A 230,686-nucleotide genomic window follows, 5' to 3' on the forward strand; every position below is an offset into this window, starting at 1 on the left:
GAAATAACTTTTCCACCCAGTGGTGACAATACCTCATCAGTTTGCGTTGGACTATTGCTATTCGTTGTTGCTTTTGTGTTATTCGTTAAGTCTTTAAAACCTAATACAAATACCATAACAAATGCTACGATGGAAGCAATAACTGCTACAATAATTGCATTAATTAAATTTGCAGCTCCCTCAGGAGAGATAAATTGAATCATGGATACAACGCCTGGACCCGCAAAAGCAAAAGATTTTACATTTAATATTCCAACAAATATCCCGGCGACACCTGAACCAATCATCCCGGCGACTAGTGGTCTTTTAAGTCGGATAAGCACCCCGAATAATCCAGGCTCTGTAATTCCAGCAATACTGGCAGAAATTCCAGAAGTCCACGCAATAGATTTAAGGTTTTTGCTTTTAGACTTTATACCAACCGCAAAACAAGCTGCTCCCATTGCAAAGTTATTTGCCAGCATCATCGGCATTAAAAATGAATCAAAGCCAAATGCTGCATGACTGGAAAAGGCAATTGGATTAAGCGCATGATGCATACCTGTCATAATAATCAATGGCATAAAGGCAGATAGTATTGCTTTTGTAAGCCAAGGAACATATTCCGAGGTGATTACAGCTAAACTTGACAGCCCTTCTCCAATAATTGCACCAAGCGGAGCGAAAACAATGAGAACAATTGGTATAGTTATAATTACTGCTAACAACGGCTTGAAGATCGCTTTTGTCCATCCAGGAGTTATTTTTTCTACAAATTTTAAAACTAGTTTTAACACCCAGACAGCGAATAATGGCGGAACAACAGCATTAGCATAGCTTGCAGAATAAATCGGTATTCCTAAAAACGCCAATCCATCTCCGGCCATTGCTTCAATAAGCAAAGGATGAATCAAAATACCCGATACCACTATAGCAAGAACCACATCTGTGTTTAATTTTCTCGCTGCAGTATAGGCTATAATTACAGGTAAGAAATAGAATCCTGTATCACCAATTATATTTAAGACTTCATGCGTCGCTGTATTTTCTAATCCGGCCAATACCAAAATCACGGCAACAAGTTTTACCATCCCGGAAGCAATGATTGCTGGAAGTGCAGCTACTAAAGATCCTGAAACATAATCGAAAATAGAAGATAAATAGCCTTTTAAGCCTTTCTGTTTCGAAGAATTATCTGGTTCTTCTTCTCCTCCTGAAATATTACGTATGCTGTCAGGTAAGGCTTGAAAGACAGTAGAAACATCTCCGCCGATAATAACCTGATATTGTCCCCCTTGTTTCATCACACCCTTAACACCTTGTATATTTTCCACAGATGCATCATCAGCTTTTGATTCATCTTTTAATACAAACCGCAATCTCGTTACACAATGTGAAACAAATTTAATATTTTCTTCTCCGCCAATTTCTTTGATAATTTCATCAGCCATTTTTTTGAATTTCATTTTTTTCTCCTCCTATAAATGAAAAGACCCAAACTCCCAGAAAAATAAGAGTTTGGGTCCAGCTCGATTGACTCGATAACAATCCCATTTATATATCATTTATAACACGGTTAATATGAATCGTAATATAGGCTAACTCAGCTGTTGTCAGCTTATGTCCGGTTTCTTCCAAAACATAATCATTAATTTTTAATGCACAATTATATTCTTTCGGATAGCTGTGACGAATCATAGAAAATAATTCCATATTGTCGTCAGGTAGAGAGCGATTCAATGTTATTCGTTGGACAAAGAATTTCAAGTGTGTCAGCAAACGCTCGTAAGCAAGACTTTCTTCAGCAAATTCTGTATTAAATGTATACTGAATAATGCTTAATACCTGCTTGATAATTTTTGTCATTCCTACTGTATTATCCATGGTATTATCCATCTCGGCATTAACAATATGTAACGCTATTGTTATTGCTTCCTCAGCAGGCAACTCAACTTTCAATCTTCTAGCAATAATCTCTAATGCTTCTTTCCCTATCAAATACTCATGATTGTAAAAATGCTTCACTTCCCAGCTGAGAGCATTTTTAAAATCCATCCCTTTTTCATGCCTTTCAATGGCAAAATGAAGGTGATCCGTTAATGAAATATAAATACCATCGCTCAATTTTTTACCGAGGGAAAGTTTAGCATATGAAACAATCTCATTTATAGTTTGAATCTCTTCCAACGGGATATCCTGTAACAGCAGCTTAAATCTATCTGTATTACCAGGGGTATCCAGTGTATAAACTTTTTCAACTTGATTAGAATCAATTTCTTGACCTATTTCTTTTTTAAAACCGACACCTTTTCCCATGATAACAACTTCATTCTCATTTTGTACTGACGTTACAATATTGTTATTGATTATCCTTACAATCTTCATCACAAACCTCCTCTCTGAATAATAATGTGCAAAAAAAATAGCTATACCCAACACAAATAAAGTTGGACATAACTGGGTCAAGCTTACATTTCGTAATAACAATCCCTACATTATATCGTAGAAACACTATTAAGTTTTTAGTCTTGCCCACTTAAGGTAACAATCTAATCGAATATTAACACGCTTTCATAAAAAAAGCAATAAATATTTATCAAATTTTTTAATGAACTATATTTAGTTCCATTTCATTATTACCCAAAGCCTTAATCATCAGCCTTGTTTAAGTTTTATCAAAGCAAAAGAAAAATATTTAACAAATAACTATAAAATAAACGGTGAGCGCTGTTATCTTTTAGAATGTAAGTTCCAATCCAATGAACTTATGGATTAGTTTTTAGAAGAATTGAATCAGTTTGCAAATTATAAATTATCTATTGCTATAAGCAATGTTTAAATTATAGTAAATTCATCTTTTACAGATAATCGCTCTTAGAGTTCCAAGTGATTGCAGTTACGTTTTATAAGTTTTTATTAGGAATGAAATGAAAAATGTTATGTTTAAATGCTCAAAACTAATAATATAATCCATAGATTCTTTTTCTACCTATTTATTAAGTAATATCGGCAAAAATAAGAACCCGTTTCTGATAAGGTAAAAATGCAAATAACATACAGAAAGGGTTCAAAACAATTTATACTTCATCCTCAATTTATTAGCCATTGAAAGAATGGATTATACTTAAAGTAAATGAACTTATTTCTGGAAATGATTATCCTCTATTGAAATGAGTTCTGAATTTTTTATCGAATAATTTATGATATTTATTAAAGCTTTCTCTAGTGTAAATAAATATATCGCAATGCAAACATTGATATGATAACTGGCAAATATAAGGTACATTAAAAGAGAAAGCAACAAAGCAAACTCTTTTTTCTACTATATAAATAGCCTACTGCAAAATCCTCAATCGACATCTTCAACATTGACAAGCCAGAAATTTTGTAATTCATTAGTGTCGTCCTGTTGAACTTCAGCAATACTATGGAGTAAATCAGACAAATGAATTTGCTTCATTTTTTGTTCAGTGGAATACTGTATTTTTTGGAAATATGAAGCCGTAATTTTTTGTATGTTACAACCAATTATGCAATCTGGATTTGTTTGTGTGCCCCACTGTAAAATTTGTTTCTTACCTTCTACAGATTTGTAAATATCAAACAAACTAACCATTTCTGGTTCACGGGCAAGACTTGGATTTGGGTGTCCATGAACGCTGATAAGAAGACCACCTTTTTTTAAAGAAGACATAATCTGCCTTACATAAGTGGGATGTGTATTTATGCTCTGAGCAATAGCTTTGCTGGATAAATCTTTATTTTTGGAAAGATGAATATATGACAAGATGTGAATTGCATCTCCAAATTTCGTTGAATATTTCATTAAGTCACCTCCAATAATGAACTTTTATTATAACACAACTTGACCTTTTTTTCGATTGTTGTTATCGTGTTAATAACAACCAGATGTTATTATAGTTTTAACAACAAATGGTTGAATTCAAATTTATTAAAGGAGTGCGTATTTATGAGCTGGGCAAAAACAAATGACGGCTTGGAAATTTTTTATGAAGTTAAGGGAAATGGATCTCCTATTGTCTTCCAATCTGGTTATATGGGAATTCATGACATTTGGGATTATCAAGTTGAAGCGATGAAGGGATCTTACAGGTGCATTACGCATGACAATCGAGGATATGGACTTTCCAGCAAACCTATAGATTCATCGTTTTATACAACAGAAAAAAATGCTGATGATCTAAAGGCTGTACTTGATTTTGCAGAAGTAACAGAACCATTTCTGTTGGTCAGCCATTCATTAGGAAGCATGGCAGCACTTGCTTTCGCCGGTAAATATCCTCAGCTAGTAAAAGGAATTATTCTAATGGGTGGACCAGTATTTAATAGTGAAGGAGCAGCCCAACTAGGTGGGCATGAGGAAATGTTTGCAGCCTATCAAACTATACCAAGCGATGCTGCAAACTTCTATAAACAACTGGGATGCGATGAAGAAATCGCTTTAGAAGCTGCAAAATGGCAGCCGACAGTATTTAAAAACCAAACTCGAACCATGCTCCATTATAATCCAGATTCAAGTGTTCTAAATCTTCAGTTACCAATTACAGTTGTACATGGCACTAATGATGTAGTATCTGAAAAAGAAGCTGTTCATACTATAGTAGATACCTTTTCTAATGCAAAATGGGTAGAGCTTGACGGGTTAAATCATTTTCCACAGACGGAGTCCCCTGAAACAGTCAATAAATTAATTCATGACTTTTATATGGAGATTAACAGTAATTAATATGAGTAATATGTAGTGATACCGTAAAAAGTATTATTATCTAAACAATGAAAGAAAAAAATTATTTTTTAAAAGTCTAGAATACATCTGAAAAGTTAATGTATTGCGTTTCTAGGCTTTACGTTCCTTATGTATCCAATCTAATTTCTATTATAAAATATAATTATGCAAAAGATAAAGGAGGTTTCCAATATGAATATACAATTAATTCGTAATGCAACCCTTGTAGTAGAATATGCAGGAAAGAAATTTTTAATCGATCCAATGTTATCCGAAAAGGGAACATGGCCAGCTTTTCCAAATGCACCGAGAGAAGATCAACGGAATCCTTTAGTTGAATTACCAATCTCCATAGATACTATCATTCATGATATTGATGCAGTTGTTTTGACGCATTTGCATAAAGACCATTGGGATGAAGCTGCAAAAGAAGCACTTCCTAAGGAAATTAAAATATTTTCTCAAAATCAAGAAGATGTAAAGGAAATTCAACATGCCGGGTTCCAGAACGTTGAGGTTTTAAGCGAAAATACCTCTTTTAAAGATATTCAATTAATTAAGACAAAAGGTGAGCATGGAAGAGGTTCGATTTTGGAATATGCTGGACATGTATGCGGTGTTGTCTTTAAGCATGCAAATGAGAAAGTATTGTATATCGCCGGTGATACTGTCTGGTATGAAGGCGTTCAAGAAGAGCTAGATAAACATCATCCGGAAATTATTGTGGTCAATGCTGGAGATAACCAATTCTTTGAAGGCGGCTCGTTAGTGATGAGTAAGGAAGATGTCTATAAATTGTATAATGCTGCTCCTGAAGCAAAAATAATTGCCGTTCATATGGAAGCAGTTAATCATTGGGGATTATCCAGAAAGGACTTAAATACATTCATTGAAGAAAAAGAAATTTCTGCGAATATTTTTGTCCCTTGTGATGGAGAAAGTTATTCATTTTAATAGATGATAAAATAGAAAATTGGTGTACTCCCTTTATAGTCAACAGAGAAAATAAAAGTTCTCTCCTATTATAAAGGGAGTATTTATTACATTTACTAGTTAAGAAGCTTAACAATATTAAACAAATTAATAAAAACGATTAACAATATTGCCACATCAAATATCCTTTCAATCTGCCTATTAGATAGTCTAATGGCAATATTGGTGCCGACTAAACCGCCAATAACTCCGCCTGTTATCATGTAACCTACCATAGATAAATCATAATCTGAAAATCCAGTTGTCAGTACAATCAACAGTAGCGCGGATAACTGCGAGAAAAAGATAATAAATATAGAATTAAACGCTGCATCTCTTGTATTCATAGAAAAGAATAAAATCAACACAGCAACATTCAAAGGGCCTCCGCCAATTCCTAAGAAGGCAGAAATAAACCCTAACGAAAAACCAATCATGATAATAATTACTCTGTTTTCAAATACAAAGGATTTCAGTTTATCCTTTTTCAAGAAGTATAACAGTAAGAGCGTTAGCAGTATAGAAAGGGTAATAGACTGAAGGAGAGCTATTTCTGTCAACATGCCAAGGGACACTGCAAAATAATTAAATACGGCTTTACCAAAAACTCCTCCTGCAATTGAACCTGAAGCTAAAAGTAAACTAACTGTTTTATCAATCTTCGCCTCACTTCTCGATACACCTAATTTTATTAAGGACATTGTTGCCATTGCTAATACAGTAGCAGCTGATAATACTCCGATTGTAGGCAAATCAAAATGACCAAAAAAATCTAACAGCGGCTTGATAATAACTCCTCCACCTAAGCCAGCAACTGCACCAAATATCGAAGCAGATAAACTAATGATAAAATACAGAATAAATATAAAAATCATCTCCATAGAAGTTAAATGGCATCAGTGAATACTCAGAAATATAAGTTATTCTTTTTTGTAGCTGCCTACAGCACAAAAAACTTACAATGACTCCGTCTATTCAAACAAAGACATGACAGTCTATTAAAATAAACATACCTTTTTATTTCAAATACTATCCTTAATTATAGTTTGAAACCGTATTTCTTTATTTAATAGGCAGTTTCTTTTCATAATGAAGCAGCTATAATATCGACACATTTAGTCATATCCAATGCATCTTCAGTAAATACATCTGTATTAAGACAGATATCATATTCATTCATTTTTCCCCGCTTAATATCAGAAAAAGATTGATAATAACGCTCTCTTTGTAAAGACTGTTCCTCTATAAAGGCAGGTGCTTCTTCTGCAGTGATACCACCGACACGAATACATCTTTCTATTTTTTTATCGCTGTTAGATGTATAGGTGTACACACTCAAGAAATCTTTCCTGCCTTTTAAAATAATATCTGCCCCTCGTTCCATAAGTATACATGGTCCTGCTTCTACCAGTTTAAAAATAGTGTCGGAATAAGCTTGAAAAACTTGTTTCGATAAATCTGAATCCATGCTAGAGAGTGAGCTGCAGACCAATTGTTTATCATACTCTTTTAAAATTGCTTCATCCAATCCAGATTCATGTGCTGCCCTTATTAACAAATCTTCTTCTCCATAAAATGCTATATTTAATTTTTCAGAAAGTGACTTACCTACTAATCTTGCACCACTTCCTAATTCACTTGTCAATACAATAATTTTATTTGACATAATTTTAACACCTGTCCTTTCATTTACAGCTTGTCATTTCAATGAACAGATTAATCCAGTACTTCCCCATTCGATGCAATTACACGTTTATACCAATAGAAGGAATCCTTTTTCCGTCTTTCAAATGTGCCGTTCCCATCATTATCAACGTCTACATAGATAAAGCCGTATCTTTTCTTCATCTCTCCTGTACTTGCAGAAATAATATCAAATGGTCCCCACATCGTGTAACCCATCACAGGTATACCATCAATATCAATAGCTTTCTTCAATTCAATCAAATGATCTCTTACATAATCTATCCTGTAGGAATCATGAATACTCCCATCTTCCTCTACCTTGTCCACTGCTCCTAAGCCATTTTCTACAACGATTAAAGGAAGCTCATAACGGTCATATAAAACATTACATAAGTAGCGGAGTCCTGCCGGGTCGATCGCCCATCCCCACTGGCTTGATTGAAGGTGCGGATTTTTATATCCTGTTTTCACTCCATTTAAACCAGTGAAGCTTAAAGGAGAATCCTTGCCAACTACGTGTGTCAGATAATAACTGAATGAAACAAAATCAACCGTTCCTTTTTTTAGTTCTTCCAAATCCCCATCCTGAACGGGTAAAACAATGCCTTTTAGTTCAAATTCTTTTAATTTATATGCAGGATAATGTCCGCGGCATTGAATGTCTGCATAAAATAACATTTGGTGCATAAAATCATTTGTTTGCTGGATATCCTGCGGATCACTGCTTGCCGGATAAGCAACATGACCGTTATACATCATACCAACCTGATTTGCCTGATCTATCTCATGGGCCATCTGCACAGCTTTTGCACTGGCGAGAAGCTGATGAAATGCAGTCGTCATACGTACTTGTTCATCATCTGAATGAACTCCTGCTGCCATCCAAGGTTTTGTTGATAAGACATTTATCTCATTAAAAGTAAGCCAATATTTAACTTTGTCTTTATAACGTTTAAACACTGTTTCACAATAGCGCAGGAAATAGTCAATTACTTTACGGTTCTCCCATGAACCGTATTTTAATAAACCAAGCGGTGTTTCAAAATGAGATAAAGTTACTATCGGTTCAATGCCGTACTGCAGACAGGTATCAAAAACTTCATCATAATGCTTCAGACCCGCTTCATTTGGTACTTCATCATCGCCATTAGGAAAAATTCTCGACCATGCAATAGACATACGATATGTTTTAAATCCCATCTCCGCAAATAAAGCAATATCTTCTTTAAAACGATGATAATGATCCACAGCACGATGGCTCGGGTAATATTCTCCATCAATAATTCCATCTGTAATTTTTCTTGGGGAATTCTCCGCAGCTGCAGTCATAATATCAGCAGTACTTAACCCTTTCCCATCTTCTAAATATGCTCCTTCGCACTGGTTGGCAGCCGTAGCGCCGCCCCATAAAAATTCTTTTGGAAAAGTCATATATAACTTCCTTTCGTAAACAAATTTGTTATTCTACCCGTATCATTACTTCCTTAGTATCTACGGCAGCTTAATTAATGCATCCCCGCTCTTTACTGATTTTCTTGTAATTCCTAAAACATCTGCAAAATCTGACGAATTCGTTACAATGATTGGTGTAATCACTGGATAGCCTTCCTTTTTAATAGCCTCCAAGTCAAATTCCAGTATTAAATCACCTTTTTTAATTCGTTGACCCTGTTCTACTTTCGGAGAGTAGTGAAGCCCATCTAATTGAACCGTATCAATCCCAACATGAATTAATATTTCAGCTCCGCCATCGCCGGTAATACCAATAGCATGATGGGAATCCAACAATACTGAAACAGTTCCATCAATTGGTGCAAATACTTTGCCCTCCTCAGGTATAATAGCAACACCCTGACCTAAAATTCCTTGAGAAAACACGCCATCATCTACTTCTTTTAACTCTACTGATTTTCCTGTAATTGGTGCATATACAATGTCTTCAGCAACAGCTTTCTTTTCTATTGTCTCTTTATCAGTATCTTTTGTTGTTTGTTCAGGTTCTTCCTTAATCCCCAAAAAGTATGAAACAATAAACGAGACAGTAAACGATATAATAATCCCGATAATGGCATAAATTAATACTGAAAATCCGTCCGGACCAATATAACTAGGTAATGCTAGAAGTCCCGGCGGTACTTGCGCAAACCTGCCAACTCCCATGATACCCAGGAAGAGACCACCAACACCTCCACCAATCATTGCCGCAACTAATGGTCTTTTATAACGCAAATTAACACCGTACAAAAGTGGCTCTGTAATACCTACCAGTGCTGTAATACTCGATGAAGAAGCTAAAGCTTTTAGCTCCTTATTTTTTGCTCTTAAAGCAACGGCAAAACCCGCTCCACCCTGTGCTATATTTGAAACTAACATTCCTGGACCTGCAACTGGATCCAGGCCTTTTGTTGCAAGTTCATTAATACCAATAGAAATTAAACCATAATGCATTCCTACCATAACTAACAATGGTGTAAGAGCGCCTACTAGAGTCGGTACAAGCCAAGTGACTTCATCATTTAAAAACGAAAACACATATGCCAGACCGACACCTAGATAATTACCTAAAGGACCTAAGATAATTAACGTTACTGTTGCAACAATAAATATTATGAATAATGGTGCTATAATCACTCGTATTGTTTTTGGAATAATCTTGTTTATAAATGGCTCTACATAAGACATAAACCAAATTGCTAAAATAATCGGAATAACCGTTGAAGAATAATTCACCAGACCAACTGGTAGCCCAATAAAATAAAAGCTTTCTCCATTTTCTTGAACTGTCGAAACAATATTCATAAATGATGGATGCATCAAAATTGCACCAATCCCCATCGCAATGTACTGATTGACCTGAAATTTTTTGGCGGCTGATGCAGCTAAAATAATTGGTAAGAAATAAAATCCCGCATCTCCCATAAATGTTAAGACTTGCAACACGTTGGAATCTGGTGATAGTAAATTAAACCCATTTATAATAGCAATGACCGCTTTCAGCATACCAGCGCCAGCAAGAACAGGAATAATTGGAGTAAAAGTACCTGCAATTATATCAATTACTTTTGCCATCTTACTTCGATTATCTTTTGCATTCCCAGAATCAATACTATCCTCATCAAATTTCCCTAGTTTGACTAGTTCTTTATAAATATAATTCACATCGGTTCCAACGATAACCTGATATTGACCTCCATTATTAGCAACTCCTACAACACCATTTGTACTTTCAATCCCTGATGTATCTGCTTTACTATCATCATATAAATTAAACCTTAAGCGGGTTGCACAGTGTGTGACATGTGATACGTTTTTTGCTCCGCCAACTTTTTCTAATATGGTGGATGCTAACTCTTTATAATCCATGTAAATCCCTCCCTAATAAACTTTTAAAATAAAAAATACCCGTCATTCACAAAAGAAACCAAAGAATGATTTCTTTTGTGAATGACGGGTATAGCCTTTCGTAACAATCCCGGAATTATTTATTTTATAAACTTTCATCAATGACTCTTTTGATATGAATGGCCAGATAAACGATTTCATCCTCTGACAATTCACGGTTCATTTCTTTATTAACGTAATCTTCAATTTTTCTCGCACATTTATATTCTTGAGGATATTTCGTCTTTATAATATCTAGAAAACCTAAATCCTCATTCAATAAATTTTTCTCTTTTGAAATTCTTCTAACAAAATACTTTATATGAGTGAAAAATCTATCATAGTGTACGGAACTTTCATTTAGCTCTACTCCATAGTGGTATTTCACAATATCCAGTATTTTTCTTTGACGCTTTACGAATTCCATTGTTTCTTGCACTTTAAGGGAATCGTCCATCTGTGCATTCACTAGATATAGTGCAATAAAACCTGCTTCAGACTCAGCCAGCTGAATATCATGCCTTTTTTTAATAATATTTATCGCTTCTTTACCGATAAGGTATTCATGGTTGTAAAATCTGCTAATTTCCCATAACAGAGCATTACGAACCGTTTTCCCTTTTTTGGCACGATCAATTGCATGATAAATATGATCTGTCAGACTCAGCCAAATGGTTTCATCTAGTTTTTTGTCCAGGGAATTCATTGCATATCTGACAATTTCATTGGTCGTTTGAATATAAGTGTATGGAATATTGGAGAGTAAGACTTCTAGATAATTGCTATTTTTTTCTTCCTCATCTATGATATACACTCTTTCAATCAGACTTTCATCAATAAAATCATTTTTATGCTTTTTAAAACCTAATCCTTTCCCCATTACAAGGACTTCTTTACCGTCTTTAAATGAGCGAACTAAATTATTGTTAATAACCTTATCTATTTTCATAATATTCGTTTGCCTCCAAGGTTATACAATACAAACAGTAAGAAAAGAAAGGTATAGCCTGCCTCACAGTAACTATCCAACTCATTTCAATAAACAATTTTATCTATACTTGTTAGCGTTGTCAACCCTTTCTTCTTATCACAGTTGTAAAGAGTAGTCTAGTATTTAGGTATTGTTTCCTATTTCTATCATATACGTTCAATAGACAGCTAACACTTCGTATTCGTCCTTTATATTTTCTATTTCATCATAGTTTTCTTTCCTTTCATAATCGATTTTCAATCTACTTTAAGAATCTACCATAAATCCGTTCAGTTCCTTCATAATATAAAATCAAACGTGATGAAACCAGTTACACTATAATAAAATACCCGCCAGCAGTTGTAATAGTATTTTATACTATTACAACTGCTGGCGGGTATAGCCTTTCGTAACAATCCCGGGGTTATATATTTTATAATCCAAAAACCTAACTCATTCTACAACAAGGGCTTCTGTACTAACTTTCAATAACAGAATTAAAATATCATTGACAAGCTTATCTATCTTCAAGTTAATTATCTACAAATGGTCGAAAAGGTATAGCCTGTCGCACAGTAACTATCCGTCTTCCATCGCTTATTTTAAATAATATCTATATGAGAAAGCGTTGTCAATAGGTGCTTTAATTTGTAGTAATTTTATCTAATCAAGTAAAAAGCTCTATAGTTAAAGTTATAAGGTACTATTATCAACCAGTCATTCAGCAATTTACTATAATGCAAACAGCAACTTTATTCTTCTTAATAAAAATGGAGCAACCCAGATTAATTCCGGACTTGAATACTAATCTGAGTTGCTTTTACCATTTTAACTGTATTCTTTAATGTGAAAATAGAATTTATTTCTTAGACCTGACAAATAACAATGCTAACACTGCTCCAACGAAAGCAAACATACCTGCCCAAAAGAAGCCTTGTTGGAAGCCTTCATTTAAAGCAGTGATTGAATCAGTGGTGTCACTCGCTCTTGTCGCCGCGCCGGCAATCGCAACGATAATTGATAGACCAATGGCAGATCCAATTTGGAAGTTTGTGTTATACAGACCAGAAGCAAGCCCCGATTTTTTCGGCTCTACTTCTGATACAGACGCTGTTGTAGACGCTAAATAAGCAAGTGCGTTACCGAGTGCTGCTACAAGTGAAGGGAATAATATGCTTATAAAGTAAGTGCCATCTACTGTCGCCAATAATGAAAATAAAATATTACCCAAACCGAGAATCACAAAACCAACAACCATCGTCATTTTTATCCCCAATTTAGCTAACACTTTTTCAGCTAGGACAATCATGAAAAGTGCCATAAATAAAGGAACAGGCAATACTGCCATTGCGCCGGCTGTTGGAGAGTATTGTAACACTTGTTGCAGATAAAGGATTAACATGTATACTAAAGGAAACCATGCTGCCTGTGTTAGAAAGACACCGACATTACCAATACCTAAGTTTGGTGTTTTAAATATATTGAGTGGTAATAGTGCTTCTTTCACCTTGGATTCTACGATAAGGAAAATCAGAAATAGAACAACACCGACAATGAGAGAAATCATCACATTTGTTGATGTCCAACCACTGTGTTCTGCTGATACAATACCGTAAACGATTAACATCAGAGATGCTGTGACTAAAACAGCGCCGACATAATCAATACGCCCTTTCAATCTTTGACCTGATTTTTGTAATAGTTTAGGACTCAAAATCAAAACAATAATACTTAATGGCACATAGATAAACAATGTCCAACGCCAACCGAGTGATCCAGTAATGACCCCGCCAAAAACAATGCCGAATGCGCCGCCTGCTGCACCAGACAAGCCCCAAAAAGCAAGTGCTTTTGCTTTTTCAGCTGAGCTAAAATTAAACAACCGCATGACCATAGATAAAGCTGAAGGTGCGATTAAAGCTGAACCCAACCCTTGGATTCCACGAAATATATTTAGACTTATCTCACTCCAGGCTAAACCTGCAAATAAAGATGAAACTGCCAAAATTACAACACCCAAGCTAAAAATACGACGATTACCATATAAATCAGCCAATTTCCCTCCTAATAACAGGAAACCTCCAAATATAAGCAGAAATGCACTCATTACCCATTGTAAACTTTCTTGGGTATATCCGAGTGAATCCTGAATCGATGGTAGTGCGACCTGAATAATAGACGCATCCATGATTACAAGAAAGTTGGCAAAACACAGCAGAAATAGTGCCTTCCACCGTTTAGGATCTGGTTGTGAGATTGTATTTGTATGTGTAGACATAGATGTATTACCTCCGATAGTACGTGTATTTAATTATCATAAAAATGTTATTTATCACGAAGAAGCGGTCGCAAAGCTCCCCCTGAGTGAAGTTTCATTTTATATATTTACCAGCTGATCCTTCCCGATTCTTCTCCAAAATTTAAAGAAAGACTCTCTTTTCTTACCAAACTGTGAATAATTATCAATGATCCTCTCTACAATTTCGTATAATTCTTCCGGCTCAAGATTCTCTTTCAAAAGCATCCCCACTTCTGCATCAAATCCCTTGCCTTTTCCACCTACATATAAATTGTACTGATCCTTGAATTTCATCACGCCTATATCACTGACCATCGGTTCCCCGCAGCCAATCGGACAGCCTGTATAAGCCATCTTTAATGTAAAAGGAACTTGTTTGCCGGCAAATCTTTTATTGAGTTCTTTTGCTACAGGCATACCTTCCCGTTCTTCCCCTTTACAGAAATTACAGGTTCTCAGGCTCTTCACATAATTTCCTACTGGATAACACGCTAATCCTACACTTTCAAATTCCTTTACAATCTCTTCTTCTTGGTTTTCTGGAATTTCAATATAAAGCTGTTGAAAAGTGGTTAGCTCCAGTTCTTCATTTTCATCCATATATTTGGAAATAGTCAGCAGCTGCTTGGCATTTAGTTTTGACCCAAATCCGATACCTCCATTGACCGCTATTTTTATCTTTTTATCTTTACTTTCCATATGGATTCTCCCTCTTTCTACTATTCATCATCATTATACAATACACCGGTAAGGTATCTATAATAATAAAAAAATAATTGCTACAATAATTAGATTCCATAAAGAAATAAATAATTCTTTATGGAATCTGTCTATTTCTATCAGCTGACTTCTAACAGCTTTTTAAATTCTTCTTTATTTTGCTCAAATCCGGTCATACTTTTAACTTTTTTTCTTAAACCCAGCATAGAAGATTGAGAAAAAACAATGCCGGGAACGATTCGGTTTCCTGTTATCTTTTTTAATTCTTTCTCTTTTTCAGGCTGCTTTGCTAAGTCGTATTGTTTATGCGGGATTTGATATTCTTCCAAGAAATTTTTCAAGTCCTGGCAATCTGAGCAAGTCGGTCTTGTATAGATTTCCAAATGATATTCAGCCATCTGTTAACTTACCTCCTCCAGGTATGATGCGACCAGTTATTTACTTACTTCAATAATAAATGAATAGGTGTGCACCTTATCACCAAATTGAAATTCTGCCCAAATTTTATACATTCCCGGCTTTGGAAAATGAGCATGGAATGTTGTTGTATCATCTGAATCCGGATGAACATGGATATATTGTTCTGCAGCTTCATCTACAATGACCACATGGCCTAAAGCCCCTAGATGCGGCTCAGGAGTTTCTCCGTGCATATTAAAATCTAAAGGAACTGCTTTACCGGCCTCTGCTTTGACATCCTCTAACGCAACGGTTTTTCCATCTACTTCTTTGGTCCAATTATCGTCAGGCTTTAAGGCTGCTTTACCTGTTTCATTCGTTCCGACCTGAACCGTATTTGGAGCTGCCTGATATGCTTTTTCCTTTGGCGTAATATCAACAAAGACTTTGTACGTACCATCATTTAAAGGGTGGTTAATCGTATAAAGTCCTTCCTGCTCTTTTTCTGGATGCAAATGATAATAATGCTGCAAATCATTGGATACCATAATAAAATGCATTACTTTTTCATGTGCCAAGGCCAGTTCCGGTGCTTTTCCGGTATTATCTTCTAAGCCTATAGAAATTTTTCCATCCTTATACGTTACCGCTGCTTTTACCTCTGACTCACCTGAATGATTATGGTGGTGATGATGACTATGATCCATACTATCTTCCTCCTTTGATTTTCTTTCATATCTTAAAACGGGGATTTTACAAAATCCCTTCGATGGGGCGAGTAATCACAGCCCCAGACCCAGCCTGTTATACGGCGATAAAAAGATGGTAAAACTTAATCTGCCAGTGATAACTCTTCCTCTGTTATCCATTTATGATATTGGACTTTTTCTCCAGTATCTGTGGTTTCAAAATCAACCATATAAACAGTGGTTTCATCTGCCGAATCAATTTCTGCATTAGCACCATCCATTCCCTCCATATGGTCTGCATTCAATACAACCTCCGTACCAGGTTCTAGTGGTGCAGCATCTGGATTTTCCAGCTCTTCATGAATAACCCACTTATGATTTTCGATTTCTTGCCCATCCTCTGTCGTATAGGATACGGTATAAACAGTCGTATCAAATGCACCGGAGATTTCTGCAACAGCGCCGTCCATTCCTGGCATATGGTCTGCACTGATTATTGCTTCGCTGCCAACTTCAAATGTCGTATCCGAAGCTTCTTTAAGTCCTGTAGGAATTTCCCCGGAACTGGACATTTCTTCAGCTGAATGGTTTACCTCTTCATGCGCATGTTCATCTGTGTGTTCATCATGTTCCATTCCTCCACTCGCCAGTGGATTTTGCCCGGTAATAATACTGAATGCTGCGAAAACTGCTACTACATAAATAATCCCTAAGGAAACCCATTTTTTAATGGACATATTATTGGCCTCCTTTTAGCTTCAAACGTTGTAATCGTAAAGCGTTTAATACAACAGATACAGAACTGAACGCCATTGCTGCTCCGGCAACCCATGGAGCAAGCAGTCCAATCGCTGCAACCGGAATGGAAGCTGAATTATAGAAGAATGCAAAGAACAGGTTTTGTTTGATATTACGCATCGTTTTCGCACTAATTTCTACACTGTCTGCAACGCTATTTAAATCTCCACGCATGAGTGTAATATCTGCTGCTTCAATCGCTACATCTGTTCCTGTACCAATTGCCATTCCAATATCTGCTACGGCTAATGCTGGAGCGTCATTGACACCATCACCTACCATAGCGACTTTTTTACCTTCCAATTGAAGATTTTTTATTTCATCTGCTTTTTGTTCCGGAACTACTTCTGCGATTACACGATCAATTCCTACCTGTTTTCCGATTGCATTTGCAGTCCGTTGATTATCCCCAGTCAGCATAATGACTTCCAGCCCTTGTTCGTGCATTCTCTGAATAGCTGCTTTAGAAGTCTCTTTTACTGTATCTGCCACCGCAATAACACCGGCCAATTGATTTTCCAAACCAATTAACATCGCTGTTTTCCCATCTGATTCCAGCTTTGCCATTTTATCTTCTACCGAAGAGACATCAATATTCTCCCGTTTCATCAGTTTCCTTGTACCGGCAAAAATCATTTTTCCATCTACAGAAGCCTGAATACCGTAACCTGGTATGGCCTCAAAAGAATCTGTTTCTTTAATTTGAACACCTGTTTCTTTTGCACCTTTTACAATTGCTTCTGCAAGCGGGTGTTCTGAATTATTTTCAGCAGAAGCCACGAAAGCAAGCACTTCTTCTTCTGTAAAACCTTGTTCTGGCAGAACATCTGTTAATTCAGGTTCTCCTTTAGTTACCGTTCCTGTTTTATCTAAAACAATTGTGTTCAGGTTACGCGTATTTTCTAAATACTCTCCGCCTTTAAACAATACTCCCAGCTCGGCTGCTCTTCCTGAACCGGCCATCACAGATGTTGGAGTAGCTAAACCAAGCGCACAAGGGCAGGCAATAACCAATACTGTAATCGCAGGGACTAAAGCAGAACGTAAATCACCAGGTGCGACAAAGAAGTACCATACAAGTCCTGTCAAAAGTGCTATTCCAACAACGATTGGAACAAATATGCCAGATACACGGTCTGCAACACGCTGAATGTCGGCTTTGCTTCCCTGTGCCTCCTCAACAACTTTTACAATTTGAGAAAGGGCAGTATCCTTACCAACTTTTGTAGCCTCAATCGTTAACAATCCATTCTTATTGATTGTTGACCCAATAGCTGCATCGCCTGTCTTCTTATCAACAGGAATACTCTCACCAGTAATCATGGATTCATCGACTGCTGACTCACCTTTTACAATTTGACCATCAACAGGAATTTTTTCTCCAGGACGTACAATAACTGTATCCCCCACAATTACTTCTTCTATTGCAATTTCCTGTTCTTCTCCATTTCGTACTATACGTGCAGTTTTGGCCTGCATGCCAAGCAATTTTTGTATTGCCTGACCTGTTCTTCCTTTGGCACGAACTTCAAATAGTTTTCCAAGCAGGATTAAAGTGATAATAACCGCCGAAGCTTCAAAATAAAGCTCTGGCATACCAACCTGACCTTGTATCTGCCACTCAATCCCAAGGAAAATACTATAAATGAAAGCAACCGATGTACCTAATGCAATAAGTACATCCATATTGGCGCTGCCGTTTTTCAGTGCTTTATAAGCAGATTTATAAAATTGTGCACCGACGATAAATTGTACGGGTGCCGCTAATGCTAATTGTACCCAAGGATTCATCAGCATATCCGGAGAATAGATAAATGATGTAAACTCAAAGTGGGTAACCATCGTCCATAATAAAGGAAGTGATAGAATGGCTGAAAAGATAAATTTCCCTGTCTGATGACGAATTTCTTCCTCTTTATTATTTGCAGTTTCTTCTTTAGATGCTTGCACTTTTAAGCTGTAGCCTAATTTTTTTACTGCTTCCATCATATCGCTGACAGTAACCTGACCCTGGTCATAATCTACTGCCACATTTTCTAATGCAAAGTTAACAGAAGCATTAGAGACGCCTTCCATTTTATTTAAACGTTTTTCAATTTTATTGGCACACGCTGCACAGGTCATACCTGAAATATCGAATGTTTGTTTATCGTGTGCAACGTGGTAGCCTAATTTCTCAATTTTATCTTCAAAATCCTGTACATTTGTTTTGTCAGGATCATAAACAACTTTTGTTTTTTCAATTGCAAAGTTGACATTTGCATTTTCTACGCCATCTATTTTATTGAGACCTTTTTCAATTCTATTGGCACATGCAGCACAAGTCATCCCTTGAATTTGTAAGTTTACTTCCTTTTGTGATCCCATCATTCTCACCTTCCGTTATACCTTATAGGGGTATAAAGATTTTAAAAAGGGGATCGTGCTGCAGCAGCACGATCATTTCTTCTTTATTTAAGCAACATCATAACCTTGTTCTTCTATTACTTCTGTAATTTCTTTTACATTCACTTTTTCAGAATTAAAAGTTACATCAACTTTCCCATCTTCTAAATGTACTTTCACGGATTCAACTCCATTTAATTCTCCTACGTTCCCTTCAATAGAATTGACGCAATGGCCGCAAGACATTCCTTGTACATTAAGTGTTATATTTTCCATGTAAATTACCTCCTAAGTTTTAATTCTTTTTCATATTACCATACCCTGGATAGGTATTGTCAAGTTAAAAATTTTTATTTCATTATTTTTGAGATGGTTGTCATAAATTCTGCCACGATTTCTGGATCTTTATTCTCTAATCTTTCAATTACACATGTATTTATATGGCTTTCCAGAAGCAGACGTGAAACAGAATGCAGCGCAGATTGTACCGCCGACATTTGTGTTAAAATATCATCACAATATACATTTCGGTCAATCATTCGTTTAACGCCCTTAACCTGCCCTTCAATCCGGTTCATGCGATTCATTAAATTCCGCTGTAGGTCATCTGACATATGTGTACCGGACTCTTCTCCTTCTTCGACACAGCACATTTTCTTTTGCTCTATCGGATTCATTTGTTCAGCTGTCTTTCCCATATCGATTCTCCTCTCCAATTCCAAGGATTAGTCAAAGCTAATTTGTTTCTAAATCCATCATACTATACCCCTATATGGTATGTCAAATAAATTTTATTATTTGCCTAAAAAACAAAATCGATTTGTATACCATTAGACGGTATGTATAAAATAGTGCATGATATTCTTTTATGTTAAAAAGATCTAAATTCTAAAACTGAAAAGCTCCATCTAATCCCTTAACGAAGGGTATCCTTCGCTCCAGGAAAAGTTTTCAAATTCTCTAGAAACTCATCGAATCCTTCCATTTTTAATGATGCTTTCCCCTTATAAGTACTTGACATAAGCGTAAAATTGACCTGCTTAGGAATGGACCACTTCGAACCTGGAGCATACCATTTTGAAAAATTTCATGATAAATGTAAACTGTCGCAAACAAGTACAAGCAACTACTGTATAATGAAAGAAACAAAAAGCAGATAATGGAGGAATTCTTTTGAAAACAATCGGTCTGATAGGTGGTATGAGTTGGGAATCTTCAGCTGAATATTATCGAATCATCAATGAAGAAGTTAAAAATAAGCTAGGCGGGTTACATTCTGCTAAATGTCTTTTATACAGCGTTGATTTTGAAGAAATAGAACGATTTCAAGCAGCAGGCAGATGGGATGAAGCAGGGAAACAATTAGGTGAAGCTGCTTATTCATTAGAAAAAGCAGGGGCAGATTTTATTGTAATTTGTACAAATACCATGCATAAGGTCGTAAAGGATATCGAAGCAAGAATCAGTATTCCTGTCCTTCATATTGCAGATGCAACGACCAGTCAAATAACAAAATCTAATCTTCGTATGGTGGGTCTGTTAGGTACCAAATACACCATGGAACAGGACTTCTATAAAGCAAGGATTGAGTCAAACGGGATAAATATTTTAATACCAGACCATTCAGAAAGAGAAGGAATTAATAGGATTATCTTTGAAGAATTATGTTTGGGGAATATTCAGCAAGCATCCAGAGACTATTACAAGGAAGTGATCAAAGGCTTAATTGATCAAGGAGCTGAAGGAATTATTCTTGGATGTACGGAAATTGGTTTATTAGTTAAGCAGGAGGATTCCGAAGTTCCTTTATTTGATACTGCTGAAATACATGCAATAGAATCTGTTCGTAATGCATTAGAAGATTAATCCAATATGATAATTTTCTAAAATAATAAAGCTGCAAAGAGTCAATTTACTCCCTAAACAAATGGAATAAATTGACTCTAATAGGTTTGTATTGCTCTCTTTACTATTCGGGATTAAGCTCCTTCTACCATATCCCGTCTACTATAACCGAGATAACCAATTATCATCAAAGCAATACTGATGATGGTTATGGTAATAAATACAGGCGCATCAAAGCTGTCCATTGGCATTTGTGGAATCCAGCTTTGTACAGCTGTTTTTAAAAACCATTCCGGCAGGTCCAAAATACCGTCAAAGTAATTTAAGATAAAGGAATAGCCGAGATACGCATAAACAATCTTTCCCAGCCTCGGCGCCCAGCCAAGCGCTAAAGCAGCTAATGCCGTAAAGAATAAAACTGATGGCAGGAAGTTATAGCCCGCAGCCAGAAAATCACTGATATCCATGGCAGCACTGTCTCCCATTACGGAAACAGCTGTCCCGCCAAGCCCTCCCGCAGCTAATAATGTTCCTATTAATCCAGCAATAACAGCTATACCTATTGTCGTCCAATAAAATTGACCCCGAGTGACTTTTGTAGCGTGAAGCTGACTTAGATGCTGACGGCTTTCTTCAGCAAAAAGCTTATTCACAATGACAATCGGCAGAATCGAAACTAACGCTATCATCACCATCATAATCGTAGCCGTAAAGGATTCTTCAATAGAAACGCCTGATTGCGCAAACATTTGCTTCATCATTTCGTTGCTTTCCAGAAATGTCTGCATATCCCCATAAATGGAGCCATAAGCTGCACCCATTATGAGAAAACCGATTAGCCAGCCGATGGTGACTCCTTTATTCAGCTTGATAAATAATCCCCGGACAGATAATAAAGATCGTTTTGCATTTCCCCGCCCTTCTCTTTCCGGTAAATAACCTGCACCCATATCACGTCCGCCCTCCAGCGCAAAAGCAAGAATTGCCATCATAACACTGAAAATCAAGGCATATATAATCGGCAGCCAGTTGTTATCTGTAAACGGATAGGTCAAATACGTCCATCCAAGCGGGTTAAACATAGAGAAGTTCACATTGGAAACATCCGTTCCGGCCCGTATAATATAAAGCAGACCGACGATTCCCAGAGCTGATCCTGTTGCACTGGATGAAGCAGGCATAATTTGCGCCATCACCAGTCCGATTACTGCTCCAATGACACCTGCCATTCCAATAGATGCTCCAAATAAAAAGGAGCCCTGGACTGAGATTGTATCTACATTGAAAACGATAAGCAGGCCGCTAATAAAAAGCCCCAATAATACATTAATGACAACTACTTCTGCCATTGCCGCAAGCGAATTCGCCTGACGTCCAATTTGAAATGAACGTACAAGCTCCGTCAGTCCGAGATCTTCTTCTTTGCGAGTATGGCCTATCACATGCAAAACAGCCATGATCATCGCAAACAATCCGCAGAATAATAGCATTTCATGTGCATACATTGCACCTATTGTATAATCAGCTGTTGTTTCAACAGGAGTCGGACCAACCATGGATATCATCGCCGGATTTTGCAATGTCTCAAACATCCCTGCCAAGCCCTGCCCTTTTGCTATTTCTTCAAAAGCAGGCACAAAAGCCCCTGAAAATAAACCAACTCCGAGAATCCAAAATATAATTTTTTTCCAATCACGCTTCAAATATTGCAAGAACAATATATCCCATCGTGCAAATTTTTCTTTCATTGTTCTTTCACCTCCCCATCAACGCTTATCCTTCATAATGGCGCATAAATAAATCCTCAAGTGTTGGCGGAACAGCTTCGAATTTCTTCACACCCAGCTTCGTTGCTTCCATTAAAATGTCATTGATATACTTGTTGTCAGCAGAAAATGTAGCTTGATTATCTTTTTGTATAAAATCATGCACACCTTCTACAGACTCCATTCCTGAAACGTCATCTTCTGTTGCTAGAGTTACCGCAGAGCGGGTTAAATGTCTTAATTCATCTAAAGTACCTGATTCTACAATCTCCCCTTGACGAATAATAACAACCCTGTCAGCTAAACGCTCTACCTCACTTAAAATATGAGACGACAGTAAAATCGATTTCCCTGTCTCCTTGATTCTTTCTACCTCTTCCTGAAAAACTGCTTCCATCAAAGGATCAAGCCCCGAAGTCGGCTCATCAAAGATATATAAATCAGAATCCACTGATAAAGCTGCAATCAAACCAACTTTTTGGCGGTTCCCTTTAGAGTATCCTTTTGCCTTTTTCTTCGGATCCAATTCAAAACGTTTGATTAAATAATCGCGTTTCTGCTTATCTCCGCCGCCATGCAGCTTCATAAACAAGTCAATAATTTCTCCGCCTGTCAAACTCCCCCAAAGCGCAACATCTCCAGGAACATAGGAGATACGTTTATGAATTTCCAGGCTGTCTTTCCAGACATCCCTTCCAAAAATTTCGGCTTTCCCGGCATCACGCTTGATAATACCTAATAGAGCACGGATTGTCGTCGATTTGCCAGCACCATTCGGCCCAATAAAGCCGACAACTTCTCCTGCCCCCACAGTGAAGGTCACGTCGCTTAACGCCTGAAACTTACCGAATTTCTTTTGCAGCTCTTTTATCTTCACAATTTCTGTCATAACGCTGACACTCCTTCTTTCTGCAATTTAATATCCTGTTTTAACTTGCTTTTTCATTTAAGAAGGTAATACCTCTGAATAAAACTATTAATATGATTTTAGTTCATTTTAATGCATTAAAAATAAAGTTTTATACCGAAATCACATTTAATAGTTCAATATTATTCCTTTTCAATCATTTAGTCAATAAGATAAATACTATTTTTTGTTTGCCAGTTCATAATTTGATATATATAATAAATAGGAAGAAAGACGCTTTTTCGAAGAATTTTTTTGATGAATGCGCGATAGAAGGCAGGTAATAAATTTGAATGGTTTTGAAAAAAGAACAGAAGAAAAGAAAAAGAAGGTACTGGAAGCAGCCTTTGAGCTGATGAATAGAACTGAGGAAGGCAAAAACATAACCATGGATAAAATCGCCAAGCACGCCAATGTGGGGAAAGCCACTCTCTTTAAATATTTCGGCAGCAAAGACAATCTTATTCATGAGGTTTTTAAGTATTACTTAGAAAAGATGATCGATACCGCAAAGGATATTATGAATGAAAATAAGCCATTTGACGAAACACTTATTGCATTAAGTCAAAATAAAATCCAATTTTTAAATCAAATTAATCAATCCTTCTACCTTAAAATGATGGCATATTTAACGGAAAAAGACGAGGAAGGCTGGTCCGTCATGATGCAAAAATATACCAGGGAAAACTACGGAATGATGCTGGATTTATTCCACCGGGGCCGTAAAGAAGGAAGGGTGGACATAAAATATTCTGATGAATTTCTGCTTTTGTATTTTCAAGCGATTGTAGAAGGGATTTCCAGCCCGCAGATATATGAAAGAATTGCATCTTATACGGAAGAGTGGACGGAAATGTTAATTAAAGGAATTGCTCCCGGAAGAGATTAATGTTTGCTGTGAATATTTTTATTGGTGTTTATAATGGATGAATGAAACAGGCGCCGTCATTACTGACCACGCCTTATACAGATTATGAGATTTGTGCGTATAAACAAAACTGTTTGTTCCAAAGCATTGCTAAAAGAATCTAATTCTTGAACAGTAATCGTTTATTGAAATAACAAATCATCATTTAATTTTTATTTTCTGCCGATTGAAGTAATGGTCCCCATAGATGTCTATTAAAGTATTGTACCAGCGGACCCGTGAAAAATGCAGTAATGATGGTACTTATACCAACAACTGCTCCAAACGAAAATCCAATGATTACACATGCGACATCTGTCATCACTCTTGCCACAGCAAATGGAATTTTACTATTCGTTGCTTTTTCAATCATAAGCCCTATAGCATCATAGGGCGCTACCCCATACTGGGAAGTCATGTATAATGAAAAACTCAATGTTATAACAAAAACAGCGAATAAAATAATAATAATCCTCATTGCAATGGATAAATGATAATCAAATATATTTACGTAGCTGTTCACAAAAAAATCTGCAATAAAACCAATACCAACCATATTAACAATGGTTCCAATACCAATATGCTTTCTGGCGTAAATCCAGGCAATTGCAGTGAGAATCACATTTATAATCAGTTGATAGCTTCCAAAAGACATGTGAAGAAAACTGCTTATTCCAAGATTCATTGTTGTAAATGGATCAGTCCCCATGTTTGAAATACGAAATAAGGAAATGCCGAAGCCAAGCCCAAAATTTCCAAGCAGCATCATTACAATTTTATAAATAGTTATTTTTTTCATTATGCCTCTCTCTTTATTTATCTCTTGCTTATAAGCAATATTATTTTTTAGAATTGAATTGTCCCTCGAATTTTAAACAGAAAAAGAGAAATCTGGTCTATTATCAATAATTCTTTTGATAAACATTGAATTTAGTCCAGATTCCTCTTTTGATTAACCTGAATTTAGTTTCGTCTTCCTTTTAATCAATTATTGAAAATCGAGATTTCAGAAAGTGCCTTTCTAAGATTAATAGCATCCCAAGGAAGATGCTCGGCAATTCCAAGCCCTACAATGTCAGCTTTTACAGAAACATCATTCAGTACTCGAACCACTTCAACAAGCTTCATCTCTCCTACTGCAGCAGGAAAATCTTCTGCTTTCGTATATGGCTCTGCCGGATAAATAGAACGGAAATCTTTCGGTGACAAGACATCCAAATCAAAATGAACCGCTAAATATTCAATTTTATTTTCTTCAATCCAATCTATAATCGGCCGGCTATTTCCCTTTAATTCATCTGGACCAACAAAACGTACATTTAACTCTTTTACCAGTTTGTCCCTATCACGCAAATCCTTTTCTATTAAACCTGCGTACATCATATGGCTCAAGGACACCGGATTCTTTACCTCAGTAACAAACTGAGGTGCACCCTTTCCAAGTAAATTGGCTGCGACCATCTCATGAACATTTGTTGAATCATTTTTTGTTGCAATATCCGGATGGGCATCCAGCCATAAAATCCCCAATTTATCGCCATATTTCCCGCTTAAATAATCAAACGGCACTTGGTCCATAGAGCAGTCTCCACCAAAAATAATAATTTTATCCGGCTGCTGCTCTTCCAGAATGGCAGCTGTCTTTTCCATTTGTTCAGATATTACGTCCCCGCCTGTTAAACCATTTTCCACTTCTAATTTCTTTTCAAAGTCTGTATCCACTTCTACTTCAAACGTCTCATCTGTATTACTTTTCGGCGCAATTTGTGCTAATAATTCACCACCAAAGACATAATCAGGATTATTTCCTCCCTGCCATTGCGGGAATAATAGTCTTATTGTCTTTTTATCTTGTGCCATATTTATTCTTCCTTTCTTTATTTTTCTTCATCAAATAGTGATTCTCCATTTGATGCAATAACTTCCTTGTACCAATTAAAACTCTTTTTCTTATAGCGCTCAAGCGTTCCGCTGCAATCATTATGCTTGTCTACATATATAAATCCGTATCGCTTTTTCATTTCAGAAACGCTGTTACTTACCATATCAATCGGTCCCCAGCTGGTATATCCAAGCAGCTCAACCCCGTCTTTCATTGCTTCTGATACCTGCTGCAGATGGGTTTTAAGGTAATCAATCCGGTAATCGTCTATAACGGTATAGCTTCCCTCCTCGTCAGATACCAGTTCATCTACTGCTCCCAAACCATTTTCAACAATAAATAATGGAAGCTGATAACGATCATAAAACTGATTCAACGCATATCTTAACCCTTTAGGATCAATCTGCCATCCCCAGTCACTTGCCTTTAGATATGGATTTTTCACTGTACTCTTCACATTCCCCAGTTCCTGAATATTTAATGCTTCATCCGCAGTAGCGCAATAGCTCATGTAATAACTGAAAGAAATGAAGTCTACTGTATGCTTCTGCATTAATTCTTTATCTTCTTCTGTCATCTCAATATGAATCTCATTTTCTGCAAAATATCGCTTCATATAGCCAGGGTACTTTCCGCGTGCATGCACATCTGCAAAGAATAATGTCTCCCGGTCACGATTCATTGCCTCCAATATATCATCCGGATTTGGTGTTAGTGGATAGTAAGGACTGTTAGCTACCATACAGCCTATCTTAAAATTCGGATTAATTTCATGGCCTATTTTTGTAGCCAAAGCACTTGAAACAAACTGGTGATGAATCGCCTGATAAAGAACGGATTTATCTATTTCTTCGGCTTTTCCCTGTATACCCCCACCGTTAAACGGGGCATCTAATATGACATTAATTTCATTAAATGTAAGCCAGTATGTCACTTTATCTTTATAGCGTGTATATACGGTTTCCACAAAATGCTGGTAAAAATCAATCATTTTACGATTTGTCCAGCCGCCATATTCGGTTGCCAAATGAAGCGGAATTTCAAAATGAACAAGGGTAATCATTGGTTCAATACCATATTTACGCAGTTCATCAATAAGACTATCGTAGAAAGCCAGCCCTTTTTCATTCGGCTCTTGTTCATCTCCATTAGGAAAAATACGAGCCCATGAAATCGAAATTCTTAACATTTTAAAGCCCATTTCTGCGAATAATTTAACATCGTCTTTATAACGATGATAAAAATCAATTGCTTCTTTTTTTAAATAATTTTCGGGAGGTGGAATAACGACGTCTCCAAACACTCCATAAGGCATTGCATCCCCGGTTGTCCACTTTTTCCCATCCTCTAATGCAGCTCCTTCACACTGGCTTGCAGCAAGGGCTCCTCCCCATAGAAAATTTTCAGGGAATCTTGATTCTATATTTTTTGTCATTACTATTTTCCTCTCTTTATAACATTCATTCACTTTTCTTTTAAATTATTATCTAGCAGAATTTAAGTGTATTTACTCAGCGTATTTCAACTCATTCACTTCTACGACTTCCCACTGCTCGCCATCAAAGATTATTTTTGTTACACTGCCATTCTTAAAACCGCCATCAGGCAGTTTTGTTTCATCAATTTGAGATAAAATTGATTCCATTGTAATGCCGTGAGAGACAACCAGTACATCTCCTCCACCATTTTGATAAGCTTCTTCAGCAATTTCTTGGAAGGCTGTGAAGGTTCGGTCCTTCAATTCCTGATAATTTTCTGCTTCTCCAGATTCATCAATTTCAGAAACTGCATTCATGACTTTTTCGCCGATATTCCCGCCGCTGGTCATCAATTCTTCTGCATTACTATAACCAAGATGTTCAGCAGCTTCTCCACGCATAATTTCATTTTCTTCACCTTCATAAATACCGAAATATGCTTCTCTGATTCCCTGTTCTTCAATGAGGCCAAGGTTCTTTGCTTCTGTCACGTTCGCTTCCAAAATTAAATGTGCTGTTTGGATAGCTCTTCCACTATCACTGGAATATGCTGCAGCAAATGGCACATCCGCTAATCCTTCTCCAACATCTTCAATTAATTCCTCTCCGGAAGGAATCAAAGGCCCATCCGCCCAGCCCTGGACGCGGTCCGTATTATTCAAAATTGTTTTTCCATGCCGGACTAAATAAATTGTAACTTCTTCCGGTTCTTCTTGTGCTTCCACCTTATCCTCGCTGGCATCCACACTTTCATCATCTGATTCACCGGAAGTTGCACAAGCCATTAATACAAACATCATCATGAGACTAAACATAAGAACAAGCCATGTCTTTTTCATTGTTTTTTTATCCTCTCTTAGGGGGAATTTTTAAAAATAATTATTTTTCAACAGTTCCATCCATAAGCATATCTCCGGCTTTTATTTCTGCTTGATCTGTATCTGTAATACTTTGATAAGCGCTGCTATTCGTTATAATTACTGGTGTCGTTATTTCAAATCCTGCTTTTTTAATTTGCCCGATATCAAATTCAAGCAATAAATCACCGGCTTTAAATTCTTGTCCAGATTCTACATGTGCTTTAAAATGTTCCCCTTTTAATTCAACGGTATCTAATCCAACGTGAATCAACAGCTCACACCCGTCATAACTTTTCAAGCCAATCGCATGTTTCGTTTCAAAAACCATCTCAACAGCACCGTCAAATGGGGCAACTACCTTTCCAACATTCGGCTGAATCGCAATTCCTTCTCCCATCATCTTTTGAGAGAAAACCTTGTCGTTCACTTGATTGAGCGGTACAACTTCACCTGTTATCGGGCTTAATATTTTTTGGTCTGCAATAATATTGGTGACAATTTCTTCTGGAACCTTGCTATCCGTATTAGACGTATCTATTACACCTGCATTCGCTTCTGGAACATCCTCAAAGCCAATTACTAATGTAAGAACAAAACCAATAACCAATGAAATGATGCTGGCAATCACAAAATAGATAAATGTATTACCTAAAAAGAGTGGAATACCTGCAATTGGCCCTGTTCCCATACCAGCAGCCTCAACATGAAATGCACCAGCAAATGCTCCGCCTATGGCACCACCTATGGATACGGCAATCAATGGCTTTTTAAGTCTTGCGGTAACCCCGAATAAAGCAGGCTCCGTAATACCAATGAACGCATTTAAAGCAGCTGTACCGGCAAGAGCCTTGAAATTTTTGTTTTTTGTTTTTGTATATACCGCAAAAGTAGCTCCGGCCTGCGCTGAGTTAGATGCTACAAATAGAGCCATCATATAATCAACACCATATTTTGATAAGGATTGAACCATTACTGGCGTAAACCCTACATGCATCCCCATAATAACTAAAAAAGGGTACGTAGCTCCTAAAATCGCTCCGGCAAGTATCCCATAACTCATATACAAATCAATGAATCCTTGACCAATCGCATTCCCTGTTATTGTTCCAATTGGTCCTAATACCGCTAAAATAACTGGAGCGACAATTAATAACGTTAACAATGGAACTAAAATTGTTTTTAAGATTTGCGGGATGAATCTGGTCAGCCATTTTTCAACATAAGACATGAACCACACACCAAGAATAATTGGCAGTACGCTGCTGGCATAGCTGGCATGTGCAATCGGAATCCCTAAAAAGGATAATGATGCCGACTCATCCATCATGGCAATTAAATTGGGGTGGATAAGGATCCCTGCAATAGCAACTGCAATATAAGGATTTGCTTTAAACCTTGCAGCTGAACTAAATGCTAATAAGACTGGAATAAAATAAAATGCTGCATCTGAAAATACATCTAAAAACTTAAATAAATCACTATCGGTTGAAACAAGTTCATAAAACATTAAAAAGATGATAATCCCTTTGAGTAAACCAGCACCTATTATCGCCGGTATAATTGGTACAAAAATACCCGCCAGTGTATCTAAGAATCGACTGACAAGATTCTGTTTACCTTCCTTTTTTCCCGGTTCCTGATTTTCGTTTGACGTATTTACAAGTGGAACAAAAGCATCATGAACTGCATGAACCTTTCCACCAAGGATTACCTGAAGCTGGCTGCCCACGATATTAACACCTAACACATGAGGCAACGCTTTCAAATCCTCCGTTTTAATTTCTTTTGTATCATTAACAGATAAACGTAAGCGGGTAACACAATGTGTAACATTGCTGATATTCTTTTCTCCGCCACTTAATTTCAGTATTTCTTTTGCCAGTTGGTTATCATTCATATTATAATAACCCTCCTCCAATTTAATTAGAAAAGATAATCATAAAAGCGCTTTTTTGATATTTCAAAGATAGCATGTATTTTATTGAAAAACAGCAGTTTGATCATAGTGTGGTCCTGCGGTTCAGATATGTATCGTTTTATTCAAATAAAATTGACACTGCTGGTCCAAAATAAATAATATTTGGATGATATTCCATTAAAAACCACATGAACTCCAATATATAAAATGGGTTTCATGTGGTTTCTATTATCATTTCCAATTTGCGTTTATATTTTAACTATCATTCTCTTTTAGTATTTTTTTATATTCAATTACATCTAACGCATATTTCAAGTTATTATCATAGTTTGAGACTAAAACACCAGCAAATAATAAATCGAAAATATACGTTATAGAAATAAAAGGTGTGACCATTTCCATGCTCATAATTAATTGTTTAGAGTAGACACCAATATACTCATCACATACGTTTTTCAGCTTGTCCGACTCTCTTCCACCTATACCAATCAAATAGGTGCCTATTCCTTTTAAATACTCCGCCGTTTTTAACATTGTAGAATTTTCACCAGTAAAAGAGATAACAATGGCAACTCTATTTTTTTGATGCTTTGTAGACATAATATAATGTTCATTAATTCCGGTCAGTGCTGTACAATCAACGCCTATTGACTGAAACTTAAACATAGCCGTTTCTGCACAGCTATACGTTATCCCAATTCCGTATATATCCAGCTTATTTGCTGTTTTTATTTTATGGATAATCCTCTGAATAGAAGCATCATCCAGCATCATCTTCGTACTGGTAACTGCTTTATCATAAATAGAAGGAATAATATTGACAACATCTTTAAATGAGCTGTCTCTATTGACTGGTTCTTCATCTAAAAGAGCCAGTAATCTCTTCCTTTCATTCATTTCCAATTCTATTTTTCGCCTTAAATCGCTATATCCTGCTACACCCAGCTTTTTACACAATCGAAGTACAGAGGCTTTACTGGTAAAAGTTGATTTGCCTAACTCACTGGCAGTCAATTCAGCAATCTGTAATGGATTTTCAAGAATATAATTCGCTATTTGTATTTCGGAAGCAGTAAACTCACGTTGTTCTTCCAATTGGTCAAAAAGCATTTCTTTCAACTCCTGATTTATTTATTTTCGTTATCTTATTTTACCATTGGAATAGAAATTTAAAATATGTAACACACGGATGCTCGAATTTTGTATCATAAAAGAAAAATAATCAAGATGTGGTAAGAAAATATATCTAAATTGATAAAAACTATGGTAAAACAATATTACATAAACTTTTTTATATTTATCAGAGAATCAAGCTGATCCCTAATTGTTTTGGTGTCTTATATTTGCATTTTTATCCAGTTGGTTTATTTCTAAAAAGTATTGAGTTTCAACAATAATCATATGCCTTCCATTCTCCTTTTTTCGTCACTCCTCCCATACTCACTAACATAAGTACATGCGGGTTAAAATTCACTTTCGCTCCAAATGTATACCACCCCGCTATGCTTCCAGGTTTTACCTTGCCTTTCTTCTTAAAATAATCCATGATTAATTTGGCTGCCTCATCCATTAATGATTTTAACAGTTCATGATGCCACAAAATATCTCCCGCTAATGCTCATTAAAAAAGATTCGTTTTAAGATATTGGTCTCCGTATAATTGAAAAAACCACAGTACTCCATACTGTGGTAGCGCTAATTTCACACTTTCTTATCTGCCCTTTCTTCCTAATATCCCACTTCAACTACTGCATTAACAATATACATTAAATCATTTTTATCCTCTTGATCACTTAAAAAGATACCGCTTGTAGCAGCTAATCCTCCCTCTAATTTTTCCACCGTCACTATTCCATACGGTATTAACTTTTTAATTCTTTCTTCATCCAAATGCTCCATATCTCTGGGGATACCTAATTTCACATTTACTTTCATATTATTTAAATCTTGGTCAGGCAGGCTGTTCTGAATACCGGGCATCGAATTCATATAAATGGCATTGATAACAGCACGTTCTGATGCCTGATTGACATCCTGTCCATGTAAATCTACTCCTGTACCAGTCTGAATAAATATCATCTGTTCCATTTCTTTCTCTCCTCCTGACTTTTTATTTTTATTTATAACACATGAATGACTTATTTCTATATATACCCGCATTTAGAAAAAGTAAAAACTATCATTCCCCTACTCGCTTACATATAATTAGCCGGATATAAAAAAGCAGCATTGCGTACAATAAAGTACGAACGCTGCCTTTCCCGGTCTAAAATAAAGACCGGTAGGATTCTACTTCCGATTTCAGAATATTATTGATTATAGAACGATGAAGCTATAATTATCTTGTTGTTACTCTCCATCAAAAATATTCGCCATGTCCATCGTCTTCGCAGTAACTTTTTTACTCCGCTCTGCCCGCTTCCTGATTTCATTTTTTAATGCTGTACAAAAATTCTGTTCCAACTTTAATTTGGTTGCATTTCTCAAAGACTCCTTTAAGAGTTCATCTGACAAATGCCTGAGACTGTTCACAAACATCCCTCCCATATTTGCATTTTTGAATTCTTTGCTTTTGAACAATCGGAAGTAGAATCTATCTAAATATTACAAAGTGAGACAAAAAGCGCAAAATATTGCGACATTAAATGTGAAATAAATATAGACAAGGGCTAAATCCCCAGAATATAGAAATATCCCAAAATAGGTTATTAAAAGTTAAGTTAGCGAAGTTAGAATTCCATATAAAAAAAGACTTTGAATGCTTAAACACTCAGAGCCTTTACCACTTATCCGATTCTTTTCATCAATCGTTTTCCCTTTTATTTATTAATCTCCCTTTAACATCCGTAATCCATTAAGAATAACAAGAATCGTGCTTCCCTCATGACCAATTACTCCGAGAGGCATATTGATTACTTGCAGAAAATTGCTGGCGATCAAAATACAGATAACAGCCAGAGAGAAAACGATATTTTGCTTCACAATCGCATTCATTTTTTTAGAAATACGAATCGCATTTACCATTTTTGCCAAATTATTTTTCATCAGAACAACGTTTGCCGTTTCTAAGGCAATATCGCTCCCCGCCCCCATGGCAACACCAATATTTGCTGTAGCCAAAGCTGGCGCATCATTAATTCCATCACCAACCATTGCTGTCTGCTGATTTTGTCCCCGCAGCTGTTCCAGGTATCTTACTTTATCCTCAGGCAAACAGTTTGCATGAAACTCTGTTATTCCGGCTTCCCTGGCAATACTTTCCGCTGTAGCCTGATTATCCCCTGTCAGCATAACGGTCCTCAAGCCAAGATTATGAAGCTCTTGAATCGCTGCAACAGCATCTTGGCGGAGGGTATCCTTCAGCATAAATACAGCAATAATCTCTGTGCCTTTTCTCACAAAAATATCAGTCGTTGCCTGTTTCTGTGCAGTAAAAGCTTGTAAGAACTGATCTGCCTCCTGCAATCCAACCAATTCTCTGTTACCAACCAGCCAGGGAACACGGTCTATCTCGGCTGCCAATCCTTTTCCATTATGGTGCTGCACAGATACAGATAATTTTGTCTGTTCTTTTTGATATGCTTCCGCCCAATCCTTCATAGCATGGGCAAGCGGGTGAATGGACTCACTTTCCATCGCATAGATAATATTTGCCAGGGATTTCATGTCTTGACCGGGATCAATAAAGTAGTCAACAACTGCCGGTTCACCTTGGGTCAATGTCCCTGTTTTATCTAAAACAACAGCATCTAATTTAGCTAAGGCTTCTGCATATACCCCGCCTTTAAACAGAATCCCCTGCCGCGCCCCATTAGAAATAGCAGATAACGTTGCCGGCATAATGGAGGCAATCAAAGCACACGGCGAAGCGACAACCAATAGAATCATCGCGCGGTAGATAGTATCTGTCCACGACCAGCTGAATAAATAATGTGGAAGAAACATCATCACCGCGACGGTCAGAAGGACTATCTTGACATACGTCCCTTCAAATTTTTCGATAAATTGCTGAGAAGGAGAACGTTCTTCATGTGCATTTTGAACCAGCTCAATAATTTTTTGGAACATTGTCTCCGTTGGCAATGTATTTATTTCAATTTGAAGACTGCCGCTGAGATTAACCGTTCCAGCAAACACCTCATCACCTGATGCTTTGGATATTGGAATCGATTCGCCGGATAACGCACTCTCATCCACCGTCGTATTTCCTTTCGTAATCAATCCGTCAGCCGGGATTCTCTCTCCTGTTTTCACCATAATCTGATCGCCTGGTTTCAATTGATCAATGGCTGTCACTTCCCCATTTACCAATGTGGCTGTTTCCGGCTGCAGCTTCATCAAGCTTTGCAGTTCATTTTTATTTTTATTTTCTGTATAGCTTTCTAAAGCACCTGATAGGGAAAAGATAAAAATTAAGATAGCTCCTTCCGCCCAGTATCCTATCGAAGCCGCTCCAATAGCTGCAATAATCATCAATAATTCCACATTCAGCTGTTTTGTTTGATATGTCTCGGTAATTCCTTCCTTCGCTTTGGCAAAACCGCCAATCAGAAAAGAAACAATTAATAAGCCAACCCAAAAAGCATGAGCAATATGGCTGGACAATATCCAGGCTGACAAAATAAGTATTCCGCTTACCGCTGCAGCGATAATTTCTCCATGTATTTTAAGATAAGATAAGAAAGAAGCATCGTCATTTGTTTTTATTTCTGTCATTTTATAATCCCCCTTTAACGCAATATGAATCTTTGATATTGATTATCATTTTCATTTATTTATAATTAATATCAATTTATAATTATTATAAATAGTATAGCATACTTTACTCGTAATTTGTTTGTAGATACAGTGACAAATTTTATGGAAAGTATGATAAATTCGCAGTGAAAAGAAACATAACAAAGTGTAACGATGGCACATATCTGCGGTGATATTCTCATATTGCAGTAATCAACGCTAATAAACGAAAAAATACCTGAGATTTCGTCTCAGGCATTTTTTCATTCATTAATAAGTTATTTTTATTCTCTGAATTTCCGTTCTTCTTCCAGTGCTTTTTTTCTGCTGTTTATTTGAGTTAACCCGTATCCGAACAAGCATAGAATGAGCAATAATATGACTACTGTGATAGCTGGTAAAATAATGGAATGGGATTGAATTGCAGCTAAAGTAATAAAAAAAAGCAGAACCGCTGTAATAGAAATAAATCCCAGCAACAGGCGTCGAAACATTCTCTTTAAGTGAACAATCCTTGAATCCAGGTCAGAGAAAAGATTAAATGGTCCCAATGCGGACTTTTTACGAAAATAAATCCAGTTAGAAAACTCGCCAATTTTCTCAGCTCCTGTTTCTTCAATAAAATCAATATAATCTTCTCGTTCTTTTTTTGTTAATTTTGGATCGAGCAATTCTAATCGGTAAATATAGTTATCAGATGCCGCTTTCTCAAAGGTATAATTCGGTACACTTACTTTTGTCAGCTCCCAACCGTCTGCTGCCATTTCATTTAACCATTGCTCTTCTTCAGCAAATTTCCATACAGTGAAAAGCTTTTTTATTTTTTTCTCCATTATTTTTCACTCCCGTCTTCAACTATTTTCTTTCCATTGCTAATCAGCTCCTGCAATCTTAACAGCTCCATCTCCACCATTTTCTTCCCTTGGGCGGTAATCAGGTATTCTTTTTTTCGATTGTTAGCGTTTTTTGGCAAAGCTTCAATCCAGCCTTTGTCTAAAAGGTTATTCAAGGCACCATATAGTGTACCTGCTGCAAGAGTTACCCTTCCCGCTGACATCAATTCTACTTTCTGCATAATACCGTAACCATGAAGAGGCTCATACAGAGAGAGCAGCGTATAATAAATCGCTTCTGTTAAAGCTATCTGTTCATTTTGCATCTTTTTCTCTCCTTTTTATATCTGTTCACGTTATATCGTCCACCGATATAATATAGTATATCGTATCCCGATATAACTGTCAACGATATAAAAAACCTCATTTATAAAGTCTATCTTCGCGATAAACCTTATAAACGAGGCTTTCTCATCCATATCATTTTTTCTTTACTTTTTAAACAGATATAAAATAATTTTTTATTTCCCTGCTCTATTTGGCTGTTTCTCATCTAAGTCCCTGTAAAATCGCTCCTTACGGGAAAGATAGCGTCCATGCCCCCGCCGTTCTCTGGCTCTTTTTATTTGTGCCTGAATATACATCAACAGCGGCAATACACCAAGCGCATACCTTCCATAACGCCCAACTTCAAAATCTGGCAAGACAGCCTCAACTACAACAGGAAAAACTGTAAACACCAAGCCTATCATAATAACTAAAATGATTTCAGCATGGAATCTGCTGCTGATACGCGTAACTTTCCGCCCCATCGCCAGGATAAAGGAAATAATATACACAGACACCAGACAGAACCCTGCATAAAGCATTGTAAAAAATACGGCATCCTTCGCGTTATCACCAATCAGAAAGTTTATTGGTTCGCCCTGGAACAGTATCCCTTCTTCACTGCCGTTAAAAGTGAAGAATACAATAACCATATAGCCAATCATAAAAAACATAAAAAAGGTGAGACATAAAACAACAATACTCCAGAGAATCAAGAAAAGTCTTCGCATTAACCGAAAAATAAGGCCGGAACCGGGTATTTTGCTAAAAATATAAATAATAATAAAAAGTCCAATACAGCCGCCAACTACAAAAAGAGTAGAAAGAATTTCATCTGTTATCATAATCTGCTCCTTCTTTTATCTCCGTACAGAGGAGAAGTTGTTATTATCATATACAGATTATGTATTGCCTGGCAATAGTTTTTTAATCAATTAAGCAGATTGATAAGAGAATACTCATTACAATCTTATAAAGCACAAAACGAACTGAAAGAGATACCAGACCGGTTCTCTTTCAGTTCGTTTGACCCTCAATCAATTCATTTGGTTTTTATTAGTTAATATACAGAGAAGATTTGATATACTGCATGATAAAAAGGCAGCTCAACTTGCTTAATAGCCTGCAAACTCCTCTGTACGGATATTGTCTTCATTTACACCGGCTTCCACAAGCATTTTCTGCATGGCTTCTACCATATCGCCAGGACCGGATAAATAATAAATTGGCTTATTAATATCGGATACATACCGTTTGAGCAAATCTGCGTCAATATGCCCACTCTCTCCGCTCCATTCGTCAGCATCTGCTCTTGTCATGACAGGTACAAACTTGAAATTCGGGTTTCTTTTCTCCATATCCTCAAAATCGGATAAGAATGGCGCATCCTCCGGTGTTTTATTGGAATAAAGCAGCGTCAGTTCATGATCTGTTTTCTGGTTTGTTGCCTCCGCAATCATGCTTCGAATCGGCGTGATACCAATACCGCCAATAATAAATACAGCCGGAGTTGATTCCGTTTTATGCAGGGTAAAGCTTCCATTTGCCCCGTCAAACTCAACTTCACTGCCTTCCGGAAGATTTTTCAACTCTCGTTTAAAAGCGGTATCTCTGAGACGTGTTGTCGTAACTAATTTTTTTTCACTTGGTGCATAGACGAATGATAACGCTCTTTTCGTTCCTTCCTCATCTATCTCACTTGGATTAATCAGTTTGATGTGAGTCAGCTGACCTGCTTTAAACTCAAACCCTTCCGGCATTTCCCAATGAAAGGCCATTGTATCTTTCGCAACTAATTCTTTTTTCTTCAATTTAATTTTCGTGTTTGTCATTTCTATCCGCTCCTTTGCATAGAGTGAACCCCTTGTTACAAAGAGGAGAATTGTAATCCACAATTTTTGATATATATTATTTTACCCTTATTTTTCTCTTCGCAAACAAAACGGCTTTTAAAATAGTTCATGAATAAAGACGCTAACCCTTGCCTTGACAGGATAGCGCCCTATCTTATCCTTGCACAAATTTATTAGAGCCTGGACGGATAATTTTTTTCTTATTCCGTATCTGCCGATAAAAACTCCTGCAGTGCCTGTTTGTTTTGTTCTATATCAATTTCCAATACAGCTCCAGCGTCTGTACGGGCATTCCAAAAAGAATTATCTACAGGGATTCTTAAGGTTTCTATTGGATGCTCGCTTCCGGAAATTAATCCTTTACCTATTGTAAGAATGGTTTTATTATCTACATTTGTATCAACGTATGGATCAGCAACCCCTAACAGTTTCGGCAATTTCACAAAGCCTTGAAGACTCACTACCTCGTCCTTCAGCTTGGTTATTATTTCCTGCTGCCGCTGTACTCTTCCATAATCACCGTCTGCGTCTTTACGAAAACGTACATAACCAAGCAGTTCATCACCATTCAATACTTGTTCTCCCGGTTCAAGTGTCATTCCGATACCTTCTGACATTTGATGTGGTATGTCCACTTCAATACCATTTGGTGCAATAATGTCTGCGATTTTTGAAAAACCTTCAAAATCGACAACAGCATAATAATTTAAATCTATATCAAAATTCTGCTTCAGCGTCTGTCTGAGCAGCTCCGGACCATCAAATGCGAAGGCAGCATTAATCTTCTGCATTCCGTGTCCGGGAATCTCTACATAAGTATCTCGCATAATAGAAGCAAGTTTAATGTCATGTGTGTCCTGATTATAGTGGGCAATCATAATAGTATCTGAAAGACCACGTTCTTCTCCACGGGTGTCACTGCCAATCATTAAAACATTGATTTCCCCAAATTGCGGCTCTGATCCTTCAAAAGGGACAAAGGTTGTGCCATCATCTTTGTAGGGTCCTTCTTTTGCTATTGATAAACCTTGGTAGTATTGCGTTATGGCATAGGCTCCCACTGCAATAATACAGACAAAAATAAAAAGCAGGACACGGCGTCTCCATTTACGTTTCGCAGATTTTCTTTCACGTCTTTTCATATGTAACGCTCCTTGTATTTTTCTTTAAATGAGTGTTCAAAAAATAGTCAACGGTTTTCGTTGGGACTTTTTGAACTTCCTCTTTAATTGGAAAGCGATTTTAAAGCAATTTGTACCGCAACAGCATCATCCACATATCCAATCGGGAAAATATAATCCGGGACAACATCTACCGGTGTAATAAAGTACAGCAGGGCACCTCCCATAATCGTAAGCGTGAAGGGTGTCCCCTTATATTGTACAAATTGGGCATAAAAATTCTTCAGTTGTTTGATAAATGGTCCAATACTGCCTACTTCATCAATCTTATTCTTAAATTGATTGTGGATGATTTGTTTTCCTTCTTCTGTTTGGGCGTATTGTTCATAACCATCTAATTGCTGTTGAACCTCATCCATACTGAAATTATCATGATAAAGATCTGATGCTTTCAGTGTTTGCTGAATCTCTTTCATAGATGTATACATATCCGAAGTGCTTTGAGTTTCTGTTGAATGGATCGAGTAACCGGCAGCCTGCATAAGTTCTGCCAGCGGTACATTCAAACAGGATGCAAATTTTTCTAAGTGCTGAATGTTTGCTTTTCTCTTTCCATTAATAATTCGGGAAATGGTTGCTTTATCGATGCCAGTGTACTCGCTGCATTTTCTAATCGACATTGCACGGGTATGTAATAGCTCTTTTAACCTTTTGCCAAAATTTTCTGTAGTCATATTCGTTATCCTTCCGTTTATATTAATGTTTGTTTATTATCCAGGTATTCTAATAATAATCTAATAGACAATATATACGAATGTTGACATTATGTCAACGAACAAAAAATAATAAGGCACAAATCCATGTTTTACAGAATTATGCCCTTTTTCTATGAATATCTTCACTTTACCGCTTAAAAAATCAGCTTCATTCCTTCATGACTTGCTGAAAACCCTAATTTTTCATAAAAACGATGAGCGCCATCCCGTTGCTTATCCGTTGTCAGCTGTACAAGTCCGCATTTTTCGGCTTTTGCAATAGCAATTGCTTCTTTAAACAAAGCTTCTCCTATTCCTTGTCCACGGAAATTTTTATCAATTCGTACACCTTCTATTTGCGCACGCTTCATCCCTTGCCTCGCTAAACCGGCTATAATGGTTAATTGAATACAACCAATTATTGTTTTATCTTCAATGGCTAAAAGAATTTGATTGCCTGCTTGCGCCTCCATTGCATCAAATGCTTGATAATATTCCTCAGGCAATGGCTCTTCATACCTTTCTCGTCCAGAACCTAATTCATCATCTGCCAATAAGCGGACAATCATGGCTAGATCTTCTCTATGAGCCTTCCGAAAATTCATATTGCATACCTCCTTAAAATATAGTAAACACAACATCCTGACGTTCATATTATTTTTACAATCTTGATTACTGAAGATCGCATACCTGATTGCAGATATCTAAACTAAGCTTGTATTTTAAAATAACCATACCAGTATATTTATTCAGATTATTGCAGCCCTCTGTATGGCTCTACTTTCACCGCCCGGATAGCAGGAAATACCGCGCTCACAAGCCCGACAATAACAGGGATACTCACATTAATGAGAACCAGCCATAGCCATTGCTCAATTGATAAACTGTTTCCATACAAAATTGATAATATTCCTAAGGACAGAAAAATACCGATTATTCCAGCAAGAAAGCCTAGCAGTGCTCCTTCCAGCAGTACCATCATATAAATTCGCTGATTTCCCCAGCCCAGAGCTTTAAAAAGCGCAATTTCCTTTGTCCTTTCAAGTACATTTTGCCAAATAAGCTCTGCTGTTGTCATAACAGCAATAACAAGCGAAAGTATCACAGCATAATAGTGAATCGGCCCAATCTCTAATGCTACATATTCACCCAGCCAGCTGGTGTACATCACACCATCAAGCTGGAAAGAGACAAACAGGAAGAGTATTAACAATGCAGTCGGCAGCGCAATTGTCAGAACAGATACGAAATGACGCCTCCATCTGCTCATCAAATTATTCCGCACAAGGCTTACTACTCCACGAGTTCGCCCCAGTCGTGCCCCTCTCTCACTTATTTCTCCCTGCTTCATTACTTCATACGGGCTTATCCTGTTGACTAAATAACTAGGGTAGAGCGCTCCTGTAAAGTAAATCAATAAGATAAAGCTGATAATCAAACCGATACGCCAAAAGGATAGAGCTCCCGGGTTTTGTTGTTGAAGAATAATCAGTACAATTAAGGTGATAAAGCTTACAAAGCCTCCAATCAGCATCGACTCAGCCAGTAACAAATGACGGAGCTTGCTATTCTTCCATCCTAACGCTTTTAACACAGCAAATTCTTTTTTTCTCGATAGATAGGAAATAAAATTCGTTGTGAACACATACATAATGGCAACCGCCATCAAACAGATAATAATCCCTGAATAGCCTAAGACTGCCTCATCATAAATAGCAATAGACTCCCCTGTTTTAATCCACGGCTGTTCGACCCAGCCAAGGCTGTCTAAATCATCCACTGATGGAATTTGAATTAATACAGGCTGAGGGGAAGATCCCAAGGTAATATCTGCCTCCAATCCTGTTTCATTTGTTATTTCCTGTGCAATAGCTTCAAGCTTCGACTGACTTTCTGGACCAGGGCTTTTAACACCGGCAACCTTGATTCGTATTGCCGAAATTGCCTCCTCTCCCACTATTTCTCTTGCTGCCTCCATGTTTGTCAGCATCGTTGGTGATTGCATCAGGTAACCAAAAGGATTGGACGTTGCAGTAACTTGTTCCGGCGGATTCACCGGACTTCCGTAAGCATCCAGCATATGTTTTGCAGTTGGTGTCCGGTAAGTTTCCATCGGCAGCTCTGTAACAGGATCACTTGATATAGACAGCTGACGGGGATCATAGTAGCCTAAAAATTCTGGGGTTAATCTGGGTGCTCTGCTCAAGGCAGGCTCGTCATAAAAGGATAATTCCCGGTATTTTGTATAATAAGTATAATCAGATATATCTCCAGTCTTTTCCCCATCTATATTCACAATCTGATCACCAGGAGAGATAATTTTATAGGCAATGTCCCATCGCTCCGGGAATGGAGATGGAACTGTTTCATAAGTTAATGGGCTGGCCTTTTCATAAAGTATCAAATCCCTGTAGGCTCCCAATGAAGACTGCTCCAGTAAATTTTCGTGCAGCATTTCGGACGTTGCTTTCACAGTTTCCATAGGCTCTGTCTCAAATGTATCCAGATAACCCTCTTTTCCATTTTGCTCCAGCTCAGCTAAGAATTCCTTTATATCTTCTGCTGATTCCAAATCAGTTCCTATATCCAGTTTTTCAAGCGTTGCCTCCTGATAATTATTAATGGAAGAAACATTACTCATGATAACAGGAGCAGTTACCCGCTGATAATTGAAATCGATCCCCAATTCTTCTAATTCTTCATCGCCCTCACTAGTTTCAGTGATGGACTGTACCTTGTCTGAATCAGAAAAATACCTGTTGCCTTCATTACTAAGCATAGCTTTATTCAGTCTGATGAGCTTTGCTTCTTCAGAAGGATCGATACCGGCAACTAAGAAATTAAAAGTTCCATATAATTCAACGTTTTTCTCTAAATTAACAGACAAGCCATAATGTGAAAGCCTCTCCATATTTTCAGGATTTAGCCCAATATCAATACCATAATAGGCGATATAACCATTTGAATAGTTCTGAATTCCGTCGTTTTCCACATAATTTACAGTAATCTTATAAATACCGCGCTCTGGAAATTTCATTTCAGCAAATACTATTTCTATACTTGTAAAGCCAATTACACTAATCGGCGCAGCAATTTCCACATCATCTATTTCCTTGATTTTATCTAAGTCTTCAAATGAAATACCACCCTGAAGACCGCTTAAATAGTTGGGATCTATCAAACCATCTTTTTCTGTCTCACTTTTGCTTCCATTCGGACGAACAACAATATCATAGGAAGCATTCCATTTCTTTTCTAAAGCATTGACAATTGTCCCTTTACTTGTTTCAGATAAACCGATCAAAAAACTTAAACCGCTGCTGATTAATATAGCGCCAATAACTAACAGAGCAAACTTCCCTTTATTCCGTCTCCAATAATTGATGATCCATTTAATCATTTATCTGGCTCTGCTTATCATTTAATTTTGTATCAGCTATAATTTGCCCGTCCTTCATTTCAATAACCCGGTCAGCCTGCCTGCTCAGCCCCATATCATGTGTAACAAGCAGGACACCACAGTCCGCTTCTCTTTTTATCTCCATCAATAACGCAATAATTTTCCCGCACGTTTCTGAGTCTAAATTCCCTGTAGGTTCATCAGCTAATATCCAATCCGGTTTAGCAATAAGCGCCCTAGCAATGGCCACACGCTGCTGCTGGCCGCCTGATAATTGAGACGGCAGAGCATGAAGCTTGTCACTCAAACCGACTAATTCAAGCAGTTCTTTTGCTTTTGTATTCTTATTGTAGCCGGTTTTACGATGAAATAAGGGGGCTAATACATTTTCAACCGCCGTTAATGCAGGCAGCAAATGAAATTGTTGAAAAATAAATCCAATATGTTTATTTCGAAGTTCGGATAATTGATTGGTGCGAAGCTGACTTATATTCTTTTCATTATAAAAAACTGTACCGCTGGTTGGCTTTTCAAGTGTGCCAATGATGCTTAACAAAGTCGATTTACCAGATCCTGATGAACCAATGATACTTGTAAAATCGTCTTTATGAAGATGAAGCGATATGTCATCTAGCGCTATTGTCTTTATGTCTTGTTTCCCATAAACTTTTGTTATCCCGGTCAGTTTAATTTGCTGATACAATAGATTCCCTCCTCTTTTAACAAAATATGTGTAACTATTCTGTAAAACACATAAAAATTTCCTGTAAAGTAGAGTTATCTAAAGTTGTTCATAACATATACCACAGATTTAATAATAAAACTTAATCTGTTTATACCAAAAGTTATTCATTTAAAACCTGATATTATGGTACCAAAATTCCAATTTTTCTAATTATTATTTTAAATTTATTGTATAAGATTAATAATATACCCTATTTTTGTTTATGTCTTGATTTTATCATTGAAAAGATAGGGAAAAGGAACATTTAGATTCATCTTTGAATTCCCACAAAATAAAACGCTGAGTCTATAATAAACTCAGCATTTTAATGTCTAATATTTCTATCAGACAAACATTTGCAAAGTGATCTCTCTTTCAATAACAGATATGTTCAGAATGGATTAGGTAAAGCTCCAGAGCCATAAATATATAATTGCTGATTACTGTTTAGAGTTCTGCTGCGATACCTGTTTTTACTCATTTTGTTCAAATGCTTCCCCTTCTAAACGGCTTATATCACCCATTATACTTTCCTGTTCATAATCTAATAATCTAATAATTCTTATTAAATCAGGAAGTGCGTCATCAATTGTATATAATTTATCGGAAGCCAGATTATAAGTGACATGAAGCAATCTCTCTTCCATTTCTGCAAAATCTAATTTACGACTTAGTTTGTCAATTAATAAATCTTTCGGTGTTTTTTCCGTTGTCATTTCATCACTCTCCCTAAGAAGATTCTTTAGTAAATATTTTCGTGTTATACTTTTTATGATAGTTACTTTCTATAGAAGTAATGAAAATAAATTTATTATCAAATTCCAAATAAGGTGATAATTGGGTTTATTTGAAATCCTCCCTTCAATTCATTGCAATAACTAAATGAGTTACTTTTTATTTATTATAACATATTAAGTTACATAATCAAACATATGTTCCTGTTTTAATTAAAAAATTATATTATTTCTTAAAGAAAGAGGTAATTAAATGAGCATCGATAAAAATGTCGGAAAGAATATCAAAAGAATTAGAAACGAACGGAAGCTGACGCAAGAAGAACTGGCAAACAAAGTAGGGGCTATCAAACAAACCATTTCAAAAATAGAACGTGGTGTTTTCTCACCCTCCTTTTCACTGCTGGTCAAAATATGTAATGAATTATATACAACACCAAATGAGCTGCTATTAGAGGATTCGCAACGGTTACAATGGATAGCAGAAAGCCCTGATCAATTAGAATATTCTATAAAAGGTTTGGAACAGGAAATGACAATAGTAGAAGATTTATGGGCAAAAGCAGAAAAATATAAAGAGGACGGAGAGAAAAAACAAGAAGCAAAAGTTTTACATGAAATTATAGGCCATTTCGCATGGGAAAATGAACACTATCGTGACGTCGCAGAGTATCTTTATAAAAAAAGATTAAATGATTATTTAACTAAAACATCCAAAGAGCTGAGAAATAATAAGGTGATGAATTTAAGGTTGATGGAGAAAAAAACATTTAAGGAAGATGATTAATTTTTTGAAAATAAAATGATCTGCCTTTTCATTCATTAAGTCAGGCCTTATCTCTGTTTACTGTATAAGTGTTATGAATTTATTTTCTCAATATCATCAGCTCCTTTCTTCAATTAGAATACTTTTCTAATGTTGGTTCATCTAAAAAGATGGACTGTTTTTTTGATTTACTTCCATTCATGCAGATTTTTTCAGGACTAATACGATAGAAATTTTCAGCATGAAAATGGATATGGTGTGATAACGCCCAAAAGATAAGAAAAAAATTTTGGATATTCTTTACTTGATAGCGGCAAAATATCCAATGAAAGTGTATAATGAAATTCGTTACGAAAAATCGACAAAATAGGACAGATATTTTTTTATTTCGTGCAAAATACTTATTAAGAATATATAATAATCAAGAATACTAACTTTTCTTTTGTATATATGGAGGTTAAAAAATATGTTAAAGAAAAAACCAGATAAATTTTCCCTTTATCTCGTTGATTTTGCAAAGCACTTACATGAAGCGGCAGATTATTTTTTTCATTTTAAAGTAAAAGATACTGAAACGCTGAAACAATTTTCCGATACTATTAAGAAGCATGAATCTATTGCCGATGATAAGGTCCACGGAATTATTAAAGATTTAAACCAGGCTTTTATTACTCCTATTGAAAGAGAGGACATTCTCCAGCTTGTAAATAATCTGGATGATATTATGGATGGGATGGAAGATTTCTCCTCAAGAATGGATATTTATCATATATTATCATCAGATGATTACATCGATCAATTTACGAATTACATCTTAAAATGTTCAGAGGAAATTTTAGCTTCGATGGAATTAATAGCAAATCATCAACTTAAAGACGTAGAAGGGCATGCCATCCGTATTAAAGATTACGAAAGTAACTGTGATGAGTTATATCGTGAATCCTTAAAGAATCTATTCCAGAAAGAAAAGGATGCCATTAAAGTAATTCAGTATAAAGAAATTTACGAAATTCTGGAAGAGATAGCTGATTATTGTCAAAACGTAGCAAGTACATTACAAAGTATTATTATGAAAAATGCGTAAAAGTGTGGTTAGAATATGGATTTTCTTACTGTAATTATTGTATTGATTGTAATTTTTGCTCTTCTCTTCGACTTCATAAACGGGTTTCATGATACAGCAAATGCAATTGCAACGTCTGTATCAACGAAAGCACTGACACCCAGAAGAGCAATTATATTGGCTGCTATAATGAATTTTGTCGGAGCATTAACCTTTACTGGTGTTGCTCAAACGATTACCAGCGAAATTACCGATCCTTTTAAGCTGGATAACGGACTGGCAGTCATTTTAGCTGCTTTGATCGCGGCAATTATCTGGAATCTGCTTACGTGGTATGCAGGAATTCCAAGCAGCTCGTCTCATGCAATTATCGGCGCCATTACCGGTGCGGTTATTGTGTCAGCGGGAGTTCAAGCTATTCATTTTCAAGGATTCCTCTCTATCATTGAAGCCTTGATTTTCTCTCCTGTTTTAGCTTTTGTAATCGGGTTTATCTTATATGGGATAATTAAAGTTATTTTTAAAAACAGTAATTTGGCAAAGACAAACAAACGATTCCGGCTCGTGCAAATATTAACAGCATCTGTACAATCCTTTGCTCACGGTACGAACGACGCTCAAAAATCGATGGGTATTATTACCATGGCTTTGATTGTCGGAGGTATGCATACAACGACAGATATTCCATTTTGGGTACAGGCTTCCTGTGCAACAGCAATGGCGCTCGGAACATCTATCGGCGGATGGCGAATCATTAAAACCGTTGGCGGTAAAATCATGAAAATCCGTCCGGTAAACGGAGTTGCAGCTGACCTTACTGGTGCTGCTGTCATCTTTGGAGCAACACTTATTCATTTACCTGTCAGTACAACCCATGTTATTTCATCCGGTATCCTAGGGGTTGGAGCTTCTCATCGTCCCAAGGGTGTTAACTGGGGTGTAGCAAAACGGATGGTTGTTACCTGGGTAATCACCTTACCGATTACCGCTGCATTAGGTGGAGTTATTTATTATATTTTGAATTTGTTCCTATAAAGATTGTTTGGCTGTTAGACGATTAAGCTTAGCGGACAATTTTATATTTTTCTTTTCGGGTCTTTCCTTTAGATAGGAGAGGCTCTTTATTTTATCACTAAAGTGTATAAAACCAGCTTATATAAAATCCCAATCCAGAAAAAATAAATTTTTAACTGGATTGGGCATGTAAGACTTATTCTAATGGTATTACTTTTCTCTATATATCATTTTTATTGAATTTCTCCTCTGCCTAAGCCCACCACATCGTTGCTGGAGCTTCTTTCATATTCACCTGTTTCAGATTTTTCACTGCTGCATGAAAACCTTCCTCAATCGACATAATTGGATCTTCATGCTCGATACTAATCACATAATCATAGCCGTACGTTCTTAATGCACTTACAATATTTGACCACTCCTGAATACTGTGTCCATAACCGACAGAACGAAAGCTCCAGGCACGTGTTTGTACCTCACCATATGGCTGCATGTCCGTTAAACCATACATGTTGACATTATCCTGGTCAATATAGGTATCCTTCGCATGGAAATGATGAATCGCTCCTGCTTTCCCCAGAATTTTAATTGCAGCCACAGGATCAATTCCCTGCCACCATAAGTGACTCGGGTCAAGATTCGCACCAATAGCATCATTTGTAGCTTCACGAAGCTTTAACAACGTATGCGGTGTATGGACTAAGAACCCTGCATGCAGCTCTAAACCGACCTTCACACCATGATCCGCAGCAAATTGTCCTTGTTCTTTCCAATATGGAATTAATTTTTCCTCCCACTGCCATTTCAGAATATCGGAATATTCCGTTGGCCATGGTGTTACCGGCCAATTCGGGTACTTAGAATCTTCATTAGATCCCGGTGTTCCAGAGAAAGTATTCACTACAGGTACATCGAGCATTTCCGCCAGACGAACCGTTTTCACAAAAGCTTCATGACTGGCTTTTGCATGTGCTTTATTCGGCGAAACGGGATTATCGTGGCAGCTGAATGCGCTGATGGTTAATCCGCGTGATTCAATCTTATCCTTGAATTCTTTTCGCTTCTCACTATTTTCTAAGAGTTCATCGATATGACAATGTGCTGTCCCGGGGTTTCCACCTGTCCCAATTTCCACTGCGTCTAATCCGGCATCCTTTACATAATCCAGCATGTCTTCCAACTTTTTCTCTGCAAATAAAACGGTAAATACACCTAGTTTCATTATCTTTACCTCCCCTAGTATGATAGAAAAATGCTTTTTCCTTGCTTACTGCTTTCGTAAATAGCATCGATTACCCTCGTTACGCGTAATACTTCTAGACAAGCACCAATAAAATTCTTCACTTGTAATATGCCTGCCTGGTGATGATCTTCTATTATTTCTGTATGTGTTTCCATCATTTTACCATACTTTGGCTGATAGAACTCATAAGGAAAAACACTTAAACCACCTTTATCTCTAGATATCGAAATATGTGTCTGATCTTCTTTAATATTCGCTGTCCAGGACATTTAAAAAGAAGCGTGCTCTGATTCCCAAAACGGATATACGCACTCACATGATCATCAACATCAATCGCTTCATGGTCATAGCTTCTCCAATGAATAGATTTTCTTCGTTTCCACAGATTCCAATGCTCCCAGGATGATTGCCAGCGATTTCTTACCCTCTTCACCGTCAATTAATGGCGTTGTATCATTTTGAATGGATTCGATAAAATGATCAATCACATGTGTGGTCGTCTGTCCGCCTTCAGCATTTGACTGAATCGCACCAAGCTCATACTTCACGACTTCTCCATTCGCATATTGAGCCGCCAATGAATAGGATGGATCATCTTCTAAGCGGAGCGTCGCTTTCTCACCGTAAATGGTTGTTGAATTATCTTCTTTCGCCGTGTATGCCCAGCTTGCTGCTAACGTACCAATCGTGCCCTTCTCTGATTTTAGGATTAAGGTTGCATTATCATCTACATCTGTGTTTTCCTTCGCACTTGTTTCTACAAAGGCCCCGACTTCCACAAACTCATCCTGTAACAGATAGCGGATTAAATCTGCTTTATGTACGCCTAAATCTCCCATTGCACCGATGAATGCTTTGTCTTTTTGAAAGAACCAGCTATTCTTGCCATCTGCACTCCAACCTTCAGGGCCGCCATGTCCAAATGCTGTACGAAAGCTGTAAATTTTTCCGATAGCACCTGATTCAATTAATTCTTTTGCCTTTTGATGAGAGGCTACAAAGCGCTGATTATGTCCAATCATCAATTTCTTCCCATTTCTTTCCGCCGCCTCAATCATTTTATCCGCTTCTTCTTCAGAGGTTGCCATTGGCTTTTCACAAAGTACATGCACACCAGCATTTAGCGCCTCAATGCTCACAGGTGCGTGTAAATAGTTTGGTAAACACACACTTACTGCATCGATTTTTTCGTTTTTTAGAAGTTCTTTATAATCCGTATAAGCTTTAGCATCATATTGTAGTGCTGCTTTTTCCGCACGCTCTCCGACAATATCGCAGACAGCTGCAATGTTAACCTGTTTGTTCTGTGCATATTCCGGTAAATGACGATGCTTGGCAATGCTCCCGCATCCAATAACTGCTATATTTAATATCATACTTATCTCCCTCTCTCTAATATTATTTATCCTTGTTCAACCGGTTGAAAATTGCCGTACGTATGTTTAGGTGTTCCCTGATTTTGCGCCCATTCTGCAGCGTTTTTAATTACCTGCTGAACTTCTTCCTGATGATAAGTTGGATAAGTTTCATGGCCGGGACGGAAATAGAATATTTTTCCTCTGCCGCGTTTAAAGGTAGCTCCGCTGCGGAATACTTCCCCGCCGGTAAACCAGCTGACAAAAATCAGCTCATCCGGTGCCGGGATATCAAAGTGCTCCCCATACATTTCCTCTTTTCCAATCTCAAAATATTCGCCGATTCCCCTGGCAATCGGGTGAGATGGATCTACATTCCAAACACGCTCTTTATCATTCGACTCCCGCCATTTTAAATCACAGCCTGTCCCCATTAAGGATTTAAAGATTTTAGAAAAATGTGCTGAATGAAGTACAATTAATCCCATGCCGTCTAAAACACGCTGCCTGGTTCTCTCAACAATATCATCCTGCACTTCTCCATGCGCCATATGTCCCCACCATATTAAAACATCTGTCTTCTCTAATAATTCTTTGGTCAACCCATGCTCCGGCTCATCCAGAGTAGCTGTTGTGACATCGTGTCCTGCTTCTTTTAAAAAGCTGGCGATAGCTCCGTGAATACCATCTGGATAAATAGATGCTACTGTTTCATTTGTTTTTTCATGTCTATTTTCATTCCATACAACTATATTCATATTTATTCCTCCACTTCGTTATCTTACTTGCATAATATCTGGACAGAAATTTAAAAAATGTTATCCCTCATACTTTTCAAACATATTTCTAATCAAAAAGGAGCTAATATAAGTAATTAAAGAAAAGCCGATAAAAATATCTAAATATAATTTTATTACGAATACATGCGGCGAAAAAAACATTAAAATAGTTGGACCAAGTGTAATAGCTATAATTAATAACATTGGATAAAGATTAGCTATACCTAATTTTAATACATTTACGCATGCCTGCTTTATCGTACATTTATAACGGGCAATATAGGGAAAAGTCAATACAAGGTACATGCAGAAAACTACTGAGAACATGACTAAACTCATTAAAATTAACGTTGAAAAATTTCCAGTATAGAATTGTAAAAAGAAATAATTCAAGGCTAAAATTACTCCGAATAAAAATAAAAATCCCCAGACAAGCGTGCTTTGTTTAAAATTCTTTTTGAATGCCAGCCAGAAACCGCTAATTATTCCTCCCTCCTCCCCTCTGACCATCTTCAATGTGATTGAAAACATGGCAGTAAGGGAAGCACCAATTGTGACAATCGGTAAACAGCAAAGGAGAAACAATATATTTAATAATATTAATTCTACTGCTCTAGACAAAAAGTGATACACTGGACCATCTATACTTAAAATACTATTCATGTTTTGTTCGCCCCCTGTTGACACTATTCTTTAACAGATCCTACAACAATACCTGTAACAAAGTATTTTTGAAGAAAAGGATAAATTAGCAATAAAGGAATAGTAGAAATTACGATTTTGGCAGCATTAAGATTACGATTCTGAACTTCTGCAATATTCTGCAGTGCGTCGTTACTTGTGCCTGATCTCACTAACTCAGCGATATCAATTGTAAGAGACTGAATATAGGTCATAATTGGATAATTACTTACTTGACTCATATAAATCAACCCCGACATAAAATCATTCCAGTTCCCTACAATACTAAACAACGCCACTGTTGCCAGAGCAGGCAAAGAGACTGGAATATAGACTTTAAATAATATTTGCAGGGGGCTGGCGCCGTCAATAATAGCTGCTTCTTCCAGGGATTTCGGTACACCGACGAAAAAGTTCATAATTAAAATCACACTAAAAATCGGTACCGCCCCTGGTAAGACTAACACCCAAATTGTATCCAATAAATTCAGATTCCTGATTACAATATATGTCGGAATTAGCCCGCCGCTGAATAACATCGCAAAAATAATGATGTTCATATAAATATTTCTACTCTTAAATTCACGTTTCGTTTTGGATAATGGATACGCCATTAATACAATCAGTATCAGGTTAAGTGCTAAAGCAAGCGCCACACGCTGTACAGATATAAAGAATGATCTCCAGAATTGTGCATCCTCCATAATCATTTCATAAGCTTTTGTTGAGAAATTGACCGGCGTAAGCCCGACAACATTGGCCGCCACCGCTGCCCCGCCACTGAAGGATATGGCAACGATATTCCACAAGGGTAATAGACAAACTAACCCCAAAGAAATAACAATAAAATATATGATAAATTTCCCGATTTTTGTGGAGAGACTATTTCCTTGTATCATCTATACTCCCCCTTAGAATAATTTTCTTTCTGTGAATTTTTTGGCTGCGTTATTAGCCGACAGTATTAGAATCAGACCGATTACGGATCTAAACAAACCTACCGCCGCCCCGAAACTGTAATCCCGTCCAACTAAACCTTCCCTGTATACATAGGTATCAATCGTATCTCCAGTTTCATACACAATCGGAGAATAGAGATTATAAACCTGATCAAAGCCGCCTTCTAATACATTTGGCAGACTTAGAATTGCCAAGAGCAGAATAATCGGCAGCATCCCTGGTAAGGTAATATGCCAAACGCGCTTCCACCAATTTGCTCCATCTATACTGGCAGCTTCGTGCAGACCCGGGTCCACAGAAGCAATAGCCGCTAAATAAATTACTGAGTTAAAACCAAACTCTTTCCAGACATCGGACCCGATTAATAAGGGCTGGAACCATGTATTACTTCCAAGAAAATTAATCCTGTCCATGCCGAACGAATTCAACATTTGATTAACCGTTCCATCCAGACTAAATAAATTGACTACAACCGTCGCCAAAACCACCCATGATAAAAAGTGAGGCAAGTAAACAATTGTCTGTACAGATTTTTTAACTAATTTCAAACGAATTTCATTTAATAAAATCGCAAATGCAATCGCCAGCAAAGAACCAAAAATAATCTTTCCTAATGCAATCACTATTGTATTTCGAAAAACTTTTCCAATATCAGGCAGGTTGAACATATATTTAAAATGTTCCAGTCCTACAAATTCTGAGCCGAAGAAACCTTTTGCCGGCACAAAATCCTGAAAAGCCATGACAATCCCAAACATTGGCGCAAAACTAAAAATAAGTAAGAAAATCATTCCTGGCGCTAACATAGCGTGATAGGTTAATTTCGCCTTTTTTACATCCTTCTTCCGATCACGTGCAGGTGCAATCTCATTATTTACTGCCAACCTCCGTCCCCCCTTTTTTAACAAAGGGGCTGTTAATCAGCCCCTCTTTCCTATCTATTCTTGTTGAGCCAGTTCTTCTTCTATTTCTTTCAGAATCTCCTTACCGCCCTGGTTATTCCACTTGTCAACAAACGTATCGAAATAATCAATCGGCTCTGCTCCTGTTATAATCTTAATCAGATCCTCTTCTTCTAACTTTATTAAATTAGCACCTTTTTGCTCCATAGTCGGTGTATTTACAACATAAGCTGCTTTTGCCCAATTAAATCGATCTTCTTCTGTCACCTTATTCATTAGACCCCATCCTACAATACGGGAATGATAGCTGGACCAGCTGCCAGTCGAAGCGTCCTCAGGATTTTCTATATATTCTTCAATCCCTTTTAACTTCTGTCTAACTTGAGAATTAGTAATTTCTTCAACGGCCATCTCCTCATCCAAAACAGCTTGAACATCTTGATAATCTTCCAAATATGTCTGCATAGGAAGAACTACGATATTAAATGGTTTCGTTGAATCATCTACACCCTGTTCCAAATACTCTGCTACCTCAGGAAACGTATTTTCCATATCCTCTTCCGTTGTATTTTCAATATCATCATAGAAGAAGTTCAGCATTTGGACTGCTTTTTCTGGATGCTCATATCCTTTTCTGACAACGATAAAACTGCCGCCTGTTGTTTTCTGTTCAGGTACGTTTACTCTCCCCTCGTCATCAGCTAATACATAAGCTGCAAATCTTGCGTCTTTATCCATCTCCCTGACATTCGATAATCCCCAGTCTGGTATATGCCAAGGACCCGTTGCGATACCTGTTTGCCATTTGTAAGTAATGCCATAATGTCGTCAAATGATCTCGTTCCAAATTGCGGGTCAATAATACCTTCCTCAAACCAGTTATTCATTAATTCAAGTGCTTGTTTTGTACCATCTGATGTTGATCCATAAGTAATACTGCCGTCATCTTCGATTAAATATTTTTTAGGCTGCCCCCCAAAAACCGCAGCAATCGAATCCATCGTAAATGAGCCATATCCTCCAGCATTTAAATAATTTTCAAAAGGTATTCCAACCGGATTGCCAGAATCGCCTGGATCCTCTTCAATGAAAGTTTTAGCAACTTCTTCCAATTCATCCAAAGTAATTAAACGATCTCCATCCTCATCTATGGATATATCTAATTCTTCTAACCAATCCTCACGTATCCAAGTCATTTGCGGTGCTGCCAGCGAATCCGTTCCCGGAATTGCCATCAGACTGTCCTCAAAGGTTGCATCTTCTAAAGGCCGATTATCATAGGTGCCATAGGTTTCTTTAATGTAATCGCTCGCATTTTCTTCGTAAACATCCGTTAAATCTTCAATCAAATCATTATCGACCAGATCCTTTAACTCTTCCCGGGAAACGATCATCATATCTGGTAAATCTCCAGAAGAAATAGCCAAAGCCACCTGCCTGTCATAGTCTGCACCCTCTGCTTCGAAAGCATTTCGAATATCAATATCTAATTGCTCTTCTGCTGCGCGGGTATAGGCATTATCTTCAAAGGTATCCCCTTCAGGTAATTTAGGATTTGAACCAACTGAACGCCCAATATTTATAATGACCTTACCATCCTCTGTAGTTGTTTCACCTTCATTGGAAGATTTCTGCACACAAGCAGCTAGAGCACTGGTAAGCAGTAATAAGATTAATATCAATTTAGTCTTTTTGAATGAATCCGTTTTCATTTCATGTAATCCCCCTTATTATTTTGTCTTTTCAGAGCAAAATCATGGCCATTGATTTCGTATAATTTTATTTTAATTGATGTCTGATTCACGCGAAATATCAAATAATCCGTTTTCATATCCTATTTTCCGGAACCTCCTGTTATTTAAACTCTGGAATTAAAAAACTCCACAACTGTTTTGTGGAGTTTCTCTCCTATTCTTTTACATGGTGAAACTATTGTTCTTCCCCATGAACAATTGGTATAACCAAAGTTACCTTCGTATAATGACCCATTTCACTTTCATATGTTAAACCGTAGGAAGAGCCATAATATAATTGCACTCTGTTATGGACATTTCTAACACCATATCCTTCTGTTTTAGTTGTCAGAATGGACTGCAGCTTGGTCGGGTCTATTCCAGCTCCATTATCAATCACAGAAAATTCCAAAGTATTTTCTATCTTTTTTAATTTGATAATTAATTTTCCGCGATCCGAGCTTTCTTTATGATCTATACCATGATTAATAGCATTTTCTACTAATGGCTGTAAGAGTAAATTTAGCATAATGTAATGATAGACTGATTTATCCAGCTCATAATATACATCAAATGAATTCGAATGCATCAATTGCTGAATATTTATATAAGAAATCACATTTTCAAGCTCTTTTTCCACCTCTACAATACTTCTGCCTTTATTTAAAGTCGTCCGATAAAAAGTGGATAGATGCTGCGCCATCTGACTGATATCCTCTTGCTCTGCCATAATAGCCTTACTATTAATTAATGAAAGACTATTGTAGAAAAAATGCGGATTGATTTGTGCCTGCAAGGCTTTCATCTCATATTCCTGCTGAGCAATTTTGCTTTTATATACCTGATCGATCATATCGTTTAATTTATTGACCATATTTCCAAATTGTTTGATCAGGTTCCCAATCTCATCCGTACCGCTATTAAAGACAGATACCGTCAAATCTCCCTTTTCTATCTTTTCCATATTTTTCGACAGCTTTTCCAGCGGTCTAACCACTACTTTTGCCAGCAGGTAAATAGATACGGCCATAATTGCAATGCTTAAAAAGATAACTAATACAACCGTTATTCTCATCGGAAGCGTAGCAGCAGAAATAATATCTGTTGGCCGATATAAATAAACAGTCCATCCATAAGAAGGTAATTCAGCCTGTTGAAGGACAAAATCAGATTCCAGTGAATCCTTATCCTCCACTAATTTTGAGGATGGGAATTGACCTGCCAGATTTGTGTCGGAAAACGTTTCGTATGAATAAACAGGTTTCTTATCGTTATCAAAAATCACGACACCATAATCCTCTTCAAATAGACTAGGCATGGAAGCAAAAAACTGTTGATAATTTATTTCCATTTGAACAATATTATTAAACGTTCTGCTTTCATCAAATATTTTATAAATCAGCTTAAATGTTTCATCATCTGATGAGGCTATCAGGTTAGGCTGATTGGAATCCATGATACTGTCAAACCAGCTATTTTGATTAATGTCTGTCAATGGCCTGAGCAATTGGCCGTATGGATTCATCTGGTTGTCCGTATAAATAGTGATAGAATCAATGTCAGTCTGTAGAGTCGGAGGGGTGACCAGCAAAGGCGCCAATGTATCATTATAAAACTTATACATTTCAAAATTGTTATTATACTCTGCTGTTAATCCATTTTTAATTTCATCATTCCATACAATTTGATTAATAATATTAACGTAATTGTTGAGTTTATAATCTATATTTAAAATAGACTGGTTTAATGCTTCAGACAGATTTTCATTCTCACGGGCAACTAACGAATCTTGTATTTGATAATACCACATACCTCCTAATGTAATAATAGGTAAGCAGCTTGCAACAATACAAATTAATAATACTTTTTTTCGGAATTTCAAATTAATAAAGCCTCGTTTAAGAAGATTCATTACATTCACTTCACCTTTATACTCTTTTCATATCCCGATATTTCTTCGGGCTGACACCGAAATGCTCTCTAAAAATCCTAATAAAATAGGAATCGTTTTTATAACCGATTGCTTTACTAATATTATTCACTTTCATATTGGTATTACTTAGTAATTCTTCTGCCTTATTCATCCTCACCTGCTTAATATATTTATTAATCCCCGACCCGGTCTCTTGTTTGAATTTATCACTTAAATATCCCGGCGTTAAATACACTATTTCCGCTAACATATCCAACCCTAAGTCCTGTTCTATATTCTCTATAATATATTGTTTCACTACATCAATAACATGCTTCGGTGAATTCTTTTCTTCTTCCAATCTCTTTACTACTTCTTTCTGCACTTTGAACAAAGTTTGCTTGATATCAGAGAAATGCTTATACGAGTAAATTAATTCAATGTATCTATTCATACTGTCTTTGCTGTATTCCGGCATTGTCTGAAAAAACAGCTGCAGCACCCGGGCGAACAAGAAGCGAAGATAACCCTGGGAAGTCTTTGTACTTTTATCGTACTTTTGAATAATTAGATTTATCTTCTTCTCTAACTCTACCGTATCCGCCTGTTGAAGTGCTCTTTCCATTTCTTCTAATAAATATTCATCTTCTTTATACTCTTGACTATCTGTTAATGGTGTATCAAGGGGATAAATAAAAACATCTGAATAGAAAAAACGATCTTTTAAGTAGCCTTCTAATTCACTATACGTTTGAGCCATTTGAACCGGACCGTTCATATGATTACTTACTGATAGAACACAGCTGATGCCATATGTTTCCTGAATTTTTTGCTGTATTTGCTTCGCAGCCTGCTTATATGTAATTAATCTCCCTGGGTTATCTTTAAATAACAGGACAATTTGAAAAGGATTCAGATTGATTACGTCATATTTACTATCTAACATGACTTTCCTTATTAACTCATAAAAATATTCATTTTCTTCTTCAAATAAACGATCCAAAAAAGCAGTATCCGAGTGAACAAGAATCATTCGATGATAATCATTCAAAAAAGCAAAGCTTAGGAAAGGATATTCATTTTGCAATACTTCTACTGGTGTTTGGTTTAATAAACGATATAGAATATGCTTTTTTATAAATTGTTGATTCGCCTCTTTTTTTTCCTGCTCGTCCTTATGTTTTCTAATATTCCCCATTACTTCTGTCATGGTCTGTTTAAATTCTTCTGGTTTAACAGGCTTTAATATATAATTATCGGCCCTTAATGTCAGCGCTCTCTTAACGAAACTGAAATCATCATGACCACTAAAAAAAATAATTTCCATATCCTCATAATGTTCTCTTGCCTTTGCTGCTAATTCCATTCCATCTACAAAAGGCATTTTCACATCAGTCAGCAAAATATCAGCAGGCCTTCTCATCAACTCTTCCAATGCTTCTCTCCCATTTGCCGCTTCTACTATTTCTAATTCGAAATCAAATTTTTTTAACAGAAAACGAATGACGCTTCTTTCATCTTTCTCATCATCCACAATTAGAATACGACTCATAGCATGAATCTCCTTTATTAAAATTTCATTGTCTTTCAAGATTACTTGGCGCTTATTCAGACTCTATGATTTAACCATAATAATATTGCAAATACAATAGCTTGTTTAAAAGAGACTTTACAGCCGCTTTTACTTCCTAAAAAACACATTAAATATTTCTGTCATACAATTTTCAAAAAATCTTCACTAGACTTATCTTCTGGAAATTCACGTTTCATAATTTGAATTTTTTACAATTTATATCGGATATTGTCTAACAGTATATCATATGCTAAAAAGGAGTATCCGAATTTTTAAAACAGCTGTTTAAGGTAAGAAATTCTATAAAGACTAAGAAGTCTATTCCATCTTTTGTATATAATTTAGAACTCAGATTAATTAAATTTCAAAAAATAACCCCCGTCAAAAATAGAATGACGGGGGTTTCGGGCAAGGAATGATATTAAACTTGGATAAATGCTGAAAGAACGGTCTAATCATGATGATACGATTTTAAAAATTAAGTGGATAGTAGACCCAAAAACTGCAGCTTAATATTCCCTGATACTTTAATACTCAAATGTCATACTGCAAAAACACATCTAACATTTTCCCGTTTTTTTACGTAAGAATGCTTTCCGATGCTTTTTCGTCAATCTTTTTAATAACACTGGCCGGATTTCCGCCTACAACTACATTATCCGGCACATCTTTTGTTACGACTGCACCTGATGCAATAACGGCATTATCTCCAACAGTCACTCCAGGGTTAATTACCGCACTTCCTCCAATCCATACATTATTTCCAAAAGTAATCGGCTTTGCAAATTCTTTTCCAGAATTACGCTCCATTGAATCAATTGGGTGGGTTGCAGTATAAATTTGAACTCCCGGTGCAAGCAGGCAATTATCTCCAAATCGAACTTCACATACATCTAAAATAGTACAATCAAAGTTTGCGAAAAAGTTTTCTCCTACATGCGTGTTATATCCATAATCAAACCTTATATTTGGCTCCATATAGACGTTTTCTCCGGTTGAACCAAGTAATTCCTTCAATAATTTTGTTCGCTTTTCTTCTTCTGTTTCCAAAGTTTGATTATATATTCGAACCTTTCCCCGCGCTTCTTTACGATCCTTTTGTAAAACGGGGTCCTCAGGATTATACATCTCTCCAGCTATCATTTTTTCTTTTTCTGTTTTCATATTCATTTGCTCATTCACTCTCTTTTCTTGAATACAGAATACAATCAATCTATTCTTTTAATTATTTTTGCAGGATTCCCACCAACTAACACGTTATCGGGTACATCTTTTGTAACGATGGAACCTGAAGCAATCACAGCATTATTTCCTATTGTGACACCTGGATTTATAACAGATCTTCCGCCAATCCATACATTATGACCAATGAATACCGGAATTCCATATTCAGCACCGGATATCCTTTCCTCCGCATCCAGGGGATGGCTTGCGGTATAAATATGAACTCCCGGTGCAATAAAGCAGTTGTCTCCTATACGAATTTCACATACATCCAGGAATACACAATCATAATTAGCATAAAAATTTTCACCGACATGTATATTATAGCCATAATCACATTGAAACGGCGGTCGTACACTTAGATTATTTCCAGTAGTGCCAAACATATCTTTTAATAATGCACTTCTAATATTTCCGTCTTCTTCATGTGAGTCATTGAATAATCTTGTCATTTTTCTTGCATACTGTCTTTCACCGCTTAATTCCGGTTCGGCAGCATCATATAGCTCTCCACACAACATCTTTTCCTTTTCTGTCTTCATCATCTCTTCTCCCCACAAGAAAAATTATATGAATAAAAAGCGTACTTGAAGTTATTCCAGCTATACCGTCAATTCTATGAGATTACCTTCAGGGTCTTCTATGACACTTTCGTAATAGCCATCCCCAGTAACACGCGGGCCATTTACGAGAGAGTAGCCATCATTTTTTAATCTGTCAGTCATTTGGTCAACGAGCTCCCTGTCCCCCAGTGAAATAGCAATATGAGCCCAGCCCAGATGCTCTGTTGAGCTTGCTTTATCAATGCCTGATTTACGCATAATTTCTAAGCGTGCAGAATCATCAAATGTTAAAAAATAAGACTCAAATTCCTTCTTTTTATTATGATACTTAGCACTTGTGCTTACTTGAAAATATGTTTCATAGAAATTCTTCATCTTTTCTAAATCCTTGACCCAAATTGCCACATGTTCTATTTTCATCCTTTTTCCTCTCCTTTTTCAGACTGTCACTTTTATCATGAGATCGAGTCCAAGACTTTGTAATCCATATAGATAATCTTGTTTCCAATCGCTTATCGCAAGGTCGGGGAGATGCTCAGACGGAATATATCCTGAGCTGCACTCTCCAATTTTGTTTAATATCCCCATTTCTACTTCTTCGTTACAAAAAATAATCATATGAGGGTTTATGATGGCTGTAAATGATGCGATCAGTCTGCTTATGACATCAACCATATAATCTTTATGTACCGGTAAAGTATCTTTTTTATTTTTACTTAAAGACTGCCAAAAACGCTTATCATCATATTGGGGCACGAATGAAATTTCTCCTGAAAAGTTCGTGCTGCCCCGCAAAACAGTGCCATTAACTATTGTTCCAGCACCTGGCCCATTTTTACCTAAGTATAAATAGACAACTGATTTATTTTCTTTGATTTTCAAACGATTATAATATCCCAGCACTGCTGCATTCATATCATTCTCTACCACTACAGGAATGGAGAAATAATCCTCCAGATATCCTTTTAAATCAACGTTTTGAAGATGTTCATAATCCGGAATATAGAATATACGCTCACTGTCAACAGACCCCGGTACTCCAATGGATAAAGAACTGATTTTCTGATATTGCTTTGTTATGTCATGAATGCATTGGGTGAATGAATGTAAATCAGCTATACCCGAATTTGTTCCTATATCTTTTAATTCTCCATAACAATTAAAAACAATATAATTTATTTCTTTTTCCTCCAGAAAAACTGCCAATCCTAACATATGCTCCGGGTTATATTTATAGCGCTTTGCTCTTCTTCCGCCACTTGAGTTATCAAGCCCTGCAGACAGAATTTCCCCCTCTTTCTCCATTTGCGTAAGAAACTTGCTTATGGTAGGGAAGCTTATTTTTAAATAATCGTTCAGCTCAACCTTTGTAGCACTTCCTAATTCTAAAAGAGCTCTTCGGATACTTATCTGAATTGCTTTCTTCATAGATTTTGGAGTGGGCTCCATGATTCACAATGCCTCCTATATCGCACACTTATTTAATCCGTTTAAAAAGTAACTATAGACTTATTAAAGTTCTTTAATAAGTCTATAGTTATGATAATAGCAAATAAAATTTCAGGAAGCAAACGGCTTTATCCATCTTTTTATTTCATATAAGGAGACCAGCCTGTACAGTAAAGTGAAGTACTATTCCATGCTGTCCTGATACTCCTCGTACATTGCTTCCCAATGTTTTTTATCTTCTTCTGTAATTTCCCTGTGTACTCTGCAAGGATTTCCTAAAGCGATAACATTTTTTGGAATGCTTCTTGTTACAACAGATCCTGAACCGATAATGCTTCCTTCGCCTATCGTTACTCCAGGATTAATGACAACATCTCCAGCTATCCAAACATTATCCTCTATCATAACTGGCAGTGCATATTCTAAACTCGTATTCCTTCCATCCTGATCAATTGGATGAAGAGCAGTGTATATGCTCACTCTCGGTCCGATAGCAACATTGCTGCCGATGTGAATCTCATTTAGATCCAGAAAAATACAATTAAAATTGCAAAAGAAATTCTCTCCCACATGGATATGTGCACCATGACTGCAATAAAAAGGCGGTTTGACAGTATAAATTTCTCCTGTGCTTCCAAATAGTTGTTTAATTAAACTTTTTCTCTCAGCATTCTCTTCCTCGGTGGTCTGATTAAAAAGTCTGGATAAGTACCTCCCTTTATTTTTCATGCTTTGAATTTTATCATCTGGTTTATACAGCTTTCCAGCCAGTAAATTTTGATATTGTTTAGACATAGCAGCCTCCTTTAAATACTTTCTCCATGAAAGTTTAGCATAAAAATGGCATTCCACGGGGAGATTATGACTCCTATGAAATGCCATTTATTTAGATTAGTAAAATCTTATTGTTCGGGATTCGGCAGTTCAAAATGTGTTTCCTGGTCTGACATAAATTCATATTTTAATACAAATGTATCTGCGTAATTAATATCCGTTAAGTATACTAAATGCCCGGTCAGCTCTTCACCAGGAGCTAATTCTTCATCTCCAGCTGCAAAGAATTCATCATTAGAAATATCTCCACCATTCTCATCTATTGCTGAAAAATTGGCGGAAAACATTTGATTTGGCACATAAGCTTCCTCCGATATATTTTTTATGGTTACATCAACAACTGCAAATCTGTCTTCTTCTCTTGCTCCGATAAGGTAATCTTCGATAGGTGTTTCATCTACTTCTCGAGTTAACTGAAAATCATTTACTGTTACCTCATAGTCAAACCCATATAAATCACTTGTAATCGTAGCCGTTTTCCCAATCTGATATGTAGGTTTTTCTTCTTCCGCTTCTAAAGCCGCTGTATCTGTTTTTTCTGTTGTATCTGTATTGTCTGTTTTTTGAGTTTCTGTATTCTTTTCCCCATTACTACATGCTGTCAGTACTAAGCAAATTAACGCTAAAAATATGAACTTCTTCAATAAAACTCCTCCTAATTTTTCTACGGTTAAAATAGTATTACCCCACAATAATTGTACCAAAACAAATATGAATAACAAGTGATTATTGTACCAATAATAAGCTTCCTTTAGAGCCAGAACATAGCCGATATATTTTAAGATTAACGCACTACTGTAAATAAAAACTGCATTTCAAAGGAGAACATCAAAGCTCCCATGAAATGCAGTTTCATTTTAAATTTTGTTATTTCAATTTCCCGCCAAATACAGGCATATCACTCGCTTCACCGTAATCTTCAATGCGCTCTACATTTTTCAAAGCTTCCATGTCCTCATCTGAAATAGTAAAGTCCACTTCAGCATTATTTTTCATATGCTCTGGATTAGCCGTTTTAGGCAATGGCAGTAAGCCAAGCTGCAGTGTATAGCGGATACTTAATTGCGGTATGGAAACACCATACTTTTCTGCGATAGCTGCGACTTTCTCATTTTTAAACAGCTCCCCGTGAGCAATTGGGGAATAAGCCTCCACTAGAATCCCCTGTTCCTGTGTATATGCAATTAAATCAAATGGTGTATTGCTGATATGCGCTAAAATCTGATTTACCATCGGCTTAACGGAGCAATTACTGAGAATGTTATCTAAATCCTCTTTTTGAAAATTAGATACTCCAATGGCACGAAGCTTTCCTGCCTGATAAGCTTCTTCAAGAGCCCGCCAAGCTTCTCTGTTTCCTTCAAAGAAACGGTCTTCTTCCGCAAAGTCTGCCCATGGCTGCGGGCTGTGGATAATCATCATGTCAATATAATCAAGATTCAATGTTTCCAGTGATTGATTAATCGATGAAACAGCCTCTTCATATGACTTCACTTCTGCAGCAAGCTTTGTCGTAATGAATAAATCTTCCCTGTTCACACCACAATTTTTAATTCCTTGGCCAATGCCACTTTCATTTCCGTATGCCTGCGCTGTATCAATATGACGGTAACCTGATTTTACAGCGTCTGTTACTGCCTGGGCAGCATCTTTATCCTCAATAAACCATGTTCCAAGACCTAATTTAGGAATTTCAATTCCATTGGACAGCTGATAATTTTCGTTTAAAATCATTTGAACATCTCCTTTGATAAAATGAATAAACTATTTTTGTCTATCCATTTTGAAGGTTATTATAGTACCTAGAGTGGACTTTAGGTCAACCGTTTTGTTTTAAACAGTTTAAAATGTCAATATACATTGGATAAGAGCACATTACGTCAAAAAAATCCGGATATAATTTGATAGTATCTTTTCCTGTTCCCTTTTTTTATCTAGAAGAAACTTTAATCGTTTCATCCATTATCAAATGGATATCAGATTAAAAAATAGCAGCATTTCAATTTCTATTGCACAAAGAAATTCACATTCCATATTCCAAAAAATACAAGCCCACAAAGGCATGAATGCAAACTTTCTCTCATATTATGTTTTAGAGGTGAGATAATGGGAAGAATAGCTTACCGGGATGCAGACGTAGACTTAATGGCAAGGATGATGAGAGCAGAAGCTGAGGGCGAAGGAAAACAAGGAATGCTTTATGTGGGAAATGTTATTGTTAACCGCGTCGTAGCAGATTGTGGTGATTTTGTTGATTTAAGAACAGTTGATGACGTCATTTTTCATGTACAAGGAGGAAATTACTCTTTTGAAGCTGTTCAAAAAGGAAATATGTTTTATCAAAGAGCAAGGGAAGCTGAAAAAAAATTAGCAAGACAGACTTTGGAAAGCTGGAGAAACCACCCGGCAAAATATGCTCTTTGGTACTTTAATCCATATGCACCGTGTCCACCAACATGGTATGACCAGCCATTTTCCGGTCAATTTATGGATCATTGTTTTTATGAACCGGCCCCTGGAACATGCGAAAGTGTTTATATGGGGTAAGAGGTTTGCTTTTTGGTGCTTATTTTTCAATAAAAACTGGATGAATGGTTTTCTGTGAACAGCGTATTTAATGATGCAATTGGAACCGGATTAATTAAACATGATTATATTCAAAGAATTGTTGATGTATAAAGAAAAATAACCCCTGCCAAGAATTAATTTGGCAGGGGTTTTAATAAGAAATAATATCGTTTTTCAACTTATTTTTTTAATTCTAAGTATGGATGAATTTAAATTCTCTAAATTGACATATCGTGAAAGTTCGATATATAATAACCATCATGGAACCGATTGATGTTTTTAAGGCGTTATCAAATGAAACTCGGCTTAACATTTTGAAATGGTTGAAGGAACCGGAGAAGCATTTCCCTAAACAAGGTGCTCATTTGCCAAAGGGAGTTAGCGTTAAAGGAGGAGTATGTGTAGGAGATATCCAGGAAAAAGCGAAAGCTTCTCAATCTACGGTTTCCCAATACCTGAATATGATGCAAAATGCAGGTCTCTTAGAATCTGTTCGTTATGGTCAATGGACTTATTATCGGCGAAACGAAGAAACATTATCTCGTTTAGCTGAATATTTTAAAACGGAAATCTAAGCTGATTATAGGTTTCTGTTTTTTTACGTCATTATATCGGTTATTCTAGATATTCAAATATATTGATTTAGGAGGTTAATATTTCATGCGTTACTTAGCATATATTTTAGCAGTATTAGCGGGGGCAGCGCTCAGCTTTGAAAGTGCAATATACGGGCAACTTGGAGAAACAATAGGAGAACTTGAAACCAGTTTTTATAACTTCTTTATGGGCACACTCATCATGGGATTATTATGGTTATTCTTCGGAAAAGGGAGGCTTTCCTATGCGATGGAAGCACCTAAATGGTCCCTTCTTGGAGGAATCCTGGGAGTTGTCTATTTAACAGCTATCGTTATTAGTGTTCCTTTTGTCGGTGTTGGTATAACAATGGTTACAGTAATTATCGGCCAGCTGATTATGAGTATGGTTATTGAACATTTTGGCTGGTTCGGGATTAAACAAACCAGTATTAATAAAGAAAAAATATTTGCAGTTATTTCCATGATTATTGCATTGATATTAATTAACTAGGAGGTATCATAATGGATATATTAATGATTCTATTTACTTTATTAGGTGGTATCACATTAAGTGCACAATCATCTGTCCAAGGAACATTCAGCCGGAAAGCCGGAACAATTGAAACAACATTTTTAACCATGCTAACCGGGTTAGTGTTTCTAACCATTATTGTTATATTTTTCGGTCAAGGTAATGTACTTGGGATACTTTCAGCACCAGTATGGCAGTTAAGTGCAGCTTTTTTAGGTACGGGGTTCTTAATTCTATCCGTCATAGCTGTTCCAAGAATTGGGGTCATAGCAACCAATGTTGCCGTTATCAGCGGACAGCTTGCAATTAGCATGATGATCGATCATTTTGGCTGGTTCGATAGTTTAGTAATATCCTTCGACTGGAAGCGGCTTGCTGCGATGCTATTTATGATTATTGCTGTTTTTTTCATTTACCAAGGTAATAAACGCTCCAGCATGGAAGCTAATTCATAAACTTTACTTCAATGAAACAATATAAATTCATAAAAAAAGAGTCCGCATGGACATTCCATCCTGACCAGGCAGAGGAAAATGAGCTTATTCTTTTACTTCATGCAAAAATCGGTATCAAAAAGAGGAAATGATGAATTCAGCTTTTTGACGCTGATTTGCATGAAGTTTTTTATATCAATCTCCTATAGAGAGTTTTTTACATTATTTTGTTAACTTCTGAAGAAGTATGTCCTTCCTTTTACTGTTATTTCCACCATCACTTGAAATAATAAATACAGGAAATCACTAAAAAACACCTCATTTTCGTCGATTTTGTGAAAAACTGAACAAAAGGATTGCAAAAACGAACATTTAGTATATTATAAAAGTATATATTGTGAACTATTTCACAAACAAATAATTCATGATCAAATAATTTACTTGAAGAGGTGTGTAAAATGGCAAAAATTTTAGTAGCAGGAGAAATACCGCAAAAAGGATTAGATATATTAAAGGATCATGAGGTAGAAGTATTTCCAGGAGAAAAGTTAATATCTCAGGATGAGTTAAAGAAGCGTATAACAGATAAGGATGCACTTTTAAGTTTACTTTCAACCCCTGTCGGCCAAGAAATTATTGACCAGGCACCGAATTTAAAAATCATTGCAAATTATGGAGCAGGCTTTAATAACATTGATTTTGAATATGCAGCTTCAAAAGCCATTCCTGTAACTAACACACCGATAGCTTCTACTAATGCAACTGCAGAATTAACTTTTTCTCTTCTATTAGCAGCAGCCAGAAGAGTGGTAGAAGGTGATGAGGTTTGCCGTACGGTTGGATTTAACGGATGGGCTCCTCTTTATTTCCGTGGCCGTGAAGTATCAGGGAAAACCATTGGTATTATCGGATTTGGCCAGATCGGTCAAGCCGTTGCTAAAAGAGCTCTAGGATTTGGAATGAAGGTTTTATACTCAGATATTAAACAACAGTCATCTGAAGTGGAGAATGCACTGGATGCAACCTATGTATCCCTTGAAGACTTATTGTCACAGTCTGATTTTGTTACAATTAATTCCGCCTATAACCCAAGTATGAAGCATATGATTAGCACGGAACAATTAGAATTGATGAAACCGACTGCTTACTTAATCAATTGTGCCCGTGGCCCGATTGTTGAAGAAGCAGCATTAATAAAAGCTTTAGAAGAAAAAGTAATTGAAGGTGCAGCTCTTGATGTATTTGAGTTTGAGCCTGAGATTGGAGAAGGTCTAAAGAATTTAAAGAATGTGGTATTAACTCCCCATATCGGTAATGCGACCTTTGAAACACGTGATGCAATGGCTGAGATGGCAGCAGGTAATATATTTAAAGCATTGGGTGGCGAGGAACCATCTTATGTTATCAATGAAGTAGTAAAATAATACAGCATTCTTATAGTAGTGAGCGGGACATTTAATGTTCCCCTCACGAACTATTTTTTTAATGTATGCGTCCTTACCAAAATAGAAGAATAATAGATTAAAACTTCTCAACAACATGAAAGGGTGAAAACCTATGGAATGGTTTCACAATTATGCAGCCCTTAACGACCATATCGTCCTGACAGCACTTGTCGTTGCAATCCCGATTTTTTTCTTAATCTGGGCATTAACCATTAAGAAAATGAAAGGTCATATTGCTGCTTCACTTACTCTAGTATTAGCAATTATTATTGTTGTCTTAGTTTATCAAATGCCAGTTTCCAAAGCTGTTTCAGCCGCTTTATTGGGAATTACCAATGGTTTATTTCCTATTGGCTGGATTATTTTAGCAGCAGTATTCCTTTATAACCTTACAGTAAAATCAGGAAAATTTGATATTATTAAAGCTTCTATATCATCTCTTTCAGAGGATAGAAGAATCCAGGTTCTATTAATTGCCTTCAGTTTTTCAGCGTTTTTAGAAGGTGTCGCAGGACAAGGAGCTCCTGTTGCAATTGCAGCTGCGATGTTAATTGGACTTGGATTTGATCCATTAAAAGCTGCTATCATCTGCTTGATAGCCAACGTACCTCCTGTTCCTTTTGGTCCAGTAGGAACGCCGACTATCATGTTATCGACCGTTACTGAAATAGATGTATTGAAAATAACTCAAAGTGTCGGCGCCCAAGTGACTATCATTTCTATCATCATACCTATTTTTATGATGTTAGTAATGGTTGGATGGAAGAAAACTGTGGAAGTCTTACCGGCAGTACTTGTTACAGGTGTCAGCTTTGCAATTCCGTATTTTCTCATTACTCAATTTGTGGGACCGGAGCTTCCTAGTATCATTTCTTCCATTATATCTTTAATTAGCTTAGCCGTATTCTTAAGATTTTGGAAGCCAAAGACCATTTACCGCTTTGAAAATGATAAAGAAGATGCTGCTTCCAATGCTAAAAAATATTCAGCAAAGGAAATTATGGTAGCCTGGTCTCCATTTATTATCTTGATGGTGGTTATGTTCATTTGGAGTACACCTGGATTTAAAGGCTTAATCAATGATTTAGAATGGTTTGTTTTGTTAGAAACCTGGCCAGGTTTGGATAATGTATTCCAGGCTGCACCAATCGTAACAGAACCTGCTCTTTATACAGCTAATTATAAATGGGAATTTATTTCAGCAGCAGGATCAGCCATTATGCTGACAGCGATTATTACGCTATTTGTTTTACGTATTAAGCCAAGAACTGCTATAAAGGTTTTAGGCCAAACAGCAAATCAGCTAAAATTTACATTTGTTTCAATTTCCGCTATTTTAGGCTTTGCTTATGTGGCGAACTACTCTGGACTATCCTTTACTTTAGGGTTAGCTTTTATAGAGACTGGTAAATTATTTACTATCTTCTCCCCTATTATCGGTTGGTTAGGCGTATTCTTAACAGGTTCAGTAACCAACTCAGCTGCGTTATTTGGAAAGATGCAGCAGATTACTGCAACATATTTAGAGTTGAATCCGTTATTGACTGTAGCAGCGAATCATACGGGAGCCATTATGGGGAAACTCATCTCTCCTCAATCCATTGCAGTTGCTGCTGGAGCTGCTGGTTTAGCAGGAAGGGAAAGTGAGATTTTCCGTAAAACAATGAAATATTCCTTAATGTTGCTTGGAATTGTTATCATCATTATTTTAACCCAGGCCTATCTATTCCCTGGTACATTACCAGAAATTTAACTAATCATGTGAAATAATTCACAATTTTAAAGGAGGAAAATAAAATGTCCGAAATGATTAAAGACCGTTTGTTTAAATTAGAGGAAACAGCGCAATTTGACCCTGAACAGGGAAAAAAAGTAACTTTCTATGAAACACCAAATACTTCAGGTGCCCTTTGGTGCTTAGAACCGGGGCAAGAGGTGTTCAAACACTCTCATTCCGATGGAGATGACCTTTGGATTTGTCTCCAGGGAACAGGTACTTTCTATCCAGGTAACGGTGAAGAAGTGGAAATCGAAAAAGGAGATATGATTATTTCCAAACCGGGCCAGCAACATGGAATGAAGAATACAGGGGATGAAAGATTTATCTTTGTCGGTGTAGCAGGCCCAATGCCGATGGACGTCATCCGCCATTAACATTCTCATTATATGAAAAAAATCTCTGTCCAAAATGGATGGAGATTTTTTTCACGATTAAACGTCCCTCTTCGTTATTGGATATTCCATCCAGGAATCATCCATCTGTTTTTTGTAACTCGAATAGTTACCCGTACAGGTATCAAACTTTATTAAAGGAACTACATTACTTTCCATTGTATCCCCATCAATAAAGAAGTGGCTTTGCCCATCCCAAAATACCATTCCCAAATAACTATTATCATTGGACACTTCAGCTGTTGAGATGTGCCCAGCTATGATGTCTTTATAGAATGAATTTGTTTCCGCCGGGTATTTCCATATAAATTCGTGCGGTTCTGTTGCATACTTCCATATTTAGTGTATCGAGCATAGCTTCATAACATCCATGAATATCACTGATAGCATATATCATTGTCATTTGAATGCACCTTCTCAGATTATTTATTAGTCATTGATTTGCTCTGCAGCTGTTTCTATTTTTTATATACCCTACTGTCAACAATTCTAATAGCATATTTGGATGCATAGCTGGAACAAAACTAATTTTTTACTCTGATGCCAAAGGAAAACTAATAATGACTTTAAATGTATCTCCATCAATATCTACTTTAAAATCTCCCCCGCTTACGTTCGTAAAGCTTTCCGCAATAGACAATCCCAGACCGCTCCCATCAGCCGTTCTAGCCTTATCTCCTCTATTAAATCTCTGAAGTATCTCTTCTGCTGTAAAATCTATTTCATAGGAGGCTGTATTTTTTATAGTTATTATTCCTCTGCCCTCTCTCTTTTCCATCTCTATAAATATTCGTGTTCCATTTAGCGAATACTTCAGGGCATTATCAAGCACATTTTGAATAACTCTATAAAGTTTGTTACTGTCTGCCACGATTTCTACAGATGAATCAGGAAGCTTCATTTTTATCTTATGTCCTGCTTTTTCTATGTCGTCCTCAATGTCACCTAAAATTTGTTCAATCAGTGTTTTCATATCAATCGCTTCTAAATGCAAATTTATATCTCCGCTGCTACTTTTGGCTAAATCAAACAAATCTGAAACAATATGCTTTAATCTATCCGATTTTTCACTTAGTACCTTAATATAATCTCTTGCCGTTTCTGAAAGGTTTTCTTCTTTAGACAGTAAATCTACATAACTTATAATGGACGTTAACGGTGTTTTCAAATCATGAGAAACATTAGTCACCAGCTCTATTTTCATTCTTTCCGATTTCATCTGCTCCTCTAAGCTTTCATTGAAGCCTTTGTTTATTTCATCATATGTCTTATTATTATATTTTACATACCAGTAGATAAGCACCATCTCAAGAGCTGGCGGGATGATAGCTAAAGGAGGAAGACCGAAGATGAACATGACCGTAAAAAATACTAAAATAAAACTGGCTATGATGAAAGCCAATTGCCTACGATGCAAATTCCTGGTTAATGGATATTTTGCATACCTCCTGCCATCAATAAAACCTTTTAAAAAATCTACTATTTTATCAATAATTTTATATAACAGAAAACCCTTGAGAAACCTTCTATCCTTAAGCTTTCTTACCAGTGCTAATAATCCTGCTCCAGACAATAAAGTACCAATTGCTGCTATTGTTCCAATTAGATACAGATAAAACTTATGAACCGTAGTTATTTGCAGCACATAATTGTAATAATAGTGGAGATCGGTTAAATAAATGCAGCAAATTATGACTGGCAGTACAATCAGTGCTAATAAAATTTCACTATATAATGCGTCCAGCCAATTTATTTGTAACGCTTCTTTATTTGGTTTCCTTCCTGTTACCGTAACTAAATATACGATAAGTACTAATGCTACAATAAAATATACAGCAAATTCAATTACCTGAATGTCTAATGTGTCACCAGCAACATTCCATTCCTCCTGCTTATCCTTCATATATTCATCTGGAAAGCCAATATATATGGTTACACCCTCACCAAACAAATACGTAAAATTTTCATAAACCTTTCCGTCAGATGTGACTCTGCCCTCTTTATACTCATAGACATGATTGCTGTAGTTCAGAAAATCTTCACGGCTAAAGTCTTCTCTGTTCGACTGTGTTTCTTTACCATCTGTTATATAATATATATAATTTAAGTCCTCTATTTCTAATATTTCACGATCATTAAAATGTAAGTCTACCTCACTAAAAGTATTTACCAGCTCATTCATAAATGTATTGCTTTCTTCATATGTTTCCACCATCAGCGGTTCTATATCAAATCTATTCCAATCCACATAAAACAGTTGGATGACAGCCAGCACAACCATAGCAATCACTATCAAAAAAGCTATAAATTTAGTTATTGTATTTCTGCTAAAGTTTCTCAATTTTATACCCAATACCCCACACCACCTTTAAATATTTAGGTTCTTTAGGAGTTATTTCAATTTTTTCGCGGATACGTCTTATATGGACCATGACAGTGTTTTCAACAGAATACGCAGGCTCTTTCCACACTTTCTCATAGATTTGTTCAGATGAAAAAACCATACCAGCATTCGTCATTAGAAAATCTAAAATTTTATATTCGGTAGGAGTTAAACGAATAGGATTGCCATACACGAATAATTGCTTTGATTCCTTATTGAGATTCAATCCTCCAACCACAATTTGAGAATCATTAGTGACATTGCCGATATTCCCTAAAGTGATATATCGTCTCAGCTGGCTTTTTACTCTGGCAACCAGTTCATCTGGATTAAATGGTTTTGTTATATAATCGTCTGCTCCCATCGATAATCCCAGTATTTTATCACTGTCCTCTGACTTTGCTGATATAATAATAATTGGTATATTTTTTTCCTCTCTAATTTTCAAAGTAGTAGAAAGACCATCCAGCTTTGGCATCATAACGTCCAGGAGTATTAATTGAATATCATGCTGAACTAAGGCATCCAATGCTTCTAACCCATTGAAAGCCTTCATAACTTTAAATCCTTCCATCGTCAGAAGCTTATCTAGTGCATTTGCTATTTCCTTGTCATCGTCCACAACTAATATGTTCGCACCTTCCATAACGTACCTCCTATAACCTATATATCTACAATAACGATTTAATCTTTCAATCATATGTATATAAATCTTACAAATTTCTTAATATACTAAATGAATTATACCTTGAAGCAGGTTAATCGGATAGGTTATTTCCAGGAATGCTTACATTTTGATAAGCTTACGACTTCAAAAAATTTACAGCACTTATGTCACTATTTCTCCCCATATAAAATATTGAGCAGGGGTAACCCTGCTCAATAAACCATTCAACCCAAGCTGTCTCTCCATTAGCTCGATTATTTTATCTCTATAGATTTCAGTCAATTTTCCTTTTAATACACCACCTCCATATGTTTCATATCAATAATTCATCAAAATAACTCTAAAGTACTGCGGATAAAATACATTAATTCATATTCACTTACACCATATGGCCAAGCTCTGGTTCAAGTCGGTACAAATTGTGCTCGATAAACTTGAACAATAGCTATATTTTTACCAATAGATTAATCCGTTTGGATAAAGAAACATTTTCTTGTTTAAATTTTTGAAATTTGAATTAAAAACCGTCCTACACCTTCTAACGGTACCAGATAGAATTTTTATATGCTTAGTCCGTTTCAGTTAGCTTTTAATTGAGGTATATAAATGAAAAATAAAATATCCTGATACCATGCTTCGGTTATCAGGATATTTTACTATCTACTTATGCTGTTTTAGTAGTCCTTCTAAAACATTTACTTCACATCGTACATATTATATGCCAACAGCTAAAATACTAAGTCACTCCTAATCTGCAGCTTCCATAAACAGCTGAATTATCTCTATCCAATCAATCCTTCATTACTAACCCATTATTAGCAATTAACTCCTGATACCAATAGAAGGAATCTTTCTTGTAGCGTTTTAATGAGCCATTTCCATTGTTATCTCTGTCTACATAAAGAAATCCATAGCGTTTACGCATTTCACCAGTCGTAAATGATATAGGATCTATACATCCCCATACTGTATACCCCATAACATCTGCACCATCTTCTTCTATTGCCAGCTGCATCTGTTTAATATGTTCCGTTAAATATTCCATTCTCTCTTTGTCATGAATGCTTCCATCTTCAAACTGGTCTGCATATCCAAAGCCATTTTCCACAATGAAAATGGGTAACTCATAGCGATTGGCCAATAGATTCAAATAGTATCGCAGACCTTTGGGATCAATAGTCCATCCCCATTCGGTTGTTTCTGCCATTGGATTCTCTACTAATACCTCACTGCCAAGTAATTTATCATTTAGCCGTTTAGCTTCCGGGCGTGTAGAAACTGTATTGCTCAAATAATAAGTCATACCGATAAAATCAACCGTTCCTTCTGACAAACACATTAAATCTTCTTCCGTTACATCAATAGAATATCCGCTATTTTCCCAACTTTTCCATACTTTTTTGGAATAGTGCCCTCTCACTTGAACATCTGTGAAGAATAGCTGGTTATCATCTTCTTGTTGTGCCAGTAATATATCATTTGGATCACTTGTAAGTGGATAATTTGGTGTAGCAGCTAAAACACATCCAACTTGGAATGCAGGATTAATTTCTTTAGCCTTCTTCACTACCAACGCACCAGCTACAAACTGATAATGGGTAGCCTGGTACATGACTTCCAGTTTATTATCGTCATCCTTATATAATATGCCTGAATTGGTCCAAGCGTAAATTGGATTATCCAAAATACGCTGGTTGTTAATTTCATTAAAAGTAAGCCAATACTTCACTTTATCTTTATACCGTCTCATCACAGTAGCCGAAAAATGGACAAAGAAATCAATCAGCTTGCGGTTGCGCCATCCTCCATACTCTTTTACCAAATGATATGGCATTTCGAAATGGGATAAAGTAATAACTGGTTCAATATCATATTTTAATAACTCATCAAATAGGTTATCATAAAATTTCAAACCTGCTTCATTTGGTTCTGACTCGTCGCCATTTGGAAAAATTCTTGTCCATGCAATACTTGTTCGAAGGCATTTAAACCCCATCTCGGCAAACATTTTTATATCTTCTTTATAGTAATGGTAAAAGTCAATTCCTTCGTGGTTCGGGTAATACTCCCCATCTATCACACCATCTGTAATCTCCCGAGCTTTATCTTTGCTTCCAGCTGTCATCACATCTGCAATACTAATGCCTTTTCCTTCCAAATCCCAGGCACCTTCCACTTGATGGGCAGCAACGGCTCCTCCCCATAAAAAATCCTTATTCATAGTAATCTTCCTTTCCTCTATATTTGGCTATTTTCCTACTTCAAATAGAACAGTATCAAGTGTAACGGCTCCATTCTCTTTAATGTTTTCCAGTGCATTCATTTGATCCGGATTAGTTACTATTACTGGTGTAGTAAGTTTATATCCTTCTGATAAAATGCTGTCTCGATCAAATTTTAATAATAATTCGCCTCGTTTTACTGTATCTCCATTCGATACTGCAGCCTCAAAGTACTTACCATTTAAGTTCACAGTGTCTAAGCCGACATGAATGAGTAATTCTGTTCCATTCGCTGATTTTAAACCAATTGCATGTTTAGAAGGAAACAGAGCTACTATAGTTGCATCAAATGGTGCCACGATTTCACCTTTGGTTGGAACAATAGCTGCTCCTTTACCAGCTACCCCGCTGGAAAACACATCATCTTCTACCTCGCTCAACGCTATTACGGTACCTTGTACCGGAGTATATACAGATAATTTTTCCTTGTTTGTCACTTCTGATTCAGATGTTGCTGTATTTGATTCAAAATCCTGCGTTTTTTCTTTTACTCCAAAGAAATACGCTAACACTCCACCAGAAATTAATGATGCTAAAATCCCCACGAAATAACCAATATGCGGAGTATAAACTGGAATGGAAAATAAATTATGAAATACATAGGCATTCATAGTAACTCCAAAACCACCCAGAATTGCCCCTCCGATACCTCCAGATATCGCTACAATAGGAATCAGACGCTTATAGCGTAATACTATCCCATAGACAATTGGTTCCGTAACACCCGCAAGCAATCCTGTTATGGCAGTAGAACCAGCCAGAGAACGCATTTTAGAATGTTTTTTGGCTCTCAAGTAAAATCCGATTGCAATACCAATTTGAGCAAAAACGGCAGCTAATGCCATGCCTTCTACAGGATCCCCGCCCATAGCGCTTAAATTATCTAATGTAATAGGCGTAAAGCCCCAGTGCAAACCAAACATTACCATGAATGTCATTCCGCCTCCAAGAACAATTCCTGAGAGAATGCTGCTTTGTTCATATAACCACATTACTCCTGATGATAACCCATCCCCAACGATTGTACCAAAAGGTCCAAAAATCATGACTGTAAGTGGAACCATAACTAATAAGCTGATCATTGGAACTGCAAAAAGCTGAATATCTTTATATATTATTTTCTTTAAAAACTTATCTAGAAATTGATAGATAAATATGGCAATGAAGATCGGAAAAATGGTTGTCGCATAGTCTACAGCTTCAAGTGGCAGTCCCAGAAAATCTGTGTTCTGCACCTCAATTAAACCTGTAAAAGCTGGTTCCATTAAAGCTGCACCAATGGCGCCTCCCACGTACATATTTCCACCTAATTTCTTAGCCAATGTAATTCCTAAGAATATAGGCAAGAAATAAAAGATAGAGTTACTTGCTGCATTAAGAACGGCAAAAGTAGAACTAGCGTCTGAAATCAAACCCATTTCCGATAATACTGTTAATAAAGCTTTTACCATACCTGCCCCGGCCATAGCTGGGATAAGTGGAGAAAAAGCTCCAGAAATGACTTCAAATATTGTATTTATACTAAACCTTTGTTTTTCTTTTGTGTTATTATCTTCTCCGAGACCGGCAATTGATTGGATGGTGAGATAATAATCGGACACTGCATTTCCAATAACAACTTGATACTGTCCACCGCTATTTACAACAGATAAAACAAAAGGAAGTTTTTCTAATTCCTCTTTATTCGCTTTAGAAACATCTTTTAAATTAAAGCGAAGCCGTGTTGCACAGTGAACTAAGCTATTTACATTATTTTTTCCTCCTATTAACTCAAGAATCTTTCTGCTTTCCTCTTCATATTTCATGTTAATAGTCCTCTCTTTTATAAACTTTTTTTGAAATAAAAAAAGCGTGCCTAAAATTACAAATAATACGCAGCAAAGTATCTAAAAAGCGTAATCAAAACGCCCCTTGCCACTTATCATTTCTAATTATTAGGTCACGCCTGCCTATCCAGTAACGATCCTTTTACTCAGATGATAATCTATTTAAATGTAAAGTCAGGTACATCAATTCATCCTTCGATATGCTCCAATTATATTTTTCGTCTAAATAATTCTTAATTTTCTCTGCACATTGATAATCATTTTTATATTGTAATTTTATGACAGATAACAGAGTGGAAGATTGAACGGAAACATTTTCTTTCGCTAACTGCCGCTTCACAAAGTACCGAATATGGGTAATAAATCGCCTGAAATGAACGGTTGCCTCGTTGAATTCTTTTCCATAATGGTACTTAATGATATTTAAGATATTCTGAAGGATTTTCGAAATGAGAATAGTTTCTTCCATTCTACTTTCACCACTCGTTGCGTTGACATAGTGAAGCGTGATAAACGCTGCTTCCATATCTGGAATATAAATCCCCGTTTTCTCATTTAATAATTTTACTGCTTCCAGGCTAATTTCATATTCGAGTGGATAAATTTCCTTTAACTCCCATTCCAGAGGAGTTCGAAATGATGCCCCTTCCTTCGCTCGCTTTAGCATAAAATTAATATGATCAGCCATATCCAGCAGACTGGTTTCGCTTACTTTTTTGGAAATTCTTTTTTCAAATAAAGAAAAGATTTCACTTGCTAGAGTAATGTCGAGATAATCAACTCTTTTCAGAATCTCTTCAAAGTCAGGCACCATATCTTTGTCTTTCACTTTCGAAGCAAATTGTTTCTCTATTTTTTGTTCCTCGATTTTATCTCCGGGAAATTTCCCAAAACCAACCCCTTTTCCCATTACAATTTCTTCTAAATCATATTTATTTTTAACCAATACTACATTGTTGTTAAAAACTTTGACGACTTGCACCTATATCGCCTCCACTCGAACTGAAAACAAACAAAAAAGACCTGCCCCAAAATAAGATAATAAATTAGTGTAACTAATAAAAGCACACTTGTTTTACCATCCTATTAGGTCACGCCTGCTTATCCAGTAACGATCCTTTTAAGGATATACATATATTATTTCTAAATCTAATTATATAATACCTTTAAAATTTAACGTTGTCAATTGAAAGAAGTTGAACAACTAAATAGAATAAAAAGTGCAATTTCAATACAATAAACATATGCCATTTTATAAAACTAACAGCTATTCATCAAGGATTGGCAGAAGCAAAAAACCTTAAGAAAACAATTATTATTCTCCTAAGGTTTTTGGATTTTTAAAGAATATCTCCATTTGATTGTATAACTTTTTTGTACCAGTAAAAACTATCTTTTTTCAGACGAGTAAATGATTCCTTATCATCTGCATCTACATAAATAAATCCATACCGTTTTTTCATTTCTCCAGAAGAGGCACTTACAATATCACATGCTGCCCAAGCAGTATAACCGAATAAATCTACACCATCTTCTTCTATTGCAGATTTAATAGCTTTAATATGATCAGATAAATATTGTATGCGATAATCATCTTTAATTTGGCCATCTTCATTAATAGTATCAATAGCACCTAAGCCATTTTCAACAATAATCATAGGTTTTTGGTAACGATCATAAACTTCATTTAAAGTAATCCTCAAGCCTAATGGATCAATAGGCCAGCCCCATTCACTTGCTTCAAGGTAAGGATTTTTAGCAGTCGCAAATAAATTGCCGTCCGTAAGCTTTGCATCACTATCTTTACTTGCAATACACCGGCTGTTGTAATAAGAGAAAGAAATAAAATCAACTGGATATTCAGAGAGAAGCTGTTTATCCTCATCGTGCATTACTAAGTCTATTCCTTTACGTTTGAATTCTTTTAATGCGTAATTAGGATACTTTCCCCGTGATTGAATATCTACAAAGAAATAATTTTCCTGGTCAACTTTTAGTGCTTCCCAAACATCTTTAGGGTTACAGCTGTAAGGATATGCACTTCCTGCAGCAAACATACTTCCAATTTTATTGTCAGGGTTAATTTCTTTTGCCATTTTAGTGGCTAAAGAGCTGGCTATAAGTTCATGATGTGCAGCTTGATACTTGATTTGTTCTTCATTATCTCCACCCTTGAAAGTAAGCCCGGCAGCCATAAAAGGTGCATGTAAAATCATATTAATTTCATTAAATGGCAGCCAGTATTCAACATAATCTTTATAACGTTCAAATAAAACTTTACAAAGCTTCAAATAGTAATCAATCATTTCTCTATTTTTCCAAGAACCAATTTTTTCAACTAAATATAAAGGTACATCGAAATGAGAGATAGTTACAATCGGTTGAATATTATATTTTTTACATTCCTTAAATACATTTTCGTAAAATTTTAACCCTGCTTCATTAGGCGTTTCTTCATCACCATTTGGGAAAATACGAGTCCAGGAGATACTTAGCCTATACGCCTTAAATCCCATTTCAGCGAATAGAGCTATGTCTTCTTCATAATGATGATAAAAATCAACAGCTTTATGGGTTGGATAGTATAAATCTTCTCCAATTGAAAAATCACTTATATTCCCCCGTATAATGTCTGATCGATTTTTACCTGAAGGCACTACATCCATGGAAGATATTCCTCGGCCATCTTCATTATATCCACCTTCATATTGATTAGCTGAAGTAGCTCCGCCCCATAAAAAGTCTTTCCTTATTGTCATTTAAAACGCTCCTTGCATAAATTAATTATAAAACTTTTATTTTTAACAGCGAATCTTCTCTATTTATAGAACCAAAATTTTCTGTTACTACATCAAGATAGGAAGCAGTATTCGTGATTACCATAGGTGTTGTTACTGGATAACCAGCTTTTTGAATCTTTTCAATATCAAATTCTAATAATTTTTGTCCTTTAGTAATTTTATCTCCTTGTTGGACAAAGGATTTGAAACCATCGCCATCTAATTGAACAGTGTTTAATCCTACATGAATCAATATTTCTGCACCATCCTTACTAGTAATTCCAATAGCATGCAGTGAAGGAAATAATGTAGTAATAACCCCATCTACCGGCGCGATAACAGTCCCCTCACTCGGAATAATTCCGGCTCCTTTTCCCAAAACTTCTAATGCAAAGGCTTCATCTTCCACATCTGACAAAGGAATAACTTTTCCTTTAATAGGGCTTACCACTTCAATTGTTTCTAATTTTTGTTGCGTTTCTTTATTATCTGTATTAGTAATAGAAGCATTATTGATATTGTTTATTGGTTGAACTGCGGGTTCTTTATAGAAAATCATTATTAGTACAAATCCAACTACCATAGAAATAACAATACCAACTAAAGCAACAATAATATTACCTGCTGTTCCATCTGGATTCATCATGTTTGGTAATTCAAAAATTCCCATTCCACCCATAATGAATTTTCTAAAGTCAAAGAAGCCATAAAATGCACCCCCGATTCCACCGGCAATACAACTAATGATAAATGGTTTTTTCAACGGTAGCAGCATCCCGTAAATGGCAGGCTCTGTAACACCAAAAATACCGGAAATGAAATTTGGAATAGCCATTTTCTTCAACTTTTTATCTTTTGTTTTGAAGAAGATAGCTAACACAACCGCAGAAGTTGCGAATGTACAAGCAAAGAAAGGCATCATCACATTGTCATAACCTAAAGTCATAATATTATTAATATAAACTGGAATAAAGCCCCAGTGTAAACCGAAAATAACAAGAATTTGCCATGTAGCACCAACGATTGCTCCAGCTAATAAAGGACTAAAACCTCTAATCGATAATGTAAATTCTGAAATCAATGTAGAGCCAAAAGTTGCAATCGGTCCAAGAAGAACAATAGCTACTGGTAATGCCACCAATAAAGTTAACATCGGCACAAAGAAAAATTTCACTAAATCTGGTACAAATTTGTTAAATAGCTTCTCGCATTTTGCAGCAAACCAAACAGCCAGAATAACGGGAATAACTGTACCTGTATAATCAACTGAAATGATAGGAATACCAAAGAAATCAATATACACTGGAGAAGCGAACATTGTATTATTTAACACATTGTATAATGGTTCAACACTTTCCGAAATGGTACTCGCCTGGATTCCCGGATAACACATTGCAGCTCCCATAGCCAGCCCAAGCATTGGTTTTAAACCGAATTTTTTTGCTGCGGTATATCCTAAGAATAATGGTAAAAATGTAAATAATGCGTCACCAGCAGCATTTATAATTAAATAACCGCCACTTGTTTCACTATACAGGCCGAGAGTTACGAATAAAGTATTAAAACCTTTTAACATCCCGCATGCTGCCATAATTCCTAAAATCGGCTGGAAAATTCCTGATACAATATCAATAACCCTGTCCAGCCATTTGCCTTCTTTTTTTTCATTGCTTTGCGGGCTGGAATCGTTTAAGTCAATTAGCTTAACTACGTCCTCATATACTTCAGGTACATGATTTCCAATTACTACTTGATATTGGCCGCCGCTTTTCATTACAGTAACAACGCCATCCATATTTTTAAGCACTTCATCATTTGCTTTACTTTCATCTTTAAGTGTAAAGCGTAATCTAGTAATACAATGGACTAAACCGATAACATTTTCTTTCCCGCCAATATTTTCTACAATCTTATCGGCCAACTCATAATACTTCCCCATGTTTGAACCCCCTCTATATATAAATATAAGCGTAGTCTAGCATGAACATAATGCCCAGACAACGCTTCCAACACCGGTAGTTCCCTTGTTTCAAAAATAGCGAAATAAAGATAGGATATTTTGAAACAAAAGTCCAATATTAATTTTTTTCGTCCGTAGATATTCCATAATTTTCATTTAGGAGTAGCGAGCCATACTTTAACATATCTATTGAAGACTTGACATGGTCTTGATAATTTTTGGATAGAATCATTGAAAAGAAAATATCAAGTATATAGTTAGCTGCTGTGAAAGAGGAGATTATATCTAAGCTCAACAGAGAATCTTTATTCGGAATTTCAATAAGCTCATCACACCATTGCTTCATTTTGTCACAGTGTGGTCCCATAATACCTACAACATAATTATCAGTTGCTTCTTGAAGATATTTAGCAATTTGAGTCACTGTTCTATTAGCACCGGTAAAGCTGATTAAAAAAGAAATAGTTTTCTTTTCCTTTTTAGCAGCCAAAGAGTGAGCATTTATACTTTCATAAGCAGAGCAGTCTATTCCTAGCGTTGCAAATTTAAAAGCAGCAGATTGAGCTAACATATAGCTAATACCAGTACCGTAAATATTAATACAATCTACGTCTTTCAAAAAGTTATTAATTCGATTCATATCCTTTCTGTTTAGTGACAATTTTGTGTTAGTTATTGACTTATCATAAAGTATAGGCAGCGTCTGTATAATATCCGTATAAGAGCTTTTATCCGTAATAGGTTCATTAGCCAGTATTTGATTGATTCTGTTATTCTGGTTAACTTCTGCAACTAATTTTAATCTAAATTCCTGATAGCCACTTAAACCTAATTTTTTACTTAAACGAACAATAGTAGCTTTACTGGTATAAGAAGCATGGGCTAGTTGTTCTGAAGTCATATCACATGCTTGTTCAACATGTTTTAATATAAAACGGGCAACATCTTTTTCATGGTTTGTAAAATTTGCTTCATTTTTAAGCTGTTCTAATAACATTTCTCTTTGTCCTCCATATCAAAGCTGGTAGTCATATATGTAAAGTATTTAATTCAAGTTTTTGTATTTATCTACTCTATTAACTACTATATCATGAGTTATATAAAGTATTTGCCTACAGCATATAATAACAGCTCATCATTTAACATTTGGAAACATCAAAGATATAGTCAAACCTGAACCAAACTCTGATTTCACATCCAACTGAATTGCTAGATCATATGCCATTTTACTCACTAAGAAAAGTCCCATACCTGTTGCTTGTCTTGTATAAGTACCTCGTCCCCCAGTAAAACCTTTGTCAAAGATAAAAGGTAAATCTTCTTTAGACACACCAGGCCCATTATCACTAATATGTAAAATTATTTGATCATTTATTTCATCATAAACGGTTTCAAATTTTAGAATCGGACTATCCTGATTCTGCGGTACGTATTTTGTGCTGTTAGTAATTATTTGCTCTAATATAAAAGCCAGTCCCTTGCAATCAGACAAAACTTCTATCTCTTCACCTATGAATTGGACTTGAAAAGCAGATTCGTCTAATAATGTTTGATGGTTCTCCATTGTTTCTTTACAAAAGACCAGTATGCTTAGACGCTCAAAAATATAATCTTTGTGAGCAGCACCGAGTCTTGCAAAATACAAAATCCGTTCCACATCTCCAAGCATTTGATCTCTGACGACAGTCATACGTTGCCTAACAAGAGGAGACATTTCATCACTGCGGTTATCTAATACCAATGTCATTAATGACATTGGCTTTTTAATTTCATGTACCCACCCTTCTATAAAGTTTTCATAATCGGCAAGTTCAATAATCTGATCATTGAGTTTTGACTGATATGATCTTATGAGATTTCCCATTCTACGAATATAGGACCATTGTGTTCTAGGAGATACCTGGCACAACATTTCTTCTTTCGTCTCATTCGGATCTAATAAAAATTCCTGAAAAGCAGTTTCGATTATTTTTTGTTTTCTCAGAATCATAAATAAGGACAATAAAATCATTGTTAAAGTAAAAGCAATCATCAGCCCTGCTAAAACCTTAAAGACTTCCGGGTAAGCCAGCCAGGCTAAAAAAATAAACAGGAGATTCGTTCCAATTAACATAAAAAACCATTGTTTATTTGCATGAAAACAATCGTAAATTTGCTTTACTCTTTTCATGGCTGCTCCAGCTCCTTTAGTCGATAGCCCTGGCCCCTTATGGTTTCAATTTGATTTTCCAGGTTCAATTGTCGCAGGGTTTTTCGTAAGCGGGTCAAATTTACTTGAAGTGCATTTTCATCTATATATTGATCTGTCCCCCATAAAAGTTCACTTAATGTGTTTTTAGACACAATTTCAGACCTGCACTGCACTAAAGCTAATAAGATCCTCCCCTCATTAGCTGATAATACTAATGACTCCGATTCCTTATATAAAGTGAACGTATTCGGATCTAATAAAAAAAGCTGCCGCCATCTACCAATTCCGGCTGTCTTTCAAATCTTCTAAGCAAATTATGAATACGTGCTAACAATCTATCTTGATTACATGGTTTTGTAAGATAATCATCTGCACCTAAACCCAGACCATGTAATTCATCCTGCAGCTTATCCCGGGATGTAAGAATCAATATCGGGCCTACTCCTTTTTCTTTTAGACCTCTGCATATTTCAAAGCCGGATTGTTCTGGTAAATTAATGTCCAGCAAAACCAAATCGGGTGCCAAAGTGACTATTTGAAGCGTAATATCATGAAAATCTGTAATAGCAGCTACTTCAAAGCCTGCTTTTTGCAATATATCCATTAACTCTTCTCTCATTAACGGATCATCTTCAACAATTGTAATTTTCGTCACTTTAGCACTTCCCTTAATTTAATCTATATCTGGTTTCCAACGCAATTTATCAATTTCATGATCTGCTGATCGTGTAACTGCTACTCCATAAATCACTAAAATAGCGATAACCAGAGCTGCAAAGGCAAAAGCAACTGGATAAAGCTGTCCTTGGTCATCGACATTAACCATAACAAAGGAAATCATTGCCTTTATACCAACTGCTCCGCTGACGGATGCAATAGACATAGGTAACAGAAAGGTCAGCATTACCTGTCTATGCATTGATTTTTTCATTTGCTTGCGGTTTGCTCCTAACATAGAAAGTGTTACATAGCGCTTTCCAGTCTGCTTCATCTGCGTCAAAAATTGTAAAGCTAATACCGTACAAGCAATAATCAAAAATATGAAGCCCATATAAAGCGTTGCGTAACTTCCAGCAACAACATAAAAAAGTTTTCGTCCAAAATTTTGTAAGTAACTCTCAAATTCAAAGCCTGAAGATTTTAATATATCTCTTGATTCCATCATTGGCAGCATTAAACCCTGCTCATCCTGCAGTTTTTGTGGAATTCGGAAATTCCAATAAGATGCATACGTTTCTTCATTTAATAATTGTTTAAACATTGCGTCAGGGACGATAAATGCTGAAGTGATTTCGATAGATCGGTCAGCCGCCAATCCTTTCATCGGCAAGAAAGGACGTATATATATTGCCTGATCATTAATATGCAGCAAACTTTTCCCGTTATCCTCAGCCACCTCTAGAATTTGATCCAGTACAGGAAAACTGTCCAAATTATCCATAGACATAAAATCAGGGTTAAAGTATAAAGCCATTTCATCAGACTGCAGGTTCAGCGGTTTTTCTCCAATTGTTTTTAACAGTCCATTATAAGATGATTCAGGAATGAGGTAAGGAGCTTTCGTATCAATTTCCAGGGTCCCAAGCAGATTTAATGCTTCAGGATTTTCCGAACTGATTGTATAACCTTGCACTTCCCCAGATAAAAATTGCTCTTTATAGCTGTCAGGAAGAACCATAATTAGCTGCTCTCTTAATTCAGACCAATCTACCAATGATAAAGGCATATCATTTTCTCCGCGTTCCCCCTGCTCTTTCATATGTCCAATTTCCAAGAAATTTAAGTCCTCTACATATGGTACCATTTTTTCTGAAGTAAGAAATTGCTCAACTTCCTGATCATTTCCGTTAACAGTGAAATCATATACTGAAGAACTCCTTGCAAAGGTATTCTCTAAGCCTATAAAAATTGAAGCACCATCTGCTAGTAAAATAATAGACAATGTTATGAGAATAGATGTTATAGCAACAGAAGCAGATTTATTAGCAATGTTCTCCTGAAACTGCCTTAATGTAAAGGTGCGCAGCCCTTTCGTGGATTTACGCTCCGACAAGCTTGTGAGTATGCCTAATAATCTCCCAAATCCCCTCATAAAAATAATCGTTCCCAGACATCCAAGGACGAATGCCACAAACAAAAGCAGTCCGCCAAAGTCCATAAAATGATATAAAATAAGCCAATAGGCAATAGCCAGTAAAACAGCACCTGCGAGTAAATGAAATATATTGCCTCTTAAATGCCCCATATCCTGTATCTTATCCATTTGCTCATAAAGTAATTGATGGACCTCTTGATGAAATAGCCTCCCGCCAAGAATGACCAGTGCCAGAGACTGGATAAATAAAAAACCGATGACGGTCATTATTATTGCACTGATGGACAAGCTTATTTGATGACCGATGATGCCCTGTCCAACTAATTTAGAAACTGTCAAGCTGATGATTTCTGCTAAAAAACCGCCTATTAAAATGCCTCCAATCAGGGCCAGGACAGATGTAACAATTCCCTCTGCTACAAGTTGAAGAACAAGGCGTTCTTTACGCATTCCCAGCATAAGATAAAGCCCAAACTCTTTACCTCTCCGATTTAATTGGTATCGATTAGCAAATAAAGTTAAGAAAAATAATAAAAACAAGGCAAATAGGTAGACAATTGGCATGTAAGCTAAAAGTTTATCAATCGCATCACTCTCAAATTCTTTTAAGAATAAAATAACATCTTGTCTCCCAAGTGAAAGAATGATATAAAACGAGGCCACCGCTGTTACCAGTGTTGCAAAGTAAATTAAATTTTCCTTACGGCTCCGTTTCGCATTTCGATAAATCAGCCTAGAGAACATTTGCACTCCCTCCCCCAAGCTGGGCGAGCAGCTGCAAAATTCTTTCATAGAATTTCTCTTGTGACTCATCATGTTTTCGGCGTAATTCATGAAAAATGACACCGTCTTGGATAAAAAGAATTCTTGAACAAAAGCTTGTGGCATTCGGATCATGACTAACCATTAAAATCGTTCTTTTACTATTTTTATGAATTTCCTCTAACTTATTCATTAGCATTTTTGCAGAACGTGTATCCAAGGCTCCTGTTGGTTCATCCGCAAGTACAATATCTGGATCAGAAATCAAACTCCTTGCAGCAGCAACCCTTTGTTTTTGTCCGCCAGACATCTGAGCAGGGAATTTATCAAGAACATCTTTAATCTCTAAAAATCCTGCCAGCTCATTTAATTTAGTTTGTGCTTTAGCAAAATCCACTCCATGAATCGATAATGGTAATAGTATATTTTCCTGTCCAGTTAAATTATCTAATAACGCAAAGTCCTGAAACAAATAACCAATGCGGCTCCCCCGATAATCCGCTAAATCCTTACTATCAAAGGCACTGATATTTTTCCCATTTAAAAGTACCCGGCCTGAAGTCGGTTTTATAATCGTAGCAATACAGTTTAATAACGTGGTTTTTCCAGATCCGCTTGGTCCCATGATTCCCAAAAACTCTCCCGGGAGAATATCAAAGCTGACACCTTTTAAAGCCTTTGTTATATTATTCTTTTTTCCATAGTTTTTTTGTATATCTTGTACTTCTAATAATTTTCCATGCTTATTCATTATATACAACTCCTTTTCCATCGAAGTATTGAACTGCTCTGCTTCAACGATACTCGTCAAATTGATAATAGGGTTATTTATATAGTAACAAGTATGGAGATGAAAGAATACTTACAGTTGATGTAAGAAAAGGTTGTTAAATGGAGATGGTACTGTCTGCTTTTAGAAAATAAGAATACCCTTTTCCTCAGCCTAAATAAAAAGCACATCTCAAACTAATGAAAAGTGCCATAATGCTGATATAACAGTATAAATAACGTTTTGAGAAATATACAGATAAATTCTAAGTGTATTGAATACATCGCAATCCATTGATATCAACGTTTCGGGGGTGTTATATGGATAAAAATGTATGGAAGAGGATTGAAATTGACATTACTTGAACCAATTTGAACCAGCATGATAGATATTAGTTGAATACATTTTGTTAACATGTTTCATCGCTTTATAAAAAGTAAGATTCTGGGAGCTTATTAAATTAAAGCACCCTATAGTTGAAAATGGAAGAGGTTATCTATGGCTAATTTTATATTCCATTAACCAACTTGTACCGTCATGAATTTTTTTTACCTTTCTGAATCCGCATTTTTCGTAAGTCTTTATTGCCCTAAGGTTTGAAGCAGTGGGGTCTAAAATAATTATATCTACATCTTTGTGTTGAGAAATATATTCAATAAATATTCTTATCATTTTCGTTCCAATACCTTTATTAAAGAGTTTAGGATAACCGATAAATTGATCAATCCCAAATACATTTAAATTTGTAGGATATCCAAACTCTTCTTGTTTTTCCTCATTTAATATATATTGTTGCATAAATCCAATTGGAGAGCCATCTAACTCAACGATATAGGGAATTACAGGTATGTCTCCATTTACTCTCGGTTCGTATTTATCCTTAACTTGTTGCAATGTAAACGGAGAATTTACATCTCCATAGAACTCTAAAACCTCTTTTGTGCTTAGCCATTGAGCCATTACTTCATAATCAGTATGTTTCATCTTTCTAATTAATACAGAATTAGTATTCATATGCATCTCTCTCTCCCTTCGTCAATAAAAGTAAATTTTAGTATTCAGATTTAGCCTTATTAAAGTAAATAATCTAACACTTAGCCTTATAACTTCAACAAAAAATAAGCATTAATCCTTCTTGACTGATAAGAACCGTTGTAATAAAACAGGAAGATATCATAAATGTTCAGAAATACTAACAATTTCCGCAATGATTGAATCAACTTCTTTGTTATCTTTAATTACAAATAAATAGTCTGCTTCTCCTTTTTCCGGGTCTACGATATCATCATGGGAGGATTCAACTTGTTGCCTAATAAGTACTTGCTCAAAATTAGAATAGGCGCCCCTAAATATATTGGTATTACGTGTACTATTGATAACACGCTCTTTTAAAATTTCATCTGGAATATCAAAATGAACCAGGATACGGATAAAATTTTCTTTATCATATATTTCTTCAAGCAAATACTTTCTGCCTTTTCTAGTCCGATTTGCACTACATGCAATGATATGTAAATCCGTTCGTTCTATTGCATAATCCCCAATTAGCGTGGTGATAGAATGCTTAAGAGTATTAGGACCAGTTTCTGGTTGCAGCTTTTGGTAATACATATTAATAAATTCAGCATGATTATCTTGATCTAAAACAATAGAATTTTCCAGTTCTTTTTCTAAATCTCTTGCAAATGTACTTTTCCCGCTGTGGGTCTTACCTACAGTAATAACCGCTAACCTTTTCATTTATTATTCACCTCTAATTTTCAGAAGTTATTTTGTTAAATAGTTCTGCTTTGTTAGTTAAACAAGCTTTGAAAGTTTTACTGAATAAAACACCTCAATATGTAATAGTCTATACTCTAATACTACATTAACTCTAAAAGTCATACGACCAAAATCTTCATCTATTATATGAAAAATACAAATCAAAATGATTATTATCTAACTGAGAAGTATTCGTTTAATCTACTATTTTTTTCTACATTCTTTTTTTACTTTTTCATAACTTTCATCGTCTCTAATGGTTAATGGATGGTCCCTCTTTCTATTCTTTTTAGTTAGATTTATCAATGAATAAACCATTAACAATCGTTCATGACAATTGATAAAAAGACCCCAACCAAGATGAAATAAAAAGCATAAATCTTTATATAATAGGAATAGTATAATAGAGTCTTTATTTCACCCAAACAATTGGCTTATCACGCTATTGACAGATAAGTAATATATGATTAAATTAAAGGTGCAAAGAAAATAAGCGTGTTACACTTTTCTACTCAATGGAGAGTGTGAAAAAGAGCTGACTAATTATCAGTTCTTTTTTATGAAAAAAAATAGGTGCCATACGAAATCACATGGCGAAAGAAAACTGCAAAGACCAGTCGTTTGATATACTCACACCTATTGTAACTCTTACTAACTAATCACCCTTCTTTCTTGGCCAGACAAAATAGGAAATAGAAATAATAAAATCAATACCTAATACAAATGATCATATTTGTAAGACCCGAAGCAGTGCTTCTGTTCGAGAGGAGTCATTTATTAAGAAAATGACCCCTGCCAAAATGCCAGCACCAATCAAATAAGATAAAACATGTTTCCCCCACCCTTTTAAATAATGCATTGAGTATTCTAATCCGTACAGTTTAACTGGCCTTGGACCTTCTTTTATTACATAGTATCGAAATCTTTCATCAGCCCATTTAATCATGCTTTTCCCAAATACAATCGAAACGCCTATATAAATTGCAGCAATGGCATGTGCAGTTGTTGCGGTAGCTCCCCGGTATAAATCGACAGCCGTAATAATTAATAAAATGAAATCAATTACGGGTGTTAAGGCTAAGAAAAATAGTCCAAGCTTATCTTTCTTAAGAATATATCTTGTGAATAAACCTAAGATAATCACTATCCAAAATCCTATTTCACAAGCAACAATCATCCAAGCAATAAAATTCAAAAAGACACCCCAAATCTAATCCATTTTTTAAATTCCATTTTTGTTCTATTTGACTGTAATACTACATTTCCTGAACTTCCATTGATAACGTCCTTCAAATTCATCAGGGGTTGTCACTTTCTCATTCAAAGATTACCTTTCTTGTTTAAATAAAATTCATATGCTTCCTCAAAAAAATTCAACGTTTCCGAATCAATAGGGTAAAATCCGGCGCTCTCCGATTTTTGAGGCGACTTTCTAATCTCCCATACTTTTTCTATAAATTCCTTGTTATCTCCAAAATCCTCTTGTTCTTTTTCATACATCCGTTTTATGAGCCGCTGAATTTCCGGTGAAGAAATTCCTTTTGACATATGTTTTTTTAATTGAGCTATTAAGGCAATCCATTCCAGCGTTTCAGGGTCTTCTCTATTTATATTGGGAAGACTTTGAAGTAATTTACTCTCTTCCTCATTAAATGTTTGGTTCAAATACCCTTCCCTTTTATCCATATTTTGTTGATATAACTGGATGAGCTTCTGCATATTAGACAAATCAATATTCCCATTAAGCATGATTTCATTGATTAATCCTCGTAATGTACCTTCAATTTGACCTAATCTTTCTTTTTCTTTGGAGATATAGTCCAATTGATTCTTTAGACCAGCGAACCAATCATGATTTTCATCAGCCAGCATTTCTTTTATTTCCTGCAGGCCGAATCCTATTGTCTTTAAAAATTGGATTTCCTGCAGCTTCTTAATTTCTTTCTCTCCATATAATCTATGGCCGCCCTCTGTTTTACCTGCTGGACGAAGGAGATCTATTTGATCATAATACCGCATCGTTCGAACTGTAATTCCTGTTTGTTTTGTCACTTCTTTAATTGAAATCAAGTATAGCCAACCCCCATTTAATTGTTATCTAAGTTCATTACACAAAATGACGCAACATCAACTTCAAGTGTTTATGTTTCATTATTGGAATAAATTTCATAATTGCTGTTTTTCTATAATTTTTAGGGCGGTAAGCAAATATTTGCACAAAAAAAGAGCATGAACATTAAATTCTGTTTCTGCTCTTCTAATCCTTATTTATTATAGTCCTCTTTTGCAATGTGACTAGACAGGCTACTTTTTTCATAAAGTTTTTCTTCTCGCAGATTGGATGATTCTTTATAGAGTATTCCAATCAATATCCTTCAAATCCTCTGTCTCTTCGTTTTCAAAATGCTTCATTCGATGAAGAGTCCCGGTCCTTTGTAAATAAAGTGTTTCCTGTATAGCATCCCAGGCTCTTTTACTAATAAGTACAGCACCATTATCATTTTTTGAGTCAGTTATTTCAATTGGTGTATTATCCTCATTCACTTGTTGGATCAATTGGTAAAGGCTTTTTCTTGCACTTGTTGAATCGAAAGTTAACATGACAATTCTCCCTTCTTTTATAATTGATTTAACCGTATTCTAGTTATTGGAAATCTCATTAAGAAATTAACGGGAAAACCTTTCGTTCAAAATCATTTATTTCCTGGAGTTTATATTTAAACGCAATATTGTCTGTATCATGAAGAATATAATTCAGGAAAAAGAGACAGAAATAAGATTGCCGATACTTAGGCTGAAACTCCAGATGAAAAAGAGCGAACAGGCGCGTTAAACCTTCATCAAATTCCCCTGCTATATACCTCTTGAAATAGGAATAATTTTGGTGTACATCTAATTCATTCCACATAAATTTGAAAAAATCGTAGAAGAAAACATATTTACCCGCCGTCTCCCAATCGATATACCATAAGTTTCTCTCCCCTGCCTCTTTGTATAATAGAATATTATCGGACCATAAATCGCCATGTAAACTGATAAACGGCAAATCCAGAGAGAACATTTCTGGTGCAACTTTTTCTATTATTTTTTCAAACTGATCGATATAAATCACATTTGAACTTGTGTCTAATAAGCCGTTCAACGTTTGATAATCCATCTTTGAATACTGCGCCAGGTAATTGAAATAACTATAATAATCATCATATATTGTTTTTAAGATGAATGCCTCATCTTTATCTGTTTTATCTTGAAAATGAATGAATGCTTCGGTCAGCCTGTTGTGCTCAGCGTCTTGATGGGTTATTGCAGGAATGCGAAAGAAGGATGAAAAATAAGCATGGTTTGCTATTTTCCTTTGATAGCTTTCTTGACTGGTACAAATGACAAGTATTTCATCATCTGAAAAAATTCTGATATCGCCATTAATACAAAACCATAAGATACTTCCATTAAAATACTTCTGCTCAGATGCTTCCATTTCCAGTGAAAGCTGATCTTCTTTTTTTGTGTGATTAAGGTTATTAACCATAGGGTGCCTGGTTTTTGCTGTATTAAAAACCGTTCTAAGCTCTTTATCAAAAGTGTACTGGCCATTTTTTAAGTAAGCACTCAGTTCTGTTATTTTAGCTTTTTTCTTCTGGACTACATTATTATATTCTTCAAATTGTTTTGTCATCCATTATCTCCTAATCTTTAATATTTAGATTTACTGAAACACAGATTTCTCGAATATCTCATCCACAATTATTTCTTATTTCATAGAATAAATAGGTTGTTTGACTTTTATAAATTTAATTGCCTTACAATATGACCTTTTTTTGCAGAATATACTGTTTTTTATAAATATACTTTAGGGTACATTATATGCAAAGGTATAAATTGATGCAATTTTTTATAGAGTTATTTTTAATAATATAACCATGTTCTTATCTATGGTATAAAAGCATTTTCTCTATATTTTACAATTAAGTATAAGACAACTTCCTAACCCCTGTGTTTAAAAGATACTCCATCCAGCTTTCCAATACAATAAGTAATTCCTTGGTAATTAAACTATACTCTTTAAGGTACAATCAATATAAGGGGGAGATTTAACATTGAAAAAAGTACATTTGCAGCTTAATCAATTACTATATCACCAAGGTTTATCTATCACACAGTTGCATATTAAAACAGGCATTCGGCGTGCAACGCTTAGTGAACTGGCAAGTGGCAAGCGTCAACGGATTCAATTAGAACACATTGATAAAATTGTAAATGCATTAAATATTAAAGATATGAATGAATTATTCCGTATTGAAGAAAATGATGAATAACATATTGAATGGCACAAATTCTAAAATAGTTAGAATTCGTGCCATATGTTTTATTTTTATTAATTTTCATCAGTACAGCTTCCAAAATATCAGTGCTCACATGTTCAAATTTTTTCTGACAATATTTTTTAGAAAGTGTGGATACTTTTTCTGCTTATTTCTGATGTTTTTTAAGTTCCCCCTCTATCAAATCTTTCGAATCAATTACAACAGAATATAAAAATTCCTTATTTTTGAAGTGATAGCTAAAACAATGGTATCTTCCGTTATTTCATTGTAACTGTCGTTTGAAACAATGAACATCGGACGTTACTTTTACTTTTCCAATGCTCTTGCCACTGATGATGAGACTAGCTCTACCGCTTTGGTCAGCGTGCAGTGTGGATTTTCTGGCATATCAGCCGAACGCCAGGCGATATAGCCGTCTGGTCGTACTAACGTGGCACCAGTATGCCCTAGACCAAATGCCTCACGAAATACTTCAGGATCGGACATTACTACATCTGTTCCCACTTGGCAGCACTTTAGCTTGACACCCAGCTGTTCACCGACGCTTTCAGCAAGAGTAATCCAGCGTTCATCCTCTGTTAACAATACCCATCCGCATTCGAATAGGTCGAGTGTGGTTATCTTTTCTCCATTTTTGTTTGCCCATAAGTGCGGAGCCCGTGTGCCTGGCTGCCCAGCCCACTGTTCGATACGCAAGGCAGGCGAAAGTTTAGTATCTGTTCCAATTATTGCTTTGGATCTATACAGCTGTCCAAACTCCATAGCATCGTCATCGATTATAATTACGTCGTTTTCAGTATCATCCACGTTGCTCTTGTAATCTGGCCGGGCAAAGGTCTGGTCGTGTCGAAGCCATGCAATCGGACGACGTTCGGCATCGTAAGTATCAAGAATTTCCGTTGATGATTCCCCTGAGAGTACTGCTGATAATTTCCATGCCAGGTTGTATGCGTCCTCGATTCCCGTATTTGCTCCGAATCCGCCTCTTGTCGGCGGCAGGGTATGCGCTGCATCACCAGCGAGAAATATTCTGCCGGACGAAAACTTGTCCGCAATAAGTGCTGAAAGCTTCCAACGGCCTGTTGTAATAATTTCAATGTTAAGGTCCGGGCGGCCAATCGCATTTTGCACTGCATGAAGGAGTTCCTCTTCATCTCGTTCCTTATCATCATTGAACATTAAAACCCAGCGCCCGTCACCATATGTGGTGAGAAATGCCTTCAGCCCCGGTTGATCGATATTAAATTGTCTAATTCCTGATGCCAGATATTTTTCGAGTGGAGCACGGAACAAAACACTACGCATCGTTCTAATGTGCCCATGCCCATTACGGCCGATTCCTAATTTTTCGCGAATAGGGCTGCGGTTTCCATCAGCAGCTACAAGATAGTCTGCTCGCAATGTATACTCATTTTCGTCCTCTCGACTACGTAAGAAGGCAGTAACACCAGTTGAATCTTGCTCGAAACTTATCAATTCGGTATTCATCCTTACCTCAGCACCAAGCTCTATCGCCTTATCTCGAAGGATAGGCTCCAAACGATCCTGTGCGATTGCGGCTCCTCTGTAGGGTGAGTATTCGATATCAGGCAACTGTTGTTTTCCAGGTGTCCATTCCGATTCCTCAAACCATTCTCCTGCCAGGCTTTCTACTCTAGCCCGGCGAAGTCGAAATTTTGTAGGAGCTTGCGGAATCTGTTCAGCTATCCCAACAGTGCGAAATAGTTCCATAGTTCGAGGCGTAAAACCTGTAGCCCGTGGATGGGCGGAGCTCCCAGGATGCCGTTCAACTAGAATGGTAGAAACCCCTTGTTTAGCCAGGAACATTGCTGTCGACAGGCCAACTAAACTTCCTCCGACAACGATTACGGATGTCGTACTAGCTTCGTTTGTTTTTGTTGAGTGTTGAAATATATTAGTTTTTTTATTCATTGAATAAACCACCTTTTGCTTTCAAAAATTAACGATATATCGTTATCTATAAATATAAACGATATATCGTTAAATGTAAAGTATAAGAATTTTTATTTGGTTTTATTACGATAATGGTTTATACAATGTGTTCAAAAGGTTTATTTATGAAAAACAATATTTCGCAATAGGTTCGGATTAATAATGGAATTTTTTCTTATTAGAAAATCCTGAACATCATATATGTTGACTGGAAAAATTAATTGTCTTTGTTACAAAGCTCTCTTTTTTAAATTTGAATACTGAAATAAAGAAATAAGAAAAAGTAACGCACCCAAAAAGATAAAGATGTAAGAGCTTGGTATCACACGAGTTAATCCAGTAAACATGCCTCCGACTGCCATACCAGAATAACGAATGAAATTAAACAAACCTAAGGCCGCCCCACGATTTTCACTATATTCATTGCTTATAACCGTTGAGAATAGCGGGGGAGCAAACCCTATTGTTATCCCATACAGAAATAATAGAATACTTAATCCTATGATTGATTTCGCATGAAGAAAACCAAAGGTTATAATAAGCAGTGGCATAAAAAAGATAACCGTAATAAACAGCTTTCTCAATGCTATTGTTATCTGAACTCTTTTAAAAATCACACTGCCTAAAATCATACTGACTGTTAAAGGTAAGTATAATAACCCGATATTTTGCAAGGATATATGGTAATGATCGTTGAGCAGTATCGGTAAAAATACGATAATAGCAAAGTAAATAAAAAAGATGAAAAAACTTACTGTCATCGTAATAAGACCTACTTTGTTGGAAAAAATATTCCGATAGGTTTGAAAAAAGTTTTTTGGCTCTTTCTGGCTGTCTGTTTTCCCACCATTATCAGGAAGTTTATAAATAATAAACATCAGCAATACCATTGCAATAAGAAAAAGAAATAGGAAAATCCCTTGATAACCGAAATGTTCTCCTAATATACCTCCCAATATTGGGGCAACTGCGGGAGCCAAGGTAAGTAATATTTGATACGTACCCATTGCACTCCCTCTTGTTTTACCGTCAAATAAGTGTGAAATCATATTTATCGCAACTAAAGGAATGATCCCAGCTCCAATCGATTGTACAATCCTAAAAATCATAAATAGTGTGAAATTGGTTGCGAACGCACAAGTAATGGTTGAAACGCTAATTAAAATAAAACTAAGGATTAATAAATGCTTTTGATTCTTAGTATCTATCACAGTCCCTAAAATAATTTGAATCAGAGCTACGATAAATATAAAACTGCTAACAGTGAAATTCACCCAGTTGATAGAAACATGAAAAGAATCTCGAATAAGAGGAATCACTGGTGTATAAATATTTTGATTTAAAGAAACGAAAAAACTGCTAATACTTAATAAATATAAAGATAGTAATTTCGTTTGGGACAGTTTTTGAGACATACATATTCTCCTTTTATAACCTTATTGAGATTTAATACTTTCCGTAATAGCATGTAAAAAGCGAATAATGGTCTCTAATTCCGCTGTATTAAATTCATCAAAGATACGTAAATAATTTTCCCGTGCCTGCTCATGCAGCTGGGCGTGGATAAGAGCAAGCATTTCACCTGATTTTGTCAGCAGATAGTAAACTTCTTTTTTGTTTTCTTCCTCTTGTATTTTTTCTAAGATATGATGTTCTAACAGTTTCCTTACAGCTTTTGTAATCGCTGGTTTCGATACATTTAAACTTTCAGAGAGTGTGGTATTATTTGCTCTTCCTTTTTCTTGAATCGTTGCAACGATGTGTAATTGAGTCAGTGTCCAATCTGAAATAATGGATTGCTCTTGGCTGATTTTCGCCTGTTTTCTTATTTTGTCAGCAGCTTCTCTTTCCTTGATAAATTGTTCTAACGCTTCTAGTGCTTCAGTATTTTTGCTCATTTTTATCACCCAACTCCATTTTATTGTTAACCAGTTAACAATATTAATTTTATATAACTAATCTTAATTTGTCAAATCGACAATATATTATTTTCAATATTATTAACTGATTAACATTCCTAAGATACTAACCTATAATATTGAGAACTATTACCTGCCGCCTACTCTCTATCAGGAAGTAAACGAAATTTCTAACTTCTGTTGATTTACATATTTTTAAACATATGGAAATACATTTTATCAACCTATCAATATATCGACCTATCGACAAATTTTTTGATAGAATCTAAAATGGTTGAATAACTATTATAGAAGGAGGAGGTAGCATTATCTTTTTAAAACAAGGAAAACGAGATTTAAAAAAGTTTCTGTTTGTTTCTATCATTTTGGGAATTGCCCTAACAGGAATGACTATTTCCTATCATGCAGTAGAAGCAGCAGACACGCGCATTTACATCGATCCAGGACATGGTGGATCTGACCCGGGGGCATCAGCAAACGGTTTACAGGAAAAGGATATAACGTTGAAAATTGCTTTGAAAACCAGAGACATTTTAAATGAGCAGTATAGCGGTCACACGATTAAGCTTTCCCGAACCTCTGATGTTACCAAGTCATTAAATGAGAGAACAAATGAAGCAAATAATTGGGGAACTAACTTTTTTGTTTCCATACATATCAATTCCGGTGGGGCTACAGGCTATGAATCTTATACATGGAACGGAAGCTATGCTAATAAGGAGAGAACCAATGCTATAAGAAGAACCATCCACAATGAGACGGTGGGACAAACCGGATTCATCGATCGAGGAGCTAAAGAAGCTAATTTACATGTCTTACGCAAAACGAGTTCACCAGCCATCTTAACAGAAAATGGGTTTATCGATAATGCAGCAGATGCAGATAAGCTGAAAACAGATGCCTTTATAGAAGAAATAGCACAGGCGCATGCGGATGGAATTGCTAAAGCGCTTGGGTTGCCTGCTAAGTAATTTTTTGTTCGTTTTCAAAATCCTAAATAAAGCTAGAGAAAATGGAAAAAGTTTAAAATGGTTGATGGAAATCGAACCGCTATCTACAAATTAAGATAGCGGTTCGATTTATGTGTCTTTTAAATATAGACTATACATTGAGTGATAGTTTTCTGACAGGATCAGCTGACTAAGTGAAGAAATGTATTTAACAGGATTTAATATCTTTTTTTTAATTTATTGATCCTTCATCTACGTTATCAGAGTTGAAATATGATCAGTTAATAATTTCGCCCTTGTTTTCAGCTAAATTTTCGTCCCATTTGCGCCGCTCTGCACTTGTCAGTTTCGCCCATTCTTTTCCCTCGCCAATAATCCTTAAGGGATCTTTCGAGCGATAAGAACGTGTTAAGTTACCAGGGAATTTTTTATCCGTAACATTCGGATCGTCCTCAAATTCACCTGTTGGTTCTATTATATAAACGCGTTCTTTTCCTTCTCCTTTGGCTAATGCTGCTGCTAGTCCTGCGCCATTGGCATTAGCAGTGAAATAAATGTGGTTCATTTTAAGCTCCGCTTTATAATTTGAATTTCCTCCCGGTGTCAGTAAATCTCCAACCTTCAAATCTGCCTTTGTCCCATGGTAAAATGGTCCTTCGTCTGTAGGCGCTCCCTTATAGGAATTGGACAATTCATAATTTCTTTTTGCATTATCAGAATCACATAGCTCCTCATAACATTCGGCAATATTTAAATATAACGCTGAATACGCACTCTTAACATTTTCATCGTTTATTTTTAGCGCATACTTTAAAGATGTTTCCATCCATTTCAATTTATCTGCACTCTCTTTTTGATGACGGGCTACATAATAAGCCGCAATAAATCTTTCATAGTCGTCCTTTGCTTCGTGCCATGCTTTATGAAACATACTGATTGCATCTTCCATTCTACCGCTGTCTTCCAAGCTCATTCCACTCATACAGAGTTTAATAACAGCATTATTTGGACTAAATTTTATATCCATATAATCTAACCTCCAAATTAATGATACCGTTTTTTAAAAACGTAATCGTAAGTTTTGTTTCAGAACTTTCCAAAATGCAGCTTTCAATTTAGGCACCTGATTCATACGTCGTTCCAAACCTCATCATCAATGCTATTATTCCAAAAACCCAAGCTGCTCTCATAAGCTTTTGTCAAACCCTCAGACACAATTTTATCGCTTTTAGCTTTTAAAAACTCTGCAAAATCCAGAATTTTATCTACTTCTTGTTCAGGTATTTCATTAATAATTTTAAGTAAACGCTCCTTAGCTGTATTCATGTAATCAACACCGCTTTCATGAATATTTTATTTTATTATAATGCATCATCTTGAGATAAGCTATATATTCATGATTCAACCATTGGCATATAATCCCGTTTATCCGCTGCATCATTTGAACATTTATTATTAAAAGACAGCAAAAGGCTGTAACCCCTTGTGAGGAAGGATTTACAGCTTTTTGTAATTAATTATATTATTACTTTCATTAAACAAATGGAATAATCTCTTTTCCTAATAACTCATTGTACAATTGATTGGAATTTCCAATTACCCTGTCAAGATCACCTTACCGTCTGATAAACAAGACCTAAGGCACCAGAATCAAACGACTTGTTTTCAACCAGTTTAAGGTTGACCTTCTCCTTAATACCATGAAATAACGGCAATCCGCTGCCAATCAGGACGGGAGAAACAGTAATTTTATACTCATCAATTAAACCAAGCTGCATAAGGTGATGTGCGAACCTGGGACTGCCGAGGATGACCATATCCTCACCTGGCTGCTGCTTTAGTTTCTTGATTTCTTCCTCGATATTTTCTTTCACCAGTCTGGAATTGTTCCATTCGACTTGCTCCAGAGTAGTGGAAAATACGATTTTAGTTGTCTTTTCAATCCACTCGGCGTGATTCCGTTCATACTCCGAAGCTGATGGATTTGAAGGCACAGATGGCCAGTAACTGTGCATCATCTGATAAGTCCCACGTCCCCAAATAACCGTGTCGGCAGTACTCAGAATTTCTTTCGCATGGTTCTCTAAATCAGCATCGTAGGAAACCCAGCCAATGTCCATTTCACCGTCAGGTCCTTCTACAAATCCGTCTAGTGAAGCGTGTAAAAACAAAACGAGCTTTCTCATTTTCAGTTCTCCTTTGTTTATGTGGGATATTTACATTACCTATTTTAACCTATTTCAGCTTGGGTTGTTTCTTACGGATTGCTAATCGTTGAAAAATTCTTTCATAGACTCTGCAGAATCCAGAATAATCATACTTACAAAACTTGAAAATCCCATATTAATAGCTTTTATTATTATTGAAAACATCAAATAAATCTTGGCAGTATATTTCCATTTATTAATTCACTCGTTCAATTTAGTGCTATATCGTTGAATATGTATTAAGCTATAATAACCACATACTAACTTGCAAAAGAGAGTAAAGATGACTGATTATAAAAGCAGGATTCCTTTGTTATACCATTTATTAAGAGGGAAACACCAATTGAAAAGGAGAAACATATGGCAGATTTACTAAAGAACAAATACAATTACGAGTTGATTCACGAGCTGGCTTTAACGATTAAATCTATACATCATTCGTTTCAGGCTGATGATTTTATCAACGACATTATGGACGAGACATGGGAAGGGTTAGCATTGAAAGCTCGTATGCGGCAAATCGCTATAAATTTAGGTAAGTATTTGCCAGCCGATTATGAACAGGCAATCAATATCCTTGATAAGGTCATTGCGGGCTATCCTGCAGGATCTAACGACTTTTCTTTAATGTACTTTCCGGATTTTGTTGAAGTCTATGGGCAGGATGATTGCCATTGGGATTTATCAATAGCTGCGTTAGAAAGGTATACCCCATTCTCATCTTCTGAGTTCGCCGTGAGGCCATTTATTATAAACCATGAAGAGCGTATGATGTCTCAAATGGCGGTCTGGGCCAAACATGACAATGAGCATGTCCGGCGGCTTGCCAGCGAGGGGTGCCGTCCTCAGCTGCCCTGGGGACAAGCATTGATCAGTTTCAAAAAAGACCCGTCATCAGTTCTTGGTATTTTAGAACAGCTTAAAGCTGACTCGTCGCTATATGTCCGTAAAAGCGTAGCCAATAATCTAAACGATATTTCTAAAACACATCCTGATCTGGTTGCAGAAATTGCCAGGGATTGGTACGGTAAAAACAAGGATACTGATTGGATTGTAAAGCACGGATGCAGGACACTTCTTAAAAAGGGCAACAGGGATGTGCTGAGCATCTTCGGGTTTGCAGATGCCGATGATGTAAATGTTGATGGCTTCACGCTGGATACAGCATCTATTGCTATTGGAGAGAATATTGCTTTTTCCTTTAAGATTGAGGCAAAAAAGGCAGCTAAGGTACGACTGGAATATGGTATTGATTATGTGAAAGCAAGCGGGAAGCGAAACCGTAAAATATTCCAAATATCTGAGCTTTCTTTAAAGAAAAACGAGGAGAAGACTTACACAAAAACGCATTCCTTTGTAAATAGAAGCACGAGGAAGCATTACACCGGCCTTCATTCGGTGACGCTTATTGTGAACGGCGTCGAGCAGGGTACGCTGGATTTTGAGGTATTGGCTGCTGAATAGCTAATCTTGGATTCCATCGAGGTGCACTTACCATTTTCAATATGTGCTACTTCTATCCATAATCCTTCACTTTTTATAAAAAATAGTGTAAACAGCAGAGATTGGTTTCTACTTATACGACAAAAAATAAAAAGCCTTTCTGCAACAGAAAGGCTTTTTATCAATTATAAATTATTATTTAACAACGTTAGCTGCTTGTGGTCCACGATTACCTTCTTCGATGTCGAAAGTAACTGTTTGACCTTCTTCTAATGATTTGAAACCTTCGCCTTGAATTGCTGAGAAGTGTACGAATACGTCGTCTCCACCTTCAACCTCGATAAATCCAAATCCTTTGTCTGCGTTAAACCATTTTACTGAACCTGTGTTCATATGAAATTCCTCCATTGTGCACCATGTACACGTTTATTACTTTGGTTGTTCTGATAATAATTCAAGACGATGATATAAATTGTGAAGTTTAGACATAAATCCTGTATTGCTAGCACGAACAATTAAGTTATTTGTAGTATAACACATGTCATTCAAAAAAGATAGCATCCTTTTTTCTTTATTTAAAAGATTGACTATGACCTAACGTCATACTTTAAAATGTATCATTGAAGGAGGTAATGAATATGAACGAAAAAATGTATACAGTTAAAAACTTTGCAAAATTGACAGGTGTCACTGAACGTACCCTTCAATATTATGACCGTAAAGGAGTGCTGGCTCCAACGAGCTATACAAAAAATGGTTATCGTCTCTATAGCCATGAAGATATATTTAAAATGCAGAAAATATTAACACTCAAATATTTAGGATATTCTTTAAAAGAGATCATCAACTATCTTTCTATGAATTCCACCACGAGTGTACAAGAAACATTATATAAACAGAAAGAGTTACTCAAGAAGAAAAGAGATGAAATTGATCATATCATCGATACTTTTACGACAGTAGAACAAGTGCTTCAAGATGAAAAGATTGAAAGCGACCTGCTGCTGGCTATTATTCATTCCATTCAAATGGAAAATAAACAGAAACATTGGCTATCTAACCAAATTGCTAAGCCAATTGTTGATCAAGTATTCATGCAGCATATGACTAAAGAAGACAGTATAAATACTAAACGTGAGCTATTAATTGCTATAAATAAATTACAAGGTCTTTATGAGATTGGCGTGCCGCCGCATAATATAGAAGTTCAGAATTTAATGAAACAGCTGGAAAAGATTTTAAACAAAATTATGGAGCCAAAGTATCAGGAAGAACTAGAAAAGTTGATGGCAGAAGAAAGTTCCATATATCATTTTTCTTTTATATCGAAGGGATTTCAAGATTACACTGCGGAAGCTTCAAAAATATTAAACAAGGTAAATAATAGACCAAACCATGGTACTGGAGGAGGAGATGAATATGAAGGGTAACCGCCTGCGAATTCCTCTTTTACTAATCATTCTTTCTATGGTAATGATAAGCAGCTATATTATTTTGCGTTTAAGTAATATCAATAGTATGGTCGTAATTTTATTAACGTTAACCTTAATCATTTTATGCCCACTGAGCATTTATTTCTTTTTGATACTGCCTGGATCTATGCCGAAAATATTATTATATTTGTCATTTATTATATGTTTAGGCCTTTCTTATTTTATTATTCCTTCTTCTCAAAAATATTTTTTTAATCAAATTTTGGTATGGTTACTGCCTATTGTACAAATTAGTGTCATTATTTTCGTTGTGTATAGTATAGCTAAAGGAATTATTCGTTATAAGGAAATTAATTCAAATGGAAGTTATACTTTTCTTGAAGCAATGAGAAAGTTACTTGAACCTAAACTGGGAAAAGGTTTTTTCTTAGAAGCAGTTATTACAGAAATCAGTATTTTATATTATGCAGTATTAGTTTGGTTTAAAAAGATAAATATAAGCGGAAATGAGTTTTTTACCTACCATAAAACATCAATGATTAAAACAATCGTAATTGTATTTTCTATTATTATTGTACTGGAAGGAGCGTTATTCCACTTCGTTATTCAATGGTGGAGCACCATTGCTGCATGGATTTTTACAGTACTAAACATTTACGCTTTATTTTATTTGGTAGGTCTTTATAGTTCTGCAAGATTTTTGCCCCATGTTATCGGTCAAAATAGCCTCATTATACGTCTTGGTTATCAAAGCAGTATTGAGTTGAATATTGAGAACATAGAAAGCATTAAATATGCAAAACAACAAGGTGGAATTGGAGATAAGATACCGAAAGATACTTATTATTCATTATTAAGTATGGATCCCCCACAATATGAAATCATTTTAAAAGAGCCTGTTATGATGCAAGGTTCTTATGGAAGGAAGAAACAAGTTAAAACCGTTGTCTTCAGATCTGATGAGCCAAATAAAATGATTGATCGAATAAACCGGATAAGAGAACAGAGTTCAAATGAAATTGGTTAATTTGTTATTTTTACAGGACTATAAATGAACTAAATTATGAATAACACAGTAGTTTTCAAGTTGCCGATAGATTACTCTCGCCACTTCATTTCTATTAAAATTGGAAGTGGGAGTTTTTGGGGTGTCGACTTTCAAGATGACGATTAACCGCCAGTGGAGTTGAAACATTGGTGTGCTAAAAACACCTGCCCCCCGCTATCCCATTGGCCTTGCCTCCTGAGACTACTTTTCAGCTTACCTGAAGTTCACACGTTTGTGTGCCTTGGCTGACATGTTTGGCTTGAACATTTTACGTGGCAAAACAACGATTCTTGCCACAACCTGCTATGTTCTGTTTTCAAAGAGCGTCTTTCAAGAACATTATGCTATGCAAACTTAAGCTCGTAAATGTAAAAAGACGATTCACCTCCCACCTACTCATTGGGTTTCAACCTTCATATTCCTTGAGGTTGGGATCCCTCTCGCTTAGTCAAGATAGATTATTATCCATAAACTCTTTAAACTCTCATACATATTGAGTAGCACCATTGCGCCTTACATTATAATAATAATCAAAGTACCATTATTATATTTTTTTATTATTTCTTATACTTCTATAAATCAATCCAATAACTCATAAATAATATTTTCATTGAAATCCTTGATTCAGTCACTTAATTCCGGACCAATATCTCTATTCTTAAATAAAAAATTAGAACAATAAGTGTTTACCTTTATTCCAGATGTTTACCAATTGGTAAATTAATGTTTTCTTAACAACTGAAGCATCCTGTCACACCAAAGGATACTTGCCTCCTCGAAGTTTATCCCCATATTAATAACAGAAATCGTGGAGAACAAGGGATGATTGACATCAGGGTTATGTTCTTCGAAGGAAGAAATTCTCTTTTTATAATCCTCAAGCGTACGTTCATGTTGTTCCTTTTTCTTCTTTATCAAGCTAAACAATTCATCTGGTTTTAATAACCAGGAACTGTACTGCTTCAACAGAAAGGTCTTCGATTCCTCAGCTTCAGGAAGCTCTTGCACCCAAGACTTTAAAGTGTCCATGCCGCTAGCCGTAATTCTGTAAATTTTTCGAGGCGGGCGATAAGACTCTTGTTCAATGGCTTGCAATTCAATAAATCCGGCTTTTTCCAATTTTGATAGAGATGGATAAAGCTGATTATTGTTTATTTTATAGAAATGGCTAATTCTGCTGTTGATTTGCTGCTTCATTTCATATCCGCTTAACGGTTCTCGTGCTAATAATCCTAATAAGGTGTATTGGGTATTATTCATTAAGTTCTCCTCTTTCATGCTTTTGATTTATGTACTTCCATTTAGATAGGTTAATTATAACATAAAATAATATTTGACATATAAAATTATATAAGATAATATTTACATAGGTTATAAATAACATATAATAAGGAGCGTGTATTATTGTGAAACTTATTTTTAAAGATCAGACTTTTTCATTCGAATTGCTTCGGACAATGGGGTATGCTGCTTTTGGGGGGGCAGACATAGGGGAATGCCTATCTACTGCCTATCGAATTGAAGAGGGTAATTTTGAAAGCTGGTATGAAGAATGGCTAAAGACTGCAACCCGGGTTCATCGGGAAGCTGAGGAAAGCAGCAAGAATGGCAATAAGAGCAGTGCGAGAGACTTCTATTTACGTGCATCGAATTACTACCGTACAGCCGAATTTTTTCTCCATGGCAATCCGGAGGATAAACGTATTCTGAAAACGTGGAGATTAAGCCAAAGCACATTCAGGCGCGCGCTTACTTTACTCGATCATCATTGGGAGATTGTTACTATTCCTTATGAAGACACGAATTTACCTGGTTACTTGTATTTAGCAGGAAATCAGCCTGCTCCTACCCTAATTGTTCACGGAGGATATGATTCCACCGCAGAAGAACTTTATTTCCAAGTTGTTACCTCAGCTTTAGAAAAAGGGTATCATTGCTTGGTATTCGAAGGACCAGGACAAGGAGCTGTTATACGCGAGCAACAAATTCCATTCAGACATGACTGGGAGGCTGCTGTAACACCAGTGGTCGATTATCTGGCCAAGCGTCCAGAAGTTATCTCTGACAAAATCGCATTAATGGGTATCAGTTTAGGCGGGTATTTGGCTCCACGCGCAGCTGCTTATGAACACAGGCTTGCTGCATGCATTGCAAATGATGGTCTATTCTCCTTCCAAGTGGGAAAAATAGCTGCGGCATTAAGCGGAAAAGAAAGTGGAGAACTCCACTTTCTTTCACCAGAGATGGATAATTTTATTGCGTCGATTATGGCACAAGATACAGGTATTCGATGGGGAATTGAAAATGGACAGTTCACTTTTTCAGCAACTAATCTGGAGGAGCTGGTGCAGAAAACGGAACCTTTTACCTTGGAAGGCGTTGCTGAGAAAATCAAGTGTCCGGTACTCGTTTGCGAAGCGGAACATGATCATGCCTTTGCAGGACAACCCGAACAATTGTACAAATCTTTAAGAAGTTCCAAAACGTATATGAAGTTTACTGCTGAAGATTCTGCTGAAGAACATTGCCATTTTGGGGCATTAAAATTGGCTAACCACCGCATATTCACTTGGTTAAATCAAGTTTTGAATACAGAAGTCAGGTAAGGATTACATCACCTTTTAAGTGCCTCTCCCCCAAACGGGGAAAATGGCGCTTTTTTGGAGTAGTAACAATGCTGCCTTTTCCATATGTGGTGGACTTGTTACGTTTTTTCAAACGGGATTTAGAAATTATAAAAACGAAGAAAAATACAAAAGAGATTGAACAAAAGAGGAGTCATAATGTAATCTTTTTTAATTTATAAATGCGTGGTCTAACTCCACCGTCTTTAGACGGTATCCGCTTTTAGCCTTATCTTTTTTGTCCATACTAACAGAAGAGGTGATAGTATGGACGGATATAGAAAAAGCGGTCATGCAGTGTATGACATCAAATATCATGTAATATGGGTAACAAAGTATAGATATAAGGTGTTGCAAGGCCATATAGCAGTAAAAACAAGAGAATTGATTAGGCAAGGTTGTGAAGCAAGAGGGATAACAATCCTGCAAGGAAGTATTGGCAAAGATCATATCCATTTATTATTATCTTGTCCACCAAGCATCGCTCCAAGTAAAATCATGCAATATCTAAAAGGGAGATCATCAAGATTATTACAGGATGAATTTCCAGAACTAAAGAAAAGATATTGGGGACAGCATTTGTGGGCAAGAGGTTACTTCTGTGCCACAGTGGGAACAGTAACGGAAGAAATAATAAGGAATTATATAGCTAATCAATTCAATGAAAATAACGACGATATATTCAAAATTGAAGAATGAGTTCAGTCTTATTTTGAATATGCTTCAGCTTAAAGACTTTGAGCAGGACTTCAGCCTGAAGAGCGACTTTAGTCGCCGACATTTATGTCCAAATCCACCTGCTTTAGCAGGTGGTCGTTTAAGATTTTGTTAATATCAAAAATAGTTAATTTTTATTATTACCTGGCAGAGTTTGCATAAGTTCAAAGAAATAGTTAGAATCACCGGTATTAAAATAGTTATACCAAGCTTCTAATGTATTTGACTTAAAAACATCTAAGCACTCAATGATTTGTTTCGTCCATAGTAAAGCATCCGTGGAACCAGCAGTAATGAGATTATTAGATGCAACAGAGGCTTGGTCTAAATAAAAATCTTGTCCTTTATAATTAGAACAAACCATTTCAAGGAATCCCGGACCATTGCTGGTATGCGGACGGTTATCCAGTATTCCAAAATTAGCAAGTGCTGCGGTAGCTCCACAGATTGCACATACTGTAGCACCTGCAGAGAGCAGCTCGCTTGCTTTTACGAGAATAGCTTCATGCTTTGGATCATTCCATGTATCTGCACCTGGTAATAACAGCATGTTTGTTTCACTTACCATAATGTCATCAATTAGGTAGTCAGGAACTATTGTCATCCCGCCCATTGTACGGATTAATTGTTTGGAGTAACTGACTGTTTTAATCGATACTTGATTCGCGTCTTCTTTGAAAAATCTCCTGGAATTCAACTCCGCAGTAACATATCCTAGTTCCCAGTCTGCTAAAGTATCAAGTGCATAAATATAAATTGTTTTCATCATTTCCCTCCATTTGATTGTAATAGATTGATTATTTGATTATTATTATACTTATCTATTGTTGACAACAATCTGGCAACAATCTAAAAATGAAGAAATGTTTTTGAAAGGCGGTTAACAGATGAAGGTTAGCAGGCTTGTTAGCATTATTATGATACTGCTCGATAAAGAACGCATAAGCGCACAGGAGTTAGCAAATATGTTTGAAGTTTCAAAGCGTACAATATACCGCGATATAGATGCCATCAACATGGCTGGTATTCCAATTTACTCAACATCAGGAGTAGGCGGCGGCTTTGAAATTATGAAAAACTATAAAATGGATAGAAAGGTTTTTTCAACTGCTGATATTTCTACTATTTTGACAGGACTTTCCAGCCTCTCCAATATGATGCAAAGTAACGAACTGATAAATGCTCTTGCGAAAGTAAAAAGTTTTATCCCGGTGGATAGAGTTGACGAGATCAAATTAAAAACAGACCAAATACATATCGATTTAAGTCAGTGGATAGGTTATAGGAACGTACAAGCCTATTTAGAAACCATAAAAAAAGCTTTACAAGAAAACAAACTGCTTTCGTTTGAATATACTGACCGTCATGGAAATAAAACGGAACGGGAAGCTGAAGCCTATCAAATTGTATTGAAGGGTAATCATTGGTATTTTCAAGGATACTGTTATAAAAGAAATGATTTTCGTCTATTCAAATTAGCTCGTATATCAAATCTAAAATCAGAAGAGATTTTCTTTACACCACGGGATTATCAAAAACCACTATTGGATTTTACGGATATTTTGGAAACGATACAATCAAAGATCAAACTTCGTATTCATAAATCTGTCATGGATAGAGCACTTGATTATTGTATGTATGAAGGTTTTTCACCAGATGGTACTGAGCACTACATTGTTACTTTTCCTTTTATAGAAAACGACTATTATTACAATATTCTTTTAAGCTTTGGTGATAAATGTGAATGCTTAGAGCCTTTACATATCCGGACAGAATTGAAACGGAAAATAGATGGTATAGCTAAGTTATATGGAAGTTAAATCAAAAAACTCGATTTTAAACTTATACTGTTTTAGTTAGTTTAATCTGTTACCATTTATCCCTATCCCAAGAAACCAAAATAACACAATTTAAAGTATACATATTCTAAAGAGCATCATTTTTAAAATAAGGTGATGCTCCAGTTCTATACAACGTATCAACTAATTGAGAAAACTCTTCAGAGGATAAGTCCTTATTTCGTTGAATCCAAAGACGAAACAAAGAAAACGAGGTTGTTATTTGAAATTCAATTAAGTATGGTGTCAGTAAATCATTTTTTGAGTAATCTAATTTCAATCTATCTTGAAAAACCTCTTTTTTTAAACGGTCTAAAAAACGGACACTTCCATGATCCCCTAAAAGAGCACGAAAACTTAACATATATTTTTCCTCGTCTAAACAAGAAAGCGCATTATTAACAGCTTCTTTTGCAGATGATTGTTCGTTTTCTAAACCTTTTTTAATATAACTCAGTAATTCATCTTCAACATATGTTAATAATTCGTAGATATCAGAAAAGTATTGATAGAACGTGCTGCGGTTATACCCTGCTTTATTCGTTATTTCCTGAATTGATATTTTTTCTATTGGCTTTTCCATGTACAATTCACAAAAATTATCTATAATATTTCTTTTCGTTTTTTGAGTGATTTCTGGTTTCTTATTCATAGTTTGTCTCCTTTTTGATAAATATACTATCCAACAATAATAAAAAAATTGATGGTTGATGAAATTAGTTTATAATCATATACTTTTCATCATACAACACGTTGTTGCATAATCAAAATGAAATACATGGAGGAGAAATATGATAGATAAAAGTAGAATTTTAATTTTTGGTGCAGGCGTTATAGGAAGTGCGTATGCAATCAAATTCATAGAGGCTGGATTTGATGTCACTTTATTTGCGCGTTCTAACAGATTTATTGCATTGAAGGAAAAAGGAATACAATACAACGAAAAAGGCGAGGCTAAATCTATAAAAGTAAATGTTATTAATAGACTTGAAAATGATGATGTGTATGATTTCATTTTTGTTACCGTCCGTTATGAACAATCTGAAGCAGCATTACTAACTTTAAAGGATAATAAGAGCAAAAATATTGTTACAATGATGAATAACTCTGCTGGACTTTCTTTGTGGCAAAGTATTTTAGGAGATAAACTTTTGCCTGCTTTTCCTGGAATTGGCGGACAAATCAAAGATGGGGTATTGTATGCTCGATTTCCACCTAAAGTTCTGGCAGGAGCTGTATTTGGGGAAGTAAACGGTTCGGTCACAAAACGAATAAGAAGTCTTGCTAAATTATTTGAAGCAGCAAATCTTCCTTACAAAATTAAGGATAATATGAATGATTATTTAATAACACATTCCGTATCAGATATTGCAATGATTGGTGCTTTACATCTTGATAATAAGATAGTCGATGAAAAAACAATTAGATCCAGAAAAACTGCACATGGGATCACAATCACTTTAAAAAAATATTTAAATGCCATACAAAAAGCTGGTGTTACGCTTAAACCGTCATTCTATAAAGTCATGCTTAAATGTCCAAGTTTTATTCTCGATTTTTTCTTTATGATTTGGCTGCGCACGAAAATGGTAAATGATATGTTAGCTCCGGAATTTGCAAATAGTGCAAACAATGAAGTATTAAAATTAAATAAAGATTTATTACATTTTTTAAAACGGAATAATGTTAAAACAGATAAATTATAGAACTGATTCACTTAGCAGCCCTTTATAATAATTGAATGAATTTCATAATTCTTAACCCCTCTGTGCCAATGAGTTCAGGACACGAAAAAAGAAGTATCTCCCCAAATCTTGTGTAATGGTAGTTGACTACACAACCATAAAAAGACTGGAGGAGTATTCCTATGACTATGATACGACAATCAAGCTTATTGGGCATCTAAAAACTTTATATATTCTTTAATTGCTTCTTCTGTGATATTTCCTACTGTCGAAACATAATATCCTCTTGCCCAGAATGCTCTTGACCACTTACTTCCAAATTGTGGATGTTTATCAAATATCATCAGAGCGCTTTTTCTCTTTAAGTAGCCTACAAATTCAGATACACTTTGTTTTGGTGGGATACTTACACACAAATGAACATGATCTGAACATACTATTCCTTCTACGATTCCGATATTTTTATACGCACATAGTTTTTTTAATATTTCTCTCACATCATTTCTTACTTGACCGTACATTACCTTTCTCCTGTACTACGGGATAAACACAATGTGATAATGGCATTTCCATTTTGTATGTGATAAGCTTGAACTATTGATATTACCTCCTCCTATTCATCTGATATTGGCTTGCGACACCATTATCAGTCTAGCATAGGAGGCTTTTTTATATTCGGTGTATCACTACTGCTTACTCAATTCTCCCCAGCATAGCTGGGGGATTAAGTTTTTCATTCAGACCTGCCCTCACCAAATGCAGATCTCAATAAAACCGTCGTCTCTTCTAAAGCGTTTTTACCCTGTTTCAAAAATGCTGCCATGGCGACGAACCCGTGAATCACACCGTTATACCTTGTAAGAGTAACAGGTACTCCTGCTTCTTTTAACCGTTTTCCATATGCCTCCCCTTCGTCTCGGAGCGGATCATATTCAGCAGTTACAATGATGGCGGGAGGTAAATTTGAAACATCATCGATGAGAAGTGGTGAAGCAAAAGGGTTTTTAGCTTCCTCCAGAGTTTTTAAATAGTGTTTTCGATAATATTTCAAGGCTTTCTTTGTAAGAACATAACCTTTTCCGTTTTCACGACGAGAAACTGTATCAAAAGAAAATTGAGTAAGGGGATAAAGCAGCATTTGACAGATTAATTTGGGTGATCCTTTCTGCTTAGCCTGATAAGATACAACAGTTGCAAGATTTCCTCCCGAACTATCTCCTCCAACGGCGATACGGGATGGATCAATATTTAGTTCCGTTGCATGTTGTGATATCCACTGTGTAGCAGCATAACAATCCTCAACAGCTGCGGGAAATTGATGTTCCGGAGCAAGTCGATAGTCCACTGATACCACAACACACTCAGCCCTATTTGTGATCGCGCGGCAGATGTAATCATGGGTCTCTAAATTACCGGTTACAAATCCACCCCCGTGAAAAAATACCATAACAGGTTGCCGTTCTGTGTCTCTAGAATAATTATAAATCCTTATTGGAATATTTCCACCAGGTCCCTGAATATTCCGATTCACTATTTTATTTACAGGTTCAAGTTTCTTACCTGGAGTTTTATTCGTCGCGATAAAAGCTTCTCGTTCTTGTTTGGGAGGTAAACTGCCTAATGGTGGACTTCCGGAAGCTTCAATGTTTTTAAGTATTGTTTTCATTTGTGCATCCATTACCACAATATATTTCCCCTTTCCATGGTTACTAATTGATCTACTCCTTTAACCAATTCTTAAATAGTGCCTAATCGAACGCTTGCATTTTCTTTTTTTAATCCCCTGTTGTTATTCCATTATGGCCGACCAGAAAATATAATTCTGATTGACCTTATAATACGAATAGCCCGTTTTTGGAAATGGAATCCGCATATTTCTATGATAAAAGCGTTCATGATTGGAAAACTTTTATCTGATAGATACTGCACTTGTTTATAAAAAGTGTGTGATCTGCTGTTAGTCCTTGACAGAGAACAATCGCAAATTTCTGATACTTAAATAATAGCTACTCATTTGGGGCTAAAAATCAAAATCTTTTTCCGCGTATTCCATTAATTTTCCTGATTGGAAAACTGTTTTGATCGGAATAAATCAAGTATATCATATTAAGCGCTTACAATTATTACAGGAAGCAAATTTTGTTAAGGGAGCACTTTAAAGTGCCTTCTTATCAGGGCATTCCCGGAATTACTTTGGAGCATTTTTATGAGGAGATGAATGAGCAATGGAAGAAGGTGATTCGAATGCAACATCCAGAAAATAATGATGATTATCTTCTGCAACAATTTGAAAAAGAGATTGAAAATAAAGAAGAAAGAAAAGTGAACTTATTACGAAATCATTCACATTTATTCCTTTTTAACGGTGAAAGTTTCCGTTATAAGGAATCATTCATACAGCCATAATTCGGGACGGCAAGGGACATACATTTTTTACTTGCCAAATACAGCCAGCTGCACAGTCAAATCATCTTCTTTTTAAATAAGATATAAAAAAGTACATCAAAATTTCATTTAGGAGGGGGGTGAAATACCGTTGAATGAAAGCTATTATCATAGTAGAAAGCAACGTGGCAGGGATTCTTGTCCAAATTGCCACTGCCATCATTGCAGTAAAGAGCGCAAAAGGATTCATGAGGGAAATAAAAATAGCACATCCAATACAAATACATTTAATCCTGTATTTAATCCGTCTATTACAATCAATATATCCCCTGAATATACGCCGCCCCCCATAGGAGTGGAGACTGTCCAATACCTTACCCTTGCCGAAGAAGGGAAAAAGGTTTATACGAACAAGGATGCATTAAAGCAATATGGAAGCAGCGATATACTTGATCCGGACAACGTTTCAACGCTTCATTTATTTGTCAACGGAGTGTTACAGCCCCCATCCATTTACAGTGTCCAGGAAGGTATTCTTCACTTAGAATCCAGTGACCTTCCTCCAAAGGATGCCCCAATTACGCTTCTGTTTGTCATGGTTAATGGATAATATCACCTTTCTATTTAGTGAGTAAGCCTTTTTTAACGGGACAATTTGTTCACTTCCAATACGAACTAGTTAGTCCAACCAAGCATTTCCAACTCCTCTTCATAGAATACAATGTGGTTGATAGAAAATTGGAGGTGAAAATGAATATGGCACTTCAGTTAATGAAAATCGCTATTAGTGGCACAATTGACACAGATGTTAATCCTGATTCCGCGAAATTCTTTTATATCACAACAGAAGATACTGCAGCAGGAAGCACATTATCTATTGATGCTGCAAGTTTCCTAGGGGATGATGGTGAAGCGGTAACGACACTTCCAGAACTTGCAGAAGATAATAGTTATTTCACCGTGGAAATTAACGGTGTTGAGCAAATGCAAGGCTTATCAACATATACACCAGGTGCTACAGGGACAGGTTCCTTAGATATTGCTGTTCCTGCTGGTGGAGGGTCCATTCCAGCAAACCAAACCGTTATCTTGCAAGTCGTTAATTTCGCAGCAACATCCTCAGGATCATTTGACACCTAGCATAAAAGTACTACCTTTGTGCCCGCCAGAGACTGGCAGGGCACAAAGAAATGTATCTATTTTCACCATAAACACCTCATATAAGAAAAAATCTGTTTAAATTACCGCATTTTTTTGGAAGTTTGGATAACATGATACTGTCATACTTTTCATTTCTTTTAAAGAATAACAGGGGGAATAGTTATGAGTATTGAATTCTTTTCATTGGGTCCGACAGCTATTCAAATATTTAATGCAGGAGAGCAAAATCCACAAAAAGCAAAACGAATTGTTTATGGACAGGCTACGTCAAATGCAAATGGTATAGCTACACTTTATTTCACAGACAATGGATTAGCAGATGGAAATCCATTATTAGATACGATTGATTATGCGGTATCAAGCGTATATTCAACAAATTCTACGATAAATGCAAGACCAAGAGTACAAATGCGTGAGAAGAACATTACTGGAAAATATGTTTCGGCCAATGTTACAAATATTAGTGGTGTAACCGTTCTGGGCATAAGTGTATTGGGTTCGGAAAATCCAATGAGTGGCGTTGTTGTGGATTTTATGATTTTGGGTAGTTTTAATAATTAAGATAGACCTTCTCTGAATGGAAAGACATACATGGCTTCCTTATCATCCACCAGCACTTCCAATTGATTGCAGTCATGTTCCTTCACTGGTGTTATCGCAGCTTTTTCGGGATAAACCGTATCCTTGTTCATAAAAACCAACAAATGTAACTTGACCCCTGCTTGGTTTTTCGGAACTTAGCCCACTTATAACGGGGGAGGTTAAGGGGCAGCGTACTGGAATCAATAATCTTTAAAGGAAGTCCTTTCACGGCTTTATTTTCATAGCTTTTAATCTGATAAACCAAATCTAAAAATAGGGTCACTAAGATAGAAGGATTGATTTCGTTGTTTTTTCGTAAAAGCTGGGAAGCACTAATGCTTTTCAATCCTGCAGCGTTTTGAAAATCAGCATCTAAAAGTGCATCACTAAGAGCTTGAAGTCCCTCTGTTTCATGTACCTGTGCATAAAACATGACCTTCAAATAGGCTTCTGTCGTCAGTTTTTTGTATAGGTATCTTGTTTATAATTTGTCACTTGTTCGAAAAGTTTTTTGAAATTTATTGGTGCAATCCATTTACCAAATGAAGTTTTCGTGTATTCTTGTCCATAAGTTGTGTTCCTTTATATTGGATTTGGACAGAAATTCACCTGACCAATTCATTATAAAGGATTTTTTTATGGTTTAAAACAGTAAAAACCGAAAATTAGGATTATTTTGTATTATTCGACATAATTAATGAAATGCTAGTGGACACAAATATATATCATTTTTCATCTAGTCAAGTATTTCATGTAAGGTACGATTCGTAGAAGAAAAGGATACAAATTCATTACTAAATCGTAATGATTACTATTATAAACTATAAAGTTATATTTTAATATCGGAAAATAGAATAATTTTATTTTATAAATAATATATATAATGAAACAGGAATCATTACGAATTACAAATATCTTTCAATTATACTTAAATCAGTCACTAGCATCTGAATAATAGAAAGGAATGAAAAATTGAACATAATAATAATCGCAGGAGGGGATTGGACGAATGTTTTCTCGTCAACTTCAATCATACTTATTTGACGTTACAGGGTTAGTGGTGATGATCATTGTATTTTACTTTATTTCTGCCAGTCAATCGATTGGAAAAATATTTTCCATTAATATGCCAAGTTCATTTTTACAATTAAATACTATATTTTTAAGTATCTTAATAGAAGCCATTCCATTTATTTTAATTAGCGTATTAATTGCAGGTTTCATCCAAATTTTTATTACAGAAGATCATATTAAACGATGGATTCCCAAAAATAGATTTGCAGCAATTTTTGTAAGTTGTGTAGTCGGAGCAATATTTCCAGCTTGCGAGTGTGGTATTGTGCCTATTGTTAGAAGGTTAATTAGCAAGGGAGTACCAACTTATGCTGGAGTCGGTTTTCTTTTAACTGGCCCGTTAATTAATCCAATTGTTATTTTTTCAACTTATGTAGCATTGGGAAGTAAGATGGCAGGATTAAGAATGGGGATTGGTTTTATAGCTGCTTTAGCTATAGCGTTTATTATTAGCCTTTTATTCAAGTCGAACCAACTTCAACATAACGGAGCTGGATTTAGCAATACAGCTGTGAATACAGGTAAGCAACACCAGTCACTTTTTTCGAAATTAGAGGATATGTTAAAACATGCAATCGATGAATTTTTTGATATGGGAAAATATTTAATTATCGGAGCCTTTGTAGCGGCTTTGGTTCAAACTTATGTAACAACAACGTCGCTATTTATTTTAGGTGATAGTGTGGCAGGCTCATCCATTATTATGATGGCTCTTGCTTATGTTTTATCTTTGTGTTCAGAAGCGGATGCCTTTATCGGAGCTTCATTTAAAAATCTGGTACCGTCTACTTCCATTCTAGCATTTTTAGTATATGGGCCAATGATTGATTTAAAAAATACAATCATGTTATGGGGAGCATTTAAGACCAAGTTTGTTCTGACATTATTTATTTTAATTACCTTAATTGTGTTTTTGCTTATTAACCTAATTACACTATTGTAAGGATGTGAATGTTTATGCGCTTTCAACATTTTATACGGGCACTAATATTAGCAATATTTGCAGCATTTATTATTAAATTACATTATACAGGTGAGATAATGAGCTATATTAATCCTCGTTACACTTTAATGAGTAAAATTGCTATAGCTATATTTTTATTCCTTTTTTTGATACAACTAGTAAGGATATGGGAAAACAGGAACCATACACACAATCACTGCTCCTCAGGATGTCATCATGACCATGACCATTCCGGTTCCTTTTCAAAAAGATTCATTGTACACCTAATTATTCTATTCCCATTAGTTACTGGGTTTGCATTCGCGCCTGCAACATTGGATGCCTCTATTGCAGCTAAAAAAGGCTTGATGTTACCACAAGTTAATGAAGGGACTGCTAGCATGGGGGAACATTTAAACAGAATGGGTGAAGCAACCGATGAAAAGTCGGCAGAAAGCATTGAGCCACCAGCTAATAAAGATGATTCTATAATACAACATACAGCCCCTTTGGCTAATACTAACTATCTTTCAAAAGAACAATTTGACAAAGAGATGGAAAAATTAACGACATCAGATATAATTCAAATGAATGACAATATATATGCGTCTTATTATAGTAGGATTACTGAGGATCCAGCCTCCTATATTGGAAAAAAAATAAAAGTAAGTGGATTTTTCTATAAAGAGGATGGATTTGAGGAAAATCAATTCGTTTTAGCCAGATTTCTTATGACACATTGCGTGGCAGATACAAGTGTAATAGGGATGTTAGTTGAATTTAATGAAGCAAATGATTATCAGGAGGATACATGGCTCGAAATAGAAGGAGAGATTAATGTTACAAATTATAATGGACATGTGATGCCCTTCATAAAAGTTGATAAATTAAAAGTGATAGATGAACCATCTGAACCATATGTATACCCGGCAATGATAAAAATTGTGTAATTGCATCATATAAACAGGAACCACTTCATCCTAAATACAATACCCATCGATATTGCCAACGCAAACAAGATCAAAATGGCTTGTGATAATGATAGTTTTCCTGTCTTTTTAATGCTGTGCTACCATTACTAATTGAAAAGCATATATAAGATAATGGAAGTATCAAGCAACTTTTTTATAAACGGTATAACTTTATTTTAATCCCACAGATGGGGTTGAAATCGTTGAGTCGTATGAAGGGGCTGAGGAACCAGATCGATGTGCATAAACACAAAGAAAGCAGGAGTCGAAAGAATTCCTAGTTAAGAAGATTTGAAGCGATCGCTTTAAGACTATTGGCTTTCGACAAAAATTGTGACTTCCTTGATAGTCAGTGGCAATGAGGGTGACGGCTCATCCAAAGCTCCGTTATTGCCACTGGTCAATGATTCAACATCGAACATGAATGCTGCTGACATTACAAAGCCGGATTTTGAAATATTTTCTTATGCAATTGATCCACGTTTAAACAGAATTGATTTTTAAAAATATGTTGGTTAGAAACGGGAATGTATTCTGGTGTGACTAATAAATTGAATCCTCTTTAATTAGGAGTAATCACTTTTCCATGATAAGATTTCTTTGCATTTTGAATCACGTAAATGTCTCTTGGATCAATGAATGACAGTCGATCTTTTTCTAATTCCACCTGAACAATACCATTATAGCTATACGAAGCTTGGAAGTAGTCGGGAAGTTGATAAAATTTTCCGTCCCATTGCAATTTATCATCAAAGGTACATAACATGATTTCAATACAGGGATATATAAAAAAAAGGTATGGTTGGACTCAAGTTTGCTTTGGGTATAAATTTATTTATTATTGTCTTCATAAACAAGGTACATGCCCCACTGTTTATAATTAACGCCCTCCATTATTTTCACTCCTTACTTTAAAAGTTTCTTTACACAACTATCTTTAATTGGATAGTTCACTTTTGTTATTCTAGTTGAACCATTAGGATGTGTAAAAAATATTGGACGTGGATTAATATGAAAATGAGTCATAAAAAACGGATAGTTTAAATCGAAAGGAAAAAACACTTGATATGCTAACTTTCCATTTCTAGTATCCGTTCTTTTCAACTTCAACCTTTGCCCTCTTCTCTCCAGTGCTTCTTTCATTTGTTTAAATTCCTTTTCTGTGCCTTCTAAACAAAGATCTAAGATACCTTCTTCAGCATTATCCCAAAGGTTCAATCTTTCTACAAATTTTCTTTTACCCAATAAGGAGAATAACCTCTTCAGAAAGGCTGGCATTTACTAATGAGTATATATACAGTATCCATTGCACAACAATAATATAGTGCACCTTTTATCATGGTTTACATGTAACCATAGATAAACGTTTAAGGACTTGACTTGGAGCCTCTGTGGGCATGATTAGTCTTGAAAAGCTGAAACCGTTGCTTCATTAGGCGCACAAGCCTATCCCCCCTTCCAAGTAAAGTCCTATTGTTGTTTACGTTGGAAACTATAATTATTTCACATTAAAATAGACACCTCCTTATAAAATGCCTATCTATTCTATATTCGATTTTTACAATGGAAGTATCTTTTATTGTTCTTCCCTTTGATAGGATATTTCGTCGTGTCAAGACTCATCCAAAAGCAGTAAATTAGTGGTAAAAGGATTGTTTTATCAAACAATCTGGCTCGATTCTGAAATAACCTATAATGACTTTTCCATTTTTATATTTGTTTCAACATATCCTAGTTGTTCATATAACCCCCTTGCCACTTTGTTATGTCCAAAGACGTGAAGCTCTATTACTTTCAATCCAATCTCTTTGGCTTTAATTTCAATTTGTTTCATTGCTTGTTTTCCATAACCCTTGCCTTGATTGCCTTTCCAAATGTTAATATCATAAATGAAACCCTTATTATCGTCCTTTTTTGTTAGCCATACTATTCCAACTTTCAGATCTCCATCATGAATTGTAAATAAATAATTGTTATCGGTATTCGCCCCATTAGGAAGTAACCGTTTATGTTCCTCCGCCGCCTTTTTAATTGCGCCCTCTTGCTTCCAATTTCCAGATTTAATTTTTTCGTTTGCAAAGTTCTCAATTGCATAACCCAGATATTGTTGAAATTCATCTGAACTCATTATTTTTAATTTTACTGTCATCGTTCTTCCCCCACATTCTGACCGATATCGGTTATTCCATTAAATGGTCCGTTTGCTAAAAATCACAGATACAAGAATTTAATTCTCTTTAGATTTTGATATAAAGTAATTTAGAGGTGCAGCAAAAACCGCCCCCACCTGCAGCTACGCTTAAGAAAACTGCTGAATATGATACCAATTCAATGTCCCAACCTAAAAAATAATCTGCAATAATACGAAGTATGGTATTAATAACTGGAAATTCAAGAGACCAAAATAACATTATTTTGTTAAATGGCCGATTTGTTGCATCATCTCAAAATCCAGTTTATTAACGCTATTATATAAACTTTTTTAAACATTTTAAATAGGCGTTCTTTCTTCAAATCAAGTTGTGTTTTTATTCCCAAAAATATCAATATCTGTCCTTGTTTCATTTGCTTTTCTCCCACTTAAAAGTTAAAATCGTTAAAACATTAAGCTTATAGAATATTCTTGGGTGAAAAAGACTCCATAACATTCGTTGTTCAGCAAACTTCGTTCAATTACGACGGGCCCTCTCATTCCTCCCATTGACCTACAAGTAAGTCTTTTTTGCATAAAATGTCCTCCAATCATATAACTACCGTTGGAAAACACTTAAAAACGGGCATTTAGTTACCCTACCAATACTAAAAAATAGTTATTGACAGCAGCATCGGCCGATAGCATTATAATACATGATGAACTAAACCTAACTATAGAATCAATAGCCTATGGATTATAATTCTGCAAGGTATTTTGCAGTACGAATCATTTGGCAGGTAAAAGAGTTTTCGTTATCATACCATGCTGCTATTTTCACCAGTGTATCCCTTCCTAATTCCGATACTTTCGTTTGTGTTGCATCAAACAATCCACCATAATTCATACCAATTATATCCGACGATACAATCGGTTCTTCTGTATATCCGTATTGCTCAGATTGAGATTGTTTCATTATCTGGTTGACCTGTTCCATTGTTACAGAGCTGCCCACTACCGCGGTTAATTCTGTAAATGAACCTGCCATAACTGGTACCCTTTGAGATGTTCCGTCCAATTTCCCGTCTAGGAACGGGATAACCTGTCCAATAGCCTTTGCCGCTCCTGTTGTAGTGGGAATGATATTCCCAGCCGCAGAGCGTGCTCGGCGCAAGTCGCCTTTGGTGTGGGGACCGTCAAGGGTATTCTGGTCATTTGTATAAGCGTGTATTGTTGTCATGAAGCCTTTTTTGACAGGAGCAAGCTCGTTCAAGAAATATGCCATTGGAGCAAGACAGTTCGTGGTACAAGATGCAGCCGAAACAATGGTATCTTCTTTTGTCAACGTATGTTCATTGATACCGTAAACAATAGTGGGAATATCTTTTCCCGCAGTGGTGGATATCAATACTTTTTTGGCGCCCGCATTAATATGAGTGGTCGCTGCATTTTTTGATGCAAAAAACCCTGTACACTCCAGAACCACATCAATTTGTAATTCTTTCCACGGAAGCTGACCGGGCTCCCTTTTGGCGTAGATTGGAATAGCTACACCGTCCACAATCAAACTATTCTCATTATAGCTAATTTCTTTGTTATAATACCCTTGTGTGGTATCATATTTCAGCAAATGCGCAAGCATTTTGGGGCTTGTAAGATCATTGATTGCCGCAATCCTATAACCCTCCGTATTAAAAATCTGTCGGAACACCAACCTTCCAATTCGACCAAAACCATTTATTGCGATGCTAATATTCATAGACATCTTCCTTTCCGAATAAAATCTCATCTTCAGCACATTTTTTATTATATCATTTGACTTTTTGTGGTACATTGGTATAAATGAAGTATCTAACTATACTATCTGTTAGGAGAACGCTATGCCACAATTTGACCAATATAAAAACAGAAGCGTAGATATTGAGTTTGCCGCAGTCGAAGATTTTGAAACTCTTCCTTATCCAGAGCGGTTTACTCTTATATTTATTACAAATGGGATTATAATTGCGCAGTTGAATGAACGACCAATAGAAATTTCTGCTCCAGGTGTTCTGTGCTTGTCTATGGATGATAAACTGCATATTATCAGCAAAGATAATATCTCCGCACAATCTTTTTGTTTTCACCCGGACTTTTTCAAAACATCCAAAATTCCTGAAACACAAACTCACAAGCCAAGCTACTTAAAGATACAAACCGGACTGTCAGTTTTTCAAAGAGACAATGACCAAACAGGTGTGCCTCATATATCTAGCAAGGCATATCCACGACTGCTTGAATGGTTTTTTGTAATGGGAACAGAAGTATATGCACAAAGTAATCCGCTTTGGGTATGCAGAATTAAAAAATATCTTATACAGATATTAGAATTGATTGAGAACTTAAACCATCAATCCGAACAAACCCCTTTTGATTTGGTTTTAGATTATATATACACAAACTACTCCAACAAAATCACATTGGAGGATTTAACGAATTGTGCATATTTGAATCGCGTATCTCTCAATGAAATATTTCAAAAAAGATGTGGATGTACCGCTATGGGATATCTCCTATCATATCGGCTAAAGGTTGCGGGGCATCTTCTCGTTCATACAGATATGACCTTAGATGAAATTGCTCGTTCCATTGGATTTCAGTTTGATACTTACTTTATAAAACAATTTACAGCCAAAAGAGGAATGTCACCTACAACGTTTCGGAACACCTATCGGAAACCGTATCTTTATTATATATAAAATATTATCAGAAAACTGTGTCAAAAGAAGTCAAGAGTTCAATCCTAAACTAAAAAAAATAAAAGAGGATAGCACATAATGAACTGCCCCCTGTCAAGTAGACAGTAAAAAAACAAAAACTCTATGCAACAGCCTGGTACCTATATTCTAATGGTGTCAGGCTGTTTAATTTCTCCTGGTAACGTTCTTCATTATAGAATTGAATATATTGATCAATATCCTCTACTAATTCTTCAAAACTCTTATATTGTTTTAAATCATAAGACTCGCTTTTAAAATGGCCAAAAAAGCTTTCTACAGGTGCATTATCAATACATTTCCCAACACGGGACATGCTGCGTGTAATCTCGACTTTTGTTGTCACCAAACGATATTCCTTCGATGTATATTACGAACCTCGATCATTATGCAATAAAGGCGTGACATTTGGATTGGCTTCCAGTACTGCTTTAATGGTTTTCATAACCAGCTCATTATCGTTATAATATCCAACCTTATAGACAACAATGGAACCATCATAAAGGTCGTTGATGGCACTTAAATAAGCTTTCTTACTTAAGCTGTATTTTAAATGCGTGATGTCCGTTACCCATACTAAATACTCCCTTCATAATAGGAGAGAATTTTTATTATTTCTCCGTCTACTATAAAGGGAGCATATCCTAACTTGTATATGTACCCTCTTTGTTCCACAATCACGCCAGTTTACGGTAGCACAGTATTTCTACTAGTATTTTTTATCGTGATTCACGATCATAAATAAAATTTATAACTTATTTTTTCTTTTATCATATAATATTAAAATTGATAACCCTACAATACTAAATATTACAATAAACAGAAATGACAGGTATAGCGTCATGAAGCCTCCAAACGTTTCATCATACTCTAGAAGTGCAACACCCGAGTTATAAGTTCCTCCCATAGAAATATATCTTACCACTTCAAGATATACAATATGAAAGATTATATTCATCCACAATGAGCCTGTATATGCTCTATAAAGTTGTAAAGCAACTCCAAAAGAAAAGAGTAATATAAAATAATCTATAGTTATTGCAAATGGCTTATCAAAGAATATAAATTCCATTGCCATCACTGTTATCGGTACACAAATAAAGATTAACGGTTGCAAAATTAACGAAATAAAAAAGCAGAATTTTTTTTGCAACTCTTCAAATATTAATCCACGGATAAAGACCTCTTCTGGAAATGCTTCATACATAAATGCCGTTACTGTATTGATTAAAATGGAAATCACAACACTTGTTGTCAAGTTTATACTGACATTTTCAATTCCACCGATTAAATAAGCCGTTAAAATACCTAATACAAGTAAAATAAAAGGCAACGCAATTCCAATAGCCAGCTTAGATGACGAATTTACACCTTTCAAACCAATACTTTTAAACAGCTCTGGACTTTTTCTCTTGAGTATATATAGTACAATGAGCGTTAATCCAGTAAAAATAACTCCTTGTAGAAGCATGGCTATTTTTCGGTCCACACCATGAGTTTCTATCAAATATTGACCACAATTACCTGACACAAATAGAAATACTGATACTAATAGAAAATACAAAAACAATCGACTAATTCTAAACTTCAATGAATCCAATCGGATGCTCCTTTATACTAAGACTTTAAAGTTATACATAAATGCATAGCTGTTTCAGCATTAATCAAACAATATATTTTCAATAAATTCGGATTCATTCTTATAGGTTTTATGCATAAAGTACATCAATATTGTAATTGCAAAAAGTATAGATGATTCATAAATATTGTCTTCAATAAGTATGGTTGTCTTAAATGTGAGTTCATTTACTTTGATAGTAGCGATGTGAATTTGGTCTATTTTCACTTCTATATCACTGCTCCAATTTTCTTCAATACGTATATCTTGTCCGTCGATATTTCCTACAACACAAAAGTAAAGTAAGCTATTTCCTGGCTTATCTTTTAAAAAATAGGTCTTCTCTTCTGTTTTAATGACATATGTAGCAACAAGTAAGCTTTTGATATTTCGTTTTTTAATGCCAATCTTGATGGGGGACCCATTGTGAGCAATAAATGACACTACACTTCCTTTTTCACATCCTGAAATATCTGATTTTTCAATGGTTCCAATATCCTCTTTCTCCTTATTTTCCACTTGGATAGCATTTCTTCTATTCAAGTATAAAACATCACTGAATTGATATTGTTTCAATTGTATCGCCCTTCTTTTATTGGCTTATTCATGATAATCTTTATGAAAGATTAATTCTTTCTTAATCACACTGTGAAACGACTCGATACATGCATTATCATAAAAGTTCCCTTTTCGACCCATGCCTGTTGTGATACGATTCTTTCTTAAAAGTGCTTGATACCCCTTAGCTACATTTTGGCTGCCTCTATTGGAATGATCCCTTATCTATTTTATACATTAGATGATCTGCAAAATTCATGAATAATTTGTGCTTTTATTTCTTCAATGGGAAACTTCTTCGGATAGGTAGATATCATCAGCATGCTACCTTGAAGCACGGACGAAAAATATAGCGAACGTTTCCTCGACTCATTTATTTCCATTCTTTCAAATATTTCACATTGTAACTCAAATTGTCTGGTATTTTCTTCAATAATAAGATTACTGTATTTTATCAACTCTTCATCAGCTTCTGGCTGAGTTTGCAAGTGAAGATAAAAACGATGAACTTCCGGATTTTGATAAATGTTATCAATGGCGCCATTGACTATATATTCAAGCTGTTCACTAGCAGTCTCTAAAGTGGTTGCTTCTTCCATGATTTCAACCACTTCTCTGATTCTTGTCTCTACCATTTCAGAGAGCAGCTCTTCCTTTCCTTTGTAATAGTTATAGAGCAAACCTTTCGAAACCCCTCCTTGTTTAGCTATATCTCTTATAGAAGTAGCGTAATATCCTTGTTTCATAAATAACTCCATGGCTGCAGCACGAATTTTTTCTTTGGATGCTTGACGAATACGATTATTCTGTTCTGGTGTACGTGGCATTTTAACTTCATTCCTCCATAAAAGCAGTGATTGCCTGATTTAACGCTTCAGAATGTGTCAGGGTCAGGATATGATCAGCATTTGGTATTTCAATAAAATTGATATTTGGAATTTTTCTAAAGTGTTCAAGAGCAAGAAAATTTTCAGGTAAATCCTTTTCGCCAATAATAAATAAAGTTTTGGCAGTCAACTCTTCTAATCGGTCAATGGCAGGCGGATTGGGCCATATCATTTCAAAAGCAGGTCCACCCAACACTCGTTGAAACTGATCTTGAAGCATTTGTGTGGCAAGATTTCTTTGCGGACTATGGATAACGACTTGATACATTGGAGAATGCAGCATCAAATCTATCATCTTCTCCACATCCGGGGCAGCCCCCATCACCTTTTGCATTATTTGCTCATATTCTGTGTAACCTTGAAATCCTGATAAAGCAGGAGCAATTAAAACAAGGTTTGTGACTTTTTCCGGATAAGTTAAAGCGAATTCAGTTGCAATTTGCCCACCAATGGAATGACCGATGATGGTTGGCTTATCAAGCTCAAGCTCATCTATAAAAAAACGCATATCTTCCACATAGTTAACTTGGTCTTTCGGAGTTGGTGATTGACCAACACCTCGACCATCAACAGTAATTACCTGATAATGCTTAGCCAGTAGAGGTGCCAAGTAATTCCATTCTCGCAAATCAGTACCTCCGCCGTGGATCAGAACAACTGGATGTCCATTACCTTTAATTTCATAGTACAAATCCATTAAAATCCCTCCATCAAGTTCAAGTTTACCCATATTTTATCTTTGAATGGTCGTTAAGTCAATAGAAAATAATTTACTTTCAAGATAATTAAATGCTTGGGAATGCAGGGATTGACCTTTTGAAATTGAAGTGATTTACAATATATCATCAAGACTATAAAATAACTTTTCAATTTCTTTAATTTTTTATTCAATCGGTTTAAGAATCTGTTGTTCCAGCGTTACATTATTAATTTGTACATATGAAAGATGTATCAATAATTGTTTTCACCTTTCTTATATAGCCTTCTGCGGTAATACGTGCATTCACTAATTTTATTTTTTCCTCATGTTCAAAGAATTTTTCCCCAGCTTCATTAGGGAGTATGACTTCAATATCATCTGCTCGTTGAACGTCTGAATAGAGATTATAACTACGAGATAGAGTGGTCATTCGTCCATTAATTCGTCGCTGTTCAACTTTGCCTTCTCCTGCATATTCTAAGTTACCAAATGTTTTTTCCATGTTCGGGATTACATATTTTATTTCCATTAAATCGTCCTCATTTCTTTTTGAATTTTTTATTTTAATTAACAATTTGTGCGATAAAACAGGAGGATATCTTGAATAAAAATAAGACATACAAGTCACTCCTAAAATTTGTTTTATATTACATGTCAAACGAATTTTAATTTGTTATAATATCCTTTATTAATAAAAAAGGGGAGATATATGTGCTTCGTTTAAAAAAATGCACTATAGATGATATAGAGTTATTACAACAGGTTTCTATTGATACATTTGTAGATACATTTGGTCCGTATAACACAGAAGAAAATACTACCTTGTACATAAATCATTCTCTATCTATTGAATCTTTGACTGAACAATTAAATGATAAAAATTCATTTTTTTATTTCGCTTTTAACCATCAAGAATTAATCGGTTATGTTAAATTGAATACGGATAGTGCTCAGAGTAAGATCAATATAGAAAATATTATTGAAATTGAGAGAATTTACTTGTTAAAAGATATGCAAAGTAAAGGGTTGGGACAGGTAATTTTAGATAAAATTGTTGAGATTGCTAAGGAATTAAATAAAGCATATATATGGCTCGCTGTATGGAAAGAAAATAAAGGTGCTATTTCGTTCTATGAAAAAAATCAATTTCACCAAATTGATACGATTAATTTTCCTTTCGGTAACGATATGCAGACTGGACTCGTTATGAAAAAAGTACTGTAGTTTAATTGAAAGAAATAGTTCTATTGACTCCTGTTCATCTCGCAGCTTTCTCATGGATAAACTGGTAATATAACTGTCACAGTGTTTCACTACATGCCTTAACGTCGCTTCGGCTTCACCCGCGTTTGCAGCGATAATTATCGGATACGGCAACAAACCACGTTCATCATTTTGAATGCTTATATTATTCATCCCATTCTTGCATGTTCCTCCAAAAATCGTTTTAGCCGTTTTAAAGCACTGGTTCGTCGATAATGCACAGTTCGACGAGGTACAATCAGTCGTTGACTAATTTCCTCATCAGATAAATGAAGAAAATAGTATAAGAGGACAAGATTACGCTTCTCTTCTGATAATGAGTGCATGGCTTCTGCTAGTAATTTTGTCGTAATTTTCTTATCTACAATTATGTTTGAATGCGTCTGTTTAATCTACTAAAGTCTTCTACTAATGTGATCTCAATTGGAAGTTTTGCTTATTTCACCTGTTTTGAAGAAGATAGTCAAGTGGATAAACTGTCATGCCAAACCAACAATTACTACTCTTTTTTATTCATTAAGAAGCTCATTTCATTTTCTTTAGTACCACATTTGCTAATGTTTCAATAAATTCTGGACGAGCGTTCGGCATTTCCGGACGATAGTAGTTTGCTCCAATCTCATCACAGACTACCCTACATTCATAATCATTATCATATAAAACTTCAAGGTGATCTGCCACAAAGCCGACAGGTGTATAAACAAATGCTTTGTATCCTTCTTTATTATATAATTCGCGAGTTAGATCCTGAACGTCCGGTCCAAGCCAAGGGTCTGGAGTGTTTCCCTCACTTTGCCAGCCTACTTCATAATTTTTTACATCTGCAGCTTCTGCTATTAATTGTGCTGTTTCCTCTAATTGCTGTTTATATGGATCTCCATGTTGCAGAATTTTTTCTGGCAGACTATGAGCAGATACGATTAATACAGTATTATTTTTTTCTTCTGCTGACATTTCCGCAAAGGTATTTTGCACGCCTTTTGCCCAGAAATCAATAAACCCAGGTTCTGTATACCAATCTTGAACAGACTCAATTTTTATACCGTATTTTTCAGCTGTACTATTTGCACGTTCATTATACAATTTCACGCTAAGTGTAGAGTAGTGTGGCGCTAAAACGATAGAAACTGCTGCTTCTATACCATCTTTTGCCATTTCTTCTACGGCATTCTCAATAAATGGAGCAATATGTTTTAAACCGATGTAAGCTTTAAATTCATATTCATCTTGTAATTCATTCAATTTATTTTCTAATGCGTGCGTTTGTTCTTTGGTTACTTTTTCCAAAGGTGAGATGCCTCCAATTGCTTCATACCGATCTTTTAAATCCTGTAGCGCATCTGGCTCCGGCCTTCTGCCATGACGAATATGCGTGTAATATGGTTCAATATCTTCTTCCTTATACGGCGTACCGTATGCCATTACTAATAATCCTAATTTCTTCTTTTTCATTTCCAATACACCTCGTTACGTTTTGTTGTTCAAAAGTTAGAAAATAAGTCTGCTTTTCAAGGAAAGACATAACTTTCAATTTTCTAATATGATTATCTTTATCTTGTGTAGTAGCCTAATTAGTGTATCTTGCTTTCATGGTGATTCTGGGAAGATATTATGAGCCCACTTAATCCATTGAAATTCATCAAGGAACGATAAGCTAAAAACTAATGATTTTGGCAGCAATCAATACAACCAAGACTAAAGCAATAATAAATTGAGTCCAATAACTTTTTGTAGAAGGACCGCTTTCCTTTCTTACAACTGATTTAGAAAGAATTAGTTCCATCATCCATATAAGCCATAGTGCTAAAATACCTTTGATAACATACAACCATGGGAAGTTGAGCGTAATTAACATTCCAAACCCAGAAATAATCATAATTACATAAAACAGACGTAATATCATTTGTGTTATTTTTTTACCCTTAGGTTTTCCCATTTTCAATAAGATAAATGAAATGATAAAAAGCAAGATAGTGATTTCCCACAAGCCTGAATGTGATTGAAATAACATATTATACATCTTTATCATCCTCCTCAATAATAATTTTATAGCTATCCGCTATTAGTTTTTACTGTATATACACCCTGTTTTGATAACCATCATGTTACCACCCAAAATGATAATGATTTAGATAGATTTAAGCATTATGTCTATTTTTAAGGGATTCATCATCTACTCGCATTTTCTGTCTTTTTGTCACTGATTTCTCCAAAGCAAGCATTACCATTGCCAATATCACCGTAATGGCCGCAAGAATGAAAGCATTGCTGTATGAAGGATGAGCAGACCCGTTTAACATATTCCATTGTCCACTATTGAGTTCAAGAAAACGGCTAAACAATGCCGAGCCAATTGCTGCACCTAAAAAAATCATAAAGGTGAATAACCCTGTACCCGTACCAGCTTCATTGGGCTGTAAAATTTCTGATATGCGATTGGTAAGAGCCGATTGATTCGCAGTAAAGCCTAAGCATACAACAATTAGCAGTACAGATATCCAAATCGGAGAGCCTCCAACGATTGTGGAAAGAGCCAGAAAAACAATGGTCATGCAGATAAAGCTTAATTGGTTCATAAACCGATTTCCCCGTTTAGCAATTAATAATCCAATCTGCGAACCTAAAATGATTGTCATCACCCCTCCTGGAAACAAAACAAGACCAATCAAACTAGTTGACATTCCATTTACCTCTGCAAGCATTAAAGGAAGAATGAAAATCCCTGCCATATAAGCAATGGAGTTTAATAAACCCATGAAAAGGACGAGACTAAATGGGACATTTTTCAATATGTCAATTTTAATAAATGGCTCGTTTACACGTTGAGCTTGCCAGGCGAACAGAACAAAAAAGACTAAAGCAAGGATCAATAGCCAAGCTGTCACATTAATTCCCATCAAAAGAGACGTAATCGCTAGCATGAATAAAATGGCTCCCACATAATCAAAACGCCTGCCTGTCTTGACTTCCTCTTTCGGTGCATATTTAAGATAAAATGGAAGCGTAATTAAACTTAAAAACGATATCAAAAATAAACTGCCCCATCCGAAAGAATCTGTTAAAAATCCACCCAACATCGGACCAATTGCACTACCTAGCGACACCATAGCAAACACCATGCCAAGCGCATAACCGCGTTTTTCTTCTGGATAATATCGTGCGACAGCTACTAGACTTAACGTAGGAAGAGTCCCTCCTCCTATCCCCTGAAGGATTCGGGCCGCAATGATGAATGAATAGTTCGGGCTCATGAACCCAATCAAAGAACCCGTCATAAAAATAGCTAATCCGATAACAAACAAGTGACGGATCGGATATCTATCAGACATTTTTCCAATAACAACTGCTGCAATACCGTTGAACAAACTGAAAATAGCTGTAATCCAGCTTACTTCAGAAGGTGTTAAAGCAAATACCTTTCTGAATTCCGGAATCGCAACATTCATCATGGTTACGTTCATTGCATTAAACAAAACCATATAACACATGGAAAAAAGTAATAACTTTTGTTTTTTTGTCATTTTTATTCCCTCTTATCTAACTTAAAAAATAATCCTCAGTTTCTGAAAATACAATATTAATCTACCTTTCAAATAGTAGAAACAATCACTTAGGGATTAAAGACATATATATTTTATGAATTTTTATCATCCCTATTTTTTTGTTCAATATAAAATCCCCATTCGTTTTATATTACGGTCACCTTTTCCTTAAGGTAATTATTATGCGTTAAGGCAACATAATGATATAGCCATCTAATTTTTAAATGAGGGAAGTCCCGCTACACATGATACTGTAACGGGATTTATTAAAAGTATTATCCGATGGAACCTTCCATTTCGAAGCTGATCAATCTATTCATCTCTACTGCATATTCCATTGGAAGTTCCTTTGTAAATGGTTCAATAAAGCCCATTACAATCATTTCTGTTGCTTCTACTTCTGTTAAACCGCGACTCATTAGATAGAAAAGCTGTTCCTCAGATACTTTAGAAACTTTTGCTTCGTGCTCTAAAGAAATATTGTCGTTTAGAATTTCATTGTATGGGATCGTATCCGAAGTAGATTCGTTATCCATTATTAGTGTATCGCACTCAATATTGGAACGAGCCCCCTCCGCTTTACGTCCAAAGTGTACTAAACCACGATAAGATACTTTCCCACCTTGTTTAGAAATAGATTTAGAAACAATAGTAGAAGACGTATTTGGAGCCAAGTGATGCATTTTTGCACCAGCGTCTTGTAATTGTCCTTTTCCTGCTAAAGCGATAGAAAGTGTATTTCCTCGTGCACCTTCTCCTTTTAGAAGGATGGATGGATATTTCATCGTCAGCTTGGAACCAATGTTTCCATCAATCCATTCCATTGTTGCATTCGCATCACAAACAGCACGCTTTGTAACAAGGTTATACACATTGTTCGCCCAGTTTTGAATTGTAGTATAACGGCAGTAGCCGTCTTTCTTAACAATAATTTCTACAACAGCACTATGAAGAGAGTTTGTTGTATAAACTGGTGCTGTACAGCCCTCTACATAGTGTACAGATGCTTCTTCATCAACAACGATAAGCGTACGTTCAAACTGTCCCATATTTTCGGAGTTAATACGGAAATAAGCTTGTAATGGCGTTGTTGCTTTTACGCCTTTTGGTACATAAATAAATGAACCGCCAGACCATACCGCAGAATTTAATGCAGCGAATTTATTATCAGAATAAGGAACAATCGTTCCAAAGTATTCTTTAAATAGTTCTTCGTTTTCTTTCAGTGCAGTGTCTGTATCTTTAAATACAATACCAAGCTCTTGAAGATCTTCTTTTAAGCTGTGGTAAACAACCTCTGATTCATATTGTGCAGATACACCAGCAAGATATTTTTGTTCAGCCTCTGGTATACCCAGCTTATCAAAAGTCTGCTTAATCTCTGCAGGCACTTCCTCCCAGCTTCTTCCTTGCTTTTCAGTGGGCTTGACATAATAAACAATTTCATCAAAGTCTAAACCTGAAAGATCTCCGCCCCATTGCGGCATTGGACGCTTGTAGAAATGCTCTAATGCCTTTAGACGGTAGTCAAGCATCCACTGCGGCTCTTCCTTCATTTTCGAAATTTCCTTAACAATATTTGGCGTTAATCCTTTTTCTGTACGGAAAATAGATACATCTTTATCATGAAATCCATATTTATACTCTTCTATTTCCGGCATATTTTTTGCCATTGTTAATAACCTCCCTTGGACAGAATAAAAGCTTCTGTCTTATTTGTTGTGTACACCCTTTTCTATGGCTTTCCGAGCGAGTGTCGCATATTTAATCCTTGCAGGAAATTGGGAAACTACCTATATCTCCCAGCTTTTCTGAATCGGCTTTTGCGGAATTGCAGAGGAATGTAAATAAACTAAGAGATGTCCATTTACTTCCTGGTGAAAAATTGGAAATTATTCTTTAATGGCTTTTATATCCATTAATAAACTTTCCTTTCAATCACTTGTGTCAATTGTTTACGTACAGACTCAATTGGAAGTTGAGCCACCACTGGAGCTAAGAAACCATGAATTACTAATCGTTCTGCTTCTTCACGTTCTAGCCCTCTGCTCATAAGATAGTACATTTGCAATGGATCCACACGGCCTACAGAAGCAGCGTGACCTGCTGTTACGTCATCTTCATCAATCAGAAGAATTGGATTGGCATCTCCACGGGATTTTTCACTTAACATCAATACACGGGACTCTTGCTCAGAATTTGCTTTTGTTGCACCATGTTCAATTTTACCAATAGCATTAAAAATGGTTGAGGCAGAACCCTTCATGACGCCACGTTGCAGGATATATCCATCTGTTGCTTTACCAAACTGGCGAATGCTGGACGTAAAGTTTTGTGTCTGCTTACCTCGGCCAACAGATACTGCTTTTGCGTCCGAAGTAGCATTTCTCCCCATCAGGTAGGTAATGTTTTCTGAAACCGTATTTCCGTCATTCATTTGTCCAAGCGCCCAATCAATTCTTGCATCATGCTTGGCAACACCACGGCGATTCACATAAGTAGTTGTACCTGCTGCAAAGTTATCTACTGCACCATAAGCAACTTGTGCATTATCATGAGCAAATACTTCTGTTACAAGATTAGCAACAGTTTCTTCCGTATCATTATGAGAAATATAGTTTTCTACATAAGTGACCGAGCTGCCTTCTTCTGCTACAACAAGCACATGATTTAATAGTGCACTGTCGGTATCTTCCTGCCAGAAGACTGCTTGAAGCGGTTCTTTAATCTGTACGTTTCTAGGTACATAAACAAATATGCCGCCATTCATCAGTGCTCCATGCAGTGCTGTTAAACGGTTCTGATCAACAGCAACAGCATCATTCATATAATATTTTTCTACAAGATCACTGTGCTCGTTCATTGCTGTAAAAATATCTGTGAAAATAACACCTTTATCCTGAAGCTCCTGTGATAGACTGTTATATGCAGCTGTTTGATTACGCTGAATATACAGATTCTCCATACTGGCATCATCATCAAAATATGCTCTTAACTCTTCAGGCAGTTCATCAATAGAAGTAATTTTTACTGCTTCTTTATTGGAATGCTGGAAATCTGTAAAATTCCAGTTTGTAATTTTTGTTTTATCTGGTTTCGGCATGTCTAATGAATCAGCCATTTCCAAAGCTTTTGAACGAAGCATAGCCATCCAGCCGGGTTCATTGCGATCTTTGGAAAATGCTTGAATATATTCTTGATTGAATGGAAGCTTTGTTTCTACAGACATGATTACCCCTCCTTACATTATGCGTTTTGTTCTGCAGTTTCTTCGTCTTCAATTCCTAATTCTTCTTTAATCCACTCATAGCCTTCTGCTTCAAGGCGTTTTGCAAGCTCAGGTCCGTCTGATTTTACAACACGGCCCTGCATCATTACGTGAACAAAGTCAGGTGTAATGTAGTTTAATAGACGTTGGTAGTGAGTAATAATTAAGCATCCAAAGTTATCAGAACGCATTTTGTTGATTCCTTTTGATACTACTTTCAGTGCGTCGATATCAAGTCCTGAATCAATTTCATCAAGGATAGCGATATCTGGCTTTAATTGTAATAATTGTAAGATTTCATTACGTTTTTTCTCACCGCCAGAGAAACCCTCATTCAGATAACGTGTTGCCATATTTTTATCAATATCAAGGTATTCTAAATCCCAATCTAATTTTTTGATGAAATTCATCAAAGGGATTTCATCGCCTTCTTCACGTTTTGCATTAATTGCAGAACGTAAGAAGTCAGAAGTAGTTACACCGCTGATTTCACTTGGGTACTGCATTGCTAAAAACAGTCCGACACGAGCACGCTCATCTACTTCCATTTCTAGTACATCTTCCCCATCAAGTTTGATCGTTCCCTCTGTTACCTCATAATTGGGATGTCCCATGATTGCAGAAGCCAATGTAGATTTACCTGTACCATTTGGTCCCATGATGGCATGGAACTCCCCACTTTTAACCGTTAGATTCACTCCTTTTAGTATCTCTTTGTCTTCAATGGATACATGAAGATTCTTAATTTCTAATACTGTACTTGACATAAATCATACCTCCAAAACTTTATTTTAAATAAATTGAATAAGATAGCTATTCCAATTTCAATCTAAAGATTGAGTGATCAGGTGACGCTCCATGAAGAAGCCTTGGCTCGCTCCCGCCAAAAAACGGCGTAATCTCCATTGAGCTTGAGTAACTCATCATGGCTACCTATCTCCGTCACAGTTCCTTCGCGCAGAAATACGATCTGGTCGGCATCTTGAATCGTGGATAACCGATGGGCGACCATAAGCACCGTTTTGTCAGTGGTCACTTCAGCTAATCCTTCCAGAAATGCTGCTTCATTCTCTGGATCAATTGCGCTCGTCGCCTCATCCAGCAAAATAACTGGTGCATTCTTCAAAATTGCACGTGCTATCGAAATCCGCTGTCGTTCACCTCCAGACAAGCTGTGTCCACCTTCTCCAACGTTGGTATCCCAGCCTTCGGGAAGCCTGCGGATAATCTCCTCAACCTGCGCGATTCGAGATGCCCGTAGCACCTGTTCGTCTGTTGTTTGTTCGTTGCCGATGCGGATATTTTCCCATATGGTATCATCGAACAAATAAACGTCTTGAAACACGAGAGATATATGCTGCATCAGATCTTCTGTAGCAAGCTCTCGGATATCACTATCGGCGAAAACGATACGCCCGGAATCAACGTCGTAAAAGCGTGCAATCAACTTAATCAGAGTGCTCTTGCCAGAGCCAGAAGGACCTACAATCGCAACCGTGGTCTTAGACGGAACCGAAAACGATACATTCTGAATAACAGGAGAATGGCTATCATAGCCGAAACTGACCCCCTCTAACCGCACTTCGTGTTGCGAACTAGGGCATGCTGGTTTATCAGGAACGGGCAAAGGCTTCGCATTTAAAATATCAGCTATCTTGCGCAGTGAGGACCGTGCCATTCGAATGCCGCCTCCTAAATCTGCCACTGTTGAAACAGAAGAGGTAAACTGTGCTACTACGGCAATAAGTGCGATCGCGGTCGCAGGCGAGATCTGAGCACCGAGAGCCAGTGGCACAATCGCTATCACGACAAGTAACAACACAAGTTGCACCGCGATACGGAAGATGATTGAGCCTGGAATTGTTGACTTCAAATGTCGGTTACTTGCATGACGTTGTTGTAGCAACACTTTCTGTAATGACTGGTTAGCATCACCGGCGTATCCGTAAGCACGGAGCATAGGCTGGGCTTGGACATACTCAATTATGCGGGCGTTTGCAGCAGCTGCCGCTCGATCCATACCACCATCTCCTTTACGATAGAACAGCCGACCAAGTCGGTTCATCCCCCAAAGGAACGGAATAGCTACTAAGAAGGCGATTCCGATTCTCCAGTCGATAATTAGCATACCTAACGTGAGCACGGATGGCGTGATAATCCCGTTAAGCATTGGTGTCATCAAAAATCCGAATACGAGCACCACATTATCTGTACCGCTACTGATTGTTCGAGTGACGGTTCCTGTTCGTTGCTGACTGAACCAGCCGAGTGGAAGAGTCGCTATATGGTCCCCAATCCGATGATACAGTCGAGACGAGATACCTAGTGACAGGTGCACACCGATCACAGAGCTAAAATAATTGCAGATGATGGCTATCCCTGCGGAGAAAACAAGACAGACAATCCACATCCACAAATCAGGAGATCCTGGATCAAATATTGCATTCAAAATCGGTAGAAGGAGAAGAAACGACACTCCCTGCGCGATACAAAACAGAATGACGAGAGCAACGAAGCGTCGGAACAGTCCACGCTGGTCTTCGCCGACAATTTGGAATAACTGTTTAATCATTGCTTTCCCCTACCTTCCTTTGTTCGTTCATAAGCTTTCCACAATCGACTGTACAAACCGTCCGACGAGATGAGTTCTTCATGTGTGCCACGCTGCACAATGTTTCCATCGTCAACTACGAGAATCTGATCAGCACCTACAATAGTATGCAGACGATGGGCGATAACTAGCACCGTTCTCCCTTTGATTAGCGATGTCAAGGCATGCTGGATCTCCGCTTCAGACTCAGGATCAATCATTGAGGTCGCTTCGTCCATCACTATAATTGGTGCATCCGCCAGCAATGCTCGTGCTATCGAAATTCTCTGCGCCTCTCCTCCAGATAATCGAGCGTCCACACCGACGATAGAGTCGTAGCCTCGGGGCAGCCGCTTGATTCGATCATGAATGCGTGCCGCCCGCGCCACTCTTACGACGTCTTCCCCGCTAGCATCAGGGTTGCCAAGACGAATGTTGTCACGAATCGTCTCTTGCAGTAGACGAACATCCTGAAATACAAATCCCACTTTCCGATACAACTCGGATGTATCCATCTCCCGGATAGGTAAACCACCAATCGCAATCGAGCCGCTTTGAGGATCATAAAAGCGGGGCAACAGCTTCGCAATCGTCGACTTCCCCGAACCTGAGGGACCAACCAAAGCAGTTATAGTGCCAGGAAGCATGACAAAACTGACATGATCCACTGCACGGTGTCCCTCTTTGTAACTAAATACAACGTTCTTATATTCCACATCGAGTTGACCGGCGTCAGGGGTTTGAGGATTCATTGGCTCCTCAATCTCTGACAAGCCACGCGTATTCTCTAGCCGTTGGGCGGCTTCCATCGCCTCCATCAATGAAGACATCCCATTACCGAGACGAAGAACCGGATTACCCATGGTGAGTGCAAGTAGTAAAAACGGCAAAATTGTCAATGGCTCCATCCGACCAGTGGCAATAAAACCTGCTCCGACCATCAGGATAAGCAGTAAGAAGGTAATCGGTTGAAGCAAGACACTGATTGTTGCCTGCAACTTTGACAACGGCAATAGCCAATCAACCGTTCGAGAGATGTACTCATCTACGGTATTGCTATAGCGTCGGTGAGCCTTTCCAGTCTGACCAAAAGCCCGTATGACTTGAATCCCTTCGAGCACCTCGATCACCCTGCCGGATAGCCTTCCTGAAATTTCTCCGATACCCCTTGTCACATCGGAAGAACGCGAGGTGACAACACCAAAGATAATAAAATACGTAAGTGGAGGTGCCAACGCAATAATCGCGAGACGCCAATCAACCGTGAACAAATAAATAAAACTCAAGAGTGGAACGGCAAGTCCTGAGACAAGGTCGAGAACGGAATGAGCGATCACATAATGAATTGCATGTGTATCGTCCTGTAGCATTTTCTTTACCTGACCGGCATTGTTCACGGAGAACCACCCTAATGGTAATCGACCGAGTTTAGCCACCAATTCCCGTCGCAATCTCCACTGGTGTGTGCCGTCGGTCAAGTGCGTCACTGTAAGGGCCACGATCGATAGAGTAGCATGTAACACTAGACAAGCCACTGCCGATAGAACCAGTGTCCAAACCAGTCCTGCATTTGGTGCGGGAGACAGCAACTCGTTACCGACCTGCACAATCAGCACATAAGGTAGCACTGCAAATACCGCTGAAAGCAGTTCAATCAACGTAGCTCCTAGTAGCGGCTTTGTAACTGGAGAGAGCGCTTTTCCTAGAGGAGCTACTTTGGAAAATAAAGCAATTCGCGTCGATGCATTCGATAGCTTCATTTTATTTTCCTCCCGCTAAAGTGCCTTAACAATTGTTTCCTCTTTATTTTTTGAGTCATTAGCTTCATTTTGAGCTCCTTTCTCTCCACAAATATACTATTCATATTGATGGAGTGTTTTTCAGTTAAAATTATACTTGTTCAATGACCAAGAGTCAATTAAAATATGGTCGCTGACCAATAAAGCAACTCTAATTAGTGATTAATTTATAAGCAATAAGTTTCCAGATGATCGACTATAGACATACATATTTATAGAATGACTCTAGTACAAATTTGAAGTAGAAAAAATCTTATTTGTAAATGAATTTTTATTTTAAAATTTTCTTGACTCCTGTGTCACTGCACAACAATCCATTTTATGATATAATGACCTCAGATTATTGGCTATTTACGTCAATTTTGGATAGAAAATATCATAGTTCCTAGAGAGGATGACAACTTATGGGTTCTACTCGTACCACTCAATCCGACGTCATTCAGGCTGCACTCCATATTTTGAACGAATCTGGGATTGAAGCGGTCACACTGCGCGCTGTAGCCAAACGGCTTGGTGTTTATTTAAACACAGTGTCCTGGCAGGTCAAGACGAAATCCCGCCTGATTGAATTGATGGCCGATACGATTTTTTCCGAGCTGTCCCTTGATGAGTTGCCTGAGCAACCAGAAGAACGTACCAAGGAAATTTTACGACGTCTTCGATCCGTTCTTTTGACACACCGCGATGGAGCTAAGCTGGTGACTGGTACAACCGTGTACGAAACAAACACGTTGCGGATTGGAGATGCAATCATATCGGCACTGCTCCAACTTCACCTTCCCCATAAGGAAGCTGTTCGCATATTTTGGACGTTGGCTTACTTCACATTTGGACTCGTACAAGAAGAACAGGGAGACTCAGTCGCTTATTCCGACTCGAAGTTACAGAAAACACTTGCTACAGACGAGTATCCAGCGTTTTCTCGAGTACTAACTTCCATGTACGAAGATAGCTTCGATGATCGTTTCGAATACGGCATTCATTGTGTACTTACTGGTGCTTTCCAATTAGTAGATAACAATGAACCAGGTATACGGAAGGGGAAATAAACAGTGAGTGGTACCCGTCGTAACATATTGTTGACAGACGGGCATTATCACAAAACAGTTGTAGCTGAATCTTAATGAGCAAAAATTTAAAAACACCAGATACTGGATGCTAGTATATATTGAGCGAATACAAAAGACGGATGAACATCCCATTTATCGTGTGAAAAGTAGCATACAAAAATTGCAAAACTTTGTGTGAAATAGCTACAATTATGTAGATACATATTGACACAGGTAGGAAAGAAGCTTCTCGACATCCATGAACTATGCTTTATCACATTTTTTCTTCTAATATTGATAAAGCTTAGAATTGATGTAACAAATATATAGGAGATACTTTTTTTAAATAAAAAATCCAACTTAATATTAAGTTGGAGAGATAAAACCTTATTATTAAATTTAATATAATCAATATTTTTAAGAGACTGCAATTACTTCGCCAAATCAAAAATTGATTTGCTTTAACCATCTTGCAGAGCAATTTCTTCAATTATACTCTGCTTCAAAGGTAGTATTTATCTACAGGATGCAACTGCTTATCAAGCATATATACTAGCGGATCGCCAGTTGGTATATCCAGATCAATGATCTCCCCAGGAGTCAGATTATCCAAAAATTTAAGCAATGCCCGCAGACTATTACCATGTGCAACAATAAGTACATTATTACCTTTTTTTATCTGTGTTTTAATTTCTCGATTCCAGTAATATTTAACACGTATTGCTGTTTCCTTGAGGCTTTCTGTTAAGGGAATAAATTCGTCATCAATATCACGATATTTAGCATCATAGATTGGATACCGTTTATCGTCTTTAGTCAAAGCAGGTGGCAATTCGTTATAACTTCTACGCCATAATTTAACTTGTTCTTCTCCATAACGCTGGGCGACAGTAGTTTTACTCAATCCTTGAAGCGCACCATAATGGCGTTCGTTAAGCTGCCAAGCTTTATATACAGGGATCCATAGCAAGTCCATTTCTTCAAGCACATAATCTAGTGTTTTAATGGCACGTTTTAAATATGAAGTGTAAGCGACATCAAAAGCAAATTGTGCCTCCTTAAGTAATCTACCTGCATTTTGTGCTTCTTCAATCCCTTTATCCGACAAGTCAATATCTGTCCAACCTGTAAAAAAATTTGCTTTGTTCCATTCACTTTCTCCGTGTCTTATTAAAACTAGTTTATACATGTCTTTCACATCCTTTCTAATGATTTTTTCCATTAATCTTTCAGAAAGGCCTCTTCAATAATTCAAATAACTATCTTTTTTAATATGATAAAGAAATATGGAACATAATAAAAAATGGCTACTTTTGACTTGATGATATCATCCAAAAATATAAAGTTTCACTAAAAAGTAAACCATTATACGATCATATTTTTAACAATCAATTTAAGGTTGTCATAAGCGTTATGATGATTAAAATAAACTGCTGAAAACATCTCCTTGACAAGGGGCTGAGGAACACCTAAACTTTTAATAAAAAGATTGTTTAATAAAATAATTGTTTGATTAAAGGGGTGACGAAGATAAATAATAAAGAAATACTTCATGATCACAGTAAAAATTTGAGCCATATTTTAGAACAAATGCCCGATGTTCAATTTTTTTTGGAGGGAGCTGCTGTATTTCAACAGCTTTGTGATGGTTCCCGCCTTCGAATACTTTGGTTACTCTGTCAATGTGAAGAGTGTGGACATAATATCTCAGCTGCACTTGACATGAGCCCCGCTTCGATTTCTCATCATTTAAAATCTTTAAAACTCCATGGTTTAATTAAAAGTAGACGTGTTGGTAAAGAAGTTTACTATTCTCTTGCTGATAGCGAAAAAGCTCGTCTAGTTCATCAAATGATTGATGATTATTTTGATATGAGTTGTCCCTTGAAAGGCCTTTAGATTAATGATAAAAATGGGAGTATTACCTGCAGAATTTCCATTTAATACTCCCATTACACTATGCTACTATTTCTTTTCGATTTCCTTCCTCTTGATTTTGAGAAAACTGTACTGGCGTGTTGAATTTTTTTATGTTGAGTGCTCGTATTGCGTTTAGAATTGCTAAAACGGATACTCCGACATCAGCAAATACAGCTGCCCACATTGTGGCCATGCCTATAGCTCCCATAATCAATACAACCCCTTTAACACCCAATGCAAAAACAATGTTTTGTTTAGCGATACGGAGTGTCTTTTTGCTTATCTTCATCACTGTAGCAATTTTGGACGGCTCATCGGTCATAATTACAACATCTGCAGCTTCAATGGCTGCATCTGAACCCAATCCCCCCATAGCAATACCGATATCTGCACGTGCAAGAACAGGAGCGTCATTGATGCCATCACCTACAAAGGCTAGACTTCTTTTTTCGTTTTTTTGCTTCATTAACTCTTCCACGTGTTCAACCTTATCTGCAGGCAACAGCTCCGTATATACTTTATCTAGTTTGAGCTTAGTTGCAACCTTTTTCCCTACCGAATCTGCATCCCCAGTTAGCATGACAGTTTGCGTGATCCCTGCGGATTTCAGAGCTGTTATTGCATGTGGAGCGTCCTGTTTAATTTTGTCTTCAACAAGGATATATCCCATGTATTCATTGTTAATAGCAATATGAACTGCAGTTCCAACAAGTTTTCTATCATTGTAGGAAATGTGTTCTCGTTTCATAAGTTTGGCATTACCCGCAAACACAACTTTTCCGTCAATTACTGATTTCACTCCATGACCAGCGACTTCTTCGATATCCTTAATACGGGAAGAATCAATCGTTTTTCCAAATGCCTGTTTGATACTTTGAGCGATGGGGTGGTTAGAATAATCCTCCGCATACGCTGCCAATTCCAATAACTCTTGATTGGACATTTTTTTAGAATATATTTCACTGACAATGAAATTACCTTTTGTTAGTGTACCAGTCTTATCAAATACGACCATTTCTGTGTTGGCCAAAGCCTCAAGATAATTGGATCCCTTCACCAAAACGCCAGATTTGGATGCCCCACCGATTCCGCCAAAAAAGCTGAGTGGTACCGAAATAACTAAGGCACAAGGACAAGAAATGACAAGGAAGATTAGAGCTCTTTCAATCCAGATGTCAAACGGTTGCCCCATGGTAAGCGGCGGAATAATTGCTAGAATGAGTGCAGCAAAAAAAACGAACGGGGTATAGTATCGGGCAAATTTTGTAATGAAATTTTCACTTCTGCTTTTTTTATCAGATGAATTTTCAACCAATTCGAGTATTTTTACTACTGTAGACTGGCCGTATTCCTTGTTTACTTGAATGGTCAATTTACCAGTTTGGTTAATACAACCGCTGATTACTTCTTCCCCTTTTTGCGCATCTCGCGGAGCGGACTCGCCTGTCAGTGCTGAAGTATCTATTGTAGAGAAGCCGCCTGTTATTATTCCATCCAAAGGGATTCGCTCTCCAGGTTTCACTACAATACTCTCATTAATTTGTACCTCTTCCGGGTCAACCTGTATCATTTCTCCATTTCTTAGCACATTAGCATAGTCGGGTCGAATATCCATCAGTTCGGATATTGACCTGCGTGATCTTGAAACCGCATAGGATTGAAATAACTCACCTACCTGGAAAAACAACATAACAGCAATACCCTCGGCATATTCTCCAAGACAGAAAGCTCCAATCGTAGCTATTGACATTAGGAAGTTTTCGTCAAAGACCTGTCCTCGAATGATATTTCTTGCTGCTTTCCAGAGTATGTCTCCTCCAACGATGAGATAGGGAATAAAAAATACTAGAAATTCGGAAAGACCATCTAAATTAGAGATAAATGCTGCTACAAAACCTGCAGATGCAATAAGGATACGTAGCAATCTTCTCTTTTCTTTTTTGGACATGTTTGTATCCTCCTTATATTTAAGTCAGCAACCGTTATAACTGTAAAACTGCTACTGACTCAAACATTGTATTTCGTTTTGTATTGAATGGACGTGAAAATTTAACAACTTAAGTTTCTATCGACACCCCCGAATCAATTTTCTTTATAATCTTCTTGGCTTGTTTAAATACTGCATCGAATTTATCATCTGGCGCCTCAAGAATCATTCTTTGACCCATGAAATTGACCTTTACATCGGTAACGTCATCTAGCTTGCTAATACCATGTTCAATTTTCGCCGCACAATTGCCACAGTCCACATCTAGTAGTTTATAAGTTTTCTTCATAAAGTAATTGCTCCTTTTTATTATTTTTTATACAATCAAACTATAAAACAATCAAGCAATCATTTGATTGTATCTAAATTCTAGTATAATGACTTTATCTTTCATTCTCTACATATTTGGAAAGGAAAGACCGATAGGGCTAGAATTATGGCTGATTGGAACAAATTTATAAGAACTGTAGAAATGTTTATTTAATGGATAGGTATAAAAATTAAAGCAGTTTTCATTTTGTAATCAACAACGTACATCGTATTGAAAAAAATTAATATTTAAGGAGGTATAAATATCATGAACAGTTCTTTTTTCTCACATATCAATGCTGATATGAATTTAATACAAAATAATCAACATGTTGTTTATCAATTGAATCCAAGTAAGGGACAAGGAACCGCGTCTGTTCATTCTGTACTCCCTGGAGTTGAGGTAACCATCTTTAATTTTCAGACCAGCGCTTTTGTACCAACAGCTCATCTGAACATGAATATTTTAGAGTTAAATCACTGCCTTGAAGGACGTGCTGAATGTAAAATGAAGGATGGATGTTTGCAATACATAGGGGAAGGTGATTTGTTTATGAATACGATGAGGAATCACAGTAATTGTATTGAATTCCCCTTAGAATACTATAAAGGTATAAACGTTACGATTGATCTGGATAAGTTTACAGGTCAACTATCGGAGCATCTCCCCGACATGGAAATTGATGTACGGGGTCTTGTTAACCGCTTTTTTGAAAACGATGAATGCTTTTTTATACAAGCAAAAGAGAATATTCAACATATCTTTAAAGGTATGTATTCTATACCAGTTGAGGCTAGAGATACCTATTACAGGCTGAAGGTTCTGGAAATTTTAATTTACCTTTATTATTTTGATACAGCTAAAGAGCAGCAGAACAATTTTTTTGTCCGGCAAGAAGTTGACATTATCAAACAGATTAAAAAGATGATGACGGAACAATTTGAACAGAGATTTACGATTGATGAACTAGCAAGACAATATCACATCAGTCCTACTACATTAAAGACTGCTTTTAAAGGAGTATACGGTGTTTCTATTGGGGAGTATATGAAAGCGTATCGTATCAAAAAGCGGCTTCTATGTTACTTAAAACTCAAGAAAGTATTGGGGAAATCGCTTCGGCAGTGGGATATAAAAGTCAAAGTAAATTTGGAGCTGCTTTTAAGGATATATACAAAATAACACCTTTAAAATATCGAAGTAAATATAATTAAATCTAATTTTAGTGTGAGGAAAATGGATTAGAGAGAACTGCAATTTTAGTCTGATACCTGTTTTAAAATGAAGGAGTGGGAGTTATTAGCAGCATCTATAAGAGTGACTTGACTGAAGGGAAATGCTTTAAAATTTTAAATAATGACATTCAAATAACCAGAGGACGGGATCATATCTCTGGTTATTTTTAATGTACTGACTTATCTCTGAGATAAAAAGATTTGACAATTGTTTTGATGGCTTCTACACTAGATGAGGATAATCATATACGAATTCCTCGCTAGGTGAGGCTCCTATGTGGAGAAATGCTGCTGCCCAGAAATGTCGAAAGACTCCAATGGGTCAACAGGAACCATCGACTTAAGGTGGTTTTTAATGTAGCTGGATATATTTCCTACGCCACATAGTGCTAAAGCTCTGCGAAGGAGGTTTATTCATTATAAAATGACTTAGGCTTTATACGCACTTTGTGTGGTGACGCTTGAGTGATCTGCATTATGCAGTCGCAAATGTTAAACATCCTTCTTTGTGGAGAGGGATGTTTTTTCGTTGTTCGGGTAAAAAAACTTGTGAGGATTTCGTTTCTAAGACGAAAGGAGGTGGTGGGGATGACTGACCCCTTTGAGAGTAGGTTATGCACAAAAATTGAAAAGAAAATCCCCTCACCTTGGGGAGAGCATCTTTAAAAGGAGGTTCTCAATATGAATCACAGCATTTATGAACACGAAACAACTGGAACGTTAATGAAACAAGGGTACGTTGCTTTACAAGAAACTTGTACAGTAGAGCAAGCTATTCTTCATTTAAGAGAACAGGTACAAGGAAAAAGGAATATTCATTATGTCTATATGATTGATGAAGATCAACAGTTAACAGGTGTATTATCGGTGCGTGAATTATTAGCCGCAAGCGATACAGAGGAACTTGCGGATATTATGAAAAAGAATCTTATTTATTTCCCAGCAAATTTGGACCAAGAAGAAGCAGCCAAAGTTTTCAGGGATAAAGACCTTGTTTCGATTCCCGTCGTGAATAAATGGAAACAATTGATGGGAATTATTCATGTAGAAGATATTATTGATGTCATTCATCAGGAGGCTGATGAAGATATAGGAAAACTTACAGCATCTGGAAAAGAAATTGATTTCCATACCCGTCCGCTCATAGCAGCTGGAAAAAGGCTTCCATGGCTTATCTTATTATTATTTATTGGATTGATTTCTGGGGGAATCATTGAAAGTTTTGAAGAAACATTAGAAGCAGTAGTCGCCCTAGCTTTTTTCATGCCAATGATTGCAGGAATGACTGGAAATACTGGCACACAATCACTTGCTGTTGTCGTTCGCGGACTTGTATCAGAAAAACTCGATTTTAAAAAAGCTACTAAGCTTTTATGGAGAGAACTATTGGTAGGAATTATCATTGGGCTTACTTGCGCGATTATCATTGCATTTGTCGCTTATATATGGAGAGGAAGCTTGATGCTTGGATTTGTCGTTGGTGTTTCGCTCTTGGCTACGTTGATTATCGGAACGCTCGCCGGAACGATTATTCCGCTGATTCTTTATAAGTGTAAAGCAGATCCTGCCGTTGCTTCAGGACCGCTGATCACAACAATTAATGACATTCTATCCTTGCTTATTTACTTTGGTATTGCCACGATGTTTATCTCAAGGATTATGTGAAATCCCCATTCGTTTTAGAAGTTTTGTCGTAATTTAAACCTAAAAAAAGCATCGGGGCTGGTATCTATGTTTTTCTCGATTTTCATTTTAAGTGTTGCTACCATATCGGTTTATACATGTATCAAAATGATGTGTAAAGAGTTTAGAAACAGTAAAAAAGTAGAATTAACTCTACCTCATTTTGTAAGGCCGGAAGAAATTGCAGCAACAGCTGTATTTTTAGCTTCATATCTGACGGAAATGCATATACCGATCAAACTTGGGATTAAATAGTGATAATGTTATGTTTTAACAGATTTAAAATATAAAGTGTAGTATTGTTAGTATTTGAATAGATATTGCTAGTGGTTCCAAATAAAATCTTTAAAATAATTTCAGACATAAATTTAGCACAATCTAATTAACATCAGATTGTGCTTTTTATTAAAAGTAGTTTCTACCTCTTGAATATTTTTCTGTAGTGGTAAACCAAATAAACGTTGATTTTATTAAAATCATTGCTTAGTAATACAAAGAATCTGCTGATATATTATGAATATAAAAAAACACTTATAACAGTGCCCTTTTATATTCATTAATGTCGCTTATTTAACATTTATCTATTAAAATTTAAAAAAGCAACATACTTTATTATTTAGTGATGATGCTCATGTCCCTCATGTGAATCTTCTGGCTCGTCAACATCCTCTACTTCCTTATAATCTTCTACAATAAATTGTTTTGTTAGCATAACGTTTGAATTGTTGTATCTTGCATGTATTTTTATATTGTATACCCCATCCTTTTCAAAAAGCGTCTCTATCTCATATCTGTTATTTAATGTTTTTTCAAACAGATGGCTCCAGTACCTTCTCAGAATCTTTCTCCCATATTTCTGCAGATATTTCATCTACATCGGTTAATGCTTTCCCACTTTCTGATAGCTCAATTTCCAACTTTGTATTCTCTTCTTTAACAATATTTTGAGGTATTTGTACATTGATTTCTAAAGGTTCTTTCTTATAATATTTCTCTGTGACACCTTCATCTACTGCTTGAAAAGAACAACCTATTAATATTATGGACATTGTAACGCCAAACAATCCTACACTGATTCTTTTTATCATGAAATCTCTCCTCCTTTTTCAGAGGAACCATAGAACCATTTTCTGAGTTTCGGGATTTGCCGGATAACAAACCAGTCAAGTAAAAGATTACCAGAACCGATAGTCCAAATAGCGGAAAAATGATTGCAAAGACGATTAATATTATCAATATGCCACGTAATTTTAAAATACTTATTAATTTTGGTGCACGAAATGTCCTTCTGATTTACGTTCCCACCAGAGAATTAACCCTTCAATGATTAATCCCATGATTCCTAAACATACAAACAGCCCAATAAACTGATTAGCTAACCCATATTCCAATCCTTTATGAACAGTGATTCCCCAAGACATCAATTTACCTAACGGTTCGTAATTATCATACAGATAATCTGCTAAAATCTCCCCACTATACTGATCAATATGCATTATTGCTTCATCTTTTGCTTTTGGAGGGAAGACAGAAATCTATATACGCCATCTTCTGTTTGAGAGTAGATAATCTCTTTGATTCAATGTAGCACTTCTATTGTCTCCGTGGCCCATAGCACATCCGCAATATCTTTTATTTTTACATCTGAACTAGGGGCGCTGCCCATCCAAATACTTGGTGGATAACCGACGCCCGCATTCGTAGTCCATGTTTGAAAGGTTGTACCTCAATTTCCTGTCCACAACAATCCGGTGAAAACAAAAAAATAATTGCCAGTGACAATTAAAATCCTGGTACAACATGAAGACCACGTATAAAGGTTCTTTTTCGTGATTTTAACCGTGGATAAAGTACTCCTGCCATACGCATTTTTCGTGGCCACCAATCATTAATTTTTACTTCGGCGGAACGGTCAGCAGCATCACATGGCCGATAATTGTTTACATCTGAATTAGGGCATTCTTCTTTTACAGTATCTACCACTTTCGAATGGATAAGTTTTTCTCCCTGATCAGCTACAGTATAGTAATTATCATATAAAAATTTTTCAACCTGCGGCTTGAATAAATAAACAGAACCTGTAATGGCATGAATCATTAAAAATGGTGCTATAATGATCCCTACGTACATATGCCAGCGCCAAATAGGTTATCTATTTACGTTTCTAATCTTTCTTCAATACTAGCAACCTCCTGATAATTCTCTGTCACTAAAACAAATCCTCAGGGTTTCAGTGACGTAATAAATATAATTTATAGACGTTTATTGTTGAGCAGTATCAATGTTTTAATTACAAGAAACAAAATTCAGCTACTCTATTTAGATTCTGAATCCTTAAATTAGGAAAATTCCTTTTTTCGCTTGTCCATGAGATTTAGAAGTAATTCTAATATAAGGACCAAAATAAGCGAAATACCGAAAAGTGGCATGATTAAACCTAAAATTACCATTAAACTGACAAAACCAATAGAAAGTTTTTTAGATACTTTGATTGGAGCAGACAAGCTGCCTTTTTTCTTGCGATTCAGCCATGTCATGAATCCCAGTAAAATAAGTGTTAAAAAGCCAAGACAAACAGCTAAATTAATAATTTTATTTGGCCAGCCAAATAAGTGTCCCTCATGTAATGGAATTCCCCAGGTAAACCATTTACCAATAACCCCATAATTTTGATAATCTACTTTTCCAAGCAAATCACCTGTGTATTGGTCGAAATAATTCGTTGTTTCTTCATAAGGGGAAACATCCAGACCAGTGATACCAGAATTGCTTCCTTTAGAAACGGTAAATACACCTAGCTCATCTGTTGGATAAATGATAGAATATGGTCTACTTATTCCTTCTTCATCAGCTCTATTACTAATTTCTTCAACAGACAATTGATTAGAAATATCATTAGGTGTTCTTGCTCCTGATTCATGATGTCCTGCATGCCCTTTATGATCTTCATGTTGTTCAGAAATTGGTTCTTGTTGACTTCTGGTTGCCCATGGTATTTCATTTACATCGGATGTAGGGGGATTGTATCTCATCTCTGTATTTCCTAAATCAGGATAGCTTTCTCCTAGTTTATTAATTTGGCTTCCCATAAATGCAGACCAAGGCAGACCAGTGAAAATAATTATTACCATTGGTATAGTTATAATTAAACCGATAAGAGCATGATTTCTTTTATTATTCTGCCGTCTATTCTGGGTATTTCTTACTTGAAGTGCTTTTCCCTTAAAGGTTAAATAAATACCAGATAACAATAAAAAAATAGCCCAGCATGCAGCTAATTCCATTAGATAGTTTACCAATGTTCCTCCAATAAATAGAGAACTATGTAGATTCCGAAGTACATTGGAGTATGTGAATTCCGCCTTTTGATCTCCGACTATCTGATTATTATCATCCAAAAAAACATATTTTTCATCTCCAGTATTACCTGTTAAGGTTAACCTTTTATTATAAGGTTCGTCCAACATAATTACCTTTGATACTGTATAGTCTTCATAGGTATTATTTACTTCGAATATTCCTTCTTCCAACGTGAATGTCTCTTCTTTGCCACTGTCACCAAAAAACAAATCGTCATATAAAGCATTCTCTGCATTTGTATAAAATAAATAGCCGATACCGCTTAGTGTCAACGTAATTAACAATGGTGTAATAAAAAGCGCAGCATAAAAATGCATCCTCCAAAACCTGTTATAATTGTTTAATTTCATCTGGCTCCTTCTTTCTAAAGTTTGGTTATAAATCCTTGTCTCCTTCAAAATAAGCAAAGTCTTAGAGTGCCTCTGAAAATATCATTTACTAAATTAATCATGATTTTTATACAATTCCATATCTCTTGCTTATCTTCTTTACTTTTTTTTGGAACAACAGCCGGCCTGCATTGCTTCTGTCACTCTTTCAGCAGCTTCTTCAAAACGAAGTACGGTTCCTTCAAACCCCTTTACAAATTTTTCTGCATGATCTTTATTTCCAAAAGTCAACACTTGAGGCTCACAACATCCCATTTGGAGTGAGGTATCCATCACAAACCAGGCAGTTGTGGCGCTAATTGTGGTATTTGTCATAAAATCATGACACAAAGCCTGCAAGACATCTCCTCCCAATTGTTTATGCCTCAAAATACCACAATGAGCACAACAGGTTCTTTCAATTCGATTGGCGGGAAGGATAAGTTGATAGGTAAGTTTGCCCTCATTACTTATTGGTTTATGACAGTATGTACATTGCTTTTGTTGTATCTTATTAGAAACCTCCTGTAATTGAACACCGCCAAAGATTTTTTTAACCAAACCCTGTTCCATTAGTAACTTTAAATCACGATGGATGGTCATTTCCGATACTTCAAATTTTTCGCTTAAATCTCGAATTTTCACATGACCTTCTTCCTGAATCATTTGATATATTTGCTCTTGTCTTTTTGATTTCAACAAACTATCACACCTTTAATCAAAATATAACATTTTATAACAACAGTATAGCATATTGCATTTCTGAATTGATTAGAAAAAAAGAAATTTTTATGATCAAACTGTGAAACTTTAGTGGATAAAACTAAATTCTAATAAAATTACTAATAGCACGTACTCTAAATTATTCAGAATACGTGCTGTTTCAATATTTTTGTCTATTCCTTCTTCAATTCGGAATAATTCATTCATATATTTAATATCTAGTGCACTCACAATTTTATCTAAATGCTTAAATTGGATTCGTTGCCTTTTGTCGTTGGCTAATTCACTTAATGCTGCTTAACGAATACCCGCAGTTAAGCAATGGATAAGTTATGCTCGTGTAATAAATATTTAAGTTGTATGTGTACTTTTTTCACTTCGAATCTTCCCTTAGCTGTTGACTTTAAGTTTAAGCGTATAATATTATTGAAACCTGAAAAGACACAGAAAGATTTCTTAATAGATCTACTAAGTTGTAAATTATATTTTGCAAAAATGGAAGAGATACTAATAAGCGTTTCTCATAACTTGGTTTCAAATAGAATTATACAGAAGAAGATGCATTTCCAGAATTAGCAAGACTTATTAGATTACTAGATTATAAACAGGAAAGTCTGATGAAGGGTTTGTCAAATAAAGTGTGTAAGTTCCCATTCACTCACGGTACTTTAACACGCTATCTTTTAATTCATCATGAAGAAGGAGCTGGTTCATATCCATTGCCCAGTTTTGGATATGACCGCCTCCCCACTTGGATTTCAGTTCTCTAATTCGTAAAAATAATACTTTTAACAGGGTGTTTTCTATAGGGAATTCTCCTTTTTATTACTTTTCTCAAGCTGGAATGAATGCTTTCCACTGCGTTCGTAGTGTACATGATTTTCCGAATGGCGCTTCCATAATCATAAAGCTGCTCCATATGGTTAAAATTCCTTGTCCATACATCAACCGCTCCTTGATAGCCCGCCCAATGTTGTTTAAAGGATTCAAAGGAACTCAAACAAGCTTTAAGAGCTGGTGCTCCATATACTTTTCTTAAGCTTTGGTGAACGCCTTATAATCTTTGCTTGGCACATATTTGGTCGAGTTACGAATTAAATGAACGATACAACGTTGCACAATGACTTCAGGGAAAATAGCCTGTGCACCTTCTTCTAAGCCGCTCACTCCATCGATAGACGGAAAAAAATATCTTCTACACCTCTCATTTTGGTTTCACCAAAAATCTGCATCCACTTATGCTTACTTTCCGTCTCAGTTAACCATAACCCAAGTATTTCTTTCTCTCCTTCGATGGTATAGCCTAGAATGGATATTACTGCAATTTATGTAGTTGGATTATTTGGAGTAAGCACATTAGAATATTTGCCGTGGGCATTCTTTAGTTATATAACCCCATTAATAGTCTTCTTACTTGTTTTATTAAATATTCGAGTTATACCAGTGAATGTTGATTTAGAACATGGTGAGAAATATGATAAAAGCAAACACAAACAATTGAAAAATGCGAATGTTCCGATAAAACAGAAAATAAAAATTACTATTATCTTTATAACATCAGATAATCTATCATATCACTACCAGCATGAGCCGGAAAGGGAACTGTTATGACAATGCATGTATTGAGTCGTTTCACAGTGTGATCAAGAAGGAATTAATCTTTCATGAAGATTATCAAAACCGAGAAGAAGCAAAGCGCAGCATCTTCTCTTACATCATGACGTTTTATAATTATAAGCGAATTCATTCATCGATTGGATATATGTCACCCATCGCGTATGAAAAAATGTGTCTGCGAAAGATGGTTTCATAGAAGGCGTCGTTAGCCTGTGTGTTAAAGAAAGTGGTGAACTCTCCTCTTTCTTTAACACACAGGCTAACAAGCGCAGCGCGGTAGAAATTTGAAAAAAATTCACCATTTCTAGTGTCCAATTTATTGACATAGATCCAGAACAATGGTTAGATTTCGCTCATGAACTTTGTCATGTTTTATTACAATATGGAAATCAAATTATAAACTTAAATAATCTTTACATTCAATATCAAGAATGGAAAGCCAATAATTTTGCCTTACATTTTTGCGTTCCAACATTTATGTTACTTGAATATAAAATAAACACTACTAATGAAGCTATTAATATTATTAAAAACAAATTTTATGTAACAGATAAGATTGCAAAAAAAAGAGTAATTCATTTTGAAAATCAGTTGGAATGGTCAAAAATTTATTGCAAATTAACTAATAGTATTTAAATAATTTATTTAATTTTAATAAGCATAAAAAAAGAGAGTAATAGATTAAATTCTACTACTCTCTCATTTTAAGATATAATTATCAATTACATTATACCAAGAGCCTTTGCCCCAGTGATTTTATTTGGTAATTGGTATGGTCCAATTATTCCTGTAAAGCTTTTACCTTTACCTTGAGCGTTATAAGCTTGCCATACAATTTTAGAACAATAAGTTGGATTTTTTGAAGTTTTACTTCCAGTAAACCCATATTTATAATTTTTCCCTTTATAATTATTTGAAGCCCAAGTACCAGCCTTACCAGCACTACTATTATTCACTCGATACACTTTTGTATTAGTTTTTCCATCACGTTGCCCTTTAATAATCCCATAATTTTTTTGCCATGTGTTCACGCTTACTACCTGTGGTTTTTTACCAGAACCAGCAATATGTAAAATCTGACTGTTACTTATTGCTATTCCAGCATGTCCAGTTAAACCTTTAGAAGACGTTCCATTACTAACTAAAATGTCCCCTTTTTTTAAAGTAAAAGTCTTTTTAGCAGCAAAGGTATCTATACCAGAAAGATCAGAATCACCAGTATCAAGAAGTACATCCGGTGCTTCTAATTCATCAAATAAAGCTTCGTCATTCGCTTCAGCCCATTCTTCATAAGTAATATCATCCGGTATTAACCCTTCTTCTACCAATTGATTGTAATCTTCTAAACTTAAATCCGTACCTTCATCGTTTGCTTCTTTTGCAAATGATGTGTTAGAATAAATAAACAATGAACCAACCAAAACAATAGTTATCAAAAACATAAACTTCTTAAACACTTTAAACACCTCCAACTAGAGTTTAATACCAATTATAAGGAGTCTACCATTATATGTCAATAATTAAAAGTAAAAAAGCTAGGAATATTCTCATAATAATTATTGTTTTAGTTCTACTTATAGGAGGAACAGTTTTTATGTTTTTCTATAATAAGAAAAAAGAAAGTACAGAAATAATAGATTCATACATCACTGAAAACAATTATGAAGACCTCATTAAAGAAAAAGAAATTGTATTTGATTCAAAACAAGGAAACTATAACGCAGAAATCATTTTCAAAGATGAACCAGAAAATTTTTATGAATTCTACGTAGAACCATCTACAAATAAAGTAAACGTGGCGGCTTTTGATAGTGAAAATGTAGAAATAACGGATAAATCTAAAGCAAAATATATTGATGATTAATTAAAATTAAAGCGAACAAAACTCGAATGTTTAACTATCGACAATCGGATTTGTTCGCTTTATTTCGTATTACTTTTATTTTATTTTTATTATTTTAAAATATGAATATTAGTTAATGTAATAAGGTTTAATAGGTTGTAGAGCCTAATATTTTATGGTAGTGAAATAAAGTCCATGGGTATCGCAAGGTCTCCTATTGGTAAGTAGTTGTAACTCCACAAAGTGTATAAAATAACAAAAGTCAATCAGAAATAAATGATTGGCTTTACTAATGCTATTAGCAATTTATACCACTTAATCAAGAAATAAAAGTTATTTATAATCACTAAAAAGTTCTCTAACAAAATTCAACGAAAAAACAAAAAACCCCACCAATTTATTTTTTTTGGTAGGGTTTTGGCAGGGAACTATCTTTTTTTAAATCATTTTATCCATATTAAGTTAGGAAGAATCCTTATAAATCGGTGTTCCCTCTTCAAGTTAATTTGTATTCTTATTCCCACTCCAAGTGTGCAGGTGACGCCGAAACATTGCTATATCAACGTTTATCACACCTTTAAATTGTATTGGCGGGGATTCTGGCGGAACTTATTTTTTTACTGCTTGATTCCCATTAAATGATATACTTGATTTTTCCGCTGTTCGTATATTAATGTTACCTGTCATCTCTTCCGCAATTAGTTCATCTACACCTGACCACATATGTGAATAATGCTTTAACGTAATTTCTGGACTCGAATGTCCCATACGCTTTGATAAAATCAAAACAGAAACATTAAATTCATTAATGAGATAAGACGCATGCGAATGTCGGAGTCCTTTAGCTTGAATACGATGAACATCTGCAAGTTTTGCATAACGTTGAATAATTCTAGCAAGCGTCGATTTAATCATTGGCGCTCCATCATAACTAAAAATAAAATCGTCAATCCCTATTTTTGATTGTCGTTGTTTCCATTCTTGCAACACTTGTATCGTATCCTCATCCAAAGAGATGATCCGTTTACCATCCTCTGTTTTTGTATAATCTTTTCGTTTCCAATTGCTTTTATTTATTAAATACAGTGAGTGATGAACGCGAAGCCGTTTGTTTTTAAAATCTATATCATCCCACCACAAGGCCGTTCCTTCACTAACCCGTATCCCCGTCATGAAATACGTCCACAACATCACAAAACATAAATGTTCATAAAAGTCATCCAGACAAATAACCGAGATAACTTTTTCAAATTCTTTCTTTGTCCAATATGGGACAACCGCTTTTCCTTTAGGGATAGCCTTCACCTTTTTAGACACGTTCACTTCTAGATATTGCATATCAACTGCCATATCCAGACTTTTACGAAACATACCAAATACCAAACTTGCATATGCTTGGGAATATCCAGCTCCTTTATCAGAAAGTAACCAGGTTCGATAACGTTGGACATCTTCTACTGCTAAAGAACGAAGCTCAATGTTTGTAAAACGATCTCTCATACTTTCTAAAGTTCGTTTGCGAACGTAAAAAGTACTTTCTTCCACCTCGGTTTCATAAGCTGGAATGTACACAGTGTCCATGAATTGACCATATGTCATGTGATAATTTCCATAACCATTTGCTTGATGGTATTCATTTTTCACCCGTACCAATTCTTTATAAGCTTGCAAAGCAGAAGTAAACTTTCTTCCTTGTTGGTTCGTACGTCCTTTTTTTCGGAGTCGTTTTCCAGTAATGCGATCCGTTCCTAACTCCGTTTCATAAAAATATTGACCATTGTTATCAATATAAACCCCTACATATTTGGTTTTAGCCATGACTGTCTTCCTCCAATTCTAGTTCACAACCTAGAATCGATTCGACTGTCATTTTTGGTACACGCCCTAAGCGTTTATTATTATAAAATGGATACCCTTTTTGTACCATGATTTGTTTGGCTTGTCTAATAATTCGTATCGAAGTATATTTAGGATACCCAAGTTGAATTAAATCATCTTTTGTAATCAGTTCCTTCATTATATATACCTCCCTTTCACTAACAGAAGAATACATACTAGAAACAACGATAATTTAATACTATTAAAAAATCAGACGGCTGTTGGTGCAGCTCCACGGGAATTTCACCCCTGCAAGTATTTCTTCCAGCCCTACTCATAGTTTGCGACGCTTTGAACGCTCGAACCATGACGGTAGGGGAGTATCATTATCCTAACTAATGAGTTATCGCCAGCAATCCACCACGATTGCATTAGATTCATAGATTATCGCTCGTTTCTAACGAAAGTCGTGGCGTATGAATCAAGTGGCTCATCATCAGTAAAACGTATCTGATTTTTTATTTATACTGCATGGCGTTATCTTCCATGCTTTCTTTGTCAAAGATCAAATTATGATTAATGAAAGGGAAAACCTAACCATTATTTCATCAAATCTTGAAAGCTAAAACAGATTGCATAAGCTTCGCTCGTAAGTGTTCGCGTGTATCTTCATCGATGCCCCAATAAGTATTTCCTTGTTCATCACGGAGCTTACGCATAGATAAGCTTGTCATGTAGCTTCCATAATGCAAAACAACTACTTTCATTGCTTCTGGCTCACCCTTATTTGCAGCTAAAATAATTGGGTACGGCAATAAACCACGCTCGTTGTTTTCAATATTAGAATTAATCATCCCATTCATCTGCATGTTCCTCCAAAAATCGCTTTAACCGTTCAAAAGAGCTTGTCCGCCTATACTGAACTGTACTACGTGGAATGTCGAGTAGTTGACCAATTTCCACATCAGACAGTTGAAAAAAATAGTATAGTAGGACAGTGATACGCTTTTCCTTTGGCAAGGTACGCATGGCTTCAGCAAGTAATTTCGGAGTGATTTTCTTTCCAGCCACTTGAAAACTTTGTCCTTCTTCTCCTTCATATTGCTTATCTAAGGTATAGAGTTGATTTTCTTCTTGTGGGGTGAGATCAGAAAATGTCATCTCCTTTGCTTGTCGTTGTTTTCTTTCATTAAAAATATTGATTGCTTCATTCTTCAACACACGTTTACAAAAAGCATTAAATGCACAGCGAACTTGCCATTCGGTACGATCTGGTTCTATCATGCATATCCTCTCCCTTCGCAACCGCAAAGGTGGGTGATGATTTCCCCTTTCATAACCTTCAACAAGATTTTTTATAAAATGCCAAAAATATCAGTGATCTTATTTTTTTAAAAAATATAAGGCCCAACTGATAATCAACCAGTTGGGCATAAAAATTGATATTTGTACTAGATGCTGTTTGTTGTGACATTAATGCTATAATGGTTTCATAATTATCCAAGATGTTTTTGATATATCGTAGCTTAAAAAAAGCAAAATTAATGTCCCCTTATGAAATCCTTTTTTAAAGGGAGAAACGGAGGTTTAGATTTTTTTAATCTCCATTTGATAAATTCACTACATATAGTAAAGCCTTGTCCTCCTATATTACATACGATCATCAAACGCTTATCGCCAGCTTCGAATCGTTTCCAATATATTCTCTGTATAACTCCCTGCCCACTTTACAATTCTTTCCGCCAAACGGGGTAACAATAACAATAAAATGATTCCTGCTATGCAAGCTACTATAGCACGTGGTAATGTATTAATCGCAATCATCATCACGGTCATATCAAATAATCTATACAAATAAGGAGATAAAATCATAGCGATTGGCAGTAAATAACAGACAAAAGCAGCAATAAAAGTGAAGAAACCTAGAATAAATCTTGGAAAAATCATGATCCCCACAGTAAACCAATTTCTTTTGTCTGAAATTTCCTTTGTCAATTTATCTTGTGGATCCCATTTTAAGCTAGGGATATTTATATGCGCATATTTTTCTGCTATTTTTCGATCCAAATCCAGAAAAAAAGGAATCGTCCGAAAAACTCCTGCTAAAATCGGAATACCAACAACTGTAAAACTTACTCCAACGGAAAATGTTACGCTTATTAAATAAAAAGCGAAATATAAGAAGCCAATGAAAAACCAAAGGAACAAATACAGAAAGTTTTTAAAATTAAAGATAAGCATTTTCATACAGAAAACCACCTTTTCTTTTAATAATGAAGTAGCATTAGATTCCTCACTGTCCAATACTTATTTCATTATCCATACTTCACGTCATAAGGCATAGTGACATTTTGTCATTTGTTTTCATGACTGATATTCATAATGACTTGTAGTAAAATAGTGATAGTCACATCATTAAATAAGCGGGGTTCTCTTATGTATGACATCATCAAAAAGTGGTACTGGTATGACTGGATGGTATTTGCTGTTCGCTCCATTTGGTTACTCTCTGTCCTAATCGGCTTGTGGGAATTTCATAATATTTTATCATTTCCGTTTTGGATTCTGTTTGGATTGCCCTTCATTGTCTTTTCAATTCCATTTTTAATTCAGCAATTTTTTAGAAAATACTTCATACTTACGGAGATCATCATTTCTGGAAGCTATTGCATTTTTTTGACATTCCTTCTTCATGATGCATTATGGCAGTTTATCCCGATTGCTTTTGTGATAGGGTTTTACAGTATCCTAAGAGTCTATATTTGGTCCGGACCTTTAACTATTGTGGTCATTCCTTTTATCATCGGAATGGTAACCGATCAATCTTTGACCGACACTTTTCTTCGTTTAATATCGAATTATGGTGTAGCATTTGGACTTGGTTATGCTTTTCAATTACTTGTGACCAACCATAAGCAAAGCTTGATCATCCATAAGCAAAACAATGTGCTTGAACAATATGTATACGAGGTGGAACAACTTACTCTGCAGGAGGAGCGTAATCGTTTATCGCGGGAGTTGCATGATACGGTCGGTCATACGTTTACCACGATGATCATGGGTATGGAGACAATCCATTCTTCGTTGGCGGATGAAAAGGTTGGACATAAACTGAACGTTTTACTGAACACGGCACGTGACGGTTTACAAGACATGCGAAAGCTTGTACATCAGTTGGAACCATCCGCAATGAATTTATCACTTGTTCAATATGTAAAACAGTTAATTGACAAATTTATGGAAAGTACGGATACGTCTGTTAAATTTCGATATTTTGGAGATGAATACAACTTATCAAAGGAAGTTAAATTAACGATTATTCGTTGCATTCAGGAAACATTAACGAACGCTGTTAGACATGGGCAAGCAAGTGAAATTAAAGTATCTTTATACTTCGACAGCTTGGAGCTACGCTTGCAAGTTGAAGACAATGGTGTATTGGAACAAGCGAAAAAAATTGAACTCGGCTTTGGCTTACGTGCGATGAAAGAAAGATTGCAGGCTTTGCAAGGAAATTTATCCATACATACAGACAATATGGAAGAAACGGTGATTATCTGTACTATTCCAAGAAACAGCGAAGCTAATACCGAGACGCTCAAGGTAATCTTAGTAGATGATCAACCTGGCATTTTGGATGGGTTGAAGACAACTTTGGAGAGTCACAATCAACTGCAAATTGTCGGTATTGCTGAATCTGGAGAAGATGCCTTATCATTAAGTAGCCTAAACCAGCCCGATATCGTGCTTATGGATGTAAATATGCCAAATATGAATGGAATAGAAGCCATGGAAGCGATAAAGGAGAAGAATCCCATGATCAAGATTGTGATTCTTTCATCTTTTGAGAATATCGATCAAGCGGTAGAGGCTCTGCAAAAAGGAGCAAATGGCTATTTACTTAAGTCTATTCAAGCAAAAGAGCTCATTGATACCCTTCGTTTCATTCACCGTGGAGATACCATTATCTACCATGAAATTGCTAATCAGGTGTTTGAAAAATTGAAGGAGCAAAATATTTCAGCTGGTAAACATGACAAAAATGATTATGGACTGACATCTCGAGAAATTGAAATTATTCACTATTTAGCCAAAGGTATGCGTTACAAGACCATTGCCGCTAGACTTTTTCTATCTGAAGGTACAGTTAGGAATTATGCTTCCGAAATGTACGCCAAACTTGGTGTAAACAATCGTGACCAAGCTGTAGAAAAGTGTATAGAGAACGGATTGATCCCGAATTAACTGACAGTAAGCCCCCCACTTCAAGAATTCGAGGTGAAAACGAGAATTGTAAGTGGGGGACAACTGCCAGTAAATACCCGATTGGTTCAGGCCTGCTGGACGAAGGTCACAAAGGCGTTGCGACGTACAGGACGTACTAGTGCGGGCGAAACGACAGGATGTCGTGCTTTGAGCCTGCCGACAGGATGTTGCGAATTTAGCCTTTGATCCTTACTATTCAGTGGGGGATGAAAAAAACCCCCACTGAATGAAGTTTCACTTTATATCTCATTGATCTCTTTCAGGATTTTGGTTAGATCGGGAGGAATATGGGAGTTTGTTATGTTCGTGGTCGATACGGTGGTAAAATTCCCCGAAAAAGTAGTCGACGTATTAGCACGTAAATACAACAAAAGTAGATCATCAATTCACAGGGTCCGATCCGTTGGGAAACTCCTAAACGATCGGACAAGTAATGGAGAATGGACAAAGAAAGCACTAGCCAGAACAACCGGCCATTCAATCGATAAGCTATTTGTGCTGGCCTGCCCTCTTTCTTCAGAAGCCTCAGGCGTATTGATTCCCGCTTTTCCTCCGCCAATAATGGCGACCAGAGGCAATTTGCATGATCACATACGGATTTTTTATCGCTGTTGAAAAGCTACTTTTACACCAAGCCATATATAAATCAAACCTGCAAATTTTCCACTCCATTGTCCAAGTTTGGCAGTTCTCTTCATCAAACGGCCAATGAGTCGAACACTGATAGCAATCAAGGTAGTGTAAAGACAACTCATAATCACAAATATCAAACCTAGCAATAAGAATTGAACTATCGCAGTGCCCTTTTCAGGATGGACAAATTGAGGCAGAAAAGCTAAAAAGAAAATAGCCGTTTTTGGATTCAATACCTCTGCCAAAACGGCTTGTCTGTATGATTGAAGGTTTGATGACTTTGAGACGGAAGGAAGGTCTTGTTTATTGGGCTTTTCTGCAATAGCTTTAAGCCCCATATAAATCAAATAAACTGCCCCAGCATATTTGACAAGGTTAAATGCAGCAGCTGAAGTCATCAAAATAGCAGACAGCCCCAAAACAGCAAACATTGTATGTATAAAATCACCTGTTGCAATACCTAGCCCTGTTAGAATCCCTGTTTTTCTACCTCCTCGTATGGTGCTGGACAAAGTTAAAAGTACCGCAGGACCGGGTACCAAAAATAAACCTAAAACCACCACAAAAAATGTTCCTAATGTTGAAAACTCTATCATATAAATATCGCTCCTTTTACTAGAATACTCGTCACTTTAGTTATATCGCTATTATTTTCCCTGTATAGAGTTAGCAGGAAACAATCATCAGAATTGACGATAACTCATATGAAACCTCATCCCCCATTCCATTTTGGTCTAAATTCGCCAAAGAACGAAGACGAATAGTGCTGATGAGGCTAAACTTGAAATGGTCCGAACATGGTTCCATGCTGTCCATTTTAAATAGTAATCTTTCCATAGCTCCAAACTTTCTGCATCTGTAGCTCTTATATTGGCTAATGCATCATTTAGTGGGACATTACATACCGCCGTAACCAGCAAGCTTCCCAGAAGATAAAACAAACTACCAGCTAATATATAAATGGCATTCGGTTCTTGCCAATTGAATAATGAAATAATCACAAGCAGGATACAAACAAGAGATGTCCCCATAAACACTGTAAAGAATAGTCGATTTAGCACAACATTATTTATGGACTGCATAGCCGAAATTCCCTGCTCTGGAGGGAGCCGGTAGAGAGCCTTCATGACAAATGCCGAAAATGCAAAGAATAATCCTGCAATCAGCCCAGATCCCAATAATGCAGTAAAAATTAGAATAGGAAAGAGGTTTTCGATCATATTTCATCTTCCCTTTGTGCGTTTTCTCTTAGATTGATTGAAGGGTAATTCCTCATCATTTCGTGAACCAATTGTCTAGGGTTTTCACTTTCAAATACAACATGATCAAACTCACAACCCTTCAATTGAAGCATGACGACTTCATTTTGGTTATGATAGGCTAAAAAGTATTTCTCATCTTCAATCATGAATATTCCAGCTTTATAGCCAGATGTTGTGATACCAGTTCTCTTAATAGCCGCAGTCCATGGAAAATGAAATTTCCCCACCCGAATTTCTTCAATGGAGGTGTAAGGTATTTTGATCTCCTTCCTCAAAGTTAAAGCCGCTGTCCATCCCGAAATATTCAGTCGTAACTCACGATCACCTGCCACAACTTGAAAACCCATCTTGTATCCCCTCCAATTTATACAGCCAATCATCTATGGTTTATTTAACCAGTGACCCGATGAAGGAAATCACATAGAAGGCAATTCCTTTCGGGATAAATACGATGTTGCAAATATTAAGCAGAAAACAATGAGTAATACAGATACCGTCATGGTGATGAAAAAGTGCGGTAACACATTCCCTGACGTTATGATGCTAACAGCTTGATTTGATAAATGTGCTGGATTTAGGATTTGAAATCCTCCCTCCAACAATGTAATAGTTTTCAAAAAGATTAGAACAAAAATAGACAACAATGCAATGGCCGGTGTTCTAGACAATAAAGCGCCGATTGCGATTACGAAGGTCAACATAAACAGACACCAAATGTAATAAACCCCCAGCCCAGCTGCTATCCTGGCCACGGAAACAGCTTGATATAGATAAAAAGTATAAAATACTGCTGTCAGAAATCCGAGGAATATGGAACCTGCAATCATGACAGCATGCCCTACTAACTTACTTAGCAAATATTCAACAAGTGTCGTGTTGCGCGTCAGAATAAACGCTAACATGCCATTATTTTTATCTGATGCAATGATGCCCATCGTTGCCATGACAATCACGATTAAGCCCAATTGGTCAAATTGATCGGTTAAGGCACTAGCTAATACTTCACTAGCCGTTAACTCAGGTAATGTGATCGTCATTCCATCAGGCAGTCCACCAGCCATTTTTAAAATGTCTGGTAAATAAAAAGACGATAAAGGTTGGAGAATGCCCAAAAACATAAAAACGACAGGCAACCATAATAATTTATAGCTTCTTTTTGCATCAAGCCACTCTTTCTGCAACAGAACTGTGAAACGATTCATGATGACTTCACCATCCTTAAGAAGATCTCTTCTAGGCTTTCTTGCACTAATTCAAACTTTTGAATTGGGAGCTGTGCTTTTAAAATATGGCTTAACAGCCAATCTCTTCCCTGTTCGATATTTTTAACTCGTACTTTGGCAGCATTTCCTGTTAACTCAATAGATTCAATAAGGTCTTCATTCATAAGTTGGTGTGTCCACTCGCTTAATCGAGGTGCCTGAATGATAAAGATTGGTTTTTGAGTCTGTTCAATAATTTGATGAATGGATCCGTTAACAAGTAATTGTCCTTTGTTGATGATCAGCATCTTATCACAAAGTTCTTCGGCATCATGCAAAATATGTGTTGAAAAAAGAATCGTCGATTTCTGTTTGATCACTTTAAGCAATTCCAATATATCCCTGCGTCCTAATGGATCCAATGCAGAAACTGGTTCGTCCATAATCAGTAATTTTGGTTGATGGATAAGTGCCTGTGCAATACCTAACCTTTGCTTCATCCCTCCCGAATAGGTACCAATAAGCTGATTTTCTACCTCACTCAGTCCTACCAACTTCAGCAATTCGTTGATCCTTTCTTCCAAAATATCCCTTTCTATATTTGAAAGTCCGCCCATAAATATAAGCAATTCTCTTCCCGTCATCCATGGATAAAAAGTAGGGTGTTGTGGTAAATACCCAATAAATTTACGCATTTGGTCATGGCGTTTTCCGTTAAGCAAGATTTTTCCGCCTGTAAGTTTGTTTATATCTAGTATCATTTTAATGATCGTTGTTTTACCTGCTCCGTTCGGACCGAGAAGAGCCACACATTCTCCTTGATTAATATGAAAATCAACATTTTGAACAACTTCATGATTTCCGTACTTTTTTTGGAGTTGACTTACTTGAAGTAGGTGCATCTGAGCGTTGCCTCCTTCCCAAGACAAAATATAAAATGGGACCAATGATGTTAACCAGTATAATCACAGCACCCCAAAGCCATTTATAATCCGTACTTTGATCTCTTTTTAATAAATCCACTAATGCCACAGAAAATAAGATCAGATGTAGGATTAAGATAGGCAAAAGTAATGGTAACCAAGCTCCAATTTCATCAATTTCAATGTGATACCCATAATGCATCTGTTGCCCCCCTTACTCTTTTGGTGGTTTTTGTGGAATAAACATACTCCCAAAAATTCGCGTGGTTCGTTCAGGTGTTAATTTGTTGTTGAACACCTTCTCAATCTCCTGTTGAATGGACTGAGTAAGCTCCTGGAATTCCTCATCTGACAAATGCAAAGGTACATACGCATAGCTAAACCCTTCTTGTTCATACTGTTCAGGGGACGTATTCGCCAAATAAGACGTTGCTAATTGAAGTAAATTACCGTGAAATACGGAAAAATGACGGATATGATCTTCCTGTGAGATCGTTTCAATTTCGCCTTCAGGAATTTGCAAGTTATCCATTTTGACTGAGAATTTACGCTCCTCTGTTCCTTTCACCTTTTTTGTTTCAATCACTTCAATTAAATTTGCCTCAAGTAAAAGATTGATATGCCGATATAGCGTAGCTTGAGGAACATCTCCAAGTATCTCCACAAGTTGAGCGATCGTCAGTGGTTTGTTTAGCAACAATTGCTGTACAATTCGCATCCGCACGGGATGAAGAAGTAAATCAGCATTTCCTTTCATTGGATTACCTCCATATCATTATCATTTTATAAAACGATAATGTAAAAAAACAAGATTGTCAACTATAGCTCTAAAGGTTTGACCACTACGCCCACTATTCTTCTTCAACAATCTTTTGATTGTTGAAGGTTATTGTATTTTCTGTGTTTAAGATACACTCATTTGTCCTATTAAGATTACTTTTCATATTGACTCTATAACTACTTCCCCTTCGCAAGAAGGCACTTCAAATCCGTTTAAGTAAGAAGTTAAAGCATCTTCCGTGATAGGAAAAGCTGCATTTGCATCAAATCTTTTACTCCGTATATCCAACCGTTTGCGAATAATTTCAGGACTAACTTTCAAATAAATAAGTCTCCACTCACCACCAGCTTTTTCAATTAGCTGTTTGTATCCATCTCGTTTGGCTTTTTGCCAAAAACTGAAATCAATCACAACCTTTCGTTTATCCTGAATCAGACGTATCAATTGATTTTGAAGCCTTCTTTCAGCTTCAACTTGATAATCGCCATATTTCTCAGCAGGATAGTCTATTCCATAACGTCCATTAACCTTCCAAATCTCTTCATCAATCGAAAGACGTACAAACCCTTCTGTTTCCAAGCGTTGTGCGAATGTCGTCTTCCCTGAACCCGCTACACCACACATCATAATAATTAATGGATTTGAAGTTATTTGTCTTAATATGTCCTTTATATTTTCTTCAAAATTCGACAATACTATCACTCCTAATAATTTCACCTTTTCTTCTATATAATCAGGTTCTTGTTCCTCTAAAGGATCAAAATCAATATTCGGATGACTATATGCTTTCACAAGTCCGTCATCTTTTAATCTATAAAAGGTTGTTTCTTTTTTATCTTCTTTATCATGAACATTACTGAAATCCTCCCATTAGTTATTATTAAATAGTTTGTTCTCACGCTTTAGATCATGTTGATATAAGGGATTATGCTTCCATGTTAAAAGCACTGTACCAGACAAAAAGGCTAATACTCCTACTATATAAGGGAAATAAGTGTTAATATCAAATAAAATCCCCCCTAATATAGGACCAACCACACTCCCTAGGCTTACATATGCATTATTCATACCCGCAATAAATCCTTGCTCATTTACTGCCAATTTGGATAACACTGTATTGATAACTGGACGCAGGATGGAAGTAGCGGTATAAAGGAAACAAGTCAGCAATAAGATACTCCAAAAGCGTGTGATGAACAAGAGAAATAAAAAACTAATGCCACCCGCTATCATTGTTCCATTCATAACCCTCGATTCACCAAAAAGGGAAACAAATTTATTCGTTAATGACAGTTGAATTATAACACTTACAAATGCAGAAATTGTGATTACCAGCGCAATATCCTTTGCCGTATAGCCAAATTGTTTGTCAACAAACAGCCCAAAAATGGCTTCAAAAATATATAAGGCTACACTATAGAGAAATACCAAAAGCAATGGAACAACATAAGGTGCTCGAATGGAACGTAATAATTGCTGTACCATTGGTTGGGGGGAAACGCTGTCTTCTGCCGTCAACTGTGTCTTTTTCCCTAAGGTTTCAGGTAGTAAAAAAAATGACAGTAAAAAGGAAACAAAGGATATAGCAGACGCAAAATAAAAAGGTACATATAAACCATACGTTGTTAGAAAACCTCCAATTCCAGGTCCTATGACAAAACCAAATGATATAGAGGCATTAAGGAAACTTAACCCCTTAGCACGTTCTTCTTCTGTCGTTATATCAATAATACATGCCATAGCACTGGGAATTAAAAGTGATACTGCGATACCTGTTAAAAACCTCCCTAAAAATAGCAACCAAAAATGAACTGAAAAAGCAAAGACTAATTGAGATAAAGTGAGACAAATTAAACCAATCTCTATAATTCTTTTTCGACCATAGCGATCAGCAAAACGTCCAGCAATTGGAGATAAAAAAAGCTGAATAATACCGTATGTGGCTACTAGTAATCCCATCATTTGTCCGTTTGTATTAAATTTATCCATAAAGTCGGGCAATATCGGGATAATTAACCCAAATGCAACCGTTGCGATAAATACACAAACCATTAAAAGAAAAAGAGTTTTTATTTTCCTCGGTTTAGATATCAAATCATCATTCACCTCTTTTTTTTAGATTTTATTAAACTTTAATGTTAATAAAGCGTAAAATTCAAAGAAAACCTTCATTATATGGCCTCCCATTATTCTTGTAAAATAACACCCTACGTTAGATTAAAATTAGATTTTTAAAACCATTAAATCTTCGTCAAAATACTTCCCGTTATCTTTTAAAGCATTCTTTTCTACCCCGTAAATTTGGAATCCAAAGGATCTATATAGATTCTTTGCAGGCTCATTATTGGATATCACTGTTAAATTAATTTGTTCCAAACCGATGCAATCTTTTGCCTTTTTTATCAGTTCAAGCAGGAGCAATTTCCCTAACCCTTGTCCTCGCATTTCTGGCTTCACAAACATTCCGAAAACATTCCCTTTGTGAGCAATTTTAAGACTACTTTCACGCATAAAAGTCACATTTCCCACTAATAAGTTTCTATCCTCAAAAGCACCCAAGACAAATTTATTATCGTTTGGTTTTAATCGTTCTGCTACAGTTTCAAGAGTGAATTTAGCCTCTCTCTCATAAGTTGAGCCAAATGCTTCAGGGTTGATTTTTAATGCACTTAAACGTAATTCTTGATATAACTGAGCATCAGACTCATTTAAAATTCGAATAGTCATTAGCTTCTCCTCATTTCTTTTTCTCCACTTAATAATCATATTACTTCTTAAACTGGCATAGATGTATTTCAAATACTAAAGTGGACCCCAATGTCAAGACAATACCTTTTTTAAAAATAAGGTAGGTTAATAGATTGTGTCTTTGCCCTTTCACGGTTAAAGCGAGTACTTGCCTCACTGAAAATGGGAACCACTTTTTCGATGTTAGAGCCAGCCACAGCGACAGCTGCTTGCCATTAACCACCGCGCCCGATTCTTAGCAGGCGATGTAAGGGGGCGGGGCCCAGCCAGCGAATGCTTAGAATCGATTTGTTCGTGTTACAATTTAAAGCAGGATCAGCCCCTTCAGGCTATTTTTTGGGTATCCTGCGTGAGCTCAATGAACACGGACAAAAGCAAGGTCAATGGTGGTGGACAACCGGCGATCCACCTACCCGAAATAAATAGATGCTGGTGTTTTATAGTTTAATGACTGATGGGGACGTTCGTGATTGTAAAAATCTATATAGTCCCTTATATTTTTCCTTGTTTCCCTTGGAGTCTCGTATTCTTTTAAGTACACCTCCTCGTACTTTATGTTTCGCCAAAAACGTTCGATAATGATATTATCCAGTGCACGACCCTTTCCATCCATGCTGATTTGAATATTCTTTTCATTTAACAGATTAATATATTTTAGACTAGTAAAATGGCTTATTTTAACGTTTTTGTGCCATTTGAATAACATCTTTAAATTTCACTTTTCCGCTGTAATTCATGACGCCGTTCACGTAAATTCTACTTGCCAAGTGATTAATGATTGCAATGCTAGCTAGAAGAATGACGATGGTAATGCCCATCTCCGCATAGCCCGCTTCGCCGGATACGATTCTTGAAAATGTCACAATCGGTGATGTAATTGGGATATAGGAGCTAACAACAACAAGTGTTGATGCAGGGTTAAAGATGGAGCTTATTCCGATAAAAAAAGCCACCATGATGCACATAATAATCGGGAAAGAAACTGAACCTAAGTCTTCCGTTCGGCTTACGACAGCACCGACTGCTGCATATCCAATCGCATATAATAGATAGCCGAGAATAAAATAAATGATAAAGGAAGCAACCACGATTCCGGTTAAATTGCTTAGATCAATATCAAAGCCGAAAAATGAAAATTGTTTCCCATCAATCCAACCTAAGGAGTAACTTGCAAGAAAGCCTAGAAGCATGATAACAATTTGCACTAGTCCCGTGACTAACTGTACAAGGATTTTTCCATACATCATATAGATCGGCTTTACTTTCGGTATCATGATTTCCATAACACGCGATGCCTTTTCGGCAGTAATGGTATTTGCAATCATTTGACCTTGACCGAGGATTAACAAATACATTAGGATAACGAAAATATAAACGATCCCCACTGTTCCAGTCGTATCTTTTAATGCTTTGTTTTCTACGGGAACGGGTGTTACCAGTTTAGCCGCAACCTCCCGGTTAACGTTCGAATCCGCAATTGTTTTATGGATCCCTACTTGTTGGATTTTTTGAGTTAGGATGGCCACTAGCTCTTGATCAGCAAAAGATTTATACGTGTACGTCAATGCGGGTAAACCGTTCTTTTCTTTCATTTCGATAATGCCATCGAGCTCCCCGTCTCTAACTTGTTTCTTTAATTGCGCCAGATCGCCTTCTTCTTGTAAAAACAGTTTTACCGAATTCAGGCCTTTATTTAGCTGATCGATATTTGTTTTGTAGGGCGTTGGATTAATGAATGCGACTTCATCCTTTGACCCGTTCGACGAAAAATGACTAAAGCCGAAAATCCCAAGTATAATTACAATTGTAATTAGATTACCGAAGATGAATGACTTCGAAGTCAATCCGTCTTTCAAATGAAACTTAAAAACGGTCATAAATTTCCCCATATTATCCCACCTTTTCAATAAAGATTTCATTTAATGTCGGCTCTAACATCCTGAAATTGCGAATGGGGATCGAGCATTCCTCGAATCGGTTGAGAAGTTGAATCGCTTCTTTATCATCCGTCACTTTCACGACGATGTCCGTTTGTCCTTTTTCAAAAGGTATTTTCCAATCATGAAGTGCAGCTTCAACAGCTTCACTGTTCGAAATCGTTAAATTACGGAAGCCGTAATCTTGTTTAATTTGATCCAATCTCCCTTTAGCGATCGCTTCTCCTTTTTTCATTAAACAAATATGCTCGCAAAAGCTTTCAATTTGCTCCATTCGATGACTCGACAGAATGACGGTTTTTCCTGATTTTATCTGCTCTTCAATGATCAAGGATAACAGATTGGCATTTACTGGGTCTAAGCCACTGAATGGTTCGTCTAAAATAATCAATTCCGGATCGTGTAACAATGTTGCGATTAATTGAATTTTTTGCTGGTTTCCTTTTGATAATTCATTTGCTTTTTTTGTTTTATATTCGGTTATTTCAAGTTTTTCAAGCCAATGATCAATTGCCTCATCAACTTGTTTGCGGCTCATACCTTCAAGCTCACCAAAATAACGAAGTTGTGTGACAATCTTCGTTTTCGGATAAAGTCCCCTTTCTTCAGGAAGATAGCCGATTGAGACATTTGCCTGATCAAGCCTTTTTCCTTCCCACGTCATTTCCCCTCGATCCGGTGATAATAAGCATAGCAACATTTTAATTGCAGTTGTCTTGCCCGCTCCGTTTCTTCCAAGAAGTCCGAGTACCTCCCCCTTTTTCAAAGAGAAGCTAAGATTTTTAACAGCTTTCGTTTCCCCAAATGACTTACTTAATTGATAAATTTCTAACCCCATACATTGCACCTCTATTCTATTAATATTTTTTCTGATAATAAAAAGTTGCTTTCACAACTTCTCATGCATCACATTTTCGTCATGAGTTCTGCTGAGCGATCTGAATAAGATTGCCGCATGTATCGTCGAAGACAGCTATTGTGACTTCCCCCATTTTTGTCGGTTCCATGGTAAACTTCACTCCAAGTTTCACTAATCGTTCGTGCTCTTTTTGAACATCTTTAACCCCAAACATCGTTGCTGGAATGCCTTCGGCATATATCTTCTTTTGATACTCTTTCGCAGCTGAATAATAAATTGCAATGCGGATTTCATACCTTTGGAGAGTTTGGTTACATGTTTGTTTTCATGTAAATTAAAATCAGTTAACAGTTCTTTTGCAAAATTCATATCGAAATTTAGATTGTAATAATCACCAAAGCGCAACACATCTTTTACCTTCCAAATCACACTGAATGGATGTTCCTCTTGCATATAACATAAATGACCAGATGTTTGATTACGATTATATGGATTAAATCCAAATAGAGTTATTTCATCTTGATCAGGGTTTAAATGGCCAGCTAACAGCTTCATTAAGGGTGTTTTCCCCGTGCCCTTTCGCCCCAAAGTCCAAGGATGATTGGATCACTCTCCAACAAATTCAAGCCATTTAATATTTTGGTTGAATCATAACTGTAATGAACCTTATTGACTTTTATCATGATTGTTCCTCCATTTACATCTGAAAGTTTCCTGCCGATGAATTCCTTTATAGTACGTTGGATTCATTTCTCCTCCACAGTTTTCACATTGAAACAGACTGATATTCACCGAAATGGTGTGTACACATTTCATTTGACTCAGGAGCATCAATTGGACCATTAATCGAACTGTTAAGGTTCCTTATCTATTTTATACATTAGATGATCTGCAAAATTCATGAATAATTTGTGCTTTTATCTCTTCAATGGGAAACTTATGCGGATAGGTAGATATCATCAGCATGCTGCCTTGAAGCACGGACGAAAAATATAGCGACCGTTTCCTCGGCTCATTTATTCCCATTCTTTCAAATATTTCACATTGAAACTCAAATTGCCTTGCATTTTCTTCAATAATGAGATAACTGTATTTTATCAACTCTTCATCAGCTTCTGGCTGAGTTTGCAAATGAAGATAGAACCGATGAACTTCCGGATTTTGATAAATGTTATCAATGGCGCCATTGACTATATATTCAAGCTGTTCACTAGCAGTCTCTAAAGTGGTTGCTTCTTCCATGACTTCAACCACTTCTCTGATTCTTGTCTCTACCATTTCAGCAAGCAGCTCTTCTTTTCCTTTGTAATAGTTATAGAGCAAACCTTTCGAAATCCCCCCTTGTTTAGCTATATCGCTTATAGAAGTAGCGTAATATCCCTGCTTCATAAATAACTCCATAGCCGCAGCTCTAATTTTTTCTTTGGATGCTTGGCGAATACGATTATTCTCTTCTGGTGTACGTGGCATTTTAACTTCATTCCTCCATAAAAGCAGTGATTGCCTGATTTAACGCTTCAGAATGTGTCAGGGTCAAGATATGATCAGCATTTGGTATTTCAATAAAATTGATATTTGGAATTTTTCTAAAGTGTTCAAGAGCAAGAAAATTTTCAGGTAAATCCTTTTCGCCAATAATAAATAATGTTTTGGCTGTTAACTCTTCTAATCGGTCGATGGCAGGAGGATTGGGCCATATCATTTCAAAAGCAGGTCCACCCAACACTCGTTGAAACTGATCTTGAAGCATTTGCGTGGCAAGATTTCTTTGCGGACTATGGATAACGACTTGATACATTGGAGAATGTAGCATCAAATCTACCATCTTCTCCACATCCGGGGCAGCCCCCATCACCTTTTGCATTATTTGCTCATATTCTGTGTAACCTTGAAATCCTGATAAAGCAGGAGCAATTAAAACAAGGTTTGTGACTTTTTCCGGATAAGTTAAAGCGAATTCAGTTGCAATTTGCCCACCAATGGAATGACCGATGATGGTTGGCTTATCAAGCTCAAGCTCATCTATAAAAAAACGCATATCTTCCACATAGTTAACTTGGTCTTTCGGAGTTGGTGATTGACCAACACCTCGACCATCAACAGAAATTACTTGATAATACTTAGCCAGTAGAGGTGCCAAGTAATTCCATTCCCGCAAATCAGTACCTCCGCCATGGATCATAACAACTGGATGTCCAGTACCATTAATCTCATAGTACAAATCCATTAAAATCCCCCCATAAAATTCAAGTTTATCAACATTTTATCTTTGAATGAACACTTAGTCAATAAAAAATAACCATTTACTTTCAAGATAATTGGCTATCTATACTTAGGAATTAGAAGATTTCAAATTACCCTTCATTAATTTACAAATGGATAAGAATATTGACGAGCTTTCAGATTGAATCCCTTACATAATCGCCGAACACCCTATGGTTCCTGAGCTGATCCATAATCAATTGGAAATCCTGTTTCTTTTATGCGAGCTAGTGCGTTTTCAAGATCATCAACTTCAATTGAAAAAATCAGGTACTGGTGTCCCGAATCCACCTTATGGAAAGAAACAGATTTAAACGTCTATTTTCTCATGCGAGCCATAGGTTAGGAGTAGAATTTGGAGCAGTGCTTATCCCTGTTGTAGATGCCACTTATAAAGATATGCCGGAAAAACAGGTTTCTCATGGCATCAGTATCACGCGATTGCTCAACAAGTAGGTGGAGCATTTGGAACTGCAGTGCGTGCCGCCAACTTACAGAGTCAATTAATTCATGGACCGATGCTCGATGTCGCATCATGGGTCAATGTGTTCAATTATACTTTCTGGTGAACAATCGGATTTACCACGTGTGCCATTATTCCGGGGGTTTTTCTTCCAGGGAACAGACGGAAATCGTGGTCTTTTTTTTGGATGAAAAGATTGATAAAAGGAACTAGTAGTGTTTAATCACATGAATCCAAAAATAGTTGGTATGACCGACCATAAATGGTTGACCATAAAATATGGAGATAGAAAACCTGTAAAGTATATTTTTTGGGCTTACCAACTAAAGTGTGTAAATTATTCGGGTAATCGGATTTTAGTGTGGAAACTCATTTTTATTTAATTAATGATCATAAAGCACTAATTCGGATTATCATGTAGAAAAATATATTTACTGAAACATAATAATTTTGGGAGTAGAAATTATTTGCGGGGTTTTCTGGTGAAATTATTACATTAACCCTAATGAATTGCTAACTTAACCACATTCTTTCTCATTAGAATGTAGATTTTTTATGACTGGTCGTCCTATATTTACAAGATAATTTACATAACTAAAAAACAAAAATATTAATATAAAGGGTTGAAACTATACACTGGTGTCGGTATAATCTATCATATAAAACGACATAAGTGTATAGTTTATTGTATACCCTTTGTCAATCATTATGGAGGTGGCTTTATGGCACCAAAAGTTAGCGAAGAATATAAAAAAGAAAGAAAAAGAGAATTGATAGAAGTAGCCAAGAAGGTGTTTATCGAGAAAGGATTTGTTCACACATCTATGCAAGATATTATGGACAAGGCTGGAATATCCAGAGGTGCATTCTATAGTTATTTCGATAATATTGATCACGTTTTTATCGAAGTCTTAAAATATGATGACCAAAAAGACATTCAATATTTTGTGTCATCTGATGAAGGTCCAATATGGCCACAATTAAAAAAATGGGTTGAAGAACAGCAATTTTATATTGAGGCAATTGAGCAAACACTGCTCTATGCAAAGGCAGAATTCTTTTTATCATCTAATTACGCAAATAATAAAGATAATTTCCCTTACATTTCTGAACGCTATAAGCGAACTACTGAAGCTATAGAAGAAGTATTGAATGAAGGTATGCTTAAAGGAGAATTTAGACCTCAACAATCTACTCGTTCTATAGCACGGTATCTCCTATCATTTATAAACGGTTTAATGTTGGACACATTTCAATTGGGACATGAACAAACAAAAGTAAAGAATCAATTATCCGTCTTACTTTTTTCTTTAGAAAAATTAATTAATCCAAAATCTGCACTATAAGGAGTGATCACTATGTTGTTTGAATCATCAAGAGTGAGATTAAGAAAGATGACAAAGGAAGATACAGAACTTTATCACAAGTGGAGAAACGATATGGAAGTTATGCATTCCACCAACTCATCTTTAGATGTTTATCCAATGGAAGCAACTAAAGAATTTGTAGATCATGTTATTTTGGGATCTCATTCAGCCAAATGCTATATTATGGTTGAAAAAGGAGATGAAATACCAATTGGCATTGTATCATTAATCAACATTGATTATAAAAATAGAAATGCTGAATGTATTATTGATATCGGGGAAAAGGAATATTGGGGAAAAGGCTATGGTTCAGAGGGTTTGAAATTACTGTTGGATTATGTTTTTTACGAAATGAACCTCCATCGAGTTTCCCTTAAAGTATTTTCATTTAATGATAGAGCTATTCGTTTGTACACTAAAATCGGTTTTCAGGAGGAAGGAAATAGTAGACAAAGTCTATTTAGAAATGGTGAATGGCATGACATCATTCATATGGGGCTTTTGCAAAATGAATACCTTGAAAAGCAAGTAAGAAATATATAAATATGATTATTTTTATCCTTTGTAAGGTGGGGTTATATGGAAGTACAAAGAAATGAAAAGCAATTTAGTGTGATTCCTATTATGATATCTTTGTTGCTGGCGGGATTTATAGGTTTATTTTTCGAAACAGCCTTAAATATGGCTTTTAGTGATTTAATGCAGGTGTTTCAAATAAATGCATCTACCGTTCAGTGGTTAACAACGGGCTACCTTTTAACCATTGGCGTTTTAGTACCTATTTCGGCACTTCTAATCCAATGGTTTTCAACAAGAAAGCTATTTATAACTTCAGTAGTATTTTCTATTTTAGGTTCAATAAGTGCTGCAATTGCTCCAAATTTTAGTTTGTTATTAATAGGGAGAATGCTTCAAGCTATTGGTACAGGAATACTCCTTCCATTAATGTATAATGTTGTTTTAGTAATTATTCCTCCCAAAAAGAGGGGGACGGCTATGGGGTTAATAGGATTAGTAATGATGACATCCCTTGCACTTGGTCCTGCAATTTCTGGGCTGGTGGTTGAAACCCTAAGTTATCATTGGTTATTTTGGTTAGCAATTCCCTTCTATGTAATTGCCCTGTTGTGTAGTGTGTTCTATATGCAAAATGTTTCTACAATAACCAAGCCAAAAATCGATTTATTGTCTATTCTTCTATCTACAGTTGGGTTTGGGGGAATAGTATATGGTTTTAGTGGTGTAGGGCAAACAGAAGGTACATCAATTGCCATAGTGACTATAATCATTGGTATTTTATCATTATTACTATTCTCTATTAGACAGTTCTCTATTAAATCCCCTATTGTCAATTTGAAGGCTTTCAAACAGCCGATGTTTGCATTAGGTACTCTGACTGTGGTAATTAATATGATTATTATTTTAACAGCTAATCTTCTTCTACCTATTTATCTTCAAGACGGTATGGGCTACACCGCTTTGGTGGCAGGGCTAATTTTACTTCCTGGTGGAATCTTGAATGGGATTATGTCACCTATCACTGGTCGATTATTTGATCGATTTGGTCCAAGATGGTTAGTGATTTCTGGTTTTTTCATAGCCTTTGTTGTACTTTGGATTTTCTCCAATGTTGAATCGAGCACATCTGTTGAAGTAATAATCACACAGTATATGTGTTTGATGCTTGGAACCTCAATGGTTATGATGCCAGTGCAAACTAATGGATTAAATCAATTGGATACAGAGCTATATCCACATGGTTCTGCAATAATAAATACAATGCAGCAAGTGGCAGGTGCCATTGGAACGGCTACAGCTGCAACAATGATGACAATGGGACAACAAAATTATTTATCTGGCATCACCGACCCGACAACACCTGAAAATATAGTGGTTTCTCTCACATCAGGAGTACAAAATGCTTTTATTTTTGCAATGGTGGTGTCGATTATTGGATTAGTTTTAGCATTCTTTATCAAACGTGTAAAAGTTGAGGACTGAACACAAAAACAGCATTACTCTAATCAAGAAGTAATGCTGTTTTTGTTTATTGTCTTAAAATATGTTGCAAAAGGAAAATGAAATAATGACATCTAATATGCTTAACCTACCAAATTTTAAAATTATTGATATGGATGAGAGTGAATTTGATTATAGATTCTTAGTTGAGACCATTTTACCGCCTCCCTCCTACTGCCCAAAATGTGGTACTGTTGCAAACTTATATAAGCACGGTAAAAAGAAGCAGTTATTTTTCGACCTACCAATGCACGCTAAACGTGTTGGAATTTATATAAAACGACAGCGTTATAAATGTCGAGAGTGCAATGAAACGTTTTTTGAAACTTTGTCTGATATGGATGTCAATCGTTCTGTTACTAATAGACTTATAGATTGGATTCAAGAAGCCAGTCTTGAAAAGAAATTCACCAGTATTGCAGACGATATAGGCATTGATGAAAAGACTGTACGAAACATCTTTAATGACTACGTTGCAGAACTTGAAGCACAAACAGATTTCAGAACTCCTAACTGGCTTGGTATTGATGAAGTCCATCTGCTAAAGAACTATCGTTGTGTCATCACAGATGTAGAAAACAAGTCGGTAATTGGCATTTTACGAAAACGTAATAAAGATATCGTTATCAGTTACCTGTTAAAACTTCAAAACATTGATAAAATCGAACTTGTTGCAATGGATATGTGGAACCCTTATAAAAGTGCTGTTTATACAGTGATACCACATGCCAAAATCGTAATTAACAAGTTTCATGTTGTAAAATTAGCTAATGAAGCCTTAGAGAAAATCCGAAAAGCTAACCGTCAAAATGTCTCAGCCAAAGAACGCAGACAACTTATGAGAGATCGTTATGTGCTTCCTACAAGACGAAAAGACCATAACGACTTCGATGATCAAATAAAGTTGCAAGTATGGACTGATAAGTTCCCATTACTTGGTCAAGCATACGAACTTAAAGAGCATTTCTTTGACATCTATGAAGCTGAATCAATTGATGAAGCCTATAAACTGTACCAAAAATTTGCTGCATCAGATTTTGAACGGGATTTTTTCTTGATAACTTTTTCAACCCAAAGCCAAGTGCGGAAAGGAGTTATGCGTGTTTCTTTACTCCGAAACTTGAGTTATATACTATAAATTTTATAATGATTTCTCAAGTCATAAATATCATATTTTCTTATTTCTTTTGATTTATTGAACGATCATCCAGTTCATATCTTTCTCTAAAGTGAGTACATATTGTGAAATTTGCTCTCCCTTCGTCGTTTCATCCAGATACTTCACAGATACCCAGACTTGTATCTGGTGTCCTGATTTTTGGAATACTGGATTGATTAGTTCTGAAAATATATAGTTTTTCCTAATCGGTGGTAAGGCATTATCTTTCACATAATAAGCAAGTTCTTTATCAGTGGCGGTCGGATAAAACGTAAAGAATGTTTCCAAAAACTCTGTTACTTCATGTACAGTATCGGAATTAACTGTCCCATTACTTTCGGGCTGTTTTGGTTCATAATCAGATTTTTTCGGTAAGCTCCACAAGGTAGGGTTTTGAGTAATTACCAAGTTTCCTAACTTATCTTGATGAAGTAGAATACGATAGGTAGAGCGTACCCATTGGCTACTTTTATCCTCTGAAATTTTTTGTTCTACCGAATAAACAACAGCATAGGTATCCTCGTTTTCCTGCGATACTGACCAAATGTTTATATTACCTACACTAGAACTGGTAGGAATATCGTTCCTTACGGTATCTACATTTAAAGCTTGCAGTTCTTCTGTCAGATAATCAGTAAGTTTTTCTGTTCGTTCTTCCAATGATTCGGCTTCATTTTCCCACGTGTAATAGTCTTTCACAAAGTTTCTTGTAAAGCTTTCAATCGCAGTTGTATCTACCATATGGTTCTGCACAATTTCTCTTTCATGAATGGTATGTTGATCAATGGAGGTAAAGTTTTTATAGATTCCAAACGCTAGACTACTGATTAATAGAATCCATAAAAAAAGATCGGACTTTTTACGCTTTCCAACCGTTTTCACTTTTACCTTTTTCGATTTCTTTGGCTTTTCCTGTTTTTCTTTTTTACTAAAAGGGAGGTACATGCTATCCCATCCTTTCTATTGTTTAATACGTCCAGATCCAATCAGGTGCTTTTGCCAGTAAGAAGAAGTTAAATCTGCATAACCAATCGGATCTCCAGCATTATACATCTGATTATTTCCAAGGTAGATTCCTACATGGGTGACATAGGTTCCTGCATTATATGTGGAATGAAAAAACACTAAATCCCCAGGCTTTGCTTCCGATAAAGGTATCGACTCGGTTGCGTCATACTGTTGCTGTGCTGTTCGAGGCAAGTTAATCCCTGCTTTTTGATAACTCCATTGTGTCAATCCACTACAATCGAATGAAGTCTTTGGATTATCACCACCAAAGACATAAGGGAACCCTTCATACTTTAAAGCTTCATTCATTACGATCTGAACTAATTCATCATCAAATTGCGGTGAGATAAAATATTGACTAACTAAATCGACATAAAACATATTGCCATAACGGTAACGCCAACCACCGTTTTTCTTTACAGCTATCGGATTCGAGTAAGTGACTTTGCTGCCACCTGAACGTTCCTTCGCAAAGTTTTCTGCAAGTTCAAAGTTGTACTGGGAACCTCTTTTCGCGACATAATCAATAAAAGCACCGCCATAGTTGTAGGCTTGAATAGCTGTATTGCCATCAACATCACTTCTTTCTGCAGAATGTAATAAATCTGAAAAGTATTTAGTTCCTTGTTGAATTGAAGCTTCGGTATCTAAAGTATTGGGTGGAAGTCCCAACGATTCACTACTCTGCATCACATCTTTTAATTTTCCACCACTCTCTACTTGGATAATGGCTAGTAAGGTAGAGACATACTCACTAATTCCATATTCTTGTGCATATTTTTCTACCATTGGCTGATGTTTTAACACATCTTTGGAGACCGATACATCATCTATATCATGGATGAAATCCCCGCTATCAGATGAATGTTCTTCATTTGATATAAAAATAGCTACAAATGCTAATAGCCCTAAAAAAGCAAGAAAACCTAATCCCCCAGCAATTAACATGACCTTTAATTTCATGACTTTCATCAGCGTTTCCTCCTAGTTGCATGGATTGGACGCTTAGTGATTTGTTTCTGGTTTGTACGTTTCAACGGTTTAGAGGGACGCTTGATGATTGTCCGACTATTTTTTGGTCGGGAAAGTTCTTCATTGGGAGATCGGTTTTCTTTTTTAACAGGTTGTTTGGGATTATCAGTAAAATGCTCTTTTCTGTCTGGACTCGATAACTGTCGTTGTAATTTGAATTTCTTCATATGCTCGCTTTTTGCGACAGGTCTTGTCTTTTCTTTTTGTTGAACAGTTGGGTTCTTTAATCTATTTTGATGTGCAGATTCATTGATATCATGCGTGACTGGTCGTTCATAACTAGCAGTCTTTCGAAAAGGGGTACGTTTTTTATCCAATGCTTGTCGCCTATCTGCAATCGTTTGACGATGTTTTGCTTGACGGTCTGCATGTGTTTTTTGTCTCTTTTCCTTTGCTTGCTTCATGCCTTCTTTAAAATCACGGGCTGGTTTTGTAAGCTGTTCTTTTCCTTGCATCACCGCATATTGAGCAGTAGTAGGTAAATCATGTAGTTGTTCTTTACGATGATCTATATTTGCACGGAATCGACTTTTCGCACCAAGCACTTTTCCTGTGACTTGACCTACTTTCTGACTTAAAGATGATGATTTCGTACGGTCAGTTGGCTGTTCTTTGTTATTTTTGGTAGTCGATGTTAACCGTTGTAATGGGCGTAGGGGAGAGAACGAACCTTTTGTTTGCTTTGACTTTCCAACCATTGCCCCGACCGTTGCTCCAGCAGTTGCCCCTGCAAGGGTGCGTCCGATTGTTCGCTGTAATCGACGACTACCTCGATTGAACATTCGATAAGGACGACGCATGACTTGACGTCCGACTTGTTGCGAATCATTACTTTGCAGTTTAAACATGCTCATAATGTCACCGAGTTTCATGTAAATCCCTGCAAACGTCACGATCTGCAAAAAGGCAATCAAGAAAAATGGAAAACTTGTTGTTAAACTGTAAAGCATGGATGAAATACTAAAAGCAACTGTAATAATGAGCGTGATACCAGCTCGAAGCATAATTACATTAAACAATTTCATAATCGCCTGTTTTCCCATGTTTTCAAAGGTGGGTATCATGGAAAGTAGAAAACTAATTGGTAAAAACATCGCATAGATAATAAACAAAATTTGCGAGAAAATCATAATTCCCGATAGTAGAAACACGAAAATAGAGATACCGATATTAAACAGAAATAAAAAGAAGACCATTCCTAAACGTGTGGTGGTCTTCGTAATGGTTAAGTTTTTATTGTCGTGATCTTCAATTTCTGCTTTGACAGCATCTTCACGATCTTTCCCGTTATTCGTATCAGGATTGATAGAAACTAAGTTTTCAACACGTTCTTCGCCAATCGTTTCTTTATCCGAATCATCAAATTGTAATAATATCCAAGGCTGTTCCACTTGAATAGAAAAGAGGTTATTCCGTATCATATCGACACTATCTTTTCCTTGGCTACTCGAATTCGGCATCAGGATTTTAGTACCTAAATCTAAACTTGCTTGACTAATATCTGCTGAAAAGTCATTAATTTTAGCGATATACGTTGGGGCATAGGCAATAAAGGAGGCCGACAAAATAAAAACGACTAAAAAGTTTAGGATCGCTCGAATCGCTTTCGTCGTTTCCCGTTTTATTAATCCTGTATAAGCCACATAAATTCCAATCACTAAAATGAAAAGAAGCAAGAAACCCACATAAAATCCCGAACTGCTGAAACCACTTGCCGTAATCCCGGCTAATGTTTGCATGTTTTTTCCGATAGCGTCTGCCGTTTGTGAAATGAAATCGAGTGAATAAGCCTGTTGGATTAAATAGCCTGTCGCATTAGATAGATACAAGCTTATAATCCAGATAAAATTCGTGATTGTGTATAGGCCATACATCACTTGTTTTCCGATACCATCATTCCAATTCCATGGCAGCCAATCCCAACCTGTGTCTACATAAAAATCGAGTTGGTAATGATCAAGCGGATATTTAGAATACAGATTATCTTCTGACACCGTATCATCAACTAAGCCAGCTGCTTGAGCTAATGTTCCAAGTAAAAGAAGACATAGAAAAACGGCAGTACCAATAAGTACCACCGTCAAGACAATCTTTTTCAGTTTTTGTTTATTCAAATTAATCGCCACCTTTCTTCTCCTGTGTCGGTGGACGCGTGTCAAAAGCATGGAATAATTCTTCAAAGACAGGATGGACTTGAATAATTCCCACACGCCCATATAAGTCTTGAATTAAACATTGGCCGTTTTCCAGTTCCCGTAATCGCCTTTGATTCGATTCATCTTCCGCATCCACACCAAAGAATTGAAGGGTTTTCTTTATTTCTGTCATATCCCTGGAACGGAAAGCAAACTTGACGCCGATGTTATTTTTTAATTTTTCATCGGTTAAATCGTCGGCATTCTGGGTAACAAAGTAGACACCAGCATTCATTGCACGCCCTGCACGAACTAATTTATTTGAAAGTGTTTTTCCTTGTGCAACTTGTAGAAAGCTCCAAGCTTCGTCCAAATCAACAATTTTAAAAATGCTACGATCGGAATGTATAAAGTCTAACGCAAAAGTAGAAATGACAATCAGCATGGCGACACTTAATAATTCCATCGTCGTATATTCCTCAAAACTTGTTTCTGCGTCTGGTAACACTAAATCTGCCACTTGAATGATATTCAACTGTTTTTCTAAACTAATCGAATTTTCCACAGTACCATCCGAAAAGAGAAGGTGGGCAAAGTCATAGTCGGTAAAACTTTCGATATGGTCAGCAATTGGATCAGCTAATGGATTAGGATCACTTCTAAGTTCATGAATCACAAGAAGCAAACCACGTTCTTCCTGTTGACCAACAGCTCGAATCGCTCGTCGTAATACAGGGAATTTATCTCCATCCCGACTGGATATACCTGTGAGGAAAGTAAGAATATCAATCGCAAGACTTTCCGAGTCCTTTTTCTTTTTCATAATGACAAAAGGATCAAGTAATCCTTTGTTGGTATCGTCACTTGTTAAATTAACAATATTTATTTCGTGAGCAATTTCAGGTAACGTTTCTTTCCATTTCCCTCGTTCCGCCTTTGGATCAACAATGAGGGCTTGACCACCAAAGAGAACCGCATAATAGACAAGTAGATTATTGGAAAAAGATTTACCTCCACCAAGTGAGCCTAAGAAAGCAGAAGCTAAGGCATTCGTGACCGAACCTTTGACGCCTTGACTAGCAAGGCTAGGGTTGAGATAGACATTTCTTCCCGTATCCAAGTTGTAGCCAAAATATATTCCTTCTGTTTCTCCTAGCATTTGTGTTGCACCAAACCCAAGGCCTGCCAAAAAGTCAGAGGTCACGTACTGGATATAATCATTCATATACCGCTTACTAGCAGGGATAAATTCACTGTGTAAACCGATTATATCTCCAAATGGACGAACAAGTTTTACATTCAAATCATCATAAAAATCTTTTACCTCATTACAACGCTGTTTAAGTTCGTCCAAGTTAGGAGCAGACACGCGAATCACGTAGCTTAACTTATACATCGATTCTTTACTTTGGTCGAGCACATCTTCTAATTCATTTACCTGTTCCAGCGCGTCGATGACATTGCTGCCAGTTTCATTATCGGATTCCCAGGCATGATTATCCAAGTCTTTAAGTTCCTTTTTCTTGTTCCGAACGGTAGATAATGCTTTTTTATTCGTTACAATTTCTACGTTCATGGAAGTATCAATTGGAAAATCAAATTGTTGTTGTTGATAATAAAAGATTTCATCTGACGGAAATTCAAGGTCACCGACAATGGAATTTATCGTAAAGTAGGCCACATACGTGGTTTGTTCTTCCTGTTCAATTTTTAAATAACGTTGATTTTCCTCAATTAAACAACGAGTCGGTTTAATCAGATCATAACGCTTCACTAAAGTTTTCTTTTTTAACTTCTTAAGAGGTAGGGCATAATCGTACTCGTCATAAGCTATTCCAGTTTGGCCGTGAAGATGTTCAATCAGATAGCCAAAGTCATTTTTATCTAGAGGGCGTACCTTAAAACGTCTCGAAATTTTGTTTTGCAATAAAGATTCCATTTTAGAGAAACGTCTAATTTCTTCATGAGGCATCGAGACAAAATCTCCCATCAGGTGATGGTTTACATCAAGGACAAATGAAGAAAGTGAATTTTTGATGTTTTTCCCCATTGATTTCATACTGACTTCTTCTTCATTCAACAACAGCTTAAAACCAATAAAGAAGCGGTAGTCGACTTGATGTTCGCCAATCATGGAGACAAGGGCTTCCGTTTGGTCATCAATACGTTCATAAGCAACCTCTTGTAATCGCCCTGTCACTAGCTCCTTGCTTTGTTCCTGTACCGAGCGGATACTGCTTGCGGTACTGATCTGCAAAGCATGAATTTTACCGTCTTGATTTTGGGCAATCAATTGACGGAAATGGTCATGCACCTGTATTTTCTCATCCTCCGATAAAAAGGAATAATTATATGGCAACAGCTCATAATACGCGAAACATTCGCCGTCATGATTGAAAACAAGATTATTTTCAAGGTATTTAATCGGATAACGCATGGACTTCACTCCTAACAGCGGTGATATTTTCATTTACTTTCACACGTTGTAGTTTGATAGGTTTTCCTGCATACGTAACTTTAGGTCGAAACCAATATGTCAATGCAGACTTGAAAAAGCTATACGGTTTTTTACCATCGAATGTTTTTTGACTCATAAACCAAGTCAAACCAACTGGAATTCCAACATATTTTAATAACGCCCCATCAATCAAGGAGAGGGGAGGGCGGTTTCCAAGTAGCATGACAGCTAAAAGAGAAAGCACAAACCATGACATTTGGTTAAAGGTCACTGGGAAAGGTAATCGAAAATCATTAATGGCATAAATCACTTTTTCGACTGACCAAATACGGGTATAACTTTTTAGTTTTTTCACATGAAATCATCCTTTCATCAATAGAAAAAGCAGCCTGTGCGATAACAAGCTGCTTCTCCATCTATTGGATATATTCAAACACACCATGAGACGTAACAAGAAAATTACCGCTGATTTCTAAGTCACGTCCAAAAGCTTCATAATCAATATAGTTTTGTAGATTGGCAGGAACTTCTCCAAGTGCTCCTGTTTCCTCTACGAAATACCTTGCGACATCCGCCATATTCTCACAATCAGGATAATACATAATATCATCTTGGTGCTCCAGCAATTCTTCTATACTATTAAACCAATAGCTTTGAACTTCGGAAAGAGAATCATAAAGAGGCGTACCCTCAATTTCTGCGACCATTGCACATAATCGGTTCACTTCTGAAATAGGTGTATATTCGCCAATTTCAAAGGGAAGTTCGTAATCGAAGATTGCATATTCTTCATACTCTCCATTCAAACCGATACGTTCTTTCACTTCCTCAAAATCAATAGGTGGTGAGAACCAAGCACCATTAACTTCCCCTTCATTATATTTACCAAGATTCGTTATAAAAACTTGCATTTCCATAAAAATTCACATCCTTTTCATTAAAAATAGCCATAAAAAAGCAGCAGCTTATTATCTGCTGATACACAAATGAGGCTTGTTAATCCCTACCGCACTACCGTTTGGTCCACCATTTTTTTGTAGAACATAAGAAGACCACTTATCTTCCACAAAAAAACGGTACAATTTAAGACCCTATGATTCGATTAAATAGGTTTAACAACACGTCTTTCACACCAGCCGCATTAAAGACTAATCCTACTGCAACCAAAGCAATAATTAAAAAGCCAATTAGTTTGGAAAACTCCCGTTTAAAGCCTAAATAAATTCCAATTACGACAATCGCCATTAATACTAAAGATTGTGCATTACTTAAAAACCAATTGTATAAATTCTGGCCAAAGTTCATTTGATTTTCTCCCTTCATAAGTTAATCATTCGTTATCTGACTGTGGTTGAATCACTTTCCCTAAAGGAATGGTTTGTTGCATGAGTATTTTTTGATGGCGCTTGGATAACTCTGTCTGTTCCAACATATCCTTAATTACACTCGTTTGATTGAGTTCATCTATCTTTGTCGCTAGTTTCCAAGTGGGGGCGACTTGATGAGCTAGCCATCTGAGTGTCTTATCAAACGTATATGGTTCAGGTTTTGTCGTTAAAGAAATTTTTCTATTCACGCCTAAATCCAAAAATCGTTGCCATTCTTTATTCATTTTCCAACTACTGCGACGTTTTTCCTCGTCTTTATCGACAAAACGAATATATCGATTAATAATAGAAAAGGCGGTTCGCCCAGCATCTTCATACATCATTAAATCCACAACTGCATGGTATGCACGATCATTCTTTAATCGAATTTCAAAGCGATTTTTCACATCTGTATCTTCGAGAGATGTGCCATGCTTCACGTATTGTTCATAATCCTTTTCATACGCACAAAAGTACACGTCACTTTTTAAAGAGCCGATATATAACGTATTTCCCATGTCAGGCTTGTCTTCACTCTGCACAAGTTCACCAGAACGGTAACTTTTAAAACTACGAAAAACAGAGATACATTCTTCATTACGGCATTTATTCGTTAAAAACGGAATATCCAATACGCTTGTCTTATCGTTTATCGCAAGATCAATTCGTTTAAATACGCCACCAACACGAAACACTTCCATAAAAAAATCGAACCATGTTCGTTGCTGGGCTAATAAAAAGTTTTCAAATTGACGACATCCTTTCCCTTTAAGTTCGAGTAAACACCCTTTGTCTTCATCAGGAGAAACCATGACGACAATATCACCAAAAACGTATTGTTCCATATAGGAGTAAAACGCATAGTCCTCGTGTAACATGTATTCCATTTTGAGTTTTAAAATATCTTCAATGACAGGCTTCGGATTTGTCATTAAAAATCGAATCCGTACATAGTCAAATAAGATTTCCAAAGGAGCATCTGGATTAAATTGCTCTAAAATATCGAACAAAGCAACTTGCAGTGAATCGGAAGGAGTTACTTTTCCAGTTTCGATTTCACTAATATATTGTCTTGAAATTCCAATATGAACAGCCAGTTTATTTTGCGATACACCGTATTCCAGTCGTTTTTCCTTTAATTGTTGATACCAAGGTACTTGATTCATGTGCATTCCTCCAAACAAAAAAAGATGTCAACTAAAAGTTAAAAGCTGACATCTTCTCCATATGCTCCAAACCGTTGCGCCATCAGGTGTTATTGGCTTTTGGAACAGTTTCTTATTGTTTTTCTACCCCCCTGTTAGAAATGGGGGGTAAAGCGTGGCTGTCGCCACGCAGGCTTTGCCCAGCACAGCGGCTTACGCTTCGCACGCCGCCGCACTGGGCAGCCTTATTGAGCTAGTTTCTCTATCTCTTTTAAAAAGTCATGATCCTTTGGCACAAGTGGTGTGTAAAATTCGGTAATGACATTATCTCCTTTATCGACATAGCCACGTCCTTTAATCTGTTTTAAGAAAAATTGTTTTTGGACGTCGCTTCCAAACACCATGCCATATCCTAGTTCAGACATCCTTCCTAAAGCAACACGAAAATTAAATTGATCTCGAATCCCATCCCCTAAATATTTTGCATCTGGCCGCTGACAAGCAAGAATAAGAAAGAATCCAGCTTGACGACCTAACATGACAATCTGTTTTAGTTTCGTTAATACAGCTGTACTTTCTTTAGACGCAAGCATTTCCATAAAAGCTACGTATTCGTCAAAAACTAAAAAATGAGGAGCTAAGCCAAGATAAGCATAGTTTTCCCCTGTTTTATATCCTTCCATCTGTTTCATTTCTTCACTTCGAGCCATCATATCTTCATAAAATTGATCAATACTTGCCATCATGTCTTCCTTTTTATAATATACATCAGGCATGACGGTACTGAGATCGGCTAAATCGGCATTTTTCGGATCTAAAATATATAACTTGGCATCGGTTTTTAGCAGCGCTTCAATCAACGTAAGAATAAAATACGTTTTTCCACCACCTGTTCCGCCAGCAATCAACATATGTGGCAGCTTATCATATTCCCAACCCATTGATTTCATGAGCTTTAAGCTACCGTTTTGCGCAATGACTTCATCAATCGAAATTCGGTTCGCAATCATATCATAGAACAGGACATACTCCACATAGGAATCGTGTAATTCTTTTGATACCAGTTCACAGTACAGACCACTTTCTAACTTCTTTTCTAAATTTAACAATGGCTCTTGATATTTGCCAAGTGTTATTTCTACTTGAATATGAATCATGCCTTTTTCATACCGATAATACATCTTTGGAAAATGACTAATTTGTTCTTTCGCCTTACTAGATGGGATATCTTTGAAAAATCTTTCATTCATCACCTGTTTTGTTACATACCACTGATTGTCTAAAATCATCTTTGCGAGCTTTTGTCGATGCATCAACTGTTTTAGATGGTTGTAACGATACCGATAATAAACAAAAGCACAAATTGCCACCATGACCAAACTAATGATTAGTGAAGTGAATCCATACGTACTTACAAAATGAGTTTGAAATGGATCAAGTTCCCACGTTGTTGCAAACAAAAATCTCACATGAAAAGGGATAAAGAAAACGAGCCATACACCAAACAATCCAAAGAAGATAAATTGAAAAAAGAGAGAGGCGTCACTTGGTCGGATTCGCTTCCCTCTTTTTCGGTAAAATTTCATTATTTATCTTTGTTAGGTGTAGATTTTTGATTATTAGTGCTTGGTGTTGCCGTTTTCCCTTTTAAAATTAAATCATCTGCCTTGATATACCAATCCACATCCGCACCACGAAAAGTTGCATTTGCGACTGTATCTGCGACAGGATTGATCAGTTCTACTTCTGCATTATAATCAAAGTCTTTTAATGGAACAGAAGCAGGGATACTCACTTGAATCATGCGACCTTGTTCACGTGACTTTAAATCATAGGTGCGTTCCTTTACTTCTGTTGATACCGTACCATCTTCATTTTGTAAAAACACTTCCCGGCGTAATGACGAAAACTTTAATAATCCGAATGTCTTTTCTTTATCAATGACAATTCCTTCTGCTAATCTCATCACTTTTTCCTCCTTATGCTTTAACCATATCGTCAGCATGTAAAATGTATTTTGTAAAACCACGATCACCAATTTTATAGCCTTCTGCGGTAATTTTGGCATTGACTAACTTCACTTTTTCCTCATGTTTAAAGAATTTCTCTCCAGCTTCTTGTGGCAAAATCACCTCAATATCATCTGCACGTTGAACATCGGAATACAAATTATAACTACGTGACAATGTTGTCATGCGCCCATTAATACGACGCTGTTCCACCTTACCTTCTCCAGCATATTCTAAATTACCAAATGTTTTTTCCATGTTTGGAATGACATGTTTTAATTCCATTTTTCATTACCTCTTTTTCTTTTTTACTTTCTACTTAGAAATACCAAAATCCCCTTTTTCAGGATTTAACCTGTTAAAAGGGGATTAGAGTTTATCTTAAATGATTCTATAATCCAACTATGAGTCAAAATATAGACCTTTTTTAATAATTGAATAATAAAATCCTTGCGTTTTATGAGAATTATTATTTAATGCTTTTTATCTTGATGACTTTTTAAAGTTTTACCCGCTTTAGATTTCGCAGATTTACTACTATTTTTTGAAGCGAGCGTCTTACCAGCCTTACCTACTTTTCCGCCACTATGTTTCACCAAAATTTATCACCTCACATATCACTATTACTAAATGTCATTTCAACTTTTAACATCTAATCTCTTCTCATTTGAACAATATTCCCTCTGTTATTGTCTGCTAACTTTTCCAATGGAATTCCTAAAATTTCTGCCAAAATATCATTCGGCAAACTAATTTTGTATTTCCTTTCCAACAAATCTGATAGAGAGTTTTCCCCAATGATCCCTGCTTGTTCTAGTAATTCAAACGCTTGCTTCATAACAGTAGGTTTAGAAATAGGATGAACCGTATCAAATGGTTCGCTTCTCCTCCATCCCCTTGAACTCATCCTTTTTTGTAATCGTAGATACTGCTCTGAAGATACTAATCCCAGACTTTTTGATCGATATACCATGCTTGCGGCAGAAACTTTCCACTTTGATTTTAGATTAAGGTACGCATCTAAGTTATCTTCATATCCTTTTATATCTTCACAAAAAGCTTCTGAAGGTAATAAAAAGTTAGACGCAAAAATGTTCGCCTCTTTCTCCATTTCACGATATTCCTGTGGATTTAACTCTTGGGGATTTACTTTTTCTGAATGTAATACCCAATGAGCTAATTCATGTGCCAAACTAAATTGTTGACGAAAGAAAGAGTTATTATCTTGGTCAATTAAAATGCAATAATAATTTTTCCCATTCACCTTTGTTTGACTACCAAATGCATCTACTTTTTCAGATTGGGAATTTATTGCTGCAACTTGAAATCCATGTAACTCAAGCAAGTGAAGCATATTCTTGATTGGCTTATCCCCTAATTCCCATTTTTCGCGAAGTTGCTTTGCTGCTTCAGCTGGGTTTTCCGATAATTCCAACTCTCTCAAAACTGGAAAATTAACATAGTTTTCAAAGAAATTAGCTAATACAGCTAGATATTTTTTTAACATTTCACTCGGTTTTTTTTCAGATTGCGTGGATGTTAATCTACTTCTATAAAATGTACCTAATTCATTGTAAGTAAATTCATCATCTTGTTGAAAATATTTTAATGGAAAACCAAGTGCAAATATTATTTTTTGATATGTTTTAGCACTTGGCTGAGCATCGTTATGCTCATATTTCGAAATCATTTGTTTTGATACTCCAACCCTATCTGCTAGTTGGGGGATGGACATTTGTCTAAAACGACGCGCTTCCTTCAATCTATCTCCATTGAAAGATATTGTCATTATATACCACTCTTTCTATTTACTTAATCATCTATTGTTTTATTTATATCTTTTAACGTTACCAAGGACTGTCTTGACTCAACAGAATCACTTGTATCATCACTCATGATGTTGTCTCCAAAATATTGAGTATCCAATAAATCAGAAATATCCCTCTCACTCGACAATAAGAAATCAGAAGTATATTCTTGCAATAATGCTGCGATTGCTTCATCTTCATGGTAAGTAACACTTACCATTTTCACATTTTTTATATTCGAAGCATCTTTTCCAATCATTTTCTCAATATCTTTTTGTCTTTTGAGATTTAGTTCTTCTATCTCCTCATTAGCAATCGGAATAAACTCCAATTGTTCATTATCCATTGGCAGTAAACCTATGTTTTTTAGCAAAAAACTAACAGAATAATGGGAGCTTTCTCCTTTTTTCATATATTTTTTTCTGACTTGAGACAAATTATTTGCGGAAAATAATAGATATAATACTCCATTACTACGATCAAAAACAGGGTCAATTTGCCAAAGACTTGTCCTTTTAATATGAAAAACTTCTATTTCATCGAATTTGCTAAACTGAGCTTCCAAGTCGTCACTTCTTCTTGCCCATACACTAGCATATAATCCATTTTTATTACTTTTTGAAATTGCTTCTTCAAAATCATCTACAACATCTTTATTAGTAATCGACATTGCGTGTAAAATACCTTCTATAACGATTTGTTCCATATCGGTAGCGATAGCCATTAGAGACACTCCTAACTATGTAGTTTAGAAGTATCATATCATCTCAGTTGACGTTTTGCAATCTTTTTCCGATTAAAACTTACGATTAATAGATTTAACGTGAAAATGTCCCTTTATTTTAACTTAAATAAAATTTATACAATAAAAATATTTATCTTCATAACAAACAATATTAATAGTGTTGTATTTTAGACTGTATCAAAGTGTTTTTTATTTTGAATGGTCCAATTTCACTTTTCAATTAAGGCGGAGAACGAGAGATATTCATTTAACATCACACTCCTTACGCTTCTTGAATGCGATAATCTATACGTCCATAAATCACACACCACCTTATTTTGGGCAATAAAAAATCATGACAGATAAAATTTGTCACACGTTAGTTTTTTAATCTATAAAACTTCTGCAATACCAGCCATAATATATTCCGAACATGGTACAGCTATCGCATTGCCAATTGCTTTATATCTAGCATAATCACTTATCGCTTCGTCTTTATGTCCAAGGGCTGTCCATCCCTCTGGTAATCCCATCAAACGTTCACATTCTAATGGAGTAAGTTGTCGGATATAGCCCTCTTTTTCTTCGTCTTCGTACCAAAAAGAAAAGTTATTGACTGATCCCGCTAACAAAGTGGGGAAGGGATCGTTTGTTTTTCCAAAGCTTCCTTGGAACCCTTTTTTATTTTTTTCTTTGGCTGTACTTCGCATTCTTCTTTCTTGAAAGGGTCGGATGATGGGTATTTTCCCCCTTGCTTTTTGAGTAGATATTCTACTGGTAATGGGGGAGGACAGCCTGCTCTCTCTGCAAGACGTAAAAACCGATTGCAAATCACGGGCTTTAAATAATATTTCTGTGGCACGTGATCCCCCAAAATCTGCCACGAGAAAGATACGTCTTCTTCTTTGAGCGAGTGTGGGCTTTCCCCAATATTGGGCATCCAACAATCGCCAAGCGATATCAACATCATTCCCTCGGACCATTCCAGCATTTGCCCAGACTCCAGAAGTAGGCATTGGAATTTCGGTATTTGTGAACGATTCAAGCACGGCCTTAAAATCCAGCCTGTTATTTGATGAAAAAGCTCCCATGACGTTTTCCCAAACAGCGATAACTGGATATGTTCCATTCGTTGCACACCTCATTTCTTCTATAATTCGGATTGCGTGATAAAATAAACTCGATTGACTTCCTGTAAGACCTTCTCGTTTACCAATATTGGATAGGTTCTGACAAGGGGAACCAAATGTAATGATATGAACAGGTGAGATTTCTCCCCCTTTTACTTTTGTAATATCCCCTAAATGATAGATGTTAGGAAAATGTCGTTTCGTAATAGATATGGGGGATTTTTCTATTTCACTTGCCCATATTGGTTGAATCCCATAATGAGAAGCAGCTAATGGAAATACACCTATCCCATCAAATAAACTTCCTAAAGTAAGTTTTGTCATATTCCACCTTCTATTCTCCGTTTTTAGGCGTAAAAAAAGACGTTCATTTTATTTGAACGCCTTACATTTTTTATTCTATTGTGTTCCCACACCCCAGATCAATTACCACTGAAACGGTAATGTGGTTTTTCAGTACTTTATTTCTCGTTTTTTCACCTTCTCCTACAAACACGAAATGCTTGTGAAAGTGTTTAAAACTAAGGATTTCTATATAGTTTCCCTTTGTAGCAACGATACACACTACACATTCATAGAATTGATTATACAAAAATAATATATTGTTTTATGATTCATAAACTTCTTGTCATTCTCCATCTTTCAGTAATATAGTTTATAAAACATCCTTTCCAAAGTACAAACAAAATTTAAATAATACGTTTATTTTCGTATTTACTATATTTCACATGAACTTGTAGCAACAATTTGGAAATTCAGTACAAACTTTTGCAATTTTCCGGTAGTTTAAAAGAATTTTCTTTATTAAAACGCTCATAAAACATGATTCCGTTTAAGTGATCTATTTCATGCTGAATAACAATAGAGGAATAACCTTTAAGTTTCAACACTATCTCTTCTCCCTTTATATTAAATCCTTTCACTTTAATTCTCTCATATCTAGGGACAAATCCTTTTATATCCCTATCAACTGAAAGGCAACCTTCACTCGGTGGTAGGTAAATCATAGAAATTGAATGACTGATTATTTTAGGATTAATAAGCATATATTCATGTTGGATACCTTTCTCATCTGTTAAAAAAGCAACGAACATCCGCTTATTCAAACCAATCTGATTTGCTGATAAGCCAACTCCTGCTCGCAATTTATATTTTTCAGACAAATCGTGGTCTTGACTATTTTTCAAGAAATTCATCATACAAATTAATATTTCCTTATCTTCTTCTAAAGGAGGTATCATCACATCTTGTGTTGGTTGATGTAGAATTTCATTACCCTCCCTCACAATATCTTTCATGGTCAGCATATAATTCAAATGAAATTTACTCATAAATAAACAATTCATCTACCTTTACTTTTAATGTTTTTGATAATTTAAAATCCAACTCCAGTGTAGGATCATATTTATCATTTTCTATACAATTTATTGTTTGTCTAACAACTCCACACTCCTTGGCAAGTTGCTCTTGTGTTATCCCCAGTTTTTTTCGTATTTCTTTAATTTTATTTTTCAATGGTATCACCTATGTCAAAATAATTGGACATTACTATTTTAACAATTTTTCCTAGTGTGTCAATAGCCTTTAAATGATTCACTTAATTGTCCTAATTCAAATAGTAGTTTTTATTCAACTCCTTAAGTTTGTTCACAACTAAAAATAACTTTTGGCGGAGAATAACCTTCAAAGATAGTATTGAAGTACTAATAATATTATAAATATTAATCTCACTCTCTAAAAAACGAATACCCAAAAAACCCTAATATACAGCGACTTCAAAACAAATAAAAAATAAAAAAGAGATACTGCTTTTACACAATATCCCTCGTTTTTCTCCGTTTCCTCTGGCGGAATCTTGGCGGAGAACCTATTCATTTTTAATCATTTCATCCATTTTACGTACCATCGAAATGCAGTCAAATCAACGTTTTCACTTCAAATGCTCTTAGTGAATTATTCCCACTCAGTACTTCGCCAATACAATATAGTGAAAAATCGTTGATATGATAGGATTTCGGGAAGTATAAAAAACTATAAAAACATAAAAATTGATATAAAGTGTGCCACGACTGTGCCACTGATTTTAATAAATCGGAAAGCTGGAATGAGAAATCATTTCGGCTTTTTATTTTATCTTGTTTACTATAAAAACTATTAAGAGTTTCATTTTTATAAATAAACTTTTATAGATACCAAATTTCACAGTACTAGAATCACTTTTCCAATACCTCCATTAAAGACTTTTCATATTTCTCGGATACTTTTTTCAAATTGACTTTTTCTCTATTTTCATCTCTATAATTTTTATACATCTTGAGACTATCTATAATCTGCACACCAAATTCAAGTTGTGTTATATTGTTTTCGCGTATAGGATAGCATGTATTATTTACTATTGCTAATCTTTTTATTGGGTTTAGATTTAATATATTATTAATTCCAAAATCATGAGAACAAAAAAAATGAAAAAAAACATCTTTTGACTCAGAGTTTCTGGACGCAACTTGAGTTTCCAAATTTCTTAAATGCAGTAAATCCCAAGCCATAGCATTAATTTTAGAAATTACATTGTTTGAAGTTTCTTTAATACCACCAAAAAAAGAACTGATTCGTTCATCCTTGTCAAAAAATAGGTATGCTATATATAACTCATTCTCTGTATATGCAAATAGTTCTTTATTTACACATTCCAGTAATTCTAACATTTTATTTTTTGCACTTTTTTTAGATTTAAAGTTTATTTCATATATTTTAAGTAATAAACAGTAGATTAAATGATACTGTGGTAGTTGCAACAACGGTACATCTACTTTAATTGCTTGCATTACTCTAGAGACATTTTTAACGATTTCGCTATCATTTTTAATAGTATCAAAACTATAACTATCAAATTCCTCTATGCTTTGAGCTTTATCAAATGCAAAAAACGAAACTACACTCTCAAATATAAATTCAGTGTCAACATCATGTCTATTGGCACCAGCTTCTAATATATATGGACTACAACTAATTTGTGCTCCTGAACTTTTTAAATACACTAATAGCTTTTTAAATGAGGGGTCAATTTGCTTATATACTAAATAATTTCTTAAATAACTAATTATGTTAGAATCAAAGTCAAAGCAGCGATGTACTTTAATTTTTCTAAAATACGATTCAAAGTTATATTTATCAATGACCAAAGTGTTCTCCAAACTAGAAAAACTATGTACAATATATTTATCTATCTGCTTCGAGGTAAAATCCATACCAAAGTTATTGATCTCATTATCAAAACAAAACAGTCTAATATCTTGAGCAGAATAATAATTTTCCTTAAAGCTTTCCCAAGGCGTATCTGTTGTTAACAATTCTTCAATTATTTTTTCCATCAAATGCCCCCCTGTTTGATAACGATTTAATTATCTTTATACAGTTTCAATTATTTTTTCTATAAATAAAAAAAATGTCCTTGCCCAATATAAAAATCCTTATTTTCTATATTGAAAGTACACAAACGATATCTAAATAGAAGATAAAGATATGATACCAGTTTAACAATAACCTATTAGAGATACCAGAATTAAATAATCCATGCATTGCAGAATTTTATAGAAACTCGATTTTTTGGCATTTGGGATATTCTCATCTGACATGATTTTTTTTGGATAAAAACATTGGGAGACAGAAAGTGAATTTTGAGCAGAATTTGTATAATCGGATCTTAGGTAATGCACAGTCCTTAATGCATATGATAATTGTCTTGATTGGTATTTATTTAGTATTTAGGCTTGAGTATTTCAAACTGACTGTTTTTTATTATTGCTTTGGTTGCAGTAGGATTAATCTTTAATGCAGCTGGTTTAAAAGACGTATTGTTAAACTTATTCAATCGAATTATTGGTGCGTAGCTCAGATTTTTCATGATAAAATAAAATATATATTTTTTATTATGAAAGGATTTATAAATATGTTTACAGATGACCAGTTTAAATCAATATTAATTAAAACACTAGAAAGAAAGAGCTCTTCAAATTATCATGAAGGAGTTAATAAAATTGTTTCTAAAATAAAAATATCAGATGTGACTTTAGATGAGACTGAAGATTTTACTTATTATAAAGGATACATCAGGGGATGGAATACACTTTGTACCTATCTTAAAATAAAAGTTCCTTTTGATGATTTAGATTTTTTTGAAAGTCATAAAGATTTGCTCACCCAGACAGCAAGCTCTATATATGATAAACAAGGTGATAATGTATTAGTAGATACTATTTTAGTACCACTTCCAGAGAATTACGAAGTAATCGACTTTAGTCCGTTGAAAATTAGTGATGTGGTCTCACAAGCCATAGAAGATGCTGAGTCTTTCATGAGTAATGGTGAATATCCACGTGCATTTGATAGAGTGCACACCGCTTTTCATGGATACTTAATTGAAATACTAAAAAATTTTGGAATTACAGCCCCTAGAGACGAAAGTCTATCTAAATTATATAATAGGATACAAACGTTAATTGAAAAAGAAATTCAACCTGCTGACCTTGCTGATATGGTGAAGACAACAATAAGGTCATCAAATGGAATGATTAATTCTCTTAACGAAGCAAGAAATAGACATTCACTTGCACATCCTAATACAAATATTATTGGAAAAAGAGAAGCAAAACTAATAATAGGTATTGCAAGTACAGTTACAGATTACATTAGTGGATACCTTGATAAGTAGCGTCATTAACTGACTGCTACTTTTTTTATGACTGTTTTTATAAAAAGGACGTGATAACCAATGAAAATGCAAGTCTATATTGCGAAATGAAGAATATGTAATCCATGAGTACACCCCTATTACTGAAATCAATCGTTTGAGTGCTATGGTACAAGATATCGAAGGAATTCCGCTTTATGACGCTCTTGTCGAAATATAAAGTTACTGGTTTAATAGCGTTGAAGAAACACTGGAAAATCTAAACAGTATTATATGTTACAGCGGTTGTGATTCGATGGAAGATTTGGCACTTTACTATATGAAAGTATCAGGTCTACTTGGTGAAGTACCTACCAATTTATAGAATTATATTGACTATCAAGCACTCGGACGTGATATGTAAATCAAGGGTAATTTTCTTGTTACTTCTCTTGGTTTATTTGAATATATACCTTAATTTATACTAAAGAACTTAGATTAAAAACTGATTTCATTTTAACTTTTTGCTAAATGTACGATAATAATAATAGAGGACATTTTACAAGGAGAATAAAAATGATAGAAAAAATGCTGATTCATAAAATAGCTACGTATAGTAATCCTGTAGAAATACTTCCTAAAAAATTAAATTTTATATATGGAAGTAACGGAAGTGGAAAAACTACAATTTCTAATTTAATAGGCAATTTCGATTTATCTGATGATTGTTTGGTAGAAATGAAAAATTCGAGTAGCATCAAGACTTTGGTTTATAACAAACAATTTGTAGAGGACAACTTTAGCCAATCTACCAGTAGTGTAAAAGGGATTTTTACTTTGGGTGAGGATTCTATTCAAGCTCAAGAGGAGTTAAAAAAACTAGAGACTGAAAATCAAGAAAAATCGAGTATGATTGATAAAAAAGAAGAAACTATTAAAAAATTTGATGAAGAAATTACTTCAAAAAAAGGGTTAGTTATGGATAAGTGTTGGAAGCTCCAACAAGACATAGGGAATAGCTTTAGCAACGCTCTAGTTGGTTACAGAAAAAGCAAACAAAAATTTTTTGATAATTGTATTAGTGTTTATGAAAAATGGGATAAGAAAGGTGCTGAAAGCATAGATAAAATAAAAGAAAAGTACGATATTTCATTTTCTAAAGAAAGTCAAGTTTATACTAAGTTTCCTACTATTGATATTACTGAAATTCGAACTATTGAAGAATCTGATTTACTTCAAAAAGTAATCACAGGTAGTAAAGATACCCCAATGGGACAATTGATAGAATTACTCAAAAACAGCGATTGGGTAAAACAAGGGTTAGAATATATTCCTAATTCAAATCAACAATGCCCATTTTGCCAACAAACATTGTCTAAAGAAATCCAACAAGAAATTGTAGGTTATTTTGATGAAGAGTATGAAAAAGATTGCCAATCCATTAAAGAATTTATTTTTAATTATAATACTTATTTTAATAGGATTGAAAGTACTCTTTCTGAAATTTTAAAAACAACAATTCCATTTATTGATACTTCGAAGCTAGAAACCGAATATGAATTATTTAATAGTCAATTGAAATTAAACAACGAAGAATTGCAAAAAAAATTAAACTCACCGTCAAACAAAATTACTATAAATAGTGTTAAAAAGCTAATTGAAGAGATGAACCAAATTATAGAAGCATATAACAATGCAATTATTTCTAATAATAATATTGTAAAAAATCAAAAACAAGAACAAATAAATTGTAAAAACTTACTTTGGGATTACATTGTTAATGAATTGAAAGTAGACTTGGAAGATTATCTAAATTTTACAAATGGAAAGCAAAAAGCTAAAGATTCTATTGGACAACAAATTTCAACCTTAAAAAAGAAAATTCAAGATAATAAAACTAACATTGAAACTATTGAAGATTCTCTAACTAGTGTTGTACCAACTGTTACAGAAATTAATAACATTCTTACAAAGTTTGATTTCAAAGGATTTCATCTTAAAGAAAATGAAAACCAAAAAGGTACTTACCTCATTTTAAGAGATGATGGTACAAATGCTAGCAGCACACTTAGTGAAGGAGAATATAATTTTATTACATTTTTATATTTTTACTATTTGGTATATGGAAGTCAGGAAAAAACAGGGATATCGGCAAATAAAGTAGTTGTAATTGATGATCCCATTTCTAGTTTGGACAGTAATGTTCTATTCATTGTAAGTACATTAGTAAAGAATTTAATTAATGATTGTAAAAATAATGATAATGGCATTAAACAAGCCTTTGTCCTTACTCATAATGTCTACTTCCATAAAGAAATTACTTTTTTAGGCAGTCGAAAACAATTTTCTAAAGAGGAAGCTCTGTTTGGTATTGTGAGGAAAAAAGATAATGTAAGTACTTTTCACATCTACGATACAAATCCTATTGAATCAACTTATCAATTGATGTGGCGTGAGCTTATCTCTGATAAAATATCAACAGTAACTTCTTTTAACACTATGCGTCGAATATTGGAGTATTATTTCAAGATTATTGGTGATATGGATTATGAAAAATGTATTAATGAATTTGACGGTACAGATAAGATAGTTTGCAAAGCTTTAGTATCCGGTATTAATGATGGCTCACATTTTATAAGCGATGATTTTGTTATAGCCTTTGATGAAGAAAATATTGAAAACTATAAACGAATATTTCGGTTAGTATTCTACAAACTAGGACATATTCAACACTATAATATGATGATGGGTGTACCCACTCCTTAAAATTATAGTTGGCGATTTTCTTAAATAGCTCTTTTTTTACGATTAAAAAATAGTGTAAAAATCAGATTATCCGCATAATTATTGGATTTATCAATGCTTTTCTAGGATTAAGTAATCTTTTTTACCACTAATTTACTACTTTTGAAAGAGTCTTGATACGACTATACATCCTAAAAAAGTGAAGAACAATAAAAGATACTTCCATTATGAAAATTAAATAAGAAATAGATAGGCACTTCAAAATGAGGTGTCTATTTTTTTTAAAATTATTTAGAAACAGACAGTTGTTTTGACTAATTTAAATGAAAAGGAGAATGAGCATGATGTCTTTGAAAGAGCAAGAAATATATGAAGATAAAGTCATGCAATGGATTGACGACAATTTTGTATTAAATGAGATAGAAATTGAAGATTATCCGTTTTTTCTTCATGGGAAATTGGTTCGTGATAAACAAGGAGAAACAATGGTTGTGTTTTGGTGTGTGATTTATGGACGAGTAGATTATCGTTTTCAAGACGCATAAGGAGCGATGAATCATGCAGATGTTTAACTCTCGCTCCCCTCCCACTCCCTTTATGTCTAATTATGAACCATGAATCAAAAACTAAAATTAGAAAAGAGGTCTGTATCATGGAATTAAAATATGTAATACCGAACATGGAAAAAACATTCGGTAACTTAGAATATGCAGGAGAAGGCAAAGTCGAACAGCGACGGATTAATGGACGAATGACCACTCTATCTCGTAGTTATAATCTTTATTCAGATGTTCAACGGGCAGATGATATTGAAGTCATACTCCCTAATGAAGCTGGCGAAAAATTCTTTGAACATGAGGACAGCGTAAAATTAGTCAATGCACGTATTACCGCAGAAGGTTATAAAATTGGGGATCGTGGGTTTACGAACTATATACTACATGCAGACGATATCGTCAAAGCATAAGGAGGAATCACAGGTGAGATTAGCACAAGGCATTATTATTGATAAAGAAAAGACTTTTGGAATATTGAAGTTTTCGGCATTACGAAGAGAAGTCTTTCTTCAAAATGAGGATGGTACGGTTTCAACCGAAGTGAAAGAACGTACCTATGATTTAAAATCGAAAGAACAAGGACGGATGATTCAAGTCAGTATACCTGCTTCTGTCCCCTTAAAGGAATTTGATTATAACGCACAGGTAGAAATGGTCAATCCTGTAGCTGATACAGTCGCTACTGCCACCTTTCGTGGAGCTGATTTGGATTGGTATATCAAGGCAGATGATTTGGTGTTAAAAGGAAAAGCTGCACCAGTTAGTGATAAATCCGTAAATAAACCACCCGATAAGGATAAATAAATATGAAACTTCTTAAAAGACGAGGGAAACGGATTAAAGAAAAAGACGCTTCTCTCGTTTTTCAGTTTGTATTTACTCGGTTAGTTGGAACATGGCTTCTCTTTTTTACACCCTTTCACCTATCCTTTTTACTATCTACTAAATGGCAGCTTGATATATTTCAAGCTCATTTTATTAGTACGTATGGATTAATGACGCTGCTTATCAGTCTTGTATTGACGGGCGGTTGTGCTTTTGTCTATTACTGTTATCGGTATGACCACCTCAAACAGATTATTCACCGTCAAAAACTCGCTAAAATGATACTTGGAAACGGTTGGTATGAAACAAAACAAGTCACCAAAGAAAGTTTCTTTAAAGACATCCCTTCTGATAAAGCAAAGGAGAAAATCAGCCACTATCCTAAAATCTATTATCGTTTTGAGAAAGGATTGCTGCATATTCAAGTGGAAATTACACTCGGAAAATATCAAGAGCCATTATTAAATTTGGAAAAGAGGTTGGAAAGTGGCTTGTATTGTGAGTTGGTATCAAAAGAATTACATGATTCCTTTGTGGAGTATATCCTACTTTATGACACAATTGCGAACCGTATTTCTATTGAGGAAGTTATTGCTCAAAATGGTAGCTTAAAGCTCATGGAATCAGTGTATTGGGAATACGATAAGCTACCGCATATGTTAATTGCTGGCGGAACTGGCGGTGGCAAAACATATTTTATTTTGACACTCATTGAAGCCTTACTCAAAACAAACGCTAAACTATATATCCTTGACCCTAAAAACGCTGATTTAGCAGACTTAACCACTGTAATGTCAGATGTGCATTACAAGAAAGAAGATATAATGGCATGTATTGACCAATTCCATGAAGCCATGATGGCTCGAAGTGAAGAAATGAAACAAATGGAAGGCTATAAAACAGGAGAAAACTATGCTTATTTAGGATTGTCCCCACACTTTTTGATATTTGACGAGTACGTAGCGTTTATGGAGTTGCTTACTTCCAAAGAAAATACAGCCGTTTTAAGTAAGTTGAAACAGATTGTCATGCTTGGGAGGCAAGCAGGCTTTTTCCTAGTCTTAGCCTGTCAACGTCCAGACGCAAAATATCTTGGGGATGGAATAAGAGATCAATTTAACTTTCGGGTAGCTTTAGGTCGTATGAGCGAACTCGGATTCGGCATGATGTTCGGAAGCGACGTACAAAAACAGTTTTTCCTCAAACAAATCAAAGGACGTGGTTATATTGATAAAGGGGATAGTGTGATCTCTGAATTTTACACGCCGCTTGTGCCAAACGAGCATGATTTCTTAAAGGAAATCGGAAAACTCGCAAACTAAAGGCTGCCCAGTGCAGCGGCGTGCAACGCAAAAGCCGCTGTGCTGGGCTAAGCCTTAACCCCCCGTTTCTAACAGGGGGGTAGAAAAACAATAGGAAACTGTTTCAAAAACCCATGAACCCTTATGCCACAAAGGTTTGAAACACATGAGTAAGATGTCAGCTTTTACACTCTAGTTGACATCTTTTTTTAGTTGGGAGGAATGCACATGAATCATATGCCTTGGTATCAAGTATTAAAAGACAAACGGTTAGAATATGGTGTATCACAAAATAAGCTGGCAGTACATGTTGGCATTACAAGGCAATATATAAGTGAAATCGAGACAGGAAAAGTAACTCCTTCTGATTCCTTGCAAAACGCCTTGTTTGAGGTGCTGGAACAATTTAATCCAGATTCACCACTGGAAATCTTGTTTGATTATGTGCGAATCCGATTTATCACTACTGATCCACTTCTAGTGATTGAGGATATTTTACAGTTGAAAATAGAATACATGCTACATGAGGATTTTGCTTTTTATTCGTACCTTGAACAATATGTCTTTGGCGATATTGTTGTCATGGTTTCGCCTGATGAAGATAAAGGCTGCTTGCTCGAATTGAAAGGAAAAGGATGTCGTCAATTTGAAAATTTTCTACTAGCCCAACAGCGAACATGGTTTGATTTCTTTGTCGATGTCTTTCGTGTTGGTGGTGTATTTAAACGCATTGACCTTGCGATGAATGATAAGACAGGCATTTTGGATATTCCATTACTCACGAAGAAATGCCATAACGAAGAATGTATTTCTGTTTTTCGCAGTTTTAAAAGTTATCGCTCTGGGGATTTGGTACATGGTGAAGATAAACCAGACATGGGAAACACCCTGTATATCGGTTCTCTAAAAAGTGACGTATATTTTTGTCTCTATGAGAAGGACTATGAACAATTCGTTAAATATGGTATTTCACTGGAAGATACAGAGGTGAAAAATCGCTTAGAAATCCGATTGAAAAATGATCGTGCCTATCATGCGATTGTTGATCTAATGAGTTTTGAGGACGCTGGACGAACCGCTTTTTCTATCATCAATCGCTATATACGATTTGTTGATAAGGATGAAAAAAAACGTCGAAGTAGTTGGAAAGTAAATGCGGCATGGCAACATTTTTTAGATTTAGGAGAAAATCGAAAAATATCGTTAACCACAAAGCCTGAACCCTATACCATTGATAAAACATTACGGTGGCTAGCAAGACAGGTCGCACCCACATGGAAACTGGCAACAAAGCTGGATGAAGTCAACGAAACAACGGTAATGAAGGATATGCTGCAACAGGCTAAATTAACCAAGCGTCACCAAAAATTGCTTATGCAGCAAGCAATGATGACCGATGATGTGATTCGGATTTTCAAAGATGAAGATTAGAAAGGAGCAAAACATATGAATTTCGGGCAGAATTTGTATAACTGGTTTTTAGATAATGCACAATCTTTAGTTTTAATGGCAATTGTGGTCATTGGTATTTATCTTGGTTTCAAACGGGAATTTTCTAAATTAATTGGGTTTCTCGTCATTGCGTTGGTAGCTGTCGGATTAGTCTTTAATGCGGCAGGCGTAAAAGATGTATTATTAAACCTATTTAACAGAATTATTGGGGCTTAAAAAATATAGTCATTAGTTTGTATGCTTGCTATAATTAAATGTAGCGTATATTCGGAGAAAGAAAGGGAAATGATTTAATGGCTGATTATACTAACGAATTTTTACAAGACACTTTTATGAAACTACTAGAAGAGCAATTAGAAAAAGCTAAAACTCAAGAAGAAGCAGATGAAATAATTAAAAAATTTGAGGAAGTAGATTTAGATAAAATATTTAAAGATATGTACACTAGGATGGCTAATGATACTACAGGTTACATGAGAGATACTATGTATGAACAAGTAATGCTATTTCGTGCTGAAGAACAAGAGTTTTTATCGATTCAAGAGCAAAAGTGGAACAAAGCATTTGTAGCTTCTGAGTCAATGTATATCATGGTAATCGAAGCAGCTCAATCATATGTTGAACATGTAAATAACTTACCCCAAGACCAATTGCAGGAATCTTCTCATGTTTTCACAGCAATGCAACATATACATGGTCGAGCAATGCAACAATTTCTTGAGATTATTACATTGATGAAAAATGGTTTTGCGGATGGAGCATATGCTAGATGGCGTTCTATGTATGAGCTTGCAATAATCTCTTCTTTCATTAAAGAACATGGTGAACCAGTGGCAAAAGCATTCATACAATCTTCTAATACAGAAGATCGATATGAATGGGCAAGAACAAGTGGTGTTTTTCCAACAATAAAAAGATTTATAAGCTTTAATGATATACAAAAAAATTGTGATATTAATTCTACTGTTTGGAGACGCCAATATGATTTAGCAAATAAAATAGTCCATGCTTCTCCTCAAGGAACTTTTGCCAGATTAAGCAATATGACACCCAAAGACGTTATTCCATCGGGAAGAAGTGATTTTGGTATTACAACACCAGCAGAACATTCAGCAATTTCTTTAGCTCAAATCACTACAATGTTTTTAACTATTCATCCCTCAGGAGATAGTCTTGTAGCAATAAAATATATTCAAAATTGGATTGATATTATCAGAGAAATATATTTTAAGACACATGATTTGATATTTCCTGAAGAAGAAAAACTATGGGATGAAAGTATGACCAGTTATGAAGATGAAGTTAACAAGGGGAATTAAATCGTACCTGTTCTTTTATGAAAGATAAGCGATTTTCTTATGTTTCGTAAAAAACTGGTGATCCAAACGGAGTGCGGAAGGGATTAACAAGCCCATTTTAAGTATCAGCAAATACCTTGCTGGTGCTTTTTTTATGGCAATTTTTTATAAAAGGATGTGATAACCAATGGAAATGCAGGTCTATATAGCAAACCTCGGGAAGTATAACGAAGGTGAATTGGTTGGTGCTTGGTTCTCCCCTCCTATTGATATGGAGGAAGTAAAAGAACGAATTGGCTTAAACGGTGAATATGAAGAATACGCCATACACGATTTTGAATTACCATTTGAAATCCATGAGTACACACCTATTTCCGAAATTAATCGGTTATGCGAAATGGTACAGGAAATCGAAGGAACTCCCTTGTATGACGCTCTGTCAGAAATTGATGGATACTGGTTTAATAATATCGAAGAATTGTTAGAAAACAAAGACGATATTATTTGTTATTCCGATTGTGACAACATGGAGGATGTAGCAAGGTATCTGATAGAGGAATCAGGAACACTAGGAGATATACCTGCTTATTTACAAAACTATATTGATTATCAAGCCTATGGGCGTGACCTTGAGATTGGAGCGAATTTTCTTGTCACTAATCATGGGGTATTTGAATATGTCGGATAAACGGATAAGCAGCTTGTTTCCTAACAGGCTGCTTCTTTCTTTGGAAAGGATGAATCGAATTGAAGAAATTAAAAAGCTACACTCGCATTTGGTCAGTAGAGAAAATCATTTATGCGATTAATGATTTTCGTTTGCCATTTCCCGTTACGTTTAATCAGATGACTTGGTTTGTGCTTTCTCTTTTGGTCGTCATGTTATTGGGAAACCTCCCTCCACTCTCTTTGATTGATGGTGCATTATTAAAATATGTTGGGGTTCCTTTGCTGCTAACGTGGTTTATGTCTAAAAAAAGTTTTGATGGAAAAAAACCATATGGATTTCTTAAATCCGTAGTGACGTATTATTTTCGCCCGAAAATGACATATGCAGGCAAAGCGGTAAAACTTCAAAAACAAACTTTTGATAACTCTATCACTAGTGTAAGGAGTGAAGTACATGGGCTATCCGATTAAATATATCGAGAATAACTTAGTATTTAACCATGACGGAGAATGTTTTGCGTACTATGAGCTGCTGCCATATAACTATTCCTTTCTGTCCGAAGATGAAAAGATTCAGGTACACGAACATTTTAGACAGTTGATTGCACAGAATCAAGACGGGAAAATACATGCTTTACAAATTAGTACGGAAAGCAGCATTCGCACTGTACAAGAACGAAGCAAAAAACAAGTGACAGGAAGGCTTCAAGAAGTCGCTTATGAACGAATTGACGACCAGACAGAAGCACTTACCTCTATGCTGGGCGAACATCAAGTGGATTATCGTTTCTTCATCGGCTTTAAACTTTTACTAAATGAAGAAGAAGTCAGTATCAAGTCAATGGGGAAATCGGTGACATCCTCTCTTTCCAGTTTTATACGTGACGTGAACCATCATGTTATGGGTGACTTTGTTTCTATGCCCCATACTGAAATTGAACGGTTTTTGAAAATGGAATCGTTGTTACAAAATAAAATTGCTAAACGTTTTAAAGTACGCCCACTCACCAAAGATGATATGGGGTATTTAATCGAACACCTTCATGGACAATCAGGTATTGCCTTTGAAGATTACAATTATGAACTTGCTTATGAAAAAGGCGAAAAAGAAACCTATGTGAAACAGTTTGACCTGATAAAACCCACTCGCTGTTTAATTACAGAAAATCAACGTTATATTAAATTGGATCAGGAAGAACAAACAACATATGCTGCTTACTTTACGATTAATTCGATTGTTGGCGATTTAGAATTTCCTAGTGATGAAATCTTCTATTACCAGCAACAACAGTTTGATTTTCCGATTGATACCTCTATGCACGTTGAAATCGTCACTAACAAAAAGGCGTTAACAACCGTAAGAAATAAAAAGAAAGAGCTTCAAGACTTAGATAATCATGCGGCAGAATCCGATAATGAAACGGGCAGTAATGTATTAGAAGCCTTAGAACAAGTGAACGAATTGGAAGATGTACTCGATCAAAGCAAGGAATCCATGTATAAGTTAAGCTATGTCATTCGGGTATCTGCTTCTAACTTAGATGAGTTAAAACAGCGGTGTAATGAGGTCAAAGATTTTTACGATGATTTAAACGTCAAACTCGTTCGCCCATTTGGTGATATGTTAGGGCTTCATGGTGAATTTATTCCTGCCAGCAAACGTTATATGAACGACTATATTCAATATGTCACGTCAGACTTTTTGGCGGGGTTAGGTTTTGGTGCAACGCAAATGTTAGGGGAAACGGAAGGTATTTATTTTGGTTACAATTTAGATACAGGGCGTAATGTCTATTTGAATCCTAGCCTTGCTAGTCAAGGGGTACAAGGTTCTGTCACGAATGCGTTAGCTTCTGCTTTTCTCGGCTCGCTTGGTGGTGGGAAATCCTTTTCTAATAACCTGCTTGTTTATTATGCGGTGCTATATGGTGGTCAAGCACTTATCGTTGATCCCAAATCAGAACGAGGAAATTGGAAAGAAACCTTGCCTGATATTGCCGAAGAAATTAATGTGGTGAACCTCACTAGTGAAGAAGCGAATAAAGGCTTACTCGACCCTTATGTCATTATGGAAAACAAGAAGGATTCCGAAAGTCTGGCGATTGATATTCTTACCTTCCTTACAGGCATATCCAGTCGGGACGGAGACAAGTTTCCTGTTTTACGAAAAGCAATTCGTGCGGTTGGACAGCAGGAAGAATGTGGCTTGCTTCTGGTCATTCAAGAGTTAAGGAGTGACCCGAATCCATTAGCTGCCACGATTGCTGACCATATCGAAAGTTTTACCGATTATGATTTCGCCCACCTTCTCTTTTCAGACGGAACGGTGCAAAACTCAATTAGTTTAGAGAAACAGCTCAATATTATACAGGTGGCAGATTTAGTTTTACCTGACGCAGAAACCAGCTTTGAAGAATACACGACAATGGAGCTTTTAAGTGTTGCCATGATGATTATTATTTCCACGTTCGCCTTAGATTTTATCCACTCTGACCGCAGCATTTTTAAGATTGTAGACTTGGATGAGGCATGGGCTTTCCTTCAAATCGCTCAAGGAAAAACGCTATCTAATAAACTGGTACGAGCTGGTCGTGCCATGAATGCTGGTGTATACTTTGTTACCCAAAACTCGTCAGATTTAACCGATGAAAAGCTCAAAAATAATATCGGTGTCAAGTTTGCCTTTCGTTCCAGAGACAGTACAGAAATTCAAAAAACGCTTCAATTTTTTGGGGTGGATTCGGAAGATGAAGAGAATCAAAGACGGTTACGAGAACTAGAAAATGGTCAATGTCTCATGCAAGATTTATACGGGCGTGTTGGGATTATACAAGTCCATCCTGTTTTCGAAGATTTATTTGAAGCCTTTGATACCAGACCACCTGTCGCAGAAAGGCAGTGATGAAATGGATAAACGAAAATTGAAAAAGATTGTTATGGTGGCGGTGCTCCTAAGTGCGGTCATTTTTTTATTGTTTCTTTCTCTGCTTACAGTTACCAATGCTGCTGGTTTGGTCGATGATACGGTTTCCGAAGATAATCTTTATTCCCTTTATCCACTTGACCATTACCAATTAGATTTTTTCGTTGATTCTGGCTGGGATTGGCTGCCTTGGAATTGGGATGACGGGATTGGAAAACAAGTCATGTATGGGCTATACACGATTACTAACTTTATTTGGATTATCAATCTTTATTTATCCAATGCCACAGGATACTTGGTACAACAAGCCTATTCTCTTGATTTCATCTCGGAAACCGCCAACGCAATCGGTAAAAACATGCAGACCCTAGCTGGCATTACGTCACAGGGGTTTGGTGAAGATGGCTTCTATGTCGGCTTCTTGCTACTATTCGTGCTTATTATCGGAATCTATGTCGCCTATACAGGCTTGTTGAAACAAGAAACGACCAAAGCCATGCGGGCTGTGATTAACTTCTTGGTTGTCTTTATTTTGTCAGCGTCTTTCATTGCTTACGCTCCAACGTATGTCACGAAAATTAATGATTTTTCTGCGGATGTGAGTGAAGCTGCTCTTGATTTAGGAGCAAAAATGCTTATGCCTAGTTCCAACAGTCAGGGACAAGATAGTGTCGATATGATTCGTAATAATCTTTTCTCGATACAGATAGAACAACCATGGCTGTTATTACAATTTGATAACTCGGATAAAGAAGCCATCAGGGAAGAGCGAGTAGACACGCTGGTTTCCACCAGTCCAGACGCTAGAAATGGAAAAACACGTGAGAACGTGGTGAAAGCAGAAATTGAAGATCATGATAATAAGAATTTAACGATTACTAAGACCACTACTCGCTTAGGGATGGTCTTTTTCTTGTTTCTGTTTAATATTGGGATTTCCATATTCGTATTTTTGTTATCTGGAATGATGATTTTCTCCCAACTGCTTTTTATCGTATTTGCGATTTTCCTGCCAATCAGTTTCTTATTGTCGATGATCCCCAGCTTTGAAAACATGGGGAAACAGGCAATCATGAAACTGTTCAACGTCATTATGTTACGAGCTGGTATTACACTCGTCATAACCGTTGCTTTTAGTATTTCGTCCATGCTATATAGCCTTACCAGTTCGTATCCGTTCTTCTTAATTGCCTTTTTGCAGATTGTAACTTTTGCAGGTATTTATATGAAACTCGGTGACATCATGAGTATGTTCAACTTACAGAGCAATGACAGCCAACAAGTTGGGCGAAGTGTTATGCGGCGTCCAAGACAGATAGCTCACCGAAGCACTCGACGATTACAGCGTTCGATTGGTCGGACATTGACAGGGGCAACTGCTGGGGCAGCAGTCGGAAAAATGATGAGTCAATCGGGAAAAACAAAACGTTCTTTTTCTCCCTTACGTCCTTTACAGCATTTGTCAGCCAACAAACAGAATCAGAAGGAATCAAACAATAATGCGAAAAAATCATTAAGTCAGAAACTCGGGCAATCGACTGGAAAGGTATTAGATACCAAAAATCGGGTACGTTCCAATATTCAACACCGAAAACAGCAAGTCAAAGATTTACCAACAACCGCAAAGTACGCTGTCGCACAAGGAAAGGAAAATATTAAACGATCAGGGAAGGATTTTAAGAAGGGAATATCTCAAACCAAAGAAAATAGGCAGCGTGAAAATGTGGAACGTACAAGCAAGCACCGAAAAACCATTGCGGAAAGACGACAAGCATTGGATCACCAACAAAAGAAAAAAGATTTCTCCAAGAAACAAACCATACAAAGGAAGCCTGTTTCCCCTCTAGCCAAAGAGAAACAGCAAATAAAGCCTAGAGACAAGACCATTCCTAACAACCAACCAAGACAAGTTCCTGAACAAAAAGAAAGACCACAAGCATTAAACAATAAGCAAAATAGAAAAGCAAAACAACCTTATACAGCTACTAACAGAAGAAAGAAACAACATCCTAAAACAACTCCTAATCGGCTGCCAAAACAAACGTTACAATCCAAAGAAAAGCGAATGATTCAACGTCCTTCCCTTCCACGAAAACAGACAAAACAACGACAAAAACCTGTCCGCCTACGACATGCGGTTAGGAGGAAACGCCAATGATGTTTTTAAAGGCGAAAATCACGTTGATTGTTGGAGGGATTGCTTTCTTAGCTTTTCTCGGTTTACTTGCTTTTGTCGCCATTTTTATATCCGATGAAGATGGCGATTTCGATACCTCTATGGATATAGGTTTCTCTGATGAGCTTAACAACACAGGGCTATCAGAAGATGCGTTAGCCCATCAGCCAACCGTAGAGAAATATGCAAAGGAATATGATATTAGCGAACATGTTCCTATCTTGCTGGCGATTATCGCAGTTGAAAGTGGTGGTACTGCCGAAGATGTTATGCAAGCCAGCGAATCGCTAGGACTTCCACCTAACACATTAGATACAGAAGCGTCGATTGAACAAGGCACAAAATATTTCGCAGAGTTATTACAATCAGCCGAAGCGAAAGAACTAGATACAGAAACCGTCATACAAAGTTATAACTTTGGTGGTGGTTTTATTGATTATGTGGCAAATAACGGAAAAGCATATAGTTTTGACTTAGCGGAAAGTTTTGCGAAAGAGCAAGCAAATGGAGAGAAAGTAACGTATAGCAATCCCATTGCAGTAGAGAAAAACGGGGGTTGGAGATACAGCTATGGAAATATGTTTTATATGGATTTGTTACAACCTTACTTGACGGATTCCAGCGAATCTCCTTCTTTTGAAGATGACACTTTTCAGGCTGTGATGGAAGAAGCATTAAAATATGAAGGTTTCCCCTATGTTTTTGGCGGTGATAATCCTGACACGTCTTTTGATTGTAGCGGACTAACCCGATGGGTCTATCAAAAAGCTGGGATTGAACTGCCACGAACTGCCCAAGAACAATATGACGCTACGGAGTCCATTTCATTATCCGAAGCAGAACCTGGCGATTTAGTGTTTTTTCATTCGACTTATAACACTGCAAACTATGTGACCCACGTTGGTATATTCGTTGGAGATAATCAAATGTATCAAGCAGGAGACCCAATCGGCTATGCTGATTTAGCTTCATCTTACTGGCAGGAACATTTAATTGGTGCAGGTCGTATCAAAAACTAATGGAGGGATAGTTAACATGAAATTGCCTTTTCGTAAAAAAGAGAAACAAGCCAATCCAAAGAAAGAAAAAAAGAGAAAAATAAAAACGGTTGGGAAACGTAAAAAATCAGTCATCTTTTTATGGATATTGCTTCTTAGCAGTTTAGCTTTTGGAATCTATAAAAACTTTACAGCGATTGATCAACATACGGTACATGAAAGAGAAATTGTGGAAAGTCATATCGTAGACACAACAGCGATTGAAAGTTTTACAAGAAATTTTGTGAAGGACTATTATACATGGGAAAATGAATCTGAAGCATTGGAAGCACGAACCGAAAAACTGACAGACTACCTAACAAAAGAATTACAAGCCTTAAATACGGAAATGGTTCGAGAGGATATCCCGACCAGTTCCAGTGTTCAAAATATAAATATTTGGTCGGTATCGGAAGAAACGGAAGATACTTTTTCAGTGGTTTACTCTGTTCAACAAAAAATTACCGAAGATAAAGAAAGCTCTTTCACAAACGCTACCTATCGCATTGTCCTCTATCAAGATGAACAAGGAAACTTAGTTATTACGCAAAATCCTACTTTGTGGAATAGCCCGAATAAATCAGATTTCACACCCGAACAGGTACAAAGTGATGATATGATAGAAGCTGAAACAGTGGAAGAAGTCACTGAGTTTTTAGAAACCTTCTTTGCTTCCTATCCTGCGGCAACAGAGAAAGAATTGACCTATTATGTGAAGAACAATGCTTTACCCGTTATTGAGAAGGAATATACGTTTTCAGAATTGATTAATCCAGTTTTCCAAGAACAGGATGATCAGGTTAAAGTATGGGTTACTGTGAAGTATTTAGATGAAGCTACAAAAGCGATACAGCTTTCACACTATGAATTGACTTTAGAAAAAGATTCTAACTGGATGATTGTAGAATAAACTATGCAGCGCGTATTCTCGTTAAACAATCTTGAATACGTGCTGTTTTACTATTTTTATTAGTCCTCACCAGTTGCTTTTCTTTTCACCTAAATATTCTTTGAAAAACTCCTTTGCTTTTCTCCAAGCGTCAGCATGAGCAACCGCATTGTCATGAGGGCTTCCACCAAGTAGCATTGTGGAATTCGAAGCAAAAGAAATCTTATCTGAATGGGTTGTTGGCATGCCAGGAGCAATAAAATAATGCCCCGCACTGGGATAGGTTTTATGTTCAAAATAAAAGGGATGATTGTTTCGCTTTAAACGCTCTATTACTCTATCAGACATTATATCTGATGGCCACAATTTATCATCACCACCCGAAATCAAGAGAACAGGACCATTTATGTTTTCTACTGAAATTTCGGCATTCGTTTGTCCTTCCGCCAAATGCTGATACCAATCCCGAAAAATTAAAGGCTTTCCTGTTTGTATACAATTTCCTAAAGAAGCCCCAACCTTTTCAGGTATTTTCCCTTTTGCATAGGGAATTTCCTCTCCTTTATAATTCCAAGAGGAAGAACTTCCATTTTTTTGACTAATACCAGGATAGACAACCGAACTTGGTACATACCCCACCACTGCCTTAATTGCTGGAAACATGGAGGCTGACAATAGTGCTAGTTCTCCACCCTTTGATGTTCCCATCATACCAAGTTTATTAGAATCTACATTCGGTTGACTATTTAGCCAGTTTATAGCTTTTTCAATATTATCAATTGGAATATTAACCAACTCATCTGGTAAATCTTCCATACCAAAGTAAGCTAAAGCTAGTGTGTTAAACCCATAGGAAGCTAAAAGTGCCGCCTGTTCCTCATGTAAACCACCCTCAGACCCGCCAAGCACAATAATGGTTGGAAGTGGTTCCTCTCTCGAGTGGTAAAAAAATGTTGCGACTAATTCCTGTTCACGAATAGGGGTTCTTTTAACTTTGGGTAAAACAAAATGACGTTTCAATGAGATTACATCCAATATTTCTTTTTGTCTTATCAATACTAATTTGGTTTCCAAGGGTTCTAATGATATTTGTTTGTTTGATTTTATATTGGAGACAGGCAACATAGACCAAAAAAGCCCTGTTTCATCGACTTCAGTATAAGTTCCTGACATTGGTTGTGCAGTCCTTAAATCAATTTTTCCGTCAGAATCAGCTTTAAATATAGCATGGGATTCCCATTCTGTTCCCAAATTATCCCGCATTTTGGCGTTAAGCGTTACAACATCATATGGAGAGAGACCAGTAATAAAGATTTTCATCTGAGAATCAATCAAAATGCTATTAGATGAAAAATGAATTTTAGGCAGTTCCATTATCTCACTCCTTCTTTACACTACAATTTATAATAATGGTATGAAAATTACTCGTTTTATAATTATTTTAGAGTGAAAATAGATTGTTTTGTTTCAATTAATTCATATGGTAAAAAAATTATTTTTTGTCTGGGTTGTTCATCCGTTTTTATTTAGTAAACAATCCGCAATTATTAATTATTTCATCTGTTCCTAATAGGGTAGCTTCTGCAATTCCTATGTTATTTTCTTTCATAAAAGACTGTACAACTTGGAATCCTACAGCATAACCAGCAAATGGTGATAGCCCCACAGGTTGGTATCCTTGTTCCACTGAAATTTTATCTCCGAACATGTAGCTACTAACTTCCGCAAACCCCTTAACATCTAATGCGTCTTTTATTACTTCGGTAGAATACTCTAAGTCTTCTTTATCAAAAGAGGTCACCCAAGGTCCTAAAAGCTCATCTCCATACAGTTCTTTTGCAAATGATTCTGCCAATCCTTCTATGATTAAATAGTCACCAACAGTTACATTGCCATGATCCCAATCAAAGTAAGAAAAACGGATATTATGGTTAAATTCATGTGCAATGACAGCAGGAATTTTAGGGGTATTATAGGAATCGGGATAAATAGATACTTGAATAAATCCTGGAATTCCACCAAATCCGCAATAACCTTTTTGTAGTTCTAGTTTCTTCGGGTCAGCTATATACATTCCAAATCTTAATTCATCGGCATTTATATTTAAATTATTTTTTTCAATAAAATGAACGCAATCATTTAACGTATTACGTGCTGTTTCAAGGGCTTGAATTTTTTTCAGATTTTCTAATGCTTTTCTTCCAGTATTAGTTTCCGACACATGTAGATAGCCAAGCATATTTGTAGCCATGATGACATCATAACCATTAGGTTCTTTCGCTTTTAATGGAACACTAATCGTGTTCCACATCTTTTCAAAAGGTTTCATCATGGAGTACCGAAAATAATTTTCTCTATCTTCGTCCATAGAGAATAACTGTTCATATTGTTCAATTGTGTTTTCTATTATTAATTTCATTGTTACCACCTTTTTATTTTTGATTATCTACAAAGACCTTCATTGCTTCACTCATCAATCTTGTTAATCCTGCACCATACTGTTCAATGTTTTTTGTAAATCGTTCATCTTCCATGTAAAGCAGACCTAGTCCATAAAATTCATCAAGAGAGTAGTTCTTAAAATTTTCATTTAAAAAATCATACCATTCTTTTATGATAGCTTGTACATCTTGAGATTCGGCAGAATAGTCACAAAAGAGGGCAAGTTTTTTAAAAATTGTAACCCATCTTTTCGATAAACTATTTTGTTCAGCCTTTGACATTATTTTTATTTTCTCATTTAAATGTTCAACAGATTGATTTCCCCAACGTTTACGTGCTTCTTGTTCATATGCTTTATGACTAAAGTTAATTCCCTCAAATTTTTCTTCATTTGTCATCTTTATTTCACCAGACATATGTTTAATTGTTTTATCGACAGTTTTTATCATCTTATCGATATTATTTCGTTTCTCTACTAACATTTTTAGTTGGAGAAGTAATGCCTCCTGTTGATTAAATGAAGGACTAAAGATAATCTCTTTTATTTCCTTTAGGGGAAAACCAAGCTCTTTAAAGAACAAAATTTGTTGTAATGTTTTAAGGTTTTCTTCTGAGTATAATCGATAGCCAGCACTGGTAGTTTTTTGGGGAGACAACAATCCAATTTGGTCATAGTGATGTAGTGTGCGAGTACTAATACCGATTAAATCAGCCACTTCTTTTACTCTCATTGTCACTTTTTGCACCTCCTTCATTTGGAACTATAAGGTATTACGCTGCGTTAAAGTCAATAGAAAAGTAAAAAATACTATTTATAGCAACTTATTTATTGCTCAAGCTAGCGAAAGGTTCTTATTAGAGGGGATCAACATGCAATTTATAATAATAAACTTGTTTGAAAGAATTCTTAATGAAGTTAGATACAGTATGGTAGAAAGAAATTTCATGTGAAATGGAGTAGATTTGACTATTATTTTCTCTTTATGGCAACTACATTATGCATGGCATTAGGCTTCAATCACTATATGTTTGTTATTTAGGGTATTCGGAAAATAGTGTGGAAAGAGGGCTAAAAAGAACCCTCCTCCATTGCCTTAGTCAGTGTGGAAAAATCAGCACCATAGATTTCTTCATACACCCATTCATAGCCAGTTTGTGACCAATCTGGGAATTGATCAGGTAACATTTTTCCGAAAGTAACTTCAACTTCTTTGAATTTCTTTTTCTTTTTAACTTTACGATAGCCTTGTGTGAATAAAATCTTTGCTCTGAGAGCTTCAAAAGAGTATCCACGGCCAATATATGATTCATTGTCTTAATTAAGCGATTTAGGGACTCTGTATAGGCGTTTGTAATGGGTGAATTGAAATAATTGAATATCTCTTCTTCCCAGTTGTTCATTGCCTTAATCAGATCCTCAAAATAGGTAATTAATTCTTTAGGAACATTTGAAAGCCAGTTTTGATACAGTTTATAGGCTTCCTTCAGTGATTCAGCTTCATAAATGTCAAAGAACTGCTCCTTAAGTTCGTATGCTTGACCAAGTAACGGGAATTTATCAGTCCATACTTGCAATCTAATTTGATCATCGAAATCTTTTAGATCCTTTCGTCTAGTAAGAAGCGCATAGCGATCTCTCATAAGTTGTCTGCGTTCTTTGGCTGACACATTTTGACGGTTAGCTTTTCGGATTTTTTCTAACGCTTCATTGGCTAATTTAACAACATGAAACTTGTCGATTACGATTTTGGCATGTGGTATCACTGTATTAACAGCACTTTTATAAGGATTCCACATATCCATTGCTACAAGTTCAATTTTATCAATATCTTGGAGTTTTGAAAGGTAACTGATAACAGTATCTTTATTACGTTTTCGTAAAATATCAATTACAGACTTGTTTTCAACGTCTGTAATGACACAACGATAGTTCTTAAGCAAATGGACTTCATCAATACCAAGCCATTTGGGAATTCTAAGGTCTGTTTGGGATTCAAGCTCTCCCACATAGTCATTAAAGATATTTCGGACGGTCTTTTCATCAACCCCGATTTCTTCTGCAATACTGGTAAAGGTCTTTTCAAGACTTGCTTGTTGAATCCAATCTATAAGCCTGTTAGTAACAGAACGACTGACATCCATATCAGGAAGATCTTCAAAGAAGGTTTCTTTGCATTCCAGACATCTGTACCGTTGTCGTTTAGTAATTAAGCCTACACGTTTTCCGTGCATAGGCAGATCAAAGAATAGTTGATCTTTCTTACCACGCTTGTAAAAATTAGGAAATGTGCCGCATTTAGGACAATGTGAAGGTGGTGGAGTATTTGACTTTATTAAGAATCTGTAATCATATTCACTCTCTTTCATATCAAGAATCTCAAAGTTTGACAGGTTAATCATATTGGGTAACATTTATTCTATCCTTTTCTCAAGTTGGGCATTGGGATTGTGTGGAAAAGTTAGTATCATAAATTTCTTCAAACACCACATTAATATTAATATCCAATTATATAAATACTTTTTTTCTTATCATGGTTTCTGCAATGCATAAACTGATCACCCAGCATAACCATACAGCAATTGTGTAGGAAGTACCATATGAAAATTGCAAGGCATTGTGTAAAATGGCCACAATGATGTAGATGATCATATTGGCAAAGGCAAGAAAGAAGCTTCTTGACATCCATGAACTATGCTTTATCACGTTTTTTCTTCTAATATTGATATAGCCTAGAATTGTTGTACCAAACCATAGTGTATTTAAAACGAGAAATCCAATGGTGCTCAACCATCCTCCTGTTGCAAAAAAAGAAACATAAACACCAGGGATAAAATTTAACAAAATAGACAGCGAATAGACTCGACCATTCCAACGATGAAATTGGATAGATTTAATTCGTAATTTCTTGATCACACCCAAGGGTCCAGTGATAAGGGAGATAATAGCAAAAATTATATGTAACCTGATCATAAGTATCCACAACGATTCGTTAGTTAGAACTTCATCTTTTTTAGCAAGAAAATCCTGAAAAGTGGGATCAACCATGAAGTTTTTTGAAAATGTATGCATGACCCACATGAACGACACGATTAAAAAAATGATCCAAATGTTCTTTTTCATTTATCGTTATCCTTTCCTCTTATATTTAGGCAAATAAACCACGATTTGTCATAACAAAAACAACAGTAAAAATAAGCACAAATGTAAACCAACCGAGTGTATTTAGTTTGGCCTTATTTCGTTGTAACGCATTGTCAGGATCCTCTGCAAGAATGACTCGTTTCAAGTTATTTTGTATCATACCTATCAAAGCACCAATAAGCATAAGCAGGATTAATGATAGCACCACCCATAACAAAGAAGGATAAGTGGCATATCCCATTACCATCCACCCTCCTGTAATGATTAACAAAATTAATGCATAATGGCCAAAGCGGGTAAAACCTACCAATGTTTTAACAGATATTTTTAATTCATTACCTGAACGTGACAAAAGAGATTTAAACGCAACTGGAAAAGCTAGAAAACTACCGAGCAATAAAGCACCTATTACATGAACAAATACAATAAATGAATACATAACTACAACTCCATTCTTAAGAAATACGATGTCCAATTAATTTTGATGAGGGAAGCATACCAGCCTTTGCTTCACCATACATATTGTTTCCATCTACAGAAACGATAAATTTTAATGTAAGACGCATAGGCTTCGTCACTTTCATGGACCATTTTAATTGATTCCCTTCCAGTACAGCGTTGTTCAGCGTAGCAATGTTCTCCCCTTGTTTTGCAGTTCCCACTATACGACCATCTTCAGAAGATAAATCTAATAAAACGGAAAGATCGCCAATAGGAGTGGAAATCGTAGTATCCCATTTTCCTTGGAAATTAAAGCTCTTATCAGTATCAGTTTGATTAGAGGAGCGAGAACTTGTCGTTTCCATTGGATTTTCATGTTTGCTTTCTTTAGGTGCATGTCCTTCAGCTTTCCAAACTGTGCCCCTGCGCTCGTACTCAAATAGTTGTTCCACAGCATGTGCTATACGGGAACCTAACTCTCGCTCAACTAAATAAAGTGCAACATCGAGCCCTGAAGTAACGCCACCGCCAGTAACAAGATCGCCATCATCTACGATACGGGCACTAACTGGAATAGCGTTGGTAGCACTTAATAGACCCATTCCCATATGATGCGTTACTGCATGGCGGCCTTCTAATAAACCATCCATTGCTAAAATGAGAGAACCGCCACAAACTGTGGAAAGTAAAATATCGGCTTTCTTCATTGCTTCTCGTAGTATATTATTTAACTCGGTTTCAGTGGCTTTTTTTAATTTTACTGGAATGGAATCTGGCCCATTATCATGAACAGAACCGGATGCCCCTGGTACAAGAATGATTCCTTTAGAGGATAAATCAATTTTGCCGCTTGCTTGGAGTTGTAATTGATTCACCCCACTTGTCACCATTCGTTCACCTTCAGCGGAAACTAGTTTAACTATTATTTCCTCCTCTGAGTACATTCCAGCTGCAACAAACACTTCATAAGGAGCAATTGCATCCAATAAATCAAATCCATCAAATAACACAATTTGAACATTCATACATATGTCCTCCATTTTTTTTAAAATTTTAATCAAACTTTCTGGCAATTAATTTGAGCCCTTGCCACAAGAATCGTTCTTTTATTTTGTAAGAAGCTCTTTCAACCTTTGATACTCAGCTTCATTAATTTCTTCCTTGGCTAACCGATTTTTAAGAATCATGGTTATGTCCCTGTCTTTCTGATTGGAATCTTTATAACGATAGCGAATTTCAAAGATTCGAACCGCCATAAAGCAGAAAAGTGTAAGGCAAAACAAAGCACCGAATGGAAAGAATGAGAAACTGTGAGTTTCGAAACCCATTTGTGTAACCCCCTTCGAGTAATAAAAGTAAGGCGAAACACTTTATTTATAGTGAATATTCGCCGATCGTTTCACAATTAAACAATAACCTTTAAGTGTCTCAAATGATGGTACAAAAAGGTCACAAAACAATCACAATCCATCACAAAAAAGTGATGTGAAGTCATCATTGTTGAAACAGTGATATACTGAAAGTAGATTTCGATGGAAGGTTCGTTTCTTAAACTAGCATCGAAGGGAAGGTAGGATTTTGTGAAGGAAAAACAGACGATTATGGTTGTAGATGATGATAAAAGCATTGTTGAACTATTAAGAGACTTCTTGGAAAATGACGGTTTCTATGTAAAAACTGCTTATAACGGCGATCAAGCACTGTCCGTACTTAAGCAGGTTACAATTGATTGCATCATTCTTGACATCATGATGCCGGGACTAAATGGTTTCGAGTTCTGCCGGCAGGTACGGGAGGAGAGTAACATTCCTATCCTCTTCCTGAGCGCTCTCAGTGATGATGTAGATAAAATTCGTGGGTTGGCAATTGGGGGGGATGATTATATAGTTAAAACCGCATCTCCGGGTGAGGTTATTGCCCGAGTGAAAGCTGTATTGCGACGCTCTAGTTCCCAGAAGGGATTTAGCGGGAAAATCTTGGATTACGGTGGTCTCACTTTGGATTTATCCACAAGAGAAGTATTTGTAGAGGGAAAATATATCTCACTTACACCAAAAGAATATGAATTATTGCGACTGTTTGCCGAGCATCCGCAAATTGTTTTTACTTATGATCAATTACTTGATAAATTTTGGGATGGAATTGGCGATAAACATACTGTCCGTGTCCATATTAGCCGCCTACGTGAGAAAGTTGAGTACGATCCAAACAAACCAAAATATATATTTAATGTTTGGGGTATAGGTTACCGTTTTAAAGGAGAATAAAATGAGATCAATTCGTATTCGTACATTATCTATATTTAGTTTGCTTTTAATCTTGATGTTGCCATGGGTATTTTACGTAACAGCCCACTTATTAACAACAAAATCACTTAGTTTCGATACGAATGAAGCTGAGAAGGAAGATTTAAATAAAATGAGCCACCTCATTGAAACAAATACAGAAAAATGGTCTGACCCCCAATGGCAAGAAAATTTAAGAGGAAAGTTACAAGCAGAGGATATGGGTGTAAAAATTTTAACCGAATCAAATCAAGAGATTTTCCAATTTTCCCCTAAGAAAGTTCACTCATTTACGCGAGCAGAACAGTTTTCAATTATGAAAGATGGTCGCATAGTTGGAAGAGTAATGATTTTTCAGCCAAATTCAAGAGGGGTTCAGATGATTGTAGCATTTACAGGATTATTGTTAGCTTTTTTTATCATCGGTTATGTCATGAGAAGGTTTATTCTCACCCCACTTGAGAAAATGAGCTTGGCAGTCCGACAAGTCGCGGAAGGAGATTTGGACGTCCAATTACCTGAGTCCCCGATCAAAGAAATTACGGAAGTTCATGGCGGAATTCAAATAATGACAGATAGTCTCCAAGAATCCATGCAAAAACAAGTGGAATTGGAGGGAGAACGCCGATTTATCATTGCTGCAGTCGCCCACGATTTACGGACACCATTATTCGCCTTACGAGGTTATTTGGATGGTCTGGAAAAAGGAATTGCTGATTCACCGGATAAACAAGCAAAGTATCTGGCGGTTTGTAAGGAAAAGTCAGCACAATTGGCCCGTCTTGTAGAGGATCTTTTTACATTTACAAAGACGGAATATTTGGAGATGGAACTCAAAAAAAACACGGTTAATCTTCCGATTTTATTAAAGAAGTCGATTGATAGCCTGAATCCACTAGCTAAGCAAAACAACATCTCTTTTATCGCAAACTATTTTGGGGACGATTGTATGATCATGGGCGATTCGTATTTATTAGAGCGTGCCATAAATAACTTATTGGATAATGCTGTCAGACATACACCACACTCTGGTAAAATTTTTATACAATGCTATAAGGACGGTAACAGAGTGGTCTTTACTGTTCAAGATACAGGGAAAGGTTTCTCTTCAGAAGAGATTCACCGTGTTTTTGATCCACTATATCGTGGTGAAGCATCACGAAATCGTTCAACCGGAGGGGTCGGGTTAGGGTTGACTATTGCAAGAAGGGTCGTTAGACAACACGGGGGTGACCTTGTCGTAGATAACCATTCAGAAGGTGGTGCACTGATAAAAGGTTGTATACCAGCTCACTGTTCTAATGCTTGATAACCCTTATCTTAAAATAAAGTTAACTAAAATAAACCTTAACAAGCTAGTTTCAGTTTAAGTTAGAGCCTAATCTTGAAAAAAGATTAATCAAATAGTCCCTCAAAACTGTTACCAAATTATTTATTAATAGAATCATCCTTTGGGCTGTTATGTTCTTCTACACGATAATCCGAATTAATGCTATGTGAACATTTATTAGGTAAAATGAGTTTTCCACACTAAAATCCGAATACCCGTTATTTATATAGTAAATTTCTTGCCTAAATATAGGAGAGAAAATGAAGGTAACTAATTTACGGGATTAATTAGATTGCTTTTTTACAATTGACTTTAACGCAGCGTTATACTCTACCCTTGTGATAAGGGGGGTGAATGATACTGTTTACAACAGGAGAAGTTTTTAAAATGACAGGATTAACGGAACGCTCTATACGTTACTACGCCAATTTAGACTTATTGAAGGCAACAAAGAATGATAAAGGTCAACTGGTTTTGTCAAAGTCAGACCTAGAAAACATTGTTCAAATTCTTGCTGCAAAAATGACTGGTTATAAACTAAAAGATTTAATAGAACAGCAACCTTCATTAACTCTAATTAAAAATGACATGACTCGAATGATTACTGATCTAGAAAATGTATTATTTTATTTAGACCTAGAGTTCTCTGAGGAAAATCTTATAAAAAATATTAAGTTACTTCAAAATTACAACATAAGGTATTTGCGAAAGAAATAATTGTAATAATCTCATCTGAATGAAAAATTAGTGAAGTTTTAATTTACCATTTTGGGTATATGAACATAACCTAGATTAGTTACTTTGGTAAAACAAAACGACCTATAAACCGTTGTTTAGTGGAGTAAACTATGACTGTTTGCTTTTGACTGTAAAGAAGATCAATACGTACCTTATAAGCGTCTATCCACTATACAGAAAGGTTTGGTGAATTCCAAGAAGATTGAAACGAAACTATTTACAAAGGAAACAGATGGAGAACAACATTACCAAGTTGGAAGAATGGATTTAGCTTTCAATGAAATTATCAAATTTCTCAAAGCATAATGATTTTACTTTTACAAATTAGTTTATCAAGCAAGTACTGTATGGTATGATTCATTATTGTTTCTGTTCATACAGACAAAAAAAAGAAATCTATAGAGATGAAGAAACAATTACTTCTTCATCTCTATAGATTTCTTAATACCATTTGCTAAAGATTCCAATAATATTAATTCTTTTTCTGTAAAATTGTCCATCTGTTTTTCTATCCATCTACGTCTGGAACTTTTAACTGTATTCATATCGGGTAAGAAAAATTCATCAACAGATACATTGAGTAGCGAGACAAGATCATAAAGCACCTGTAAACTTGGGTGCTGTCCCTTATTCTCAATATTCGTTAAATAACGTGGGTCAATCTCTATCAATGATCCCACCTGTTCCCTAGTTAAATTTTGTTTTATACGGGCTTCTTTTATCGCGAGTCCAAATTTTTTAAAATCATATTTATCTTCTTTTTTACGCATGATAAACCACCTCTATACATTTTACTGTTCCTATTTAGACGGAAACAGGTATAGAAAAACGTATTATATGGTTAATCAGTTCATATTATAAATATTTTCAAAGAAAAGTTACTGGCAGATAACAATAAAAAAAAACCGTTATCTGGCAGTACCCTTTTCATGCCTTAAAAGTATATTCTATTTCCCAGACGACGGTTAAATAGCTGTCGTCTCTCTTTTTGGACAGAATTGGTAGCTAGTATAAGAATCTTTTTTCAATGAGATGGCGGCTTTTAGGAGGTAGTCGTCATGCAATATATTGTTAAACAACAATATTTGCTTTTTGAAATCTTATCAAAAAAGATTATCCATCCATATTGGATAATAATATCCTTAAATGTGGTTTTTTAGGACATATAGAGAGAATTAATAAAACACATGTACAGATTAAACCATCTGTTTATGTGTTTTTTTGTTTGCTGAAAACTTTTTTAAAAGTTTTTTTACCAGAAATGCAACAAATCGCCCTTTCGTGTCGGGACTTAGTACAAAGGGAGAAAAAAGAGCTATGCTCGCTTCCTTTCATACCACGAAAGGGGGTGATAAAATGAATCCATCTTCTTTTCAAACAACCATAGAAAATCAGTTTGATTATCTCTGTAAACGTGGGATGGAAGATGAACGCATAGATTATTTCAGACATCTATCAAGAATTTCAAAACAAGAAGTTTCCTTCTCTGATACAGGAGATTATCTTATCAATCAGTTCTCTACTGTCGATCACTATGCTACTGATTTACAAATGTTCACATTATATGGTTTGAGAATTGGTGTGGAAAGTGATTTGTTAAGTGAAGCCTTACGGAATCTAACAAATAAAAAACGGAACATCATTTTACTGTATTACTTTTTAGATATGAGCGATTCGGAAATTGCAACATTATTAAAAGTAAATCGTTCAACAGTTTACCGTCACCGAACTAGTGGACTAGCCTTTATTAAAAAATATATGAAGGAGCATGCCGAATGAAATCAACCTATCCTACGGTTCCCTTTTCTCTTATTGTACAGGCTGCGGACGGTGATACAGAAGCAATTAACTACATTATCAAACACTATCGAGGTTATATCACAAAACGCTCCCTCCGCCCAATGAAAGATGAGTATGGGAATCAATATATGATCGTTGACGAAGTGCTGCGAGATCAAATGCAAACTCGATTGATCACCAAAATTTTGTCCTTTGAAATCAAATAATTACGTTACCAGCTTTGGAAGCGTGTTGGAGCGTTACACGCTTCCTGACTAGAGGTTTACCATTCTATCAAAGCATACTTGTTTCCAGTATATTTCGATAGGCTGATAAGCCAATGTTCTTTGAAAATTAAATAACTAAAATCAGATACATTCTACTGATGGCTAGCTTTCTGATTAGTACGCCAAGACTTCCAAAAATGGAACGAGCGATACATACTTTGTCTCATGTAATCGTGGTGGATTACTGGCGATAACCCATCAGCTAGGATAATGATACTCCCCTATCGTCATGGTTCGAGCGTTTAAAGCGTCGCAAGCAATGAATAGGGCTGGAAGAAATACTTGCAGGAGTAAAATTCTCGTGGAGCTGTAACCAGCAGCCATCTGATTTTTCAAGTTCTCTCTATCAAAAAATATTAAAAAGGATGATATAATAAATATATATTGTATTGGCTCGACCGGGAAAGGAGTAATATGATCATTACTATAACCCGCAAAGACTTAATAGCTTTAGGTTATGGTCCTTCCTTCTCTCGTGACATTATCCGTCAGGCTAAATGTCTAATGGTGCAGAAGGGATACAGCTTTTATAACACGAAAAAACTGGGTCGAGTACCTGTGGAAGCTGTAGAGGAAATATTGGGAATAACTCTTAATCAAGAAGATTTATTAAAATCATGTGGTTCCAGTGAGGCTGCTTTAATCAAGGAAAGGAATTCAAATGATTAAAGTAAAGAAAAAAGCTAATGGAACGTATGAATTTAGGGTAAGTTTAGGAACAGATCCAGTTACAGGAAAAAGAATTCAAAAAAGAATGAGCGGGTTTAAAACCAAAGCTGAAGCGGAATCTGCTTATGCTAAACTTATTTTAGACAATAGTGAAGGTGCTTATAACCCGAACAGTAGCATGACTTTTGAAAAGTTTACCGAGGAATTTTTCGTACCTTGGTATAAGAATCAAGTGAAAGAAAGCACTTTTGAAAATAGGCAGCATACAATCGATAAACACTTCACCTATTTTTACAAAGTTAGTCTTTCGGACATCACACCATTAATACTTCAACAATGGCAATTAAAGGCTACTGAAAAATATTCTAGTCAATACGTTCGAGGCATACAAGGGTTATTATCCTTAGCTTTTGATAGAGCGATTATTTTAGGATTGATGAAAGAAAATCCATCAAAAATAATTGGAAATGTCAAAAAGATTAAAACTAAAATTGATTTTTGGACAAAGGAAGAATTTGAAACTGTTATTTCCAAAATATATCTTGGTGATTACTTTCAACATTTTCAATTTATTATTATCTGGCTTTTATTCATGACAGGTATGCGTATTGGTGAGGCTTCTGCATTACAATGGGAGGATGTAGATTTTGAGGAAGGAACGCTAAACATTTCTAAAACGCTATATTATAAGAATGCATCCAATTACAGTTTTACAGAACCTAAAACAAAAGCAAGTATTCGTTTGATTGCTTTAGATTCTGATACACTGCATTTATTACAAAATTGGAAAGAAATCCAGCAGAAACAATGTAAGACCAATTTTATTTTATCGTATAATGGCATTCCAACTCAAAAACATACTATATCCTATGCGATTACTCGCTTTGCCAAAGCTGCAAACATCCATCGAATCAAAATTCATGGACTTAGACATTCTCATGCTTCCTTGTTAATTAGTATGGGAGAAAACCCTTTAGTGATTAAAGATAGACTTGGACATGAAGATGTACAAACAACTTTAGGCACTTATGGGCACCTTTATCCAAACAGTAATTTTCAAGTTGCCGATAGATTAAGTAGTTTTATTCAGTTAAAAACAAGCGATGATACACAAATTGAACATTACAGCAGCAACCAATATATGAACACCACTTATCAAAGTGTGCCATAACTGTGCCATGAAAAATATAAAAGCCCTAAAAACCCTGTTTTACCAAGGCTTTTAGGGCACCTGTTACTACTCCCACTCGATCGTTGCCGGCGGCTTAGAAGTAACATCATACACAACTCTGTTAATATTATCCACATCATTCACCAACCGAGTAGAAATCGTCTCAAGCACATCCCAAGGAATTCTCGCCCAATCCGAAGTCATTCCATCAATCGAAGTTACCGCACGAATTCCGATGGTATGAGCATACGTACGAGCATCTCCCATGACACCAACACTCTTGATGTTTGGAAGGACTGTGAAGTATTGCCAGATATCGCGGTCAAGACCTGCTTTAGCAATTTCTTCACGCAGGATTGCATCAGATTCACGAACGATTTCCAGATGCTCTTCAGTTACTTCACCCAGAATACGGATAGCAAGTCCTGGTCCTGGGAATGGCTGACGCCAAACGATGCGGTCAGGGATTCCTAATTGTGAACCTAATTCACGTACTTCATCTTTAAATAATGTATTTAATGGCTCGATTAATTCAAATTGCATATCCTCCGGC

Annotated in this window: 231 protein-coding genes, 15 pseudogenes and 1 riboswitch (2 of these 247 cut by a window edge); of the genes and pseudogenes, 72 read left to right on the forward strand and 174 right to left on the reverse strand. The window is 36.0% G+C overall.

The window, feature by feature from the left end:
• Positions 1-1,445 carry the 5' portion of a beta-glucoside-specific PTS transporter subunit IIABC gene (locus tag IEX29_RS04200; RefSeq protein WP_188733265.1) on the reverse strand. The gene continues 421 nt to the left of window position 1, outside the view, so 1,445 of the gene's 1,866 nt are visible here — the first part of the coding sequence; its start codon is at positions 1,443-1,445; its stop codon lies off the left edge, out of view.
• 88 nt (positions 1,446-1,533) lie between these two features.
• Positions 1,534-2,364, reverse strand: coding sequence for a BglG family transcription antiterminator LicT (licT, locus tag IEX29_RS04205; protein ID WP_188733266.1), 831 nt, complete (start codon positions 2,362-2,364; stop codon positions 1,534-1,536).
• Positions 2,365-2,623: 259 nt separating this feature from the next.
• On the opposite strand from licT (IEX29_RS04205), the pseudogene IEX29_RS26495 reads away from it, so the two are divergent.
• Positions 2,624-2,818 (forward strand): annotated as a pseudogene (locus IEX29_RS26495) (Lrp/AsnC family transcriptional regulator); the annotation flags it as partial.
• Between the two features lie 510 nt (positions 2,819-3,328).
• On the opposite strand, the gene IEX29_RS04210 reads toward IEX29_RS26495, so the two are convergent.
• A complete protein-coding gene (locus IEX29_RS04210; RefSeq protein WP_188733267.1) occupies positions 3,329-3,805 on the reverse strand; it encodes an Rrf2 family transcriptional regulator in 477 nt (158 codons plus the stop codon).
• Positions 3,806-3,949: 144 nt separating this feature from the next.
• Here IEX29_RS04210 and IEX29_RS04215 point away from each other — a divergent pair, with 144 nt between their 5' ends.
• On the forward strand, positions 3,950-4,726 hold the full coding sequence (locus tag IEX29_RS04215) for an alpha/beta fold hydrolase (RefSeq protein ID WP_188733268.1): 777 nt from the start codon (positions 3,950-3,952) through the stop codon (positions 4,724-4,726).
• A 192-nt stretch (positions 4,727-4,918) separates the two neighbouring features.
• Positions 4,919-5,680, forward strand: coding sequence for an MBL fold metallo-hydrolase (locus IEX29_RS04220; RefSeq protein ID WP_188733269.1), 762 nt, complete (start codon positions 4,919-4,921; stop codon positions 5,678-5,680).
• A gap of 95 nt (positions 5,681-5,775) precedes the next feature.
• On the opposite strand, the gene IEX29_RS04225 is transcribed toward IEX29_RS04220, so the two are convergent.
• The 13 genes from IEX29_RS04225 to IEX29_RS04285 all read right to left on the reverse strand — a co-directional run bounded on the left by IEX29_RS04225 (position 5,776) and on the right by IEX29_RS04285 (position 19,723).
• Entirely contained in the window at positions 5,776-6,573 is a 798-nt protein-coding gene (locus tag IEX29_RS04225; RefSeq protein WP_188733270.1) for a sulfite exporter TauE/SafE family protein, read from the reverse strand.
• Between the two features lie 209 nt (positions 6,574-6,782).
• Positions 6,783-7,364, reverse strand: coding sequence for a cytidylate kinase-like family protein (locus tag IEX29_RS04230; protein ID WP_188733271.1), 582 nt, complete (start codon positions 7,362-7,364; stop codon positions 6,783-6,785).
• A gap of 50 nt (positions 7,365-7,414) precedes the next feature.
• Positions 7,415-8,815: a glycoside hydrolase family 1 protein gene (locus IEX29_RS04235; protein ID WP_188733272.1), complete on the reverse strand. Its 1,401-nt coding sequence runs from the start codon at positions 8,813-8,815 to the stop codon at positions 7,415-7,417.
• A 60-nt stretch (positions 8,816-8,875) separates the two neighbouring features.
• Positions 8,876-10,747 (reverse strand): beta-glucoside-specific PTS transporter subunit IIABC, encoded by a 1,872-nt coding sequence (locus tag IEX29_RS04240; protein ID WP_188733273.1) that lies wholly within the window; start codon positions 10,745-10,747, stop codon positions 8,876-8,878.
• A 124-nt stretch (positions 10,748-10,871) separates the two neighbouring features.
• Positions 10,872-11,714, reverse strand: coding sequence for a BglG family transcription antiterminator LicT (gene licT, locus IEX29_RS04245; protein WP_188733274.1), 843 nt, complete (start codon positions 11,712-11,714; stop codon positions 10,872-10,874).
• A gap of 880 nt (positions 11,715-12,594) precedes the next feature.
• Positions 12,595-14,013 (reverse strand): MFS transporter, encoded by a 1,419-nt coding sequence (locus IEX29_RS04250; RefSeq protein ID WP_188733275.1) that lies wholly within the window; start codon positions 14,011-14,013, stop codon positions 12,595-12,597.
• 99 nt (positions 14,014-14,112) lie between these two features.
• Positions 14,113-14,733 (reverse strand): NAD(P)/FAD-dependent oxidoreductase, encoded by a 621-nt coding sequence (locus IEX29_RS04255; RefSeq protein WP_188733276.1) that lies wholly within the window; start codon positions 14,731-14,733, stop codon positions 14,113-14,115.
• Between the two features lie 140 nt (positions 14,734-14,873).
• Positions 14,874-15,152, reverse strand: a complete 279-nt coding sequence (locus tag IEX29_RS04260) for a glutaredoxin family protein (protein ID WP_188733277.1) — start codon at positions 15,150-15,152, stop codon at positions 14,874-14,876.
• 36 nt (positions 15,153-15,188) lie between these two features.
• Positions 15,189-15,860: a DUF8832 domain-containing protein gene (locus tag IEX29_RS04265; RefSeq protein ID WP_188733278.1), complete on the reverse strand. Its 672-nt coding sequence runs from the start codon at positions 15,858-15,860 to the stop codon at positions 15,189-15,191.
• A 125-nt stretch (positions 15,861-15,985) separates the two neighbouring features.
• Complete coding sequence (locus IEX29_RS04270) at positions 15,986-16,573, reverse strand: YdhK family protein (RefSeq protein WP_373290648.1); 588 nt, start codon at positions 16,571-16,573, stop codon at positions 15,986-15,988.
• A gap of 7 nt (positions 16,574-16,580) precedes the next feature.
• Positions 16,581-19,007, reverse strand: a complete 2,427-nt coding sequence (locus IEX29_RS04275; RefSeq protein WP_188733454.1) for a heavy metal translocating P-type ATPase — start codon at positions 19,005-19,007, stop codon at positions 16,581-16,583.
• Between the two features lie 87 nt (positions 19,008-19,094).
• On the reverse strand, positions 19,095-19,301 hold the full coding sequence (copZ, locus tag IEX29_RS04280; RefSeq protein ID WP_188733280.1) for a copper chaperone CopZ: 207 nt from the start codon (positions 19,299-19,301) through the stop codon (positions 19,095-19,097).
• Positions 19,302-19,375: 74 nt separating this feature from the next.
• On the reverse strand, positions 19,376-19,723 hold the full coding sequence (locus IEX29_RS04285) for a metal-sensing transcriptional repressor (RefSeq protein WP_229720082.1): 348 nt from the start codon (positions 19,721-19,723) through the stop codon (positions 19,376-19,378).
• Positions 19,724-20,198: 475 nt separating this feature from the next.
• Between IEX29_RS04285 and IEX29_RS04290 the strand changes: the two genes are divergently transcribed.
• Complete coding sequence (locus IEX29_RS04290) at positions 20,199-20,891, forward strand: aspartate/glutamate racemase family protein (RefSeq protein ID WP_188733281.1); 693 nt, start codon at positions 20,199-20,201, stop codon at positions 20,889-20,891.
• A 113-nt stretch (positions 20,892-21,004) separates the two neighbouring features.
• Here IEX29_RS04290 and IEX29_RS04295 read toward each other — a convergent pair whose 3' ends face one another.
• A complete protein-coding gene (locus IEX29_RS04295; protein WP_188733282.1) occupies positions 21,005-22,618 on the reverse strand; it encodes an ABC transporter permease in 1,614 nt (537 codons plus the stop codon).
• A gap of 25 nt (positions 22,619-22,643) precedes the next feature.
• Positions 22,644-23,525 (reverse strand): ABC transporter ATP-binding protein, encoded by an 882-nt coding sequence (locus tag IEX29_RS04300; protein WP_188733283.1) that lies wholly within the window; start codon positions 23,523-23,525, stop codon positions 22,644-22,646.
• 280 nt (positions 23,526-23,805) lie between these two features.
• Between IEX29_RS04300 and IEX29_RS04305 the strand changes: the two genes are divergently transcribed.
• Positions 23,806-24,432: a TetR/AcrR family transcriptional regulator gene (locus tag IEX29_RS04305; protein ID WP_229720083.1), complete on the forward strand. Its 627-nt coding sequence runs from the start codon at positions 23,806-23,808 to the stop codon at positions 24,430-24,432.
• A 184-nt stretch (positions 24,433-24,616) separates the two neighbouring features.
• On the opposite strand, the gene IEX29_RS04310 is transcribed toward IEX29_RS04305, so the two are convergent.
• The 20 genes and pseudogenes from IEX29_RS04310 to IEX29_RS04405 all read right to left on the reverse strand — a co-directional run bounded on the left by IEX29_RS04310 (position 24,617) and on the right by IEX29_RS04405 (position 45,054).
• Positions 24,617-25,249, reverse strand: coding sequence for a YczE/YyaS/YitT family protein (locus IEX29_RS04310; RefSeq protein ID WP_188733285.1), 633 nt, complete (start codon positions 25,247-25,249; stop codon positions 24,617-24,619).
• 185 nt (positions 25,250-25,434) lie between these two features.
• Complete coding sequence (locus IEX29_RS04315) at positions 25,435-26,310, reverse strand: arginase family protein (RefSeq protein ID WP_188733286.1); 876 nt, start codon at positions 26,308-26,310, stop codon at positions 25,435-25,437.
• A 17-nt stretch (positions 26,311-26,327) separates the two neighbouring features.
• Entirely contained in the window at positions 26,328-27,767 is a 1,440-nt protein-coding gene (locus IEX29_RS04320; RefSeq protein WP_188733287.1) for a glycoside hydrolase family 1 protein, read from the reverse strand.
• 72 nt (positions 27,768-27,839) lie between these two features.
• Positions 27,840-28,649: a histidine phosphatase family protein gene (locus IEX29_RS04325; RefSeq protein WP_188733288.1), complete on the reverse strand. Its 810-nt coding sequence runs from the start codon at positions 28,647-28,649 to the stop codon at positions 27,840-27,842.
• 40 nt (positions 28,650-28,689) lie between these two features.
• Positions 28,690-30,567 (reverse strand): beta-glucoside-specific PTS transporter subunit IIABC, encoded by a 1,878-nt coding sequence (locus IEX29_RS04330; protein ID WP_188733289.1) that lies wholly within the window; start codon positions 30,565-30,567, stop codon positions 28,690-28,692.
• Positions 30,568-30,843: 276 nt separating this feature from the next.
• Positions 30,844-31,698: a MurR/RpiR family transcriptional regulator gene (locus tag IEX29_RS04335; RefSeq protein ID WP_188733290.1), complete on the reverse strand. Its 855-nt coding sequence runs from the start codon at positions 31,696-31,698 to the stop codon at positions 30,844-30,846.
• A 283-nt stretch (positions 31,699-31,981) separates the two neighbouring features.
• Positions 31,982-32,188, reverse strand: a pseudogene (locus tag IEX29_RS04340) (transposase); the annotation flags it as partial.
• A gap of 128 nt (positions 32,189-32,316) precedes the next feature.
• Positions 32,317-32,676, reverse strand: coding sequence for a Lin0512 family protein (locus IEX29_RS04345; RefSeq protein ID WP_188733292.1), 360 nt, complete (start codon positions 32,674-32,676; stop codon positions 32,317-32,319).
• 261 nt (positions 32,677-32,937) lie between these two features.
• Entirely contained in the window at positions 32,938-33,120 is a 183-nt protein-coding gene (gene sda / locus IEX29_RS04350) for a sporulation histidine kinase inhibitor Sda (RefSeq protein ID WP_229720084.1), read from the reverse strand.
• A 294-nt stretch (positions 33,121-33,414) separates the two neighbouring features.
• Positions 33,415-35,304, reverse strand: a complete 1,890-nt coding sequence (locus tag IEX29_RS04355; protein WP_188733294.1) for a heavy metal translocating P-type ATPase — start codon at positions 35,302-35,304, stop codon at positions 33,415-33,417.
• Positions 35,305-35,609: 305 nt separating this feature from the next.
• Entirely contained in the window at positions 35,610-36,158 is a 549-nt protein-coding gene (locus IEX29_RS04360) for a DUF2812 domain-containing protein (RefSeq protein WP_188733295.1), read from the reverse strand.
• On the reverse strand, positions 36,158-36,484 hold the full coding sequence (locus IEX29_RS04365; RefSeq protein WP_188733296.1) for a PadR family transcriptional regulator: 327 nt from the start codon (positions 36,482-36,484) through the stop codon (positions 36,158-36,160). The genes IEX29_RS04360 and IEX29_RS04365 overlap by 1 nt, the downstream gene beginning before the upstream one ends.
• Before the next feature lie 195 nt (positions 36,485-36,679).
• Complete coding sequence (locus tag IEX29_RS04370) at positions 36,680-37,330, reverse strand: hypothetical protein (RefSeq protein WP_188733297.1); 651 nt, start codon at positions 37,328-37,330, stop codon at positions 36,680-36,682.
• A 270-nt stretch (positions 37,331-37,600) separates the two neighbouring features.
• Positions 37,601-38,317 carry an FAD-dependent oxidoreductase gene (locus IEX29_RS04375; RefSeq protein ID WP_188733298.1) on the reverse strand — a complete coding sequence of 239 codons (717 nt, stop codon included), beginning with the start codon at positions 38,315-38,317 and terminating at the stop codon, positions 37,601-37,603.
• A gap of 221 nt (positions 38,318-38,538) precedes the next feature.
• Positions 38,539-39,480, reverse strand: a complete 942-nt coding sequence (locus IEX29_RS04380; protein WP_188733299.1) for an LCP family protein — start codon at positions 39,478-39,480, stop codon at positions 38,539-38,541.
• A gap of 83 nt (positions 39,481-39,563) precedes the next feature.
• Positions 39,564-40,193, reverse strand: coding sequence for a DUF1232 domain-containing protein (locus IEX29_RS04385; RefSeq protein ID WP_188733300.1), 630 nt, complete (start codon positions 40,191-40,193; stop codon positions 39,564-39,566).
• 176 nt (positions 40,194-40,369) lie between these two features.
• On the reverse strand, positions 40,370-40,819 hold the full coding sequence (locus IEX29_RS04390; protein WP_188733301.1) for a GNAT family N-acetyltransferase: 450 nt from the start codon (positions 40,817-40,819) through the stop codon (positions 40,370-40,372).
• A 149-nt stretch (positions 40,820-40,968) separates the two neighbouring features.
• Positions 40,969-43,614, reverse strand: a complete 2,646-nt coding sequence (locus tag IEX29_RS04395) for an FtsX-like permease family protein (protein WP_188733302.1) — start codon at positions 43,612-43,614, stop codon at positions 40,969-40,971.
• The gene (locus IEX29_RS04400; protein WP_188733303.1) at positions 43,607-44,317 is read right to left on the reverse strand and encodes an ABC transporter ATP-binding protein; all 711 of its coding nucleotides are present in this window, start codon (positions 44,315-44,317) and stop codon (positions 43,607-43,609) included. Before IEX29_RS04400 ends, IEX29_RS04395 begins: the two co-directional genes overlap by 8 nt.
• A 494-nt stretch (positions 44,318-44,811) precedes the next feature.
• The gene (locus IEX29_RS04405; RefSeq protein ID WP_188733304.1) at positions 44,812-45,054 is read right to left on the reverse strand and encodes a hypothetical protein; all 243 of its coding nucleotides are present in this window, start codon (positions 45,052-45,054) and stop codon (positions 44,812-44,814) included.
• A gap of 271 nt (positions 45,055-45,325) precedes the next feature.
• Between IEX29_RS04405 and IEX29_RS04410 the strand changes: the two genes are divergently transcribed.
• The 3 genes from IEX29_RS04410 to IEX29_RS04420 all read left to right on the forward strand — a co-directional run bounded on the left by IEX29_RS04410 (position 45,326) and on the right by IEX29_RS04420 (position 47,936).
• A complete protein-coding gene (locus tag IEX29_RS04410; RefSeq protein ID WP_188733305.1) occupies positions 45,326-45,859 on the forward strand; it encodes a helix-turn-helix domain-containing protein in 534 nt (177 codons plus the stop codon).
• Between the two features lie 445 nt (positions 45,860-46,304).
• Positions 46,305-46,922, forward strand: a complete 618-nt coding sequence (locus tag IEX29_RS04415) for a DUF47 domain-containing protein (protein WP_188733306.1) — start codon at positions 46,305-46,307, stop codon at positions 46,920-46,922.
• Positions 46,923-46,937: 15 nt separating this feature from the next.
• Entirely contained in the window at positions 46,938-47,936 is a 999-nt protein-coding gene (locus tag IEX29_RS04420) for an inorganic phosphate transporter (RefSeq protein WP_188733307.1), read from the forward strand.
• 232 nt (positions 47,937-48,168) lie between these two features.
• Here the strand turns inward: IEX29_RS04420 and IEX29_RS04425 are convergent, their stop codons facing one another.
• The 18 genes from IEX29_RS04425 to IEX29_RS04505 form a co-directional block, all read right to left on the reverse strand.
• The gene (locus tag IEX29_RS04425) at positions 48,169-49,137 is read right to left on the reverse strand and encodes a sugar phosphate isomerase/epimerase family protein (protein ID WP_188733308.1); all 969 of its coding nucleotides are present in this window, start codon (positions 49,135-49,137) and stop codon (positions 48,169-48,171) included.
• 14 nt (positions 49,138-49,151) lie between these two features.
• Entirely contained in the window at positions 49,152-49,427 is a 276-nt protein-coding gene (locus IEX29_RS04430) for a hypothetical protein (RefSeq protein ID WP_188733309.1), read from the reverse strand.
• Positions 49,428-49,502: 75 nt separating this feature from the next.
• The gene (locus IEX29_RS04435; RefSeq protein ID WP_188733310.1) at positions 49,503-50,534 is read right to left on the reverse strand and encodes a Gfo/Idh/MocA family protein; all 1,032 of its coding nucleotides are present in this window, start codon (positions 50,532-50,534) and stop codon (positions 49,503-49,505) included.
• Positions 50,535-50,560: 26 nt separating this feature from the next.
• Entirely contained in the window at positions 50,561-51,271 is a 711-nt protein-coding gene (locus IEX29_RS04440) for a ThuA domain-containing protein (protein ID WP_188733311.1), read from the reverse strand.
• A gap of 60 nt (positions 51,272-51,331) precedes the next feature.
• Positions 51,332-51,955, reverse strand: a complete 624-nt coding sequence (locus IEX29_RS04445) for a YesL family protein (RefSeq protein ID WP_188733312.1) — start codon at positions 51,953-51,955, stop codon at positions 51,332-51,334.
• Positions 51,956-51,978: 23 nt separating this feature from the next.
• Positions 51,979-52,872 carry a carbohydrate ABC transporter permease gene (locus IEX29_RS04450; RefSeq protein WP_188733313.1) on the reverse strand — a complete coding sequence of 298 codons (894 nt, stop codon included), beginning with the start codon at positions 52,870-52,872 and terminating at the stop codon, positions 51,979-51,981.
• Between the two features lie 12 nt (positions 52,873-52,884).
• Complete coding sequence (locus tag IEX29_RS04455; protein WP_188733456.1) at positions 52,885-53,739, reverse strand: ABC transporter permease; 855 nt, start codon at positions 53,737-53,739, stop codon at positions 52,885-52,887.
• 132 nt (positions 53,740-53,871) lie between these two features.
• Positions 53,872-54,573 (reverse strand): type 2 periplasmic-binding domain-containing protein, encoded by a 702-nt coding sequence (locus IEX29_RS26500; RefSeq protein ID WP_229720085.1) that lies wholly within the window; start codon positions 54,571-54,573, stop codon positions 53,872-53,874.
• Positions 54,537-55,547, reverse strand: a complete 1,011-nt coding sequence (locus tag IEX29_RS26505; RefSeq protein ID WP_229720086.1) for an extracellular solute-binding protein — start codon at positions 55,545-55,547, stop codon at positions 54,537-54,539. Before IEX29_RS26505 ends, IEX29_RS26500 begins: the two co-directional genes overlap by 37 nt.
• A gap of 217 nt (positions 55,548-55,764) precedes the next feature.
• Positions 55,765-57,480 (reverse strand): sensor histidine kinase, encoded by a 1,716-nt coding sequence (locus IEX29_RS04465; RefSeq protein WP_188733314.1) that lies wholly within the window; start codon positions 57,478-57,480, stop codon positions 55,765-55,767.
• Positions 57,481-57,496: 16 nt separating this feature from the next.
• Positions 57,497-59,032: a response regulator gene (locus IEX29_RS04470; RefSeq protein ID WP_188733315.1), complete on the reverse strand. Its 1,536-nt coding sequence runs from the start codon at positions 59,030-59,032 to the stop codon at positions 57,497-57,499.
• A 600-nt stretch (positions 59,033-59,632) separates the two neighbouring features.
• Entirely contained in the window at positions 59,633-60,217 is a 585-nt protein-coding gene (locus IEX29_RS04475; protein ID WP_188733316.1) for a sugar O-acetyltransferase, read from the reverse strand.
• A gap of 44 nt (positions 60,218-60,261) precedes the next feature.
• Positions 60,262-60,819, reverse strand: coding sequence for a sugar O-acetyltransferase (locus tag IEX29_RS04480; RefSeq protein ID WP_188733457.1), 558 nt, complete (start codon positions 60,817-60,819; stop codon positions 60,262-60,264).
• 60 nt (positions 60,820-60,879) lie between these two features.
• Complete coding sequence (locus tag IEX29_RS04485) at positions 60,880-61,260, reverse strand: VOC family protein (RefSeq protein ID WP_188733317.1); 381 nt, start codon at positions 61,258-61,260, stop codon at positions 60,880-60,882.
• A gap of 18 nt (positions 61,261-61,278) precedes the next feature.
• Positions 61,279-62,289: an ROK family protein gene (locus tag IEX29_RS04490; RefSeq protein ID WP_188733318.1), complete on the reverse strand. Its 1,011-nt coding sequence runs from the start codon at positions 62,287-62,289 to the stop codon at positions 61,279-61,281.
• A 183-nt stretch (positions 62,290-62,472) separates the two neighbouring features.
• A complete protein-coding gene (locus IEX29_RS04495) occupies positions 62,473-63,084 on the reverse strand; it encodes a sugar O-acetyltransferase (protein ID WP_188733319.1) in 612 nt (203 codons plus the stop codon).
• A gap of 107 nt (positions 63,085-63,191) precedes the next feature.
• Positions 63,192-63,767 (reverse strand): DUF4352 domain-containing protein, encoded by a 576-nt coding sequence (locus IEX29_RS04500; RefSeq protein WP_188733320.1) that lies wholly within the window; start codon positions 63,765-63,767, stop codon positions 63,192-63,194.
• A gap of 223 nt (positions 63,768-63,990) precedes the next feature.
• Positions 63,991-64,857 (reverse strand): aldo/keto reductase, encoded by an 867-nt coding sequence (locus tag IEX29_RS04505; protein ID WP_188733321.1) that lies wholly within the window; start codon positions 64,855-64,857, stop codon positions 63,991-63,993.
• Positions 64,858-65,229: 372 nt separating this feature from the next.
• Between IEX29_RS04505 and IEX29_RS04510 the strand changes: the two genes are divergently transcribed.
• From IEX29_RS04510 to IEX29_RS04540, 7 genes are all read left to right on the forward strand, one after another.
• Complete coding sequence (locus tag IEX29_RS04510; protein ID WP_188733322.1) at positions 65,230-65,670, forward strand: cell wall hydrolase; 441 nt, start codon at positions 65,230-65,232, stop codon at positions 65,668-65,670.
• 281 nt (positions 65,671-65,951) lie between these two features.
• Complete coding sequence (locus tag IEX29_RS04515) at positions 65,952-66,266, forward strand: ArsR/SmtB family transcription factor (RefSeq protein WP_188733458.1); 315 nt, start codon at positions 65,952-65,954, stop codon at positions 66,264-66,266.
• A gap of 85 nt (positions 66,267-66,351) precedes the next feature.
• A complete protein-coding gene (locus IEX29_RS04520) occupies positions 66,352-66,780 on the forward strand; it encodes a DMT family transporter (protein WP_188733323.1) in 429 nt (142 codons plus the stop codon).
• An 11-nt stretch (positions 66,781-66,791) separates the two neighbouring features.
• Positions 66,792-67,256 (forward strand): DMT family transporter, encoded by a 465-nt coding sequence (locus IEX29_RS04525; RefSeq protein WP_188733324.1) that lies wholly within the window; start codon positions 66,792-66,794, stop codon positions 67,254-67,256.
• A 437-nt stretch (positions 67,257-67,693) separates the two neighbouring features.
• Positions 67,694-68,659 carry an NAD(P)-dependent oxidoreductase gene (locus IEX29_RS04530; protein ID WP_188733325.1) on the forward strand — a complete coding sequence of 322 codons (966 nt, stop codon included), beginning with the start codon at positions 67,694-67,696 and terminating at the stop codon, positions 68,657-68,659.
• Positions 68,660-68,792: 133 nt separating this feature from the next.
• Positions 68,793-70,433 (forward strand): L-lactate permease, encoded by a 1,641-nt coding sequence (locus IEX29_RS04535; protein WP_188733326.1) that lies wholly within the window; start codon positions 68,793-68,795, stop codon positions 70,431-70,433.
• Between the two features lie 44 nt (positions 70,434-70,477).
• Positions 70,478-70,834, forward strand: a complete 357-nt coding sequence (locus tag IEX29_RS04540; RefSeq protein WP_188733327.1) for a cupin domain-containing protein — start codon at positions 70,478-70,480, stop codon at positions 70,832-70,834.
• Positions 70,835-70,891: 57 nt separating this feature from the next.
• On the opposite strand, the gene IEX29_RS26510 is transcribed toward IEX29_RS04540, so the two are convergent.
• From IEX29_RS26510 to IEX29_RS04630, 21 genes and pseudogenes are all read right to left on the reverse strand, one after another.
• Positions 70,892-71,086: a hypothetical protein gene (locus tag IEX29_RS26510; RefSeq protein ID WP_229720088.1), complete on the reverse strand. Its 195-nt coding sequence runs from the start codon at positions 71,084-71,086 to the stop codon at positions 70,892-70,894.
• Positions 71,087-71,120: 34 nt separating this feature from the next.
• A complete protein-coding gene (locus IEX29_RS26960) occupies positions 71,121-71,255 on the reverse strand; it encodes a hypothetical protein (RefSeq protein WP_268239012.1) in 135 nt (44 codons plus the stop codon).
• Between the two features lie 129 nt (positions 71,256-71,384).
• Entirely contained in the window at positions 71,385-73,205 is a 1,821-nt protein-coding gene (locus IEX29_RS04545) for a sensor histidine kinase (RefSeq protein WP_188733328.1), read from the reverse strand.
• Positions 73,180-73,881 carry a response regulator transcription factor gene (locus tag IEX29_RS04550; protein ID WP_188733329.1) on the reverse strand — a complete coding sequence of 234 codons (702 nt, stop codon included), beginning with the start codon at positions 73,879-73,881 and terminating at the stop codon, positions 73,180-73,182. The genes IEX29_RS04545 and IEX29_RS04550 overlap by 26 nt, the downstream gene beginning before the upstream one ends.
• Positions 73,882-74,692: 811 nt before the next feature.
• Entirely contained in the window at positions 74,693-76,123 is a 1,431-nt protein-coding gene (locus IEX29_RS04555; protein WP_188733330.1) for a 6-phospho-beta-glucosidase, read from the reverse strand.
• A 27-nt stretch (positions 76,124-76,150) separates the two neighbouring features.
• Positions 76,151-77,989, reverse strand: coding sequence for a beta-glucoside-specific PTS transporter subunit IIABC (locus tag IEX29_RS04560; RefSeq protein ID WP_188733331.1), 1,839 nt, complete (start codon positions 77,987-77,989; stop codon positions 76,151-76,153).
• Between the two features lie 163 nt (positions 77,990-78,152).
• Positions 78,153-78,992 (reverse strand): PRD domain-containing protein, encoded by an 840-nt coding sequence (locus IEX29_RS04565; protein ID WP_188733332.1) that lies wholly within the window; start codon positions 78,990-78,992, stop codon positions 78,153-78,155.
• Between the two features lie 358 nt (positions 78,993-79,350).
• Positions 79,351-80,769, reverse strand: a complete 1,419-nt coding sequence (locus IEX29_RS04570) for a 6-phospho-beta-glucosidase (RefSeq protein ID WP_188733333.1) — start codon at positions 80,767-80,769, stop codon at positions 79,351-79,353.
• A 25-nt stretch (positions 80,770-80,794) separates the two neighbouring features.
• A complete protein-coding gene (locus IEX29_RS04575; RefSeq protein ID WP_188733334.1) occupies positions 80,795-82,729 on the reverse strand; it encodes a beta-glucoside-specific PTS transporter subunit IIABC in 1,935 nt (644 codons plus the stop codon).
• Between the two features lie 139 nt (positions 82,730-82,868).
• On the reverse strand, positions 82,869-83,747 hold the full coding sequence (locus tag IEX29_RS04580; protein ID WP_188733335.1) for a MurR/RpiR family transcriptional regulator: 879 nt from the start codon (positions 83,745-83,747) through the stop codon (positions 82,869-82,871).
• Between the two features lie 138 nt (positions 83,748-83,885).
• Positions 83,886-84,920, reverse strand: a complete 1,035-nt coding sequence (locus IEX29_RS04585; RefSeq protein ID WP_188733336.1) for a sensor histidine kinase — start codon at positions 84,918-84,920, stop codon at positions 83,886-83,888.
• Positions 84,917-85,114, reverse strand: a complete 198-nt coding sequence (locus IEX29_RS26515) for a helix-turn-helix domain-containing protein (protein ID WP_229720089.1) — start codon at positions 85,112-85,114, stop codon at positions 84,917-84,919. Before IEX29_RS26515 ends, IEX29_RS04585 begins: the two co-directional genes overlap by 4 nt.
• A gap of 80 nt (positions 85,115-85,194) precedes the next feature.
• Positions 85,195-85,596, reverse strand: coding sequence for a response regulator transcription factor (locus IEX29_RS26520; protein ID WP_229720090.1), 402 nt, complete (start codon positions 85,594-85,596; stop codon positions 85,195-85,197).
• Positions 85,597-85,614: 18 nt separating this feature from the next.
• Positions 85,615-87,780, reverse strand: coding sequence for an ABC transporter permease (locus IEX29_RS04595; RefSeq protein ID WP_188733337.1), 2,166 nt, complete (start codon positions 87,778-87,780; stop codon positions 85,615-85,617).
• Positions 87,770-88,549: an ABC transporter ATP-binding protein gene (locus tag IEX29_RS04600; RefSeq protein WP_188733338.1), complete on the reverse strand. Its 780-nt coding sequence runs from the start codon at positions 88,547-88,549 to the stop codon at positions 87,770-87,772. Before IEX29_RS04600 ends, IEX29_RS04595 begins: the two co-directional genes overlap by 11 nt.
• 510 nt (positions 88,550-89,059) lie before the next feature.
• Positions 89,060-89,581, reverse strand: coding sequence for a GNAT family N-acetyltransferase (locus tag IEX29_RS04605; protein WP_188733339.1), 522 nt, complete (start codon positions 89,579-89,581; stop codon positions 89,060-89,062).
• 159 nt (positions 89,582-89,740) lie between these two features.
• The gene (locus IEX29_RS04610; protein WP_188733340.1) at positions 89,741-90,307 is read right to left on the reverse strand and encodes an AAA family ATPase; all 567 of its coding nucleotides are present in this window, start codon (positions 90,305-90,307) and stop codon (positions 89,741-89,743) included.
• 676 nt (positions 90,308-90,983) lie between these two features.
• Positions 90,984-91,523, reverse strand: a pseudogene (locus IEX29_RS04615) (hypothetical protein).
• 125 nt (positions 91,524-91,648) lie between these two features.
• A complete protein-coding gene (locus IEX29_RS04620) occupies positions 91,649-92,398 on the reverse strand; it encodes a MerR family transcriptional regulator (protein ID WP_188733341.1) in 750 nt (249 codons plus the stop codon).
• Positions 92,399-92,677: 279 nt separating this feature from the next.
• Entirely contained in the window at positions 92,678-92,929 is a 252-nt protein-coding gene (locus tag IEX29_RS04625; RefSeq protein WP_188733342.1) for a type II toxin-antitoxin system Phd/YefM family antitoxin, read from the reverse strand.
• A gap of 58 nt (positions 92,930-92,987) precedes the next feature.
• Entirely contained in the window at positions 92,988-94,004 is a 1,017-nt protein-coding gene (locus IEX29_RS04630) for a phosphotransferase (RefSeq protein WP_188733343.1), read from the reverse strand.
• A gap of 421 nt (positions 94,005-94,425) precedes the next feature.
• On the opposite strand from IEX29_RS04630, the gene IEX29_RS04635 reads away from it, so the two are divergent.
• Positions 94,426-94,644, forward strand: coding sequence for a helix-turn-helix domain-containing protein (locus IEX29_RS04635; RefSeq protein WP_188733344.1), 219 nt, complete (start codon positions 94,426-94,428; stop codon positions 94,642-94,644).
• A gap of 204 nt (positions 94,645-94,848) precedes the next feature.
• On the opposite strand, the gene IEX29_RS27180 is transcribed toward IEX29_RS04635, so the two are convergent.
• From IEX29_RS27180 to IEX29_RS04650, 4 genes are all read right to left on the reverse strand, one after another.
• The gene (locus IEX29_RS27180; protein WP_373290640.1) at positions 94,849-94,947 is read right to left on the reverse strand and encodes a hypothetical protein; all 99 of its coding nucleotides are present in this window, start codon (positions 94,945-94,947) and stop codon (positions 94,849-94,851) included.
• Positions 94,948-94,959: 12 nt separating this feature from the next.
• Positions 94,960-96,585 (reverse strand): FAD-dependent oxidoreductase, encoded by a 1,626-nt coding sequence (locus IEX29_RS04640; protein WP_188733345.1) that lies wholly within the window; start codon positions 96,583-96,585, stop codon positions 94,960-94,962.
• Between the two features lie 251 nt (positions 96,586-96,836).
• Positions 96,837-98,021 (reverse strand): MFS transporter, encoded by a 1,185-nt coding sequence (locus IEX29_RS04645; RefSeq protein ID WP_188733346.1) that lies wholly within the window; start codon positions 98,019-98,021, stop codon positions 96,837-96,839.
• A gap of 21 nt (positions 98,022-98,042) precedes the next feature.
• Positions 98,043-98,504, reverse strand: a complete 462-nt coding sequence (locus IEX29_RS04650) for a MarR family transcriptional regulator (RefSeq protein ID WP_188733347.1) — start codon at positions 98,502-98,504, stop codon at positions 98,043-98,045.
• 386 nt (positions 98,505-98,890) lie between these two features.
• Here IEX29_RS04650 and IEX29_RS04655 point away from each other — a divergent pair, with 386 nt between their 5' ends.
• Positions 98,891-99,496, forward strand: coding sequence for an N-acetylmuramoyl-L-alanine amidase family protein (locus IEX29_RS04655; RefSeq protein WP_229720091.1), 606 nt, complete (start codon positions 98,891-98,893; stop codon positions 99,494-99,496).
• Positions 99,497-99,752: 256 nt separating this feature from the next.
• On the opposite strand, the gene arr is transcribed toward IEX29_RS04655, so the two are convergent.
• From arr to IEX29_RS04670, 3 genes are all read right to left on the reverse strand, one after another.
• The gene (gene arr, locus IEX29_RS27185; RefSeq protein ID WP_188733349.1) at positions 99,753-100,502 is read right to left on the reverse strand and encodes an NAD(+)--rifampin ADP-ribosyltransferase; all 750 of its coding nucleotides are present in this window, start codon (positions 100,500-100,502) and stop codon (positions 99,753-99,755) included.
• 101 nt (positions 100,503-100,603) lie between these two features.
• Positions 100,604-100,801, reverse strand: a complete 198-nt coding sequence (locus IEX29_RS04665) for a DUF2281 domain-containing protein (protein WP_188733350.1) — start codon at positions 100,799-100,801, stop codon at positions 100,604-100,606.
• 284 nt (positions 100,802-101,085) lie between these two features.
• Positions 101,086-101,661 (reverse strand): dihydrofolate reductase family protein, encoded by a 576-nt coding sequence (locus IEX29_RS04670; RefSeq protein WP_188733351.1) that lies wholly within the window; start codon positions 101,659-101,661, stop codon positions 101,086-101,088.
• Between the two features lie 381 nt (positions 101,662-102,042).
• Between IEX29_RS04670 and IEX29_RS04675 the strand changes: the two genes are divergently transcribed.
• Positions 102,043-103,146 carry a DNA alkylation repair protein gene (locus IEX29_RS04675; protein WP_188733352.1) on the forward strand — a complete coding sequence of 368 codons (1,104 nt, stop codon included), beginning with the start codon at positions 102,043-102,045 and terminating at the stop codon, positions 103,144-103,146.
• A gap of 174 nt (positions 103,147-103,320) precedes the next feature.
• On the opposite strand, the gene IEX29_RS04680 is transcribed toward IEX29_RS04675, so the two are convergent.
• On the reverse strand, positions 103,321-103,518 hold the full coding sequence (locus tag IEX29_RS04680; RefSeq protein ID WP_077604139.1) for a cold-shock protein: 198 nt from the start codon (positions 103,516-103,518) through the stop codon (positions 103,321-103,323).
• Between the two features lie 245 nt (positions 103,519-103,763).
• Here IEX29_RS04680 and IEX29_RS04685 point away from each other — a divergent pair, with 245 nt between their 5' ends.
• Entirely contained in the window at positions 103,764-104,555 is a 792-nt protein-coding gene (locus IEX29_RS04685) for a MerR family transcriptional regulator (RefSeq protein WP_188733353.1), read from the forward strand.
• A complete protein-coding gene (locus IEX29_RS04690; protein WP_188733354.1) occupies positions 104,545-105,585 on the forward strand; it encodes a hypothetical protein in 1,041 nt (346 codons plus the stop codon). The genes IEX29_RS04685 and IEX29_RS04690 overlap by 11 nt, the downstream gene beginning before the upstream one ends.
• A gap of 741 nt (positions 105,586-106,326) precedes the next feature.
• On the opposite strand, the gene IEX29_RS04695 is transcribed toward IEX29_RS04690, so the two are convergent.
• Positions 106,327-106,866 carry a PadR family transcriptional regulator gene (locus IEX29_RS04695; RefSeq protein WP_188733355.1) on the reverse strand — a complete coding sequence of 180 codons (540 nt, stop codon included), beginning with the start codon at positions 106,864-106,866 and terminating at the stop codon, positions 106,327-106,329.
• Between the two features lie 146 nt (positions 106,867-107,012).
• Here IEX29_RS04695 and IEX29_RS04700 point away from each other — a divergent pair, with 146 nt between their 5' ends.
• Positions 107,013-108,212 carry an alpha/beta hydrolase family protein gene (locus IEX29_RS04700; RefSeq protein ID WP_188733356.1) on the forward strand — a complete coding sequence of 400 codons (1,200 nt, stop codon included), beginning with the start codon at positions 107,013-107,015 and terminating at the stop codon, positions 108,210-108,212.
• A gap of 285 nt (positions 108,213-108,497) precedes the next feature.
• Entirely contained in the window at positions 108,498-108,929 is a 432-nt protein-coding gene (tnpA, locus tag IEX29_RS04705) for an IS200/IS605 family transposase (RefSeq protein ID WP_188733357.1), read from the forward strand.
• 145 nt (positions 108,930-109,074) lie between these two features.
• On the opposite strand, the gene IEX29_RS04710 is transcribed toward tnpA (IEX29_RS04705), so the two are convergent.
• Complete coding sequence (locus IEX29_RS04710) at positions 109,075-109,713, reverse strand: type 1 glutamine amidotransferase family protein (RefSeq protein ID WP_188733459.1); 639 nt, start codon at positions 109,711-109,713, stop codon at positions 109,075-109,077.
• A gap of 121 nt (positions 109,714-109,834) precedes the next feature.
• Between IEX29_RS04710 and IEX29_RS04715 the strand changes: the two genes are divergently transcribed.
• A complete protein-coding gene (locus tag IEX29_RS04715; protein WP_188733358.1) occupies positions 109,835-110,767 on the forward strand; it encodes a helix-turn-helix transcriptional regulator in 933 nt (310 codons plus the stop codon).
• A gap of 106 nt (positions 110,768-110,873) precedes the next feature.
• On the opposite strand, the gene IEX29_RS04720 is transcribed toward IEX29_RS04715, so the two are convergent.
• Positions 110,874-111,437, reverse strand: coding sequence for a TetR/AcrR family transcriptional regulator (locus IEX29_RS04720; RefSeq protein ID WP_188733359.1), 564 nt, complete (start codon positions 111,435-111,437; stop codon positions 110,874-110,876).
• 139 nt (positions 111,438-111,576) lie between these two features.
• On the opposite strand from IEX29_RS04720, the gene IEX29_RS04725 reads away from it, so the two are divergent.
• Positions 111,577-112,491 carry a ketopantoate reductase family protein gene (locus IEX29_RS04725; RefSeq protein WP_188733360.1) on the forward strand — a complete coding sequence of 305 codons (915 nt, stop codon included), beginning with the start codon at positions 111,577-111,579 and terminating at the stop codon, positions 112,489-112,491.
• Positions 112,492-112,676: 185 nt separating this feature from the next.
• On the opposite strand, the pseudogene tnpA (IEX29_RS04730) reads toward IEX29_RS04725, so the two are convergent.
• Both tnpA (IEX29_RS04730) and lipP1 read right to left on the reverse strand, forming a co-directional pair.
• Positions 112,677-113,072 (reverse strand): annotated as a pseudogene (tnpA, locus tag IEX29_RS04730) (IS200/IS605 family transposase).
• A gap of 131 nt (positions 113,073-113,203) precedes the next feature.
• Positions 113,204-114,148, reverse strand: a complete 945-nt coding sequence (lipP1, locus tag IEX29_RS04735) for a LipP1 family hormone-sensitive lipase (protein ID WP_229720093.1) — start codon at positions 114,146-114,148, stop codon at positions 113,204-113,206.
• A gap of 482 nt (positions 114,149-114,630) precedes the next feature.
• Here lipP1 and IEX29_RS04740 point away from each other — a divergent pair, with 482 nt between their 5' ends.
• The 4 genes from IEX29_RS04740 (at position 114,631) to IEX29_RS04755 (ending at position 116,577) form a co-directional block, all read left to right on the forward strand.
• Positions 114,631-114,876, forward strand: a complete 246-nt coding sequence (locus tag IEX29_RS04740; RefSeq protein WP_188733362.1) for a hypothetical protein — start codon at positions 114,631-114,633, stop codon at positions 114,874-114,876.
• 130 nt (positions 114,877-115,006) lie between these two features.
• Entirely contained in the window at positions 115,007-115,465 is a 459-nt protein-coding gene (locus tag IEX29_RS04745) for a DUF4183 domain-containing protein (RefSeq protein WP_188733363.1), read from the forward strand.
• Positions 115,466-115,611: 146 nt separating this feature from the next.
• Positions 115,612-115,995 carry a DUF4183 domain-containing protein gene (locus IEX29_RS04750; RefSeq protein ID WP_188733460.1) on the forward strand — a complete coding sequence of 128 codons (384 nt, stop codon included), beginning with the start codon at positions 115,612-115,614 and terminating at the stop codon, positions 115,993-115,995.
• 183 nt (positions 115,996-116,178) lie between these two features.
• Complete coding sequence (locus IEX29_RS04755) at positions 116,179-116,577, forward strand: hypothetical protein (protein WP_188733364.1); 399 nt, start codon at positions 116,179-116,181, stop codon at positions 116,575-116,577.
• Here the strand turns inward: IEX29_RS04755 and IEX29_RS26965 are convergent.
• Both IEX29_RS26965 and IEX29_RS04765 read right to left on the reverse strand, forming a co-directional pair.
• Complete coding sequence (locus tag IEX29_RS26965; RefSeq protein ID WP_268239013.1) at positions 116,574-116,708, reverse strand: hypothetical protein; 135 nt, start codon at positions 116,706-116,708, stop codon at positions 116,574-116,576. The genes IEX29_RS04755 and IEX29_RS26965 overlap by 4 nt on opposite strands.
• On the reverse strand, positions 116,705-117,031 hold the full coding sequence (locus IEX29_RS04765) for a hypothetical protein (RefSeq protein WP_188733366.1): 327 nt from the start codon (positions 117,029-117,031) through the stop codon (positions 116,705-116,707). The genes IEX29_RS26965 and IEX29_RS04765 overlap by 4 nt, the downstream gene beginning before the upstream one ends.
• Before the next feature lie 576 nt (positions 117,032-117,607).
• On the opposite strand from IEX29_RS04765, the gene IEX29_RS04770 reads away from it, so the two are divergent.
• The 3 genes from IEX29_RS04770 (at position 117,608) to IEX29_RS26530 (ending at position 120,090) form a co-directional block, all read left to right on the forward strand.
• The gene (locus tag IEX29_RS04770) at positions 117,608-118,615 is read left to right on the forward strand and encodes a permease (RefSeq protein WP_188733367.1); all 1,008 of its coding nucleotides are present in this window, start codon (positions 117,608-117,610) and stop codon (positions 118,613-118,615) included.
• 14 nt (positions 118,616-118,629) lie between these two features.
• Complete coding sequence (locus IEX29_RS04775; RefSeq protein WP_229720094.1) at positions 118,630-119,565, forward strand: TIGR03943 family putative permease subunit; 936 nt, start codon at positions 118,630-118,632, stop codon at positions 119,563-119,565.
• Between the two features lie 363 nt (positions 119,566-119,928).
• On the forward strand, positions 119,929-120,090 hold the full coding sequence (locus tag IEX29_RS26530) for a hypothetical protein (protein WP_229720095.1): 162 nt from the start codon (positions 119,929-119,931) through the stop codon (positions 120,088-120,090).
• A 58-nt stretch (positions 120,091-120,148) separates the two neighbouring features.
• Here IEX29_RS26530 and IEX29_RS26535 read toward each other — a convergent pair whose 3' ends face one another.
• The 4 genes from IEX29_RS26535 to gap all read right to left on the reverse strand — a co-directional run bounded on the left by IEX29_RS26535 (position 120,149) and on the right by gap (position 123,476).
• Positions 120,149-120,352, reverse strand: a complete 204-nt coding sequence (locus IEX29_RS26535; RefSeq protein ID WP_229720096.1) for a hypothetical protein — start codon at positions 120,350-120,352, stop codon at positions 120,149-120,151.
• 140 nt (positions 120,353-120,492) lie between these two features.
• The gene (locus tag IEX29_RS04780; RefSeq protein ID WP_188733369.1) at positions 120,493-120,831 is read right to left on the reverse strand and encodes a VOC family protein; all 339 of its coding nucleotides are present in this window, start codon (positions 120,829-120,831) and stop codon (positions 120,493-120,495) included.
• Positions 120,832-121,276: 445 nt separating this feature from the next.
• Positions 121,277-121,735: a GNAT family N-acetyltransferase gene (locus IEX29_RS04785; RefSeq protein WP_188733370.1), complete on the reverse strand. Its 459-nt coding sequence runs from the start codon at positions 121,733-121,735 to the stop codon at positions 121,277-121,279.
• Between the two features lie 739 nt (positions 121,736-122,474).
• Complete coding sequence (gap, locus tag IEX29_RS04790; protein WP_188733371.1) at positions 122,475-123,476, reverse strand: type I glyceraldehyde-3-phosphate dehydrogenase; 1,002 nt, start codon at positions 123,474-123,476, stop codon at positions 122,475-122,477.
• Between the two features lie 121 nt (positions 123,477-123,597).
• Here gap and IEX29_RS04795 point away from each other — a divergent pair, with 121 nt between their 5' ends.
• Entirely contained in the window at positions 123,598-124,455 is an 858-nt protein-coding gene (locus IEX29_RS04795; protein WP_188733372.1) for an AraC family transcriptional regulator, read from the forward strand.
• 121 nt (positions 124,456-124,576) lie between these two features.
• On the opposite strand, the pseudogene IEX29_RS26540 reads toward IEX29_RS04795, so the two are convergent.
• The 7 genes and pseudogenes from IEX29_RS26540 to IEX29_RS04825 form a co-directional block, all read right to left on the reverse strand.
• Positions 124,577-125,047: pseudogene (locus tag IEX29_RS26540) on the reverse strand (IS3 family transposase); the annotation flags it as partial.
• Positions 125,048-125,221: 174 nt separating this feature from the next.
• Positions 125,222-126,073, reverse strand: coding sequence for a CPBP family intramembrane glutamic endopeptidase (locus tag IEX29_RS04805; RefSeq protein ID WP_188733374.1), 852 nt, complete (start codon positions 126,071-126,073; stop codon positions 125,222-125,224).
• A 60-nt stretch (positions 126,074-126,133) separates the two neighbouring features.
• The gene (locus IEX29_RS04810) at positions 126,134-126,667 is read right to left on the reverse strand and encodes a hypothetical protein (RefSeq protein ID WP_188733375.1); all 534 of its coding nucleotides are present in this window, start codon (positions 126,665-126,667) and stop codon (positions 126,134-126,136) included.
• Positions 126,668-126,700: 33 nt separating this feature from the next.
• Positions 126,701-126,865 (reverse strand): annotated as a pseudogene (locus tag IEX29_RS27305) (IS3 family transposase); the annotation flags it as partial.
• Positions 126,866-126,879: 14 nt separating this feature from the next.
• Positions 126,880-127,476, reverse strand: a complete 597-nt coding sequence (locus IEX29_RS04815; RefSeq protein ID WP_188733376.1) for a TetR/AcrR family transcriptional regulator — start codon at positions 127,474-127,476, stop codon at positions 126,880-126,882.
• A 7-nt stretch (positions 127,477-127,483) separates the two neighbouring features.
• Positions 127,484-128,233, reverse strand: a complete 750-nt coding sequence (locus IEX29_RS04820) for an alpha/beta fold hydrolase (protein WP_188733377.1) — start codon at positions 128,231-128,233, stop codon at positions 127,484-127,486.
• Between the two features lie 229 nt (positions 128,234-128,462).
• The gene (locus tag IEX29_RS04825; RefSeq protein WP_505761512.1) at positions 128,463-128,855 is read right to left on the reverse strand and encodes a YdcP family protein; all 393 of its coding nucleotides are present in this window, start codon (positions 128,853-128,855) and stop codon (positions 128,463-128,465) included.
• Between the two features lie 92 nt (positions 128,856-128,947).
• Between IEX29_RS04825 and IEX29_RS26545 the strand changes: the two genes are divergently transcribed.
• Positions 128,948-129,460 (forward strand): GNAT family N-acetyltransferase, encoded by a 513-nt coding sequence (locus IEX29_RS26545; protein ID WP_229720097.1) that lies wholly within the window; start codon positions 128,948-128,950, stop codon positions 129,458-129,460.
• A gap of 30 nt (positions 129,461-129,490) precedes the next feature.
• Here IEX29_RS26545 and IEX29_RS26550 read toward each other — a convergent pair.
• The 10 genes and pseudogenes from IEX29_RS26550 to IEX29_RS04875 form a co-directional block, all read right to left on the reverse strand.
• A pseudogene (locus tag IEX29_RS26550) lies at positions 129,491-129,652 on the reverse strand (helix-turn-helix domain-containing protein); the annotation flags it as partial.
• Positions 129,649-129,825, reverse strand: a complete 177-nt coding sequence (locus IEX29_RS04835; RefSeq protein WP_229720098.1) for an RNA polymerase sigma factor — start codon at positions 129,823-129,825, stop codon at positions 129,649-129,651. The pseudogene IEX29_RS26550 and the gene IEX29_RS04835, both read right to left, overlap by 4 nt.
• A 199-nt stretch (positions 129,826-130,024) precedes the next feature.
• Positions 130,025-130,951, reverse strand: coding sequence for a ferrochelatase (gene hemH / locus IEX29_RS04840; protein ID WP_188733378.1), 927 nt, complete (start codon positions 130,949-130,951; stop codon positions 130,025-130,027).
• 202 nt (positions 130,952-131,153) lie between these two features.
• Positions 131,154-131,519 carry a DUF1516 family protein gene (locus IEX29_RS04845; protein WP_188733379.1) on the reverse strand — a complete coding sequence of 122 codons (366 nt, stop codon included), beginning with the start codon at positions 131,517-131,519 and terminating at the stop codon, positions 131,154-131,156.
• 118 nt (positions 131,520-131,637) lie between these two features.
• On the reverse strand, positions 131,638-133,020 hold the full coding sequence (locus IEX29_RS04850; protein ID WP_188733380.1) for an MFS transporter: 1,383 nt from the start codon (positions 133,018-133,020) through the stop codon (positions 131,638-131,640).
• Positions 133,021-133,316: 296 nt separating this feature from the next.
• Positions 133,317-134,714 (reverse strand): Fe-S cluster assembly protein SufB, encoded by a 1,398-nt coding sequence (gene sufB, locus IEX29_RS04855; protein WP_188733381.1) that lies wholly within the window; start codon positions 134,712-134,714, stop codon positions 133,317-133,319.
• Between the two features lie 245 nt (positions 134,715-134,959).
• On the reverse strand, positions 134,960-136,270 hold the full coding sequence (gene sufD, locus IEX29_RS04860) for a Fe-S cluster assembly protein SufD (RefSeq protein ID WP_188733382.1): 1,311 nt from the start codon (positions 136,268-136,270) through the stop codon (positions 134,960-134,962).
• Positions 136,271-136,287: 17 nt separating this feature from the next.
• The gene (sufC, locus tag IEX29_RS04865) at positions 136,288-137,076 is read right to left on the reverse strand and encodes a Fe-S cluster assembly ATPase SufC (protein ID WP_188733383.1); all 789 of its coding nucleotides are present in this window, start codon (positions 137,074-137,076) and stop codon (positions 136,288-136,290) included.
• A gap of 77 nt (positions 137,077-137,153) precedes the next feature.
• Positions 137,154-138,881, reverse strand: coding sequence for an ABC transporter ATP-binding protein (locus IEX29_RS04870; protein WP_188733384.1), 1,728 nt, complete (start codon positions 138,879-138,881; stop codon positions 137,154-137,156).
• A complete protein-coding gene (locus tag IEX29_RS04875) occupies positions 138,878-140,659 on the reverse strand; it encodes an ABC transporter ATP-binding protein (protein WP_188733385.1) in 1,782 nt (593 codons plus the stop codon). The genes IEX29_RS04870 and IEX29_RS04875 overlap by 4 nt, the downstream gene beginning before the upstream one ends.
• A 443-nt stretch (positions 140,660-141,102) precedes the next feature.
• Here IEX29_RS04875 and IEX29_RS04880 point away from each other — a divergent pair, with 443 nt between their 5' ends.
• Positions 141,103-141,747, forward strand: coding sequence for a TetR/AcrR family transcriptional regulator C-terminal domain-containing protein (locus IEX29_RS04880; RefSeq protein WP_188733386.1), 645 nt, complete (start codon positions 141,103-141,105; stop codon positions 141,745-141,747).
• Between the two features lie 502 nt (positions 141,748-142,249).
• Here the strand turns inward: IEX29_RS04880 and gpmA are convergent.
• Complete coding sequence (gpmA, locus tag IEX29_RS04885) at positions 142,250-142,936, reverse strand: 2,3-diphosphoglycerate-dependent phosphoglycerate mutase (RefSeq protein WP_188733387.1); 687 nt, start codon at positions 142,934-142,936, stop codon at positions 142,250-142,252.
• Between the two features lie 332 nt (positions 142,937-143,268).
• On the opposite strand from gpmA, the gene IEX29_RS04890 reads away from it, so the two are divergent.
• Positions 143,269-143,646 (forward strand): ArsR/SmtB family transcription factor, encoded by a 378-nt coding sequence (locus IEX29_RS04890; protein WP_229720099.1) that lies wholly within the window; start codon positions 143,269-143,271, stop codon positions 143,644-143,646.
• 121 nt (positions 143,647-143,767) lie between these two features.
• On the opposite strand, the pseudogene IEX29_RS04895 reads toward IEX29_RS04890, so the two are convergent.
• Positions 143,768-145,943 (reverse strand): annotated as a pseudogene (locus tag IEX29_RS04895) (heavy metal translocating P-type ATPase); the annotation flags it as partial.
• Between the two features lie 948 nt (positions 145,944-146,891).
• On the opposite strand from IEX29_RS04895, the pseudogene IEX29_RS27190 reads away from it, so the two are divergent.
• From IEX29_RS27190 to mgtE, 3 genes and pseudogenes are all read left to right on the forward strand, one after another.
• Positions 146,892-147,002, forward strand: a pseudogene (locus IEX29_RS27190) (helix-turn-helix transcriptional regulator); the annotation flags it as partial.
• Positions 147,003-147,043: 41 nt separating this feature from the next.
• Positions 147,044-147,178: a helix-turn-helix domain-containing protein gene (locus IEX29_RS27195; protein ID WP_373290643.1), complete on the forward strand. Its 135-nt coding sequence runs from the start codon at positions 147,044-147,046 to the stop codon at positions 147,176-147,178.
• A gap of 270 nt (positions 147,179-147,448) precedes the next feature.
• A riboswitch (M-box (ykoK) riboswitch) is annotated at positions 147,449-147,614 on the forward strand.
• 266 nt (positions 147,615-147,880) lie between these two features.
• Positions 147,881-148,864, forward strand: coding sequence for a magnesium transporter (gene mgtE, locus IEX29_RS04910; protein ID WP_188733390.1), 984 nt, complete (start codon positions 147,881-147,883; stop codon positions 148,862-148,864).
• Between the two features lie 827 nt (positions 148,865-149,691).
• On the opposite strand, the gene IEX29_RS04915 is transcribed toward mgtE, so the two are convergent.
• From IEX29_RS04915 to IEX29_RS04935, 7 genes and pseudogenes are all read right to left on the reverse strand, one after another.
• A complete protein-coding gene (locus tag IEX29_RS04915) occupies positions 149,692-149,970 on the reverse strand; it encodes a hypothetical protein (protein ID WP_188733391.1) in 279 nt (92 codons plus the stop codon).
• 174 nt (positions 149,971-150,144) lie between these two features.
• Positions 150,145-150,378 carry a PepSY domain-containing protein gene (locus IEX29_RS26555; RefSeq protein ID WP_229720100.1) on the reverse strand — a complete coding sequence of 78 codons (234 nt, stop codon included), beginning with the start codon at positions 150,376-150,378 and terminating at the stop codon, positions 150,145-150,147.
• 286 nt (positions 150,379-150,664) lie between these two features.
• Positions 150,665-151,012 (reverse strand): PepSY domain-containing protein, encoded by a 348-nt coding sequence (locus IEX29_RS26560; protein ID WP_229720101.1) that lies wholly within the window; start codon positions 151,010-151,012, stop codon positions 150,665-150,667.
• A 209-nt stretch (positions 151,013-151,221) separates the two neighbouring features.
• Positions 151,222-152,559 carry a PepSY-associated TM helix domain-containing protein gene (locus IEX29_RS04925; RefSeq protein WP_373290645.1) on the reverse strand — a complete coding sequence of 446 codons (1,338 nt, stop codon included), beginning with the start codon at positions 152,557-152,559 and terminating at the stop codon, positions 151,222-151,224.
• 171 nt (positions 152,560-152,730) lie between these two features.
• A complete protein-coding gene (locus IEX29_RS04930; protein WP_229720102.1) occupies positions 152,731-153,309 on the reverse strand; it encodes a DeoR family transcriptional regulator in 579 nt (192 codons plus the stop codon).
• A gap of 111 nt (positions 153,310-153,420) precedes the next feature.
• Entirely contained in the window at positions 153,421-153,564 is a 144-nt protein-coding gene (locus tag IEX29_RS26565; protein WP_229720103.1) for a hypothetical protein, read from the reverse strand.
• Positions 153,565-153,987: 423 nt separating this feature from the next.
• Positions 153,988-154,655 (reverse strand): annotated as a pseudogene (locus IEX29_RS04935) (IS256 family transposase); the annotation flags it as partial.
• Between IEX29_RS04935 and IEX29_RS04940 the strand changes: the two are divergent.
• The 3 genes and pseudogenes from IEX29_RS04940 (at position 154,642) to IEX29_RS27200 (ending at position 155,586) form a co-directional block, all read left to right on the forward strand.
• Entirely contained in the window at positions 154,642-154,944 is a 303-nt protein-coding gene (locus IEX29_RS04940) for a hypothetical protein (protein ID WP_188733470.1), read from the forward strand. The pseudogene IEX29_RS04935 and the gene IEX29_RS04940 overlap by 14 nt on opposite strands.
• Positions 154,907-155,146: pseudogene (locus tag IEX29_RS04945) on the forward strand (transposase); the annotation flags it as partial. The gene IEX29_RS04940 and the pseudogene IEX29_RS04945, both read left to right, overlap by 38 nt.
• Before the next feature lie 128 nt (positions 155,147-155,274).
• Positions 155,275-155,586: an ImmA/IrrE family metallo-endopeptidase gene (locus IEX29_RS27200; protein WP_373290650.1), complete on the forward strand. Its 312-nt coding sequence runs from the start codon at positions 155,275-155,277 to the stop codon at positions 155,584-155,586.
• A gap of 86 nt (positions 155,587-155,672) precedes the next feature.
• Here IEX29_RS27200 and IEX29_RS04955 read toward each other — a convergent pair whose 3' ends face one another.
• Positions 155,673-156,407: a YiiX/YebB-like N1pC/P60 family cysteine hydrolase gene (locus IEX29_RS04955; RefSeq protein ID WP_188733395.1), complete on the reverse strand. Its 735-nt coding sequence runs from the start codon at positions 156,405-156,407 to the stop codon at positions 155,673-155,675.
• A 53-nt stretch (positions 156,408-156,460) separates the two neighbouring features.
• Between IEX29_RS04955 and IEX29_RS04960 the strand changes: the two genes are divergently transcribed.
• Positions 156,461-156,814, forward strand: a complete 354-nt coding sequence (locus tag IEX29_RS04960) for a DUF3139 domain-containing protein (protein ID WP_188733396.1) — start codon at positions 156,461-156,463, stop codon at positions 156,812-156,814.
• 588 nt (positions 156,815-157,402) lie between these two features.
• Here IEX29_RS04960 and IEX29_RS04965 read toward each other — a convergent pair.
• The 5 genes from IEX29_RS04965 to IEX29_RS04985 form a co-directional block, all read right to left on the reverse strand.
• Complete coding sequence (locus IEX29_RS04965) at positions 157,403-158,611, reverse strand: tyrosine-type recombinase/integrase (RefSeq protein ID WP_077604215.1); 1,209 nt, start codon at positions 158,609-158,611, stop codon at positions 157,403-157,405.
• The gene (locus IEX29_RS04970; RefSeq protein WP_077604216.1) at positions 158,604-158,810 is read right to left on the reverse strand and encodes a DUF3173 domain-containing protein; all 207 of its coding nucleotides are present in this window, start codon (positions 158,808-158,810) and stop codon (positions 158,604-158,606) included. Before IEX29_RS04970 ends, IEX29_RS04965 begins: the two co-directional genes overlap by 8 nt.
• Before the next feature lie 409 nt (positions 158,811-159,219).
• A complete protein-coding gene (locus IEX29_RS04975; RefSeq protein WP_077604217.1) occupies positions 159,220-159,474 on the reverse strand; it encodes a helix-turn-helix domain-containing protein in 255 nt (84 codons plus the stop codon).
• Complete coding sequence (locus IEX29_RS04980) at positions 159,458-159,895, reverse strand: RNA polymerase sigma factor (protein ID WP_077604218.1); 438 nt, start codon at positions 159,893-159,895, stop codon at positions 159,458-159,460. Before IEX29_RS04980 ends, IEX29_RS04975 begins: the two co-directional genes overlap by 17 nt.
• A 387-nt stretch (positions 159,896-160,282) precedes the next feature.
• Entirely contained in the window at positions 160,283-160,858 is a 576-nt protein-coding gene (locus IEX29_RS04985; protein WP_077604219.1) for a sensor domain-containing protein, read from the reverse strand.
• 189 nt (positions 160,859-161,047) lie between these two features.
• Here IEX29_RS04985 and IEX29_RS04990 point away from each other — a divergent pair, with 189 nt between their 5' ends.
• Complete coding sequence (locus tag IEX29_RS04990) at positions 161,048-162,856, forward strand: hybrid sensor histidine kinase/response regulator transcription factor (protein ID WP_188733397.1); 1,809 nt, start codon at positions 161,048-161,050, stop codon at positions 162,854-162,856.
• 407 nt (positions 162,857-163,263) lie between these two features.
• Here IEX29_RS04990 and IEX29_RS04995 read toward each other — a convergent pair whose 3' ends face one another.
• From IEX29_RS04995 to IEX29_RS05075, 18 genes and pseudogenes are all read right to left on the reverse strand, one after another.
• Positions 163,264-163,455, reverse strand: coding sequence for a hypothetical protein (locus IEX29_RS04995; RefSeq protein ID WP_139344884.1), 192 nt, complete (start codon positions 163,453-163,455; stop codon positions 163,264-163,266).
• 24 nt (positions 163,456-163,479) lie between these two features.
• Positions 163,480-164,106 (reverse strand): LysE family translocator, encoded by a 627-nt coding sequence (locus IEX29_RS05000; RefSeq protein WP_077604222.1) that lies wholly within the window; start codon positions 164,104-164,106, stop codon positions 163,480-163,482.
• 138 nt (positions 164,107-164,244) lie between these two features.
• Complete coding sequence (locus IEX29_RS05005; RefSeq protein WP_077702596.1) at positions 164,245-164,730, reverse strand: anthrone oxygenase family protein; 486 nt, start codon at positions 164,728-164,730, stop codon at positions 164,245-164,247.
• A complete protein-coding gene (locus IEX29_RS05010) occupies positions 164,727-165,119 on the reverse strand; it encodes a PH domain-containing protein (protein WP_077702595.1) in 393 nt (130 codons plus the stop codon). The genes IEX29_RS05005 and IEX29_RS05010 overlap by 4 nt, the downstream gene beginning before the upstream one ends.
• Before the next feature lie 69 nt (positions 165,120-165,188).
• Entirely contained in the window at positions 165,189-165,974 is a 786-nt protein-coding gene (locus tag IEX29_RS05015; protein WP_188733398.1) for an ABC transporter permease, read from the reverse strand.
• Complete coding sequence (locus tag IEX29_RS05020; RefSeq protein ID WP_077604226.1) at positions 165,971-166,876, reverse strand: ABC transporter ATP-binding protein; 906 nt, start codon at positions 166,874-166,876, stop codon at positions 165,971-165,973. The genes IEX29_RS05015 and IEX29_RS05020 overlap by 4 nt, the downstream gene beginning before the upstream one ends.
• Positions 166,827-167,099 (reverse strand): PLD nuclease N-terminal domain-containing protein, encoded by a 273-nt coding sequence (locus IEX29_RS05025; RefSeq protein ID WP_139344885.1) that lies wholly within the window; start codon positions 167,097-167,099, stop codon positions 166,827-166,829. The genes IEX29_RS05020 and IEX29_RS05025 overlap by 50 nt, the downstream gene beginning before the upstream one ends.
• Positions 167,100-167,111: 12 nt before the next feature.
• Positions 167,112-167,654, reverse strand: coding sequence for a helix-turn-helix domain-containing protein (locus tag IEX29_RS05030; protein WP_077604227.1), 543 nt, complete (start codon positions 167,652-167,654; stop codon positions 167,112-167,114).
• Between the two features lie 183 nt (positions 167,655-167,837).
• A complete protein-coding gene (locus IEX29_RS05035; RefSeq protein ID WP_077706831.1) occupies positions 167,838-168,305 on the reverse strand; it encodes a P-loop nucleotide/nucleoside kinase family protein in 468 nt (155 codons plus the stop codon).
• A 243-nt stretch (positions 168,306-168,548) separates the two neighbouring features.
• On the reverse strand, positions 168,549-169,772 hold the full coding sequence (locus IEX29_RS05040; protein WP_225220926.1) for an MFS transporter: 1,224 nt from the start codon (positions 169,770-169,772) through the stop codon (positions 168,549-168,551).
• Between the two features lie 129 nt (positions 169,773-169,901).
• Positions 169,902-170,405: a GNAT family N-acetyltransferase gene (locus tag IEX29_RS05045; protein WP_188733399.1), complete on the reverse strand. Its 504-nt coding sequence runs from the start codon at positions 170,403-170,405 to the stop codon at positions 169,902-169,904.
• 430 nt (positions 170,406-170,835) lie between these two features.
• Positions 170,836-171,099 (reverse strand): annotated as a pseudogene (locus IEX29_RS05050) (transposase); the annotation flags it as partial.
• Positions 171,100-171,103: 4 nt separating this feature from the next.
• Positions 171,104-172,315, reverse strand: a complete 1,212-nt coding sequence (locus tag IEX29_RS05055) for an ABC transporter permease (RefSeq protein WP_188733400.1) — start codon at positions 172,313-172,315, stop codon at positions 171,104-171,106.
• Between the two features lies 1 nt (position 172,316).
• Complete coding sequence (locus tag IEX29_RS05060) at positions 172,317-173,201, reverse strand: ABC transporter ATP-binding protein (RefSeq protein ID WP_077702590.1); 885 nt, start codon at positions 173,199-173,201, stop codon at positions 172,317-172,319.
• Positions 173,202-173,280: 79 nt separating this feature from the next.
• A pseudogene (glxB, locus tag IEX29_RS05065) lies at positions 173,281-173,493 on the reverse strand (methylglyoxalase); the annotation flags it as partial.
• Positions 173,394-173,777, reverse strand: a complete 384-nt coding sequence (locus IEX29_RS26570; protein ID WP_229720104.1) for a P-loop NTPase family protein — start codon at positions 173,775-173,777, stop codon at positions 173,394-173,396. The gene IEX29_RS26570 and the pseudogene glxB, both read right to left, overlap by 100 nt.
• Before the next feature lie 318 nt (positions 173,778-174,095).
• Complete coding sequence (locus tag IEX29_RS05070; protein WP_077702589.1) at positions 174,096-174,692, reverse strand: TetR/AcrR family transcriptional regulator; 597 nt, start codon at positions 174,690-174,692, stop codon at positions 174,096-174,098.
• Between the two features lie 7 nt (positions 174,693-174,699).
• The gene (locus IEX29_RS05075) at positions 174,700-175,449 is read right to left on the reverse strand and encodes an alpha/beta fold hydrolase (protein WP_077702588.1); all 750 of its coding nucleotides are present in this window, start codon (positions 175,447-175,449) and stop codon (positions 174,700-174,702) included.
• A 329-nt stretch (positions 175,450-175,778) separates the two neighbouring features.
• On the opposite strand from IEX29_RS05075, the gene IEX29_RS26575 reads away from it, so the two are divergent.
• The 5 genes from IEX29_RS26575 (at position 175,779) to IEX29_RS05095 (ending at position 180,471) form a co-directional block, all read left to right on the forward strand.
• Entirely contained in the window at positions 175,779-175,940 is a 162-nt protein-coding gene (locus IEX29_RS26575) for a hypothetical protein (protein ID WP_176087272.1), read from the forward strand.
• Between the two features lie 729 nt (positions 175,941-176,669).
• The gene (locus tag IEX29_RS05080) at positions 176,670-177,293 is read left to right on the forward strand and encodes a TetR/AcrR family transcriptional regulator (protein WP_077702587.1); all 624 of its coding nucleotides are present in this window, start codon (positions 176,670-176,672) and stop codon (positions 177,291-177,293) included.
• Positions 177,294-177,305: 12 nt separating this feature from the next.
• Positions 177,306-177,857 (forward strand): GNAT family N-acetyltransferase, encoded by a 552-nt coding sequence (locus IEX29_RS05085; RefSeq protein WP_188733401.1) that lies wholly within the window; start codon positions 177,306-177,308, stop codon positions 177,855-177,857.
• A gap of 36 nt (positions 177,858-177,893) precedes the next feature.
• On the forward strand, positions 177,894-179,315 hold the full coding sequence (locus IEX29_RS05090; protein WP_077702585.1) for an MDR family MFS transporter: 1,422 nt from the start codon (positions 177,894-177,896) through the stop codon (positions 179,313-179,315).
• Between the two features lie 61 nt (positions 179,316-179,376).
• Positions 179,377-180,471, forward strand: a complete 1,095-nt coding sequence (locus IEX29_RS05095; RefSeq protein WP_229720105.1) for an ISL3 family transposase — start codon at positions 179,377-179,379, stop codon at positions 180,469-180,471.
• Positions 180,472-180,525: 54 nt separating this feature from the next.
• Here the strand turns inward: IEX29_RS05095 and IEX29_RS05100 are convergent, their stop codons facing one another.
• The 18 genes from IEX29_RS05100 to IEX29_RS05180 form a co-directional block, all read right to left on the reverse strand.
• Entirely contained in the window at positions 180,526-181,437 is a 912-nt protein-coding gene (locus IEX29_RS05100) for a conjugal transfer protein (protein WP_077702584.1), read from the reverse strand.
• A 15-nt stretch (positions 181,438-181,452) separates the two neighbouring features.
• Positions 181,453-182,463: a bifunctional lytic transglycosylase/C40 family peptidase gene (locus IEX29_RS05105; RefSeq protein ID WP_077706829.1), complete on the reverse strand. Its 1,011-nt coding sequence runs from the start codon at positions 182,461-182,463 to the stop codon at positions 181,453-181,455.
• An 8-nt stretch (positions 182,464-182,471) separates the two neighbouring features.
• Positions 182,472-184,697 (reverse strand): CD3337/EF1877 family mobilome membrane protein, encoded by a 2,226-nt coding sequence (locus IEX29_RS05110; RefSeq protein WP_229720106.1) that lies wholly within the window; start codon positions 184,695-184,697, stop codon positions 182,472-182,474.
• Entirely contained in the window at positions 184,648-187,104 is a 2,457-nt protein-coding gene (tcpF, locus tag IEX29_RS05115; protein ID WP_077702583.1) for a conjugal transfer ATPase TcpF, read from the reverse strand. Before tcpF (IEX29_RS05115) ends, IEX29_RS05110 begins: the two co-directional genes overlap by 50 nt.
• Entirely contained in the window at positions 187,088-187,480 is a 393-nt protein-coding gene (locus tag IEX29_RS05120; protein ID WP_077702582.1) for a conjugal transfer protein, read from the reverse strand. The genes tcpF (IEX29_RS05115) and IEX29_RS05120 overlap by 17 nt, the downstream gene beginning before the upstream one ends.
• A gap of 61 nt (positions 187,481-187,541) precedes the next feature.
• Complete coding sequence (locus IEX29_RS05125; RefSeq protein WP_077702581.1) at positions 187,542-188,042, reverse strand: antirestriction protein ArdA; 501 nt, start codon at positions 188,040-188,042, stop codon at positions 187,542-187,544.
• 166 nt (positions 188,043-188,208) lie between these two features.
• A complete protein-coding gene (locus IEX29_RS05130) occupies positions 188,209-188,430 on the reverse strand; it encodes a hypothetical protein (protein WP_077702580.1) in 222 nt (73 codons plus the stop codon).
• A 25-nt stretch (positions 188,431-188,455) separates the two neighbouring features.
• The gene (gene mobT / locus IEX29_RS05135; RefSeq protein WP_188733402.1) at positions 188,456-189,658 is read right to left on the reverse strand and encodes a MobT family relaxase; all 1,203 of its coding nucleotides are present in this window, start codon (positions 189,656-189,658) and stop codon (positions 188,456-188,458) included.
• Between the two features lie 224 nt (positions 189,659-189,882).
• Complete coding sequence (locus IEX29_RS05140) at positions 189,883-191,223, reverse strand: type IV secretory system conjugative DNA transfer family protein (RefSeq protein ID WP_188733403.1); 1,341 nt, start codon at positions 191,221-191,223, stop codon at positions 189,883-189,885.
• Positions 191,223-191,603 carry a YdcP family protein gene (locus IEX29_RS05145; RefSeq protein ID WP_077702578.1) on the reverse strand — a complete coding sequence of 127 codons (381 nt, stop codon included), beginning with the start codon at positions 191,601-191,603 and terminating at the stop codon, positions 191,223-191,225. Before IEX29_RS05145 ends, IEX29_RS05140 begins: the two co-directional genes overlap by 1 nt.
• A 13-nt stretch (positions 191,604-191,616) precedes the next feature.
• Positions 191,617-191,931 carry a YdcP family protein gene (locus tag IEX29_RS05150; protein ID WP_077702577.1) on the reverse strand — a complete coding sequence of 105 codons (315 nt, stop codon included), beginning with the start codon at positions 191,929-191,931 and terminating at the stop codon, positions 191,617-191,619.
• Between the two features lie 188 nt (positions 191,932-192,119).
• Entirely contained in the window at positions 192,120-192,242 is a 123-nt protein-coding gene (locus IEX29_RS26970; protein ID WP_263600703.1) for a hypothetical protein, read from the reverse strand.
• A 56-nt stretch (positions 192,243-192,298) separates the two neighbouring features.
• Positions 192,299-193,435 (reverse strand): helix-turn-helix domain-containing protein, encoded by a 1,137-nt coding sequence (locus IEX29_RS05155; RefSeq protein ID WP_077702576.1) that lies wholly within the window; start codon positions 193,433-193,435, stop codon positions 192,299-192,301.
• A 23-nt stretch (positions 193,436-193,458) separates the two neighbouring features.
• Positions 193,459-194,178, reverse strand: coding sequence for a DUF5986 family protein (locus IEX29_RS05160; protein ID WP_188733404.1), 720 nt, complete (start codon positions 194,176-194,178; stop codon positions 193,459-193,461).
• Positions 194,179-194,570: 392 nt separating this feature from the next.
• The gene (locus tag IEX29_RS05165) at positions 194,571-195,632 is read right to left on the reverse strand and encodes a DNA cytosine methyltransferase (RefSeq protein ID WP_188733405.1); all 1,062 of its coding nucleotides are present in this window, start codon (positions 195,630-195,632) and stop codon (positions 194,571-194,573) included.
• Positions 195,633-196,063: 431 nt separating this feature from the next.
• Entirely contained in the window at positions 196,064-196,639 is a 576-nt protein-coding gene (def, locus tag IEX29_RS05170; RefSeq protein WP_077702571.1) for a peptide deformylase, read from the reverse strand.
• Positions 196,632-196,823 (reverse strand): helix-turn-helix transcriptional regulator, encoded by a 192-nt coding sequence (locus tag IEX29_RS05175; protein WP_077702570.1) that lies wholly within the window; start codon positions 196,821-196,823, stop codon positions 196,632-196,634. Before IEX29_RS05175 ends, def begins: the two co-directional genes overlap by 8 nt.
• Before the next feature lie 698 nt (positions 196,824-197,521).
• On the reverse strand, positions 197,522-198,679 hold the full coding sequence (locus tag IEX29_RS05180; protein WP_188733406.1) for a hypothetical protein: 1,158 nt from the start codon (positions 198,677-198,679) through the stop codon (positions 197,522-197,524).
• Between the two features lie 299 nt (positions 198,680-198,978).
• On the opposite strand from IEX29_RS05180, the pseudogene IEX29_RS26580 reads away from it, so the two are divergent.
• The 17 genes and pseudogenes from IEX29_RS26580 (at position 198,979) to IEX29_RS05255 (ending at position 215,870) form a co-directional block, all read left to right on the forward strand.
• A pseudogene (locus tag IEX29_RS26580) lies at positions 198,979-199,198 on the forward strand (hypothetical protein).
• A gap of 59 nt (positions 199,199-199,257) precedes the next feature.
• Entirely contained in the window at positions 199,258-200,019 is a 762-nt protein-coding gene (locus IEX29_RS05185) for an abortive infection family protein (protein WP_439822986.1), read from the forward strand.
• 88 nt (positions 200,020-200,107) lie between these two features.
• Positions 200,108-200,401 (forward strand): annotated as a pseudogene (locus IEX29_RS26585) (antirestriction protein ArdA); the annotation flags it as partial.
• Between the two features lie 152 nt (positions 200,402-200,553).
• Positions 200,554-202,743 (forward strand): AAA family ATPase, encoded by a 2,190-nt coding sequence (locus tag IEX29_RS05190; RefSeq protein WP_188733407.1) that lies wholly within the window; start codon positions 200,554-200,556, stop codon positions 202,741-202,743.
• A gap of 320 nt (positions 202,744-203,063) precedes the next feature.
• On the forward strand, positions 203,064-203,267 hold the full coding sequence (locus IEX29_RS05195) for a hypothetical protein (RefSeq protein WP_077604238.1): 204 nt from the start codon (positions 203,064-203,066) through the stop codon (positions 203,265-203,267).
• Positions 203,268-203,374: 107 nt separating this feature from the next.
• On the forward strand, positions 203,375-203,689 hold the full coding sequence (locus tag IEX29_RS05200) for a YdcP family protein (protein ID WP_077604239.1): 315 nt from the start codon (positions 203,375-203,377) through the stop codon (positions 203,687-203,689).
• 13 nt (positions 203,690-203,702) lie between these two features.
• Positions 203,703-204,083 carry a YdcP family protein gene (locus tag IEX29_RS05205; protein ID WP_077604240.1) on the forward strand — a complete coding sequence of 127 codons (381 nt, stop codon included), beginning with the start codon at positions 203,703-203,705 and terminating at the stop codon, positions 204,081-204,083.
• A 2-nt stretch (positions 204,084-204,085) separates the two neighbouring features.
• Positions 204,086-205,426 carry an FtsK/SpoIIIE domain-containing protein gene (locus IEX29_RS05210; protein ID WP_077604241.1) on the forward strand — a complete coding sequence of 447 codons (1,341 nt, stop codon included), beginning with the start codon at positions 204,086-204,088 and terminating at the stop codon, positions 205,424-205,426.
• A 192-nt stretch (positions 205,427-205,618) separates the two neighbouring features.
• A complete protein-coding gene (gene mobT / locus IEX29_RS05215) occupies positions 205,619-206,836 on the forward strand; it encodes a MobT family relaxase (RefSeq protein WP_373290646.1) in 1,218 nt (405 codons plus the stop codon).
• A gap of 15 nt (positions 206,837-206,851) precedes the next feature.
• Complete coding sequence (locus IEX29_RS05220; protein ID WP_077604243.1) at positions 206,852-207,073, forward strand: hypothetical protein; 222 nt, start codon at positions 206,852-206,854, stop codon at positions 207,071-207,073.
• A 77-nt stretch (positions 207,074-207,150) separates the two neighbouring features.
• Positions 207,151-208,176 (forward strand): DUF5677 domain-containing protein, encoded by a 1,026-nt coding sequence (locus tag IEX29_RS05225; protein ID WP_077604244.1) that lies wholly within the window; start codon positions 207,151-207,153, stop codon positions 208,174-208,176.
• 166 nt (positions 208,177-208,342) lie between these two features.
• The gene (locus tag IEX29_RS05230; protein ID WP_077604245.1) at positions 208,343-208,843 is read left to right on the forward strand and encodes an antirestriction protein ArdA; all 501 of its coding nucleotides are present in this window, start codon (positions 208,343-208,345) and stop codon (positions 208,841-208,843) included.
• 59 nt (positions 208,844-208,902) lie between these two features.
• Entirely contained in the window at positions 208,903-209,295 is a 393-nt protein-coding gene (locus tag IEX29_RS05235; protein WP_077604246.1) for a conjugal transfer protein, read from the forward strand.
• Entirely contained in the window at positions 209,279-211,726 is a 2,448-nt protein-coding gene (gene tcpF / locus IEX29_RS05240) for a conjugal transfer ATPase TcpF (RefSeq protein ID WP_077604247.1), read from the forward strand. Before IEX29_RS05235 ends, tcpF (IEX29_RS05240) begins: the two co-directional genes overlap by 17 nt.
• A gap of 4 nt (positions 211,727-211,730) precedes the next feature.
• On the forward strand, positions 211,731-213,905 hold the full coding sequence (locus tag IEX29_RS05245) for a CD3337/EF1877 family mobilome membrane protein (RefSeq protein WP_077604248.1): 2,175 nt from the start codon (positions 211,731-211,733) through the stop codon (positions 213,903-213,905).
• The gene (locus tag IEX29_RS05250) at positions 213,902-214,942 is read left to right on the forward strand and encodes a bifunctional lytic transglycosylase/C40 family peptidase (RefSeq protein WP_077604249.1); all 1,041 of its coding nucleotides are present in this window, start codon (positions 213,902-213,904) and stop codon (positions 214,940-214,942) included. Before IEX29_RS05245 ends, IEX29_RS05250 begins: the two co-directional genes overlap by 4 nt.
• A 16-nt stretch (positions 214,943-214,958) precedes the next feature.
• Positions 214,959-215,870 carry a conjugal transfer protein gene (locus IEX29_RS05255; protein WP_077604250.1) on the forward strand — a complete coding sequence of 304 codons (912 nt, stop codon included), beginning with the start codon at positions 214,959-214,961 and terminating at the stop codon, positions 215,868-215,870.
• A gap of 66 nt (positions 215,871-215,936) precedes the next feature.
• On the opposite strand, the gene IEX29_RS05260 is transcribed toward IEX29_RS05255, so the two are convergent.
• The 8 genes from IEX29_RS05260 to IEX29_RS05295 form a co-directional block, all read right to left on the reverse strand.
• Positions 215,937-217,223, reverse strand: coding sequence for an acyl-CoA thioesterase/bile acid-CoA:amino acid N-acyltransferase family protein (locus IEX29_RS05260; protein ID WP_077604251.1), 1,287 nt, complete (start codon positions 217,221-217,223; stop codon positions 215,937-215,939).
• Positions 217,224-217,371: 148 nt separating this feature from the next.
• On the reverse strand, positions 217,372-218,268 hold the full coding sequence (locus IEX29_RS05265; protein ID WP_077604252.1) for a DUF2268 domain-containing putative Zn-dependent protease: 897 nt from the start codon (positions 218,266-218,268) through the stop codon (positions 217,372-217,374).
• Positions 218,269-218,281: 13 nt separating this feature from the next.
• A complete protein-coding gene (locus IEX29_RS05270) occupies positions 218,282-219,028 on the reverse strand; it encodes a MerR family transcriptional regulator (protein WP_077604253.1) in 747 nt (248 codons plus the stop codon).
• 361 nt (positions 219,029-219,389) lie between these two features.
• Complete coding sequence (locus tag IEX29_RS05275) at positions 219,390-220,703, reverse strand: ISL3 family transposase (RefSeq protein WP_229720107.1); 1,314 nt, start codon at positions 220,701-220,703, stop codon at positions 219,390-219,392.
• A gap of 94 nt (positions 220,704-220,797) precedes the next feature.
• Entirely contained in the window at positions 220,798-221,412 is a 615-nt protein-coding gene (locus IEX29_RS05280) for a DUF2306 domain-containing protein (RefSeq protein WP_077604254.1), read from the reverse strand.
• A gap of 25 nt (positions 221,413-221,437) precedes the next feature.
• Positions 221,438-221,908 (reverse strand): DUF2269 family protein, encoded by a 471-nt coding sequence (locus tag IEX29_RS05285; RefSeq protein WP_229683148.1) that lies wholly within the window; start codon positions 221,906-221,908, stop codon positions 221,438-221,440.
• Positions 221,889-222,899 carry a DJ-1/PfpI family protein gene (locus IEX29_RS05290; RefSeq protein WP_077604256.1) on the reverse strand — a complete coding sequence of 337 codons (1,011 nt, stop codon included), beginning with the start codon at positions 222,897-222,899 and terminating at the stop codon, positions 221,889-221,891. Before IEX29_RS05290 ends, IEX29_RS05285 begins: the two co-directional genes overlap by 20 nt.
• Before the next feature lie 81 nt (positions 222,900-222,980).
• Positions 222,981-223,202, reverse strand: coding sequence for an SHOCT domain-containing protein (locus IEX29_RS05295; protein WP_077604257.1), 222 nt, complete (start codon positions 223,200-223,202; stop codon positions 222,981-222,983).
• Positions 223,203-223,454: 252 nt separating this feature from the next.
• Here IEX29_RS05295 and IEX29_RS05300 point away from each other — a divergent pair, with 252 nt between their 5' ends.
• The 3 genes from IEX29_RS05300 (at position 223,455) to IEX29_RS05310 (ending at position 226,206) form a co-directional block, all read left to right on the forward strand.
• Positions 223,455-224,141 carry a response regulator transcription factor gene (locus IEX29_RS05300; protein WP_077604258.1) on the forward strand — a complete coding sequence of 229 codons (687 nt, stop codon included), beginning with the start codon at positions 223,455-223,457 and terminating at the stop codon, positions 224,139-224,141.
• Between the two features lies 1 nt (position 224,142).
• Positions 224,143-225,468 carry a sensor histidine kinase gene (locus IEX29_RS05305; protein WP_077604259.1) on the forward strand — a complete coding sequence of 442 codons (1,326 nt, stop codon included), beginning with the start codon at positions 224,143-224,145 and terminating at the stop codon, positions 225,466-225,468.
• 375 nt (positions 225,469-225,843) lie between these two features.
• Positions 225,844-226,206 (forward strand): MerR family transcriptional regulator, encoded by a 363-nt coding sequence (locus IEX29_RS05310; protein ID WP_077604260.1) that lies wholly within the window; start codon positions 225,844-225,846, stop codon positions 226,204-226,206.
• A 437-nt stretch (positions 226,207-226,643) separates the two neighbouring features.
• Here IEX29_RS05310 and IEX29_RS05315 read toward each other — a convergent pair whose 3' ends face one another.
• A complete protein-coding gene (locus tag IEX29_RS05315; RefSeq protein ID WP_077604261.1) occupies positions 226,644-226,997 on the reverse strand; it encodes a helix-turn-helix domain-containing protein in 354 nt (117 codons plus the stop codon).
• 586 nt (positions 226,998-227,583) lie between these two features.
• Here IEX29_RS05315 and IEX29_RS05320 point away from each other — a divergent pair.
• The 4 genes from IEX29_RS05320 (at position 227,584) to IEX29_RS05335 (ending at position 230,133) form a co-directional block, all read left to right on the forward strand.
• Positions 227,584-228,006 (forward strand): RNA polymerase sigma factor, encoded by a 423-nt coding sequence (locus tag IEX29_RS05320; RefSeq protein ID WP_188733408.1) that lies wholly within the window; start codon positions 227,584-227,586, stop codon positions 228,004-228,006.
• Positions 228,003-228,233, forward strand: coding sequence for a helix-turn-helix domain-containing protein (locus tag IEX29_RS05325; protein WP_077604263.1), 231 nt, complete (start codon positions 228,003-228,005; stop codon positions 228,231-228,233). The genes IEX29_RS05320 and IEX29_RS05325 overlap by 4 nt, the downstream gene beginning before the upstream one ends.
• A 477-nt stretch (positions 228,234-228,710) precedes the next feature.
• A complete protein-coding gene (locus tag IEX29_RS05330; RefSeq protein ID WP_077605157.1) occupies positions 228,711-228,962 on the forward strand; it encodes a DUF3173 domain-containing protein in 252 nt (83 codons plus the stop codon).
• Positions 228,955-230,133 (forward strand): site-specific integrase, encoded by a 1,179-nt coding sequence (locus IEX29_RS05335; RefSeq protein ID WP_077604264.1) that lies wholly within the window; start codon positions 228,955-228,957, stop codon positions 230,131-230,133. The genes IEX29_RS05330 and IEX29_RS05335 overlap by 8 nt, the downstream gene beginning before the upstream one ends.
• 66 nt (positions 230,134-230,199) lie before the next feature.
• Here the strand turns inward: IEX29_RS05335 and guaA are convergent, their stop codons facing one another.
• On the reverse strand, positions 230,200-230,686 hold the 3' portion of the coding sequence (guaA, locus tag IEX29_RS05340; RefSeq protein WP_188733409.1) for a glutamine-hydrolyzing GMP synthase. It continues 1,049 nt past the right edge of the window; 487 of the gene's 1,536 nt are visible here — the last part of the coding sequence; its start codon lies beyond the right edge, outside the window; its stop codon occupies positions 230,200-230,202.

Source organism: Oceanobacillus neutriphilus (assembly GCF_014645515.1).
GTDB lineage: Bacteria > Bacillota > Bacilli > Bacillales > Amphibacillaceae > Oceanobacillus > Oceanobacillus neutriphilus.

Bases quoted from the DNA above. Each gene is read 5' to 3' on its own strand.
- licT (WP_188733266.1), bottom strand. From the start codon at position 2,364: ATGAAGATTGTAAGGATAATCAATAACAATATTGTAACGTCAGTACAA.
- IEX29_RS04210 (WP_188733267.1), bottom strand. From the start codon at position 3,805: ATGAAATATTCAACGAAATTTGGAGATGCAATTCACATCTTGTCATAT.
- IEX29_RS04215 (WP_188733268.1), top strand. From the start codon at position 3,950: ATGAGCTGGGCAAAAACAAATGACGGCTTGGAAATTTTTTATGAAGTT.
- IEX29_RS04220 (WP_188733269.1), top strand. From the start codon at position 4,919: ATGAATATACAATTAATTCGTAATGCAACCCTTGTAGTAGAATATGCA.
- IEX29_RS04225 (WP_188733270.1), bottom strand. From the start codon at position 6,573: ATGATTTTTATATTTATTCTGTATTTTATCATTAGTTTATCTGCTTCG.
- IEX29_RS04230 (WP_188733271.1), bottom strand. From the start codon at position 7,364: ATGTCAAATAAAATTATTGTATTGACAAGTGAATTAGGAAGTGGTGCA.
- IEX29_RS04235 (WP_188733272.1), bottom strand. From the start codon at position 8,815: ATGACTTTTCCAAAAGAATTTTTATGGGGCGGCGCTACGGCTGCCAAC.
- IEX29_RS04240 (WP_188733273.1), bottom strand. From the start codon at position 10,747: ATGGATTATAAAGAGTTAGCATCCACCATATTAGAAAAAGTTGGCGGA.
- licT (WP_188733274.1), bottom strand. From the start codon at position 11,714: ATGAAAATAGATAAGGTTATTAACAATAATTTAGTTCGCTCATTTAAA.
- IEX29_RS04250 (WP_188733275.1), bottom strand. From the start codon at position 14,013: ATGTCTACACATACAAATACAATCTCACAACCAGATCCTAAACGGTGG.
- IEX29_RS04255 (WP_188733276.1), bottom strand. From the start codon at position 14,733: ATGGAAAGTAAAGATAAAAAGATAAAAATAGCGGTCAATGGAGGTATC.
- IEX29_RS04260 (WP_188733277.1), bottom strand. From the start codon at position 15,152: ATGGCTGAATATCATTTGGAAATCTATACAAGACCGACTTGCTCAGAT.
- IEX29_RS04265 (WP_188733278.1), bottom strand. From the start codon at position 15,860: ATGGATCATAGTCATCATCACCACCATAATCATTCAGGTGAGTCAGAG.
- IEX29_RS04275 (WP_188733454.1), bottom strand. From the start codon at position 19,007: ATGGGATCACAAAAGGAAGTAAACTTACAAATTCAAGGGATGACTTGT.
- copZ (WP_188733280.1), bottom strand. From the start codon at position 19,301: ATGGAAAATATAACACTTAATGTACAAGGAATGTCTTGCGGCCATTGC.
- IEX29_RS04285 (WP_229720082.1), bottom strand. From the start codon at position 19,723: ATGGGAAAGACAGCTGAACAAATGAATCCGATAGAGCAAAAGAAAATG.
- IEX29_RS04295 (WP_188733282.1), bottom strand. From the start codon at position 22,618: ATGAAAGAAAAATTTGCACGATGGGATATATTGTTCTTGCAATATTTG.
- IEX29_RS04300 (WP_188733283.1), bottom strand. From the start codon at position 23,525: ATGACAGAAATTGTGAAGATAAAAGAGCTGCAAAAGAAATTCGGTAAG.
- IEX29_RS04305 (WP_229720083.1), top strand. From the start codon at position 23,806: ATGCGCGATAGAAGGCAGGTAATAAATTTGAATGGTTTTGAAAAAAGA.
- IEX29_RS04310 (WP_188733285.1), bottom strand. From the start codon at position 25,249: ATGAAAAAAATAACTATTTATAAAATTGTAATGATGCTGCTTGGAAAT.
- IEX29_RS04315 (WP_188733286.1), bottom strand. From the start codon at position 26,310: ATGGCACAAGATAAAAAGACAATAAGACTATTATTCCCGCAATGGCAG.
- IEX29_RS04320 (WP_188733287.1), bottom strand. From the start codon at position 27,767: ATGACAAAAAATATAGAATCAAGATTCCCTGAAAATTTTCTATGGGGA.
- IEX29_RS04325 (WP_188733288.1), bottom strand. From the start codon at position 28,649: ATGAAAAAGACATGGCTTGTTCTTATGTTTAGTCTCATGATGATGTTT.
- IEX29_RS04330 (WP_188733289.1), bottom strand. From the start codon at position 30,567: ATGAATGATAACCAACTGGCAAAAGAAATACTGAAATTAAGTGGCGGA.
- IEX29_RS04335 (WP_188733290.1), bottom strand. From the start codon at position 31,698: ATGCTTTTTGACCAATTGGAAGAACAACGTGAGTTTACTGCTTCCGAA.
- IEX29_RS04345 (WP_188733292.1), bottom strand. From the start codon at position 32,676: ATGGAACAGATGATATTTATTCAGACTGGTACAGGAGTAGATTTACAT.
- IEX29_RS04355 (WP_188733294.1), bottom strand. From the start codon at position 35,304: ATGACAGAAATAAAAACAAATGACGATGCTTCTTTCTTATCTTATCTT.
- IEX29_RS04360 (WP_188733295.1), bottom strand. From the start codon at position 36,158: ATGGAGAAAAAAATAAAAAAGCTTTTCACTGTATGGAAATTTGCTGAA.
- IEX29_RS04365 (WP_188733296.1), bottom strand. From the start codon at position 36,484: ATGCAAAATGAACAGATAGCTTTAACAGAAGCGATTTATTATACGCTG.
- IEX29_RS04370 (WP_188733297.1), bottom strand. From the start codon at position 37,330: ATGATAACAGATGAAATTCTTTCTACTCTTTTTGTAGTTGGCGGCTGT.
- IEX29_RS04375 (WP_188733298.1), bottom strand. From the start codon at position 38,317: ATGACAAACACGAAAATTAAATTGAAGAAAAAAGAATTAGTTGCGAAA.
- IEX29_RS04380 (WP_188733299.1), bottom strand. From the start codon at position 39,480: ATGAAAAGACGTGAAAGAAAATCTGCGAAACGTAAATGGAGACGCCGT.
- IEX29_RS04385 (WP_188733300.1), bottom strand. From the start codon at position 40,193: ATGACTACAGAAAATTTTGGCAAAAGGTTAAAAGAGCTATTACATACC.
- IEX29_RS04390 (WP_188733301.1), bottom strand. From the start codon at position 40,819: ATGAATTTTCGGAAGGCTCATAGAGAAGATCTAGCCATGATTGTCCGC.
- IEX29_RS04395 (WP_188733302.1), bottom strand. From the start codon at position 43,614: ATGATTAAATGGATCATCAATTATTGGAGACGGAATAAAGGGAAGTTT.
- IEX29_RS04405 (WP_188733304.1), bottom strand. From the start codon at position 45,054: ATGACAACGGAAAAAACACCGAAAGATTTATTAATTGACAAACTAAGT.
- IEX29_RS04410 (WP_188733305.1), top strand. From the start codon at position 45,326: ATGAGCATCGATAAAAATGTCGGAAAGAATATCAAAAGAATTAGAAAC.
- IEX29_RS04415 (WP_188733306.1), top strand. From the start codon at position 46,305: ATGTTAAAGAAAAAACCAGATAAATTTTCCCTTTATCTCGTTGATTTT.
- IEX29_RS04420 (WP_188733307.1), top strand. From the start codon at position 46,938: ATGGATTTTCTTACTGTAATTATTGTATTGATTGTAATTTTTGCTCTT.
- IEX29_RS04425 (WP_188733308.1), bottom strand. From the start codon at position 49,137: ATGAAACTAGGTGTATTTACCGTTTTATTTGCAGAGAAAAAGTTGGAA.
- IEX29_RS04430 (WP_188733309.1), bottom strand. From the start codon at position 49,427: ATGTCCTGGACAGCGAATATTAAAGAAGATCAGACACATATTTCGATA.
- IEX29_RS04435 (WP_188733310.1), bottom strand. From the start codon at position 50,534: ATGATATTAAATATAGCAGTTATTGGATGCGGGAGCATTGCCAAGCAT.
- IEX29_RS04440 (WP_188733311.1), bottom strand. From the start codon at position 51,271: ATGAATATAGTTGTATGGAATGAAAATAGACATGAAAAAACAAATGAA.
- IEX29_RS04445 (WP_188733312.1), bottom strand. From the start codon at position 51,955: ATGAATAGTATTTTAAGTATAGATGGTCCAGTGTATCACTTTTTGTCT.
- IEX29_RS04450 (WP_188733313.1), bottom strand. From the start codon at position 52,872: ATGATACAAGGAAATAGTCTCTCCACAAAAATCGGGAAATTTATCATA.
- IEX29_RS04455 (WP_188733456.1), bottom strand. From the start codon at position 53,739: ATGTTAGCGCCAGGAATGATTTTCTTACTTATTTTTAGTTTTGCGCCA.
- IEX29_RS26500 (WP_229720085.1), bottom strand. From the start codon at position 54,573: ATGGATAAAGACGCAAGATTTGCAGCTTATGTATTAGCTGATGACGAG.
- IEX29_RS26505 (WP_229720086.1), bottom strand. From the start codon at position 55,547: ATGAAAACGGATTCATTCAAAAAGACTAAATTGATATTAATCTTATTA.
- IEX29_RS04465 (WP_188733314.1), bottom strand. From the start codon at position 57,480: ATGAATCTTCTTAAACGAGGCTTTATTAATTTGAAATTCCGAAAAAAA.
- IEX29_RS04470 (WP_188733315.1), bottom strand. From the start codon at position 59,032: ATGAGTCGTATTCTAATTGTGGATGATGAGAAAGATGAAAGAAGCGTC.
- IEX29_RS04475 (WP_188733316.1), bottom strand. From the start codon at position 60,217: ATGAAAACAGAAAAAGAAAAAATGATAGCTGGAGAGATGTATAATCCT.
- IEX29_RS04480 (WP_188733457.1), bottom strand. From the start codon at position 60,819: ATGAAGACAGAAAAGGAAAAGATGTTGTGTGGAGAGCTATATGATGCT.
- IEX29_RS04485 (WP_188733317.1), bottom strand. From the start codon at position 61,260: ATGAAAATAGAACATGTGGCAATTTGGGTCAAGGATTTAGAAAAGATG.
- IEX29_RS04490 (WP_188733318.1), bottom strand. From the start codon at position 62,289: ATGGAGCCCACTCCAAAATCTATGAAGAAAGCAATTCAGATAAGTATC.
- IEX29_RS04495 (WP_188733319.1), bottom strand. From the start codon at position 63,084: ATGTCTAAACAATATCAAAATTTACTGGCTGGAAAGCTGTATAAACCA.
- IEX29_RS04505 (WP_188733321.1), bottom strand. From the start codon at position 64,857: ATGATTTTAAACGAAAATTATCAGCTGTCCAATGGAATTGAAATTCCT.
- IEX29_RS04510 (WP_188733322.1), top strand. From the start codon at position 65,230: ATGGGAAGAATAGCTTACCGGGATGCAGACGTAGACTTAATGGCAAGG.
- IEX29_RS04515 (WP_188733458.1), top strand. From the start codon at position 65,952: ATGGAACCGATTGATGTTTTTAAGGCGTTATCAAATGAAACTCGGCTT.
- IEX29_RS04520 (WP_188733323.1), top strand. From the start codon at position 66,352: ATGCGTTACTTAGCATATATTTTAGCAGTATTAGCGGGGGCAGCGCTC.
- IEX29_RS04525 (WP_188733324.1), top strand. From the start codon at position 66,792: ATGGATATATTAATGATTCTATTTACTTTATTAGGTGGTATCACATTA.
- IEX29_RS04530 (WP_188733325.1), top strand. From the start codon at position 67,694: ATGGCAAAAATTTTAGTAGCAGGAGAAATACCGCAAAAAGGATTAGAT.
- IEX29_RS04535 (WP_188733326.1), top strand. From the start codon at position 68,793: ATGGAATGGTTTCACAATTATGCAGCCCTTAACGACCATATCGTCCTG.
- IEX29_RS04540 (WP_188733327.1), top strand. From the start codon at position 70,478: ATGTCCGAAATGATTAAAGACCGTTTGTTTAAATTAGAGGAAACAGCG.
- IEX29_RS26960 (WP_268239012.1), bottom strand. From the start codon at position 71,255: ATGACAATGATATATGCTATCAGTGATATTCATGGATGTTATGAAGCT.
- IEX29_RS04550 (WP_188733329.1), bottom strand. From the start codon at position 73,881: ATGGAAGGTGCGAACATATTAGTTGTGGACGATGACAAGGAAATAGCA.
- IEX29_RS04555 (WP_188733330.1), bottom strand. From the start codon at position 76,123: ATGAATAAGGATTTTTTATGGGGAGGAGCCGTTGCTGCCCATCAAGTG.
- IEX29_RS04560 (WP_188733331.1), bottom strand. From the start codon at position 77,989: ATGAAATATGAAGAGGAAAGCAGAAAGATTCTTGAGTTAATAGGAGGA.
- IEX29_RS04570 (WP_188733333.1), bottom strand. From the start codon at position 80,769: ATGACAATAAGGAAAGACTTTTTATGGGGCGGAGCTACTTCAGCTAAT.
- IEX29_RS04575 (WP_188733334.1), bottom strand. From the start codon at position 82,729: ATGGGGAAGTATTATGAGTTGGCCGATAAGATTGTAGAAAATATTGGC.
- IEX29_RS04580 (WP_188733335.1), bottom strand. From the start codon at position 83,747: ATGTTATTAGAACAGCTTAAAAATGAAGCAAATTTTACAAACCATGAA.
- IEX29_RS04585 (WP_188733336.1), bottom strand. From the start codon at position 84,920: ATGAAAAGAGTAAAGCAAATTTACGATTGTTTTCATGCAAATAAACAA.
- IEX29_RS04595 (WP_188733337.1), bottom strand. From the start codon at position 87,780: ATGTTCTCTAGGCTGATTTATCGAAATGCGAAACGGAGCCGTAAGGAA.
- IEX29_RS04600 (WP_188733338.1), bottom strand. From the start codon at position 88,549: ATGAATAAGCATGGAAAATTATTAGAAGTACAAGATATACAAAAAAAC.
- IEX29_RS04605 (WP_188733339.1), bottom strand. From the start codon at position 89,581: ATGAATACTAATTCTGTATTAATTAGAAAGATGAAACATACTGATTAT.
- IEX29_RS04610 (WP_188733340.1), bottom strand. From the start codon at position 90,307: ATGAAAAGGTTAGCGGTTATTACTGTAGGTAAGACCCACAGCGGGAAA.
- IEX29_RS04625 (WP_188733342.1), bottom strand. From the start codon at position 92,929: ATGTTAACTTTCGATTCAACAAGTGCAAGAAAAAGCCTTTACCAATTG.
- IEX29_RS04630 (WP_188733343.1), bottom strand. From the start codon at position 94,004: ATGACAAAACAATTTGAAGAATATAATAATGTAGTCCAGAAGAAAAAA.
- IEX29_RS27180 (WP_373290640.1), bottom strand. From the start codon at position 94,947: ATGTTCATTGTTTCAAACGACAGTTACAATGAAATAACGGAAGATACC.
- IEX29_RS04640 (WP_188733345.1), bottom strand. From the start codon at position 96,585: ATGAATAAAAAAACTAATATATTTCAACACTCAACAAAAACAAACGAA.
- IEX29_RS04645 (WP_188733346.1), bottom strand. From the start codon at position 98,021: ATGTCTCAAAAACTGTCCCAAACGAAATTACTATCTTTATATTTATTA.
- IEX29_RS04650 (WP_188733347.1), bottom strand. From the start codon at position 98,504: ATGAGCAAAAATACTGAAGCACTAGAAGCGTTAGAACAATTTATCAAG.
- arr (WP_188733349.1), bottom strand. From the start codon at position 100,502: ATGGATATAAAATTTAGTCCAAATAATGCTGTTATTAAACTCTGTATG.
- IEX29_RS04665 (WP_188733350.1), bottom strand. From the start codon at position 100,801: ATGAATACAGCTAAGGAGCGTTTACTTAAAATTATTAATGAAATACCT.
- IEX29_RS04670 (WP_188733351.1), bottom strand. From the start codon at position 101,661: ATGAGAAAGCTCGTTTTGTTTTTACACGCTTCACTAGACGGATTTGTA.
- IEX29_RS04675 (WP_188733352.1), top strand. From the start codon at position 102,043: ATGGCAGATTTACTAAAGAACAAATACAATTACGAGTTGATTCACGAG.
- IEX29_RS04680 (WP_077604139.1), bottom strand. From the start codon at position 103,518: ATGAACACAGGTTCAGTAAAATGGTTTAACGCAGACAAAGGATTTGGA.
- IEX29_RS04685 (WP_188733353.1), top strand. From the start codon at position 103,764: ATGAACGAAAAAATGTATACAGTTAAAAACTTTGCAAAATTGACAGGT.
- IEX29_RS04690 (WP_188733354.1), top strand. From the start codon at position 104,545: ATGAAGGGTAACCGCCTGCGAATTCCTCTTTTACTAATCATTCTTTCT.
- IEX29_RS04695 (WP_188733355.1), bottom strand. From the start codon at position 106,866: ATGAATAATACCCAATACACCTTATTAGGATTATTAGCACGAGAACCG.
- tnpA (WP_188733357.1), top strand. From the start codon at position 108,498: ATGGACGGATATAGAAAAAGCGGTCATGCAGTGTATGACATCAAATAT.
- IEX29_RS04710 (WP_188733459.1), bottom strand. From the start codon at position 109,713: ATGAAAACAATTTATATTTATGCACTTGATACTTTAGCAGACTGGGAA.
- IEX29_RS04715 (WP_188733358.1), top strand. From the start codon at position 109,835: ATGAAGGTTAGCAGGCTTGTTAGCATTATTATGATACTGCTCGATAAA.
- IEX29_RS04720 (WP_188733359.1), bottom strand. From the start codon at position 111,437: ATGAATAAGAAACCAGAAATCACTCAAAAAACGAAAAGAAATATTATA.
- IEX29_RS04725 (WP_188733360.1), top strand. From the start codon at position 111,577: ATGATAGATAAAAGTAGAATTTTAATTTTTGGTGCAGGCGTTATAGGA.
- lipP1 (WP_229720093.1), bottom strand. From the start codon at position 114,148: ATGGATGCACAAATGAAAACAATACTTAAAAACATTGAAGCTTCCGGA.
- IEX29_RS04750 (WP_188733460.1), top strand. From the start codon at position 115,612: ATGGCACTTCAGTTAATGAAAATCGCTATTAGTGGCACAATTGACACA.
- IEX29_RS04755 (WP_188733364.1), top strand. From the start codon at position 116,179: ATGAGTATTGAATTCTTTTCATTGGGTCCGACAGCTATTCAAATATTT.
- IEX29_RS26965 (WP_268239013.1), bottom strand. From the start codon at position 116,708: ATGAACAAGGATACGGTTTATCCCGAAAAAGCTGCGATAACACCAGTG.
- IEX29_RS04765 (WP_188733366.1), bottom strand. From the start codon at position 117,031: ATGTTTTATGCACAGGTACATGAAACAGAGGGACTTCAAGCTCTTAGT.
- IEX29_RS04770 (WP_188733367.1), top strand. From the start codon at position 117,608: ATGTTTTCTCGTCAACTTCAATCATACTTATTTGACGTTACAGGGTTA.
- IEX29_RS04775 (WP_229720094.1), top strand. From the start codon at position 118,630: ATGCGCTTTCAACATTTTATACGGGCACTAATATTAGCAATATTTGCA.
- IEX29_RS26535 (WP_229720096.1), bottom strand. From the start codon at position 120,352: ATGTTATGTACCTTTGATGATAAATTGCAATGGGACGGAAAATTTTAT.
- IEX29_RS04785 (WP_188733370.1), bottom strand. From the start codon at position 121,735: ATGACAGTAAAATTAAAAATAATGAGTTCAGATGAATTTCAACAATAT.
- gap (WP_188733371.1), bottom strand. From the start codon at position 123,476: ATGAATATTAGCATCGCAATAAATGGTTTTGGTCGAATTGGAAGGTTG.
- IEX29_RS04795 (WP_188733372.1), top strand. From the start codon at position 123,598: ATGCCACAATTTGACCAATATAAAAACAGAAGCGTAGATATTGAGTTT.
- IEX29_RS04815 (WP_188733376.1), bottom strand. From the start codon at position 127,476: ATGCCACGTACACCAGAACAGAATAATCGTATTCGTCAAGCATCCAAA.
- IEX29_RS04820 (WP_188733377.1), bottom strand. From the start codon at position 128,233: ATGGATTTGTACTATGAAATTAAAGGTAATGGACATCCAGTTGTTCTG.
- IEX29_RS04825 (WP_505761512.1), bottom strand. From the start codon at position 128,855: ATGTCTTATTTTTATTCAAGATATCCTCCTGTTTTATCGCACAAATTG.
- IEX29_RS04835 (WP_229720098.1), bottom strand. From the start codon at position 129,825: ATGCACTCATTATCAGAAGAGAAGCGTAATCTTGTCCTCTTATACTAT.
- hemH (WP_188733378.1), bottom strand. From the start codon at position 130,951: ATGAAAAAGAAGAAATTAGGATTATTAGTAATGGCATACGGTACGCCG.
- IEX29_RS04845 (WP_188733379.1), bottom strand. From the start codon at position 131,519: ATGTATAATATGTTATTTCAATCACATTCAGGCTTGTGGGAAATCACT.
- IEX29_RS04850 (WP_188733380.1), bottom strand. From the start codon at position 133,020: ATGACAAAAAAACAAAAGTTATTACTTTTTTCCATGTGTTATATGGTT.
- sufB (WP_188733381.1), bottom strand. From the start codon at position 134,714: ATGGCAAAAAATATGCCGGAAATAGAAGAGTATAAATATGGATTTCAT.
- sufD (WP_188733382.1), bottom strand. From the start codon at position 136,270: ATGTCTGTAGAAACAAAGCTTCCATTCAATCAAGAATATATTCAAGCA.
- sufC (WP_188733383.1), bottom strand. From the start codon at position 137,076: ATGTCAAGTACAGTATTAGAAATTAAGAATCTTCATGTATCCATTGAA.
- IEX29_RS04870 (WP_188733384.1), bottom strand. From the start codon at position 138,881: ATGATTAAACAGTTATTCCAAATTGTCGGCGAAGACCAGCGTGGACTG.
- IEX29_RS04875 (WP_188733385.1), bottom strand. From the start codon at position 140,659: ATGAAGCTATCGAATGCATCGACGCGAATTGCTTTATTTTCCAAAGTA.
- IEX29_RS04880 (WP_188733386.1), top strand. From the start codon at position 141,103: ATGGGTTCTACTCGTACCACTCAATCCGACGTCATTCAGGCTGCACTC.
- gpmA (WP_188733387.1), bottom strand. From the start codon at position 142,936: ATGTATAAACTAGTTTTAATAAGACACGGAGAAAGTGAATGGAACAAA.
- IEX29_RS27195 (WP_373290643.1), top strand. From the start codon at position 147,044: ATGTTACTTAAAACTCAAGAAAGTATTGGGGAAATCGCTTCGGCAGTG.
- mgtE (WP_188733390.1), top strand. From the start codon at position 147,881: ATGAATCACAGCATTTATGAACACGAAACAACTGGAACGTTAATGAAA.
- IEX29_RS04915 (WP_188733391.1), bottom strand. From the start codon at position 149,970: ATGATAAAAAGAATCAGTGTAGGATTGTTTGGCGTTACAATGTCCATA.
- IEX29_RS26555 (WP_229720100.1), bottom strand. From the start codon at position 150,378: ATGCATATTGATCAGTATAGTGGGGAGATTTTAGCAGATTATCTGTAT.
- IEX29_RS26560 (WP_229720101.1), bottom strand. From the start codon at position 151,012: ATGTACGTAGGGATCATTATAGCACCATTTTTAATGATTCATGCCATT.
- IEX29_RS04925 (WP_373290645.1), bottom strand. From the start codon at position 152,559: ATGCATTTTTATGCTGCGCTTTTTATTACACCATTGTTAATTACGTTG.
- IEX29_RS04940 (WP_188733470.1), top strand. From the start codon at position 154,642: ATGGATATTACTGCAATTTATGTAGTTGGATTATTTGGAGTAAGCACA.
- IEX29_RS04960 (WP_188733396.1), top strand. From the start codon at position 156,461: ATGTCAATAATTAAAAGTAAAAAAGCTAGGAATATTCTCATAATAATT.
- IEX29_RS04965 (WP_077604215.1), bottom strand. From the start codon at position 158,611: ATGGCTAAAACCAAATATGTAGGGGTTTATATTGATAACAATGGTCAA.
- IEX29_RS04970 (WP_077604216.1), bottom strand. From the start codon at position 158,810: ATGAAGGAACTGATTACAAAAGATGATTTAATTCAACTTGGGTATCCT.
- IEX29_RS04975 (WP_077604217.1), bottom strand. From the start codon at position 159,474: ATGAATGGGATGATTAATTCTAATATTGAAAACAACGAGCGTGGTTTA.
- IEX29_RS04980 (WP_077604218.1), bottom strand. From the start codon at position 159,895: ATGATAGAACCAGATCGTACCGAATGGCAAGTTCGCTGTGCATTTAAT.
- IEX29_RS04985 (WP_077604219.1), bottom strand. From the start codon at position 160,858: ATGAAAATGCTTATCTTTAATTTTAAAAACTTTCTGTATTTGTTCCTT.
- IEX29_RS04990 (WP_188733397.1), top strand. From the start codon at position 161,048: ATGTATGACATCATCAAAAAGTGGTACTGGTATGACTGGATGGTATTT.
- IEX29_RS05000 (WP_077604222.1), bottom strand. From the start codon at position 164,106: ATGATAGAGTTTTCAACATTAGGAACATTTTTTGTGGTGGTTTTAGGT.
- IEX29_RS05005 (WP_077702596.1), bottom strand. From the start codon at position 164,730: ATGATCGAAAACCTCTTTCCTATTCTAATTTTTACTGCATTATTGGGA.
- IEX29_RS05010 (WP_077702595.1), bottom strand. From the start codon at position 165,119: ATGGGTTTTCAAGTTGTGGCAGGTGATCGTGAGTTACGACTGAATATT.
- IEX29_RS05015 (WP_188733398.1), bottom strand. From the start codon at position 165,974: ATGAATCGTTTCACAGTTCTGTTGCAGAAAGAGTGGCTTGATGCAAAA.
- IEX29_RS05020 (WP_077604226.1), bottom strand. From the start codon at position 166,876: ATGCACCTACTTCAAGTAAGTCAACTCCAAAAAAAGTACGGAAATCAT.
- IEX29_RS05025 (WP_139344885.1), bottom strand. From the start codon at position 167,099: ATGCATTATGGGTATCACATTGAAATTGATGAAATTGGAGCTTGGTTA.
- IEX29_RS05030 (WP_077604227.1), bottom strand. From the start codon at position 167,654: ATGAAAGGAAATGCTGATTTACTTCTTCATCCCGTGCGGATGCGAATT.
- IEX29_RS05035 (WP_077706831.1), bottom strand. From the start codon at position 168,305: ATGATGTGTGGTGTAGCGGGTTCAGGGAAGACGACATTCGCACAACGC.
- IEX29_RS05045 (WP_188733399.1), bottom strand. From the start codon at position 170,405: ATGACTATTCGAATTTTAAATGAGTCTGATGCTCAGTTATATCAAGAA.
- IEX29_RS05055 (WP_188733400.1), bottom strand. From the start codon at position 172,315: ATGGGGAAATTTATGACCGTTTTTAAGTTTCATTTGAAAGACGGATTG.
- IEX29_RS05060 (WP_077702590.1), bottom strand. From the start codon at position 173,201: ATGGGGTTAGAAATTTATCAATTAAGTAAGTCATTTGGGGAAACGAAA.
- IEX29_RS26570 (WP_229720104.1), bottom strand. From the start codon at position 173,777: ATGAAGCTGTTAGCTGGCCATTTAAACCCTGATCAAGATGAAATAACT.
- IEX29_RS05070 (WP_077702589.1), bottom strand. From the start codon at position 174,692: ATGCCACGTACACCAGAAGAGAATAATCGTATTCGCCAAGCATCCAAA.
- IEX29_RS05075 (WP_077702588.1), bottom strand. From the start codon at position 175,449: ATGGATTTGTACTATGAGATTAATGGTACTGGACATCCAGTTGTTATG.
- IEX29_RS26575 (WP_176087272.1), top strand. From the start codon at position 175,779: ATGGAAAGAAACAGATTTAAACGTCTATTTTCTCATGCGAGCCATAGG.
- IEX29_RS05080 (WP_077702587.1), top strand. From the start codon at position 176,670: ATGGCACCAAAAGTTAGCGAAGAATATAAAAAAGAAAGAAAAAGAGAA.
- IEX29_RS05085 (WP_188733401.1), top strand. From the start codon at position 177,306: ATGTTGTTTGAATCATCAAGAGTGAGATTAAGAAAGATGACAAAGGAA.
- IEX29_RS05090 (WP_077702585.1), top strand. From the start codon at position 177,894: ATGGAAGTACAAAGAAATGAAAAGCAATTTAGTGTGATTCCTATTATG.
- IEX29_RS05095 (WP_229720105.1), top strand. From the start codon at position 179,377: ATGTTGCAAAAGGAAAATGAAATAATGACATCTAATATGCTTAACCTA.
- IEX29_RS05100 (WP_077702584.1), bottom strand. From the start codon at position 181,437: ATGTACCTCCCTTTTAGTAAAAAAGAAAAACAGGAAAAGCCAAAGAAA.
- IEX29_RS05105 (WP_077706829.1), bottom strand. From the start codon at position 182,463: ATGAAATTAAAGGTCATGTTAATTGCTGGGGGATTAGGTTTTCTTGCT.
- IEX29_RS05110 (WP_229720106.1), bottom strand. From the start codon at position 184,697: ATGCTTTTGACACGCGTCCACCGACACAGGAGAAGAAAGGTGGCGATT.
- tcpF (WP_077702583.1), bottom strand. From the start codon at position 187,104: ATGCGTTATCCGATTAAATACCTTGAAAATAATCTTGTTTTCAATCAT.
- IEX29_RS05125 (WP_077702581.1), bottom strand. From the start codon at position 188,042: ATGGAAATGCAAGTTTTTATAACGAATCTTGGTAAATATAATGAAGGG.
- IEX29_RS05130 (WP_077702580.1), bottom strand. From the start codon at position 188,430: ATGAACTTTGGCCAGAATTTATACAATTGGTTTTTAAGTAATGCACAA.
- mobT (WP_188733402.1), bottom strand. From the start codon at position 189,658: ATGAATCAAGTACCTTGGTATCAACAATTAAAGGAAAAACGACTGGAA.
- IEX29_RS05140 (WP_188733403.1), bottom strand. From the start codon at position 191,223: ATGAAATTTTACCGAAAAAGAGGGAAGCGAATCCGACCAAGTGACGCC.
- IEX29_RS05145 (WP_077702578.1), bottom strand. From the start codon at position 191,603: ATGAGATTAGCAGAAGGAATTGTCATTGATAAAGAAAAGACATTCGGA.
- IEX29_RS05150 (WP_077702577.1), bottom strand. From the start codon at position 191,931: ATGGAATTAAAACATGTCATTCCAAACATGGAAAAAACATTTGGTAAT.
- IEX29_RS05155 (WP_077702576.1), bottom strand. From the start codon at position 193,435: ATGACAATATCTTTCAATGGAGATAGATTGAAGGAAGCGCGTCGTTTT.
- IEX29_RS05160 (WP_188733404.1), bottom strand. From the start codon at position 194,178: ATGGCTATCGCTACCGATATGGAACAAATCGTTATAGAAGGTATTTTA.
- IEX29_RS05165 (WP_188733405.1), bottom strand. From the start codon at position 195,632: ATGACAAAACTTACTTTAGGAAGTTTATTTGATGGGATAGGTGTATTT.
- def (WP_077702571.1), bottom strand. From the start codon at position 196,639: ATGAGTAAATTTCATTTGAATTATATGCTGACCATGAAAGATATTGTG.
- IEX29_RS05180 (WP_188733406.1), bottom strand. From the start codon at position 198,679: ATGGAAAAAATAATTGAAGAATTGTTAACAACAGATACGCCTTGGGAA.
- IEX29_RS05185 (WP_439822986.1), top strand. From the start codon at position 199,258: ATGTTTACAGATGACCAGTTTAAATCAATATTAATTAAAACACTAGAA.
- IEX29_RS05190 (WP_188733407.1), top strand. From the start codon at position 200,554: ATGATAGAAAAAATGCTGATTCATAAAATAGCTACGTATAGTAATCCT.
- IEX29_RS05195 (WP_077604238.1), top strand. From the start codon at position 203,064: ATGATGTCTTTGAAAGAGCAAGAAATATATGAAGATAAAGTCATGCAA.
- IEX29_RS05200 (WP_077604239.1), top strand. From the start codon at position 203,375: ATGGAATTAAAATATGTAATACCGAACATGGAAAAAACATTCGGTAAC.
- IEX29_RS05210 (WP_077604241.1), top strand. From the start codon at position 204,086: ATGAAACTTCTTAAAAGACGAGGGAAACGGATTAAAGAAAAAGACGCT.
- IEX29_RS05220 (WP_077604243.1), top strand. From the start codon at position 206,852: ATGAATTTCGGGCAGAATTTGTATAACTGGTTTTTAGATAATGCACAA.
- IEX29_RS05225 (WP_077604244.1), top strand. From the start codon at position 207,151: ATGGCTGATTATACTAACGAATTTTTACAAGACACTTTTATGAAACTA.
- IEX29_RS05230 (WP_077604245.1), top strand. From the start codon at position 208,343: ATGGAAATGCAGGTCTATATAGCAAACCTCGGGAAGTATAACGAAGGT.
- tcpF (WP_077604247.1), top strand. From the start codon at position 209,279: ATGGGCTATCCGATTAAATATATCGAGAATAACTTAGTATTTAACCAT.
- IEX29_RS05245 (WP_077604248.1), top strand. From the start codon at position 211,731: ATGGATAAACGAAAATTGAAAAAGATTGTTATGGTGGCGGTGCTCCTA.
- IEX29_RS05250 (WP_077604249.1), top strand. From the start codon at position 213,902: ATGATGTTTTTAAAGGCGAAAATCACGTTGATTGTTGGAGGGATTGCT.
- IEX29_RS05255 (WP_077604250.1), top strand. From the start codon at position 214,959: ATGAAATTGCCTTTTCGTAAAAAAGAGAAACAAGCCAATCCAAAGAAA.
- IEX29_RS05260 (WP_077604251.1), bottom strand. From the start codon at position 217,223: ATGGAACTGCCTAAAATTCATTTTTCATCTAATAGCATTTTGATTGAT.
- IEX29_RS05265 (WP_077604252.1), bottom strand. From the start codon at position 218,268: ATGAAATTAATAATAGAAAACACAATTGAACAATATGAACAGTTATTC.
- IEX29_RS05275 (WP_229720107.1), bottom strand. From the start codon at position 220,703: ATGTTACCCAATATGATTAACCTGTCAAACTTTGAGATTCTTGATATG.
- IEX29_RS05280 (WP_077604254.1), bottom strand. From the start codon at position 221,412: ATGAAAAAGAACATTTGGATCATTTTTTTAATCGTGTCGTTCATGTGG.
- IEX29_RS05290 (WP_077604256.1), bottom strand. From the start codon at position 222,899: ATGAATGTTCAAATTGTGTTATTTGATGGATTTGATTTATTGGATGCA.
- IEX29_RS05295 (WP_077604257.1), bottom strand. From the start codon at position 223,202: ATGGGTTTCGAAACTCACAGTTTCTCATTCTTTCCATTCGGTGCTTTG.
- IEX29_RS05305 (WP_077604259.1), top strand. From the start codon at position 224,143: ATGAGATCAATTCGTATTCGTACATTATCTATATTTAGTTTGCTTTTA.
- IEX29_RS05310 (WP_077604260.1), top strand. From the start codon at position 225,844: ATGATACTGTTTACAACAGGAGAAGTTTTTAAAATGACAGGATTAACG.
- IEX29_RS05315 (WP_077604261.1), bottom strand. From the start codon at position 226,997: ATGCGTAAAAAAGAAGATAAATATGATTTTAAAAAATTTGGACTCGCG.
- IEX29_RS05320 (WP_188733408.1), top strand. From the start codon at position 227,584: ATGAATCCATCTTCTTTTCAAACAACCATAGAAAATCAGTTTGATTAT.
- IEX29_RS05325 (WP_077604263.1), top strand. From the start codon at position 228,003: ATGAAATCAACCTATCCTACGGTTCCCTTTTCTCTTATTGTACAGGCT.
- IEX29_RS05335 (WP_077604264.1), top strand. From the start codon at position 228,955: ATGATTAAAGTAAAGAAAAAAGCTAATGGAACGTATGAATTTAGGGTA.